223 protein-coding genes, 1 tRNA gene and 1 pseudogene (1 of these 225 running past the window's edge) are annotated in these 226472 nt (G+C 73.7%); 131 read left to right on the top strand and 94 right to left on the bottom strand.

The window, feature by feature from the left end; all coding sequences use genetic code 11:
- Positions 1–416: 416 nt before the first annotated feature.
- From E4623_RS10370 to E4623_RS10380, 3 genes are all read left to right on the top strand, one after another.
- Positions 417–767, top strand: a complete 351-nt coding sequence (locus tag E4623_RS10370) for a MarR family transcriptional regulator (RefSeq protein WP_167736571.1) — start codon at positions 417–419, stop codon at positions 765–767.
- 249 nt (positions 768–1016) lie between these two features.
- The gene (locus tag E4623_RS10375; protein WP_134766489.1) at positions 1017–2510 is read left to right on the top strand and encodes an MFS transporter; all 1494 of its coding nucleotides are present in this window, start codon (positions 1017–1019) and stop codon (positions 2508–2510) included.
- A gap of 160 nt (positions 2511–2670) precedes the next feature.
- Positions 2671–3570 carry an NADP-dependent oxidoreductase gene (locus tag E4623_RS10380; protein WP_134766490.1) on the top strand — a complete coding sequence of 300 codons (900 nt, stop codon included), beginning with the start codon at positions 2671–2673 and terminating at the stop codon, positions 3568–3570.
- Positions 3571–3721: 151 nt separating this feature from the next.
- On the opposite strand, the gene E4623_RS10385 is transcribed toward E4623_RS10380, so the two are convergent.
- Positions 3722–4096: a PaaI family thioesterase gene (locus E4623_RS10385; RefSeq protein WP_209020625.1), complete on the bottom strand. Its 375-nt coding sequence runs from the start codon at positions 4094–4096 to the stop codon at positions 3722–3724.
- A 199-nt stretch (positions 4097–4295) separates the two neighbouring features.
- Entirely contained in the window at positions 4296–4874 is a 579-nt protein-coding gene (locus E4623_RS10390; protein WP_134766491.1) for a TetR/AcrR family transcriptional regulator, read from the bottom strand.
- A gap of 84 nt (positions 4875–4958) precedes the next feature.
- Between E4623_RS10390 and E4623_RS10395 the strand changes: the two genes are divergently transcribed.
- Entirely contained in the window at positions 4959–5840 is an 882-nt protein-coding gene (locus tag E4623_RS10395) for an SDR family oxidoreductase (protein WP_134766492.1), read from the top strand.
- 119 nt (positions 5841–5959) lie between these two features.
- Here E4623_RS10395 and E4623_RS10400 read toward each other — a convergent pair whose 3' ends face one another.
- Positions 5960–6367, bottom strand: a complete 408-nt coding sequence (locus E4623_RS10400) for a hypothetical protein (RefSeq protein WP_134766493.1) — start codon at positions 6365–6367, stop codon at positions 5960–5962.
- Positions 6368–6831: 464 nt separating this feature from the next.
- On the opposite strand from E4623_RS10400, the gene E4623_RS10405 reads away from it, so the two are divergent.
- The 4 genes from E4623_RS10405 to E4623_RS10420 all read left to right on the top strand — a co-directional run bounded on the left by E4623_RS10405 (position 6832) and on the right by E4623_RS10420 (position 11278).
- A complete protein-coding gene (locus tag E4623_RS10405) occupies positions 6832–7821 on the top strand; it encodes a hypothetical protein (protein WP_134766494.1) in 990 nt (329 codons plus the stop codon).
- A 392-nt stretch (positions 7822–8213) separates the two neighbouring features.
- Entirely contained in the window at positions 8214–9833 is a 1620-nt protein-coding gene (locus E4623_RS10410) for a helicase (RefSeq protein WP_209020626.1), read from the top strand.
- 111 nt (positions 9834–9944) lie between these two features.
- Positions 9945–10436, top strand: a complete 492-nt coding sequence (locus E4623_RS10415) for a SigE family RNA polymerase sigma factor (RefSeq protein WP_134766496.1) — start codon at positions 9945–9947, stop codon at positions 10434–10436.
- Positions 10436–11278 carry a hypothetical protein gene (locus tag E4623_RS10420; protein WP_134766497.1) on the top strand — a complete coding sequence of 281 codons (843 nt, stop codon included), beginning with the start codon at positions 10436–10438 and terminating at the stop codon, positions 11276–11278. Before E4623_RS10415 ends, E4623_RS10420 begins: the two co-directional genes overlap by 1 nt.
- A gap of 33 nt (positions 11279–11311) precedes the next feature.
- Here the strand turns inward: E4623_RS10420 and E4623_RS10425 are convergent, their stop codons facing one another.
- Complete coding sequence (locus tag E4623_RS10425) at positions 11312–12043, bottom strand: DinB family protein (RefSeq protein WP_134766498.1); 732 nt, start codon at positions 12041–12043, stop codon at positions 11312–11314.
- Positions 12044–12169: 126 nt separating this feature from the next.
- Here E4623_RS10425 and E4623_RS10430 point away from each other — a divergent pair, with 126 nt between their 5' ends.
- Complete coding sequence (locus E4623_RS10430; RefSeq protein WP_134766499.1) at positions 12170–13417, top strand: HNH endonuclease signature motif containing protein; 1248 nt, start codon at positions 12170–12172, stop codon at positions 13415–13417.
- Positions 13418–13440: 23 nt separating this feature from the next.
- On the opposite strand, the gene pgm is transcribed toward E4623_RS10430, so the two are convergent.
- The gene (pgm, locus tag E4623_RS10435; RefSeq protein ID WP_134766500.1) at positions 13441–15087 is read right to left on the bottom strand and encodes a phosphoglucomutase (alpha-D-glucose-1,6-bisphosphate-dependent); all 1647 of its coding nucleotides are present in this window, start codon (positions 15085–15087) and stop codon (positions 13441–13443) included.
- A 65-nt stretch (positions 15088–15152) separates the two neighbouring features.
- On the opposite strand from pgm, the gene E4623_RS10440 reads away from it, so the two are divergent.
- Entirely contained in the window at positions 15153–15548 is a 396-nt protein-coding gene (locus E4623_RS10440; RefSeq protein ID WP_134766501.1) for a hypothetical protein, read from the top strand.
- A gap of 14 nt (positions 15549–15562) precedes the next feature.
- On the opposite strand, the gene E4623_RS10445 is transcribed toward E4623_RS10440, so the two are convergent.
- The 5 genes from E4623_RS10445 to E4623_RS10465 all read right to left on the bottom strand — a co-directional run bounded on the left by E4623_RS10445 (position 15563) and on the right by E4623_RS10465 (position 21244).
- Complete coding sequence (locus E4623_RS10445; protein WP_134766502.1) at positions 15563–16066, bottom strand: pyridoxamine 5'-phosphate oxidase family protein; 504 nt, start codon at positions 16064–16066, stop codon at positions 15563–15565.
- A 102-nt stretch (positions 16067–16168) separates the two neighbouring features.
- Positions 16169–17191, bottom strand: a complete 1023-nt coding sequence (locus E4623_RS10450) for an LLM class flavin-dependent oxidoreductase (protein WP_134766503.1) — start codon at positions 17189–17191, stop codon at positions 16169–16171.
- 141 nt (positions 17192–17332) lie between these two features.
- Positions 17333–19867: a 5'-nucleotidase C-terminal domain-containing protein gene (locus tag E4623_RS10455; protein WP_167736572.1), complete on the bottom strand. Its 2535-nt coding sequence runs from the start codon at positions 19865–19867 to the stop codon at positions 17333–17335.
- 140 nt (positions 19868–20007) lie between these two features.
- Positions 20008–20601 carry a hypothetical protein gene (locus tag E4623_RS10460; RefSeq protein ID WP_134766505.1) on the bottom strand — a complete coding sequence of 198 codons (594 nt, stop codon included), beginning with the start codon at positions 20599–20601 and terminating at the stop codon, positions 20008–20010.
- Positions 20602–20644: 43 nt separating this feature from the next.
- Positions 20645–21244 (bottom strand): LysE/ArgO family amino acid transporter, encoded by a 600-nt coding sequence (locus E4623_RS10465; RefSeq protein WP_134766506.1) that lies wholly within the window; start codon positions 21242–21244, stop codon positions 20645–20647.
- Positions 21245–21314: 70 nt separating this feature from the next.
- On the opposite strand from E4623_RS10465, the gene E4623_RS10470 reads away from it, so the two are divergent.
- Complete coding sequence (locus E4623_RS10470) at positions 21315–22187, top strand: LysR family transcriptional regulator ArgP (RefSeq protein WP_134766507.1); 873 nt, start codon at positions 21315–21317, stop codon at positions 22185–22187.
- Between the two features lie 8 nt (positions 22188–22195).
- On the opposite strand, the gene E4623_RS10475 is transcribed toward E4623_RS10470, so the two are convergent.
- Positions 22196–23410 carry a PQQ-binding-like beta-propeller repeat protein gene (locus E4623_RS10475; protein WP_134766508.1) on the bottom strand — a complete coding sequence of 405 codons (1215 nt, stop codon included), beginning with the start codon at positions 23408–23410 and terminating at the stop codon, positions 22196–22198.
- A gap of 92 nt (positions 23411–23502) precedes the next feature.
- Between E4623_RS10475 and E4623_RS10480 the strand changes: the two genes are divergently transcribed.
- Complete coding sequence (locus tag E4623_RS10480; RefSeq protein WP_134766509.1) at positions 23503–24228, top strand: class I SAM-dependent methyltransferase; 726 nt, start codon at positions 23503–23505, stop codon at positions 24226–24228.
- 117 nt (positions 24229–24345) lie between these two features.
- Here E4623_RS10480 and E4623_RS10485 read toward each other — a convergent pair whose 3' ends face one another.
- Positions 24346–26220, bottom strand: coding sequence for an acyl-CoA dehydrogenase (locus tag E4623_RS10485; RefSeq protein WP_134766510.1), 1875 nt, complete (start codon positions 26218–26220; stop codon positions 24346–24348).
- A gap of 217 nt (positions 26221–26437) precedes the next feature.
- Between E4623_RS10485 and E4623_RS10490 the strand changes: the two genes are divergently transcribed.
- On the top strand, positions 26438–26896 hold the full coding sequence (locus E4623_RS10490; protein ID WP_134766511.1) for an Rrf2 family transcriptional regulator: 459 nt from the start codon (positions 26438–26440) through the stop codon (positions 26894–26896).
- A 162-nt stretch (positions 26897–27058) separates the two neighbouring features.
- On the opposite strand, the gene E4623_RS10495 is transcribed toward E4623_RS10490, so the two are convergent.
- The 4 genes from E4623_RS10495 to E4623_RS10510 form a co-directional block, all read right to left on the bottom strand.
- A complete protein-coding gene (locus E4623_RS10495) occupies positions 27059–27844 on the bottom strand; it encodes a hypothetical protein (protein ID WP_134766512.1) in 786 nt (261 codons plus the stop codon).
- A gap of 93 nt (positions 27845–27937) precedes the next feature.
- Positions 27938–28594 carry a DUF2461 domain-containing protein gene (locus tag E4623_RS10500; protein ID WP_134766513.1) on the bottom strand — a complete coding sequence of 219 codons (657 nt, stop codon included), beginning with the start codon at positions 28592–28594 and terminating at the stop codon, positions 27938–27940.
- Positions 28595–28869: 275 nt separating this feature from the next.
- Positions 28870–28942 (bottom strand) — tRNA-Gly (locus E4623_RS10505).
- Positions 28943–28979: 37 nt separating this feature from the next.
- Positions 28980–29759, bottom strand: coding sequence for an SGNH/GDSL hydrolase family protein (locus E4623_RS10510; RefSeq protein WP_245155015.1), 780 nt, complete (start codon positions 29757–29759; stop codon positions 28980–28982).
- A gap of 49 nt (positions 29760–29808) precedes the next feature.
- Between E4623_RS10510 and dcd the strand changes: the two genes are divergently transcribed.
- Positions 29809–30384 carry a dCTP deaminase gene (gene dcd, locus E4623_RS10515; protein WP_134766515.1) on the top strand — a complete coding sequence of 192 codons (576 nt, stop codon included), beginning with the start codon at positions 29809–29811 and terminating at the stop codon, positions 30382–30384.
- Between the two features lie 166 nt (positions 30385–30550).
- Entirely contained in the window at positions 30551–31492 is a 942-nt protein-coding gene (locus tag E4623_RS10520) for a siderophore-interacting protein (RefSeq protein ID WP_134766516.1), read from the top strand.
- A gap of 11 nt (positions 31493–31503) precedes the next feature.
- Here E4623_RS10520 and E4623_RS10525 read toward each other — a convergent pair whose 3' ends face one another.
- The 3 genes from E4623_RS10525 to E4623_RS10535 all read right to left on the bottom strand — a co-directional run bounded on the left by E4623_RS10525 (position 31504) and on the right by E4623_RS10535 (position 33258).
- Positions 31504–31683, bottom strand: coding sequence for a hypothetical protein (locus tag E4623_RS10525; RefSeq protein ID WP_134766517.1), 180 nt, complete (start codon positions 31681–31683; stop codon positions 31504–31506).
- Between the two features lie 67 nt (positions 31684–31750).
- The gene (locus E4623_RS10530; RefSeq protein ID WP_134766518.1) at positions 31751–32575 is read right to left on the bottom strand and encodes a DUF4097 family beta strand repeat-containing protein; all 825 of its coding nucleotides are present in this window, start codon (positions 32573–32575) and stop codon (positions 31751–31753) included.
- A gap of 110 nt (positions 32576–32685) precedes the next feature.
- Positions 32686–33258 carry a pilus assembly protein HicB gene (locus E4623_RS10535; protein WP_209020627.1) on the bottom strand — a complete coding sequence of 191 codons (573 nt, stop codon included), beginning with the start codon at positions 33256–33258 and terminating at the stop codon, positions 32686–32688.
- A gap of 191 nt (positions 33259–33449) precedes the next feature.
- Here E4623_RS10535 and E4623_RS10540 point away from each other — a divergent pair, with 191 nt between their 5' ends.
- On the top strand, positions 33450–35168 hold the full coding sequence (locus E4623_RS10540) for a sodium:solute symporter family protein (RefSeq protein ID WP_209020666.1): 1719 nt from the start codon (positions 33450–33452) through the stop codon (positions 35166–35168).
- 13 nt (positions 35169–35181) lie between these two features.
- On the top strand, positions 35182–35463 hold the full coding sequence (locus E4623_RS10545) for a hypothetical protein (protein WP_134766520.1): 282 nt from the start codon (positions 35182–35184) through the stop codon (positions 35461–35463).
- Positions 35464–35490: 27 nt separating this feature from the next.
- On the opposite strand, the gene E4623_RS10550 is transcribed toward E4623_RS10545, so the two are convergent.
- The gene (locus E4623_RS10550; protein WP_134766521.1) at positions 35491–36132 is read right to left on the bottom strand and encodes a GNAT family N-acetyltransferase; all 642 of its coding nucleotides are present in this window, start codon (positions 36130–36132) and stop codon (positions 35491–35493) included.
- Positions 36133–36270: 138 nt separating this feature from the next.
- A complete protein-coding gene (locus E4623_RS10555; RefSeq protein ID WP_209020628.1) occupies positions 36271–40137 on the bottom strand; it encodes a heterodisulfide reductase-related iron-sulfur binding cluster in 3867 nt (1288 codons plus the stop codon).
- A gap of 399 nt (positions 40138–40536) precedes the next feature.
- Here E4623_RS10555 and hutH point away from each other — a divergent pair, with 399 nt between their 5' ends.
- Positions 40537–42105 (top strand): histidine ammonia-lyase, encoded by a 1569-nt coding sequence (gene hutH, locus E4623_RS10560; RefSeq protein ID WP_245155016.1) that lies wholly within the window; start codon positions 40537–40539, stop codon positions 42103–42105.
- Positions 42102–43793 carry a urocanate hydratase gene (hutU, locus tag E4623_RS10565; protein ID WP_134766523.1) on the top strand — a complete coding sequence of 564 codons (1692 nt, stop codon included), beginning with the start codon at positions 42102–42104 and terminating at the stop codon, positions 43791–43793. Before hutH ends, hutU begins: the two co-directional genes overlap by 4 nt.
- A 159-nt stretch (positions 43794–43952) precedes the next feature.
- Here hutU and E4623_RS10570 read toward each other — a convergent pair whose 3' ends face one another.
- Positions 43953–44702, bottom strand: coding sequence for an ABC transporter permease (locus E4623_RS10570; protein WP_245155017.1), 750 nt, complete (start codon positions 44700–44702; stop codon positions 43953–43955).
- Positions 44703–44800: 98 nt separating this feature from the next.
- On the opposite strand from E4623_RS10570, the gene E4623_RS10575 reads away from it, so the two are divergent.
- The 5 genes from E4623_RS10575 (at position 44801) to E4623_RS10595 (ending at position 49085) form a co-directional block, all read left to right on the top strand.
- Positions 44801–45196: a TOBE domain-containing protein gene (locus E4623_RS10575; protein ID WP_134766524.1), complete on the top strand. Its 396-nt coding sequence runs from the start codon at positions 44801–44803 to the stop codon at positions 45194–45196.
- 37 nt (positions 45197–45233) lie between these two features.
- A complete protein-coding gene (gene modA, locus E4623_RS10580) occupies positions 45234–45986 on the top strand; it encodes a molybdate ABC transporter substrate-binding protein (RefSeq protein WP_134766525.1) in 753 nt (250 codons plus the stop codon).
- Between the two features lie 40 nt (positions 45987–46026).
- Positions 46027–46821, top strand: a complete 795-nt coding sequence (locus E4623_RS10585) for an ABC transporter permease (protein WP_134766526.1) — start codon at positions 46027–46029, stop codon at positions 46819–46821.
- Positions 46818–47873: an ABC transporter ATP-binding protein gene (locus tag E4623_RS10590; RefSeq protein WP_134766527.1), complete on the top strand. Its 1056-nt coding sequence runs from the start codon at positions 46818–46820 to the stop codon at positions 47871–47873. Before E4623_RS10585 ends, E4623_RS10590 begins: the two co-directional genes overlap by 4 nt.
- A gap of 198 nt (positions 47874–48071) precedes the next feature.
- Positions 48072–49085, top strand: a complete 1014-nt coding sequence (locus E4623_RS10595; RefSeq protein ID WP_134766528.1) for a M48 family metallopeptidase — start codon at positions 48072–48074, stop codon at positions 49083–49085.
- 6 nt (positions 49086–49091) lie between these two features.
- On the opposite strand, the gene E4623_RS10600 is transcribed toward E4623_RS10595, so the two are convergent.
- A complete protein-coding gene (locus tag E4623_RS10600; protein ID WP_134766529.1) occupies positions 49092–49865 on the bottom strand; it encodes a hypothetical protein in 774 nt (257 codons plus the stop codon).
- A gap of 59 nt (positions 49866–49924) precedes the next feature.
- Here E4623_RS10600 and E4623_RS10605 point away from each other — a divergent pair, with 59 nt between their 5' ends.
- The 3 genes from E4623_RS10605 to E4623_RS10615 are packed head-to-tail and all read left to right on the top strand — an operon-like array spanning position 49925 to position 52717.
- Positions 49925–50839 (top strand): amidohydrolase family protein, encoded by a 915-nt coding sequence (locus E4623_RS10605; protein ID WP_134766530.1) that lies wholly within the window; start codon positions 49925–49927, stop codon positions 50837–50839.
- The gene (locus tag E4623_RS10610) at positions 50836–51384 is read left to right on the top strand and encodes a cysteine dioxygenase family protein (protein ID WP_134766531.1); all 549 of its coding nucleotides are present in this window, start codon (positions 50836–50838) and stop codon (positions 51382–51384) included. The genes E4623_RS10605 and E4623_RS10610 overlap by 4 nt, the downstream gene beginning before the upstream one ends.
- A gap of 7 nt (positions 51385–51391) precedes the next feature.
- On the top strand, positions 51392–52717 hold the full coding sequence (locus E4623_RS10615) for a rhodanese-like domain-containing protein (RefSeq protein WP_209020629.1): 1326 nt from the start codon (positions 51392–51394) through the stop codon (positions 52715–52717).
- Positions 52718–52723: 6 nt separating this feature from the next.
- Here the strand turns inward: E4623_RS10615 and E4623_RS10620 are convergent, their stop codons facing one another.
- On the bottom strand, positions 52724–53338 hold the full coding sequence (locus E4623_RS10620; RefSeq protein ID WP_134766532.1) for a hypothetical protein: 615 nt from the start codon (positions 53336–53338) through the stop codon (positions 52724–52726).
- A 146-nt stretch (positions 53339–53484) separates the two neighbouring features.
- Between E4623_RS10620 and E4623_RS10625 the strand changes: the two genes are divergently transcribed.
- Both E4623_RS10625 and uvrA read left to right on the top strand, forming a co-directional pair.
- Entirely contained in the window at positions 53485–54519 is a 1035-nt protein-coding gene (locus tag E4623_RS10625; RefSeq protein ID WP_134766533.1) for an NADP-dependent oxidoreductase, read from the top strand.
- A gap of 73 nt (positions 54520–54592) precedes the next feature.
- A complete protein-coding gene (gene uvrA, locus E4623_RS10630) occupies positions 54593–57073 on the top strand; it encodes an excinuclease ABC subunit UvrA (protein WP_134766534.1) in 2481 nt (826 codons plus the stop codon).
- On the opposite strand, the gene E4623_RS10635 is transcribed toward uvrA, so the two are convergent.
- Positions 57057–58235: an MFS transporter gene (locus E4623_RS10635; RefSeq protein WP_134766535.1), complete on the bottom strand. Its 1179-nt coding sequence runs from the start codon at positions 58233–58235 to the stop codon at positions 57057–57059. The genes uvrA and E4623_RS10635 overlap by 17 nt on opposite strands.
- Positions 58236–58360: 125 nt before the next feature.
- Between E4623_RS10635 and E4623_RS10640 the strand changes: the two genes are divergently transcribed.
- Positions 58361–59155, top strand: coding sequence for a lysophospholipid acyltransferase family protein (locus E4623_RS10640; RefSeq protein WP_134766536.1), 795 nt, complete (start codon positions 58361–58363; stop codon positions 59153–59155).
- A 30-nt stretch (positions 59156–59185) separates the two neighbouring features.
- Here the strand turns inward: E4623_RS10640 and E4623_RS10645 are convergent, their stop codons facing one another.
- Complete coding sequence (locus E4623_RS10645; protein WP_134766537.1) at positions 59186–59623, bottom strand: VOC family protein; 438 nt, start codon at positions 59621–59623, stop codon at positions 59186–59188.
- A 314-nt stretch (positions 59624–59937) separates the two neighbouring features.
- On the opposite strand from E4623_RS10645, the gene E4623_RS10650 reads away from it, so the two are divergent.
- Genes E4623_RS10650 through E4623_RS10665 form a run of 4 tightly spaced genes read left to right on the top strand, consistent with a single transcriptional unit; the run spans position 59938 to position 63957 of the window.
- On the top strand, positions 59938–62505 hold the full coding sequence (locus tag E4623_RS10650; protein WP_134766538.1) for a hybrid sensor histidine kinase/response regulator: 2568 nt from the start codon (positions 59938–59940) through the stop codon (positions 62503–62505).
- Complete coding sequence (locus E4623_RS10655; protein ID WP_134766539.1) at positions 62502–62996, top strand: pyruvoyl-dependent arginine decarboxylase; 495 nt, start codon at positions 62502–62504, stop codon at positions 62994–62996. Before E4623_RS10650 ends, E4623_RS10655 begins: the two co-directional genes overlap by 4 nt.
- Positions 62993–63571, top strand: coding sequence for a hypothetical protein (locus E4623_RS10660; RefSeq protein WP_134766540.1), 579 nt, complete (start codon positions 62993–62995; stop codon positions 63569–63571). Before E4623_RS10655 ends, E4623_RS10660 begins: the two co-directional genes overlap by 4 nt.
- A complete protein-coding gene (locus tag E4623_RS10665) occupies positions 63568–63957 on the top strand; it encodes a response regulator (protein WP_245155018.1) in 390 nt (129 codons plus the stop codon). The genes E4623_RS10660 and E4623_RS10665 overlap by 4 nt, the downstream gene beginning before the upstream one ends.
- A 25-nt stretch (positions 63958–63982) precedes the next feature.
- Here E4623_RS10665 and E4623_RS10670 read toward each other — a convergent pair whose 3' ends face one another.
- A complete protein-coding gene (locus E4623_RS10670) occupies positions 63983–64408 on the bottom strand; it encodes a hypothetical protein (protein WP_134766541.1) in 426 nt (141 codons plus the stop codon).
- Between the two features lie 103 nt (positions 64409–64511).
- Positions 64512–64934, bottom strand: a complete 423-nt coding sequence (locus E4623_RS10675; RefSeq protein ID WP_134766542.1) for a hypothetical protein — start codon at positions 64932–64934, stop codon at positions 64512–64514.
- Positions 64935–65011: 77 nt separating this feature from the next.
- Here E4623_RS10675 and E4623_RS10680 point away from each other — a divergent pair, with 77 nt between their 5' ends.
- The 3 genes from E4623_RS10680 to E4623_RS10690 are packed head-to-tail and all read left to right on the top strand — an operon-like array spanning position 65012 to position 67909.
- Complete coding sequence (locus E4623_RS10680) at positions 65012–65353, top strand: DUF2200 domain-containing protein (RefSeq protein WP_134766543.1); 342 nt, start codon at positions 65012–65014, stop codon at positions 65351–65353.
- The gene (locus tag E4623_RS10685) at positions 65350–66501 is read left to right on the top strand and encodes a M20/M25/M40 family metallo-hydrolase (protein ID WP_167736573.1); all 1152 of its coding nucleotides are present in this window, start codon (positions 65350–65352) and stop codon (positions 66499–66501) included. The genes E4623_RS10680 and E4623_RS10685 overlap by 4 nt, the downstream gene beginning before the upstream one ends.
- The gene (locus tag E4623_RS10690) at positions 66491–67909 is read left to right on the top strand and encodes an aminotransferase class V-fold PLP-dependent enzyme (RefSeq protein WP_134766545.1); all 1419 of its coding nucleotides are present in this window, start codon (positions 66491–66493) and stop codon (positions 67907–67909) included. The genes E4623_RS10685 and E4623_RS10690 overlap by 11 nt, the downstream gene beginning before the upstream one ends.
- A gap of 22 nt (positions 67910–67931) precedes the next feature.
- On the opposite strand, the gene E4623_RS10695 is transcribed toward E4623_RS10690, so the two are convergent.
- The gene (locus E4623_RS10695) at positions 67932–68123 is read right to left on the bottom strand and encodes a hypothetical protein (RefSeq protein WP_134766546.1); all 192 of its coding nucleotides are present in this window, start codon (positions 68121–68123) and stop codon (positions 67932–67934) included.
- 65 nt (positions 68124–68188) lie between these two features.
- Here E4623_RS10695 and E4623_RS10700 point away from each other — a divergent pair, with 65 nt between their 5' ends.
- Entirely contained in the window at positions 68189–69055 is an 867-nt protein-coding gene (locus tag E4623_RS10700) for a patatin-like phospholipase family protein (protein WP_134766547.1), read from the top strand.
- An 89-nt stretch (positions 69056–69144) separates the two neighbouring features.
- Here E4623_RS10700 and E4623_RS10705 read toward each other — a convergent pair whose 3' ends face one another.
- The 4 genes from E4623_RS10705 to E4623_RS10720 all read right to left on the bottom strand — a co-directional run bounded on the left by E4623_RS10705 (position 69145) and on the right by E4623_RS10720 (position 72332).
- Entirely contained in the window at positions 69145–69525 is a 381-nt protein-coding gene (locus E4623_RS10705) for a hypothetical protein (protein ID WP_134766548.1), read from the bottom strand.
- A 165-nt stretch (positions 69526–69690) separates the two neighbouring features.
- Positions 69691–70557: a CoA ester lyase gene (locus tag E4623_RS10710; protein ID WP_134766549.1), complete on the bottom strand. Its 867-nt coding sequence runs from the start codon at positions 70555–70557 to the stop codon at positions 69691–69693.
- A 1-nt stretch (position 70558) separates the two neighbouring features.
- On the bottom strand, positions 70559–71665 hold the full coding sequence (locus E4623_RS10715) for a CoA ester lyase (protein WP_134766550.1): 1107 nt from the start codon (positions 71663–71665) through the stop codon (positions 70559–70561).
- 118 nt (positions 71666–71783) lie between these two features.
- Positions 71784–72332: a DUF1992 domain-containing protein gene (locus E4623_RS10720; RefSeq protein ID WP_245155019.1), complete on the bottom strand. Its 549-nt coding sequence runs from the start codon at positions 72330–72332 to the stop codon at positions 71784–71786.
- Positions 72333–72471: 139 nt separating this feature from the next.
- On the opposite strand from E4623_RS10720, the gene E4623_RS10725 reads away from it, so the two are divergent.
- On the top strand, positions 72472–73236 hold the full coding sequence (locus tag E4623_RS10725) for a dienelactone hydrolase family protein (RefSeq protein ID WP_134766551.1): 765 nt from the start codon (positions 72472–72474) through the stop codon (positions 73234–73236).
- A gap of 19 nt (positions 73237–73255) precedes the next feature.
- Here E4623_RS10725 and E4623_RS10730 read toward each other — a convergent pair whose 3' ends face one another.
- Entirely contained in the window at positions 73256–73861 is a 606-nt protein-coding gene (locus E4623_RS10730; RefSeq protein WP_134766552.1) for a nitroreductase family protein, read from the bottom strand.
- 23 nt (positions 73862–73884) lie between these two features.
- On the opposite strand from E4623_RS10730, the gene E4623_RS10735 reads away from it, so the two are divergent.
- The 7 genes from E4623_RS10735 (at position 73885) to E4623_RS10760 (ending at position 83365) form a co-directional block, all read left to right on the top strand.
- Entirely contained in the window at positions 73885–75165 is a 1281-nt protein-coding gene (locus E4623_RS10735; RefSeq protein WP_348537290.1) for an allantoate amidohydrolase, read from the top strand.
- Complete coding sequence (locus tag E4623_RS10740; protein WP_134766553.1) at positions 75162–76463, top strand: formimidoylglutamate deiminase; 1302 nt, start codon at positions 75162–75164, stop codon at positions 76461–76463. Before E4623_RS10735 ends, E4623_RS10740 begins: the two co-directional genes overlap by 4 nt.
- A complete protein-coding gene (gene hutI, locus E4623_RS10745; RefSeq protein WP_134766554.1) occupies positions 76460–77620 on the top strand; it encodes an imidazolonepropionase in 1161 nt (386 codons plus the stop codon). Before E4623_RS10740 ends, hutI begins: the two co-directional genes overlap by 4 nt.
- A gap of 303 nt (positions 77621–77923) precedes the next feature.
- Positions 77924–78073 carry a hypothetical protein gene (locus tag E4623_RS22600; protein WP_167736574.1) on the top strand — a complete coding sequence of 50 codons (150 nt, stop codon included), beginning with the start codon at positions 77924–77926 and terminating at the stop codon, positions 78071–78073.
- Between the two features lie 32 nt (positions 78074–78105).
- A complete protein-coding gene (locus tag E4623_RS10750) occupies positions 78106–81060 on the top strand; it encodes a helix-turn-helix transcriptional regulator (RefSeq protein ID WP_167736575.1) in 2955 nt (984 codons plus the stop codon).
- Between the two features lie 98 nt (positions 81061–81158).
- On the top strand, positions 81159–81932 hold the full coding sequence (locus tag E4623_RS10755) for a sucrase ferredoxin (RefSeq protein ID WP_209020630.1): 774 nt from the start codon (positions 81159–81161) through the stop codon (positions 81930–81932).
- 23 nt (positions 81933–81955) lie between these two features.
- Positions 81956–83365, top strand: a complete 1410-nt coding sequence (locus tag E4623_RS10760; protein ID WP_245155020.1) for a cytochrome P450 — start codon at positions 81956–81958, stop codon at positions 83363–83365.
- A 23-nt stretch (positions 83366–83388) separates the two neighbouring features.
- Here the strand turns inward: E4623_RS10760 and E4623_RS10765 are convergent, their stop codons facing one another.
- The 3 genes from E4623_RS10765 to E4623_RS10775 all read right to left on the bottom strand — a co-directional run bounded on the left by E4623_RS10765 (position 83389) and on the right by E4623_RS10775 (position 84922).
- Positions 83389–83826, bottom strand: a complete 438-nt coding sequence (locus E4623_RS10765; RefSeq protein ID WP_134766556.1) for a GNAT family N-acetyltransferase — start codon at positions 83824–83826, stop codon at positions 83389–83391.
- On the bottom strand, positions 83823–84386 hold the full coding sequence (locus E4623_RS10770; protein WP_245155021.1) for a TIGR03086 family metal-binding protein: 564 nt from the start codon (positions 84384–84386) through the stop codon (positions 83823–83825). The genes E4623_RS10765 and E4623_RS10770 overlap by 4 nt, the downstream gene beginning before the upstream one ends.
- A gap of 65 nt (positions 84387–84451) precedes the next feature.
- Positions 84452–84922, bottom strand: a complete 471-nt coding sequence (locus E4623_RS10775; protein ID WP_134766558.1) for an anthrone oxygenase family protein — start codon at positions 84920–84922, stop codon at positions 84452–84454.
- A gap of 82 nt (positions 84923–85004) precedes the next feature.
- Here E4623_RS10775 and E4623_RS10780 point away from each other — a divergent pair, with 82 nt between their 5' ends.
- Positions 85005–86003, top strand: coding sequence for an AraC family transcriptional regulator (locus tag E4623_RS10780; RefSeq protein ID WP_134766559.1), 999 nt, complete (start codon positions 85005–85007; stop codon positions 86001–86003).
- 230 nt (positions 86004–86233) lie between these two features.
- Here E4623_RS10780 and E4623_RS10785 read toward each other — a convergent pair whose 3' ends face one another.
- On the bottom strand, positions 86234–86686 hold the full coding sequence (locus tag E4623_RS10785) for a hypothetical protein (RefSeq protein ID WP_134766560.1): 453 nt from the start codon (positions 86684–86686) through the stop codon (positions 86234–86236).
- 227 nt (positions 86687–86913) lie between these two features.
- On the opposite strand from E4623_RS10785, the gene E4623_RS10790 reads away from it, so the two are divergent.
- The gene (locus E4623_RS10790; protein WP_134766561.1) at positions 86914–87504 is read left to right on the top strand and encodes a hypothetical protein; all 591 of its coding nucleotides are present in this window, start codon (positions 86914–86916) and stop codon (positions 87502–87504) included.
- Here the strand turns inward: E4623_RS10790 and E4623_RS10795 are convergent.
- Both E4623_RS10795 and E4623_RS10800 read right to left on the bottom strand, forming a co-directional pair.
- The gene (locus E4623_RS10795; protein WP_245155022.1) at positions 87501–88727 is read right to left on the bottom strand and encodes an MFS transporter; all 1227 of its coding nucleotides are present in this window, start codon (positions 88725–88727) and stop codon (positions 87501–87503) included. The two genes, E4623_RS10790 and E4623_RS10795, sit on opposite strands and share 4 nt — an antisense overlap.
- 34 nt (positions 88728–88761) lie before the next feature.
- Positions 88762–89664, bottom strand: a complete 903-nt coding sequence (locus tag E4623_RS10800) for an EamA family transporter (protein ID WP_167736576.1) — start codon at positions 89662–89664, stop codon at positions 88762–88764.
- A 40-nt stretch (positions 89665–89704) separates the two neighbouring features.
- Here E4623_RS10800 and E4623_RS10805 point away from each other — a divergent pair, with 40 nt between their 5' ends.
- Positions 89705–90199 carry a MarR family transcriptional regulator gene (locus E4623_RS10805; RefSeq protein WP_245155023.1) on the top strand — a complete coding sequence of 165 codons (495 nt, stop codon included), beginning with the start codon at positions 89705–89707 and terminating at the stop codon, positions 90197–90199.
- Between the two features lie 46 nt (positions 90200–90245).
- Here the strand turns inward: E4623_RS10805 and E4623_RS10810 are convergent, their stop codons facing one another.
- From E4623_RS10810 to E4623_RS10825, 4 genes are all read right to left on the bottom strand, one after another.
- Positions 90246–91097 (bottom strand): aldo/keto reductase, encoded by an 852-nt coding sequence (locus E4623_RS10810; RefSeq protein ID WP_134766562.1) that lies wholly within the window; start codon positions 91095–91097, stop codon positions 90246–90248.
- A gap of 96 nt (positions 91098–91193) precedes the next feature.
- A complete protein-coding gene (locus E4623_RS10815) occupies positions 91194–92366 on the bottom strand; it encodes a CapA family protein (protein WP_134766563.1) in 1173 nt (390 codons plus the stop codon).
- Positions 92354–93358 carry a M28 family peptidase gene (locus tag E4623_RS10820; RefSeq protein ID WP_134766564.1) on the bottom strand — a complete coding sequence of 335 codons (1005 nt, stop codon included), beginning with the start codon at positions 93356–93358 and terminating at the stop codon, positions 92354–92356. The genes E4623_RS10815 and E4623_RS10820 overlap by 13 nt, the downstream gene beginning before the upstream one ends.
- 68 nt (positions 93359–93426) lie before the next feature.
- The gene (locus E4623_RS10825; protein WP_134766565.1) at positions 93427–94134 is read right to left on the bottom strand and encodes an amino acid racemase; all 708 of its coding nucleotides are present in this window, start codon (positions 94132–94134) and stop codon (positions 93427–93429) included.
- 71 nt (positions 94135–94205) lie between these two features.
- Between E4623_RS10825 and E4623_RS10830 the strand changes: the two genes are divergently transcribed.
- The gene (locus tag E4623_RS10830; protein WP_134766566.1) at positions 94206–95093 is read left to right on the top strand and encodes a LysR family transcriptional regulator; all 888 of its coding nucleotides are present in this window, start codon (positions 94206–94208) and stop codon (positions 95091–95093) included.
- Between the two features lie 11 nt (positions 95094–95104).
- Here E4623_RS10830 and E4623_RS10835 read toward each other — a convergent pair whose 3' ends face one another.
- On the bottom strand, positions 95105–95665 hold the full coding sequence (locus tag E4623_RS10835) for a calcium-binding protein (RefSeq protein WP_134766567.1): 561 nt from the start codon (positions 95663–95665) through the stop codon (positions 95105–95107).
- A 152-nt stretch (positions 95666–95817) separates the two neighbouring features.
- Here E4623_RS10835 and E4623_RS10840 point away from each other — a divergent pair, with 152 nt between their 5' ends.
- The 4 genes from E4623_RS10840 to E4623_RS10855 are packed head-to-tail and all read left to right on the top strand — an operon-like array spanning position 95818 to position 98900.
- Entirely contained in the window at positions 95818–96210 is a 393-nt protein-coding gene (locus E4623_RS10840) for a GNAT family N-acetyltransferase (RefSeq protein ID WP_134766568.1), read from the top strand.
- Between the two features lie 33 nt (positions 96211–96243).
- The gene (locus E4623_RS10845) at positions 96244–97164 is read left to right on the top strand and encodes a pseudouridine synthase (RefSeq protein WP_134766569.1); all 921 of its coding nucleotides are present in this window, start codon (positions 96244–96246) and stop codon (positions 97162–97164) included.
- Between the two features lie 38 nt (positions 97165–97202).
- Positions 97203–97859 carry a DUF6624 domain-containing protein gene (locus E4623_RS10850; RefSeq protein WP_134766570.1) on the top strand — a complete coding sequence of 219 codons (657 nt, stop codon included), beginning with the start codon at positions 97203–97205 and terminating at the stop codon, positions 97857–97859.
- 24 nt (positions 97860–97883) lie between these two features.
- Entirely contained in the window at positions 97884–98900 is a 1017-nt protein-coding gene (locus tag E4623_RS10855) for a hypothetical protein (RefSeq protein WP_134766571.1), read from the top strand.
- 16 nt (positions 98901–98916) lie between these two features.
- Here E4623_RS10855 and E4623_RS10860 read toward each other — a convergent pair whose 3' ends face one another.
- The 4 genes from E4623_RS10860 to E4623_RS10875 form a co-directional block, all read right to left on the bottom strand.
- Positions 98917–99570: a hypothetical protein gene (locus tag E4623_RS10860; protein ID WP_134766572.1), complete on the bottom strand. Its 654-nt coding sequence runs from the start codon at positions 99568–99570 to the stop codon at positions 98917–98919.
- 152 nt (positions 99571–99722) lie between these two features.
- Positions 99723–100217 carry a PGPGW domain-containing protein gene (locus E4623_RS10865; protein WP_134766573.1) on the bottom strand — a complete coding sequence of 165 codons (495 nt, stop codon included), beginning with the start codon at positions 100215–100217 and terminating at the stop codon, positions 99723–99725.
- 145 nt (positions 100218–100362) lie between these two features.
- A complete protein-coding gene (locus tag E4623_RS10870) occupies positions 100363–101595 on the bottom strand; it encodes an HNH endonuclease signature motif containing protein (RefSeq protein WP_134766574.1) in 1233 nt (410 codons plus the stop codon).
- A gap of 120 nt (positions 101596–101715) precedes the next feature.
- A complete protein-coding gene (locus tag E4623_RS10875; RefSeq protein WP_134766575.1) occupies positions 101716–103086 on the bottom strand; it encodes an SLC13 family permease in 1371 nt (456 codons plus the stop codon).
- Between the two features lie 336 nt (positions 103087–103422).
- Here E4623_RS10875 and dnaK point away from each other — a divergent pair, with 336 nt between their 5' ends.
- The 6 genes from dnaK (at position 103423) to E4623_RS10905 (ending at position 109151) form a co-directional block, all read left to right on the top strand.
- Positions 103423–105291, top strand: coding sequence for a molecular chaperone DnaK (gene dnaK / locus E4623_RS10880; RefSeq protein WP_134766576.1), 1869 nt, complete (start codon positions 103423–103425; stop codon positions 105289–105291).
- Complete coding sequence (grpE, locus tag E4623_RS10885; protein ID WP_245155024.1) at positions 105288–105929, top strand: nucleotide exchange factor GrpE; 642 nt, start codon at positions 105288–105290, stop codon at positions 105927–105929. The genes dnaK and grpE overlap by 4 nt, the downstream gene beginning before the upstream one ends.
- A gap of 86 nt (positions 105930–106015) precedes the next feature.
- Entirely contained in the window at positions 106016–107200 is a 1185-nt protein-coding gene (dnaJ, locus tag E4623_RS10890) for a molecular chaperone DnaJ (protein ID WP_134766577.1), read from the top strand.
- A gap of 25 nt (positions 107201–107225) precedes the next feature.
- Positions 107226–107660: a MerR family transcriptional regulator gene (locus E4623_RS10895; protein ID WP_134766578.1), complete on the top strand. Its 435-nt coding sequence runs from the start codon at positions 107226–107228 to the stop codon at positions 107658–107660.
- 94 nt (positions 107661–107754) lie between these two features.
- Positions 107755–108681, top strand: coding sequence for a glycosyltransferase (locus E4623_RS10900; protein WP_134766579.1), 927 nt, complete (start codon positions 107755–107757; stop codon positions 108679–108681).
- On the top strand, positions 108678–109151 hold the full coding sequence (locus tag E4623_RS10905) for a GtrA family protein (RefSeq protein WP_134766580.1): 474 nt from the start codon (positions 108678–108680) through the stop codon (positions 109149–109151). The genes E4623_RS10900 and E4623_RS10905 overlap by 4 nt, the downstream gene beginning before the upstream one ends.
- A 74-nt stretch (positions 109152–109225) precedes the next feature.
- Here E4623_RS10905 and E4623_RS10910 read toward each other — a convergent pair whose 3' ends face one another.
- Positions 109226–111073, bottom strand: a complete 1848-nt coding sequence (locus tag E4623_RS10910; protein WP_134766581.1) for a DUF6020 family protein — start codon at positions 111071–111073, stop codon at positions 109226–109228.
- A 58-nt stretch (positions 111074–111131) separates the two neighbouring features.
- Between E4623_RS10910 and E4623_RS10915 the strand changes: the two genes are divergently transcribed.
- From E4623_RS10915 to E4623_RS10940, 6 genes are all read left to right on the top strand, one after another.
- The gene (locus E4623_RS10915; protein ID WP_134766582.1) at positions 111132–111626 is read left to right on the top strand and encodes a hypothetical protein; all 495 of its coding nucleotides are present in this window, start codon (positions 111132–111134) and stop codon (positions 111624–111626) included.
- Positions 111623–113119, top strand: a complete 1497-nt coding sequence (locus E4623_RS10920; RefSeq protein WP_134766583.1) for a hypothetical protein — start codon at positions 111623–111625, stop codon at positions 113117–113119. Before E4623_RS10915 ends, E4623_RS10920 begins: the two co-directional genes overlap by 4 nt.
- A 159-nt stretch (positions 113120–113278) precedes the next feature.
- Positions 113279–114583, top strand: a complete 1305-nt coding sequence (locus E4623_RS10925; protein WP_245155025.1) for a hypothetical protein — start codon at positions 113279–113281, stop codon at positions 114581–114583.
- Positions 114583–115515: an Abi-alpha family protein gene (locus tag E4623_RS10930; RefSeq protein ID WP_134766584.1), complete on the top strand. Its 933-nt coding sequence runs from the start codon at positions 114583–114585 to the stop codon at positions 115513–115515. The genes E4623_RS10925 and E4623_RS10930 overlap by 1 nt, the downstream gene beginning before the upstream one ends.
- Before the next feature lie 147 nt (positions 115516–115662).
- Positions 115663–117153, top strand: coding sequence for an amino acid permease (locus E4623_RS10935; RefSeq protein WP_134766585.1), 1491 nt, complete (start codon positions 115663–115665; stop codon positions 117151–117153).
- Complete coding sequence (locus E4623_RS10940) at positions 117153–118037, top strand: universal stress protein (RefSeq protein ID WP_134766586.1); 885 nt, start codon at positions 117153–117155, stop codon at positions 118035–118037. The genes E4623_RS10935 and E4623_RS10940 overlap by 1 nt, the downstream gene beginning before the upstream one ends.
- Before the next feature lie 15 nt (positions 118038–118052).
- Here the strand turns inward: E4623_RS10940 and E4623_RS10945 are convergent, their stop codons facing one another.
- Positions 118053–120587 (bottom strand): glycosyl hydrolase family 65 protein, encoded by a 2535-nt coding sequence (locus tag E4623_RS10945; RefSeq protein ID WP_134766587.1) that lies wholly within the window; start codon positions 120585–120587, stop codon positions 118053–118055.
- Positions 120584–121342, bottom strand: coding sequence for a beta-phosphoglucomutase family hydrolase (locus tag E4623_RS10950; protein ID WP_134766588.1), 759 nt, complete (start codon positions 121340–121342; stop codon positions 120584–120586). Before E4623_RS10950 ends, E4623_RS10945 begins: the two co-directional genes overlap by 4 nt.
- A 173-nt stretch (positions 121343–121515) precedes the next feature.
- On the opposite strand from E4623_RS10950, the gene clpB reads away from it, so the two are divergent.
- Positions 121516–124101, top strand: coding sequence for an ATP-dependent chaperone ClpB (gene clpB, locus E4623_RS10955; RefSeq protein ID WP_134766589.1), 2586 nt, complete (start codon positions 121516–121518; stop codon positions 124099–124101).
- 77 nt (positions 124102–124178) lie between these two features.
- Positions 124179–125267: a proline-rich domain-containing protein gene (locus tag E4623_RS10960; RefSeq protein ID WP_134766590.1), complete on the top strand. Its 1089-nt coding sequence runs from the start codon at positions 124179–124181 to the stop codon at positions 125265–125267.
- On the opposite strand, the gene E4623_RS10965 is transcribed toward E4623_RS10960, so the two are convergent.
- The gene (locus E4623_RS10965) at positions 125254–126417 is read right to left on the bottom strand and encodes a pyridoxal phosphate-dependent aminotransferase (protein ID WP_134766591.1); all 1164 of its coding nucleotides are present in this window, start codon (positions 126415–126417) and stop codon (positions 125254–125256) included. The two genes, E4623_RS10960 and E4623_RS10965, sit on opposite strands and share 14 nt — an antisense overlap.
- Before the next feature lie 32 nt (positions 126418–126449).
- Between E4623_RS10965 and pyrE the strand changes: the two genes are divergently transcribed.
- Positions 126450–126995 (top strand): orotate phosphoribosyltransferase, encoded by a 546-nt coding sequence (pyrE, locus tag E4623_RS10970; protein WP_209020631.1) that lies wholly within the window; start codon positions 126450–126452, stop codon positions 126993–126995.
- On the opposite strand, the gene E4623_RS10975 is transcribed toward pyrE, so the two are convergent.
- Positions 126992–127720: a VTT domain-containing protein gene (locus E4623_RS10975; protein ID WP_245155026.1), complete on the bottom strand. Its 729-nt coding sequence runs from the start codon at positions 127718–127720 to the stop codon at positions 126992–126994. The two genes, pyrE and E4623_RS10975, sit on opposite strands and share 4 nt — an antisense overlap.
- A gap of 98 nt (positions 127721–127818) precedes the next feature.
- On the opposite strand from E4623_RS10975, the gene E4623_RS10980 reads away from it, so the two are divergent.
- Positions 127819–128484: a TrmH family RNA methyltransferase gene (locus E4623_RS10980; RefSeq protein ID WP_134766592.1), complete on the top strand. Its 666-nt coding sequence runs from the start codon at positions 127819–127821 to the stop codon at positions 128482–128484.
- Positions 128485–128488: 4 nt separating this feature from the next.
- Here the strand turns inward: E4623_RS10980 and E4623_RS10985 are convergent, their stop codons facing one another.
- Genes E4623_RS10985 through E4623_RS10995 form a run of 3 tightly spaced genes read right to left on the bottom strand, consistent with a single transcriptional unit; the run spans position 128489 to position 130400 of the window.
- On the bottom strand, positions 128489–128986 hold the full coding sequence (locus E4623_RS10985; RefSeq protein ID WP_134766593.1) for a SigE family RNA polymerase sigma factor: 498 nt from the start codon (positions 128984–128986) through the stop codon (positions 128489–128491).
- Positions 128983–129882 (bottom strand): hypothetical protein, encoded by a 900-nt coding sequence (locus E4623_RS10990; RefSeq protein WP_134766594.1) that lies wholly within the window; start codon positions 129880–129882, stop codon positions 128983–128985. The genes E4623_RS10985 and E4623_RS10990 overlap by 4 nt, the downstream gene beginning before the upstream one ends.
- On the bottom strand, positions 129879–130400 hold the full coding sequence (locus tag E4623_RS10995) for a DUF2867 domain-containing protein (protein ID WP_134766595.1): 522 nt from the start codon (positions 130398–130400) through the stop codon (positions 129879–129881). The genes E4623_RS10990 and E4623_RS10995 overlap by 4 nt, the downstream gene beginning before the upstream one ends.
- Before the next feature lie 70 nt (positions 130401–130470).
- Between E4623_RS10995 and fbaA the strand changes: the two genes are divergently transcribed.
- The 4 genes from fbaA (at position 130471) to E4623_RS11015 (ending at position 134949) form a co-directional block, all read left to right on the top strand.
- Positions 130471–131499, top strand: a complete 1029-nt coding sequence (gene fbaA, locus E4623_RS11000; RefSeq protein ID WP_134766596.1) for a class II fructose-bisphosphate aldolase — start codon at positions 130471–130473, stop codon at positions 131497–131499.
- A gap of 82 nt (positions 131500–131581) precedes the next feature.
- Positions 131582–133306 carry an alpha/beta hydrolase gene (locus E4623_RS11005; protein ID WP_134766597.1) on the top strand — a complete coding sequence of 575 codons (1725 nt, stop codon included), beginning with the start codon at positions 131582–131584 and terminating at the stop codon, positions 133304–133306.
- Positions 133307–133386: 80 nt separating this feature from the next.
- The gene (locus E4623_RS11010; protein ID WP_134766598.1) at positions 133387–133803 is read left to right on the top strand and encodes a DUF3151 domain-containing protein; all 417 of its coding nucleotides are present in this window, start codon (positions 133387–133389) and stop codon (positions 133801–133803) included.
- 165 nt (positions 133804–133968) lie between these two features.
- The gene (locus E4623_RS11015; protein WP_134766599.1) at positions 133969–134949 is read left to right on the top strand and encodes a hypothetical protein; all 981 of its coding nucleotides are present in this window, start codon (positions 133969–133971) and stop codon (positions 134947–134949) included.
- Between the two features lie 103 nt (positions 134950–135052).
- Here the strand turns inward: E4623_RS11015 and lysS are convergent, their stop codons facing one another.
- Complete coding sequence (gene lysS, locus E4623_RS11020) at positions 135053–136747, bottom strand: lysine--tRNA ligase (RefSeq protein ID WP_134766600.1); 1695 nt, start codon at positions 136745–136747, stop codon at positions 135053–135055.
- Between the two features lie 37 nt (positions 136748–136784).
- Complete coding sequence (locus E4623_RS11025) at positions 136785–137699, bottom strand: diacylglycerol kinase family protein (protein WP_134766601.1); 915 nt, start codon at positions 137697–137699, stop codon at positions 136785–136787.
- 204 nt (positions 137700–137903) lie between these two features.
- On the opposite strand from E4623_RS11025, the gene E4623_RS11030 reads away from it, so the two are divergent.
- Positions 137904–139202 (top strand): adenylosuccinate synthase, encoded by a 1299-nt coding sequence (locus tag E4623_RS11030; RefSeq protein ID WP_134766602.1) that lies wholly within the window; start codon positions 137904–137906, stop codon positions 139200–139202.
- Between the two features lie 12 nt (positions 139203–139214).
- Here the strand turns inward: E4623_RS11030 and E4623_RS11035 are convergent, their stop codons facing one another.
- Both E4623_RS11035 and E4623_RS11040 read right to left on the bottom strand, forming a co-directional pair.
- Positions 139215–141347, bottom strand: coding sequence for a serine/threonine-protein kinase (locus E4623_RS11035; protein ID WP_134766603.1), 2133 nt, complete (start codon positions 141345–141347; stop codon positions 139215–139217).
- Positions 141338–143686 (bottom strand): serine/threonine-protein kinase, encoded by a 2349-nt coding sequence (locus E4623_RS11040; RefSeq protein ID WP_134766604.1) that lies wholly within the window; start codon positions 143684–143686, stop codon positions 141338–141340. Before E4623_RS11040 ends, E4623_RS11035 begins: the two co-directional genes overlap by 10 nt.
- Before the next feature lie 131 nt (positions 143687–143817).
- On the opposite strand from E4623_RS11040, the gene purD reads away from it, so the two are divergent.
- From purD to E4623_RS11055, 4 genes are all read left to right on the top strand, one after another.
- Positions 143818–145053 carry a phosphoribosylamine--glycine ligase gene (gene purD / locus E4623_RS11045; RefSeq protein ID WP_134766605.1) on the top strand — a complete coding sequence of 412 codons (1236 nt, stop codon included), beginning with the start codon at positions 143818–143820 and terminating at the stop codon, positions 145051–145053.
- 50 nt (positions 145054–145103) lie between these two features.
- Positions 145104–146543 carry an adenylosuccinate lyase gene (purB, locus tag E4623_RS11050; protein ID WP_134766606.1) on the top strand — a complete coding sequence of 480 codons (1440 nt, stop codon included), beginning with the start codon at positions 145104–145106 and terminating at the stop codon, positions 146541–146543.
- Positions 146544–146603: 60 nt separating this feature from the next.
- The gene (locus E4623_RS22605) at positions 146604–146885 is read left to right on the top strand and encodes a hypothetical protein (protein WP_167736577.1); all 282 of its coding nucleotides are present in this window, start codon (positions 146604–146606) and stop codon (positions 146883–146885) included.
- 83 nt (positions 146886–146968) lie between these two features.
- Positions 146969–147553 carry an antibiotic biosynthesis monooxygenase gene (locus E4623_RS11055; RefSeq protein ID WP_134766607.1) on the top strand — a complete coding sequence of 195 codons (585 nt, stop codon included), beginning with the start codon at positions 146969–146971 and terminating at the stop codon, positions 147551–147553.
- Here E4623_RS11055 and E4623_RS11060 read toward each other — a convergent pair.
- Positions 147498–149000, bottom strand: coding sequence for an MFS transporter (locus tag E4623_RS11060; RefSeq protein ID WP_245155027.1), 1503 nt, complete (start codon positions 148998–149000; stop codon positions 147498–147500). The two genes, E4623_RS11055 and E4623_RS11060, sit on opposite strands and share 56 nt — an antisense overlap.
- Before the next feature lie 56 nt (positions 149001–149056).
- On the opposite strand from E4623_RS11060, the gene E4623_RS11065 reads away from it, so the two are divergent.
- Entirely contained in the window at positions 149057–149329 is a 273-nt protein-coding gene (locus tag E4623_RS11065) for an acylphosphatase (protein ID WP_134766608.1), read from the top strand.
- Between the two features lie 20 nt (positions 149330–149349).
- Here E4623_RS11065 and E4623_RS11070 read toward each other — a convergent pair whose 3' ends face one another.
- On the bottom strand, positions 149350–149970 hold the full coding sequence (locus E4623_RS11070; protein ID WP_134766609.1) for a hypothetical protein: 621 nt from the start codon (positions 149968–149970) through the stop codon (positions 149350–149352).
- A gap of 88 nt (positions 149971–150058) precedes the next feature.
- On the opposite strand from E4623_RS11070, the gene E4623_RS11075 reads away from it, so the two are divergent.
- Both E4623_RS11075 and E4623_RS11080 read left to right on the top strand, forming a co-directional pair.
- Entirely contained in the window at positions 150059–150577 is a 519-nt protein-coding gene (locus E4623_RS11075; RefSeq protein WP_209020632.1) for a hypothetical protein, read from the top strand.
- A gap of 48 nt (positions 150578–150625) precedes the next feature.
- On the top strand, positions 150626–151540 hold the full coding sequence (locus tag E4623_RS11080) for a hypothetical protein (protein WP_134766610.1): 915 nt from the start codon (positions 150626–150628) through the stop codon (positions 151538–151540).
- Positions 151541–151562: 22 nt separating this feature from the next.
- Here E4623_RS11080 and E4623_RS11085 read toward each other — a convergent pair whose 3' ends face one another.
- Complete coding sequence (locus tag E4623_RS11085) at positions 151563–152522, bottom strand: sulfotransferase (RefSeq protein WP_134766611.1); 960 nt, start codon at positions 152520–152522, stop codon at positions 151563–151565.
- Between the two features lie 84 nt (positions 152523–152606).
- Here E4623_RS11085 and E4623_RS11090 point away from each other — a divergent pair, with 84 nt between their 5' ends.
- The 3 genes from E4623_RS11090 to E4623_RS11100 all read left to right on the top strand — a co-directional run bounded on the left by E4623_RS11090 (position 152607) and on the right by E4623_RS11100 (position 155080).
- On the top strand, positions 152607–153506 hold the full coding sequence (locus E4623_RS11090) for a phosphoribosylaminoimidazolesuccinocarboxamide synthase (protein WP_134766612.1): 900 nt from the start codon (positions 152607–152609) through the stop codon (positions 153504–153506).
- A 15-nt stretch (positions 153507–153521) separates the two neighbouring features.
- Positions 153522–153938: an SRPBCC family protein gene (locus tag E4623_RS11095; protein ID WP_134766613.1), complete on the top strand. Its 417-nt coding sequence runs from the start codon at positions 153522–153524 to the stop codon at positions 153936–153938.
- A gap of 119 nt (positions 153939–154057) precedes the next feature.
- Positions 154058–155080, top strand: a complete 1023-nt coding sequence (locus E4623_RS11100; RefSeq protein ID WP_134766614.1) for an NAD(P)H-binding protein — start codon at positions 154058–154060, stop codon at positions 155078–155080.
- A 27-nt stretch (positions 155081–155107) separates the two neighbouring features.
- Here the strand turns inward: E4623_RS11100 and E4623_RS11105 are convergent, their stop codons facing one another.
- Entirely contained in the window at positions 155108–155614 is a 507-nt protein-coding gene (locus E4623_RS11105) for a MarR family transcriptional regulator (protein WP_167736578.1), read from the bottom strand.
- 23 nt (positions 155615–155637) lie between these two features.
- Here E4623_RS11105 and E4623_RS11110 point away from each other — a divergent pair, with 23 nt between their 5' ends.
- The 5 genes from E4623_RS11110 to E4623_RS11130 are packed head-to-tail and all read left to right on the top strand — an operon-like array spanning position 155638 to position 160754.
- Positions 155638–157752, top strand: coding sequence for an MMPL family transporter (locus E4623_RS11110; protein ID WP_245155028.1), 2115 nt, complete (start codon positions 155638–155640; stop codon positions 157750–157752).
- Between the two features lie 9 nt (positions 157753–157761).
- Complete coding sequence (locus E4623_RS11115; RefSeq protein WP_134766617.1) at positions 157762–159330, top strand: long-chain fatty acid--CoA ligase; 1569 nt, start codon at positions 157762–157764, stop codon at positions 159328–159330.
- Positions 159330–159518 carry a hypothetical protein gene (locus E4623_RS11120; RefSeq protein ID WP_134766618.1) on the top strand — a complete coding sequence of 63 codons (189 nt, stop codon included), beginning with the start codon at positions 159330–159332 and terminating at the stop codon, positions 159516–159518. Before E4623_RS11115 ends, E4623_RS11120 begins: the two co-directional genes overlap by 1 nt.
- A 52-nt stretch (positions 159519–159570) precedes the next feature.
- The gene (locus E4623_RS11125) at positions 159571–160317 is read left to right on the top strand and encodes a hypothetical protein (RefSeq protein ID WP_134766619.1); all 747 of its coding nucleotides are present in this window, start codon (positions 159571–159573) and stop codon (positions 160315–160317) included.
- Positions 160314–160754 (top strand): hypothetical protein, encoded by a 441-nt coding sequence (locus tag E4623_RS11130; RefSeq protein WP_134766620.1) that lies wholly within the window; start codon positions 160314–160316, stop codon positions 160752–160754. Before E4623_RS11125 ends, E4623_RS11130 begins: the two co-directional genes overlap by 4 nt.
- Positions 160755–160800: 46 nt before the next feature.
- Here the strand turns inward: E4623_RS11130 and E4623_RS11135 are convergent, their stop codons facing one another.
- A complete protein-coding gene (locus E4623_RS11135; RefSeq protein ID WP_134766621.1) occupies positions 160801–161328 on the bottom strand; it encodes a hypothetical protein in 528 nt (175 codons plus the stop codon).
- Positions 161329–161402: 74 nt separating this feature from the next.
- Positions 161403–161915, bottom strand: coding sequence for a general stress protein (locus E4623_RS11140; protein ID WP_134767094.1), 513 nt, complete (start codon positions 161913–161915; stop codon positions 161403–161405).
- Between the two features lie 103 nt (positions 161916–162018).
- Between E4623_RS11140 and E4623_RS22610 the strand changes: the two genes are divergently transcribed.
- From E4623_RS22610 to E4623_RS11155, 4 genes are read left to right on the top strand one after another with little or no spacing between them, the layout of a single operon-like run.
- Positions 162019–162189 carry a hypothetical protein gene (locus E4623_RS22610; protein ID WP_167736579.1) on the top strand — a complete coding sequence of 57 codons (171 nt, stop codon included), beginning with the start codon at positions 162019–162021 and terminating at the stop codon, positions 162187–162189.
- Positions 162190–162199: 10 nt separating this feature from the next.
- On the top strand, positions 162200–162454 hold the full coding sequence (gene purS / locus E4623_RS11145) for a phosphoribosylformylglycinamidine synthase subunit PurS (protein ID WP_134766622.1): 255 nt from the start codon (positions 162200–162202) through the stop codon (positions 162452–162454).
- Complete coding sequence (gene purQ, locus E4623_RS11150) at positions 162451–163122, top strand: phosphoribosylformylglycinamidine synthase subunit PurQ (protein ID WP_134766623.1); 672 nt, start codon at positions 162451–162453, stop codon at positions 163120–163122. Before purS ends, purQ begins: the two co-directional genes overlap by 4 nt.
- Positions 163119–163592, top strand: coding sequence for a DUF3817 domain-containing protein (locus E4623_RS11155; protein ID WP_245155029.1), 474 nt, complete (start codon positions 163119–163121; stop codon positions 163590–163592). The genes purQ and E4623_RS11155 overlap by 4 nt, the downstream gene beginning before the upstream one ends.
- 26 nt (positions 163593–163618) lie before the next feature.
- Here E4623_RS11155 and E4623_RS11160 read toward each other — a convergent pair whose 3' ends face one another.
- The 5 genes from E4623_RS11160 to E4623_RS11180 form a co-directional block, all read right to left on the bottom strand.
- Positions 163619–164380, bottom strand: coding sequence for an enoyl-CoA hydratase-related protein (locus E4623_RS11160; RefSeq protein ID WP_134766624.1), 762 nt, complete (start codon positions 164378–164380; stop codon positions 163619–163621).
- Positions 164381–164387: 7 nt separating this feature from the next.
- Complete coding sequence (locus tag E4623_RS11165) at positions 164388–165065, bottom strand: nitroreductase (RefSeq protein WP_134766625.1); 678 nt, start codon at positions 165063–165065, stop codon at positions 164388–164390.
- A 5-nt stretch (positions 165066–165070) separates the two neighbouring features.
- Positions 165071–166126, bottom strand: coding sequence for a phosphotransferase family protein (locus E4623_RS11170; RefSeq protein WP_245155030.1), 1056 nt, complete (start codon positions 166124–166126; stop codon positions 165071–165073).
- Between the two features lie 100 nt (positions 166127–166226).
- On the bottom strand, positions 166227–167633 hold the full coding sequence (locus E4623_RS11175) for a mycothione reductase (RefSeq protein WP_134766626.1): 1407 nt from the start codon (positions 167631–167633) through the stop codon (positions 166227–166229).
- A gap of 44 nt (positions 167634–167677) precedes the next feature.
- On the bottom strand, positions 167678–168151 hold the full coding sequence (locus E4623_RS11180; RefSeq protein WP_134766627.1) for an Rrf2 family transcriptional regulator: 474 nt from the start codon (positions 168149–168151) through the stop codon (positions 167678–167680).
- Between the two features lie 96 nt (positions 168152–168247).
- Between E4623_RS11180 and E4623_RS11185 the strand changes: the two genes are divergently transcribed.
- Positions 168248–168994: an SDR family oxidoreductase gene (locus tag E4623_RS11185; RefSeq protein ID WP_134766628.1), complete on the top strand. Its 747-nt coding sequence runs from the start codon at positions 168248–168250 to the stop codon at positions 168992–168994.
- Positions 168995–169005: 11 nt separating this feature from the next.
- Here E4623_RS11185 and E4623_RS11190 read toward each other — a convergent pair whose 3' ends face one another.
- Entirely contained in the window at positions 169006–169623 is a 618-nt protein-coding gene (locus E4623_RS11190) for a TetR family transcriptional regulator (protein ID WP_134766629.1), read from the bottom strand.
- Positions 169624–169715: 92 nt separating this feature from the next.
- On the opposite strand from E4623_RS11190, the gene E4623_RS11195 reads away from it, so the two are divergent.
- Positions 169716–170756 carry an NAD(P)-dependent alcohol dehydrogenase gene (locus E4623_RS11195; protein ID WP_134766630.1) on the top strand — a complete coding sequence of 347 codons (1041 nt, stop codon included), beginning with the start codon at positions 169716–169718 and terminating at the stop codon, positions 170754–170756.
- A 53-nt stretch (positions 170757–170809) separates the two neighbouring features.
- Here E4623_RS11195 and E4623_RS11200 read toward each other — a convergent pair whose 3' ends face one another.
- Complete coding sequence (locus E4623_RS11200) at positions 170810–172144, bottom strand: protealysin inhibitor emfourin (protein ID WP_134766631.1); 1335 nt, start codon at positions 172142–172144, stop codon at positions 170810–170812.
- Between the two features lie 162 nt (positions 172145–172306).
- Here E4623_RS11200 and E4623_RS11205 point away from each other — a divergent pair, with 162 nt between their 5' ends.
- The 4 genes from E4623_RS11205 (at position 172307) to E4623_RS11220 (ending at position 175483) form a co-directional block, all read left to right on the top strand.
- Complete coding sequence (locus tag E4623_RS11205; RefSeq protein WP_134766632.1) at positions 172307–172891, top strand: hypothetical protein; 585 nt, start codon at positions 172307–172309, stop codon at positions 172889–172891.
- A 53-nt stretch (positions 172892–172944) separates the two neighbouring features.
- Positions 172945–173250 (top strand): hypothetical protein, encoded by a 306-nt coding sequence (locus tag E4623_RS11210; protein WP_134766633.1) that lies wholly within the window; start codon positions 172945–172947, stop codon positions 173248–173250.
- A gap of 81 nt (positions 173251–173331) precedes the next feature.
- Positions 173332–174138, top strand: coding sequence for a membrane protein insertase YidC (yidC, locus tag E4623_RS11215; RefSeq protein ID WP_134766634.1), 807 nt, complete (start codon positions 173332–173334; stop codon positions 174136–174138).
- 130 nt (positions 174139–174268) lie between these two features.
- Positions 174269–175483, top strand: a complete 1215-nt coding sequence (locus E4623_RS11220) for a GAF domain-containing sensor histidine kinase (RefSeq protein ID WP_134766635.1) — start codon at positions 174269–174271, stop codon at positions 175481–175483.
- A gap of 107 nt (positions 175484–175590) precedes the next feature.
- Here E4623_RS11220 and E4623_RS11225 read toward each other — a convergent pair whose 3' ends face one another.
- A complete protein-coding gene (locus tag E4623_RS11225) occupies positions 175591–176589 on the bottom strand; it encodes a 2-dehydropantoate 2-reductase (RefSeq protein ID WP_348537291.1) in 999 nt (332 codons plus the stop codon).
- 47 nt (positions 176590–176636) lie between these two features.
- Here E4623_RS11225 and E4623_RS22975 point away from each other — a divergent pair, with 47 nt between their 5' ends.
- The 6 genes from E4623_RS22975 to E4623_RS11255 all read left to right on the top strand — a co-directional run bounded on the left by E4623_RS22975 (position 176637) and on the right by E4623_RS11255 (position 182998).
- Positions 176637–178202 carry a hypothetical protein gene (locus tag E4623_RS22975; RefSeq protein WP_209020634.1) on the top strand — a complete coding sequence of 522 codons (1566 nt, stop codon included), beginning with the start codon at positions 176637–176639 and terminating at the stop codon, positions 178200–178202.
- A 113-nt stretch (positions 178203–178315) separates the two neighbouring features.
- Complete coding sequence (locus tag E4623_RS11235) at positions 178316–179308, top strand: aldo/keto reductase (RefSeq protein ID WP_134766637.1); 993 nt, start codon at positions 178316–178318, stop codon at positions 179306–179308.
- 58 nt (positions 179309–179366) lie between these two features.
- Positions 179367–180479, top strand: a complete 1113-nt coding sequence (locus E4623_RS11240) for an FUSC family protein (RefSeq protein WP_134766638.1) — start codon at positions 179367–179369, stop codon at positions 180477–180479.
- Positions 180480–180721: 242 nt separating this feature from the next.
- The gene (locus E4623_RS11245) at positions 180722–181945 is read left to right on the top strand and encodes a sugar phosphate nucleotidyltransferase (RefSeq protein WP_134766639.1); all 1224 of its coding nucleotides are present in this window, start codon (positions 180722–180724) and stop codon (positions 181943–181945) included.
- 191 nt (positions 181946–182136) lie between these two features.
- Positions 182137–182511: an STAS domain-containing protein gene (locus E4623_RS11250; protein ID WP_134766640.1), complete on the top strand. Its 375-nt coding sequence runs from the start codon at positions 182137–182139 to the stop codon at positions 182509–182511.
- Between the two features lie 64 nt (positions 182512–182575).
- Positions 182576–182998 carry a Fur family transcriptional regulator gene (locus tag E4623_RS11255; RefSeq protein ID WP_134766641.1) on the top strand — a complete coding sequence of 141 codons (423 nt, stop codon included), beginning with the start codon at positions 182576–182578 and terminating at the stop codon, positions 182996–182998.
- 9 nt (positions 182999–183007) lie between these two features.
- On the opposite strand, the gene E4623_RS11260 is transcribed toward E4623_RS11255, so the two are convergent.
- Positions 183008–183559: a TetR/AcrR family transcriptional regulator gene (locus E4623_RS11260; RefSeq protein WP_134766642.1), complete on the bottom strand. Its 552-nt coding sequence runs from the start codon at positions 183557–183559 to the stop codon at positions 183008–183010.
- Between the two features lie 91 nt (positions 183560–183650).
- Here E4623_RS11260 and lon point away from each other — a divergent pair, with 91 nt between their 5' ends.
- Complete coding sequence (gene lon / locus E4623_RS11265; protein WP_134766643.1) at positions 183651–186032, top strand: endopeptidase La; 2382 nt, start codon at positions 183651–183653, stop codon at positions 186030–186032.
- Between the two features lie 108 nt (positions 186033–186140).
- Complete coding sequence (locus E4623_RS11270) at positions 186141–186569, top strand: SRPBCC family protein (protein WP_209020635.1); 429 nt, start codon at positions 186141–186143, stop codon at positions 186567–186569.
- A 13-nt stretch (positions 186570–186582) separates the two neighbouring features.
- Here E4623_RS11270 and E4623_RS11275 read toward each other — a convergent pair whose 3' ends face one another.
- Positions 186583–187236, bottom strand: a complete 654-nt coding sequence (locus E4623_RS11275) for a response regulator transcription factor (RefSeq protein WP_134766644.1) — start codon at positions 187234–187236, stop codon at positions 186583–186585.
- Positions 187237–187375: 139 nt separating this feature from the next.
- Here E4623_RS11275 and E4623_RS11280 point away from each other — a divergent pair, with 139 nt between their 5' ends.
- Positions 187376–188368, top strand: a complete 993-nt coding sequence (locus E4623_RS11280; RefSeq protein WP_134766645.1) for a TIGR03557 family F420-dependent LLM class oxidoreductase — start codon at positions 187376–187378, stop codon at positions 188366–188368.
- A gap of 37 nt (positions 188369–188405) precedes the next feature.
- On the opposite strand, the gene E4623_RS11285 is transcribed toward E4623_RS11280, so the two are convergent.
- On the bottom strand, positions 188406–188648 hold the full coding sequence (locus E4623_RS11285; RefSeq protein WP_134766646.1) for a DUF6458 family protein: 243 nt from the start codon (positions 188646–188648) through the stop codon (positions 188406–188408).
- A gap of 74 nt (positions 188649–188722) precedes the next feature.
- Positions 188723–189370, bottom strand: coding sequence for a response regulator transcription factor (locus E4623_RS11290; RefSeq protein ID WP_134766647.1), 648 nt, complete (start codon positions 189368–189370; stop codon positions 188723–188725).
- Positions 189371–189588: 218 nt separating this feature from the next.
- On the opposite strand from E4623_RS11290, the gene E4623_RS11295 reads away from it, so the two are divergent.
- From E4623_RS11295 to rlmC, 3 genes are all read left to right on the top strand, one after another.
- Positions 189589–190197, top strand: a complete 609-nt coding sequence (locus tag E4623_RS11295) for a response regulator transcription factor (RefSeq protein WP_134766648.1) — start codon at positions 189589–189591, stop codon at positions 190195–190197.
- Positions 190198–190264: 67 nt separating this feature from the next.
- A complete protein-coding gene (locus E4623_RS11300) occupies positions 190265–190753 on the top strand; it encodes a hypothetical protein (protein WP_134766649.1) in 489 nt (162 codons plus the stop codon).
- A 24-nt stretch (positions 190754–190777) separates the two neighbouring features.
- The gene (gene rlmC / locus E4623_RS11305) at positions 190778–191893 is read left to right on the top strand and encodes a 23S rRNA (uracil(747)-C(5))-methyltransferase RlmC (protein WP_134766650.1); all 1116 of its coding nucleotides are present in this window, start codon (positions 190778–190780) and stop codon (positions 191891–191893) included.
- 4 nt (positions 191894–191897) lie between these two features.
- Here the strand turns inward: rlmC and E4623_RS11310 are convergent, their stop codons facing one another.
- The 4 genes from E4623_RS11310 to E4623_RS11325 form a co-directional block, all read right to left on the bottom strand.
- Positions 191898–193349 (bottom strand): protein adenylyltransferase SelO, encoded by a 1452-nt coding sequence (locus tag E4623_RS11310; protein WP_134766651.1) that lies wholly within the window; start codon positions 193347–193349, stop codon positions 191898–191900.
- Between the two features lie 9 nt (positions 193350–193358).
- Positions 193359–194342 carry a TIGR01777 family oxidoreductase gene (locus E4623_RS11315; RefSeq protein ID WP_134766652.1) on the bottom strand — a complete coding sequence of 328 codons (984 nt, stop codon included), beginning with the start codon at positions 194340–194342 and terminating at the stop codon, positions 193359–193361.
- Between the two features lie 255 nt (positions 194343–194597).
- On the bottom strand, positions 194598–195668 hold the full coding sequence (locus E4623_RS11320) for an NADH:flavin oxidoreductase (protein ID WP_134766653.1): 1071 nt from the start codon (positions 195666–195668) through the stop codon (positions 194598–194600).
- A gap of 82 nt (positions 195669–195750) precedes the next feature.
- The gene (locus tag E4623_RS11325; RefSeq protein WP_134766654.1) at positions 195751–197364 is read right to left on the bottom strand and encodes an AMP-binding protein; all 1614 of its coding nucleotides are present in this window, start codon (positions 197362–197364) and stop codon (positions 195751–195753) included.
- Between the two features lie 146 nt (positions 197365–197510).
- Between E4623_RS11325 and E4623_RS11330 the strand changes: the two genes are divergently transcribed.
- The 9 genes from E4623_RS11330 to E4623_RS11370 all read left to right on the top strand — a co-directional run bounded on the left by E4623_RS11330 (position 197511) and on the right by E4623_RS11370 (position 207318).
- Positions 197511–198359 (top strand): TetR family transcriptional regulator, encoded by an 849-nt coding sequence (locus E4623_RS11330; RefSeq protein WP_209020636.1) that lies wholly within the window; start codon positions 197511–197513, stop codon positions 198357–198359.
- A gap of 174 nt (positions 198360–198533) precedes the next feature.
- Entirely contained in the window at positions 198534–199487 is a 954-nt protein-coding gene (locus tag E4623_RS11335) for a cyclase family protein (protein WP_134766655.1), read from the top strand.
- Between the two features lie 6 nt (positions 199488–199493).
- On the top strand, positions 199494–201149 hold the full coding sequence (locus E4623_RS11340) for an AMP-binding protein (RefSeq protein WP_134766656.1): 1656 nt from the start codon (positions 199494–199496) through the stop codon (positions 201147–201149).
- A 51-nt stretch (positions 201150–201200) separates the two neighbouring features.
- Entirely contained in the window at positions 201201–202073 is an 873-nt protein-coding gene (locus E4623_RS11345) for an acyl-CoA thioesterase domain-containing protein (RefSeq protein ID WP_134766657.1), read from the top strand.
- 177 nt (positions 202074–202250) lie between these two features.
- Positions 202251–202541: a metal-sensitive transcriptional regulator gene (locus tag E4623_RS11350; protein ID WP_134766658.1), complete on the top strand. Its 291-nt coding sequence runs from the start codon at positions 202251–202253 to the stop codon at positions 202539–202541.
- A 34-nt stretch (positions 202542–202575) separates the two neighbouring features.
- Positions 202576–202779, top strand: coding sequence for a heavy-metal-associated domain-containing protein (locus tag E4623_RS11355; protein WP_134766659.1), 204 nt, complete (start codon positions 202576–202578; stop codon positions 202777–202779).
- 67 nt (positions 202780–202846) lie between these two features.
- Positions 202847–203740 carry a hypothetical protein gene (locus E4623_RS11360; protein ID WP_134766660.1) on the top strand — a complete coding sequence of 298 codons (894 nt, stop codon included), beginning with the start codon at positions 202847–202849 and terminating at the stop codon, positions 203738–203740.
- Complete coding sequence (locus tag E4623_RS11365) at positions 203727–205976, top strand: heavy metal translocating P-type ATPase (RefSeq protein ID WP_134766661.1); 2250 nt, start codon at positions 203727–203729, stop codon at positions 205974–205976. Before E4623_RS11360 ends, E4623_RS11365 begins: the two co-directional genes overlap by 14 nt.
- 10 nt (positions 205977–205986) lie before the next feature.
- Complete coding sequence (locus tag E4623_RS11370; RefSeq protein ID WP_134766662.1) at positions 205987–207318, top strand: cytochrome P450; 1332 nt, start codon at positions 205987–205989, stop codon at positions 207316–207318.
- Between the two features lie 73 nt (positions 207319–207391).
- Here E4623_RS11370 and E4623_RS11375 read toward each other — a convergent pair whose 3' ends face one another.
- Positions 207392–207952: a DNA starvation/stationary phase protection protein gene (locus E4623_RS11375; RefSeq protein WP_134766663.1), complete on the bottom strand. Its 561-nt coding sequence runs from the start codon at positions 207950–207952 to the stop codon at positions 207392–207394.
- An 85-nt stretch (positions 207953–208037) separates the two neighbouring features.
- Here E4623_RS11375 and E4623_RS11380 point away from each other — a divergent pair, with 85 nt between their 5' ends.
- From E4623_RS11380 to E4623_RS11395, 4 genes are read left to right on the top strand one after another with little or no spacing between them, the layout of a single operon-like run.
- Positions 208038–208466 carry a phage holin family protein gene (locus tag E4623_RS11380; RefSeq protein WP_134766664.1) on the top strand — a complete coding sequence of 143 codons (429 nt, stop codon included), beginning with the start codon at positions 208038–208040 and terminating at the stop codon, positions 208464–208466.
- A complete protein-coding gene (locus E4623_RS11385; RefSeq protein WP_134766665.1) occupies positions 208459–208668 on the top strand; it encodes a DUF3618 domain-containing protein in 210 nt (69 codons plus the stop codon). The genes E4623_RS11380 and E4623_RS11385 overlap by 8 nt, the downstream gene beginning before the upstream one ends.
- Positions 208665–208973: a DUF4235 domain-containing protein gene (locus tag E4623_RS11390; protein WP_134766666.1), complete on the top strand. Its 309-nt coding sequence runs from the start codon at positions 208665–208667 to the stop codon at positions 208971–208973. The genes E4623_RS11385 and E4623_RS11390 overlap by 4 nt, the downstream gene beginning before the upstream one ends.
- A 36-nt stretch (positions 208974–209009) precedes the next feature.
- Positions 209010–210707, top strand: coding sequence for an alkaline phosphatase D family protein (locus tag E4623_RS11395; protein ID WP_134766667.1), 1698 nt, complete (start codon positions 209010–209012; stop codon positions 210705–210707).
- Positions 210708–210878: 171 nt separating this feature from the next.
- Here E4623_RS11395 and E4623_RS11400 read toward each other — a convergent pair whose 3' ends face one another.
- The 8 genes and pseudogenes from E4623_RS11400 to E4623_RS11430 all read right to left on the bottom strand — a co-directional run bounded on the left by E4623_RS11400 (position 210879) and on the right by E4623_RS11430 (position 216946).
- The gene (locus E4623_RS11400; RefSeq protein ID WP_134766668.1) at positions 210879–211709 is read right to left on the bottom strand and encodes a DNA-formamidopyrimidine glycosylase family protein; all 831 of its coding nucleotides are present in this window, start codon (positions 211707–211709) and stop codon (positions 210879–210881) included.
- A 10-nt stretch (positions 211710–211719) separates the two neighbouring features.
- A complete protein-coding gene (locus E4623_RS11405; protein ID WP_134766669.1) occupies positions 211720–212568 on the bottom strand; it encodes a hypothetical protein in 849 nt (282 codons plus the stop codon).
- 33 nt (positions 212569–212601) lie between these two features.
- Positions 212602–212898 carry a hypothetical protein gene (locus E4623_RS11410; RefSeq protein ID WP_209020637.1) on the bottom strand — a complete coding sequence of 99 codons (297 nt, stop codon included), beginning with the start codon at positions 212896–212898 and terminating at the stop codon, positions 212602–212604.
- Complete coding sequence (locus E4623_RS11415) at positions 212895–214484, bottom strand: radical SAM protein (RefSeq protein ID WP_209020638.1); 1590 nt, start codon at positions 214482–214484, stop codon at positions 212895–212897. Before E4623_RS11415 ends, E4623_RS11410 begins: the two co-directional genes overlap by 4 nt.
- Positions 214481–214846 carry a hypothetical protein gene (locus E4623_RS11420; RefSeq protein WP_134766670.1) on the bottom strand — a complete coding sequence of 122 codons (366 nt, stop codon included), beginning with the start codon at positions 214844–214846 and terminating at the stop codon, positions 214481–214483. Before E4623_RS11420 ends, E4623_RS11415 begins: the two co-directional genes overlap by 4 nt.
- Positions 214843–215256, bottom strand: a complete 414-nt coding sequence (locus tag E4623_RS22980) for a prolipoprotein diacylglyceryl transferase family protein (protein ID WP_209020639.1) — start codon at positions 215254–215256, stop codon at positions 214843–214845. The genes E4623_RS11420 and E4623_RS22980 overlap by 4 nt, the downstream gene beginning before the upstream one ends.
- An 11-nt stretch (positions 215257–215267) precedes the next feature.
- Positions 215268–215621, bottom strand: a pseudogene (locus tag E4623_RS23435) (hypothetical protein); the annotation flags it as partial.
- A gap of 56 nt (positions 215622–215677) precedes the next feature.
- A complete protein-coding gene (locus E4623_RS11430; RefSeq protein ID WP_134766671.1) occupies positions 215678–216946 on the bottom strand; it encodes an MFS transporter in 1269 nt (422 codons plus the stop codon).
- Positions 216947–217014: 68 nt separating this feature from the next.
- Here E4623_RS11430 and E4623_RS11435 point away from each other — a divergent pair, with 68 nt between their 5' ends.
- Both E4623_RS11435 and E4623_RS11440 read left to right on the top strand, forming a co-directional pair.
- The gene (locus E4623_RS11435; protein WP_134766672.1) at positions 217015–217620 is read left to right on the top strand and encodes a helix-turn-helix domain-containing protein; all 606 of its coding nucleotides are present in this window, start codon (positions 217015–217017) and stop codon (positions 217618–217620) included.
- 47 nt (positions 217621–217667) lie between these two features.
- Entirely contained in the window at positions 217668–217991 is a 324-nt protein-coding gene (locus E4623_RS11440; RefSeq protein WP_245155031.1) for a sterol carrier family protein, read from the top strand.
- Between the two features lie 30 nt (positions 217992–218021).
- On the opposite strand, the gene E4623_RS11445 is transcribed toward E4623_RS11440, so the two are convergent.
- Positions 218022–218600, bottom strand: coding sequence for a hypothetical protein (locus tag E4623_RS11445; RefSeq protein ID WP_134766674.1), 579 nt, complete (start codon positions 218598–218600; stop codon positions 218022–218024).
- Between the two features lie 423 nt (positions 218601–219023).
- Between E4623_RS11445 and E4623_RS11450 the strand changes: the two genes are divergently transcribed.
- Complete coding sequence (locus E4623_RS11450; protein WP_134766675.1) at positions 219024–220385, top strand: dipeptidase; 1362 nt, start codon at positions 219024–219026, stop codon at positions 220383–220385.
- A gap of 84 nt (positions 220386–220469) precedes the next feature.
- Positions 220470–221903, top strand: coding sequence for an FAD/NAD(P)-binding protein (locus E4623_RS11455; protein ID WP_134766676.1), 1434 nt, complete (start codon positions 220470–220472; stop codon positions 221901–221903).
- Between the two features lie 18 nt (positions 221904–221921).
- Here E4623_RS11455 and E4623_RS11460 read toward each other — a convergent pair whose 3' ends face one another.
- Complete coding sequence (locus E4623_RS11460) at positions 221922–223694, bottom strand: HAMP domain-containing sensor histidine kinase (RefSeq protein ID WP_134766677.1); 1773 nt, start codon at positions 223692–223694, stop codon at positions 221922–221924.
- Between the two features lie 160 nt (positions 223695–223854).
- Here E4623_RS11460 and purF point away from each other — a divergent pair, with 160 nt between their 5' ends.
- Complete coding sequence (gene purF, locus E4623_RS11465) at positions 223855–225396, top strand: amidophosphoribosyltransferase (protein WP_134766678.1); 1542 nt, start codon at positions 223855–223857, stop codon at positions 225394–225396.
- 28 nt (positions 225397–225424) lie between these two features.
- Positions 225425–226472: the 5' portion of a phosphoribosylformylglycinamidine cyclo-ligase gene (gene purM / locus E4623_RS11470; protein WP_134766679.1), read on the top strand. The gene runs 17 nt beyond the window's last position; only the first 1048 of its 1065 coding nucleotides appear in the window; the start codon lies at positions 225425–225427; its stop codon lies off the right edge, out of view.

Below are 226472 nucleotides of genomic sequence, written 5' to 3' on the forward strand. Positions count from 1 at the left end.
TCAAACTCCAGCCTGACCAGTTTCAAGCCGAGCACCCACCGCTCACATGCCCGACCACGCCGCCCCGCTCGCGCGGCCACGGCGCTGATAGCTCGCTTCCTGGGCGCTTCTTTCCGCCGCCTCTGGGACACGTCGGTTGGGACACGTCGGTGCGCCGATCATGCCGGTGACGGGGCAGGTCCGTGCGGGCCTTGTCGTCTATCGGGCAACCTTCGGCCACTGTGCACGAGAGGCGGCGGACCAAGACGGCTGCCGTCGCGGCTGGTGGGCGTTGGTGCCGCGACTATCGTCGGCGTGTGTCTCGACGACAGAGCGACCAGTTGACTCCGGCCGAACATGCCCTGGTCCACGCCCTGACCGAGACGGCCGTCACGATGTTCGCGGTGTGGGAGGCGGACTTGATGCGGCGTCACGGGATGTCGCGAGTCGAGTTCACGGTGCTGCAGCTGCTCGCCGATGCTCCAGACCACTCGGCTCAGCTCTCGCCGCTGGCCGCCGCGGCACAGCAGTCCCTCAGTGCGATGAGCCGGACCGTGGGTCGACTGGAGAGTCGCGGCCTCGTCGAGCGGCATCGATCTGACGACGACGGCCGCGCCGCCCGGGCGGTCCTGACGAAGGCCGGCACGGCGAAGTACCGCCGGGCGCGACGCGACCACGTCGCCGTCGTGCGGCGCACCCTCCTGGACCACCTCTCCGACGTCGACACCGCCTCGATCACCCGACGGGTCGACAGCATGCGGGAGGCGCTCGCCGCGCACGCGGGCTAGCCAGCCGACGTCTGGGCGCCGGCCAGCCGCAGGCCGGTGCTTCACCAGGCGGCCAGGACCGGTCACCGGTCCGTGACTCCTGTGCGCTCGGATCCCACCTGCGTTTCGCCGTGCTGAACGAGTCCACGTCTGCGTGCCGGAATAAGTTGCGTGCGCAAGCAATTAGGCCAACGTCGCTCGCGATCACTGCAACGTGCGCCTGCGGTGCTGGTGCTCGTGCGTCCTACGACACGATCCACTTCGTTGCCTATGAAAGGGCTGCATGACATGACCGCATCAACGTCGTCCGCTGGACCAGTCGACTCTCTTCGCTACAAGGCGCTCGGCGTCATCCTGCTCGCGCAGCTGATGGTCGTGCTCGATGCCTCGATCGTGACGGTCGCCGTTCCGTCCGCCCAAGGCGACCTGGGCATCTCCATCGGCGACCGGCAGTGGGTCTTCACCGCATATACGCTGGCGTTCGGCAGCCTGCTGCTCCTCGGCGGGCGGATCGCCGACTACATGGGACGCAAGCGCATGTTCGAGATCGGTCTCGTGGGGTTCGCGGCCGCCTCGACCCTGGGCGGAGTTGCTCAGAACGCCGAGACACTCTTCGGCGCCCGCGCCCTGCAGGGCGCATTCGCCGCGCTGCTCGCCCCGGCGGCCCTCTCCCTGATCCAGGTGACGTTCACCGACTCCCAGGAACGCGCGAAGGCGCTCGGGCTCTACGGCGCGATCGCCGGCGGCGCGATGTCCCTCGGCCTGATCGCCGGCGGCATGCTCACCGAGTGGGCGTCCTGGCGCTGGACGATGCTGGTGAACGTCCCCATCGCGGTCGTGGCGCTGATCGGATCCCGCTACGTCGTTCGTGAGAGCAAGGCTCAGGGGGATGCCCACTACGACGTCGCAGGCACCATCGCGGTGACGGCCGGTCTCGTCTCACTCGTCTACGGCTTCACCCAGGCCCAGTCCGACGGATGGGGCTCGGGCACGACACTGCCCTACCTGGGTGTTGGCGCCGTCCTCCTCCTGGTGTTCTTCACCATCGAGGCCCGCAGCAAGTTCCCGCTCCTGCCCCTGCGGCTCCTGACCGATCGCACTCGCGGCGCCACCCTGCTCGCGATGTTTCTGACCATCGCGGCTCTGTTCAGCACATTCCTGCTGCTCACCTTCTATCTGCAGGGCATCCTGGGTTACTCGGCCCTCGAGACCGGCTTCGCCTATCTTCCGTACTCGATCGGCACTTTCGTTGGTGCCGCCACCGCGGGGAACCTGGTGTCACGCCTGGGCCCGATGCCGCTCATGGTCACCGGCATGCTGCTCGGCGCTGCCGGCCTCGTCCTCTTCGCCCAGATCGGCGTCGACAGCAGCTTCGTCAGCCTCATCCTCCCCGCCGAGATCATCACCAGCGTCGGACTCGGTCTGGCCATCGTGGCGCTCACCTCAACCGCCCTCAGAGGAGTCGACCCGGCTGACGCCGGCGTAGGAGGCGCTCTCGTCAACACCACGCAGCAGATCGGTAGTTCCCTCGGAATCGCCGTCATGAACACGATCGCTGCCACGGCGACCGTCAACTACATCAAGGACAACGGTGTGAGTGCGCAGGCCGAGGGAGTGGTGCACGGGTTCACCGTGGCGTTCCTGGTGGCTGCCGCCATCCTCGTCGTGAGCGCGCTCGTCGCAGTGCTCTTCGTCCGCGTGCGACGCGGGGACGTCGTGAACAAGACAGACCAAGCCCTGGTCGACCTGTCCGAGGTCATCTGACATCTGAACGCATCCCGGAACGCCGGCGACCTGGTTTTCCGCTTCTGACGATTTTCGCTGGATCAGAGGAACGCACCACCGTCAGCGGCGGCTGACGCCAGGAACCGCAGTAGTCCACGCAACCTCAACCAATCGTGACGCACTCCCAGAAAGGGAACAGATGAAGACCATCGCACTGTCGAGCAAGACGTACGGCCAGCCCAAGAATCTAGAGTTCGTGACGATCGAGCTTCCACCGCTCACGCGAGGATGGGCCCGAATCAAGGTCAACGCAGCGGGCGTCAACCCAGTCGACGCGCGACGGCTGACCGGCGACATCAAGTTTGGTGCGCTGCCGATGACCTTCGGTACCGAGTTCGCCGGGACCATCACCGACATCGCCGGCGACGCCCCGGAATGGGAAGTGGGAGACGAGGTTCTTGGCTCAGGCGAGGCGTTCACCCACGCAACCGTCATCGACGTCCCAACCGACAACCTCGTACGCCGCCCGCCCACGATGCCGTGGGCCGTGGCCGGCTCACTAGCCGGCGTCAGCCAAACCGCGGTGACTATCTTCGACGAGCTCGGTCCAATCCGATCGCTTCTCGTTCACGGTGGCGCCGGCGGTGTAGGGACCGTGACGATCCAGCTAGCGCGCGAAAAGGGCATCACGGTCGTCGCCACAGGGTCCAAGGACAACCAAGAATATCTTGCGACCCTGGGTGCCATTCCAGTCGAGTACGGCCCTGGACTTATCGCGAACCTAGATCGAGTCGCCCCACGTAGGTTCGACGCATCCATCGACATGGCGGGTACAGCCGAAGCTACCGAAGCATCACTCGCCCACGTCTCGGACGCCGGGATGATCGCCTCCGTTGCTGCGACGACCCCTACGTCTCCACGCGTCCGTCAGGTTTGGAGGAAGCGTGACCCGCGAGCGATAGAACAGGTCATTGCGAGCATTGCGGCTGGCCGCGTCAAGTGGACCGTCAGCTCCACCTATCCGTTCCACGACGCCCCGGATGCGTACACGGCGATCCTCGAACGACATGTCCGCGGCAAGAGCGTCCTCCTTTTCTGAGACTGGCGCGAGAGCCCAACCCTTCGGTCTCGTGGTCGGAGTCTTCTTTCCCGAGCACGTGAAGGGCAATGAGCAGCAGACAGGTCCCCGCTGTCACGACGGCCTGGGGCGTACCTGAAGCGACACGCGGGTCTTCCACAGCGTGCAGACGTCAGTTCTTCAACAACGCGAACGTAGCTAGCGCATGCACGAGTGACTTCCCACCCTGCTCAACGTCTGCTTCGCAGACAACAAGACTGTCCCCGCGCTTGCGCACCTCGGCTGTGACGATCAGCTGACCAGGCTTGCCGGGGTGTAGATAGGTGAGCGTGAGCTGACTGGTGGCAGGGACGTCGCCCTCGACGGCGCTTCGGACGGCTGCGCCCATCGTCGCGTCAACCAAGGTGGCAAGCATGCCCCCATGAACAGTCCCGGCCGCGTTGAGATGCCGGTCGGTGGCATCCATCGTCAGCGTTGCTCGTCCCTGATCTGCCTCAGGAGAACTAACGCCGATCGTCGACATGTAGCCGTGCTCGGTGTCCGTCACGTCCTGACTGTATCCGTGGCGTCAGACATCATTCAGCGCCACACAGACGCGGTGGTTCCTCCACCGCTAACGGACCACGCTCGCGCTTCCGTCGATATAGCCAAATGTCGGATCTCGAAAGGTCCCGCGCAGGTGGCAATCCTTTGGTAGCGGGATCGCAAGGCCGTTAGCTTCCGTCACGACGTGCAACGGCCTCTGGTCATCCCAGTGCGGCGCTCGCGTCTCGTAGGTCGTTCAGTGCCGCCAACGTGTGAGGTGCGAGGTCGCCGGTGGCGTTCGGGTCGCCCTCGGACCATTCCGCGAAGCCGCGCTTGAACGCGAGCACCCCCATCTCGGCGGCGAGGTGGGCGAGGGGATCGGGCACTCCGCGGGCGAGCAGTGCGTCGGTCATCGCCGCGGCCATGCCGACGTTCTTGAGGACAGCGCGTTCCTGGAGCTCGGTACTGGCCGCGACGGCCGCACTGATCCGGGGGCCGAGGTCGCGGTTGGTCGGGCCCATCTCGCTCGAGGCTCTTGCCAGGCCAGCTGCGACCGCCTCGAGCGGACTCGCGTCGAAGGGGGCCTCGGCGATCCCCTCCCCGAGCAGCCGGCTCAGCGTCTCCTGACCAGCGGCGAGGAGCTCGCGCTTGTCGGGGAAGTGCCGGAAGAACGTGCTCTTGGTGATGCCGGCACGCTCTGCGATCTGGGCGACCGTCGTGGCGTCGTAACCCTGCTCGGTGAAGAGGTCGACAGCGGCGACCACGATCCGCTCGCGTGCCCCTGGTTCCCACCGTGCCATGGCGGTCATCCTACGTGATGGGACTCTTGTCCCATCACTGCTAGATTGACGGGACAAGAGTCCCATCACTTCAGGAGAACTTTGATGCAGGTCTTCATCACCGGCGGTACCGGGCTGATCGGCACCGCCCTCGTCGCCGAGCTCCTCGGCCACGATCACACCGTCGTCGCCCTCGCCCGCTCCGAGGCATCCGCCCAGGCCGTGGAGGCATCCGGCGCGACACCACTGCGTGGCAGCCTCGCCGACCTCGACGTGGTCCGCCTCGGCGCCGATCGTGCCGACGGCGTTATCCACTTAGCCTTCGCCAACGACTTCACCAGCCCCGAGGCCCTCGCCCGCGCCGTGGCCGAGGAGACCGCCGCACTCACCACGCTGGGCGAGACCCTGCTCGACACCGACCGCCCGCTGGTCGCAGTCTCCGGCACGCCGTGGGTGCCCGGTCGTCTGTCCACCGAGGCCGATCCGCTGCCGACCGACGGCCCGGTCGGTGGTCGCGGGCGGACCGTGAACGCGATCCTCGAACTGGCCGCGCGCGGCGTCAGGAGCTCCGCGGTCCGGCTACCCAGGACGGTGCACCGCAACGGAGAAGGCGGGTTCGCCGGCCTGCTCACCGACATCGCCCGTCGCGGCGGGGTCTCCGGCTACCCCGGAGACGGCACCCAGCGCTGGCCCGCGGTGCACGCCCTGGACGCAGCAGCACTGTTCCGGCTTGCCCTGGAGTCGGCTCCGGCCGGCACCGCGTGGCACGCAGTCGACGACGAGGGAGACGCCGTCCGCGACATCGCCGAGGTCATCGGCCGACGGCTCGGGCTGCCGGTCGAGCCGGTCCCGCAGGAGAGCTTCGGACCACTCGGCCCGATCTTTGCCACCGACCAGCCATCGACCAGCGCCCACACCCGCGCCGAGCTCGGATGGACACCGACCCACCCGAAACTCCTCGCCGACCTGGAAAACATCAAGCCCTGAACCAGCGGGTCAATCCACCGCGTGTGCTCGGGGTGCGGGGCGTGGTGCGCCAACGTCGGTGACGACGACGACAACGCGAGAGCCCGAGCCACGAGTGCCTCTACCGTCAGACCATGCCATCAAGCCTGTTCTGCGTTGAGCACGCTGTGAAAGAACAACTTGTCGTCGCGACGTCCATCAGCGACCGCCAGACAGTTTGCGCGCATCACATCGGGTCCTCGAATCCGCAGCGGGTCCCGATCGCGCCGCCAGATGGGAGCGCATCCCAATGTGAATGGTGTCGTCGGGTGACACATCGGGCCTATTTCATCGTGGACGACAGCCCGTTGTGCATCAGGCATGCCGCGGACGCCGTGTTCTCGGATGACGATATGAGAGCGCACGACATGGCGCACGCCGCTTACCTCCACCTGAACGCTCACGGAGTGAACGACGCGTACTGACAGATCGGCCTGTTGGCCAGCCTGGTCTTGGCGCGCCCCGGCAATGACGACGCGACGGCGACCGGAGGTGAGCGCGGCGCTCACACCGCGTCATTTCCCCGCCTTCTGGGACAGCTCATGCGCGCCGAGAGTCGGGTGTTGCGGGTTCCTCATAACCGACGATTTCAGACGCACTGCCTTCGAACGCAGGTAGTGCGAGCGGGGACCAGGAGTAGTCGAGGACGCTCGACGCGCCACGACGGTCCGCCTGAGCCGTTCAGCGTTCTCCGCCGTTCAGGGGCTGACGGAGCCGAACCCCAGGAGAGCCACCGCCATGAGGACGACGACGGCGCCGGCGCCGGCGAGGTCCCGAGCTGCTCGCCGCACCCGCCTGGTCGGCCGGCTTCGCATGCACACCGATCGGTACGGCGTCTCTGGGTGTGCGCACCACTGCTCGGGCTCTCGACCCCGCCTATCCTGCGGTCGTGAGCGAGGAGCACGTCGTCATCGAGGGCGAGCACACCTGTTTCAGGCTCGAGGGCGTCACCCGCCCGCCGGTCGGTGTTGAGGTGCCGGGCACCCTCGTCGAGTGGCTCGACCCGGAGGACGAGGTCCTGGTCGTGACGACCGGTGCCCAGTTCGGGCCGTACGCCGTCACGCTCAGGACTCTCGCTGCCGCACCGCCGGAGGACGCCTCGTGGGAGGACGTCACCGAGCTCAGCGTCGTCGCCTCCACCGAGGTGGCGATCGGCGAGCTGATCGACGGGCCCGAGGAGTGGGTGACGGTCGCGCCGGGGCACCACCGCGTTCGGGTCAGCGCCCGAGGGCGCACCGAGAGCGCCGAGCGGGAGCGCACCTTCCCTGACGACGACCTCGATCTCGAGGACGAGGTCCCGCTCGAGCACTACCTCGTCGAGATGTGGCCGGCCCCACCCGCTCCACCGGTCGTCGTGCGAGAGACCAGCCGCCATGCCCGCGAGGTGGTGGATCCGCCGCCCCCGGACTGGCCGCAGGAGCGCGGGCCCGGGTTGATCGCGGCCCACGCCGTCGCGGCCGACGTGCGCCGCGAACCTGGATGTCGTGTCCTGAGCGGCCGGACGTGCGACGTGCGCGTCTCCGCCGAAGCGCCCCTCACGCCGACGCGAACGTTCAACCGAATCAAGCTCGCCAACGGTTGGCCCCCGGGCAACGGCGGGAGCCTGAACCACAACGACACAGTCGGCTACCGGGCCTCCTACTACGCCGACCCACCCGACTCCGATGGCCTGGCCCCCCTCCTGGGGACTATCGAGACTGAAGTGCTCGAGATCGCCGTGCCGAAGCGCTTCGTGGTCTCGTGGAACTGGCGCGTGGCCGGTCCGGGCGGTGAGCCGTTTCCCGGTAACCCACGGCTGCTGCCGGCGGACAGCCGGGTCACGATGACCTTCGCCGGGATCAACGGCGCGGGGCAGGAGCCGCGCACCCTCGTGGCGGTGCTGCATTCCGCCGTTCCCGAGGAGTGGGGCGATGACCTGACCAACCTGTGGGACTGGGACCTCGCTCAGCGCCTGCGGCTGTGATTGCGCATCGCCGAAGCAGCAACCACCCGCCGTGAACAGGGGAGCCGACCGAAACATGACGCCCGTGCCGCCCAGCGGGCTCCGCCCGACCGTGCCGCAGACAGTGCGCGTCGGAGGCACGTCCTTCCACCTCCCATGGGCGGCGTGCGCCTCGCAGGTCGTCGTTCATAGGGCTGCGCCACCTCGACGGTACGAGCGCGAGTTGACCGGCGCCTGATTGGCGGCGGACTCGGGCGAGCCAGCCCGGCGTACGGCGCGGGCCTCGGTAGCGTCCGGGGGTGGCCAGTCCTCGGCGATCCGGTGCCCGTCGGCGCAGCGCGTCGCCGCGCCGGAGCGGGACGCGACAGCCGCAGCGGCCGTTGCCGACGGCCGGGCCGGGGGAGCGGGTGTGGGTGCTCGACGTCCCGTACGGCACGCAGGTCGACGGCGCGACCTGGCACCCGACCCTCAGGACCCACCTGTACGTCGGGCGCAGCCTGCCCGCGCACCTCGCGCCCTACGCTCCGGGGCCCCACACGCTCGGTCGCTTCGTCGAGAACGAGCTCAATCCCGACAGCCCGACGCCGGCGCCGGAGCCGACCGACGAGCTCGAGCCCCGGAGGATCCAGTTCGAGGCGGCCGACGCGATCGCGGCACGGGCCGCGGCGGGCGGGCGACAGTTCCTGCTGGCCGACGAGCCTGGCGTGGGCAAGACGATCGCGGCGGTCCTCGGGGCGACGGCGGTCGGCGACCTGCGTGGCGCGCGGCGGGTCCTCGTCGTGGCCGACCGGCCCGCCGCGATCACCATCGGCCACTGGTGCCGCACGATCACGGCCCTGGGCGACGGGGGCCTGGAGTGGGTGGTGATCACCTGGGACCGGCTCGAGAAGGTCAAGGACCACCCGTGGGACGTGATCATCGCCGACGAGGCCCACGCCCTGCGCCGTACGACGACCAAGCGGTGGAAGGCCTGGGCGAGGATCTCGGGCCACGGGCGGCCGCACGACACGGCACCGTTCGTCATCGCGACGACCGCGACGCCCGGACACACGCCACTCGAGCTGCCGTACCTCGCCCCCGCCTTCGCGCAGGTGCTCGGCGAGCCGATGCGGGAGTGGACCTCGGCGACGCAGCCCGGACCCGCGTTCGCCGCCGCGCTCGAACGCCACGGCGTCGCGGTGGAGCCGGGCCGGTACGGCGCGACGTGGACCACCGATCCGGCGCGCCGCGCCGCGGACCTGAAGCTGGTGCGCGGCTGGCTCGCCGACGAGCGGCCGCCGGCGCTGCTGCACCGCGCCGCGCCGTGGGGGCCGGTGCCGATCTCGGGCATGCCGGTCACCCTCACGCCGGCCGAGCGGACGGCGTACGAGGCCGAGTGGGGGGAGTTCTGTCGCGAGATGGACCTCGCGCGCCGCGGCCGCAACGTCGCCAAGGGTCGCGCCGCGCTGCTGCGCTTCCGCCAGAAGGCCGGGCTGATCCGGGTCGACTCGACGGTCGCCTGGATCGCCCAGCAGGTCCAGGCCGAGCGACAGGTGGCCTGCTCGGTCGAGTTCGTCGCGACCGCCGCCGACCCCATCACCGACCGGCTGCGCGACGCCGGGATCGAGGTGGCCACGATCTACGGCCGCGACCGGTTCGACCCCGAGGCCGAGCGGCTCCGGTTCCAGACCGGGCAGGCGAAGGTCTGCGTCTTCACCACGGTCGCCTCGATCAGCCTGCACGCCGGCGAGACCCTCGCCGACGGCCGCCAGGCGAGCACCGAGCCCCGGGTGGGGATCTTCCACCAGGCCCGCTTCTCGGGCATCGCCGCGCGGCAGGTCACCGGCCGTACCCACCGCGACCACCAGGTCTCCCCGTGGCACATCGCCTACGCCGAGGGCACGGTCGAGGAGCAGGTCGGCAAGGTGATGGTGGAGCGGATCGCCGCCGCCTCCGAGACGGTCGGCAGCGACACCGCCGGGCTCGCCGACCTCGCGCAGCTCCTCGGCGCGGACTGGCTGCCGCCCGCGACCCTGACCCAGGACGGCACCTGACCGCGGCCTGACCGCGCGCGGCGCGCTCGCGGTGCCGGCCCGCACGCCGGGTCACGGGTCGGATTCCTGTTCGAGGTGAACCGGCGGCGCGGTCGGCGGAGTATGAACGGTATGCAGCGAGGCGGCCGGGACGAGGAGTTCAGCGAGTTCTACCGTGCGCGCGTCACCGCCCTGCGGCGCGTGGCCTACATCGTCACCCGTGACTGGCACGCAGCCGAGGACGTCACCCAGCGGGCGTTCGTCAAGGTCTACCGGGCCTGGCCCCGGATCAGGCCCGAGACGCTCGAGGCCTACGTACGCCGGGCCGTGGTCAACGAGTCGCTGAGCTGGGTCACCCGCGGACCGCGCGACGTCGTCGTCGACGGGCTTCCCGACCGGGCGGTGGTCGAGCCGGACGCCCCGCTCGACCTCGACGCCGCCCTGGCGACCCTGCCTCCCCAGCAGCGCGCGGTGATCGCCCTGCGGTTCGTCGACGACCGCTCCGTGGCCGAGACCGCCGCCGCGCTCGGCCTCGCGGAGGGGACGGTCAAGAGCCACACCGCCAAGGCCATCGCCACCCTGCGCCTGCACCTTCCCACCCTCACCGAGCACTGGAGCCACTGATGACCGAGCACGACCTCTCGACCCTGCTCCGCGACCACCTCTCCGACGAGCCGCCCACCTCGCTGAGCCCCGGCGACGCGATCCGCACGGGGCGCCGCCAGACCCACCGCGCGCGGCTGTTCGCCGCCGGCGCGGGCGCCCTGGCGGTCGCCGCCGTCGCCGCACTCGGCGGGACCGGCGTGCTGGGCGGCGGGACCGACTCCGACCCGGTCGCGAAGGAGGCGCCGGTCGCCCAGGCGCCCCCGGAGACGCTGGCGGACGTCATGGAGGACGTCGCTGCCGACGGGTTCACGCCGTACGCCGGCGCGCTCGGCGAGCCGCGCTGGAGCGTCAACGACGTCCTCGGCCAGCCGGTCGAGCCCGGCGACCCGGCCGCCCAGAACTTCCTGCTCGACTACCGGCCCGCCGGGACGCCGCAGGTCAACCTGACGGTCGGCGGCTTCGCCCCGGAGGACCGCGAGAACTACCCGTTCGAGGGCGCCTGCGCCGCCGGGCTCGACCGCGGAACCCTGGTGGAGTGCACCGAGACCATCCTGGCCGACGGCTCGCTGGTCACGGTCAGCGTCGGGCCGATCTCGCAGGTCGGGGGTGACGCGCCGCAGCTCCTCACGGTGCAGGAGGTCGCGGGTCGCGACCCCGGGACCTTCGCCTGGTCGCGCGTGGTCGCCGTCGACTCGATCGACGACGTGAGCACGCGCGCGTCGGAGTACGTCCGCGGCGCCGACGTCGAGGCGGCGGACTGGCAGGTGCCGGTCGCGGCGCTGCGCGCCCTCGCCCTCGATCCCGCCCTGCTCGGCGCGGACGTCGCGCACGAGCCGATGCCGCTCTACACCGGCGAGTAGGTCCGCCGCGCCGGGCCAGGTCGCATCGCCGGCTCAACGCAGCAGGGCGAGGTCCCGCCGGACGTAGCGCAGGTGCGCCCACTCCTCCTCCAGGATCACGCGGAGGCAGTCGCCGACGCTCGGACGCCAGTCGTCACCGCCCCACGGGTTCGCGCGCTCCTCCGCGAGCAGCTCGGGCGTCGCCGTGGCCAGGAAGTCGGTGACCAGCTGCTGTCGCTCCGCCCGCACCGCGAGGACCTCGTCGAAGGTGGGCGGGTCGGTGCGGAAGATCGAGGTGTCGAAGCCCATGTCGGCGGCGCCGGTGAAGACCTGACCGATCTCGTGGAACGGCTGCTCGACCTGCAGGATCCCGCCCCGGAGCCACGCGTCGGTCGCAAGGACGAGGTGCCGCAGGGTCTGCGCCAGGGACCACTCGTCCTCGACGTGCGCGTCGACCAGGCCGGGGGGCGTGTCCGCCACCGTGTCCTGCCACGCGGACTGCACCGCGACCCACCCCTCGCGCAGGCCCTCGGGCGTCTGCGCCTTCTGCAGCTCGCGGCCCGGGAACTGCCGGTTGAGCTCGGTGTCCACGAGGGGCACCACGTCGACCCCGTTGACGACGAGGCGCCCGAAGAACAGGTCGTGGCTGTCGATGTCGAGCCCGTCGACGTCGACGCTGCGCATGGTCACGCCGCTGACGTCGGAGAAGCGCAGCGTGGCGCCCTTGAGGCTTGCCTGGACGAAGGTCGCGCCCTCGAACTCTTTCGTGCCGGAGTAGGTCGTCATCGCCCCATCATCACCGGATTCGAGGACGGTCCGGCGTCACGATCTCATCCGTTGTGGATGGCTCGGTTGTCCACACACGGGTAGAACACACTGTCGATTGTCCGTGGCCGGGCGTAGAATCGGGGTATGAGCAAGCACCACGACGACCACCGTGACGGGCACCCCGTCGCCCGGTTCGTCGCGCTGCTCGAGGCCGAGCTGGCGGTGCTGGTGGATGCTCCGGCGTGGTCGTTGGACGCCGCTGCGACGGCTGATCTGGTGCCGCGGCTGGCACAGGTGGTGGCCGGGGTGCAGGAGCTCGAGGCCCGGGTCATCGGGCAGGCCGGGGTCCTCGACCTGCCCGGGACGATCGGGGCCAGGTCGCTGACGGCGTGGCTCGCGCGGGTCACCCGGGTCACCGGTGGCGAAGCATCGCGGAAGGTGCGGCTGGCCGGGGACCTCGCCGCTCACGAGGCCACCCGGGTCGCGATGGCGTCTGGTCGGGTGCACGCCGAGCAGGCGAGGGTCATCGTCGCCGCCGTCGGCGACCTCGACGGCCAGCACCACCTGCGCGACAAGGCCGAGGAGCACCTGCTCGGCGAGGCCGCCCACCACGACGCGCACGACCTGAAGACCCTCGGGCGGCGGATCCTGGAGACCATCGACCCCGACCAGGCCGACGAGCACGAAGCGAAGCTTCTCGAAGCGGAGGAGGCTCGGGCCCGCAAACGCACGACGTTCACGCTGTGGGACGACGGCGAGGGCCTCGCCCACGGCCGGTTCACCATGCCCTCCGCCCAGGCCTCCGTGCTGCGTAAGGCACTGGCCGCGATCGCGGCACCCAAGCACGTCCGCGCCACCGGGGGCGCCGGGACCTACGACCACGAACGACCCACCCCGGAGAGGCTCGGGCAGGCGTTCTGCGAGTACGTCGAGCGCTACCCCACCGACCGGCTCCCCACGATGGGCGGGACCAGCGCGACCGTCGTGGTCACGATGACCCTCGAGACGCTCCGCGGCGGCCTCGCCGCCGCGCACCTCGACACCGGCGCCGCTGTCTCACCGGGCCAGGCCCGCCGGATGGCCTGCGAGGCCGGGATCATTCCCGCCGTCCTCGACGGACAAGGCCACGTCCTCGACCTCGGCAGGAAGCGCCGCTTCCACACCCCCGCCCAACGACTCTCGATCGGATTGGAGCAGCAGCACTGCCAACACCCGACGTGCACCACGCCCGCGGCGTACTGCCACACCCACCACACGGTCCCCTGGAGCGAGGGCGGCCGGACCGACACCCGCGACGCCGTCCTGCTCTGCCCCTTCCACCACCACCGGATCCACGGAGGGGTCAGGGACGACACCCGGGCGACCGTCGCGTCCTACCCGCTCCGGACGTAGCCCGCAGTCCTGGACGGCCCCGGTCAGCCACCCAGCGCGGCGCCGACGACCTCACGGGCGGCGGACTGGACCTCGGCGAGGTGGTCGGGGCCGCGGAAGGACTCGGCGTAGATCTTGTAGACGTCCTCGGTGCCCGAGGGGCGCGCGGCGAACCAGGCCGACTCGGTGGTGACCTTGAGGCCCCCGATCTTGGCGCCGTTGCCGGGTGCCTCGGTGAGCTTGCCGGTGATCTCCTCGCCGGCGAGCGAGGTCGCGGTGACGGCGTCCGGGGTGAGCGCGGCCAGGGCCGACTTCTGGGACCGGGTGGCCGGGGCGTCGACGCGGGCGTACGCCGGCTCGCCGTGCCGGGCGACCAGGTCGGCGTAGTGCTCGCTCGGGGTCCGGCCGGTCTTCGCGATGATCTCCGAGGCCAGCAGGCAGAGCAGCAGGCCGTCCTTGTCGGTGGTCCAGGTGCCGCCGTCCATCCGCAGGAACGACGCCCCGGCCGACTCCTCGCCGCCGAAGCCGAACGAGCCGTCGATCAGCCCGGGCACGAACCACTTGAACCCGACGGGCACCTCCACGAGAGGCTTGCCGAGGTCGGCGGCGACCCGGTCGATCATCGAGGAGGACACCAGGGTCTTGCCGATCCGCGCCGAGTCCGGCCAGCCGGGTCGCGCGCCGCCGAAGAGGTACTGGATCGCGACGGCGAGGAAGTGGTTGGGGTTCAGCAGGCCGGCGTCGGGCGTGACGATGCCGTGCCGGTCGGCGTCGGCGTCGTTGCCGGTGGCGACGTCGAACTCCGCGCGCTTCTGCACCAGCGAGGCCATCGCGTCGGGGGAGGAGCAGTCCATCCGGATCTTGCCGTCCCAGTCGAGCGTCATGAAGCGCCACGTCGCGTCGACGAGGGGGTTCACGACCGTCAGGTCGAGGCCGTGCCGGTCGGCGATCTCGCCCCAGTAGTGCACCGACGCGCCGCCGAGCGGGTCGGCGCCGATCCGGACGCCGGCGGCCTTGACCGCCGCGAGGTCGACGACCGACGGCAGGTCCTCGACGTAGGTGCCGAGGAAGTCGTAACCCTGGGCCGCACGCCGGGCCCGCTCGAACGGCGTCCGGCGGACGTCGCCGAGGCCGGCCCGGATGAGCTCGTTGGCGCGCGCGGCGATCACCGACGTGGCGTCGCTGTCGGCGGGGCCGCCGTGCGGCGGGTTGTACTTGAAGCCGCCGTCGGACGGCGGGTTGTGCGACGGCGTCACCACGATCCCGTCGGCGAGGCCGGCCGCACCGGGACCCTTGCCCTGGTTGGCCCGGATGATGGCGTGCGACACCGCCGGCGTCGGGGTGTAGGCGTCGCGCGAGTCGACGAGCACCGTCACGTCGTTGGCGGCGAGCACCTCGAGCGCCGTGGCCCACGCCGGCTCGGACAGGCCGTGGGTGTCGCGGCCGATGAACAGCGGGCCGTCGTAGCCCTGCTCGCGCCGGTAGTCGCAGATCGCCTGGGTGGTCGCGAGGATGTGGGTCTCGTTGAACGACGTCCTCAACGACGTGCCGCGGTGCCCGCTCGTGCCGAACGCGACCTGCTGGTCGATGTCGTCGGGGTCGGGCACGCCGGTGTAGTAGGCCGTGACGAGGTGGGCGACGTCGACGAGGTCCGAGGGTGCGGCGAGCTGTCCTGCGCGGGGGTCTGCCATGGGCGCCATCCTGCCCGACTCCGGCCGCGCTCCGACAGTGCCGACGGATCGGGAAGACTGCTCCCATGCGTTTCACCGAGCACGAGCTCACGGCCGCGCTGCACGGCGCGGGGAAGAGCATCCTCACCACCCAGGACAAGGACGTGCGCAAGGGCCGGCGCACGGTCGACGAGGCGTGGCAGGCGATGGACCGCTACCAGAGGTTCAAGCTGCTCGACGGGCTCGGCGGTCACCTGCTGCCGGTCCTCGTCGGGCTCCCCGACGTCGCCGTGGCGACCGGCGAGCGGCCGACGTTCACCGACGAGCAGGTCCGGGCAGCCGTCGAGGAGCAGCTCGGCGACCACAAGGGACTCCGGCGTCGTGCCCTCCTCGAGGCGCGGGTGGCGCTGGTGCGGATCGCGCTGGCCAGCGTGCCGCCGCGCCAGGACCCCGACGCGCTGGTCGTGCCCGACCACCTCTGACGCCCGCGCCGCGGTCAGGGCCGGAAGGTGACCTGGGCGTGCGGGTCCTTGCCGAAGACGAGCACCTTCGCCGGCCGCACGACGTAGACCCACGGACGGCTGCCGTCACCGTCGACGAACGTCTCGTCGGCGGCCTGCCAGTCCCAGTCGGAGCCGTACTTCTCCCGCCAGGCGGCGGCCAGCGGTTCGAGGCGCCCGAGGCCGGTGACCCGCTCCGCCGCGCCCTCGAGGACGACGTCCGTGCCGGCCTGCCAGGTGTTGGTGCCGGTGACGACGGTGACCGCCGGCCCGGCCTCGAGGTTGGCGCTCTTCTGCTCGCCGGCACCCGTGCAGAAAGCGAACGCGTCGTCGTGCCAGACGCCGACGAGCGGAGTCGTGTGCGGGCGTCCGTCCGGCCGCACCGTGGTGAGCCAGTAGAGCTCGGCCGAGCCGAGGATGGCCCGGACGTCGTCCCAGGACGGCGCGACGGCGGCCGGGTCGGAGAAGCGCGGGTCGACGGAACCCTCGGGGGTGCTCATGGGCGGGACGACTCCCCGGGCCGCGCAGACTCATCGGGACAGCGATGTCGATCCCGGACCGGGCGGCCGGGCACGGCGCCGCCAGGCCTGCGCCGGCCTGCGTCAGCGCCAGCCGAGGGCCGGGGCCACGTGGGTCAGCATCGACTCGAGGACGTGCGCGTTGTAGTCGACGCCGAGCTGGTTGGGGATGGTCAGCAGCAGGGTGTCGGCGGCGGCGATCGCCTCGTCCTGGGCCAGCTGCTCGACGAGCCTGTCCGGCTCGCCGGCGTAGGTCTTGCCGAAGCGGGCGGTGGTGCCGTCGATGATGCCGACCTGGTCGCTGCTGCGGGACTCCCTGCCGAAGTAGACGCGGTCGCGGTCGTCGACGATCGGGAAGATGCTGCGGCTGACCGAGACGCGCGGCTCGAACTCGTGGCCGGTGGCGGCCCAGGTGGTGCGGAACCGCTCGATCTGCTCGGCCTGCAGCTCGTGGAACGGGACGCCGGTGTCCTCGGCGAGCAGCGTCGAGCTCATCAGGTTCATGCCCTGCTCGGCGGTCCACTCGGCGGTGGCGCGGGTGCCGGCGCCCCACCAGATCCGCTCGCGCAGGCCGGGGGCGTGCGGCTCGATGCGCAGCAGCCCGGGCGGGTTGGCGAACATCGGGCGCGGGTTCGGCTCGGCGAAGCCCTCGCCGCGCAGCGCGTCGAGGAAGACCCGGGTGTGCGTGCGGGCCATCTCGGCGTGGTCGCCCTCGGGACCGGGGTCGTAGCCGAAGTACCGGAACCCGTCGACGACCTGCTCCGGTGACCCCCGGCTGATGCCGAGCTGCAGCCGGCCGCCGGAGATGAGGTCGGCGGCGCCGGCGTCCTCGGCCATGTAGAGGGGGTTCTCGTAGCGCATGTCGATGACGCCGGTGCCGATCTCGATCCGGCTGGTCCGCGCGCCGATGGCGGCGAGCAGCGGGAACGGCGACGCGAGCTGGCGCGCGAAGTGGTGGACGCGGAAGTACGCGCCGTCGACGCCGAGCTCTTCGGCCGCGACGGCCAGCTCGATCGACTGCAGCAGCGAGTCGGACGCCGTGCGCACCGCCGACTGCGGCGACGGCGTCCAGTGCCCGAAGTTCAGGAACCCGATGTTCTTCTTCACGTCGGCTCCAACACCGGCCGAATCGTCGATCTTCCCGAGGGTCTCGCGCTCCCCGCGCCCGGACGCGCCACGTGCCCGGACGCGCCACGGGCCCGGAGGACGACGTCCTCCGGGCCCGCTCCGTGCGGGGGCTGGCGGGTGCTACCTCCGGGGGGCCTTCTTGACCACGATCTTCTTCGTCGTCCGCACCGACCCGGCGAGCGCGTCACCGACGTAGGTGACGGTGGCCCTCACGGTCCCGGCCTTCTTGAACTTCGGCAGCGTGATGGTCACCTTCCCGGCCCTGAGCGTGCCGGCGTAGGTCTTGGCGCCGATCTTCACCGTCACCCTGCCGGTGGGCGTGAAGCCGGAGGCCGCGACGGTGACGACGAACTTGGCCTTCGTCCGGCCGGCCACGACCTTCGCCGGCTGGACGGCGACCGCGAGCCTCGGCGTCGCCTTGACGACCGCGACGGCCGCGACCGCGCTGCTGCTCGGGTTGGTCGAGGAGTCGCCGACGTAGCGCGCCTGGACGGTGCGGGTGCCGACGGTGGGGAAGGGGCCGACCTTGGCGGTCGCGCGGCCGGCGACCAGCGCGACGGTCGAGACCTTGGCGCCGCCGACCCACAGCTCGACCTGGCCGGTCGGCGTCCCGCCGGCCTTGGCGACGGTGATCGAGACCGACGAGGTGCCCTGCCTGACCGGCAGCGAGCCCGGGGCGACGGAGACCGAGGTGGTCGAGTCGACGGTGGTCGGCGTCGCGGCGGTCACGGTGATCGGGACCGTCACGGACGTGCCCGTCGTGTCGCCCGTGATGGTCACCGACGCCGGGCCGGCCGGGGTCGCCGCGGGGATGGTCGCGCGGACGCTGGCCGTGCCGCGCTCGTCGTTCGCCGCGTCGTCGACCGTGGTGACGACGGGGGCGGTGCCGATCGTGGTGGCGCCGAGCTTCACGACGACCTCGCCGTCCTGGACGTCGCCGACGCCCGTGAACGACAGCGACGTGAGGTCGACGGCGAGGGTCTCGCCCGCGACGACCGTCGTGCCGTCCGGCGTCGAGACGCCGACCGAGTGCTGGGTGCCGTCGACGACGGGGGCGCTGCCGAGGTGCTCGACGAGCGCCGCCTGCTCGGTCTTGTTGGCCGCCCGGTCCCCGGCGCGGCCGGTGAAGGCCGGGAAGCGCACGGTGTCGCTGCGCAGGGCCGCGGACGTGGTGACCGAGTAGCTCGTCCCGGCGAGGACCGGGTTGCCGTTGAGCCGCACGTCGGTGATCCGGGCGTCCTGCGGCTGGCTGGGGTCGTAGGTGTAGCGGAAGCCGGTCGAGGTGCCGAGGCGGACGAACGGCTGCGAGGTGCTCCACTGCTGCTCGAGCAGGGCCTCGATCTGCGCGCCGGTGAGCTTGAAGTTGCGCATGTCGGCGGTGGAGGGCTGCACGGCCGCGGCCTGCTTGAAGGTGGCCGTGGTGGTGCCGGTCAGGTCGGCATTGACGGCGTCCGGGTGCACGAAGGAGATCTGGGTCGCGCCGTTCGCGCCGTTGGAGGTGGTCGTCGCACGCTGGGCCTCGGCGACCAGGTTCGCCAGCCGGGACTCGCCGCCGGGGTTGACGGAGGCGTCGGCGAGGCGGGCGCGGGTGACCGGTCCCGCGACCGGGCCGAGCTCGTAGTCGTCGAGCACCTGGATGTTCTTGAACCGCATCCCGTCGTTGGACGCCGGGTTCGCGAGGCCGATGGCGCCGTTGAGCGCGCTGGGCGCGCCGCGGGTCTCGATCAGGGTGCCGTTGAGGTAGATCCTGACCGCCGAGGCCGTGGCCTCGACGCGGGTGGTGTTCCACTCGCCGACCGGTCGGCCCACGGCGTTGCCGGTGCCGAGCGGGACGGCGATGCTGGCAGCGGTGTTGCGGCCGGGCGAGGCGAGGTGGAGGGTCGAGGCGTCGCCGGTCGCCGAGCGCTTCCAGTCGACCTCGACGGTGTGGGGCCCGGTCTGCTGGGACGTCGTCCAGAGCGCGCCGGCGCCACGGAAGCCGCGGATGGTGCAGTCGGCCTGGCGGCCGAAGCCGCCCGAGCCGGCCTTGCGCCAGCCGTCGAACGAGGCGAACGTGCCGTCGAACAGGCGGGTCCAGCCGGCGTTCACCGGCGTCGCGGTGCAGGTGTCGAACGACGTGCCGCCGACCTGGATCGCGTCGAAGTTGAGGCGGCAGAAGTCCGTGCCGCGGTCGCAGTTGATCGCGACGGTGTTGGTGCCGGCGTTCAGGTTGACCTGGGCCTGGGCGACGCGCCAGGTCTCCCAGTCGCCGGTCATCGGGTACGAGACGATCTGGCGCGTGCCGTTGGTGGTCAGGCCCATCGACCGGGTGACGTTCTCGTCGGCGCCGAGCAGACCTGCCGCGTAGCGGATGTAGATCGGGTAGGTCCCGGCCTCGGGTGCCGTGACCGTCATCGTCGAGGTCATCCCGGTCTCGCGGAACGTGTAGGACCCGGTGCCGGAGAAGTTGCCGTGGTCGCCGGAGTTCAGGGCCGGACCGCCGCTGATGACGCCGTCCTCGACCTCGACGAACGCGATCACGGCGTCACCGACCGCGCTGGGCGAGGTGGGTTGCGCGGCGGCGGGGACGGTGCCGACGCCGGTGAGGCCGACGGCGACGACGGCCAGGGCCGTCAGCGTCCGGCGCACGGCGCGGACGGACAGGGGACGGGACACGGGCGGGCTCCTCCGAGGCATGGCTGTGACACGCGCCACAGCTGTTCCTGCCGACGGTAGGGCCGAAGGTCCAGAATGTCGAAGCCAGTTCCGTCATGTGGACCGATCCGGACAACGGTTCACATATCGGAACCAGCGGGCTACTCGTAGGTGGAGCGGTCGTAGACCTGGAGGGTCTCGAAGTCCGTCGGGAGGTCGTCGTAGCCGCTGCACTCCATGTCGGCGGTGTCGCCCTCGCTCAGGGTGACGTCCAGGCGGCAGTCGACCTGCGCCAGGACCCGGCTGCCGTCGCGGAACGTGAAGGTGATCGAGGGGCGGTCCCACGACTCGGCGTCCTCGCGGGCGCTGGTGACCGAGAGCCCGGTGACCTGGTCGGACCCGAGGTCGGTCGGATCGGTCGCGCGGACGAAGCTCCAGCCCTCGGCGTACTCGAAGTCGCGGATCTCGAAGGCCTGGCCCTCCTCGACCGTGAGGGGGTCCTTGCTGGAGCCCCGGTAGTCGGTGTCGAAGGAGTCCTCGATGCCGTTCTTGACGTTCACGATGCCCCAGGCGCCCAGCGCCACGAGGCCACCGCAGAAGAGGACGACGACGAGGCCCACGATGAGCAGCACGTTGCGGGTGCCGTTGCTCCGGGGCGGCTGCGGGTACGGGTTCGGGTAGACGCCGGGGCCGTACGGGTTCGGGTAGGGCTGCTGGGGCTCCGGAGCGCCGTACGGCGGGGGCTGCTGCGACATGGGCGTCATTGTGTCCCGCGCGGACGCGGACCAATCCTGCGCCTCAGCCGCCGGTGGCCAGCATCGCGGCGATCCCGAGCATGGTCAGCCCGATGAGGACGTCGAGCACCTGCCACGCCCGCGGCGTCGAGAGGGTGCGGTGCATCAGTCGGGCGCCGTACCCGAGGCCGACGAACCAGAGCACGCTCGCGGCGCACGCGCCGGCGGCGAACCACCAGACGTGGTCGTGGGTGTGGGCGATCGAGCCGACGAGCAGCACGGTGTCGAGGTAGACGTGGGGGTTGAGCCACGTGAGCGCGACCGCCGTCCGGACGGCGACCCCGAGCGTGGCGTCCTGCCCGGTGGCGGCCTCGAGGGACTCGCCCCGGCGCGCCCGCAGCAGGCTGCGGACGCCGTACCAGGTCAGGAACGCGACGCCGGCCCAGCGGACGACGTCGACCACCCAGCCCGCCCGCTCGATGATCGTGCCGATCCCGGCGATCCCCGCGACGATCAGGACGAGGTCGGAGACCGCGCACACCGCCACCACCGCCCCGACGTGCCGCCGGGCAAGACCCTGGCGCAGCACGAAGGCGTTCTGCGCGCCGATGGCGATGATCAGGCTCAGCCCGGTGAGCAGGCCGGCGACGGTGGAGGAGAGCACGGCTCCATGCTAGGGACCGCGACGTCGTTCAGGCCAGCGAAAGAATCTTGAGCCTGATTAGCATGGCTTCATGCAACTCGACCAGCTCGCCGCCCTCGCCGCGATCGTCGACCACGGGACCTTCGAGGCCGCGGCCCGGCACCTGCACGTCACGACGAGCGCGGTCAGCCAGCGGATCCGGGCGCTCGAGACGACGGTCGGCCAGGTCGTCGTGCGGCGCTCGACGCCGTGCGTGGCCACGCCGGCGGGGGAGACGCTGGTGCGGCTGGCGCGGCAGACGGCGCTGCTCCACGACGAGGCCCGGGCGCTCCTGGACGCCGGCAGCCGGGCGCGCACCGACCTCCCGGTCGCGGTGAACGCCGACTCGCTCGCCACCTGGTTCCGCGACGTGGTCGGCGAGGTCGCGGGGTGGGACGGCGTCGCGCTGCGCCTGCACGTGGAGGACCAGGGCTTCTCGGCCGACCTGCTGCGCCGCGGCGACGTCCTCGGCGCGGTCACCTCCGACCCGGTCGCGGTGCAGGGCTGCGCCGTGGAGCCGCTCGGCTCGCTGCGCTACCGGCCGGCGGCGTCCCCGGCGTTCGCGGAGCGCTGGCGGCACGGCCGCGGCGCCGACTGGGCGCGGATGCCGGTCGTGGTGTTCAACGAGAAGGACGCGCTGCAGCACGACCTGCTGGCCGCCCGCGGGCTCGGCCCGCCGCCGGTCGTGCACCGCGTGCCCACCTCGACCGACTACCACGAGGCGGTCCGGCTCGGCCTCGGCTGGGGGCTGCTCCCGGCGCCACAGCTCGAGCCGGACCTGGCCACCGGGGCGCTGGTGCTGCTCTCGGCGCGCGACCGGGTCGACGTACCGCTCCACTGGCAGCGGTGGCGGCTCGACTCACCGGTCCTGGGACGCCTCTCCGAGTCCGTGCGACGCGCTGCCGCGGCGGTGCTGCGGCGCTGACCGGCTGGTCAGTCGCGACCGACGAGGCTCACCCGGCGGGGCCCGTCGCCCTCGCCGTCGGTGACGACGACGGCCTCGTGCTCGTCGGCGACGAACAGGTCGATGATCCGCGTGGTGGTGGTCAGGGCGCCGTGCCGGTCCCCGTCGTCGTCGACGACCGAGACCCGGCTCGCACCCCCGTCGCCGTGGCGCCAGCCGGAGAGCCGGCCCTGCCGTTCCTCGATCGCCACGGCGGTCGACCCGGTCCAGAAGGTCCCCTCGGTCCCGGTCTCGACGCTCGTCAGCTCCTCCCCGGTGCCGAGGTCGACGATGCGCAGCGTGTCGCCGTCCACGGCCCCGATGCGCCGCGAGCTGCTCCTGTACGGGTCCGTGTCGAGCCGGGCCACCGCCCCGCGCTCGAGGTCGACACCCCAGAAGTCGAGGTCGAAGGTGCTCACCGCGACCGCGCCGTCGTCCACCGTGCCGACGACCTCCGCCACGACGTCCGTGGGACCGGTCAGGTCGCGCTCACGGCCGTCGACGACGAACACGAGGCTGCCGTCGTCCCGGGCGACGAGCACGGTGCGCTGCCAGGCGGCGACGCCGGTGATCCCGCCGCGCGCCTCGATCGAGCCGAGGGCGGTGCCGTCGCCGAGGTCGAGGACCTCGAACCGGTCCGGACCCGACGGGACCAGCGTCACGCCGACCTGGGTCAGCAGCCGCCCGGTGGGCGTCAGGCTCGGGACGACGAGCCCGGACGGCGCCGGCCGCGACCAGCGCTGCTCGCCGTCGAGGTCGACCCCGACCACGGTGGGGTCGGCGCCGTAGGTGCGCAGGGCGACCACCCCGGCCTCGGCGTCCATGCCGACGATGCGGAGGTCCTGCGCGCTCCGACGCTCCCACCTGGTGGCTCCGCTGGTGTCGACGTACGCGGCGGCGTACTCGTCGTCGCGCCAGGTGAGGACCGCGCCGCCGCCGGGCACCAGCGCGGCCTGCCCGACGAACGCCCCGCTCGGCACCTCGCTCTCGGCCAGGACGTCGCCGTCGTCACGGTCGAGCACGACGACGCCGTCCGACGACTCGACCAGGACGCGGGTGCCGTCGACGTCGAGGACGTCGCCGGCGCCGGCCACCTCGGTCGACCAGGCGACCCGGTCGCGGGTGGTCCACCAGAAGAGGCCGCCGGCGACCAGCACCAGGACGAGGGCGACGGCGACCACGACGCGGGGGCGGGGGGGCGACATGGGCCGAGCCTGCCCGGTGCCGGCCGCGCGACACCCGGCGCGAGCCGGATATCGGGTCGCGGCGCCCCGGACGCCGTGCCACCGTGGGCGCCGTGACGAGCAGCGACTACTGGGACGCCGACACCGCGGCGCGCTACGACGAGTCGTCGGCGTTCATGTTCGCCCCCGACGTGCTCGACCCCGCCGTCGACCTCCTGGCCGACCTCGCGGGCGACGGAGCGGCCCTCGAGCTCGCGATCGGCACCGGGCGGGTCGCGATCCCCCTGGCCGAGCGCGGCGTGCCGGTGAGCGGGATCGAGCTCTCGCAGCCGATGGCGGACCGGCTCCGCGCCAAGCGGGACGACGTCCCGGTCACGGTGGGCGACATGGCGACGACCGTCGTCCCGGGGCGGTTCGCGCTGGTCTACCTGGTGTGGAACAGCCTCGGCAACCTGCGGACCCAGGACGAGCAGGTGGCCTGCTTCGCGAACGCCGCGCGCCACCTGCGACCGGGTGGCCGGTTCGTCGTCGAGCTCGGGATCCCCGGCATCCGGCGCTTCCCCCCGGGCCAGGCGGCCGTGCCGTTCCACGTCGGGCGGCGCCACGTCGGCATCGACACCTACGACATGGCGACCCAGCAGGGCACCTCGCACCACTACCGCCACCACCCCGACGGCACGGTCACCCACGGCACCAGCAACTTCCGCTTCGTCTGGCCCGCCGAGCTCGACCTGATGGCCCGGCTCGCGGGGATGACCCTCGAGCGCCGCGTCGCCGACTGGACCGGGACGCCGTTCGACGGCGACAGCGAGAGCCACGTCTCGACCTGGCGGACCTGACGCCGAATGACGCTGACCCGTCAGCGATAGGTGACGGGTCGGCGAGAACGACGCTGACCCGTCACCTATAGGTGACGGGTCAGCGCGGGTGGCGCGGGTGGCGGGGGGTGGGGTGGATCAGAAGGCGGACTCGTCGAGGTCCATCAGGGAGAGGTCGGTGGCCTCGGCGATCGCGCGCTCGGCGGAGATCTTCGGCAGGTTGTACTGGGCGAAGAACTGGGCCGCGGCGACCTTGCCCTCGTAGAACGACTTGTCCTTCGGCGACACCTCGCCGCCGAGCTTGCCGAGGGCGACCTCGGCGCCGCGCAGGAGCAGCCAGGCACAGACGACGTCGCCGAGCACCATCAGCAGGCGGGTGGTGTTGAGCCCGACCTTGTAGATGTTGCGGATGTCGTCCTGGGCCGACATCAGCTCGTTGATCATGTGACCGACGATGGCGTTGGCGTCGTCGAGGGCCGTGGCGAGGAGCGCACGCTCGCTCTTGAGGCGACCGTTGCCGCCCTCGGCGTCGAGGAACCCCTGGATCTCGGCCGCGATGGTGCCGAGGGCCTTGCCCTGGTCCTTGACGATCTTGCGGAAGAAGAAGTCCTGCCCCTGGATCGCCGTCGTGCCCTCGTAGAGGGTGTCGATCTTGGCGTCGCGGACGTACTGCTCCAGCGGGTACTCCTGCAGGAAGCCGGAGCCGCCGAAGGTCTGCAGCGACTCGGTGCCGAGCAGCACCCACGAGCGCTCCGAGCCGTAGCCCTTGACGATCGGGAGCAGCAGGTCGTTGACGGCGTTGGCGAGCCTGGCCTCCTCGCCCAGGCCGTCGCCGCGGTGCTCGGCGAGCTGGATCCGGTCCTGCCACGTCGCGGTGTAGAGCACCAGCGAGCGCATGGCCTCGGAGAAGGACTTCTGCACCATCAGCGAGCGGCGGACGTCGGGGTGGTGGGTGATCGTGACGCGCGGCGCGGTCTTGTCGCCGGACTGCGTCAGGTCGGCGCCCTGCTGGCGCTCCTTGGCGTACTCGAGGGCGTTGAGGTAGCCGGTCGAGAGAGTCGCGATGGCCTTGGTGCCGACCATCATCCGGGCGTTCTCGATGACCTGGAACATCTGCGCGATGCCGTGGTGGACCTCGCCGAGCAGCCACCCGCGGGCGGGCGCGCCGTTGCCGACGGAGGAGTCGCCGAAGGTGACCTCGCAGGTGTTGGAGACCTTGATGCCCATCTTGTGCTCGACGTTGGTCACGTAGACGCCGTTGCGCTCGCCGGTCAGCTCGCCGGTCTCGTGGTCGAAGTGGTGGTGGGGCACCAGGAAGAGGGAGAGGCCCTTGGTGCCGGGGCCGCCGACGCCCTCGACGCCCACCGGGCGGGCGAGGACGAGGTGCATGATGTTCTCGCTCATGTCGTGCTCGGCCGAGGTGATGAAGCGCTTGACGCCCTCGATGTTCCACGAGCCGTCGGTGTTGGCGGTGGCCCTGGCGCGACCGGCGCCGACGTCGGACCCGGCGTCGGGCTCGGTGAGGACCATGGTGCAGCCCCACTGGCGCTCGACCATGATCTGGGCGATCCGCTTGTCGCGGTCGTTGCCGTTGCGGTGCACGACCTGCGCGAACGCGGGGCCGGCGGCGTACATCCACACCGGCGCGTTCGCGCCGAGGACCATCTCGGCCGTGGCCCACACCAGCGACGAGGGGGCCGGCGTGCCGCCGAGGTCCTCGTTGATCTGCAGGCGCCAGAACTCGGAGTCCATCCAGGCGCGGTAGCTCTTCTGGAACGACTCGGGGACGGGGGCCGTGTTGGTCGCGGGGTCGAAGACCGGCGGGTTGCGGTCGCTGTCCTCGTACGACGCCGCGAGGTCCTCGCGGGAGAGCCGCTCGACCTCCGCCAGGATGGAGCGCGCCGACTCCGCGTCGACGTCGGCGAACGGGCCGGTGCCCAGGATCTCGTCGCGTCCGAGTACCTCGAAGAGGTTGAACTCGATGTCGCGCAGGTTGCTCTTGTAGTGGCTCACGGCCCACCGTTCCTTGATCTCGTCGTGGAGCTCGGTCCTGCCCGCCGCTCAACGGCGCGGGCTACCGACCAGTAACTTAATGATAGGAGCCAGGCGTGCCCTGTGCAAGGACGGCGCGGTGGGGGTGACGAGCATCTCGGACGACGGGCACCACGAACGGAGGCTTCCGGGGTGCCATGTCCAGTGATCGACCCGACATATCTGACACACTGGCCCTATGCGAGTTTCCGCCAAGTCCGACTACGCGCTGCGTGCCCTCATCGAGATGGCCGGGCGCGAGGACGGCAAGGCGGTCAGCGCCGAGGAGCTCGGTCGGCTGCAGGAGATCCCGCACGGCTTCCTGCAGGCGATCCTGGCCGACCTGCGCCGCGCCGGCGTCGTGATGTCGCAGCGCGGGCAGTCGGGTGGCTGGCGGATGGGCCGGCCGGCCACCGACGTCTCGGTCGCCGACGTCATCCGCGCCGTCGACGGTCCGCTCGTCTCGGTCTACGGCCTGCGTCCGGAGTCGGTCACCTACAACGAGTCCGCCGACGTCCTCCAGCACGTCTGGATCGCGGCCCGTCGGTCCCTGCGCGACGTCTTCGAGCAGGTCTCCATCCAGCAGCTCGCCGACGGCAAGCTGCCCAAGGCCGTCACCTCGCGCACCGCCGACGAGGACGCCTGGCAGCCGCACTGACGAGGGTCGCGCGAGCGGCGCGACCGAGGTACGAGGTCGTGACCCGCGTATCGAGACCCCTGGCCCACCGAGGCCAGGGCCGCACCGGCCGGTCGGCATCGGAGGGCCGGCGGCTTCGTCGCGCTCGCCGGGGCTCGCTTGCTCAGCCGCCCGGGGTGGTGACTACGCGACCTCGGACAGCCGACGCTTCAGCTTCCGCTTCTTCTTCTCGGACTTCGCCAGCCGGCGCTCGAGGTCGTCGGTGCGACGGCGGAGGAGCTCGACCTCGTGCCGGGCCAGGTCGAGCGCGGCGGTGAGGTCGTCGACGGAGTCGGCGCACCGGAGGTCGGGCTCGAGGGTGGCCAGGTCGCCGACGACGTCGTAGGGCGAGGACGCCAGCAGGTCGGCCCACGTGCCCGCGAGCCGGCGCAGGTCGGCCGCCCGGGCCGCCGGGACGACGTCCTGACCGGACGCGAGGGAGAGGGCCTCGGGCGCGACGCGCAGCGACGCGGTCCCGAAGCCGACGACGCGGCCGAACGAGCGCCAGGTGCCGGCGCCGTCGGCCCCGACGATGACGTGCAGCCGCTCCGGGTCGGCGACGGCCGACGACCAGCGGTCCAGCACCGAGGCGAGGTCGCGGCCCGGGTCGCCGGGGATGGTCCAGGCGTCGGGGGCGCGGGCGGTCACGACGACGTGGACGTCGAAGGCGTCGAGGGCCTCGACGAGGTGGCGCGCGCGGTCCGGCGGCGCGGCGGCGAGCAGCGGCCGGCTGAGGACGACGGTGTCGCGACCGCGCCCGGCGTCCCGTCGCAGGCCCGCCCAGGTGCCGTCGCCGTCGGCGGGCTCGGCCGGGCGGCGTACGCCGAGGTCGAGCAGCGCGTGCGCGTGGGAGTCCAGCGCGGTGCCGACGACGTCGCCCGAGCCGTCGTCCAGACCGACGTGGACGAAGGCCTGACGCTTGCGGGGCATGGGCGCAGCGTCCCTCGCCGCCGTGGCCGCCGGGTGAACGCCGGACGTCGTCCGTGCGGCCCGCAGTCGGCGGGGTCGCGTCGGGGCAGGCCCCTAGCGGATCCGGAGGTCCTCCGGCACCCCGGCGACCGCGCGCTGGAGCCACGTCACCAGTGGCTTCAGCGCGCGCCAGTCGTCGCGGACGAGCGTGAGGACAGCGGGGGTGTGGATGACCTTCTCGAACCCGTACGGCCGGCCCAGGATGATCTGCCGGTGCCGCAGCAGGTCGATGCGGGGGTGGTCGGCGTCGAAGCCGCGCGGGGTCGTCTTGAGCCGGTCACCGCCGAGCTCGAACCCGGCCCTCTCCAGCTTGGCGATGGTGCGCCGGAGGGCCGGTCCCGTCCGGTCGTCGGCGACGGCGGCCCGGATGGCACCCAACCGGGCGCCGCTGGCCTCGTAGAAGCCGGCTCCGACGCGGACACCGCGCGGGGACAGCTCGACGTACCAGCCCATCGACGGCCCGGCCGCGACGAACGCGCCCTGGTGGGTCTTGTAGGGCGTCTTGTCCTTCGCGAACCGGACGTCGCGGTAGGGCCGGAAGATCTTCACCGCCCCGAACTCGGGCTCGAGCGCCGCCGACAGCGCCGCGAACGGCTTCTTCACCGACTCGTCGTAGACCTCCTTGTTGGCCTCCCAGAAGGACTTGGTGTTGTCCATCTCGAGGTCGTCGTAGAAGTCGAGCGCGGCGACGGGGAAGCCTTGGAACTGCACGGGTCGAGGCTACGTCGGCGCCCGCGGTCGGCGCCCGTCGAGGTGCGAGGGCGCCGCTCCGGAGGTTGAGCGAGCGAGCCGCGCCGGAGGTTGAGCGAGCGAGCCCTGGCGAGCGACGACGAAACCGCCTGCCGCACGCACCCCGCTCCCGTTGCCGGGATCGGCTGCGGGGGTCTCGACGCGCTCGTGCGCCTTCGTTCCTCAGGCGCGTCGCTTGCTCGACCTTCGATCGCCACGACACCTCGTTCGTTCCTCACGAGGTGTCTGCGATCTCGAGCGGATGACGAGACTCGAACTCGCGACATCGACCTTGGGAAGGTCGCGCTCTACCAACTGAGCTACATCCGCACTGCTGCGGCGCCGATGCTAGCCCACCACGGTCGGGTCAGTCGGCGACAGGTCGGGAGAACGTGCCGTAGCGCGGTGCGAGACCGTCGCCCGAGGAGCGTCCGGTGAGCCGGCGGTGGACCCACGGGGCGGCCGAGGTGCGCACCCACACGGCGTTCTCGCGTAGGACGCCGGCCCGCCCCCCGGGCGCCGCGAGCGGGGTCGGTGCCAGCGGAGCGAGGTCGTGCGGGACCTCGAGGACGTCGAGGACGGCGGTCGCCATCCGCTGGTGCCCGGCCGGGCCCATGTGCAGCCGGTCGGGGTCCCAGAGGCCCCAGTCGCGGTACTCGCGCATCCGCCAGAAGTCGACGATGCTCGCGCCGTGCCGGTCGGCGCTCTCGCGCACCAGCTCGTTGTAGAGCGCGAACCTGCCTCGGAGCAGCTTGAACGTCGCGGACCCACCCGGGTCGAACGCCGTCCACACGAGCACGCGGGCGCCGGTCGCGGCGAGCCGGCCGAGGGCGGCGTCGTAGTCGGCGACGAGGGCGTCGAGGTCCACCTGGGGCCGGAGGATGTCGTTGCCGCCGGCGTAGACCGTGACCAGGTCGGGCTCCAGGGCCAGGGCCGCGTCGACCTGCTCGGCGACGATCGCGCGCAGCTTGCGCCCGCGGATCGCGAGGTTGGCGTAGCCGAACCCCGGCTCGTCGCGCCCCAGGACCTCGGCCACCCGGTCGGCCCAGCCGCGGACGCCGTTCGGTCGGCCCGGGTCGATGTCGCCGACCCCTTCGGTGAAGGAGTCGCCGAGGGCGACGTAGCGGCGGTAGGGGTGCGTGCTCACGGGCCGATTGTGCTCGGGCGACCCGAGGCGCCGGCGGTAGGGTGCCAGCGTGCTGCTGTCAGATCGCGACATCCTGGCCGAGATCGACGCGGGCCGGGTCGGCCTCGACCCCTGGGATCCGGGAATGGTGCAGCCGTCGTCGGTCGACGTGCGCCTCGACCGGTTCTTCCGGGTCTTCGAGAACCACCGCTACCCCCACATCGACCCGGCCGCCGACCAGTCCGACCTGACCCGGATGGTGGAGCCCGAGGGGGACGAGCCGTTCATCCTGCACCCGGGAGAGTTCGTGCTCGGCTCGACGTACGAGGTCGTGTCGCTGCCCGACGACATCGCCGCGCGGGTGGAGGGCAAGTCGTCGCTCGGCCGGCTCGGCCTGCTCACCCACGCGACCGCGGGCTTCGTGGACCCCGGCTTCTCCGGGCACGTGACCCTCGAGCTCGCGAACGTCGCGACCCTGCCGATCAAGCTCTACCCGGGCATGAAGATCGGGCAGTTCTGCTTCTTCCGGCTCAGCTCGCCCTCGGAGCACCCGTACGGCTCGGAGAAGTACGGCTCGCGCTACCAGGGCCAGCGCGGCCCGACGCCGTCCCGGTCGTTCCAGAGCTTCCACCGCACGCCGATCTGAGCCGGGTCGGCCGGCGTCCGGGGTTTCCCCGGTCGACCGGGGAAGTCTGAACTGGGGGGCCGGGATATCGCCCCCCAAGTTCAGGGATCCCCAGCCGACCGGGGAAATCCCGACGGCTCCGGATAAGGTGACCCTAAGTAAGGTCAACCTGACTCGAGAGGCCACCATGACGACCACCACCACCGAGCTCCCGATGCTGATCGAGGAGGTGGAGTGCGTGTCGGTCGAGCGGGTCTCCCCCAGCTTCGTGCGGGTCGAGCTGGGGTCGCCGGCGCTCGCCGAGCTCGACCGGAACGACCGCTCCTACGACCAGCGGGTCAAGCTGATCTTCGCCGACGGCGAGCACCCGCTGCCGTCGTTCGCCGGTGCCGACGACTCCTGGTACGCGACCTGGATGACCAAGCCGCTCTCGGAGCGCGGGCACATGCGCACCTACACGATCCGCGAGGTGCGGGGCGAGGGCGTCGACACCCGGCTGGTCGTCGACTTCATCGTCCACGACGGGGACTGCGGCCCCGGCGGCACCTGGGGCGCGCGCGCCCGGGTCGGCGACCGCCTGGTGCTGATGGCGCCGCGTCGCGGGCACGTCTACGGCGGCATCGAGTTCGTGCCGGGGGATGCGACCCGGCTGCTGCTCGTCGGCGACGAGACCGCCGTCCCGGCGATCGCGGCGATCCTCGAGCAGCTCGACGACGGCGCGCAGGGCGCGGCGTTCCTCGAGGTGCCGTTCGGCGACGACGTCCTCACGCTGCAGCACCCGACCGGCGTCAGCGTGCACTGGCTGCCCCGCGACGGCGCGCCCCGCGGCGAGGCCCTGGACGTCGCCGTCCTCGGCTACCTCGGCGCCGGCCCGGTCGACCTCGACGTGTCCGACGACGAGGTCGACCCCGACCTGTGGGAGACCCCGACGCACTCGTCGTCCGGCGAGGACGTCGCCGAGCACGCGCGTCCCGTCGGTCACGACTGGGACGGCCTGTACGCCTGGATCGCCGGGGAGTCGAAGATCGTCACCGGGCTGCGCCGCGCGCTGGTCAAGGACCTCGGGATCGACCGCCACCAGGTGGCCTTCATGGGCTACTGGCGCCACGGCGTCGCGATGAGGTCCTGACGCGGCGCGGCTCAGGCGTCGAGGCGGTCGGCGACGACGCGCACGCGCTGGGCCATCCGGCGGCGGCGGGTCTGGCGGCGGGCGCTGAGGAGGTCGGTGCGGGCCCGGTCCTGGCCGCTGAGGCCGGTGCCGAGGACGGCGGAGTGGTTGCGTCGCAGCTCGTAGTCGAGCAGCTGGGTGGCGTTGTTCATGACGGTGCTCCTGGGGGCCGGCGTGGGGCCGCGGCCGGTTCGTGGTGACGGGGACGGGGTGGCTGGGTCAGAGCTGGGTGAGGACGATGTCGCCGCTGACCGTCTTGGCCCGCAGCTCGACGTAGTCGGCGCCGTCCTCGGGCTGGCCGGCGCCCTCGAGCGTGGAGTGGATGCGCCCGGTGACGGTGGAGACGTCGGTCCAGACCGGGACGCCGGCGGGGATGCCGACGCGGACGTCGCCCGAGGCCCCCTTCACCTGCACCCGCCCGGCGCTGACCGAGGCGATCTGGAGGTCCCCGGAGCCGGTCGTGAGGCCGACGTCGGTGCGGGCCTGACCGATGTGGAGGTCGCCCGAGCCGGTCTTGACGGCCGTGGCGCCGTTCGACTCGCGGATCTGCACGTCGCCGGAGCCGGTGGAGACGGCGGCGTCGCTGCCTGCGGTGCCGATGGTGACGTCACCGGAGCCGCTCTTGACGCGCAGCGACCCGGTGACCGTGGCGAGGGTGATGTCGCCCGAGCCGGTCTCCACCAGGCCCGAGCCGGCGACGTCCGCGACGCGCACGTCGCCGGAGCCCGACCGGAGGTGGCAGGTGCCGATGGTGCCGGTGACGTGCAGGTCCGCGCTGCCGAGCTTGGTGACGACGCCACTGCCGCTGGGGACGGTGACGACCACGTCGAGCCGGCGCTCGCCACCGAGGAACCCGCCGCGCTGGCGCGGGGCGATGATGTTGAGGCGGTCGCCGTCGAGCTCGACGAGGGTGTCGGCGGCGTCCGGGCCGTCGACGGTGACGCGGGTCTCGACGGTGTCGGTCGCGCGGACCTCGACCGCGCCCTTGCCGATCTCGACGTAGACCTCGACGGGCTGGTGGGTCTCGAACTGGTGCTCGCTCATGGTGGCTGCTCCCTGACTGGTGCGTGCTCGGGTGGTGGAGGGTGTGCTCGTCCACGGGGCCGGCGTGCTGCCGGTCCCGAGGTGCTGCTGGGCGGGGTGCTACCGGGTGGTCAGACCCAGCCGTTCATCCGCTTGGGCCCGCGGTTGCCGCGGGTGTTGGGGAAGCCGTCGCCGAAGAACGGCAGGCTCGACAGGTCGATGTCGACGTTGATGGCGGCCTCGCCCTGGCCCCGCGTGGCGGACCGGATGACGTTGACCAGCCACGTGTTGAGGGACTGCCCGGCGCCGGCGGCGGCGTCCTCGGCGCGGCCCTTGACCGACTCGGGCAGGCGCAGGGTGATCCGCGCCATCCCGCCGTCGTCGACCTCCTCGGGCGCGGCCGGCGGCAGCGGCGGCGCGGGCGGTGCGGGCGGCGCCGGGGGGCCGGCCAGGTGCTGGCCGGCAGAGGTGTCGACGACGAAGGCGAGGTCGCGGCCGTCGAGCCGGACGTCGACGCCGCCGGCCGGCATCTCGGCGGTGATCTCCGCGCAGGCCTGGCTGATGGCCTCCATCAGCGCGAGCCGGGCGGCCGGGTCGAGCGCGAAGCTGAGCCGCTCGGCGGCGTGGCGCAGCTCGTCGCCGGCACCCTCCGCCGCGGCCAGCAGGTCGCGGCGGAGGTGGTCGACGTAGGGGGTGATGTCCATGTGCATCACTCTGACATCAGGCGTGATGTCATGTCAACCCAAACTGACATCAGATGTGACATCACGCGACGTCAGGGGGTCCGGTCGTCCGTCCGTAGGGGTGAAGGCCGTCCCGGGCGCGGGGTCCTAGGTTCGGAAGGCTCTGCTGCCGTCTCGGAGGGAAGACCCCCATGTCCTCGGTGTCCTCGGTGCTGCCGATGGCCACGATCATCGACGCGAACTTCGTCGACTACCTGATCGTCGGCATCTACTTCGCGTTCGTCCTCGGGATCGGGGTGATGGCGCGCCGCCAGGTCTCCGACTCCGTCGACTTCTTCCTGTCCGGACGCTCGTTGCCGGCCTGGGTCACCGGTCTGGCCTTCGTCTCGGCCAACCTCGGCGCGGTCGAGATCATGGGCATGTCGGCGAACGGCGCCGAGTTCGGGCTGCCGACGCTGCACTACTTCTGGATCGGCGCGATCCCCGCCATGCTCTTCCTCGGCGTGGTGATGATGCCGTTCTACTACGGCTCGAAGGTCCGCTCGGTGCCGGAGTTCATGCTCCGGCGCTTCGGCCCCGCGGCGCACCTGGTCAACGCGATCTCCTTCGCGGTGGCCCAGCTGCTGATCGCGGGCATCAACCTCTACCTGCTCGCCAGCATCATCAAGGCGATGCTCGGGTGGGAGCTCTGGGTCTCGCTCGTGGTGGCCGCGGTCGTCGTCCTCACCTACATCACGCTCGGCGGGCTGAGCGCGGCGATCTACAACGAGGTGCTGCAGTTCTTCGTCATCGTGGCCGCCCTGCTGCCCCTGACCCTGATCGGCCTGCACCAGGTCGGCGGCTACGGCGGCCTCAAGGACAAGATCACCGAGGCGGCGCCGTCCGCGGCCGACGCCGACGCCCAGCTCAACTCGTGGCCCGGCACCAACCTGACCGGGATCGACAACGAGGTGCTGTCGGTCATCGGCATCGTGCTCGGCCTCGGCTTCGTGCTGTCGTTCGGCTACTGGACGACGAACTTCGTCGAGGTCCAGCGGGCGATGGCCTCCGACTCGATCTCCTCGGCGCGCAAGACGCCGATCATCGGCGCCTTCCCGAAGATCCTGGTCCCGTTCATCACGATCCTGCCCGGCATGATCGCCGCCGTCGCCGTGGCCGAGATCGTCAAGACCAAGGCCGGCGATACCGTGCCGGGCGGCGCGTCCGGCGAGGGCGTGAAGTTCAACGACTCGCTGCTCTACCTGATGCGCGACGTGCTGCCCAACGGCCTCCTCGGCATCGCGATCGCCGGCCTGCTGGCGGCGTTCATGGCCGGCATGGCGGCCAACATCTCGGCCTTCAACACCGTCTTCAGCTACGACCTGTGGCAGTCGTACGCCGTGAAGGACCGCGACGACGGCTACTACCTCAAGGTCGGCCGGCTCGCGACCGTCGGCGCGACGGTGATCGCGATCTTCACCGCCGGGCTGGCGGCCAACTTCGACAACATCATGGACTACCTCCAGACGCTGTTCGGGTTCTTCAACGCGCCGCTGTTCGCCACCTTCATCCTCGGCATGTTCTGGAAGCGGATGACGCCGACCGCCGCCTGGATCGGCCTCGTCGCCGGCACCCTGTCGGCGGTGACGGTCGCGTTCCTGAGCGAGGACGCGTTCGGCACCGCCAGCCTCGGGGTGATCGGCCTGAGCGGCCAGGGCGCGTCGTTCGTGGCCGCCGGGGTGGCCTTCACCGTCGACATCGTGCTCAGCGTCGCGATCTCGCTCGTGACCAAGCCCCGGGCGGCGTCCGAGCTCGTCGGGCTCGTCTACTCGGAGACGCCGCGGGAGACCCTCGTCGACGAGAACGAGGCAGGCTACCCCTGGTACCGACGCACCGTCCCGCTCGCCAGCATCGCGCTGGCGCTCGTCGTCGTCCTCAACTTCGTCTTCTAGGAAGGGAGCGATCATGGCTCAGCCGACCGGCTCCAAGAAGCACACCGCGGGCGCGCTCGACATCCGCAACGTCATCGGTGCCCTGCTGTTCGTCTACGGCGTCATCCTGCTCGTCACCCGGCTCGTCGCGGGCGACGAGGGCGGCGAGAACTCCGCGGGCGTCAACGCCAACCTGTGGGCGGGCCTCGCGCTCGCCGCCGTCGGCGCCGGCTTCATGATCTGGTCGCGGGTGCGGCCGATCGTGGTGCCCGAGCACGTCGACTCGCCCGAGGACCTCACCCCGCCGAAGCGCTGAGGCCGGCGGGCCGGCGGGCCGGCGGCCTCAGCCGAGGAACATCGCCCGGGCGGCGTCCAGTCCCTCGACCGTGACCTCCGGGTGCTCGTGCTCGGCCCAGCGCGCCGCGGTGAGGCGAAGCCGGTCGGAGACGAGCGCCTCCTTGCCCCGGGCGTCGCGCGAGATGCCGTCGGGGAGGTAGCCGAGCTTGCGCGAGACGCCCTGGGACGAGCGGTTGTCGGGGAAGACCTCCGTGGTGGCGTCGATGGCGCCGAGGTGGTCGAAGGCCAGCGTCAGCAGCCCGACCCGCGCCTCCGTGCCGAGCCCGGCGCCCTGGTGCTCGACGCCCAGCCACGAGGACGTCGTCACCTCGCGCACGACCCCGAAGTCCCGGGCGCGGAGCGACACGGCACCCACCGGCCGGTCGTCGAGGAACACGCAGAGTCCCAGCGACCAGTCGTCGGGCTGCCACTCGTGCAGCTGCGACCAGTGACCCCGGAGCACGCGCTCGGCCCGCTGGGCGGGGGTGCCCTCGGTCCACGGCGTCAGGAACGGCCGCTCGTCCGGGCCGTGCACCCCGCGCCCGGCCAGCTCGGCCAGCGCCGCCAGCTCGTCGAGGTCGGGCAGGCGGAGGCAGAGGCGTCCGGTCCGGATGCGGAGCCCGTAGGTGGGCCAGACGTCGGGGAGCACGGCGTCAGTGTCGCCGACCAGGTGTCACCGCGCACCGGGATTCCCGGCGTGACGCGTGCACCGTGACGGGCACCGACGGGGGAGCTCCTCGGGCAACGGGTGCGCGAGGAGCTCCCACGTCGGCGTGACCGCACGCGGTCAGAGGTCGAAGAGCGAACCCTCGCCGATCTCGACGTCGGTGCGGGGCTGGTGCGCGTCGCCGCTGCTGGTCGGTCGGGGCTCGTCCTCGGGCTCGGTCTCGGCGTCGGTCTCGGGCTCGGCGTTGGGCTCGGGCTCGGGCTCGGCGTTGGGCTCGGCGTCGGTCTCGGCGTCGGTCGTCCCGGGCACCGTCACCGCGGTGGCGGGCTCGGGGTCGTCGGAGGCGATCGCCGTCGCGGCGGCGCTCACGGCCGCTCCGCCGGTCAACGTGCCCGGCTCGCCCTCGGGGAACGCCGGTCCCGGTTCGGGGTCGGCGACGGCCGCCTCGGCGGGCGCGGCCTCGGACTCGGGCTCGTCGGCAGGCTCGGGCTCCGCCTCCTGCACCGGCTCTGCCTCGGCATCCTGCCCGGGGGCGGGGGTGGACGAGGCGGCGGCGGCGACCGGTTCGGGGGCGACGATGTCGAAGAGCGAGCCGCTCTCGGGGATCTGGGTCCCCGGGACCGCGGCCGTCCGCGTCGCGGACGCCTCGGGCGCCGAGTCCGGCTCGGGCTCGGGGGTGGGCTCGGGCTCGGGCTCGGGCTCGGGGGTGGGCTCGGGCTCCGGCTCCGGCTCCGGCTCGGGGGTGGGCTCCGGCTCCGGTTCGGAGGCAGGTGCGGCGGGGGCGACGACGGCGACCGGCTCCGGCGCGACGATGTCGAAGAGCGAGCCGCCGTCCGGGACCTCGGTGGCCGGCGCGGCCGCCGTGCGGGTCCCGGTGGCGGCGGGCTCCTCCGGGGCGGGCTCCGGCTTCGATTCCGACGTCACCGCAGGCTCGGGTCCCGGCTCGGGCTCGGGCTCGGACGGCTGGGTCGGCGTCGGCTCGGCCGCCGGCTCGGGTGCGGCGATGTCGAAGAGGGAACCACCGGATCCGAGGTCGACCGACGGCTGCTCGACGGGCTTCGCCGGCGCGGCCGGCTCCTCCGGCACAGCCTCGCTCTCCTGCTCGGACGGCGCCTCCGCGGTCGGCTCGGGCTCGGCGGCGGACTCGGGCTTCGCGTCCGGCTCGTCGGCCGGGATGTCGAACAGCGAACCGCCCCCGCCGAGGTCGGCGGTCGGCTTCGGGTCGGCCTCCGCAGCCGGCACGGGCTTCACGGGCGCGTTGGCCTTCGCGGCCGGCTCGGGCTTCGCGGACGGCTCGGGCTTCGCCGCCGGCTCGTCGTCGCCGCCGAGGTCGAACAGGGAGCCGCCCGACCTGAGGTCGTCGCCGGGCTCGGCCGCGGTCTCGCGCGCCTCCTCGGGCTCGGCCTTCGTGGCGGGCTCGTCGTCGCCGAGGTCGAACAGCGACCCGCCGGACGTCGGCGCCGGCTCGGCCTTCGTGGCGGTCTCCGTGGCGGCGGGTGCGTCGTCGTTCACGTCGAAGAGCGATCCGCCGGACGACGACGGCGTCGCGGCCTTCGCCTCCTCGGCGGGGGTGGCGTCGGCGTCCGCGGTCGCGGCGGGTCCGTCCTTGGCCTCCGGGGCGTCGAAGAGCGACGATCCGCCCGACGCCTTGGCGAGCGGGCCGGCGTCCTCGGTCTTCGTGATCGTGTCGGCGGTGTCGGTCTCGTCGCCTGCCTCGGGCTCGGCCTTCGTCGCGACGTCCTGGGTGGCACCGTCCTGGGAGCCGGCTGCGGCCGCGGCCGCTGGGCCGGCGCCGGGCGCGAGCTTGGTGGCCTGCTCGCCCTTGACCGAGGCGAGCAGCATCTGAGCGACGTCGAGGACCTCGACCTCCTCGCGGGCGTTGCCCATGGCCTGCGCGGCGGTCAGCCCGTCGGAGAGCATGACGCGGCAGAACGGACAGCCGACGGCGATCTGGTCGGCGCCGGTCTCGACGGCCTCGGTCGTGCGGTTGATGTTGATGCGCTCGCCGATGTTCTCCTCCATCCACATCCGCGCGCCGCCGGCTCCGCAGCAGAAGGAGCGCTCCGAGCTCCGCTCCATCTCGACGTATGTCGCGCCGGGGAGGATCTGGAGCAGCTCGCGCGGCGGCGTGTAGACGCCGTTGTGGCGGCCGATGTAGCACGGGTCGTGGTAGGTGATCGAGCGCTTCTGGGCGCCGGAGCCGTCCCGGACCGGCGTCAGCCTGCCCTCGCGCACCAGCCGGTTGAGCAGCTGGGTGTGGTGCACCACCTCGAGCTCGACGCCGAACTCCTGGTACTCGTTCTTGAGCGTGTTGAAGCAGTGCGCGCAGGTCGAGACGACCTTCTTGACCCGGTACTCCTTGAAGGTCTCCGCGTTCTGCGTGGCGAGGCCCTGGAAGACGAACTCGTTGCCGGCGCGTCGGGCCGGGTCGCCGGTGCAGGTCTCACCGTTGCCGAGGACGCCGAACGAGACGCCCGCCATGTCGAGCAGCTCGGCCACGGCGCGGGTGGTCTTCTTCGCGCGGTCCTCGTAGGCCCCGGCGCAGCCGACCCAGAAGAGCCAGTCGACCTCGTCGAGGGACTCGATGCTCTCGCCGACGACCTTGACCTCGAAGTCGAGGCCCTTGGCCCAGTCCATCCGCGCCGTGGCGGACATGTTCCACGGGTTGCCCTTGTTCTCGAGGCCCTTGAAGAGGCCGTTGAGCTCGGCCGGGAAGTTCGACTCGACCAGGATCTGGTGTCGCCGCATGTCGATGATGTGGTCGACGTGCTCGATGTCGACGGGGCACTGCTGCACGCACGCGCCGCAGGAGGTGCACGACCACAGGACGTCCTCGTCGATGACGAAGTCGCTGCCCTCGGGGTTGTAGAACCAGTCGTCCTCGCCGCCCTTGCCGATGAGGGAGCGCCCGGCGGCTTCCTCGCTGTCGGCCCCGTTGGCGCCCGCCTTCGCGTAGGCGTGGTCGCGCAGCGCGGTGATGAGGAGCTTGGGCGACAGCGGCTTCTCGGTGTTCCACGCCGGGCACTGCGACTGGCAGCGTCCGCACTCGGTGCAGGTCGTGAAGTCGAGGATGCCCTTCCAGGAGAAGTCCTCGACGCTGCCGACGCCGAGCGGGGAGTCCTCGTCGAGGTCGTCGATGTCGGCGAGGCTGATCGCCTTGCCGGCCGACGTCAGCGGCTTGACGGCGCCGAGCGCCGTCCGGCCCGACGACTCGCGCTTGAACCAGATGTTGGGCCAGGCGGTGAAGCGGTGCCAGGCCACGCCCATCGTGAGGTTGCGGGAGATGACGAGCAGCCAGACCATCGCGAGCACGATCTTGAACAGCGCGATCGCGATGATGATGTTCTCGAGCGCCCCCTCGTTGCCCTCGACGCCGTCGGGGTAGAGGTTGCCGAAGAACGAGCTGATCGGGAAGTGGAACCGGTCGAAGTCCTCGGGGTGGTCGCTGGTGACCTGGCCGAGGTTGTACTCCGCGCCGCGGATGAACAGGATCGCCGAGCCCTCGAGCAGCACCATCGCCTCGACGAAGTAGGCCTGCCAGAAGTTCGACTTGTAGAAGCGGCTGTCGCGTCCCTTGCGCCGCGGGTGGTTCAGCTGGCGGTAGACGATCAGGAAGACGATCCCGATCGTGCCCAGCAGGCCGATGCCCTCGCTGAGCCACTCGAAGAGGAAGAAGTGGCCGATGATCGGCAGCGCGAACTCGGGGTCGAAGAGCTGGAAGTAGCCGGTGAGCACGGCCGTGCTGAGCAGGATGAACGCGAAGTACACGAACCAGTGCATGATCCCGACCCAGTGCCACTGCAGCATCCGGGTGTGCCCGAAGGTCTCGACGAACATCGTCGTCGTGCGACGGCCGGGCCGGTCGGTCCGACCGGTGACGGGCTGGCCCTGCTTCATGACCGCGACCATCTGGCGCACGGCGAGGGTCACGAACACGACGGCGACGGCCGTCAGGGCGAGAGCGATGACGATCGCGGCGATCTGCATGCGGGGGACTCCAGTCGTTCGGGTGCTCCCGGTGCACCCAGGGGCGGCTGCGAGCCTAGGGGGCGGGCTCAGGGGTCGTCAGGACTGCGTCGGGGTGAGATGGATCCTACCCGCTGGTAACTTGCCGTGCTCGGTCAGCCCACCCGGACGACCCGGCCCGCCCCGTAGAACCGGACCTCGACACTGACCCGGGCGCGCTCCGCGGCCCTCGCTCCCACGCCGTACGTCGTCCCGGTCGTGACGCAGGGCGCGGAGCCTGCCCCAGCGATGCAATTGCCGAGATTGGCTCAGCTCGACCGCCGGAAATCGAGCCAGCGTCGGCAATTGCACGCGAGGGGCCGGTCGTTGCCGTCCGGGTGCGGGGTGGCCGTGGCGGTGCGGAGACGTTTGGATGGGCGGGTGACTGCCTCCCCGCCCCCTGCCCTCGACGCCGTGGTCGTCGGCACCGGTCCTGTCTCCTTCGCCGACGTCGTCGCGGTGGCCCGCGGTGGTGCCCCGGTCGTGATCGGGGAGGACGCGCTCACCGCGATCGACCGGGCCCGCGCGGTGATCGAGGAGCTGGCGGCCGGCGCGACCCCGGCGTACGGCGTCTCGACCGGCTTCGGGGCCCTCGCCACCCGGCACATCCCGACCGAGATGCGGGCGCAGCTGCAGCGCTCGCTGGTGCGGTCGCACGCGGCCGGCTCCGGACCCGAGGTCGAGCGCGAGGTGACGCGGGCGCTGATGCTGCTGCGGCTCTCGACGCTGGCGACCGGCCGGACCGGCGTACGGCGGGAGACGGCGCAGCTGCTGGCCGGGCTGCTCACCCACGGCATCACGCCCGTCGTCCACGAGCACGGCTCGCTCGGCTGCTCCGGCGACCTCGCGCCGCTGTCGCACTGCGCGCTCGCGCTGATGGGCGAGGGGCCGGTGCGCGACGCGTCCGGTGCCCTGGTCGACGCCGCCACGGCGCTCGCGGCGGTCGGGCTCGAGCCCGTCGAGCTCGCCGCCAAGGAGGGTCTGGCGCTGATCAACGGCACCGACGGGATGCTCGGGATGCTGGTGCTGGCGATCGAGGACCTGCGGCGCCTCCTCCGTACCGCCGACGTCGCCGCCGCGATGTCGGTCGAGGGCCAGCTCGGCACCGACCGCGTCTTCGCGGCCGAGCTGCAGGCGCTGCGCCCGCACCCCGGTCAGGCGGCCTCGGCGGCCAACCTGGCGCGGCTGCTCGCCGACTCCGGCGTCGTCGCCTCGCACCGCGGGCCCGACTGCAACCGGGTCCAGGACGCCTACTCGCTGCGCTGTGCGCCGCAGGTGCACGGCGCGGCGCGCGACACCCTCGAGCACGCGGCCACCGTCGCCGGGCGCGAGCTGTGCGCGGCCGTCGACAACCCCGTCGTCCTGCCCGACGAGGGCAGGGTCGAGTCGAACGGCAACTTCCACGGCGCGCCCGTCGGCTACGTGCTCGACTTCCTCGCGATCGCCGCGGCGGACGTCGCCTCGATGAGCGAACGGCGCACCGACCGGTTCCTGGACCGGAACCGGAGCCACGGGCTGCCGCCGTTCCTCGCCGCCGACCCGGGTGTCGACAGCGGCCACATGATCGCGCAGTACACGCAGGCCGCGATCGTGTCGGAGCTCAAGCGGCTCGCGGTTCCGGCGTCGGTCGACTCGATCCCGTCGAGCGCGATGCAGGAGGACCACGTCTCGATGGGGTGGTCGGCGGCCCGCAAGCTGCGGCACTCCGTCGACGGGCTGACCCGCGTGGTCGCCGTCGAGGTGCTCACCGCCGCCCGCGCCCTCGACCTGCGTGCCCCGCTCGTGCCGTCGCCGGCCACCGCCGCCGTCGTCGCGCTGCTCCGCTCGTCCGGCGTCGCGGGCCCCGGCCCCGACCGCCACCTGGCCCCCGAGATCGAGGCCGCGTTCGCGCTGGTCGCGTCGGGCGCCGTCGTCACCGCCGTCGAAGAAGTGATCGGAGAGCTCCAGTGACCACCTCGGTGAACCCGGCCAACCCCCGCCTGCCCATCCGCGCCGCGCACGGCACCGAGCTGACCGCGCGGTCGTGGCAGACCGAGGCGCCGCTGCGGATGCTGATGAACAACCTCGACCCCGAGAACGCCGAGCGTCCCGAGGACCTCGTCGTGTACGGCGGCACCGGCAAGGCCGCGCGCGACTGGCCGTCGTACGACGCCCTGGTGCGCACGCTAACGACGCTGGCCGACGACGAGACGATGCTGGTGCAGTCGGGTCGCCCGGTCGGCGTCATGCGCACCCACGCGTGGGCGCCGCGGGTGCTGATCGCGAACTCGAACCTGGTCGGCGACTGGGCGAACTGGGAGGAGTTCCGGCGGCTCGAGGACCTCGGCCTCACGATGTACGGCCAGATGACCGCCGGCTCGTGGATCTACATCGGCACGCAGGGGATCCTGCAGGGCACCTTCGAGACCTTCGCCGCGGTCGCCGACAAGCGGTTCGGCGGGACCCTGGCCGGCACGATCACGCTCACCGCCGGCCTCGGCGGGATGGGCGGTGCGCAGCCGCTCGCCGTCACGATGAACGACGGCGTGGCGATCTGCGTCGACGTCGACCAGGCGCGGATCACCCGCCGCATCGAGCACCGCTACCTCGACGAGCAGGCCGACTCCGTCGAGGACGCCGTCGCCCGCGCCGTCGCCGCCCGCGACGCGAGGAGGCCGCTGTCGATCGGGCTCCTGGGCAACGCCGCCGAGGTCTTCCCGCTGCTGCTCGAGATGGAGGCCCCGATCGACGTCGTCACCGACCAGACGTCGGCGCACGACCCGCTCAGCTACCTCCCGGTCGGCGTCGGCGTCGACGACTGGGCCGACGCCGCCGATCGCGACCCGGCCGGCTTCACGAAGGACGCGCAGGCCTCGATGGCCGCGCACGTGCGGGCGATGGTCGAGTTCCAGGACAAGGGCGCCGAGGTCTTCGACTACGGCAACTCGATCCGCGACGAGGCCCGCAAGGGCGGCTACGACCGGGCCTTCGAGTTCCCGGGGTTCGTGCCCGCCTACATCCGGCCGCTGTTCTGCGAGGGTCGGGGGCCGTTCCGCTGGGCCGCGCTCTCGGGCGACCCGGCCGACATCGCGGCGACCGACCGGGCGATCCTCGAGCTCTTCCCCGCCCACGAGTCGGCGCAGAACGAGCGGCTGCACAAGTGGATCACCATGGCCGGCGAGCGGGTCGCGTTCCAGGGCCTGCCGGCCCGGATCTGCTGGCTCGGGTACGGCGAGCGGCACCTGGCCGGGCTGAGGTTCAACGAGATGGTCGCCTCCGGCGAGCTCTCGGCGCCGATCGTGATCGGCCGCGACCACCTCGACTGCGGGTCGGTCGCCTCGCCGTACCGCGAGACCGAGGCCATGCTCGACGGCTCCGACGCGATCGCCGACTGGGCCATCCTCAACGCCCTGGTCAACACGGCGTCGGGCGCGACGTGGGTCTCGTTCCACCACGGCGGCGGGGTCGGGATGGGCCGCTCCCTGCACGCCGGCCAGGTCTGCGTCGCCGACGGCACGGAGCTGGCCGCGGCCAAGATCGAGCGGGTCCTCACCAACGACCCCGGCATGGGCGTCATCCGGCACGTCGACGCCGGCTACGACCGCGCCGTCGAGGTCGCCGCCGAGCGCGACGTCCGGGTGCCGATGCGCGAGGGCTGAGCGGGATCCGCTACGACGGGGATCCGCCACGACGGGGATCCGTCACGACGGGGATCCGTCACGACGGGGATCGGCCACGACGGGGATCGGCCACGACGGGGATCGGCCACGTCGGGGATCCGTCACGACGGGGATCGGCCACGACGGGGATCTCTCTCGTCAGTCGTCCTGCTCGGGCAGGTACGGCGTCCGGCCGGCCAGCCGCGCGACGATGACCCCGGTCGTGGTCATCGCCAGGCCGAGCCCGGCGAGGACGACGAGCTGGAACTGCGCCGCCTCGACGGGGTCGGCGCCTCCGAAGAGCGCGCCCACGAAGGCCCCGGGCAGCGTGACCAGGCCGGTCGACTTGGTCTGGTCGAGGTTGGGCAGCAGGGCTTCGCGGACGGCGGTGCGCCCGATCTCGTCGTGCGCCTGGCTGGGACTCGCGCCGAGCGCGAACCAGGCCTCGACCTCGTCGCGTCGCTGCCGGGTGTCGTGGAGGAAGTGCCGCCCGGTGAGCGTCGCGGCGCTCATGGTGTTGCCGATGACGATGCCGGCGACCGCGACGACGTAGCGGGCCTCGAGGTCGACCAGGTGCAGCGCCAGCACCAGCGCGAGGGTGACCGCCGACCCGACGACGACGCCGAGCACCGCGACCCGGCGTCCGTGCCGGAGTCCCTTCAGGCGACCGGCGGCGGTGAGCGAGGCGGTGGAGACCATGAGGACCAGGAACGCCGCGACCGTCGCCGGTGCGGCCAGCACCCCGCTCAGGATGAGCGCGATCGCGCTCAGCTGGACCGTGGCGCGCACCAGCGCCCACAGCGGGAACCAGCCCAGGTCGAGACGGGCCCACCGGCCCAGGGCCAGCGTGGAGCAGCACAGCACCAGCAGGCCGAGCCCGAAGAGCGCGTGGTCCCCGACGGTGCTCACCGTCGTCAACCTAGACCCGGGGGCGACCACCGACGAACGGATCCGCAGTTGCGGACGATTAGTTCCTGCGATGCCGCAGGTGCGGCTACGATCGCGGCATGACTACGTACCGCGTCTCCGAGGCCGCCGGACTGCTCGGTGTCAGCGACGACACCCTGCGCCGCTGGATCGACGCCGGCCGGGTCGACGCCGACACGGCCACGGGCCGCGCCCAGATCGCCGGGGCCGACCTGGCGGCACTGGCCGTCTCGCTGGCCGACGACCCCGACCGCGAGAGCACCCGTGCCGCACACGTCAGCGCACGCAACCGGCTCGCCGGCATCGTCGTCGCGGTCAAGAAGGACGTCGTGATGGCACAGGTCGACATGGTCTGCGGCCCCTACCGCCTGGTCTCGTTGATGAGCGCCGAGGCCGCCGACGAGCTCGGGCTCGAGCCGGGCTCCCGGGTCGTCGCGTCGGTGAAGTCCACCAACGTCGTCGTCGAGACCCCCTGACCCACCTCGCCGCCGTCCTGTCCGAGAGGCACCACCCATGCGCCGTACCGCTCTGCTCGCCGCCGCGATCCTGCTGGCCCCCGCCCTGACGGCGTGCGGTGCGGACGACGAGGACACGACCCTCCACGTCTACGCGGCCGCCTCGCTCACGTCGACGTTCGAGCAGGTGGCGGCGGTGTTCGAGGAGGAGCACGACGGCGTCGACGTCGAGCTCAGCTTCGCGGGCTCCTCCGACCTCGTGAGCTCGATCCGCGAGGGCGCGGACGCCGACGTCCTCGCCTCCGCCGACCTCGCCACCATGGACGAGATCACCGCCGACGGCCTCGAGGCCGGGGACCCCGTCGACTTCGCCACCAACACGCTCCAGATCGTCGTCCCGCCGGGCAACCCGGCCGGCATCACGGGCTTCGCCGACCTCGCGGGCACCGACGTCAAGCTCGTCATCTGCGCGCCCGAGGTGCCGTGCGGCGCCGCGACCCGGAAGATCTCCGAGAACACCGGGGTGACCCTGAGCCCGGTCAGCCAGGAGCAGTCGGTCGCCGACGTCCTCGGCAAGGTGACCTCCGGAGAAGCCGACGCTGGCCTCGTCTACGTGACCGACGTGATCGCGGCCGGCGACGAGGTCGAGGGCATCGAGCTCCCCGAGGCCGCCGACGTCGTCAACACCTACCCGATCGTCGCGCTCGCCGACAGCGGTCAGGACGACCTGGCGCAGGAGTTCGTCGACCTGGTGCTGGGGGCGTCCGGCCAGGAGATCCTCGCGGGCGCCGGCTTCGCGCCGGCCCCGTGAGGTCCCGGTGGTGTCGGGCCGACGCTCCCGTGAGCCTCGCGTGACCACCCGGGCCCGGACCACCGGGCTACCCGGCTGGATCTTCGTCCCGGCCACCCTGGGTGCGGTGTTCGTGCTGCTCCCCCTGGTCGCCATCATCGCCCGGGTCGACTGGGCGAACTTCGTCCCGCTCATCACCTCGGAGTCGTCACGGGCTGCCCTCTGGCTCAGCCTGCGCACGTCGACGGTGAGCACCGTGCTGTGCGTGCTGCTCGGCGTGCCGATGGCCGTCGTCCTGGCGCGCACCGAGTTCCGCGGCCAGGGTGTGCTGCGCTCGCTGGTGCTGCTCCCACTCGTCCTGCCGCCGGTCGTGGGTGGGCTGGCCCTGCTGTACACCTTTGGTCGCCGGGGACTGCTCGGCGAGACGTTCAGCGCGTGGGGGATCGAGATCGCGTTCTCCGCGGCCGCGGTCGTGATGGCGCAGACCTTCGTGTCGATGCCGTTCCTGGTGGTGAGCCTCGAGGGCGCGCTGCGGACGGCGGGCGAGCGGTACGAGGTCGTCGCCGCCACCCTCGGGGCCGGCCCGACCACCGTCTTCCGGCGGGTCACGCTGCCGCTGGTGCTGCCCGGGCTGCTGTCCGGCGCGGTGCTCGCCTTCGCCCGGGCCCTCGGCGAGTTCGGCGCCACCGTCACCTTCGCCGGCAGCCTCCAGGGGACCACCCAGACCCTGCCGTCGCTGATCTACCAGCAGCGGGTGACCGACCCGGACGCCGCCGTCGCCCTCGCGCTCGTGCTCGTCGTGGTCGCCGTCGTGGTGATCGGGTTCGCCCGCCAGGGACGGGGGAGCACCCGGTGAGCCTCGAGGTGTCGGCCCGGGTCGTCGAGCGCGGCGTCGACCTGTCCTTCTCGGTCGGGACGGGCGAGACCGTGGCGATCCTCGGTCCCAACGGCGCCGGCAAGTCGACGGTGCTCTCGGTCCTCGCCGGGCTGCTGCGCCCCGACGAGGGACGGGTCGTGCTCGACGGACGACCCCTCACCGAGGTCGGGGGCGGCCGCGCCGCGGTCGACGTCCCACCGCACCGCCGGGGAATCGCGCTGCTCGCCCAGGACCCGCTCCTCTTCCCGCACCTGAGCGCTCTCGACAACGTGGCCTTCGGCCCGCGGAGCGGCGGCGCTTCACGCAGCGAGTCCCGCGAACAGGCGTCCGGCTGGCTGGAGCGGGTGGCGGTCGGTCACCTCGGCGACCGCCGTCCGAGCCGGTTGTCGGGCGGCCAGGCCCAACGGGTCGCAGTCGCCAGGGCCCTCGCCGCCCGCCCGGACCTCCTGCTGCTCGACGAGCCGATGGCGGCGCTCGACGTCGACGTCCGGCCCGCCCTGCGGCACACCCTGCGCGAGGTGCTGGCCGAGCGGACCACCGTCGTGGTCACCCACGACGTCCTCGACGCCCTCCTTCTCGCCGACCGGGTCGTGGTCGTCGAGGACGGCACGGTGGTCGAGGACGGGGCCAGCGCCGACGTGCTCGCCCGCCCGCGCAGCGCCTTCGCGGCCCGGCTCGCCGGCCTCAACCTGCTGGCCGGCCGCTGGGACGACGGCGCCGTGCGCCTCGGCGCCGGCGCGGTCGTGCAGGGCCGCGTCGTCGGGCCGGCCCCGGCGCCGGGCGACTCCGTGCTCGCGGTGTTCCGGCCCACCGCCGTGTCCATCTACCGCGAGCCGCCGCACGGCAGCCCGCGCAACGTGCTGGACACGACCGTGACCCACGTCGAGCCGCGCGGCGACCTGATCCGGATCCGCTCCGACCTGATCAGTGCGGACGTCACCGCGCAGGCGGCCGCCGAGCTGGCGCTCGTCCCGGGCGACCGCGTCGTGCTCAGCGTCAAGGCGACCGAGGTCTCGGTCTACCTGCACTGACGCGACGTCGTGGATCCCGGTCGTGACGACGCGGATCCCGAACGTGGCGTCGCGGATCCGAGCGTGGCGACGCGGATCCCGAACGCGGCGATGCGGATCCCTCACGACGCGGGTCCCGCTCGACGCGAGCCGGACCCACCACGAGCCCGCGTCCGCACGTCGCGGTGACGATGTGGCCTCCCGTGTCACAGTGACACCGTGACGACGCAGCCGGCCCGCCAACGGGCGACTCTGACCGGAATCAGCTCCCGCGCGTGGGAGCACCCGGCCGACCGCGGCGCGCTCGTGGCGCTGCGCCGGCTCAAGGGCTTCGACACCGTCCTCAAGGCGGTCTCCGGGCTGGTCAACGAGCGCACGACCCGGCTCCTGCTGCTCGGCACCGCGGTGCGCGTCGACGAGCGCCAGTTCCCCGCGCTGCACTACCTGCTGCGCGACGCGGCGCGGGTCCTCGACGTCGAGGGTCCGCTCCCGGAGATGTACGTGCAGGCGAACCCGACCCTGAACGCCGTCACCATCGGCCTCGACAAGCCCGTGATCGTGCTCAACTCCGCGCTGGTCGACCTGCTCGAGGAGGACGAGCTGCGCTTCGTCGTCGGCCACGAGCTCGGCCACGCCCTCAGCGGTCACGCCGTCTACCGCACGCTGCTGCTGCGGCTGATCAACCTGACCGGCGTCCTCGGGTCCGTCCCGCTCGGCGGTCTCGGCCTGCGCGCGATCGTCGCCGCGCTCTACGAGTGGGCACGCAAGTCGGAGCTCTCGGCCGACCGCGCCGGGCTGCTCGCCACCCAGGACCCCGCCGCCGCGATCCGCGCCCACATGCAGCTGGCCAGCGGCGGACTGATGGGCGACCTCGACCTGTCCACCTTCATGGCGCAGGGTCAGGAGTACCTCGACGCCGGCGACCTGCGCGACTCGGTGCTCAAGCTGATGCTCGTCGAGAAGACGACGCACCCGTTCGCCGTCGTCCGCGCCGCCGAGCTGCGCGGCTGGGTCGACTCCGGTGCCTACGCCGGCATCCTCGGCGGCGACTACCCGCGCCGCGACGACGACGCCGGCGCCAAGGTCAGCGACGCCGCCAAGGACGCCGCCACCTCCTACTCCGCCGCGTTCGAGTCCTCGCAGGACGCGCTCGGCAAGCTCGTCCACGACCTCGCGGGCGCCGCCGGCAGCATGAAGCTCTGGCTCGACGAGCGGTTGCGCCGCGGCGAGTAGCAGTCGCTACTCCGGCGCCGGCTGCCACCACTTGCGCTGCGGGCCGACGTTCCAGAGCGACGGCACGTCGGCGACGAGGTAGCAGGACCCGGCGACGACGTTGCCGGGGAGCGGCGGCACCGGGTGGTCCGAGGCGGCGAGGCAGACCGTCGCCTCGAACCCGACGGTCCGGACCCGCACCGTGTGGAACTCCTGCCCCGACACGCTGTGGCGGTGGCTCAGGCTGTGCACGATCGTGCCGGCCAGGAAGCCGGTCGGCTCGGCGTCCGGGCCCTCGTGGACCAGGCCGTAGGAGACGAACGACTCCGCCGACCAGCGTGAGGCGCCCGGCTCGTCGCTGATCCGGCTCGCGTCGGAGGCCGCGAACGCCGCCTCGTCGGCGTGCACGGTCATCTCGACGCCGAGCGCCACGACGGAGGCGTCCAACCGGGTGGGCCCGTCGGCGGCCGCGACCTGGCGGTGCTGCTCCAGGTCGACGAGGAGCCGGGTGACCGTGCGGCCGTCGTCGTCGAGGACGGCGGCGCGGGTCAGTCCGGACTCGGTCACGCTCACCTCGCCGAGGAGCGCGCCGGGTTCGGCGGCGTACGACGGCACCAGGTCGAGCGGGACGCCGTCGCGACGGCTGATCACGACGCGGGCCCCGGTCGGGTCGGGGTAGCTGACGGTGACGACCTCGTCGTCGGTGCGCCCGACGACCTCGGCGGGCAACGCCTCGAGCAGGGTGCCGAGGGCGTCGAGGTCGGCGACGTCGAGCCCGATGCAGGCGAGGGTGGAGGCCATGGGTCCACCGTACGGCGCGCCTTTAAGTCTAGTTTCTGAATAGAGTTATAGTCGCCCGCATGACCCGCGTCGACTGCCACCAGCACGTGTGGCCCGACGCGCTGGTCGCCGGGCTCCGCCGGCGCTCGCGGCCGCCGTACCTCGACGGCGACGTGCTGCACCTCGCGGGCGAGCCGCCCCACGTCGTCGACCCAGCCGTGCTCACGCCGTCGGTGCGCGACGACGTCGACCTGGCGCTGGTGTCGCTGTCGAGCCCGCTCGGCATCGAGACCCTGCCCCCCGACGAGGCGACCCCGCTGCTCGACGCCTGGCACGGCCTGGCCGCCGACCTCGGCGACAGCCACGGGCTCTGGGCCGCGGTCAACCTCGTGGAGCCCGACCTCGAGGGCCTGCGCACCACGCTCGAGACGGCCAACGTCCACGGCCTCCAGGTCCCGGCCACCGCGCTGCTCGACCCCGTCGGGCTCGAGCGGCTCGCGCCCGTCCTCGCGGTCGTCGAGGACGCCGACCTGCCCGTCCTGGTGCACCCGGGGCCGGCCCCCGCCCCGCCAGGACCGGCGGGGTCGACCCGCGCGGCCGACGTCCCCGGCTGGTGGCCCGCCCTCACGTCGTACCCCGCCCAGCAGGCGAGCGCCTGGTTCGCCTGGCACCTCGCCGGCCGCGCGCTCCTGCCCGACCTGCGGATCGCCTTCGTCGCGCTCGCCGGCCTCGCGCCGCTGCACCACGAGCGGCTGGTCGCTCGCGGCGGCACGTTCGGGTCGGTCGACCGGCACGTCTACTACGAGACCTCGTCGTACGGCCCGCGGGCGATCGACGCGATGGTCCGCGTCGTCGGCGTCGACCCGGTCGTGCACGGCTCCGACCTCCCGTACGCCGTCCCGTCCAGCACGACCGGCCCCGGCATGGGCGAGGCCCTCTCGCACGCGCTCCTGACCGCCAACCCGCACCACCTGATGAACGGAGGCCTCCGATGACGATCGCCCCTTCCCCGGCGACCAGCACCACCAGCACCAGCGTGCTGGGCGCCGACCAGCTGCCCGCCCTGCCCGGCCGGGTCCTGGACGAGGACGAGCTGCGCGCGTGGGTGCGCGAGGTCGCCGCGCGGCCCGAGCTCTGGGAGCAGCACGTGCGCCACGACGCAGGGGGACGCCACTACGTCTCGCTCTACCGCGACGCCGACATCGACGTCTGGCTGCTCTGCTGGAACCTCGTCGACGACACCGGCTGGCACGACCACGACACCTCCGCCGGGGCGGTCGCCGTGACCCGCGGCGCCGTCAGCGAGAGTCGCCCCCGCCTCGGCGGCACCCCCACGACCCGCACCGTGCGCGCCGGCCGCGCGTTCGGCTTCGGCCCCGACCACATCCACCGGATGGGTGGCGCGGTCGACGGCTCGGTCTCGATCCACGCCTACTCGCCGCCGCTGTGGCGGATGGGCCAGTACTCGATCTCCCCGTCCGGCGTGATGAAGCGGTTCTCGGTGTCCTACGCCGACGAGCTGCGCCCGCTCGACGGCTGAGGCGGCCGTGCCCACCGCCACGGCCCCGTCCGCCACCCCTGCCGGCACCCGGGTCGGCACCCGAGTCGGCACCCGGGTCGGCACCGTCAGCCCGGCCGGGCTGCGCCGCCTCCTCGACGGCGACGGCGAGGTCGCCGTCCTCGACGTCCGCGACCCCGTCGCGCGCGCGTCCGGCCACCTGGTCCGCAGCGCGTCCGCCCCGCTGCACGACCTCGAACGCCGGGCGCGGGTGCTGGTCCCGCACCTCGACACCGTCGTCGTCGTGGCCTCCGAGCCTGCGCTCGACGAGCACGGCGCCGCGATCCTCGACGGACTCGGCTACGAGCGGGTACTCGTGCTCGACGGCGGGCTCGACGCCTGGCGCGCCGCCGGTGGGCGCACGTACGCCGGCACGCACGTGCGGAGCACGGCGCTGGGGGAGTGGGTCGCGGCGACCTCCGACCCCGACACCCACACCGACACCGACACCGGCACCGACGGCGCCCGGGCCCGGGCCCGGCGGAGGCTCGAGGACGCAGCCGTCGACCTGGTCGACGCCGCCGGGACGGCCCGTCTGGTCGCCGACCCGACGCGGACGACGTACGTGATCGACGTGCGCAGCCCCGAGGAGCACGCCGCCGGGCACGTGCCCGGCAGCCTCCACGTCCCGGGCGGCCGGCTGGTGCGGGCCGTCGAGGATCACCTCGCCGTGCAGCGCGCGCACGTCGTCCTGGTCGACGACGAGGACCTGGTGCGCAGCGCCGGCGCGGTCGCGTGGCTGCGCTACCTGCACGACGGACCGGTGCACGTGCACGTGCACGACGGCGCGGCCGCGCCGGTCCCGGTCCCGGTCCCCGACGTGCCGGTCGTCGACGCGGTCACCGGCCACGAGCTCGCCGCGCTGCTGCGCGCGCGGGTGGTCTCGGTCGTCGACCTGCGCTCCTCCGAGGCCTACGCCGCCGGCCACGTCGGCGGCTCGGTGCACGCCCGCCGGGAGCACCTGCCGGCCCTCCTGCCCGGGCTGAGCAGCCCGGTGGTGCTGGTCGGCGACGACGGCCTGGTGCCCGACTTCATCGCCGCCGAGGCCGACCGGCTCCTCGGCGGGCTGGGCGACGTCCACGTCCTCGAGGGCGGCATCGACGCCTTCCCCGGCAACCTCACCACCGCCGACCCGTCGTACGCCGGCCCGGTGGTCGACCGCGCCGGCCCGCCGCCGTCCGGTCCGGAGAGCGACGCGTGGCACCGGGCCCACGCCGCCTGGGTCTCCGGCCTGCCGGCGGCCGCCGCCGGCGACCCCGACCTCGACTTCGAGGCGATCTCGCTCCGTCCACCGGGTCGGGCGCGGGCCGGCTGACCTGCGTCAGCCGACGTCGATCCGCGGGCTCAAGGCCTGACCTCGACCGCCGCGGTACCCGTCGTCGCGGAAGCCGTCGTCGACCGAAACCACCTCGTCCCGGGGACCCGAGACGGCCATGTGGAGCGCGGCGACCCGGACCCACCTCGGCTCGCCGAGGCACTGCCTCGGAACAGAGAGGACGACGCGGTCCTGGCCCGGTCGGAGGCTGCCGGTGGCGTCCTCGCACTCCGGGTCGGACGCCGGGTCGTCGGAGAGCACGGAGACGTCGAGCTCGGTCCGGCCGGACATGCGGAGCATCTGAGCCACGGCGAGGTCGCCGCTCGGCATCTTGAGGAGCACCTGGCTGAGCTGGTCGCCGCGCTGCAGGTCGCGCAGTCGCACGACGACGCGGACCCGCGCCGCGGCGTGACTCACGGTCACCCGACGGATGTCGGCCGAGCGGTTCGCGGGGTCCGGCCGGATCGTCTCCTCCGGCTCCGAGGCCGTCACCACGTCACCCGTCGCGTCGTGGTGCGTCCAGGTCTCGGCGTGCGCGGCGACCGGCGCGCCGGCCAGCACCGCCCCGGCGAGCAGGGGGAGCAGGGCGGTCAGGGCGGTCGCGGTACGTCGGCGCGGCATCGGGTCTCCGTCGTTCGGGGTGGGTGGCACAACCTGGGCCACCGGCACCGTCGGCGCAGCCGTTCTGCCCAGCCGGTCCGCCGGCCGGCCGCCCGGGTCGCCGCCCGGGTCGCCGCCGGTTGGTCGGGAGGGGCAGGGTGGGAGGCATGGAGACCACCCAAGTCCGGCTCGCGGCGTACCCCGTGGGCGTGCCCGCCGACTCCGACTTCGAGATCACCACCGTCGCGCTGCCCGAGCTCGCCGAGGGGCAGGTGCTGCTGCGCACGATCTACCTGTCGCTCGACCCCTACGTGCGGGGCCGGATGAGCACCGCCAGGTCCTACGCCGACCCGCTCGCGCTCGGCGACGTCATCATGGGCGGGACCGTCTGCGAGGTCGTCGAGTCGCGCTCCGAGGACCGCCGGGTCGGCGACGTCGTGCTGGCCTTCGCCGGCTGGCAGACCCACGCGGTCGCCGACGCGCGGCACACCCGGCGCCTGGACCCCTCGACCGCTCCCGTCTCGACGGCCCTCGGCGTGCTCGGCATGCCGGGCTTCACGGCGTACGCCGGCCTGCTCGAGATCGGGCGGCCGAAGCCCGGCGAGACGGTCGTGACCGCCGCGGCCGCCGGCCCGGTCGGCTCCGCCGTCGGCCAGATCGCGAAGCTCAAGGGTGCGCGCGCCGTCGGGATCGCCGGGGGCGCCGAGAAGTGCCGGGTGCTGGTCGAGGAGCTCGGGTTCGACGTGGCGGTCGACCACCGCGTGGAGAGCTTCGCCGACGACCTCGCCGCCGCCACGCCCGACGGCATCGACGTCTACTTCGAGAACGTCGGCGGCCACGTCGCCGAGGCCGTCGGACGCCGCCTCAACCGCTACGCCCGGGTGCCGGTCTGCGGCCTGGTCGCCGGCTACAACGACACCGCCGCCGCCGAGGGCCCCGACCGGCTGCCGGGGTTCATGCGCAGCGTGCTGACCCTGAGCCTGACCGTGCGCGGCTTCATCCAGGACGAGTTCGCCGCGACCCACACCGCCGACTTCGCACGCGAGATGGGCGGCTGGGTCGGCGACGGCTCGGTCCGCTACCTCGAGGACGTCACCGACGGCCTCGACCAGGCTCCCGAGGCCTTCCGCGGGCTGCTGAGCGGCAAGAACGTCGGCAAGGCGCTCGTCCGGGTGGGGGCCGACCCGACGTCCGCGTCGTAGCGTCGCCCACCCGCGCCGGACCCGGCGCGGAGCCGCCCGGGCACCGTGCCGGGCACGCGGGTAGACAGGGGGTGTGCCCCACGACCCGAACGACCCCTTCGTCCGTGTGCGCGGAGCCAGCGAGCACAACCTCAAGAACGTCGACGTCGACGTGCCCCGCGACGCGATGGTCGTCTTCACCGGGGTCTCCGGGTCGGGCAAGTCCTCGCTCGCGTTCGGCACGCTGTACGCCGAGGCGCAGCGCCGCTACTTCGAGTCGGTGGCGCCGTACGCACGCCGCCTGCTGCAGCAGGTGGGCGCGCCGCACGTGCAGGAGATCACCGGCCTCCCGCCCGCGGTGGCCCTGCAGCAGCGGCGCGGCGCCGCCACCTCGCGGTCGACGGTGGGGACGCTGACGACCCTGTCGAACCTGGTGCGGATGCTCTACTCGCGGGCCGGCACCTACCCCGCCGGCGCGCCGCGGCTGGGGGCCGAGGCGTTCTCGCCGAACACCGCCGCCGGGGCGTGCCCGCGCTGCCACGGACTGGGGGAGGAGCACGACGTCAGCGAGGAGCTGATGGTGCCGGACACCTCGTTGAGCATCCGGGAGGGCGCGATTGCGGCCTGGCCGGGCGCCTGGCAGGGCGCCAACCTGCGCAGCATCGTGACGGGCCTAGGCATCGACGTCGACGCACCCTGGCACACGTTGCCGGCGAAGGACCGTGCCTGGCTGCTCTTCACCGACGAGCAGCCCAAGGTGCTCGTCAAGCCCGAGCGCGACCGCGTCGACCACGGCTACCACGGTCTCTTCTGGAGCGCCCGCGCGCACGTCCACCACGTCCTGGCCACCTCGAAGAGCCAGATGATGCGCGACAAGGCGATGCGCTTCGTCCGCAGCGACGTCTGCTCGGTCTGCGCGGGCACCGGGTTGCAGGCCGAGTCGTTGGCGGTCACCTTCCGGGACCGGAGCATCGCGCAGACCAACGCGCTGTCGTTCACCGAGCTGGTCGCGCTGCTGCGCCCGGTGGCCGAGCTCACCGACGCCGCGGCGGCGACGTCCTCGGCCGAGTCGGGGGAGGCGACCGAGGTGGCGGTGCGCCTGTGCGCCGACCTCGTCTCCCGGGTGCAGGTGCTGCTCGACCTGGGGCTGGGCTACCTCTCGCTGGGCCGCAGCTCCACGACCCTCTCGCCGGGCGAGGCGCAGCGGCTGCGGATCGCCACGCAGCTGCGCTCGGGTCTCTTCGGGGTCGTGTACGTGCTCGACGAGCCGTCCGCCGGGCTGCACCCGGCCGACGCCGAGCCGCTGCTCGACGTGCTCGACCGGCTCAAGGGCGCGGGCAACTCGCTGTTCGTCGTCGAGCACGACCTCGACGTCGTACGCCGGGCCGACTGGATCGTCGACATCGGGCCGGGAGCCGGCGAGGGCGGGGGGCACGTGCTCTACTCCGGCCCCGTGCCGGGCCTCGAGCACGTCGAGGGGTCGGTCACCGCCGAGCACCTCTTCGGCCGGGCCGAGCCGCTCGAACGACCCCAGCGGACGCCGCACGGCTGGCTGCACCTGCGCGGCGTCAGCCGGCACAACCTCGACCACGTCTCGGTCGACGTCCCGCTGTGCGTGCTGAGCGCCGTGACCGGGGTGTCGGGCTCGGGCAAGTCGACCCTGGTCACCCAGGTGCTCGCCGAGCTGGTGCGCCGCCACCTCGGTCAGGCCCCCGACGACGCGGAGGAGAGCGAGCTCGAGATCGACGTCGACGACGCCACCGGCCTGGAGTCCTTCGACCGTCTCGTGCGCGTCGACCAGCGTCCGATCGGGCGGACGCCGCGCTCCAACCTGGCCACCTACACCGGGCTCTTCGACGCGGTGCGCAAGCTGTACGCCGCGACGCCGCAGGCCCGTGAGCGCGGGTACGGCGCCGGCCGCTTCTCCTTCAACGTCGCCGAGGGGCGCTGCGAGACGTGCCAGGGGGAGGGGTTCGTCTCGGTCGAGCTGCTCTTCCTGCCCGGCACCTACGCGCCCTGCCCGACCTGCCACGGGGCGCGCTACAACGCCGAGACGCTCGAGGTCACCTACCGCGACAAGAACGTCGCGGAGGTGCTGGCCCTCTCCGTCGACGAGGCCGCGGACTTCCTGGCCGACGTCCCCGCCGCGGCGCGCAGCCTGACGACGCTGCGCGAGGTCGGGCTGGGCTACCTGCGCCTGGGGCAGCCGGCGACCGAGCTCAGCGGTGGCGAGGCCCAGCGGATCAAGCTGGCGACCGAGCTGCAGCGGGCCCGGCGCGGGCACGCGCTCTACCTGCTCGACGAGCCCACGGCCGGGCTGCACCCCGCCGACATCGCCCTCCTGGTCCGCCAGCTGCACCGGCTCGTGGACGCCGGCAACACCGTGGTGCTGGTCGAGCACGACCTCGACACGATCGCCAGCGCCGACTGGGTGATCGACCTGGGCCCGGGTGGGGGCGACGAGGGCGGGCGGGTGGTGGCCACCGGCACCCCCGAGGAGGTCGCCGGAGTCGCGGGGAGTGCCACGGCGCCGTACCTGGCCACGCGGCTCGCGGCCCTCACCCCCGACCGGTAGCTCCCGACGTCGGCCGGAGCGCGACCGGCAGCACCGCGACGGTGAGGCAGGCGACGGTCCAGAACGCCGAGGAGAAGGACGCCTGGACCGCGATCACGCCCACCGCCACGGAGCCGAGGGCGGTGCCGGCGTCGAAGCCGACGTTCCACACCGCGCTCGCCAGGTGGTGGTGGCGGCGCGAGACCGCACCGAACGCCACGACCAGGGTCAGGTTCTGCAGGCCCCCGTAGGCCAGCCCCACCACGACCATCGCGACCAGGAACACCAGCGGCTCGACCGGGTCGGCGACCGACCACGCGACCAGCGCCGTGCCGAGGCCGGTGAGCAGGACGAGCGGCCACAGGAAGCGCTGCGGCCCGTACCGGTCGGCCAGCATCCCGGCCCGCCAGCGGCTGAGCGCCGCGACCAGGCCCATGAGGAAGAGACCGGCCGTCGCCGTCGTGCTGGAGACCATCTGCGGGGCGAAGGTGAGCACGGCACCTCCGGCCAGGGTGACGGAGAGGAGCAGGACGGTCGGCCGGCGCAGCCGCCGGTAGGCGGCGGAGTCCGGGTCGTCGGGATCGGCGTCGCGGCCGCCGACGGCGAGCAGGTCCGGGGCGGTGTGGTGCAGGGTCGAGGCCAGCCGGAGCGCCGCCGGGATGGCCGCGAGAGGGAGCGCGCTGATCGCGAAGACGACCCCGAACCCGGCGTTCTCGGCCAGCCAGGCCCCGGCGGGGAGGAGGGCCAGGTTGGGGAGCGCCACGGCCAGTCCGTAGACACCGATCGCCTCGCCCCGTCGCTCGGCCCCGACCAGGGCCGCCACGGCCGAGCTGCCGGTGACGGTGAGGACGCCGAAGCCGATGCCGCGGGCGGCGCTGAGCGCCAGCACCGGTCCGAGCGCGTCGCTCACCGCGTACAGCGCGGCCGGGACGCCGAGCAGGACCATGCCGACCACGAGGGTCGGCCCCCACCCCCAGCGCCGCAGCGCGCGCGGGACGAACAGCTGGGTGAGGACGGTGAACAGCAGCAGCACGCCGTTGACGAGGCCCGACTCCCCGGTGTCGGCGCCGCCGGCGACCGCCCACAGCGGGGCGACCGGGAGCAGCACGGCGTACCCGCAGAACCCCAGGAACGTCATCGCGACGAGCGGCCGCATCCCCGGCTGCCGCCAGATCGAGATCACCGACGCACGCTAGTCGCCACGGTGGGTGGGGGCCGTCGGCGGCCCGAGCCCGACGTCGAGCGGGCTGCCGTCCTGAGTACGCGTGCGGTGCTCGACGGGCCCCGCCCGGCCCTAGAGTCCCGGCCATGCCCGATCTCCGGCCGTCCCACCTCGCCCCGCACCTCAAGCCGTCCCGCCCCGTCCACGGCTTCCTCAGCCGCCTGCTCGGCTGGGTCGCCGGACTGTTCTCGGACGTCGACGTGATCGGTCTCGAGCACGTCCCGCAGCGCGGCGGTGCGGTGCTGATCTGCAACCACCGCAGCCTCTTCGACGCCGTCGCCCTGGCCGCCGCGCTCGACCGCACCGGTCGCGACGCGATGGTGCTGGCCAAGGCCGAACTGTTCCGCGCCGGGCTGGTCGGCTCGGTGCTCCGGCGGGCCGGCGTCATCCCGGTCCACCGCGGCACCGACCGCGCGGCCGACGCCCTCACCTCGGCGGTGGCCAGCCTGCGTGGCGGCGAGCTGGTGGCGGTCTTCCCCGAGGGGACGATCCCCAAGGACGGCGTCCTGCTGCCCTTCAAGTCGGGCGCGGCGCGGATGGCGCTGCAGGCGGGCGTGCCGGTGATCCCGGTCGCGCTCGTCGGCACCGACCACGTCATCGCCAGCAACGCCCAGCGGGTCAAGCGCACCCTGTGGCGCCGTACGGCCGACCGGGCCGACATCGACGTCGTCATCGGCGCCCCGATCGACCTGCCGCCGGGCGAGGACGCCGCCGCCGTCGACCGGGCGACGACGGTGCTGCGGGACGCCGTCGCGGGCCTGCTCGCCGAGCACGACCGGCCCGCGCCGGTCTCGCACCGCAGGCGCGACCTCGCGCTGGCCGCCCTCGCCTCCGTGCCGCTCCTCGGCTACCTCGCGCGCCGCCGGCTCGGGCGGCCCTAGGCACGCCACGGCCGGACCGGGCGCCGCCGCTCAGGACGTCGTCAGCTCCTGGGCGAGCATCACGATGATGCCGCTGGGGCCGCGGACGTAGGTGAGCCGGTAGACGTCCTGGTAGGTCGCCACGCCGCGGAGCGGGTGGCAGCCGTGTCGCGCGGCGATCGCGAGCGCCTCGTCGAGGTCGTCGACCGAGAAGGCGACCCGGTGCATGCCGATCTCGTGGGGCTGGGTCGGCTCGGTCTCGATCGCGTCGGGGTGCAGGTACTCGAACAGCTCCAGCCGACCGTGACCGTCCGGCGTCTGGAGCATCGCGAGCCTGACGTGGTTGCCGTCCAGGCCGACCGCGGTGTCGGCCCACTCCCCGCGGACCTCGTCGCGACCGAGCTCGGTGAGCCCGAGGTCGGTGAAGAAGGCGATGGTGGCCTCGAGGTCGCGGACGGCGATGGCGACGTTCTCCAGCTTGATGGGCATGCGCCGCACGGTACCGATCCCCGGACGTGGCGGGCGTCACATCGGCCCCCACCGTCGGGCCACCCGGTCGAGCGCGCGATTCCCGGCGCCCCGCCGACCGCTGCGGAGCAGCCCCGACCGGCGCCGCGACCGTCTTGCCGACTACCTGGGCGGACGGCCCGGCAGGCCCACTAGACTCGGGGCGTTCCGGCCCGTGCCGGGACGGCCCGGGGGGGCCTTGGCCGTCCGGCCAGGGTGAACCCCACGCAAGGAAAATCCATGGACGACCGTGCGGCGCACCGAGGTGGCCGATGCTCGAGCCGGTCCCTGGATCGATGAGGCTCCTCCGGCTCCCGGACGACCGGCAGGCGCGCACGTTCAGCATCGTCGTCGTCGCGACCGTCGTCGTCTGCGCCGGTTTCGTGGTCCTGCTGCAGCCCGCCCTGTTCCCGGACACCGTCCGCCAGACGGCCAGCGGGGCCGCGCTCGTGCTGAGCGGGATCTTCCTCGCGCTGTCCTGCGCGCGCGGGGCACGGATGAACGACGGGCGCCGCCGTCGTTCGTGGCAGCTGATCCAGGTCGGCGCGGTCGTGGCCGTCCTGGGCAACGTCTGGAGCGCCGCGACCGGCTCGGACCCGGTGGCCTCGCCCAGCACCGTCGGCGACCTCACCATCACCGTCGCGCTCCTCGTCTGCATCGCGGCCGTCCTGACCTTCCCGAGCGCCCCACGCCGCCGGGCCGACCAGGTGGTGCTGCTGCTCGACGGCCTGGTGGTCGGCGGCGCGGTGCTGATCGTCGCCACGACCCTGGTCTACAGCGAGCTGCTCGACGAGACCCGGGGGAGCACGACGTCCCGGCTCACCACGCTGCTGATCCCGGTCCTCGACGTCGTCCTGATCGTGGCGGCGCTGCTCCTGCTGCTGCGCACCCGGGGGGCCGACCGGCGCGCCCTCGCCCTCCTGACGCTCGGGTTCCTGTCCTACGCGCTCGCCGACCTGTCCTTCGCCGTGCTCGTCGCCCAGGGCGACTTCGAGTTCGGGACCCCGGTCGACCTGGGCTGGATCCTCGGCTACGCGCTGCTCTCCCTCGCCGCGTGGTGCCCGCCGACCGCACCCGGCGAGCCCGGTGGACCCGGTGGCGTCAGGGCCGGGTCGACGGTGCCCGTGTCGGCCGACGTGCGCGACGCGGCGATGGTCTACCTCGGCCTGATGGTCGCGGCCGCGGTCCAGGTCCTCGCGGGATCGGGCCACGAGCTGGCGGCGTCCAGCGCCGTGCTGTGGCTGATGATGGCGTTCGGCGCGGCGGTCCGGCAGATCGTCCTCACGCGCGACAACCTCACCCTGCGCCGAGGGCTGGAGCGCCGGGTCCGCGACCAGACGGCGGACCTGCGGCGCCTCGCCCGTCAGACCGAGGTGCTGCTCACCTCGGTCGGGGACGGCATCTACGGCGTGGACGCCGAGGGCCGGGTCACCTTCGTGAACCCGTCGGGCGCCGAGGCGCTCACCCACACCGCGGAGAGCCTGCACGGGAGCAACGCCCACGACCTCTTCCACGCACCGGGCGACGACGGCCTCCCCCACCCCTACGACGGGTGCTACATCGCCGAGGCGATCCGCTCGGGGATCGTGACCACCTCCGAGGAGGACGTCTACCTGCGCGCCGACGGGTCCAGCTTCCCGGTCGAGATCACCGCCAGCCCGCTGGTCGAGGACCACGTCGTGCGGGGGGCGGTCGTCGTGTTCCGCGACGTCACCCAGCGGCGCGAGGTCGACCGGATCAAGAACGAGTTCATCTCCGTCGTCAGCCACGAGCTCCGCACCCCGCTGACGTCGATCCGGGGCTCCCTCGGTCTGCTGGCCAGCGGCAAGCTCGGGGAGCTGACGCCGCGAGCCGGGGCGATGGCCAACCTGGCGCTGGCGAGCAGCGAGCGCCTGACGCGCCTGATCAACGACATCCTCGACCTCGAGCGCATCGAGTCCGGCACCCGGCCGTTGGACGTCGCTGCGACCGACGCCGCCGACCTCCTGGCCCGCTCGGTCGCGGAGATGACCGGCCAGGCCAGCGCCACCGGGGTGCGGCTCGAGGTCGGCGCCAGCACCGGCCGGGTCCTGGCCGACGGCGACCGCATCGTGCAGACGCTGGCCAACCTGCTCAACAACGCCATCAAGTACTCCTCGGCGGGCCAGAGCGTCGTCCTCAGCTCCGTCGACGACGGTGCGGGCGCCGTGCTGTTCAGCGTCCGGGACGAGGGCCGCGGCATCCCGGACGACCGGCTCGAGGCCGTCTTCCAGCGGTTCGAGCAGGCCGACTCCTCCGACGCGCGGCTGATGGGCGGCACCGGTCTCGGCCTGACGATCAGCCGGGGCATCGTCGAGCGGCACGGCGGCCGCATCTGGGCCGAGAGCGTCCTCGGCGCCGGCACCACCCTCTACTTCACGCTGCCGTCGGCCACCCGGTCGAGCGCGCGGAGCGGCTCGACGCCCGACGGCGTGCCCGGCGACCGGGGCGGGGTCCTCCTCGTCGAGGACGACGACGACCTGGCCGACGTCCTGACCACCCTCCTCACCGGGCACGCCGTGCCCGTGGCCCGCGCCACCGGCGTCCAGGACGCCGTCGCGATGGCCGCCCGGAACACCCCGCGCCTGCTGATCCTGGACGTCGCCCTGCCCGACGGGACCGGCCAGGACCTGGTCGCCCGTCTCGCGCGCGACCCCCGGACCGCCGACCTCGACGTCATCGTCTACAGCGCCGCCGACGTCGAGCTCCAGGACCGCCCACGACTCACCCTCGGGCGCACCACGTTCGTGACCAAGAGCCGGGTCGACCCGACCGCGGTCGAGGACCGGGTGCTCGAGCTGCTCGCCACCCCGTCAGTCCCCCCAGGAAGAGGCGCCCGCACGTGACCGGTAAGCACCAGATCCCGCTCGAGATCACCGTCAGGACGGCCGTCGGCGAGGGGCGCACCCTGCTCTCCGCCTTCGACACCGCCCTGCTGGGTGCCGGGGTGGCCGACTTCAACCTGATCCCGCTCTCGTCGGTGATCCCGCCCCGCGCCGTCGTGTCGCGGACCTCGGAGACGCTCCCGGGAGAGCACGGCGACCGGCTCTACTGCGTCGAGTCCGTCGCCTACGCCGACCACCCGGGCGAGATCGTCTCCGCCGGGCTCGGCTGGGCGATCCACCCCGAGGTCGGGGGGCTGTTCGTCGAGCACACCGGGGGGAGCGAGGCCTCCGTGGACGAGCAGATCCGACTGAGCCTGGCCGACATGGCCGCCAACCGCGGGATCGACTTCGGCGAGGTCCACACCGCCATCGTCTCCGCGCACTGCACCACCAGGCCGGTGTGCGCCCTGGCGATCGCCGCCTACGAGGTCGCCGGCTGGGGCCGGCCATGAGCGCCCGGAGCGAGATCGAGGTCACCGTCGAGGAGAAGGTCGACGTCGAGACCGCCGAGGCCTACTACGCGCTGTACCGCGAGACCTTCGGCGAGCTCGAGACCAAGGCCGTCGCCCGTCAGCTGCTGCACCGCGAGGAGTTCCTCGAGGAGATGGAGGACCCGCGCGTCGCGAAGTACGTCGCCCGCGACGCCGCCGGCACGGCCATCGGCATGTCGACGCTGACCAACCAGCTCGAGACGGTCCCGTGGATCAGTCCGGCCTACTTCCGTCACCACTACCCCGAGCAGTTCGCGCGCGACGCGGTCTTCTACATCGGGTTCACGCTGGTCCAGCGCGAGCACCGGCGCAGCCGGGCGTTCCAGGCGATGATCCACCGGATCGGCACGGTGCTGGCCGAGGCGCAGGCGGTGGTCGGGTGGGACATCTGCGCCTTCAACGACGACGACCTCTCCTTCGGGCGGCACGCCGCGCGGGTCCTGGGCCGCACCGGCGACGTGAGCGTGGTGACCATCGATCGTCAGACGTACTACGCAGGCACCTTCCACCGCGTCGACGACGGGGGTGCGCCGTGACCACGCCGCCGACGATCCTCGTGGTCGACGACGACGACTCCATCCGCGAGATCACCCAGGTGACGCTGGAGGTGGTCGCCGGCTGGACGGTGATCCCCGCCAGCGGCGGCGAGGCCGCGATCCTCCTGGCCCGGAGCCACCGCCCCGACCTCGTGCTGCTCGACCTGATGATGCCGATCATCGACGGCCGGGCCACCTTCGCCGCCCTGCAGTCCGACGAGCGGACCGCCGACATCCCGGTCGTCCTGCTGACCGCGAAGCTCCAGGTCGGCGGCCCGCAGCCGTGGGACGACATGAACGTCGCGGGCGTCATCTCGAAGCCGTTCAACCCGATGACCCTGGGCGAGGAGATCGCGACGATGCTCGGCTGGGACCCGCCGGCCTGACCGGACCTGCGAGGCGCCGCGCGGCCTAGCGCGACAGCAGCTCGGCGAAGCTGGCGGCGTCGAGCGACGGCAGCAGCGCAGCGGCCTCCTCCGGGCAACCCTCGGCCACGAGGGCGTCCATCTCGGCGCCGTCGATGTCGGTGAGCAGGCCGTGGTCGGTGTAGAAGACGAACAGCGCCGAGCCGAACGTCGCGGCGGCGTACTCGGCCGGCTGCAGGTCGGCGACCTTCGGCGCCTGCTCGGCGATGAAGCCGCACAGCTCGGCGGCGGTCATCTCGGCGCCCGCGTCGGCCTCGCCGTCGAGGTCGACGTCGCCCGACGTGCCCGGGTCCAGGGCCGACGGCAACGCACTCGCGGCGTCAGCCTCCGGTTCGTCGTCACCCCCGCACCCCGCGAGGAGCGTCGTGCCGATCAGCAGGGTGGCTGCGAGCGCGGTCCGTCGTACGGTCATCGGGTCTCCTCGTGGTCGGTCGTCCCTCCTCGGAGCGCCGTGGTCCCGCGCAGATACCTCCCGGTGCGCGACCACGGCAGACGAGCCGGTCCGCGGGGACGGGTCAGCAGCGCTCGGCGTCGACGCCCGGGGAGCCGGCGCCCGCGCTGCCGGTGGTGGTGTGGACCGAGACGACGACGGAGTCGGCGCTCCTCGGCACCCGCACGGACGTCGTCCGCGAGACCCGGCCGGCCGCCACCCGGCCCGACGTCCAGGTCGCGACCCTGACCCCGTCGCGGCGCGCCACCAACCGGGCACCGACGGCGCCGGCGCCCTCGGTGTTGTCCACCTCCAGGTAGAGCCGCCACGCCCGACCGGCGCGGGCCGGCTCCTTGCACGCCAGCAGCGTCACCTCGCCGCCGCCGCCGCCCCCCATCGACACGTACGGCCTCAGCCGCCGCTCCGCCGGCTCGGTGGCGCCGGCACCGGCCGGGAGGACGGCGCTCGCGACGAGCAGGGCGGTGGTGGCGGTCACGGTCCTCAGCATGATCGGCATCCTGCCACCGGTCCCGGCCGTGGGACAGGCGCAGGAGGACGTCGGTGCCGACGACTAGCCTGACCAGGGTGAGCCGGATCTTCACCGTCAGTGTCGCCTCCGTCTACCCCCACTACGTCGCCAAGGTCGAGCGGAAGGGCCGCACGCGGGCCGAGCTCGACGAGGTGATCGCGTGGCTCACCGGCTTCGACCAGGAGGCGCTGGCCGCCCACCTCGACGCCGGGACGACGTTCGAGGACTTCTTCGCCGCGGCCGACCTGAACCCGGACGTCTCGCTGATCACCGGTTCGGTGTGCGGCGTGCGCGTGCAGGACGTCGAGGACCCGCTGATGCAGCGGATCCGCTACCTCGACAAGCTCGTCGACGAGCTGGCCAAGGGCCGGCCGATGGAGAAGGTGCTGCGCTCGTGAGCGGCCCCGCCGCCGGACCGGCCGACGTCGGTCGGGCGGCCGTCGACCTCGCCGTCGAGCTCGTCGCGATCGACAGCGTCAACCCCGCCCTGGTGCCCGGCGCGCCCGGCGAGGCGGCGATCGTCGAGCACCTGCGCGCGCGGCTGGCCCGGTCGGGGTTCGGCACGCACGTCGTGACCGCCGCCGGGCGCGAGGACCGGCCCAGCCTCGTCGCCGTCGCACCGGGCCCGGACGACGTCCCGACCGTCGTCCTCAACGGGCACCTCGACACCGTCGGCACGAGCGGGATGGCTGCGCCGTTCGCCCCGCAGGTCGACGGCGACCGGCTGGGCGGGCGCGGCGCCGCCGACATGAAGGGCGGTGTCGCAGCGGTCGTCGCCGCCGCCGAGGCGCTGCTCGCGTCGGGCGCACCGGTGCGACCGGTGCTGGCGCTCGTCGCCGACGAGGAGGACGCCAGCCTCGGGAGCGAGGCCGTGATCGCGGCGCTGCCCGGGCTCGGCGTCCGGCCCGACGTGTGCCTGGTCGCGGAGCCGACCGACCTGGCGCTGGCCCGGTCGTTGCGCGGGTTCGCGGTGGTCCGGGTCCGGTTTGAGGGCCGGGCCGCGCACAGCTCGCAGCCCGAGCTCGGCGTCAACGCGGTCACCGCGCTGGGTCGCTTCCTGCACGCGGTCGACGTCGCCGCGCCGACGGTCCGGGCCGGCGGCGGCGAGCTGGCGGTGATGGTCGTGCGCGGTGGTGAGTCGGCGTTCGTCGTCCCCGACCACGCCGAGTGCCTCGTCGAGCGCCGCACGACCGAGCCCGGCTCGGCCGCCGCGCACGCCGAGGTCGACGCCCTCCTGGCACCCGGGATGCGGGCCACGAGCGAGCTGGTCGCCAGCCGCGAGGCGTGGCGGCTGGACGCCCACGGCGCCGCGGCCGACCTCGCCGGGCTCCTCGGCCGGGCGCTGGGCACCGGGGCGACCTTCGACGCGCCGTACTGGATGGAGGCGCCGTTGTGGCAGGCGACCTGCCCCACCCTGGTCTGCGGACCCTCCGGCGGCGGGCTGCACGCCGTCGACGAGTGGGTCGACCTGCGCCAGGTGCGGGCCCTGGCGCGCGCGCTCGTCGACGTCCTCCCGGCCTGGGCAGCGGGCCACCGTGGCGACTGACCCGCGCGGCCTGCGCGGTGACGCGCCCCTCCTCGACGCGTGGCTGCGCTTCCAGGAGCAGCCGCCGACGCCGTTCACGATCCCCGGGCACAAGCAGCGCCACGACCTCGTCGGCGACGTCGTCGCGGGCGACGTCCCGCTGTACGCCGGGCTCGACACGATGAAGCTCACCCGGGGCGTGCTCGCCGAGGCCGAGCGCCGGGCCGCCCGGCTCTGGGGCGCCGACGTCGCGCGCTTCTCGGTCGGCGGGGCGACCCACGCCAACCAGGCGCTGGCGCTCGCGCTCGGTGGCGACGGCGACACGGTGGTGGTCAGCCGCTCGCTGCACCGCTCGCTGCTCCTCGGGCTGGTGGTGGCCGGCCTGACCCCGGTGTGGGTCCGCCCCGAGACCGACCCGCGCACCGGCCTCCCGCTCGGCGTCGCCCCGGCCGCCGTGCGGCGCGCGCTCGAGGCGCACCCCGAGGCCCGTGCGGTGCTCGTCGGCGACCCGTCGTACGTCGGCACCGTCGGCGACGTCGCCGGGCTGGCCGAGGTGGCGCACGCGCACGACGTCCCGGTGGTCGTCGACGCCGCCTGGGCCGCCCACTTCGGCTTCCACCCCGCACTGCCCGCCCACGCGCTCGCCCTGGGCGCCGACGCGATGGTCGTCAGCGCCCACAAGTCGCTGCCCGCCTGGAGCCAGGCCGCGCTGGTGCTGGCCCGCACCGACCGGATCGACGCCGCGCGCCTCGACGCCGGGGTGGAGGCCACGGCGACGACCAGCCCGGCGGGCGCGATCCTGGCCAGCACCGACGCGGCGCGGGCCCTCCTCGAGCGCGACGGCGAGGCGCTGCTCGGCGTCGCCCTGGACGCCGTCCGCGGGGCCCGGCGGCGGCTGGCCGCGATCGACGGGCTCGTCGTCCTCGACGGCGCCGGCGTCGACCCCCTCAAGCTCACGCTGGTGCTCCCCGGCACCGGTGCGCACGGCGTCCGCGTCGAGGACGACCTCCTCGCCGCCGGGCTCCCCGTCGAGGCCGCCGAGCGGGACACCCTCGTCGCGGTGGTGTCGCTGGCCGACACTCCGAGCTCGCTCGGCGCTCTCGTCGACGTGCTGACCGACTCGATCGAGCGGCACCGCGGCGCGCCGCGGCCGGTCGCCCCCGCGGCGACGTACGCCGTGGAGCCGGTGTCGCCGATGACGCCGCGGCAGGCCTACTTCGCCGACGCCGAGGCGGTGCCGATCGCCGAGGCGCTCGGCCGGGTGAGCGTCGAGCTGGTGGCGCCGTACCCGCCCGGCATCCCCGTGCTCGCGCCCGGTGAGGAGATCACCGCGGCGACCCTGGCCGCGCTCGACGCGGCCCGTGCCGCCGGCGTCCGGATCGCCTACGCCGCCGACGCGTCGCTGGGCACGCTGCGGGTGGCGAGGTAGCCCGCGGCCGACCCGTCCGCGTTCACCTGGGGTCCCTGTCCTTCGTGCTGGGCAGGGCGCCCCAGACCAGGCCGAGCGCGATCCCGACGCCGAGCATCGCCCAGCTGTCGAGCAGCAGGGACAGCACGACGCCCAGCGGCGTGCCGAGGGCGACGCCGAGCGCGAGGCGGTCGTCCTGCTGCTTCTTCGCGGTCTCCTGGTCCTCCTCTGCCATGCGTCCACCCTGCCAGCCGCGGACGCTCGCACGAGTCGGGCCCGCGGCACGGGCACACTGACCGCGTGACGACACGAGGACTGGTCCTGGGCGGCGGCGGCATCACGGGCATCGCCTGGGAGACCGGGCTCCTGTGGGGGCTCGCCGAGGCCGGCGTCGACCTGACCGACGCCGACCGCGTGATCGGCACGTCGGCGGGCTCGATCGTCGGGGCCCAGGTCACCAGCAGCATCCCCCTCGAGGAGCTCTACCGCCGCCAGCTGCTGCCGCCGGCCGAGCTCGGGGACGGCGGGGTGCCGCTCGCCTCGATCGGGCTCGGCGTGGTCGCGCGGTTCGCGGGCGCGATGCTGCGCTCGCGCGGCGACCTCGAGCGGTTCGGCCGGGTGCTCGGCCGGGCCGCCGTGACGGCGTCCGCGCAGGGGCGCACGCCCTCGGTCGCGGAGCGCTACGACCAGGTCGCCCAGCGCATCGGCGGCATCGAGTGGCCCGACCGCGACCTCGTCGTCACCGCGGTCGACGTCGCGACCGGTGAGCTCGCGGCGTTCGGGCCCCGCGGCTCGACGCCCGAGGTCCGGCTCGAGGACGCCGTCAACGCGTCCTGCGCGGTGCCGTGCGTCTACCCGCCGATCCGGATCGGCACGCGCACCTTCGTCGACGGCGGCGTCCGCTCCGGGTCCAACGCCGACCTCGCGGCCGGCTGCGACGCGGTGGTCGCGCTGACGCCGGTCGACCGGTCGGTCGGTCCGATGCACAGCGCCGCGCGGATCCTCGGCCGGATGGACGTGCGCCACCTCGTCATCACCCCGGACGCCGGCTCGGTGGCCGCCATCGGCAAGAACGTGCTCGACCCCGAGGCCCGGCCCCCGTCGGCGCGTGCCGGCTACGCCCAGGCGAAGGCGCACGTCGCCGCCGTCCGCGAGCTCTGGGACTGAGGTCCCTCCGCGGCTCGTCGCGTTCCCACCTCGCGACAGGCGCACGGTGACCTGCCACCCCGACCGGCGGGTGGTCGCGCGGGGTGGCGTCAGCGGCGCGGGAGGTCGAGCAGGTCCACGATCGCCTCGGCCGCCGCGGCGGGGGAGAGGTCGGTGTTGTCGACGCGGTGGTGCGGCGCGTCGAGGGGGAACGGATGGTCGGGGCCCGTGCTGAGGCGGTACTCGCGACCCCACTCGAGCAGGTGTGCGCGCTGCCACTCGACGTCGCGCTTGGACGGCTTCGCCGCGAGCCGCGCCGGGGTGCCCTCGCGCGCGAGGCGGGTGTCGACGTCGGCGTACAGCTCGACGAAGTCGACCCGTCCCCCGGCCTCGAGCACCGGAGCGACGAGCTGCTCGATCGCGGCCGTGTCCTCGGGGACGTCGAGCGCCCAGACGTAGGTGAACACCAGACCCGGCAGGCCGCTGCCCACCGCCTCCTCGACCACCCGGAGCCCGCCGCGTCCGCGAGGCGGCTCTCGGGTGGGTCCGTCGTAGAAGCACGTACAGCACGACGGTCGGGCGCCGGTCCCACGCCTGGCGGGAGCGCGGTGGCGCGTGCGGTGTAGGTGGTTGTACGACGCCGGGCGATCCCGACGTCAGCCCTGGAGGGCCGCCACCGCCTCGGCGATCGAGAGCGTGCGGCGGGCGGACTCGACGTGCAGGTTCTCGACCATCCGGCCGTTGAAGGTCACGACGCCCGTGCCCGCGCCCGCGTCCCAGGCGGCGATCAGGCCGCGGGCGTCCTCGACGGCCTGCGCGGACGGCGCGAACGCCGCGTTGGCGCCCTCGACCTGCCCGGGGTGGATCAGGGTCTTGCCGTCGAAGCCCATCTGACGGCCCTGGTCGCACTCGGCGAGGAAGCCCTCGGTGTCCTTCACGTCGTTGTAGACGCCGTCGAGGATCGCGATGCCGGCGGCGCGGGCCGCGAGCAGCGCGGTGTGCAACGAGGGGAGGATCGGGGCGCGGCCGGGCACGTGCTCGGCGTACAGCTCCTTGACGAGGTCGTTGGTGCCCAGCACCAGCACCGTGAGCCGCTCGGAGGCGCGCGCGATCGCCAGGGCGTCGAGGATCGCGACAGGGGTCTCCACCATCGCCCACAGCTTCGTGTGGTCGGGCGCGCCGGCCTCCTCCATCGCCGCGACGAGCCCCTGCACCGCGGCGGCGCTGTCGACCTTGGGGACGACGACCGCGGCCGGCCCGGCGGCGCTGGCCGCCGCGAGGTCGGCGTCGTGCCACTCGGTGCCGATCCCGTTGACCCGGATCGTGACGGTACGACGTCCGTACTCCCCGGACGCCGCAGCCGCGCACGCGGCGTCGCGGGCGGCGGCCTTGGCGTCGGGCGCGACGGCGTCCTCGAGGTCGAGGATCAGTGCGTCGCAGGGGATCGACGTGGCCTTCTCGAGCGCCCGCGCGTTGGAGCCGGGCATGTAGAGGACCGAGCGCAGGGGGGTGAAGTCGCCCATGTCAGGCCCCCTCGCCGCTGGGGATGGCGTCGTAGGCCGCCTTCAGCTCGGGGTCGATCGCCGCGAGCTGCTCGGCGAGGTCGACCATCACCAGGCACTGCTTGAGCGAGGCGTCGTCCTCCATCTTGCCGTCGAGCATCACCGCGCCGGTGCCGTCGCCCATCGCCGCGGCGACGCGACGCGCGTGCGCGACGTCCTCGACTGAGGGGGAGAAGACCCGGTGGGCGATCGCGACCTGCTTCGGGTGCAGGCTCCACGTGCCGACGCAGCCGAGCAGGAACGCGTTGCGGAACTGGTCCTCGCAGGCCACCGTGTCGGCGATGTCGCCGAACGGGCCGTAGTAGGGGTAGATGCCGTGCATCGCGCACGCGTCGACCATCCGCGCGATCGTGTAGTGCCACAGGTCCTGCTGGTACGTCGTGCGCGGCGCCTCGACCTGGGCGACGCCGAGCTCGTCGATCGGCGGGTCCTGGCGCACCAGGTAGCCGGGGTGCCCGCCGCCGACGCGGGTGGTCTTCATCCGGCGGTCGGCGGCGAGGTCGGCCGGGCCGAGGGAGAGGCCCTGCATGCGCGGCGAGGCGCCGCAGATCTCCTCGACGTTCGCCACGCCGCGTGCGGTCTCCAGGATCGCGTGCACCAGGATCGGCCGGTCGAGCCCGGCCTTCGCCTCGAGCTGGGCGAGCAGCCGGTCGACGTAGTGGATGTCCTCGGCGCCCTGCACCTTCGGCACCATGACGACGTCCAGCCGGTCGCCGATCGCCGGGACCAGCGTGGTGAGGTCGTCGAGCGCCCACGGGCTGTCGAGGGAGTTGATGCGGGTCCAGAGCTGCGTGGGCCCGCCGGCGCCGAGGCCCTCGGTCTCCTGGCCGATCCGCACCAGGCCCTCGCGCGCGGCGACCTTGTTGTCGGCCTTGACGGCGTCCTCGAGGTTGCCGAGGAGCACGTCGACGGTGCCGACCATGCCCGGGATCTTCCCGGCCATCTTCGCGTTGCTCGGGTCGAAGAAGTGGATCGCCCGGCTCGGGCGGAACGGGATCTCGGTCAGCGGCGTCGGTGCCCCGACCGCCAGCGGTCGGAAGAAGTCCTTGGCGCTCTGGGAGGCGGGCATGTCGCGGAAGTTAGCAGTCGTTCACCGTGCGGGGGTATGACCGATCTCTCCCTGCGGCCCACGACGGCCCGGCACGACGGCTGGCGCGACGGCCGGCGCGGCGGTCGGGCAGGTGCCGCTAGGCGCCGTCCGGGGACCCCGGGCGCCGCCGCCACCAGCGCCGCGGCCGAGCCTCGGACGTCGTCCGCGCGGCCCGGGCGGCGGCGGCGGCGCGGCGGGCCTCGCGGCGCTCGCTCCAGGCCGCCACGGTCGCGTCGACGTCGCGCGGCATCGTCACCAGGGGCGGGCCCTCGGGTGCGCGGTAGCGGGCGGCGACTACGCGCTCGTTGAAGTCGACCAGGACGCGGCGTACCTCGGCCTCGAACGCGATCGTGTCGAGCCGGTCGTCGAGGTCGGCGTCCTCCTTGCGCAGCTGGACCGACATCGGCACGACGGCGATGCGCTCGCGCTCGACGAGCTTCCTCAGCCACCAGTCGGGGTCGTGGTCGCCGCCCAGGCCCCCGATCGGCTTGCCGGCGCCGGGCAGGTCGTCGAACTCGCCGCGCTCCATCGCGCGCCGGACCTGCTCGTCGACCCACAGGTGTTGCTGGGCCATCCGTGCGGCCGCCGCACTCCCGCCCGTGCGCACGTCGCGGCCCTCGACCTGCTCGTGCTGCTCGTCGTCCACGACATCGACCTCCGGGGCTCCTCGCGCGAGGCACGTGATCCCTCCCCGCCCGTCCAGTCTGCCCCGGCGCGAGCGAGATTCCCACCGCCGGCGCCGCCGGCGCCCGGGAGGGTGAGGACCGACGTCCTACGGTCGGGGCATGCCCCTGATCGAGATCGCCGTCCCCGCCGGCACCGCGCAGGCCCACGTCGCCCGGCCCCCGGCCGGCACCGGCCCGGGCGTGCTGTTCTTCATGGACGCGATCGGGCTCCGCCCCCGGATCGCGGTGATGTGCGACCGGATCGCGTCGTGGGGCTACGTCGTCCTGGCCCCCAACGTCTTCCACCGCGAGGGCGACGTCGACGCCGTCGGGCCGCACCGCGACCTCACCGAGCCGGGTGCCCGCGAGGAGTTCTTCGCCGCCGCCATGCCCCGCGTGGGCCGGCTCACCGCCGACCTGGCGGTGCCCGACATCGCGGCGTACGTCGCCGCCCTCCGCGGTCTCGACGAGGTCGACGACGGACCGATCGGGGTGACCGGCTACTGCATGGGCGCCCGGCTCGCCGTCCGGGCCGCGACCGGGCACCCCGACGACGTCGCCGCCTGCGGCGGGTTCCACGGCGGCGGTCTGGTCACCGACGAGCCCGACAGCCCGCACGCCGGGCTCGGATCGGCGCGGGCCGCCTTCGTGTTCGGGCATGCCGACCAGGACGCCTCGATGCCGCCCGAGGCGGTCGCGACCCTGGGCGCGACCCTCGCCGCGCACGGGCTCGAGGCGACCAACGAGGTGTACGCGGACGCCCCGCACGGCTACTCGATGGCCGACACCGCGATGTACGACGAGCGCGCGACCGAGCGGCACTTCGACGCGCTGCAGGACCTCCTCGCCCGGACGCTGCGACCCGGCTCGTCACCCGGGGCCTGACGGGGCCGAGGACGCCCCGTCAGCGCGGCCAGCCCCCACGACGGACGGACTCCTGCCAGGGCCGCCGCTCGCGACGACTCGGTGAGCCCTTCGCACCGCCCGGCTGCGGGTGGCCGACGGTGATGACGCCGACCGGGTCGTGGTCGGCGGGGATCGCGAAGGCCTCGCGGACGTCGTCCGCGCGCTCCGGGACGACGCCGAAGAAGCACGCGCCGAGGCCGGCGTCGGTGACGGTCTGCAGGATCAGCAGGGACGCCATGGCGGCGTCCATGTGCCAGAACGGGAGGGGCCAGCGGGCCTCGTCGCGGTCGGTCCAGCCCTTGTCGGGCTCGGCGTAGCGGTCGAGGTAGGCGGCCTTGCTGCTGCACGGGAGGATCACGACCGGCGCGCGCATCATGCCGGCGAGCCAGGGGCCGGGGTCGTCGACGTCGTCGCTGCTGGCCCGCCAGAACCGCTCGACGTCGGCCGGGGTGTCGAGGACGACGAACGCCCACCCCTGGCTGAAGCCGGCGTTGGGGGCTCGGGTCGCGTTCGCGAGGGCGCGGTCGATGATGGCGGGGTCGACCGGTTCGTCGGCATAGTTGCGCACCATCCGGCGGCGTCGCACGACGTCCTGGAACTCCATGCCCCGATCCTAGGGAGACGCCCGTGCCGGACCGTGTCGCCGACGACTTCGAGCGGATGTGGGCCGACCTCGCCCCGGTGGGCCGGGCGGCGTCGTCCGGTGGCTACCACCGCTCGCCGTTCGCCTCCGCCGAGCGGGAGCTGGCCGCGTGGTTCGAGGAGCAGTGCGCCGCCCGCGACCTCCGCCTCGAGCGCGACCCGTTCGGGAACGTCGCGGCGTGGTGGGACCCGCCGGGCGCGGTAGTCCCGGCCGTTCGGGCCCCGGATCGGCCCGGACCAGGGCCCGAACGGCCGGGACTACCGCACCCGGGCGGCGCCGTCCTCACCGGCAGCCACCTCGACTCGGTGCTCGACGGGGGTGCGTACGACGGGCCGCTGGGGGTCGTGTCGGCGCTGGCGGCGCTCGACGTGCTGCGGGGTCGCGGGTTCGTGCCGGGGCGTCCGCTCGGGGTGTCGGTGTTCGTCGAGGAGGAGGGGTCCCGGTTCGGGCTGGCCTGCCTCGGGTCGCGGCTGGCCGTCGGCGCGACCTCGTGGGACGACGTCCGCGGGCTCCGCGACCGTGACGGCGTCGCGCTGGGCGACGTCGTCGCGGGCCCGACGTCCGCCGGGGCGGGGGAGCGCTCGACGCTGCTGGACGGCGTCGGCGCGTTCGTCGAGCTGCACGTCGAGCAGGGTCGCGGGCTCGTCGACCTCGGCGAGCCGGTCGGGGTGGCCGGCGAGATCTGGCCGCACGGGCGCTACCGCTTCGACTTCGGCGGCGAGGCCAACCACGCCGGCAGCACCCGCATGGAGGACCGCCACGACCCGATGCTCACCTACGCGATGACGGCGCTCGCCGCCAACAAGCAGGCCCGGCTGGCGGGCCAGCGCGCGACGTTCGGGCGGATCGAGGTCGCGCCCAACGGCACGAACGCCGTCGCGTCGCGCGTCACCGCGTGGCTCGACGCCCGCGCCTCGTCGGACGACGCCCTGACCGACCTCGTCGCCGCCGTCGAGCGCCAGGCCGCCGACCGCGCCGGCCGCGACGGCACCACGGTCACCGTCACGCCCGAGTCGGTGTCGGGGTCCGTCGGCTTCGACACCACGTTGCACCTCGGTCCGGCCGGGCACGAGCGGTGGCCGGTGCTGGCGTCGCAGGCCGGCCACGACGCCGGGATCCTGTCGGCGGCCGGCATCCCGACCGCGATGCTGTTCGTCCGCAACCCCACCGGCGTCTCGCACTCGCCGGCCGAGTCCGCGGACACCGCCGACTGCCTCGCCGGCGTCACCGCCCTCGCCGACACCCTCGAGCGGCTGGCCCGGTGACGAGCCCGACGAGCAGCTACCTCCTCGAGCGGGCCTGGGTCGACGGCGCGGTCCGCGACGACGTCCTGGTCGAGATCGAGGACCGGCGGTTCACCTCGGTGACCCCCGGCTCGACGTCGCCGGACGCCGTCCGGCTGGCCGGCGTGACGGTCCCGGGCCTGGCGAACGCCCACAGCCACGCCTTCCACCGGGCCCTCCGCGGCCGCACCCAGCGCGGGCGGGGCACGTTCTGGACCTGGCGCGAGCAGATGTACGCCGTCGCCGAGCGGCTCGACCCCGACTCCTACCTCGCGCTCGCCACCGCGGTCTACCGCGAGATGGCGGCGGCCGGGACGACGACGGTGGGGGAGTTCCACTACCTGCACCACCAGCCCGACGGGACGCCGTACGACGACCCCAACGCGATGGGTCACGCCCTCGTCGAGGCCGCGCGCGCCGCGGGCGTCCGGCTGAGCCTGCTCGACACCTGCTACCTCAGCAGCGGGTTCGGGGCTCCGGTGGAGGGCGTGCAGCGGCGCTACTGCGACGGCGACGTCGACCGCTGGGCCGAGCGGCTCGCCCGGTTCGAGCCGGAGGGCGGCCACGTCCACGTCGGGGGTGCGTTCCACTCGGTGCGGGCCGTCGCGCCGCACGACATGGCCCGCCACGCCGCCGACCCGCTGCACGTGCACCTGAGCGAGCAGCCGCAGGAGAACGAGGACTGCCTCGCCGTCTACGGCGCCACCCCCACCCGGCTGCTCGCCGACCACGGCGTCCTCGGGCCCCGCACGACCGTCGTCCACGCCACCCACCTCACCGACGAGGACGTCGACCTCCTGGGCAGCACCCGCACCCACGTCTGCTTCTGCCCCACGACCGAGCGCGACCTCGGCGACGGCGTCGGCCCGAGCCGCGAGCTCCGCGACGCCGGGGCCCGGCTCACCCTCGGCTCCGACAGCCACGCCGTGATCGACCCGTTCGAGGAGATGCGCGCCGTCGAGCTCGACGAGCGGCTCGCGTCGCGTCGCCGCGGCACCTGGACGACGGCCGACCTGCTCGCCGCCGCGACGGTCACCGGCCACGCCAGCCTCGGGTTCGCGGACGCCGGTGCCCTCGCCGTCGGGCAGCGCGCCGACCTCGTCACCCTCGACACCACCAGCGTCCGGACCGCCGGCACCGGCGCCGACGAGCACACCGTCGTCTGGGCCGCCGGCGCCGCCGACGTCGTCTCGGTCGTCGCGGACGGCGTCCTGCTCGACCTCGACCGCGAGGCCGTCGGCCGCGACCTCGACCGCACCATCAGGAGCCTCCTGCCATGACCAGCACCCTGATCACCGGCATCGCCGAGCTCGTCACCAACGACCCGGCCGCACCCGACCTGCTCGGCGCGGTCGAGCGCGCCGCCCTCGTCGTCGAGGGGACCAGGATCGCCTGGGTCGGCCGCGCCGCCGACGCCCCGGCCGCCGACACCGCGGTCGACGTCGGCGGCCGCGCCGTCCTGCCCGGCTGGGTCGACTCCCACTCCCACCTGGTCTTCGCCGGCGACCGGGCGGCGGAGTTCGAGGCCCGGATGACCGGGACGCCGTACGCCGCGGGCGGCATCCGCACCACGGTCGCCGCCACCCGGGCGGCCACCGACGAGCAGCTCACCGCCCACGTCGGGCGGCTGGTCGCCGAGATGCGCCGCCAGGGCACCACGACCGTCGAGATCAAGAGCGGCTACGGGCTCTCGGTGCACGACGAGGCGCGCAGCCTCGCCGTCGCACGCCAGTTCACCGAGGAGACGACGTTCCTCGGGGCGCACGTCGTCCCGGCGGACGCCGACCCCGACGCCTACGTCGAGCTCGTCACCGGCCCGATGCTGGACGCCGCCGCGCCGTACGCCCGGTGGATCGACGTCTTCTGCGAGCGCGGCGCCTTCGACGTCGACCAGGCCCGCGCCGTCCTCGCCGCCGGCGCCGCCGTCGGCCTGCGCGGCCGGCTGCACGCCAACCAGCTCACCCAGGGCCCCGGCGTGCGGCTGGCCTGCGAGCTCGGCCTGGCCGCCGTGGACCACTGCACCTACCTCGCGGACGCCGACGTCGCCGCCCTCGCCGACAGCGGCACCGTCGCGACCCTGCTGCCCGGCGTCGAGTTCTCCACCCGCCAGCCCTACCCGGACGCCCGCCGCCTGCTCGACGCCGGCGTCCACGTCGCCCTGGCCAGCGACTGCAACCCGGGATCCTGCTTCACCAGCAGCCTGCCCTTCTGCGTCGCGCTCGCGGTCCGCGAGATGGGCATGACGCCCGCCGAGGCCGTCCACGCGGCCACCGCCGGCGGTGCCCGCGCCCTCGACCGCGACGACGTCGGCCACCTGACGCCCGGCGCCCGCGCCGACCTCTTCGTCCTCGACGCCCCCAGCCACCGCCACCTCGCCTACCGGCCCGGCGTCCCCCTGGTCACCAGCACCTGGCTGGGCGGTCGGCCACTGGGGTGATAAACGGGCTCGGGTGGTGGCCCCACGCGTGCAATTGCCGACGTCGGCTCGGTTCTCGCGCTCCGGATCGAGCCACGAGCAGCAATTGCACGCGTGGGGGCGGTCGGGCGCGAGACCGACGCCGCGGTCGCGGAGCGGTCCACCGGGACGCCCGCGGCGACCGGCTATGAGCCCGGTCACCCCGCTCTGAGGTAGCGCCCCGGCAGGGATAAGGAGGTTGCCCGATGTGCGCGCCTACCTCAGGGAGCGAGTCTCGTCCTACGTCGCCGACACCAGGTCGGCACTGAGGTAGAGGAGCACCTCATGTTCGACCGCATGACGATCCAGGCCGAGGTCGACTACCGCCGCGAGCGGCTCAGCAAGGGCCGCCCGGTGAAGCGCCGCCGCAACGCCGACCGCACCCGGGTGCCGTTCGTCGGTGCCCGCGAGGAGATCAACGGGCGCGTCGGCTGACCGCGGCACAGCGGTAGCCCAGTATGGAGCCCGTGGCGATCCAGTCCAGCACGATGGTGGGACGAGACGCCGAGCTCGCGGAGATAGCCGCGTCGCTCGGCGTCCGTCCTTCTCGACCGGCCGACCGGCTGGTCGACGTGCTGCTCTCGGGCGACGCGGGTGTCGGCAAGACCCGCCTGCTCCGCGCGCTGCGCGACCTCGCCTTCGACGAGGGCTGGCAGGTGTACGCCGGGCACTGCCTCGACTTCGGCGACAGCGCACTGCCCTACCTCCCCTTCTCCGAGGTGCTCGGTCGGATCACCACCGAGCTCCCCGAGGTCGCCGCCGAGGTGGCGGCCACCCACCCGGCCCTGGCCCGGCTGCAGCCCGTGCGCCGCCAGATGGCCGACTCCGACCCCGTCGACGCCGAGGCCTCCGCCCTCGACCGCGCCGACCTCTTCCGCGCGATGCTGGCCGTCCTCCAGGCCGCCGCGCGCCGGGCCCCGCTGCTGCTGGTCATCGAGGACACCCACTGGGCCGACCAGTCGACCCGCGACATGCTGAGCTTCCTCCTCTCCCGGCTCGACTCCGACGGGTTCGCCGTGGTCGCGTCGTACCGCTCCGACGACCTGCACCGCCGTCACCCGCTGCGTCGTCAGGTCGCCGAGTGGTCGCGGCTGCGCGGGGTCGAGCGGATCAACCTCTCGCCGCTCGACGACGCCGCCGTCCGCTCGCTCGTCCTGCAGCTCGTGCCGGGCGGGCTCCCCGAGGCCGAGCTGGCCGACGTCGTGGCGCGCGCCGAGGGCAACGCGTTCTTCGTCGAGGAGCTCGTCAGCGCCGCCGCCGACCCGGGCAGCGTGATCCCGGCCGACCTCGCCGACGTCCTGCTGGTGCGCCTCGACAGGCTCGACGACGAGGCGCGCGCGGTCGTCCGCACCGCCAGCGCCAGCGGCCGCCGGATCAGCCACGAGATGCTCGAGGCAACCTCCGAGCTCGGCACCGACGCCCTCGAGCGCGGCCTGCGCGGCGCCGTGGAGATGAACGTCCTGGTCGCCGACCGCGGCGCCTACGCCTTCCGGCACGCGCTCCTCGGCGAGGCCGTGTACGACGACCTGCTGCCCGGCGAGCGCGCCCGCCTGCACGCCCGCTACGTCGCCGCGCTGAGCCAGGGCTCGGCCCGCGGCACCGCCGCCGAGCTGGCCCGCCACGCCCGTCTCGCGATGGACAAGACGACCGCGCTGCAGGCCAGCGTCCGCGCCGGCAACGAGGCGATCGAGGTCGGGGGGCCAGACGAGGCGGCCTACCACTACCAGCAGGCGCTGGAGATCCTCAGCAGCGCGACCGCCCAGGGCGCCGAGTCCGACCTCGGCGACCACGGGGTCGACCTGGCCAAGCTCGTCGTCCGCGCGGCCGACGCCCTCATCGCCTCGGGCGATCCCGAGCGCGCCGCCGGCGTCATCCGGGAGCAGCTCGACCTCCTGCCGGCCGACGCCCCCGCCACCCGGCGAGCGCGGATGCTCGCGGCGCTCGCCAACGCGGTCTTCCTCACCGAGGACGACCACGAGCGCTCCCACGAGATCTCGGCCGAGGCCGTCGCCCTGGTGCCCGACGACGGCAGCCGGCTGCGCGCCGTCGTCCTGACCGTGCACGCCCGGATCCTGTCGGGCTACGGCCGCTACGAGGAGGCCCGCGCCGTCGGCGTCGACGCGCTCGACCTCGCCGAGCGGCTCGACCTGCGCGAGCTCGCCTCCGACGCGATCACCACGCTGTCGGGACTGAAGAAGGCCGGTCCGAAGGAGGGGCTGCGTGGGGCGCTGGAGGAGGCGATCCAGCGCGCGGTCGAGGCGGACGCCATCCACGCCGAGCTGCGCGGTCGCTTCCTGCTCGGCCGCTCCTACCAGGACTGGGCGGAGTTCGACGAGGCCGCGGTCTGGTTCGCGAGCGCCATCGAGCGGGCCACCGACGCGGGACTGCCGTGGGCGCCGTACGGGTTCGAGGCACGCTGGCAGCTGGCGTGGATCGAGGTCGTGCGCGGCCGCTGGGACGAGGCGCTCGAGCTGTTCGTGGTCGAGGGACCGTTCCCGCCGCCGATCCCGCGCGCCATGCTCACCGTGCTGCGCCTGCAGATCCTGCAGCGGCGGGGCGAGGACGTCGGCGCCCGCGTCGGCGGGCTCCGGCCGTTCTGGCGCCGCGAGGGCGCCATCGGGATCCACGCCGCCTCCATCGAGATGATCGCCGCCGGACGTCGCGACGAGCCGGCCGCGGCGCTGGCGTCGTACGACGAGGCGGTGGCGGTGCTGAGCCGCATCTGGCGCGAGTGGTTCAGCGCGCGCATCCGGCTCGCAGCGGTGGCGCTCGGCGTCGTCGCCGACGCGCTGGCCACGCGGAGCCACACCGAGCGCGAGGCGCTGCTCGTCGACGTGGAGCGCCTGCACAGCGACGGCCACGTCGTGCTCGACCGCTACACCGACCCGTCGGGTCACTGGGGCCCCGAGGGGCAGGCGTGGTTGAAGCGCCTCGACGCCGAGACCCTGCGGGCGCGGTGGATGGCCGGCATCGACGCCCCCGGGCTCGACGAGCTCGTCGAGACCTGGCGGGAGACCGAGACGGCGTTCGCCGAGTTCGGCCACGTCTACGAGCTGGCCGTCGTCCGCACGCGTCTGGCCGCCATCCTGCGCTCGACCGGCGACCTCGCCGGCGCCCGCGAGCTCGGCGACCTGGCGCGGGAGGCGGCGCACCGGCTCGGCGCCCAGCCGCTGCTCGACGCCCTGCGCGCGATCGGGTCGGCGCCGGTGCGCGAGCCGGCGTCCACCGTCGCCCTCACCGCGCGCGAGCGCGAGATCCTCGGTCACGTCGCCCAGGGGCGGTCCAACGGCGAGATCGCCAAGCTGCTGTTCATCAGCGCCAAGACCGTCTCGGTGCACGTGTCCAACATCCTCGGCAAGCTCGAGGCCTCCGGCCGCACCGAGGCCGCCGCGATCGCCCGCCGCCGCGGCCTCCTCGACTGACTCCCGCTGACCCGTCACCTATGGGTGACGGGTCAGCGAGGATCTCGCGGTGACCCGTCACCTATGGGTGACGGGTCGGCGTCTGGTGGGATGGTGAGGTGACGACGTTCCGCTGCTCGCGCGCCAGCGAGGACGACGGCCCCGACGGCCCCGGCGGCCCCGGCGGCCCCGGCGGGGAGCCGATCGCCGGCACCGCGCCGACCGATGCGGCCTGGCTGCTGCTCGAGGACGCCGGCCCGTGGCCCTCGGCGGTGACGGCGGGGGTCGACGACGGGCGGGCGGCGGGGGCGCGGGTGCAGCTCGTGCGCCGTCCGGTCCGCACTGATGCCGGGGCGGGGTCGTTCGAGCGTCGCCTGGTGCTGCCCGACGCCAGCGACGAGCCGCTGCTCCTCGTCTGCACCCACGGACGCCGCGACGTCTGCTGCGCCGAGCGCGGCCGGCCGGTCGCGGCGGCGCTCGCGGCCCGGTGGCCGGTCGCGACGTGGGAGACCACCCACCTCGGGGGGCACCGGTTCGCCGCGACCCTGGTCGCGTTCCCGAGCGGCGTCGTCCTCGGCCGGCTCGACCCCGGGACCGCCGTCCTCGCCGTCGAGGAGCTGCTCGCCGGGAGGATGCCGCTCGACCACGCGCGCGGCCGCGCCGGGTGGCCGGCACGGGCCCAGTACGCCGACCTCACGCTGCGCCGGCGGCACGGCTGGACCGGCCTCGGCGACGTCCGGCTGGTCGCGACCGAGGGCGACGAGGTGACGCTCGCGACGCCGTCCGGCGAGGTCACGGTGGCCGTCGACGAGCGTCCGGGGGAGCCGCGGCGCCAGTCGTGCGCCAACCTGAAGACCAAGGCGGCGCCCGTCCTGACGCTCCGCGAGGGCTGACTACCCGCGAGTACGCTGACCGCGTGACCGACCTCGACGACGTCGCCGCCCTCACCGCGACGCGGTTCCGCGCCACCCGCGTGGTCGGAGGCAGCACCCCGTCGCCGCCGAGGGACGCCGCCCTGCCGCCCGGTCCGCGGTGGCCGGCACTGGTGCAGACGGTCGCACTGATGCGGTTCCGGCACCGGTTCCACCCCTGGCTGCACCGGCGCTACGGCGACGTCTACACGGTGCGGCTGATCCCGGGAGGCCGGCCGCTGGTGATGGTGACCCGTCCGGAGCACGCCAAGGAGGTCTTCGCGGGCGACCCGGAGGTCTTCCACGCGGGCAAGGGCAACGCGATCCTCGGGCCGATCATGGGCCGGCACTCGCTGCTGCTCCAGGACTCCGTCGACCACCGGCGGGCCCGCAAGCTGCTGATGCCGGCGTTCAACGGCCACGCGCTCCGGGAGTACGCCGACCTGGTCACCGACCTCGCGCGCGCCGAGGTCGGCCGCTGGGGCGACGGGTCGAGCTTCCGCAGCCTCGACCGGATGAACGCGCTGACCCTGGAGGTCATCCTGCGCGTCGTGTTCGGCGTCACCGACGAGGAGCGCCTCGCCGCCCTCCGTCCGCGGGTCAACGCCACCGTCGACGTCCCGCCGGTCGTGCTGCTCGGCTGGGGCTACCCGTGGCTGCAGCGCTTCGGCATCTGGAAGCGCGTGGTCGACAACCAGTACGAGCTCGACCGGCTGATGTACGCCGAGATCCGCGAGCGTCGCACCGCCCCCGACCTGGCCGAGCGCACCGACGTCCTGTCGCGCCTGGTCCGGGTCGGCCAGGGCGCCGACGCGGCGCCCGAGGACCGGCTCAGCGACCTCGAGCTGCGCGACCAGCTCGTCACGCTCCTGCTCGCCGGCCACGAGACGACCGCGACCGCGCTGGCCTGGGCGCTCTACGAGCTCGGCCGCCACCCCGACCTGCACGAGCGCACGGTCCGCGCCGTCGCCGGGGCCGACGACCACGACCGTGACGCCTGGCTCGAGGCGGTGCTCAAGGAGTCGATGCGGCTGCACCCGGTGATCCCGATGGTGGTCCGCACCCTGATGGCACCGGCGAGGATCGCCGGCCACGACCTGCCGGCCGGCGCCACCGTCGCGCCGTCGATCATCGTCAGCCACCAGCGCGACGACAACCACCCCGACCCCGAGGTGTTCCGCCCCGACCGGTTCCTCGGGCAGAGCCCGCCCACCAACACCTGGATCCCCTTCGGCGGCGGCGTGCGACGGTGCATCGGCGCGGGCTTCTCGCTGATGGAGGGCGTCGCCGTGCTGCGCGAGGTCTTCGAGGCCTTCGACGTCGAGGCCGACGGCGACGACGTCCCGCTGGTCCGCAACATCACCTCCGTCCCGCGGCGCGGCGCCCGGATCCGGGTCCGTCGCCGATCGCGGTAGCCCCGGACCGGGGTGGTCCGGGACTACCCCTGCGGAGACGCCAGGACCATCCACACCCAGGCGCGGCGCTGCCCCTGGTTCCAGGCCCGCTCCTCCTCGGCGGGAAGCCGGGTGAAGCCGTTCGCGAGGTAGCAGGCGATGGCGACGTGGTTGTCGTCGGTGGTGCGGAGCATCGTGGTGGCCAGGCCGGTCGAGGCGGCCTCGGCGACGAGCAGGCGGGTCAGCAGCCCGCCGTGACCGCGGCCGCGCAGCGGCTCCGGAACGATCAGCCGGGCGAGCTCGACCTCGTCCTCCTCGGGGTCCAGCCACAGCTCGCCGTACGCCGACGGCGTCCCGTCGACCTCGAGCACCCAGGGGAGCACCTCGTCGTCGTCCCACCACTCCAGGACGCCGGCCGGCTCCATCGGGTGCCAGGCGGCGATCGTCGCGACGTCGTCGCGGGTCGCCCGGCGCAGCGTCACGGCCGGCGTCCGACAAAGGCCATCAGCCGGGTGACCGGGTCGGCGTCGTCGGCGACCACCACGCGCGGACCGTACTGGCCGCTGGCGCGGAGCAGCTCGTCCATGGGTTCCATCGCCGCCAGCATCGAGGCGCAGAGGTCGACGTCGAGCGCCTCGGACTGGCCGGTCGCGCGGGCCAGGTCCCAGGTGTGCATGAAGACGTCGCCGGTGTAGAACCGCGAGACCGCCTCGGGCAGCGGGACGTCGCCGACGTGCGGGTTGCTCAGCACCAGGTCGGCGCTCGCCGGGTCGTCGAGCAGGCCCTGGACGGCGTCCGCCTGGCTCCGCCAAGCCCCGACGGGGTCGTCGTCGACCGACGGGCCGGCCGGCAGCTCGATCCCGGTGCCGCCGCGCAGGAAGCCCGGGAACCACTCGACGAGGTGCCGGACGACGTCGCGAGCCGCCCAGCCCTCGACGGGGGCGGGGGCGTCCCACGCGCCGGCGCGGTCCGCTCCCTCGACGCGCTCGGTGAAGCCGGCCGCGACGGTGCGGTGGAAGGTGGCGGGGTCGGTGTCGTTCACGGTGCTCAGACTGCCCGACCGGGCCGGATCCATCGACCGGGATCCGGGCGCGCCCAGGCGGCGGGCTAGCGCGAGAGCGCCCAGCCGAGGACGCCGAGCGCGCCGGTCGAGGTGGCGGTCCGGACGACGTTCCACCGCACCCAGGGGTCCTCGAACGCCGTCCGGGCGGCCGCCGGGTCGGCGTCGCCGGCCGCGGCGAGGGCGTCGTTGAGCGGCACGTTGCCGACGACGGTGACCACGACCGTCGCGGCGGCGAGCGCCAACCCGGCGATCGCCCACGGGCGGGCCGACCCCGACGTCGCCGCGACGCCGAGGGCGGCGAGCGCGGGCGCGCCGACGAACGTCGCGAGGAAGACCGGGTTCACGATCGCGACGTTCGCGTGCTGCATCGTCGAGACGAACGTGCGGTCGTCGGTGCGGGCGAGTCCGGGCATCACCCCCGACGCCCAGGTGTAGTAGGTGCCGGCCTGGAGCCCGTTGGCGACCACGGCGGCGAGGAGGATCGGGACCCGGAGGTGCTCGAGGGAGTCGGCCATGGCTCCAGCCCACCACGGGTGGTCGAGACGATCCATGCTCCTGGGTGCCGATCCCATGCGTGATCGTCTAGCGTGTCGGGACATGGACGGTCTGGCCGCGCTCCTCGACGGACCCCGCGCCCGCGGGGCCTTCCTGCTCCGCTGCCTGTTCGACCCGCCGTGGTCGGTGCGCCTGGCCGACGACGCCCCGCTGTCGGTGACCGCGGTCGTGCGCGGCCACTCCTGGCTGCTGCCGGCCGGGGCGTCGACCTGGGCGCCGGTCCGGCTCGGGCCGGGCGACGTCGCCGTCCTGCGCCCCGACCGCCAGGACCTCGGGGCGGCGTACGCCGTCATCGCCGACGACCCCGCGACCGACGTGCAGGCCGTCATCCACCCCGGCCAGGTCTGCCGGACGCCCGACGGCCGCGAGCTGCACGAGGAGATGCACCAGGGCGTGCGCAGCTGGGGCAACAGCGCCGAGGGCGCGACGGTGCTCCTCACGGGCGCCTACGCCGTCGACGGCGAGCTGGGTGGGCGGCTGCTGCACGCGCTGCCGGGGCTCGTCGTCCTCGGGGCAGGCGAGCTGGACAGCCCGCTCGTCGACCTCCTCGGAGCCGAGATCCTGCGCGACGACCCCGGACAGCAGGCCGTGCTCGACCGGCTGCTCGACCTGCTGCTGGTCGCGGCGCTGCGCACCTGGTTCGCCCGGCCGGACGCCGCACCGCCGCGCTGGTACGCCGCGCAGGCCGACCCCGTGGTCGGCCCGGCCCTCCGGCTCGCCCAGCACCACCCCGAGCGGCCCTGGACCGTGGCGGCGCTCGCCGCCACCGCCGGGCTGTCCCGCGCGGCGTTCGCGCGGCGCTTCCACGACCTCGTCGGGCAGCCGCCGATGACGTTCCTCACCGAGTGGCGCCTCGACCTCGCCGCCGACCTGCTGCTCGACCCCGACCTCACCCTCGCCGCGGTCGCGCACCGGGTGGGCTACGGGTCGCCGTTCGCGCTGAGTGCGGCGTTCACCCGTCGGCGGGGCATGTCTCCTCGGGAGCACCGTCGGCGATGCGCCGGAACCCGAGCACCCCTGGCGTCGGCGGCTGCCACGTGAGCACCTCGGGCTCGCCGGTGGTGAGCACCAGCCGGACGCCGTGGGCGGCGCCGGTCGGCCAGCGCCGCGGCCCGGTCGACGAGGGTCCGGAGGCCGGCGTCGGACCGGTCGCAGGTCGTGCCGGTGTCGGGCAGGGGCACCGGCAGCAGGTCGGTGAGGTCGAGCGCGTCCGCCGTCAGCCGGTCGGCGAGCGCGTGGACCCCGTCGGGGTCGAGGGCGAGGGCCATCGCTCAGGCAGCCCTCGGGGTGAGCTCGACGGTCGCGGCGACGGCGTCGAAGAGGTCGCCGTAGTCGGGGTGGTCCTCGCGCGCCGCCGAGCAGGTGAGGGTGACGCCGTACCCGTCGACCAGCCAGGACCACTGGTCGCAGAGCACGTCGGCGGCGCCGACCCGGTGGGCGAAGCGGTGGTAGACCACCTCGTGCCCCTCGAGGTCGTGGACGTCGTCGTCCTCGAGCGCGAAGTCGACGAGGACGGCGGCGAGGCCGGTGAGAGCAGCGGCGCGCCACGTGGCGGCGTCCGGCTCCATCACGGGTCCGGCGCGCAGCGTCAGGTCGGGCCGGAACCCGCTCGCGGGCAGCAGCACCGACCGGGCCGCGACGACGACGCCGCGGTCGGGATCGGAGCGCCGGCGCCACGTCCGGGGAACGGCGACGGTCAGGTCGGGGCGTGCGGTGGTGGTCATGCCGCAGCCCTGCTCGGTGCGCGGCTGGGGACAAACCCGGCGCCCCGGCGCCTGTGGACGACCGCCTGCCCGAGGTCCCGGGCCGACGCACCGACCCGGGCGCCGACCGCGTCGGGGAGCCGTCCCGCGGCACGCGATGACGTCGTGAGCCGGGATCGGCGTCGCCGAGCGGTCCCACGCCCGGCCTCCGGCTTGGTCGCCGAGCGATGCTCGCTCACAATGGCCACGTGAGCGACGACCAGCCCGAGCCGACCGTCCGCGACGGCCACCCCATCGTGTGGGGCCTGGTCGCGATGATCGCCGTGGTCGCCGTCGTCGGCGGCGTCCTCGCCGGTGGTGTGTTCGTCGGGACGAAGGCGCTCGGGCTGTCCGACGACCCCATCGCCACCGAGGAGTCGACGGCGCGCGAGACGATGGTGGTGCCCGACCCGACCGAGACCGACGTGTCGCCGACCGACTACGTCACCCTGCGCGACGTCCCCGAGAAGCCGACGCCGTCGTCGAGCTTCTCCGAGACCCCGGACGCCGACGGCACCATCACGCTCGAGGCCGGCCAGTCGTCGGTCGGGGCGATGGAGACGATCAACCTCAGCGGCACCTATCCCGACGGAAGCGACGGCACGGCACTCGTCGTGCAGCGCTTCGACGGCGGCGGCTGGGCGCCGTTCCCCGACGCGGGGTCCCCGATCACCGCCACCGTCAACAGCGGCGACTTCGGGACGTTCGTCCTCACCGGCAACATCGGCGACAACCGGTTCCGCGTGATCGACCCCGACGCCGACGTAGAGTCCAACGAGGTCGTCGTCACCGTCGGCTAGGCCCGCCGACTGACGCCGTCGTCGAGCCGGCGGCGGTGGTCCTCGCGGCCGACCCAGAAGCCGGTCCACGCCGTGCCGGCGACGCCGAGCAGCCCGATGACGACGCACGCCGTCGCGAGCGGCGCCACGGCGGCGACGGCGCTGACGACCAGGGGCCCGCCCGACAGCCCGACGTCGCCGCACAGCCGCCACCCGCCGAGGAACTGCGCGCGGCCGTCGGCCGGGGCGGCGTCCGCCCCGAGCACCATCACGATGCCGGAGCCGAGCCCGTTGCCGACCGCGATCAGCACGTACGCCGCCGCGACGGCCGCCGTGGTCGTCGCGAGCGGGAGGAGGAGGGTCGCGACGGCGACCGTGGCGACGACCGGGACGGCGACGACGGTCCGCCCGACGCGGTCCATCAGCCAGCCGCCGGGGTAGAAGAACACCATGTCGATCGCGCCGGACAGGGCGAAGATCAGCGACGTCGCGCTGGGGGAGATGCCCACGTGGTCGGCCCACAGGGGGAGCAGCCCGTTGCGCACCGACCTGGACGCCGAGATGACCACGACGACCGTGCCGAGGGTCAGCAGCACGCGGCGGTGCTGCGCCAGCACCTCCCACACGCCGAGGTGCTGCCCGGTGTCGCGGCGGGACCGGCGGCGCTCGGCGCCCAGGTCGGGCATCGTGCGGGCCAGGGCGGCGGCGCCCAGCGCGGCGACGGCGGCGAACCAGAACACCGCCGACAGGCCGAGGACGACGATCAGCCCGGCGCCGAGCAGCGGCCCGAGGAAGACGCCGACCCGGTGCGAGCCGCCGAGCGTCGAGAGTGCCCGGGCGCGGTGGCTGAACGGGACGACGTCGATCATGTAGCCCTGGCGCGACATGAGGAACGTCGTCCAGGTCATGCCGCTCAGCACGACCGCCACCGCCAGGACGGCGACCGACCCGGCCAGCGCGCCGACGGCCATCGCGACGGCGTCGACCACCCCGGCGTACACGAGGGCTCGGCGTTCGCCGATCCGGGCCACGAGTGCGCCCGCGGGGAGGGAGGCGACGAGCATCCCGACACCCAGCAGGGCGACCACGGCGGCCGCGGTGCTGACGTCGGCGCCGAGGTCGCGCGCCCGCAGCGCCAGGATCGGCATCACCGCGCCGTGGCCGGTCGAGCTGACGATCGTCGGGCCGTACGCCGTCAGCGCGATGTCGCGGAGACGGAACTCCGAGGACGCGGCGGACGGCACCGGGCCATTCTGGCGTGACGGACGCCGGTGCGGCTCAGGCGGTGGCGGGCTCGAGGTCGGGGGCAGTGGTGGTGGGGACCGGCCGGGCGCGGCGGCGGTACTGCCCGGCCACCACGGAGCCGAGCACGACGGCCATGCCGAGGGCCTGGACCGGGCCGAACGCCTCGGCGGCGAACGCGACGCCGAGCGCGGTGCCGGTGACCGGGTTGAGCAGGCCGACGAGCGAGACCGCGCCGGCCGGCATGTGGGTGAGGCCGTGGAACCAGCAGGTGTAGGCGAGGATCGTGCCGGCCAGGCCGATCCAGAGGAAGCCACCCGCGGCGGGCAGGTCGATGGCCGGGGGAGCGCCCTCGACGAGGAGCGCGATCGGCAGCAGCAGGAGCCCGCCCGCGACGAGCTGCCACGACACGAGGGTGAGCATCGGGACCGGCGCCTGCCAGCGTTTGACCAGCACGAAGCCGAGCGCCGAGACGGCGACCGACCCGAACGCGCCGACGAGGCCGAGCGGCGTGACGCCGTCCGGGGAGCGGAGCACGAGCAGGGAGACCCCGGCCAGGCCGACGAGGGCCGCGACGACCCGGACGACGGCCGGGCGCTCGCGGAGCATCGGCCAGGCCAGCGCCATCACGGCCAGGGGGGAGGCGGCCTGGATGGTCGCGGCCAGGCCGCCCGGCAGCTCGTAGGCGGCCAGGAAGATGAGCGGGAAGAAGAGCCCGATGTTGCAGGCACCGAGGACGGCGGCCCGCCACCACCAGTCGCCGGTGGGCAGCCGGCGCAGGATCACGAGCAGCAGCAGGCCGGCGGGCAGGGCCCGCATCAGCGCCGCGAACAGGGGCCGGTCGGGCGGGAGGAGCTGCTCGGTGACGAGGTAGGTGGTGCCCCAGGCGAGCGGGGCGACGGCCGTGATCGCGACGGTGCGACCCAGAGTCTCTTCCATGGAAGACAGTTTAGTTTCCACCTAAGATAAAGTCCATCCCGTGAACGAGGACCACGTCGGCCGGATCCGTCAGCAGTGGGCCGAGCAGCGTCCCGACCTCGACACCTCGCCGATGGGGATCATCGGCCGGCTGCACCGGCTGTCCGACCACCTGCACGCCGAGCTCCGGCCGGTCTTCGCAGCGGCCGGGCTGTCCGACGGCGACTTCGACGTCCTCGCCTCGCTGCGCCGGGCCGGCGAGCCCTACGAGCTGACGCCGGGCGGCCTGGCCGAGACGACGATGGTCACCTCGGGCGCGGTCACCAAGCGGGTCGACCGGCTCGAGAACGCCGGTCTGGTGGCGCGCACCGTCTGCGAGAACGACGCCCGCTCGCGTCGGATCCGCCTCACGCCCGCCGGCCTCACCGTCGTCGACGACCTCGTCGAGAAGCACCTCGCCAACGAGACCCGCCTCGTCGCCGGCCTCACCGACCTCGAGCGCACCCGGCTGGCCCACCTGCTGGAGAAGTGGGGCCGCGTCCTCGACGCCGGCTGAGCCCACCGGAGGTCGAGCGCCAGCGAGCGCCGACGACGAGACCCGCTCAGCCCGGGACGTAGTCGAACGTGTCGGGGTTCGGGCCGGTGCGGCCCGCCTCGCCCCGGTCGAGGGCGGAGATCGCGGCGACCTCGTCGTCGGAGAGCTCGAAGTCGAAGATCCCGAAGTTCTCGCGCATCCGCTCGGCGCGCATCGACTTCGGGAAGATCACGTCGCCGCGCTGGACGTGCCAGCGCAGGGTGACCTGCGACGGCGTCCGGTCGTGGGCGGTGGCGATCCGGCCGACGGTCTCGTCGTCGAGGACGGCGCCCTGGGCGATCGGCGACCACGCCTCGACGAGCGCGCCGTGGCGGTGCGTGGCGGCACGGGCCGCGTCGTTGGTGAAGTAGGGGTGCGCCTCGATCTGGTTGACCGCCGGGACGACGCCGGTCTCGGCGACGATCCGGTCGAGGTGCTCGGGCTGGAAGTTCGAGACCCCGACCGCACGGGCGCGGCCGTCGGCGACGAACTCGGTCAGCGTGCGCCACGTGGCGGCGTAGTCACCGTCGTACAGCGTCGGGAGCGGCCAGTGGATGAGGAACAGGTCGATGTGGTCGAGCCCCAGCTTCTGCAGCGTGCCGTCGAACTCGCGGCGGGCGTCGTCGGGGCGGTGGAAGCCGTTGTTGAGCTTGCTGGTCACGAACAGTTCGTCGCGCGGCAGGCCGGAGGAGGCCAGGCCGAGGCCGGTCTCCTGCTCGTTGCCGTACATCTGGGCGGTGTCGATGTGGCGGTAACCGATCTCGAGCGCGGTCGCGACGGTGTCGGCGGTCTGCGCGGGCGGGACCTGGTAGACCCCGAAGCCGAGCTGCGGGATGGTCGTCTGGTTGTTGAGGGTCAGGGACGGAACGGTCGATGCCATACCTAGGACCACAAGTTGCGGACCGCATCTATTCCGCTCCGGCGCCCCGCGAAGGGGTGAAGCACGGCTCGGCACCTCGTCGTGGGCCCGAACCGGTCAGTCGTCGAGCCCGGCGCAGGCGCGCAGGTCCGCCCGGTCGGCGTCGAAGTCCGCGACCTCGGCAGAGCGCAGCGGAGCCGGCAGTCCGTCGGACCCGATCCGGGCCGGCGTCCACGCGGCCTCGGTGACCCTGGCCCGTCCGGACGGCGATGCCGGCGGCCGCACGGTGAGGGTCAGCACCCCGGTGGTGGACGTCGCCTCCGAGGCCTGGGTGTACCAGGCGTAGTTGCCGAGTCCGTAGGCCACGTAGCCGGGGCCGAGGCGCCCGTCGCCCTGCAGCCGGTGGGTGTGGCTGCCGACGACCACGTCGGCACCGGCCGCGACCACGTCGGCAGCGAGCGAGCGCTGCTCGCGGCTCGGGCAGCGCTCCCCCTGCACGCCCCAGTGCAGGTAGGCCACGACCACGTCGGCCGAGGAGTCGGCCCGTGCGACGGCGCGCAGCAGCCGGGTCGGGTCGACGGCGTCGGCGGTGCCGGCGGAGTCGGCCGTCGCGGCCCAGGAGCCGGTCGGGTCGGCGGTGGGGTCGAGGGCCGCGACGGTGGCGCCGATCGTGGCGACGAGGGTGCCTCCGGGGCCGCCGACCTCGGTGCGGCCCGCCCGGAACGCCTCCGCGGCGTCGCGTCCGAACCCGACGACGTCGAGTGGCGGGTCGGCCCGACGGGCCCGCTCGAGGGCGTCGAACATGCCCGGCAGCGGCTCGCGCCCGAAGTCGAGCGCGTGGTTGTTGGCCATGGTCGCCACGTCGACGCCCGCGCCGGCGAGCGCGGCGAACGCCGACGGCGGCGCCTGGAAGGTGTAGCGCTTGGCGGGGTCGGGGCGGCCGCCGGTGCCGACCGACGTCTCGAGGTTGACGATGGCGACGTCGGCGGCCGCGAGCGCCGACGTCGTCGGCGCCAGGGCGGTCGCCGGGTCGCGCAGCCGGTCGCGCAGCACCCCCTCGAAGTGGACGTCGCCCGCGACCGCGATCGTCACCGGTGCCGGCCGCGACCCGGGTGGCGGCCCGGGTGGCGGCTCGGCGTCCGGGGTGGTCGGCGGGGTGCTCGACGGGGTGCTCGACGGCGTGCTCGGTGGGGTCGGCGCCGCTGGATCGGCTCGTGGCCGGTCGGTCGAGGAGCACCCGGCCACCACGAGCAGCGCGGCGCCGGCGAGCGCGCGGGTCAGCGCAGCCATGCCGCCACGACCCGCGCCACCCGCCCGAGCTGGGCCGGGTCGACGACCGAGGCCACGTCCTCCGGACGGTGGTAGGCGGCGTACGGCGTGCTGCCGAGCCGGGCCGCGGGCAGGCCCTCGTCGGCGAACGACTCGTGGTCGCTGGAGGTCTCGCGCTCCTCGAGCACCGTCGCGACGTCGACCCGCCGGGCAGCCGCCCGGAGACCGGTGCTGACGTCGTTGGCGGCGAGGACGGTCTGCACGGGGACCACGCTGCCGACGCCGACCCGGTCGAGCGAGACCATGCCCTGCAGGCTGCGTCGCTCGGCCGGGGTCATCCGCTCCACGAACGCCTTCGACCCGTAGTGGTGCGCGTCGCCCGGACCGCGCGGCTCCTCGGAGCCGAAGAGCACGAGCACCACGGGCAGCCGCGTGCGTCGTCCCTCGAGCGCCTCCGCGAGGGCGAGGACGACGCCGACGCCGGACGCGTTGTCCTCGGCGCCGGGCGCCGCCGGGACGGTGTCGAGGTGCGCCCCGACGAGCAGCCACAGCTCCCCGGGCCGTCGTTGGCCGCGGGAGGCGACGAGGTTCACCGACGGGCCGGCCTCGACCGGCGCCGACCACGAGTAGCCGGCCGGGGTGGGGAAGCGCTGTCGCTCGACCGACCAGCCGGACGCCGTCAGCTGGTCCTCGGCCCAGGCCGCGGCCCGGAAGTAGGCGTCGGTGGTGCCGGGGCGGGGCCCGATCCTCCCGGCCAGGTGCTCGACGGCGGCGACGGCGGTGCGCACGCGGACGTCGTCCGCTGCGAGACGGGGCTCGGGGGCCGGGTCCGGCGTCGGGGTCGGGGTGCCCGGGGCCGTCGGCGTCGGGTCCGTCGGGGCCGACGACTCCGAGGTCGCGGTGGACGGCGAGGTCGGGGTGGGCGGCGCCGCGCCCGGGTCGGCGCCGGAGCCGCCGCTGCACCCGGCCGTCACGGCCAGGCACACGACGAGGGGTGACAGCCGGCGCAGCACGTCCCGATCCTCGCAGGTCGCCCCAGCCGCCCCGGTTCGCCGCGGCCGGGGCAGGGCGTGGTCGTCGGTCAGGCCGGCGTGAGCGCCGGCGCGAGCGCGAGGTCGACCAGCAGCGAGGCGTGCGCGACGGCGGAGTCGACGACGGGCAGCGGCGCGTCGTCCGCGCCGACGAGCAGTCCGATCTCGGTGCAGGCCAGGACGACGGCGTCCGCCCCGCGCTCCTGCAGGTCACGCATCACCTCGACGTACGCCGCCCGCGACTCGTCGCGGAAGACGCCCTGGGTGATCTCGTCGAAGACGACGCGGTCGACCAGGTCGCGGCCGGCCTCGTCGGGCACCACGACCGAGATGCCGTGGGTGGCGAGCCGGTCGGCGTAGAACGTCTCCTCCATCACCCAGCGGGCGCCGAGCAGGCCGAGCGTCGTCCAGCCCTCGCGGCGGGCGACGGCCGCGACGGCGTCGGCGATGTGGACGGCCGGCACGGACACGGCGTCCTCGAGGGCGCCGAAGTTCTTGTGCATCAGGTTGGTGCAGAGGCCCACCAGGTCGGCGCCGCCGGCCTCGCAGCGGCGGGCGGCGTCGGCGAGCAGGGCGGCCGAGCCGTCCCAGTCGCCGCGGACCTGGCAGTCGCGCACCTCGGAGAAGTCGAGGGACTGCAGCGAGATCTTCGCCGAGGCATGCCCACCGAGCCGGGCCGCGACCTGCTCGTTGATCATCCGGTAGTAGGTGGCGGTGGAGTGCCAGGACATGCCGCCGACGAGCCCGATGGTCTTCATGCCTCCAGCATCGGGGCCGGAGCCGTTCAAAGGAATCCCCGTCCTCCTAGGGCAAGGCATAACCTGTGCCTATGGCCCTCGACGCCCGGCGCACCCTGATCTTCCGGGCGGTGGCGCGGGCCGGCTCGATCAGCGCGGCGGCGCGCCACCTCGGCTGGACCCAGCCCGCGGTCAGCCAGCACCTCGCCCGGCTCGAGCGCGAGGCAGGCGGTCCGCTCCTCCTGCGCGGACCCGGCGGCGTCACCCTCACCGAGGCGGGCGCTGCGCTGCTGCGCCGGGCGGACGTCGTCGCCGCGGAGCTGCACGCCGCCGCCGAGGAGCTGGCCGCCCTCACGCACCTGCGGGCCGGCCGGGTCCGACTCGTGGCCTTTCCCTCGGCCGCCGCCACCGTGGTGCCGGACGCGATCGGCGCGCTCGCGGCGGCGCACCCCGAGATCGAGGTCGGGCTCGAGGAGGCCGAGCCGCCCGAGGCGCTCGCGGCGGTGGCGGCGGGCGACGCAGACCTCGCGCTCGTCTTCGGCTACGACGGCGCCCCCGTCGGCCTCGGCACCCTCACCTGGCGCCCGCTGCTCGACGAGCCGGTGCACCTGGTCCTGCCGCCGGGTCGGCGCGCACCCGGCCGCGGTGGGCTGGCCGCGCTCGCCGAGGAGGACTGGATCGGCGGCTGCGTGCGGTGTCGCACCCACCTCGTCGACTGCTGTGAGGCCGCGGGCTTCACCCCGACCCTGCGGCACACCACCGACGACTACGTCGTCGTGCAGAACCTCGTCGCCCGGGGCCTCGGCGTCACGGCGCTGCCCGAGTCGGCGCTGACGGCGTACCGCCACCCCGACGTGGAGGTGCTGGCCCTGCCGGCCCTGGGACGGCGCCACGTCGGCCTCGCCCACCGGCTCGGGGCCGACCTCGTGCCCGCGACCGCCGCTCTCGTCGTCCGCATCGTGGCCGCCGCGGGAGCGTGACGGCAGCGGGGTCAGTGGGCGATGTCGCCGACCTCCTCGCACCCGTGGAGGGTGTCGGCCGGGTCGGGATCACCCCAGTAGCCGACGAAGTCGACGCCCGGGCCGCACCAGATCTCGTCGCGCCTCCCGTCGACCTGCCAGTCCACGTAGCTGTCGTCCCCGGCGCCGAGGTGGATCCGGTCGCGGCCGACCTCGTTCTCGACGGTGTCGTCGCCGGCACCGCCGACGAGGTCGTCCCCGCCCCGGCCGCCGGACAGGACGTCGTGCCCGCTCCCGCCCTCCAGGTGGTCCGTGCCGTTGCCCCCGCGGAGGCTGTCGCTGCCGGAGCCACCGCTGAGGACGTCCGCACCGGTGTGCCCCCACAGGCGGTCGTGGCCGGCCCCGCCGCGGATGTCGTCGGCGGCGGCGGTGCCGCGGAGCCGGTCGTTCCCGGCGGTGCCGGTGATCTCGTCGAGCGCGCCGGCACCGCTCGCGGCGGGCACCGCGAGTGCCAGGGCCAGACCCAGGAGGGTCGCGGCCCCGGCGACGGGACGTCGGGCGCGGCGCCCGGACTTGAGCGGGGTGTGGTGCATCGGAGTCCTCCACGGTCGGGGTGGCCCGGGTGACCACCGTCCATCATCAGATGCGCGCGGCGGTCGGTTGGTTGCACGGTGCGACCGGACCGGGCGACACCGGTCACCAGACGAGGGTCGCGCGACGGGCTGCTCCGGCCTACGGTCGGCAGATGCCCACCGTCGAGGTCCGGCCCTTCGAGCCCGGCGACGAGACCGCGATCGCGCGCCTCTCCGCCGTGGTGCGGTGGCCGTCGCTCACCGACCCCGCGGTGGTGCTGCGGGTGTGCGAGGCGCCGGGGTCCGTGGCGTTCGTCGCGGTGACGGACGACGTCCTTGTCGGCTGGGCGCAGGCGCTCGGCGACGGCGTCCTCCAGTCGCACCTGAGCTTCCTCGCCGTGCACCCCGACCACCGGCGCCGCGGGATCGGGCGGCTGCTGGTGGTGGTGACGTTCCAGGCCACCGCCACGGCGCGGATCGACCTCGTCACCCTCGACGCCGAGTCGTTCTACGAGAGCTTCGCGCACCGCCGGATGCTCGGCTACCGGCTCTACCCCGGCGTCTGAGCGCGCCCGGCGGCGGCTCCGTAGGATCGCGCCGTGCCGCCCCGCTCCCCGTTGCCGCTGCGGCACGGGCTCAGCGCGGCTTGGGTCTGCACGCCCCACCGCGACCCCGGGCGGCCGGCGCCCTGGACGACGATGGGTCAGTGGCTGCGCGACCACGTCGACGCCCGGGTCGCCGTCGAGCCGATGCTCGCGGCCGGACGGTTCGTGTACGCCGACGCGCGACCGGTCGCCGACGCGGACCCCTACCGCCCGCACACGTTCGTCTGGTTCCACCGCGACCTGCGCGCGGAGCCGCTCGTGCCCGGGCCGATCACCCTCGTGCACCGGGACGAGCGCGTGGTGGTGGTCGACAAGCCGGCGTTCCTGTCGACGGTCCCGCGTGGCCGGCACGTGACCCAGAGCCTGGTCGTGCGCCTGCGCGACGAGCTCGGCCTGCCGGACCTGACCCCGATGCACCGCCTCGACCGGGTCACCTCGGGGCTGGTGGTCTGCGCGGTCGGGAAGCAGTGGCGCGGGGCCTACCAGTCGATGTTCGCGCAGGGCACCGTGCGCAAGACCTACCGCGCCCTGGCGCCGTGGCGCGCCGCCCTGGAGTCGCCGACCACGGTCCGCAACCACGTCGCGCCGATCCCGGGCACCGGCCGCGCCGAGGTGGTCCCCGGCGCACCGGTCAACGCCGAGACCCTCGTGGAGCTCGAGGAGCGCCGCGCGGACCTCGCGGTCTACCGGCTCGTCCCGCGCACCGGCCGCACCCACCAGCTGCGCCTGCACCTGCGCGACCTCGGCGCCCCGATCGTCGACGACCCGCTCTACCCGGTCGACCTCGAGGTCGACGTCGACGACTTCACCCGGCCGTTGCAGCTGCTGGCCAGCGAGCTCGCGTACGTCGACCCGGTGGACGGCGTCCGGCACCGGTTCGTGAGTCCGCGCACCGTCCCGCTCGACCCGGCCTGAGGCAGCACGACACCGCCGCCGTCGTGGTGGAATGCGTCATGCGCACCGCGTGGGGAGCATCGCCGGTCCTGACCGGCCTGCTGCTCGCCGTCGTCGGGTGCGCGGGTCCGCCGGAGGCGTCGTCACCGGGCGACGCGACCTCGGCCGCGACCTCGGCCGCCACGTCGGCGGCGACGTCGGCCGCGACCGGGACGGCGGACGGGTTCGACCAGGAGCTGCACGACGAGCTGGTCGCCATCCTCGAGCGCGACCAGCTCGAGAGCACGGGACAGGCGGCCGAGGACACCTTCGCCCAGCGCGAGGCCCGGCTCGAGGAGATCTTCGCCGAGCACGGCTGGCCGGGCTTCGACCTCGTCGGGCGGGACGGCGGCGACGCCGCCTGGGCCATCGCCCAGCACGCCGACCTCGACCCCGCGTTCCAGGCGCGGGCCCTCGAGCTGCTGCGCGACGCCGTCGCGGCGGGCCAGGCCTCGCCCGGCAACCTGGCCTACCTCGAGGACCGGGTCGCCGTCTCCGAGGGACGGCCCCAGGCCTACGGGACCCAGATCCGCTGCGGCGCCGACGGGCCGGTGCCGGCCACCCCGATCGACGACGAGGACGGCGTCGAGCAGCGCCGCAGGGACGCCGGTCTCGACCCGCTCTCGGACTACCTCGCCGAGATGACGGAGCTGTGCGCGCAGGACGGCGCCGACTGAGCCGATCCGTCCTACACTCGGCGGGTGGGTCGACTCCCGCTCGTGGTTCTCACCGTGCTGGCCGCGGTCGGCGTGACGCCGACCGGGTCGGCGGCGCCCTCCTCCCACGACACCCCGGGGCGCACCGCGACGTCGTCCGCCGCGCGGGTGGTCGGCGACGGCTCGAGCGCGAGCTGCACGTCGGCCGCGGTGGTGCGCGCCGTACGCCGGGGCGGCGTGATCCGCTTCGACTGCGGCCCGCGGCCGGTGACGATCGAGATGCGACGCACCGCGAAGGTGGTCAACACCTCGCGGCGGGTGGTGATCGACGGTGGCGGGCTCGTCACCCTGAGCGGGATGGGCAAGCGCCGGATCCTCTACCAGAACACCTGCGACCCGGCCCAGGTCTGGACGACGTCGCACTGCGACGACCAGGCCTCACCGCGCCTGGTGCTGCGGGGCCTGACCTTCGCCCGAGGCAGCTCCACCGGCCAGGAGTACGACGGCGGCGGTGGTGGCGCGGTGTTCGTCCGCGGCGGGCGGCTGAAGGTCGTGGGCTCGACGTTCGTCGGCAACCGCTGCGACCGGGTCGGGCCGGACGTCGGCGGGGCGGCGCTCCGCGTGCTCGACCAGCACCGCGACCGGCCGGTGGACGTCGTGCGCAGCACGTTCAGGAACGGTCGCTGCAGCAACGGCGGCGCGATCAGCAGCATCGGCGTCTCCTGGCGCATCGAGGACAGCACCTTCGTCGGCAACCGGGCCATCGGCCGCGGCGCCAACCCCGCCCGCCCGGGCACGCCCGGCGGGGGCAGCGGCGGGGCGATCTACCTCGACGGCAACCTCTTCACGCTGTCGCTGGTCCGCACGACCGTGCGCGGCAACGTCGCCCGCGAGGGCGGCGGCGCGGTCTTCTTCGTGAGCAACGACCGCACCGGCACGATGCAGATCCGGGGCTCGCGGCTGGTCCGCAACCCCAGCCGGGGCTTCGAGACCGCCGGCCTGCCCGGCATCTTCTTCCTCGGCGCCCGGGCGCCGACGATCATCGACTCCGTGCTGCGCTGACCCGGCGGCCGCACCGTCAGCCTGCGTCGGTGTCCTGCACGTCGATCACCAGGCGCGACGGCGACGTGAGGGTGAAGGCCCGGAAGGGGACCGGCTCGCCGTCGATCCCGACGAAGACCTGGGTGTAGCCCTCGAACGTGCCGGCGACGTAGACCTCGGCGACCTCGTCACCCGTGGACCTCACCCGCGTGGGACCGCTGTAGTAGTCGGGCGCCGGCCAGGTCGTGCCCGAGGCGAAGACCTGCAGGGTCGCCGTCCCGTCCACGTCGACGACCTCGCCGCTCCCCTCCAGCCTGGCCCTCCCGACGTAGTCGAGGACCCAGCCGGGCGTGCCCTCACCGCTGAACTCCAGCACGACCCGGTCGAAGCCGTCACGCTCGGCGGCGCGGACGTCGACCAGCACCAGCCCCGCCCCCGTCCCGTCCGCCATCTGACGGCCGGTGCCGTCGGCGAACGCCGGGGCCTCGGACGTCGGCTCGGACGTCGGCTCGGTCGTCGGTTCGGTCGTCGGTTCGGACGTCGGTTCGGACGTCGGTTCGGCCGGGTCACTGGTGGTCGACTCCGACGCGGGCGCGACCGTGGCCTCGTCGGCCTGCGAGCCGGTGGCGCAGCCGGCCAGGAGGGCGAGGGTCACCAGCGCGATGCCTGCCATCGTCGTACGGCGTCTCATGGGTCGTCCTTCGTCTCTGCGGAAGTCCTGCGCTTGCTTCCTAGGACGCACGACGCAGGCTCCCGGTTGACAGGACGCTCGTCCGGTTCGGTCCGGCGCCCGACCTCGCGGCCCGGTTCTCCACCGAGCAGGGATCGTTCCGCGCCATCCGCTCAGGTCGTGGGCGGTCCGTGCCGCGGGCGCAGGCGCGCGATGCTGTAGAGGGTGGCGCCGGCGGAGGCCAGGGCCGACACCACCAGGCCGACGGCGGTCGCGGTGCTGTGGAAGGGGAGCGACGGGCCGACGGTCAGGCCGAGCGCGCTGGTGCGGGGGATCGAGACGTCGACGGCGTACATGCCTGAGAGGACGGTGATCCACACGACGCCGGCGAGCGACACCACGACGCGGAGCCGGGTCGCCACTCCTGCTCGGGCAGCGGCGACGGCCCGCTCCCGGACCCGGTCGTAGCTCGCGGCGGCCCACCGGTGGTATGGGACCAGGATCCGCAGTCCGGCGACGACGATCAGGGTGCCGGGGCCGGGCAACGGCATCAGGACGACGCCCACGACGACCAGCGTCCACCCCGCGAGCCGCCCGAGGAGGCCGCCGAACGACGGCCACCCCGCCACCCTCGTCGAGACCTCGTCCGGGAGACCGGAGGGTTCCACGGAGTCGTAGGTCGGCACGTCGTGCGCGACATCCGCGTTGCGCCGTGGGGCGAGGGCGCAGGTCACCTACGAGGAAGCGGCGACCGGCCACACATATTCCCGCTCGATCGGCCGGGGCGGTGCCGGGACCGTGACTCGTGGACGGCTAGGTCCTGAGCGGGTGGGTGGCTCCGGTGGCGTGGGCCGCTCGGTGGGTCTGGTGGTGGTGGAACGGGCAGAGGAGGACGGCGTCGTGGGTGTCGGTCCGGCCGCCTGCGGACCAGGGGGTCGTGTGGTGGGTGTGGCAGTACGCCGCGGGCGTGGTGCACGTCGGGTGCTGGCAGTGCTGCTGCTCCAACCCGATCGAAAGTCGTTGGGCGGGGGTGTGGAAGCGCCGGCGTCGTCCGAGGTCGAGGACGTGACCCTGTCCGTCGAGGACGGCGGGGATGATCCCTGCGTCGCAGGCCATGCGGCGGGCCTGGTCGGGTGAGAGGGCGGTGCCGGTGTCGAGGTGCGCGGCGGCGAGTCCGCCGAGGAGGGTCTCGAGGGTCATCGTGACCACGACGGCCGCACTGGTCCCGCCCATGCTCGGGAGCTGGTCGGTGGGGTAGCGCTCGACGTACTCGCAGAACGCCTGCCCCAGCCTCTCCGGGGTCGGCCTCTCGTGGTCGTACGTCCCGGCGCCGTGCTCGGCGCGGACGTGCTTGGGTGCGGCGATCGCGGCCAGTGCCTTCCTCAGCATCGAGGCCTGCGCGGACGGCATCGTGAACCGGCCGTGGGCGAGGCCCTCGCCGTCGTCCCACACCGTGAACGTCGTGCGCTTGCCGGCCCGAGCCTCCTCCGCCTCCAGCAGGCGGGCTTCGTGCTCGTCGGCCCGGTCGGGGTCGATGGTCTCCAGGATCCGCCGCCCGAGGGTCTTCAGGTCGTGGGCGTCGTGGTGCGCGGCCTCGCCGAGCAGGTGCGCCTCGGCCTTGTCGCGCAGGTGCTGGCCGTCGAGGTCGTCGACGGTGGCGGCGATGACCCTCGCCTGCTCGGCGTGCACCCGCCCGGACGCCATCGCGACCCGGACCGGTTCGTGGGCGGCGAGGTCACCGGCCAACCGGACCCTCCGGGCGGCCTCGCCACCGGTGACCCGGGTGACCCGGGCCAGCCACGCAGCCAGCGACCTGGCCCCGATGGTCCCGGGCAGGTCGAGGTCCCCGGCCTGCCCGATGATCCTGGCCTCGAGCTCCTGCACCCCGGCCACCACCTGTGCCAGCCGCGGCACCAGGTCGGCGGTCGCAGCGGCGTCCAGCGACCACGCCGGAGCATCCACCAGGGCAGCGAGCTCGGCCTCGAGGACCGCGACGAACCGGGCGACGGGGTGCCCGTCGCGGTGGTCGTCGTGGTGCTTGCTCATGCCCCCGATTCTACGCCGCACCACCGACAATCGACAGTGTGTTCGATACCTCTGTGGAGAGCGGACGAGAGCCACCGCCGACCCCGGGCCGCCCCGGAGCCACCGGGGTCGAGCGCGCCCTCAGGCCAGCAGGGCGATGACCAGCACCGGCGGCAACGAGACGAGCGAGGCCATGCTGGTCACGGTCGTCATCGTCTTCAGCGCGCCCTGGGTGGTCAGGCCGAGCAGCGACTTGAACATCCAGAAGAAGTTCGAGTTCACCGTCAGGGCGAACATCGACCCGGAGGCGATCGCCAGACCCACGGCGATCGGGGCGACGTCGATCGAGCCGAGCACCGGGGCGATGATCCCGGCGGCCGTGATGGCCGCGACCGAGACCGAACCGATCGCGAGGTGCAGCACGGCGGCGATCACCCAGGCGAGCAGGATGCTCGTGACCACGGCGGCGCCCTCGCTGGCCGAGAACAGTCCGGCCAGCGTGGCGTCGAGGCCGGTGGCCTCGATGACCGCGCCGAGCGAGCCGCCGATGCCGGTGATGAGGAGGATCTCGCCGGTGGTGTGGAACCCCGTCTTGATCGCCTGCTCGGTGCGGTCGTTGCCGCTGGCCGCCCGGGCGAGGACGTAGGCGCCGAGCAGCCCGACGAAGAGCGCGACGTTGGCGTCGCCGATGAACGCGATGAACGAGCTGGAGAAGCCGCCCAGGTCGGCGAAGGCACCGAACGCGATCATCACCAGCGGGACCAGGATCGGGAGCAGGGAGACGGCCAGCGGCACGTCGACGTCGCTGAGGCTGTCGTCCTCGTCGGGCCCGGTGCCGGCCGTGCCCACCGCGGGCCCGCCCTCGCCGAGCGGGTCGTCCTCGGCCTCGTCGGTCTCCGGCCTCCACCAGCCGGCCCTCAGCATCAGTCCGAACAGGAACGTGGTGACCACCGCGGTGAGCGGCCCGAGCACGACGCCGTAGAGCATCCAGGTGCCGAGCGGGACGTCGAGCAGGCCGGCGATCGAGACGGCCGCGAGACCGGGGACGACGAACACGTAGCCGGCGAAGATGCCGGTCCCCACCGCACCCGCGAGGTGCGCGAGGCCGCGCGGGCCGATGTGGGGCGCCGACGAGCGGGCGATCGGCGCGGCCAGGACGACCTGGACGTCGACGTAGATGGACGGGAAGACGGTCGAGAGCGCCCCCGTGAGGGCGTACGGGAGCCGCCGGGCCCCCAGCACCTTCAGCAGTGCGGCGACGAGCTTGCGGAACGTGCCGAGCGAGTGGAGCAGGGCGCCGATCAGCACGCCGAACCCGATCAGCAGCCCCACCTCGGCCATGATCGACCCGAAGCCGCCGGTGATCGCCGCGATCGTGTCGGCGAACCCCACCCCGGCGGCCAGCCCGAGGTAGAGCGAGGCGATCACGAGCGAGATCACCGGGTCGACCTTCACCCAGATGATCAGCCCGACCACCAGCACGATGGCGATGACGGTGTGCACGACCTCCACGGCGGCGGCTCCCTCGTTCGACTGGGCCCCACCCTAGAGGTGACGGAGGTCACGGCCGCCCGCATCGAGCCGTGCGACGGTGTCGTACCTCGCCCGCCCCGTTCGTCCTCCTGGGGCGCCCCGCTCCGGCGGATCCTCGGCAACCTCACCGGGAGCCGCGGCCTCGCTGCGGCAAGGACCCCGGACTCGGGGAACAACCCCGCCGGGACCCGGGTTGGACCCTGTGTCAGACTTGAGCCATGCAGACTCAACTTGTCTGATCCAGATTCCAGCAGTCATCGCTGCACATCCCCAGCGATCACCCAGCACCATCACCCAGCACGGAGGAGATCCACCATGGCACGAGCAGTCGGTATCGACCTCGGGACGACCAACAGCGTCGTCGCGGTCCTCGAGGGCGGCGAGCCCACCGTCATCGCCAACGCCGAGGGTGCTCGCACCACCCCGTCCGTCGTCGCGTTCGCGAAGTCCGGCGAGGTCCTCGTCGGCGAGGTCGCCAAGCGCCAGGCCGTCACGAACGTCGACCGCACCATCCGCTCCGTCAAGCGCCACATGGGCACCGACTGGAGCCAGAAGATCGACGACAAGGACTTCACCGCCCAGCAGATCAGCGCCTTCGTGCTGCAGAAGCTGAAGCGCGACGCCGAGGCGTACCTGGGCGAGACCGTCACCGACGCGGTCATCACCGTGCCGGCGTACTTCTCCGACGCCCAGCGCCAGGCGACCAAGGAGGCCGGCGAGATCGCGGGCCTGACCGTGTCGCGCATCGTCAACGAGCCGACCGCGGCCGCGCTGGCCTACGGCCTCGACAAGGGCGACGACCAGACGATCCTCGTCTTCGACCTCGGTGGCGGCACGTTCGACGTGTCCCTGCTCGAGATCGGCGAGGGTGTCGTCGAGGTCAAGGCGACCTCGGGCGACAACCACCTCGGTGGGGACGACTGGGACAACCGCGTCGTCGAGTGGATGGTCAAGAAGTTCAAGGCCAACAACGGCGTCGACCTCGCCGCCGACAAGATCGCCAAGCAGCGCCTCCAGGAGGCCGCGGAGAAGGCGAAGATCGAGCTGTCGTCGTCCAGCGAGACCACGATCCACCTGCCCTACATCACCCACGGCGAGTCCGGCCCGCTGCACTTCGAGGAGAAGCTCACGCGCAGCGAGTTCCAGAAGCTCACCGCCGACCTGCTCGACCGCACCAAGGAGCCGTTCAAGAACGTGCTCAAGGACGGCGGCGTCGCGGTCGACAAGATCGACCACGTCGTCCTCGTCGGCGGCTCCACCCGGATGCCCGCCGTCAGTGAGGTCGTCAAGGACCTGCTCGGCGGCAAGGAGCCCAACAAGGGCGTCAACCCCGACGAGGTCGTCGCCGTCGGCGCCGCCCTGCAGGCCGGCGTCCTCAAGGGCGAGGTCAAGGACGTGCTGCTCCTCGACGTCACCCCGCTGTCGCTGGGCATCGAGACCAAGGGCGGCGCGATGACCAACCTCATCGAGCGCAACACCACGATCCCGACCAAGCGCTCGGAGATCTTCACGACCGCCGACGACAACCAGCCCTCGGTCGAGATCAAGGTCGCCCAGGGCGAGCGGCCGTTCTGGCGCGACAACCAGCCGCTCGGCAACTTCGAGCTCACCGGCCTCCCGCCGGCCCCGCGCGGCGTGCCGAAGATCGAGGTCACCTTCGACATCGACGCCAACGGCATCGTGCACGTCACCGCCAAGGACCAGGGCTCCGGCAAGGAGCAGTCGATGACGATCTCCGGCGGCTCCGCGCTGTCCAAGGACGACATCGACCGGATGGTCAAGGAGGCCGAGCAGTACGCCGAGGACGACGCCAAGCGTCGCGAGGCCGTCGAGAACCGCAACCAGGCCGACCAGCTCGTCTACACGACCGAGAAGTTCCTCGCCGACAACGGCGACAAGATCCCCGACGAGGTGAAGACCGAGGTCCAGGCCGACGTCGACGCGCTGAAGGCGACCCTCGAGAACGACGAGGCCTCCGCCGAGGAGATCTCGGGCGGCGTCAGCAAGCTCAACGAGTCGAGCCAGAAGATGGGCGCGGCCATGTACGCCGCCGCCGAGGCCGACCAGGCCGCCGCCGGTGGCAGCACCGGGGCGACCGGCGAGTCCGACGACGACATCGTGGACGCCGACGTGGTCGACGCCGAGGTCGTCGACGACGACAAGCCCGAGGGCGACGACAAGTGACCGACCCCCGCGACGAGGTCCCGGGCGACGCGCAGCCGGCTGGTGACGGCGGCGACCACGTCGCCGAGGACCTGCCCGACGGCGGCGGGGTCGACGGCCGGGTCGAGGGCGGCGGACCGCTCGAGCCGCAGGACGTGACCGAGGACGGGGACGCCACGGCGTCCCCGGCCGAGGCCGAGGCCGACGAGCTGACCCTCGCCCGGATCGCCCTGGAGGAGCGCACGCTCGACCTCCAGCGGCTCCAGGCCGAGTACCTCAACTACAAGCGGCGCGTCGAGCGCGACCGCGAGAAGGTGGTGGAGAACGCGACCTACGCCGCGCTCGCGCCGATCACCGAGGTGCTCGACAACATCGACCGGGCGCGGGAGTCGGCCCAGGCGCACGGCCAGGAGCTCGACGGCGGGTTCAAGGCCGTCGCCGACCAGCTCGAGCGCACCGTCGCGGCCGCCGGGCTGCTGAAGTTCGGCGAGCCCGGCGAGGCGTTCGACCCGACCGTCCACGAGGCGCTCGCCCACCAGGGCGAGGACCCCGAGGTGTCGGTGACGACCGTCAAGGTCGTCGCCAAGGCCGGCTACCGGATCGGTGAGCGCGTCGTCCGTGCCGCGCAGGTGCTGGTCGTCGACCCGGCGGACGGCTGAGCAGCACCATCGAGACGTGCACCACGCCGGGTCGGCGCACCGTTGCGCCGGCCCGGCGTCCCTGGAGGAGAGGAGGGTGATCGACCATGGCTGAGCAGGAGTTCAAGCCCGAGTGGGCGCAGAAGGACTTCTACGCCGTGCTCGGCGTGAGCAAGGACGCGCCCGCGGCCGACCTCAAGAAGGCCTACAAGAAGCTGGCGCGGGAGAACCATCCCGACACCCACCCCGGTGACGACGAGCGGCTCGAGAAGTTCAAGGCGGTCGCCGAGGCCTACGACGTCGTCGGCGACACCGACAAGCGCGCCAGGTACGACGAGATGCGCCGGCTCTACGGCAGCGGCGGTTTCCGCGGCGGCGGCGGGGGAGGCGGCGGGTTCAACCTCGACGACCTCCTCGGCGACCGCGCCCGCGGTGGCGGCGGCTTCGGCGACATGTTCGGCGACCTCTTCGGCGGCGGCGGGGGCGGTGGCCAGCGGCGCACCGGTCCCGGCGGCCAGGTCCGGCGTCCGGTCAAGGGCTCCGACGTGGAGACGAGCGCGACGATCTCGTTCACCGACGCGCTCGACGGCGTCACCATCTCGCTGCGGCTCACCTCCGACTCGGCGTGCCCGCAGTGCTCCGGCACCGGCGGCAAGCCCGGCACCAAGCCGCGGATCTGCCCCGAGTGCGAGGGCGCCGGCTACGTCGTGGCCGGCGTGGGCGGCGCGTTCTCGATCAACGAGACCTGCCCCGGCTGCGGCGGACGCCAGCTGGTCTACGACGAGAAGTGCCCGACGTGCCACGGCAGCGGTCGGGGCACCTCGGCGCGCACCATCCAGGCCCGGATCCCCGCGGGGGTCAAGGACGGCGCCCGGATCCGGTTGCGCGGCAAGGGCGCGGCCGGGGAGAACGGCGGCCCGGCCGGCGACCTCTTCGTCGCGGTCAAGGTCAGCCCGCACCGGGTGTTCGGTCGCACGGCCGACAACCTCACCCTCGAGGTACCGGTGTCCTTCGACGAGGCCGCGCTCGGCGCCGAGATCAAGGTCCCGACCCTGGGCGGCGCCCCCGTCACCCTCCGGATCCCCGCCGGCACGCCGAACGGGCGCACCTTCCGGGTCCGTGGCCGCGGCGCGACCAAGGCCGACGGCACCCGCGGCGACCTCCTCGCGACCGTCGCGGTGCAGGTGCCCGCCGTCCTCGACGAGGCCGCCCGCGCCGCCGTCGAGGCCTACCGCGACGCGACCGCCGGCAAGCCGCTGCGCGCCGGCCTGTTCGAGGCTTCCCAGTCATGAGCGCCGCAGTCATGAGCGCCGCGTCATGAGCGGGACGGGTTTCGGTGGCCCTCCCGGGCCGGACGCGCCCGTCTACGTGATCAGCGTCGCCGCCCAGCTCACCGGGCTGCACCCGCAGACCCTGCGCACCTACGAGCGGCTCGGCCTCATCACGCCGGGCCGCACGGGCGGCGGCGGGCGACGCTACTCCCACCGCGACCTCGAGCTGCTCCGGGCGATCGCCGACCTCACGGCCTCCGGCATCGGCATCGAGGGCGTCCGCCGGATCCTCGAGCTCGAGCACCAGGTCGCCGCGCTGCGGGCGCGCAACGACGAGCTCCACGCCGAGCTCGCCGCCACCCGCGAGGCCCTGCGCCTCGCCGCCACCGCCCGGGTCGTCGACACCCCGGTCAGCCGGCTGCCCGTCCTGCGCGACCCCGGTGGCAGCCAGGCCGTCGTCGTCTGGCGTCGCGGGCGCTGACCGCACACCGGTTCGGGCCGCCTGCGGAATCGGGCCGGACGGCGTCCGCTGGCTACAGTGAGCGTCGCTTCGCCACCTCACCTGCAAGGACGCCATGACTCTCGAAGAGCTCCGGATCGCGGCGATCGTCCCGTGCCACAACGAGGAGCTCACCGTCGCGACCGTCGTCGGAGACCTCCGCAAGGCGCTGCCCACCGCGGAGATCTACGTCTACGACAACAACTCGACCGACCGCACCTCCGAGGTGGCCGCCGAGGCCGGCGCGATCGTCCGCTACGAGAAGCGCAAGGGCAAGGGCAACGTCGTGCGCCGCGCGTTCGCCGACATCGAGGCCGACGTCTACCTGATGATCGACGGCGACGACACCTACGACGCCTCGGCCGCCCCGAGGCTGATCGAGACGCTGGTCTCGGGTCCGCTCGACCACGTCGTCGGCGTCCGCGTCGACACCAACGAGGACGGCAGCTACCGTCCGGGCCACGCCATGGGCAACAAGGTCTTCAACAGCCTCACCAGCAAGCTCTTCGGCGAGCCGGTCACCGACATGCTCTCGGGCTACCGGGCCTTCTCGCGGCGCTACATCAAGTCGTTCCCGGCGAACTCGCAGGAGTTCGAGATCGAGACCGAGCTGACCATCCACGCCGCCAACCTGCGGGTCCCGCAGGCGGAGGTGCCGATCGGGTTCAAGGACCGCCCCGAGGGCTCGGAGTCCAAGCTCCGCACCTTTCGCGACGGCTTCAAGATCCTCGGCCTGCTCGCCCACCTGATGCTGCACGAGCGGCCGCTCCTGGTGTGCGGGCTGTTCGGTCTGCTCAGCGCGCTGGTCAGCCTGGTGCTGGGGGTCCCGGTCATCGCCGACTACCTCGACACCGGGCAGGTGGAGCGGTTCCCGACGGCGTTCCTGTCGTCGTCGCTGATGGTGCTCGCCTTCCTCGCCGCCGGCATCGGCATGGTGCTGAACGCCGTCATGCGCGCCACCCGCGAGACCCGGCGGCTGTTCTACCTCCAGCTCTCCGCGTGAGCCGGCCCCCCACCTCGGACCCGGCCCCCAGCACGAGCAGCAGTGCGCGGCGCTACCTCGTCGTGGGGCTGTTCAACACCGCCCTCGACCTGGCGCTCTTCACGCTGCTGGCCGTGGCGGTCGGGTTCGCCCCGGTGGTCGCGAACGTCGTCTCGACCGTCGTCGTGATGACCATCAGCTTCTTCCTCAACCGGGCCTGGGTCTTCCGCTCCGAGAGCGCCGGGCTGAAGGCGTACGCGGCGTTCGTCGCCGTCACGCTGTTCAGCGGGCTCGTGGTGCAGTCGCTGGTGATCTTCGGGCTCCTGCACCTCGCGGACGCCGTCGTCCCCGACCTCTCGCACGACCTCGCCGCCCCGGCCGCGAAGCTGGCCGCGATGGCGGTCGGGATGGTCAGCAACTTCGTGGGCTACCGGTGGGTCTTCGGCGCGGGCGGCGAGACCCCCGGCCTTCCGGGGCCGGATCGCGGGTGAGGGTCGGCCCGCGAGGGCCGAGGGTCTCGTCGGCGCTCGCTGGGGCTCGCTTGGTCAACCTCCGGTAGTCCTGCTCAACCTCCGGTGGTGGCTGCGTCGCGCTCGGCCGCCGCGGGGCGGGTGGGGTCGGACGAGCGGTCGCCGGTGGCCAGCAGGAGCACCACGATCCCGAGCGCGTAGGTGAAGGCGAGGACGTAGCGGCCGCCCGCGCTGAGCGGGGAGACGCCGGCGATGCCGAGCTGCAGGGCGAAGGGCAGGGCCCAGAGCCACGCGTACCGGCGGCGGACGGCGATCGCGGCGGCGAGCAGCAGCACCAGCGCGACGGTGCGGACGCCGTGCGACAGCGTCGGGCGGCACGGGAACGACGAGTAGCAGCTGCGCGCGACGTCGCGGGTGGTGCCGCGCAGCGTCGCGTTCAGGTCGACCGGGGCGACCTGGTAGCCGTCGACGGAGCGCTCGTAGCCCGGCGACCACGGGGGGTACCAGTCGGTGCCCTCGTCGAAGGGGTCGAGGTAGCGGTAGGACTTGAGGAACAGCCCGTCGACGAAGGTCGCCGGGTACTCCTTCGCCAGCCGGAGGACGATCGGGTTCAGCACCTCCCAGTCCTCGGGCTGCACCGTCTCGTAGCGGAAGCTGGCCGACTTGCGCTCCAGCGGGCCGGTCGACTTGAGCGGGTCCGAGCTCGACGGGTCGAAGACGTCGACCATCACGTCGAGGTCGAAGATCCGCGACAGGTCGGCGCGCTCCTGGTCGGTCAGGGCGTCGGGGTGCTCGCGCAGCGTGAGGGCGAGCAGCTGCATCTGGGTGCCCTTGGTCTCGACCGGGTCCGACGGCACCGCCGCACCCCCGGCGGTGACCAGGGCGATGCTCGCGTAGACCAGGACCGCCGGGACGCCGATCGCGACCAGCCCGGCGACCCGGTGCCGGGTCACGAGCAGGGCCAGCGCCTGCGCGACCAGGACGATCCACCCGAACTGGACGCTGACGGCCATCACCAGCGAGACCGCGACGGTCTCGGCGTACCACCGGCGTCCGACGGGCTCGGGCGAGTGGACCAGCCGGGCCAGCAGCGCCAGCCACCACACGAACGCCGCGCAGAACAGCTGGTTCTTGTGCTCGGCCATGCTCCAGAGCGCGATCAGCGGGCTCAGCAGGGTCAGGGCGAGCGCGAGGCCGCGGTGCCACCAGCTCGACACGTGGCGGCCGAGGAGGGTGAGGGCGCGGCCGAAGGCCACCAGCGTGAAGACCGCCGACGCCGCCGAGATGAGCACGATCGCCGGCACCAGGCTGCCGAAGAGCTGGATGCTCACCCAGCAGATCGAGCCGTAGCCGATCATCAGGAACAGCGGGTGGTGGTTCGACCACATGCTGTCGGAGCCGGGCGGCATCGCGTCCATCAGGTAGGTCGACGTCGGGTAGTCGACGTACGGCGCCGTCAGGTCGGCGGGCGCCAGCGGCGGGGCGCCGGCGAAGTCGGAGCGGCGCTGCAGGAACTCGGTGAACATGTTGGCGGCGTCCGGGCTCGGCTGGCCGGGGAACGACGTCAGGTAGAACGGCAGCCACACGACCGCCAGCACCGCCGCGACGCGGTACCAGCGCGCGAACACGTGGTCGACGAACCCCGCCACCCGCACCCAGCGGCCGGTCGGGGTCGGGGCGGCGACCCCGTCGCGCCACGCCGCCGTCCGCGCGCAGAGCCAGCGGAACGCGACGACGTACGGCACGGCGACGACGACGAGGATCGCCAGCACGGCCAGCGGGTGGTCGCCGACCTCGCGCGTGACCAGGCTGTACGGCGCGCCGTCGGGGCGCAGGAGGCGCTCGACGAAGCCGGCGGTCGTGGCCAGGACGACGAGCGCGACCGCCACCACGGCGACCGTCCACCCGAGGACCGTCGACAGGAAGGGTGGCAGTCGCCTCACCCCGCCACCGACCATGCGGCGGAGTGTATCGGCGCGCAGTCCCTAGGATGGCTGCGCCATGAGCCTGATCCCGACCCGACCGCGCGCCCGGCTCTCCGCGGCGGCGCTGGTCGTCGGGTCGGTGCTCGTGCTGGTCAGTCCGGTCCTCGGCCGGGCCGACGTGAACGGCAGCTACCGACCGGTGCTGCCGCCCGACGGCCTCACCACCGGCTGCTTCCCACTGCCCGGCGGCGTCGTCCCCGACTTCGCCTACGTGCTGCGCCGGGACGGCGACACCCTCGCCGCCGACGGGCTGCGCCGGCGCACGGTGCTGCAGCTCGACCGGATCGACGCCGGCGAGGCGAAGGCCCGGCTCGAGGCGCAGTTCGGCGAGGCCGGGGTGCGCGACGTCCGGATCGAGGCGCGCGACTTCGAGGGCGTCCCGGACGACGCCGTCGTCCGCGGCGAGATGGTGCTCGACCTGCCGGTGGTCACCCGCCAGTCCGACGACCCCGACTGCTTCGACCTGAACTCCACCAAGCGGTTCACCCCCGACCTCGCGGACCGCTCGTGACCACCGTGGCCGGCCCGGGGGTCGAGCGCGACGGCGTGCGCGAGCGACTCCGGGCGCGGTGGGCCGGCCTCGGCCGACCCGCGCGGATCCTCGTCTGGCTGTTCGTCGCGACCCTGGTGATGCGCCTGGTCACCTACGTCGGCATCGCGGGCGGACCGCTCGTCGGCGACGAGGCGTTCTACCTCGACTCCGGCCGGGCGCTGTCGAACCTGCTGCGCGACCTGGTCTCCCTCGACGGCCCGGACACCGCCGAGCTCGAGCGGCACGTCGTCGGCAGCGGCTGGTTCATGCCGGGCATGTCGGTCGTGCTGACGCCGCTGTACCTGCTGGCGCCGGCGGCACCGCTCGCCGTCGTGCGCGCCTACCTGGCGCTCTTCTCGGCGCTGCTGCTGCTCGTCACCGCGCTCAAGGTGCGCCGCACCCTCGGCACCGTGCCGGCCGGGGCGATGCTGGTCTTCCCGGGCCTGGTGCCGACGTACTCGGTGTTCGGCGCCGCCGCCTGGGGTGACACGTCGGCCGGGCTGCTCGTCGTCCTGATGCTGTGCCAGGCCATCGACATGCTGCGCGCGGCCCGCGACCACGGCAGGATCTCGTGGCGCGACGGCGTGAAGCTCGGGCTCTTCGCGATCGTCGCGGTGTACTTCCGCTCCAGCGTCAGCCTGCTGGTCGTCGGGATGCTCGGCATCACCTTCGTCACCTCGCTGGTGCTCGCGCGCCGCTCCGACCGCGGCCGGGTCGTGACGACGTACGTCGCCGCCGGCCTGGTGTTCCTCGCGATCCTGGCGCCGTGGAGCCTGGCCGCCTCGACGTCCCTCGACGGCCGGGTGCTCACCACCGTGTCGGTGCCGACGGTGCGCGCCAACGCCTTCGGCGACCGCGACACGATCTGCTTCGGCGAGTGCGACCCGGGCAGCAGCATCTGGTTCTCGCCGCTGCGCTACTCCCGCGAGCAGGGCCGGGCCGCGGGCGTCAGCGAGACCGTGATCGCCGACGAGATGTCGGCCCACGCCCGGCGCCACGTGACCGCCGAGTCCTACGCCCGCGACGTCGGCATCAACGCGGGCCGCTACTTCGGCCAGCCCGCGCGGTTCGCGACGCTGCTGCGCTGGGAGGGTGCGCCGTACGACATCGTGCCGCTCGCCGAGGTGCTCACCCTCGGCACCTTCTACCCGGCCTGCCTGGTGATGCTGGCGCTGCTCGCCGCCGTCACCCGCCGCACCTTCGACAGCCAGCTCACCCTGGTGCTGCTCAAGGTCGGCATCATCGGGCTGATGGCGCAGCCGTTCGTGCACATCGGCGGCCCGCGCTACTGGACGACGATGGCCCCGATGCTCGGGATCGGCGCCGCCCTGCTCTGGACCATGCGCCGCGAACGCCGCGCCGACCTCCCGCAACGCCGCGGTGGCGTCGCCACCTGGCTCTACGCCGCCCAGATCGCCCTCGGCGCGTTCGCCCTCGCCGTCGTCGTCACGATGGGCGTCCTCGCGATCTGACCGGCCCTCCCCGGCGTCCGGGCGGCGCCGCCCGCGCACGGCGTCCCCGGACGACGCCCGCCCGTTGCCTGCGTCACGGTGTCGCACGTGGTGGGGTGGGCTGCACTACCCTGCGCAGACCGGGTGGTGATGGGGCCGCCCGAGGCGAAGGGGCCGTGCGTGGACTGGGTGCGCGACTGGGCGAGCGACCTGCACTGGGCCGCGTTCCTCAGCATCCCGCTCTTCACCGGCGTCGTCGGCTGGCTGATCAACTGGTCGGGCCTGGTGATGCTGTTCGCGCCCCTGCGCTTCCGCGGGGTGCGGGTGCCCGGGATGAGGGAGCTCGCGACGGTCCTGCCGCGCAAGGTGCAGGAGGTCCCCGGACTGCTGCAGGGCGGGATCGGGTGGCAGGGCATCGTGCCGGCGCGGGCCGCGAAGATGGGCAGCATCGCCGTCGACAAGGCGATCGCGAAGCTCGGGACGCCGGCGGAGTTCTACCAGCAGCTCGAGCCCGACCGGATCGCCGAGCACATCGTGACGGTCTTCGGTCCCGAGGTCCCGGGGCTCGTCGACCAGGTGATGCGCACCGAGCACCCGCGTCTGTGGCGCGACCTGCCGCAGCCGTTCAAGGACGCCGTCTACCACCGTGTCCAGGCGCAGCTGCCGAGCGTCGTCGGCCGGGTGACCGACGAGATCGGCATCCACATCGACCAGCTGCTCGACCCGAAGATCATGGTGATCGACCACTTCGCCGACAACCCCGACCTGGTCGTGCGGATCTTCCGCGACTTCGGCCAGAAGGAGCTGGACATGATGGTCCGGTTCGGCTTCGTGTTCGGGTTCCTGCTCGGCGTCCCGGTGGCCGTCGTCGACAGCATCGCCCACCAGGCGTGGCTGCTCCCGGTGCTCGGCGTCGTCGTCGGCTGGGCCACCAACGCCCTGGGCATGTGGCTGATCTTCGAGCCCGCCGAGCCGCGGCGGGTCCTCGGCGTCAAGGTGCACGGGCTCTTCCTGCGCCGCCAGGACGAGGCTGCCGGCGTCTACGCCCAGATCATCGCCGACGACGTCATCACCCTCGAGCGGATCGGCGACTTCCTGCTCGACGGGCCGCGCGGCGACCGGACGCGGCAGATGCTCGTCACCGCGCTGCGCCCGGCGATCGACCAGGCCGCCGGACCGGCCCGCGGTGCGCTGCGCGTGGCGATCGGCGGCGCCCGGTTCGACACGATCCGGGAGTCGGTGGCCCGGGAGGCGGTCGATCGCACGTTGACGCCGTTCAAGGACCCCGAGTTCAGCGCCCGCCAGGCCGAGCGGATCCGCGACCTCGTCGAACGACGGACCAGGGAGCTGCCCCCGCGCGACTTCGTGGAGATGATGCGCTCGGCCATCAGGGAGGATGAGTGGATGCTGTACGCCCACGGAGCGATCATGGGAGCCGCCGGCGGCCTCCTGCACCTTGCGATCTTCGGCGTCCAGGGGGCCTGATGAGCACCGAGCCCCCCGGCCGCCCCGACCCGCGCGACCTGCTGCCCGCCGCCGAGGCGCTGCCCGGGCTGGCCCGGGTGGCGGCGTCCGCCGCCTGGCACACGACCGGCTGGTCGCTGCGCACCTCGGCGGCCGCGTGGCGCCGGGTCGGGCGTGCCGTCACCGACCAGGACGAGGCCGCCGCCCTCGCCGAGGACGCCGGCCAGGCGATCGCCGTGGTCGGCGAGCTGGCCCGCTCGGTGTCCTCCGGCACCCCGGTCGGCAAGGCCCTCGTCGTCGCCGGCGCGACGCTCGGCGGGCTGGTGGGCGAGCACCCGTCGGCCGCCGGTCAGGACCCGGTGGTCGTCGACGGCCGGGTCGTGCCGCCGGCCGCCCCGACGAAGCACGAGCCGACGCTGCGCGAGCTCGGCCAGGACCTGCTGATGCGCTCGCGCGACGTCTGGAGCACCGACGAGGGTCACCCGGCGTTCGCCCGGATCCTGACCGAGCTCGCGCCCGACGAGGGCCGGATCCTCCTGCTGCTGCTCAACGACGGCCCGCAGCCCAGCGTCGACGTCCGCACCGGCGGGCCGATCGGCCTGGTGTCCTCGCACCTCGTCGCGCCCGGGCTGACCATGATCGGCGCCCGAGCCGGCCTCCGCCACGTCGAGCAGGTGCCGTCGTACCTCAACAACCTGTTCCGGCTCGGCCTGGTCTGGTTCTCCCGGGAGTCGCTGCGCGACCCGCTGGAGTACCAGGTCGTCGAGGCCCAGCCCGACGTCCTCGCGGCGGTGCACTCGGTGAAGTTCGCCAAGGTCGTGCGGCGCAGCATCCACCTGACGCCGTTCGGCGAGGACTTCTGCCGCACCTGCCTGGTCGAGGAGGACGCCGCCGACGCGTCGTTCCCCGAGCACGGCACCCCCGGCGACGGCGACGCCGTCGAGCCGCGCTGACGCAGCACGGACGCAGCACGGACGCAGCACGGAGGCGAGCCGGTGTTTCGGCGCCATGAAATCTCGCGGACGGCGTATCCAGGGACGCTCCCGCGGGTCTAGGTTCGCTCCGACTCGGGCGCACGACCCGGGTGGCGGGAGGGCGACATGACAGACCTGGCGAACGGGCGGCCGTCGATCGGTGACCAGCTGAGGCGGCGCAAGCCGATCGCGGCGCCGCGCGGGCCGCACGACGGGCCCGAGCTGCAGCGGAGCTTCGGGACCTTCCAGCTCATGCTCTTCGGTGTCGGCGCGACCGTCGGCACCGGCATCTTCTTCGTGCTGCAGGAGGCGGTCCCCGACGCCGGGCCGGCCGTCATCGTCGCCTTCCTCGTCGCGGGGCTCGCCGCCGGGCTGTCGGCGATCTGCTACGCCGAGGTCGCCAGTGCGATCCCGGTCAGCGGCTCGACGTACTCCTACGCCTACCACTCGATGGGCGAGCTCGTCGCGATGGTCGTCGCCGCGTGCGTGCTCCTCGAGTACGGCGTCAGCTCGGCCGCCGTCGCGGTCGGGTGGAGCGGCTACTTCAACGAGCTGCTGCAGAGCCTGTTCGGGTTCCACCTGCCCGACGCGCTGTCGTACTCACCGGTGCCCTACGAGGACAACGTCACCGGGCTGGTCAACCTGCCGGCCGTCGTCCTGGTGGTCATGTGCATGTTCCTGCTGCTGCGCGGCGCGAGCGAGTCGGCGAAGGTCAACACGATCATGGTGCTGATCAAGCTCGGGGTGCTGCTGCTCTTCGTGGTCATCGGCCTCACGGCGTTCGAGACCGACCACTTCAGCGGCTTCTGGGACGCCGGCGCGGCCGGCATCAGCGCCGCCGCCGGCACGATCTTCTTCTCCTTCATCGGGCTCGACGCCGTCTCGACCGCGGGGGAGGAGGTGCGCGACCCCCAGCGCGCGCTGCCCCGGGCCATCATGGGCGCGCTGGTGATCGTCGTCGCGATCTACGTGCTCGTCGCGCTGGCCGGCGTCGGCGCCCAGCCGAGCGAGGAGTTCGAGGATCCCGACCAGCAGAGCGCCGGGTTGTCGGTGATCCTGTCGAACATCACCGGCTCGAGCGTGCCCGGCACGATCCTCGCTGCCGGCGCGGTCATCTCGATCTTCTCGGTCACCCTCGTCACGCTCTACGGCCAGACCCGCATCCTCTTCGCGATGGGCCGCGACGGGATGCTGCCGAAGCGGTTCGCCTCGGTGAACCCGGTCTCGCTCACCCCGACGTTCAACACCGTCGTCGTCTCCGTCGTGGTCGCGCTCATCGCCGGCTTCGTGCCGTCGGACTACCTGTGGGACACCGTCTCGATCGGCACCCTCATCGCGTTCATCGTCGTCGCCACCGCCGTGCTGGTGCTGCGCCGCTCGCAGCCCGACCTCGAGCGGCCGTTCCGGGTGCCCGGCTACCCGGTCACCCCGATCCTGACGATCGCCGCGTGCGTCTACATCCTGTCCGGGCTCGCGGCCGTCACGTGGGTCATCTTCGCGGTCTGGCTGGCGGTCGTGCTGGCGTTCTACCTGCTGTGGGGTCGCAACAACGCCGCGCTGAACCGCGGGGTCGTCGCCGACACGACGCAGCCCGGGGCGCCGGGCGGAGGCCACTGATGACGCTCGTGGTCGGGTACGCCGCCGCCAAGGGTGACGCGGCCCCGCTGCACCTCGCCGCGACGCTGGCCCGCTCGGCCGGTCGGGACCTGCGCGTCGTCGTCGTCGTCCCGGCCCCGTGGCCGACCCCGGTCGCCCGCGGCTCCGACCGCGAGTTCGAGACCTGGGCGCGTGACCAGGGCGAGCGGTCGGTGGCCGCGACCACCGAGCTGCTCGCGGAGATCTGCCCCGACGTGACGGCGTCCGTGGCCGCCGTCCCGGGCAAGTCGGAGGCGGCCACGCTCATCGAGGAGGCGACGCGGGTCGGTGCCGAGATGATCGTCGTCGGCTCCGGCACCGACGGCGCGTGGGGGACGGTCGTGGTGAGCTCGACTGCCGACCGGCTGCTGCACTCCTCGCACGTCCCGGTCGCGGTCGCGCCACGCGGGTTCCGCGCCGCGCCCGACGCGACGCTCGGCCGCGCGACGTGCGCGTTCCGCGGCGACGACGCCTCGTCCGACGTCCTGGCCCGCACGGCGGCGATCTGCCACGAGGTGGGCGCGGCGCTGCGGGTCGTCACCTTCGGCGTCCGCGGCAAGACGATGTACCCGCCCGAGGTGCACGGCGAGGACGAGATCCTGGCGTCCTACGTCGAGCACACCGCCGCCCTCCAGGCGGCGGCCGTCGCGGCGCTGGGCGACGGCCCGGACGTGCCCGACGACGTCGAGACGGCCGTCGCCACCGGGCGCAGCTGGGCCGAGGCCCTCGAGGGCGTGCCGTGGGAGCGCAGCGACGTCCTGGTCGTCGGCTCGTCGGCCGCCAGCCTGATGAAGCGGCTCTTCCTCGGCTCGACCGCCACCAAGATCATCCGGGCCTCCCCGGTGCCGGTGGTCGTCGTCCCCTGACCCGCCGGCCCGCCCTCACTCGCCCGAGGGGACCGTCGCGGTGATCACGGTGCCGTCGGAGCGGCGGGTGCCGGCGGGGTTGGGCGGCGAACCCTCCAGGCGCGGGCCGCGGCCGTCGAGGGCGACGCTCGCGGGCGCTCCCGGGGCGACGGTCAGCGTGTCGTTCTTGACGCCGAAGGCGAGCTCGCCCCCGTCGGGGCCGACCTCCTCGATCTCGAGGTGCAGGGCGTCGGGCTCGACGCGGACCCGCACGCGGGTGCCGCGCAGGGTGATCCGGTAGGTGAGCGAGTCCCAGCCGTCGGGGAGCCGCGGGTCGAGGCACCAGCGGCCGCCGCCGAGGTCGCGGAAGCCCCCGAAGCCGGAGGCCAGGGCGCTCCAGACGCCACCGGTCGAGGCGACGTGGACGCCGTCGGAGGTGTTGCCGTGCCGGTCGGCGAGGTCGACGAACAGGGCCGCGTGGAAGTAGCGCAGCGCCAGCTCGTGGTAGCCGACCTCGGCCGCGATGATCGACTGCACGACGGCCGAGAGCGTGGAGTCGCCCGTGGTGATCGGGTCGTAGTAGTCGAAGTCCGCCTTCTTCTGCTCCAGCGTGAAGTGCTCACCCTGCAGGAACAGCGCGAGGACGACGTCGGCCTGCTTGAGCACCTGGAAGCGGTAGATCACCAGCGGGTGGTAGTTGAGCAGCAGCGGCCGCTTGTCCTGCGGCGTGTGGTCGAGGTCCCACATCTCCCGCTCGAGGAAGTGCAGGTCCTGCGGGTGGATGCCGAGGTGCTCGTCGAAGGGGATGTTCATGGCGTTCGCGGCGCGCTCCCACTGCTCGACCTCGCCGTCTCGCAGGCTGACGCGGGCGGCCATCTCGCGGAAGTTCTCCGGTCGCTTCTCCTGGATGAACCGCACCGCCTCGGCGGCCCTGCGCAGGTTGAAGCGCGCCATCACGTTCGTGTACAGGTTGTCGTTGACGACCGTCGTGTACTCGTCGGGGCCGGTGACCCCGTGGATGTGGAACGCGCCGCCGTCCTCGTCGCGCCAGAAGCCGAGGTCGGCCCACAGCCGGGCGGTCTCGACGAGGATGTCGACCGCCTGGCGGTCGAGGAACTCGTAGTCGCCGGTGGCGCTGACGTACTGGCTCAGGGCGTAGGCGATGTCGGCGTCGATGTGGTACTGCGCGGTGCCGGCGGCGTAGTAGGCCGAGGCCTCCTCGCCGTTGATCGTGCGCCAGGGGAACAGGGCGCCCTTCTGCGCGAGCTGGCGGGCGCGGTGGCGCGCGGAGTCGAGCAGCGAGTGGCGGAAGCGCAGCGCGTTCCGCGCCGCCCCCGGGGTGGTGTAGGTGAGGAACGGCATCACGTAGATCTCGGTGTCCCAGAAGTAGTGACCGCCGTACCCGGACCCGGTCACCCCCTTGGCGGGGATGCCGGCGCCGTCGGCGCGCGCCGAGGCCTGCGCCAGCGAGAAGAGGTTCCACCGGGCGGCCTGCTGCAGCGCCGGCTGACCGCCGATCTCGACGTCGGAGCGCTCCCAGAACTCGTCGAGCCATGCCTGCTGGTCGTGCGCCTGCTTCTCGAGGCCCTCCTCGCGCACCCGGTCGAGGGTGCGCAGGCAGCGGTCGAGCAGCTCGCCCGTGGGCACCACGCGCGCGGCGTGGTAGCCGACGGTCTTGGTGAGGCGGATCGGGACGCCCCGCTCGGCGCTGACGTGGAAGATCGCCTTCATCATGTCGTCGCCGCGCTCGTAGGCGGTGGTGCTCGGGCTGTCGGTCTCGAGCTCGTGGTCGACCGCGATCGCGATCGTCATGCCGCTCTCGGCCGTCTTGTAGCGCAGCGCGAGCCGCCCGTCGGGCAGGACGCCGTGGTCGTTCTCCGGCACCAGCACCCGGTTGGCGAAGTGGCTGGCCTTGCGCGGGTCGAAGTCGGCGGCGGCCTTGGCCATCTCGACCGACGCACCGCGGTCGGCGTCCTGGCGGTTGAGCAGCTGCGAGCTGATCGTGATCGGGGCGCCGTCGTCGAGCAGGGTGACCTCGAAGGTCATCACCGCGAGGTGGCGCTGGGTGAAGGAGACCATCCGGGTGCTGTCGACCTGCACCCGTCGCCCGGACGGCGTGCGCCACACGACGTGCCGCGACAGGACGCCGGTGCGGAAGTCGAGGGCGCGCTCGTACTCGACGAGGTCGGCGGTCGACAGCTCGAGCGGCTCGTCGTCGACGTAGAGCCGGATCACCTTCGCGTCGGGGGCGTTGACGATCGTCTGGCCGACCTTCGCGAACCCGAACGCCTCCTCGGCGTGCTGGATCGGCCAGGTCTCGTGGAAGCCGTTGATGAAGGTGCCGTTGGCCGCGAAGTCGCGGCTCTCCTCGTAGTTGCCGCGCAGGCCGAGGAAGCCGTTGCCGACGCTGAACACCGACTCCGTGGTGCCGAGGTCGCTGGAGTCGAAGCGGGTCTCGACCAGGCGCCACTCCTCGACCGGGAAGCGGGTGCGGTCGAGCGGGTCGACGGCCGGCGGGGCCTTGTGGCTGGCGCCGTGCCGCTCGTGCAGGCTCGGGTCGACGGTGCTCATGCGGGGTCCCCGGGCGCAGCGGCCGCGGCGGTGAGCTCGTCGAGGTCGTCGACGACGACGTCGGCGCCGGCCCGGGTCAGCGCGTCGTGCCCGACGCCGCGGTCGACCCCGACCACGAGGCCGAAGTCGCCGGCGGCGCCGGCCGCGACGCCGCTGGTGGCGTCCTCGACGACGACGGCGGTCTCGTCGGGCACGCCCAGCTCGCGGGCCGCCTCCTGGTAGGTGTCGGGAGCCGGCTTGCCCTTGAGGCCGCGCTCGGCGGCGACGCCGCCGTGCACCACGACGGTGAAGTAGTCCGTCACGCCCGCCGCGGCCAGCACGTCGGGCGCGTTCTTCGACGACGACACGATCGCCAGCGCGGTGCCGCGCTCGCGCAGCTCGTCGAGCAGCCGCAGCGACCCCGGGTACGCCGCGACGCCCTCCTCGCGCAGCACCTGGCCGAAGGCGTCGTTCTTGCGGTTGCCGAGCCCGCAGACGGTCTCGGCGCCGGCCGCCTGGTCGGCGGGGTCCTCGGGGGTGCCGTCGGGCAGCGTGATGCCGCGGGAGGCGAGGAGGTCGCGGACGCCGTCGTAGCGCGGCTTGCCGTCGACGTGCTCGAAGTAGTCGGCGTCGGTGTAGGGATCCTCGACCCCCCGCGCGCTCAGGAAGTCGTTGAACATCTGCGCCCAGGCGCGCATGTGGACCTCGGCGGTCGGCGTGATGACGCCGTCGAGGTCGAACAGGACGGCGCGGTACGCGCTCCAGTCGACGATCATGCGCCTGAGGGTAGTCGGGCCGACCGTCCGACTCGTAGACACCGTGACAGATGGTCAAAGTTGAGTGGAACAGACTCAACTCTTGCTACGTTGAACCCGGTGTCCGACTCCGTCGGGCCGCCGATCCACCCGTTCCGACCCGCTCGGACCCGTACCGCAGGAGCATTGCCCCCATGAGTCAGTTCTCCGCCGAGAAGTTCACCACCCGCAGCCGGGAGGCCATCGAGGCCGCCCAGCTCGCGGCGACGACGTCCGGCCACAGCAAGGTCGAGCCGCTGCACCTCCTCGTCGCGCTGCTGCGCGACAGCGAGGGGACGGCGGGCACGCTGGTCACCAAGGCCGGCGTCGACCTCGCGACCCTGACCCGCAGCGCCGAGTCGGCCTTCGCCGCGCTGCCGCGCGCGACCGGCGCGACCGTGCAGCGCCCGACCACGTCGCCGGCGCTGACCCGCGTGCTCGCCGGCGCGCTCGACCTGGCCTCGTCGATGAAGGACGACTTCGTCGCCACCGAGCACCTGCTCATCGCGCTGGCCGGCACCGACTCCGACGCCCAGCGGGTGCTCAAGGACGCTGGGCTCAGCGAGAAGGGCCTGCGCGAGGGCCTCACCGCCGTCCGCGGCAACCGCCGGGTGACCAGCCAGGACGCCGAGTCGACCTGGGAGGCGCTCGAGAAGTACTCCGTCGACCTCACCCAGCTCGCCGAGGAGGGTGCGCTCGACCCCGTCATCGGACGCGACGCCGAGATCCGGCGCGTCGTGCAGGTGCTGTCGCGGCGCACCAAGAACAACCCCGTCCTCATCGGCGAGCCTGGCGTCGGCAAGACCGCCGTCGTCGAGGGACTCGCCCAGCGCGTCGTCGACGGCGACGTCCCCGACTCGCTCAAGGGCCGGCGGGTGCTCAGCCTCGACCTGGCCGCGATGGTGGCCGGGGCGAAGTACCGCGGCGAGTTCGAGGAGCGGCTCAAGGCCGTCCTGGAGGAGATCAAGGACGCCGGCGGCCAGGTCATCACGTTCATCGACGAGCTGCACACCGTCGTCGGCGCGGGCGCCGGCGGCGACTCCGCGATGGACGCCGGCAACATGCTCAAGCCCATGCTGGCCCGCGGCGAGCTGAGCATGATCGGCGCGACCACGCTCGACGAGTACCGCGAGCGGATCGAGAAGGACCCCGCGCTCGAGCGCCGCTTCCAGCAGGTCTTCGTCGGCGAGCCCTCGGTCGAGGACACCATCCAGATCCTGCGCGGCATCCAGGAGAAGTACCAGGCCCACCACGGCGTCCGGATCACCGACGCCGCGCTGGTCGCGGCCGCCACCCTGTCCGACCGCTACATCACCGGCCGCCAGCTCCCCGACAAGGCGATCGACCTGATCGACGAGGCCTCCAGCCGGCTGCGGATGGAGATCGAGAGCTCCCCGGAGGAGATCGACCAGCTGCGCCGCCAGGTCGACCGGCTCCGCATGGAGGAGTTCGCGCTCGCCAAGGAGGACGACGCCGGCTCCCGCGACCGGCTCGGCGTCCTGCGCGCCGACCTGGCCGACAAGCAGGAGGAGCTGCGCGGCCTCGAGGCCCGCTGGGAGCAGGAGAAGGCGTCGCTCGAGGGCGCCGGCGAGCTCCGCAAGCAGCTCGACCACCTGCGCGTCGAGGCCGACAAGCACCAGCGCGACGGGGAGTACGAGAAGGCCTCCGAGATCCTCTACGGGCAGATCCCGCAGCTGGAGAAGCAGATCGAGGCCGCCGAGTCCGCGGAGCGCTCGACCGCCGAGCCGATGGTCGGCGAGTCCGTCGGCCCCGAGCAGATCGCCGACGTCGTCGAGGCCTGGACCGGCATCCCGACCGGGCGGATGCTCGAGGGCGAGACCGCCAAGCTGCTGAAGATGGAGGACGTCATCGGCGAGCGGCTGATCGGCCAGCGCGCCGCCGTCGTCGCGGTCAGCGACGCCGTCCGCCGCTCCCGGGCCGGCATCGCCGACCCCCACCGTCCGGTCGGCTCGTTCCTCTTCCTCGGCCCCACCGGCACCGGCAAGACCGAGCTCGCGAAGTCGCTGGCCGACTTCCTCTTCGACGACGAGCGCGCGATCGTGCGCATCGACATGAGCGAGTACTCCGAGAAGCACTCGGTCGCGCGCCTGGTCGGCGCCCCTCCCGGCTACGTCGGGTACGACGAGGGCGGCCAGCTCACCGAGGCGGTGCGCCGCCGGCCCTACAGCGTCGTGCTCCTCGACGAGGTCGAGAAGGCGCACCCGGAGGTCTTCGACATCCTGCTGCAGGTGCTCGACGACGGTCGGCTCACCGACGGCCAGGGCCGCACGGTCGACTTCCGCAACACGATCATGATCCTCACCAGCAACCTGGGCTCGCAGTACCTCGTCGACCCGACGCTCAAGCCGGAGAAGAAGCGGGACGCGGTGATGGCGGTCGTGCGGTCGTCGTTCAAGCCGGAGTTCCTCAACCGGCTCGACGAGATCGTCCTGTTCGAGGCGCTCTCGAAGGAGGCGCTGACCCACATCGTCGACCTCCAGCTCGGGCTGCTCGAGAAGCGGCTCGCGGTCCGGCGGATCACGATCGAGGTCACCGACGCCGCCAAGGCCTGGCTCGCCGAGACCGGCTTCGACCCGGCGTACGGCGCCCGGCCGCTGCGCCGCCTCGTGCAGTCGGCGATCGGCGACAACCTCGCGAAGATGCTGATCGGCGGCCAGGTCGTCGACGGGTCGACCGTGCGCATCGACGCCGGCGACGGGGGCCTGGTGCTGAGCGTCTGACGCCGTCGCACGCCGTCTCGCGCCGTCGGGCGAGGTGCGGGGCGGCGTACTCAGGTCCCCTCTGGGAGACTGGGGCCGTGGCCGAGAAGACGATCCCCCGACCGCGGCAGGTGTCCCTGCTCGGCGGCGTCATCATGGGCGGCTCGCTGTTCGTGCTGCTGCTGACCTTCGACCAGATGGCCTCGCTGGGCTCGATCGAGGCGCAGGAGTCGGCGGCGCGCCTGATCGCCGAGCCGCCGGCGTCCGGGCTCGGGCTGAGCGTCGACGACGTCCAGTCGATCCTGCGGGTCCTGTGCCTGGTGGCCGGCGGCGCGGCCGCGGCGTCCACGATCCTGGGCTGGCAGGTCCTCATGCGGGCGCGCAGCGCGCGGCTGGCGCTGAGCATCCTGGCGCCGGTCCTGCTGGTCGCCGGCCTGTCGACGTCCGGCTTCCTCGCGGCCGTCGTCGTCGCGGCGATCGTGATGCTGTGGCTGCAGCCGGCGCGCGACTGGTTCGCCGGCGTCGCGGCACCGTCGGAGCAGGTCGCGCGCCGCGACCCGTCCAAGCCCGACCCGTTCGGACCCTCGACCCACACCTCGACGTCCTACGTCCCGCCGGCCGAGCGGACGACGCCCGCACCGGCGGCGGTCGACCAGGCGCCCCACGCCCCCCACCACGAGCAGCCCCACCAGCCCGCCCAGCCCGCTCACCAGCCCGCACCCGTGTACGGCGGCCACCGGCAGGCCCCGGCGCCGACGTCCCGCCCGCCCCAGGTGGTGGCCGCGGCCGTCGCGACGATCGTGACCTCGAGCCTCGTGGCGGTCTTCGTCGCGCTCGGCGTGCTGTTCGTGGCCGGTGACCGGACGGCGTTCGAGGACGAGGTCGCCGCCGAGATCGGCTCCAACGCCGCCTACGAGGACCTCGACCCGAGCCTGCTCGCCGACGTCGCCATCGGGATGCTCGTGGTCTTCGCGATCTGGGCCGTCGTCGCGATCGTGCTCGCGGTCCTCACCCTGCGCGGCAGCAACGGCGCCCGCATCACCCTGGTCGTCTCCGCCATCGGGGCCGCCCTGGCCAGCCTGCTGGGGGTCCTGGTCGTCGCGCCGCTGCTCGTCACCGCTGCCTGCGTCGCCGTCGCCGTGCTGCTGCTGCGGCGCGAGTCGGCGGCCTGGTTCACCCGGCGCTGAGCCGGGCCGCGGCCAGCCGCGACGTCGCCTCGGCGATCACCTCGGTGCGCTTGCAGAAGGCCCACCGCACCAGGTGCCGCCCGGCGCCGCGCGGGTCGTCGTGGAAGACCTGCTCCGGGACGGCGACCACGCCGGCCCGCTCGGGCAGCGCCAGGCAGAACGTCAGGCCGTCGTCCCAGCCGAGGTCGCGGACGTCGGAGGTCGCGAAGTAGGTGCCCTGCGGCGTGGTCGTCGGCAGGCCCGCCGCCCGCAGGCCCGCGACGAGCTGGTCGCGCTTGCCCTGCAGCTCGACGGCGAGCGCCGCGGGGAACCCCGGGTGCTCGGTGAGGGCGTGCGCGACGGCCGGCTGCAACGGCGCGCCGGAGGTGAAGGTGAGCCACTGCTTGGCCGCGACCAGGGCGCCCACCAGGTGGGCGGGTCCGCTCGCCCAGCCGACCTTCCAGCCGGTCAGGGAGTAGGACTTCCCGACGCTCGACAGCGTCAGCGTGCGCCCGGCCATCCCGGGCAGGGTCGCGATCGGGGTGTGCACCGCCCCGTCGAAGACGAGGTGCTCGTAGACCTCGTCGGTGATCACGGTGAGGTCGTGCTCGACGGCCAGCGCGGCCACCGCGGCCAGCTCGTCGGCGGTCAGGACGGTGCCGGTCGGGTTGTGCGGGCTGTTGAGCAGCACGAACCGGGTCCGTGGCGTCACCGCGGCCCGCAGCTCGTCGAGGTCGACCCGGAAGTCGGGGGAGCGCAGCGTGACCGGACGGCGTACCCCGCCGGCGACCTGCAGCATCGCGAGGTAGGAGTCGTAGTAGGGCTCGAGGACGACGACCTCGTCGCCGGGCTCGACCAGCCCGAGCAGCGCCGCGGCGATGCCCTCGGTGCAGCCGGTGGTGATCGCGACCTCGGTGTCGGGGTCGAGGTCGAGGCCGTAGTGGCGGCGCTGGTGCTCGGCCACGGCCTGCCGGAGCACGGGGACGCCGGTGCCGGGGGCGTACTGGTTGGCACCGCCGCGCATCGCCGCCACCGCGGCGTCGACGACCTCGCGCGGTCCGTCCTCGTCGGGGAACCCCTGGCCGAGGTTGACCGAGCCGGTGCGGACGGCCAGGGCCGACATCTCGGCGAAGATCGTCGGTAGGATGCCGTGCAGGCGGGACGCGGTCACCTGCTCGACACTAGTCCTGGGACACTGGCCCGGTGACGACCACGGACGACTCCCTCGCTGCCGACATCGACGCCTGCTGCCGCCTGACCGGGGAGTTCACCCTCCGCTCCGGCCAGGTCTCGCACGAGTACTTCGACAAGTACCTCTTCGAGGCCGATCCCCTCCTGCTCGGCCGGGTCGCGCGCGAGATGATCCAGGTGATCCCGCAGGACACCGAGCTGCTCGGCGGCCTCGAGATGGGCGGCATCCCGATCGCCACGGTGGTCAGCTCGATCACCGGCACGCCGGCGCTCTTCGTGCGCAAGGAGGCGAAGACCTACGGCACCTGCAAGCTCGCCGAGGGGCCGCCGTACGCCGGCCGGCGGGTCACGCTCGTCGAGGACGTGATCACCACCGGCGGCGCCGTCCGCGACGCCACCCGGGCGCTGCGCGAGGGCGGCGCCATCGTCGAGGTCGTCGTCTGTGCGATCGACCGCTCGCCGGCGGGTGAGAACCCGCTCGCCGACGTCGGCCTCGAGGTCCGCTCGATCCTCACCAAGGCCGACCTGGACGCCGTCCGGGCCGGCTACCGGGCCTAGGCCTCGGCCTCGGCCGTGCGCGCCTCGGCGTCGGGGTCGTCGCCGCGGCGCAGCTCGCGCCGGTGCTTGACGCCCTCGTAGACCAGGGGCGCCACGGTGAAGACGAGGATCGCGATCATCGCGTAGTCGATGTTGTCGCCGATCGAGGGGAACGTCGCCCCGAGGAAGTAGCCGAGCATGGTGATCGAGCAGACCCAGAGCACCGCCCCGATGGCGCTCCAGGTGAAGAAGCGGCGCCGCTCCATCTGCGTGACCCCGGCGACCACGGTGATGTAGGTGCGGACGAAGGGCACGAAGCGGCCGATGACCAGGGCCTTGTTGCCGTGCTTGTCGAAGAACGCGGTGGTGTTGTCGAAGTACTTGCGCTTGAGGATCCGTCCGTCGCGCTCGTACAGGGGTGGCCCGAGCTTGCGCCCGATCTCGTAGCCCACGACGTTGCCGAGGAAGCCGGCGATGGTCAGCAGCACGAGCGCGACCGCGAGCTCGACGAGCGGTTCGCCCATCCCGAAGATGTGGATCTGCTCGCCGGCGATGAACAGGCCGAGCGCGAAGAGCAGGGTGTCGCCGGGCAGGAACGGGAAGAACAACCCGCACTCCACGAAGACGATGGCGAGGCTGATCCAGATGAGCGTGCCGCCGAAGTTGTCGAGGAGCCACTCGGGCTCCATCCACTTGATCCCCAGCAGCAACGGGACGAGATCGGGGACGGCGGCCAGCAAGCTCACCCCCAAAACCTACCTGTCGTAACGTCGCCCCTGTGCATCCGGCCGACCCTGAGATCCCCCCGAGTCCGGGGGGCGACCAGCGGGCGCCGTACGACCCGATGCCGCACGGACCGGTCGAGGTCGGCGTCGGCCCGTGGCCGGGTCCGTGGCCCGACGGGGCGGGGAGCGAGGTCTACGACCCCGACCTGCTGAGCGCCGGTGACCGGCGCAACGTCGTCGACCGCTACCGCTACTGGAGCGTCGAGGCGATCCGCGCCGACCTCGACGTCCGCCGCCACGGGTTCCACGTGGCGATCGAGAACTGGCAGCACGACTTCAACATCGGCACGATCGTCCGCTCCGCGAACGCGTTCCTCGCCGCGGAGGTGCACATCGTCGGCAACCGCCGCTGGAACCGCCGCGGCGCGATGGTCACCGACCGCTACCAGCACGTGCGGCACCACCCGAGCGCCGACGACCTCGCCGGCTACCTCGCCGACCAGCCGGACGGCGCCGTCCCGGTCTGGGGCATCGACAACCTCCCCGGCTCGGCCCACCTCGAGACGATGCGGTTGCCGCGCCGGGTCTGCTTCCTCTTCGGCCAGGAGGGTCCCGGGCTCTCGGACGCCGCCCGCGAGGTCTGCGCCGGCACCTTCTCGATCGCCCAGTTCGGCTCCACCCGCTCGATCAACGCCTCGGCCGCCGCGGCGATCGCCATGCACTCCTGGGTCCGCGAGCACGCCGACCTGTCCGAGGGCGCCCCCGACACCACCTGGCGGGGCTGACCGGTCAGCTCCCGTTGGGGGCGAGGGCCGCCTGGAGGGCGGCCACCCCGCGGGAGGTGTGGCTCTTGACGGTGCCGGTCGCGACGCCGAGCTCGACCGCCGTCTCCTCGACCGACAGCCCGAGCCAGTGCCGCAGGACGACGGCCCGCCGCTGCATCGGCGGCAGCGCCTGCAGCGCCTCGAACAGCTCGGACCGCTCCTCGACCGGCAGCGGCTCACGAGCGGCGCGGTCGTGCCCGGCGAGCCCGGCCTGCTCCCGGCGCCGCCACGGCCGGCGGTGCTCGTCGATGTCGGCGCGCACGATGATCTGGCGCACGTAGGCCTCCTCGCGGCCGTCGCGGTGCAGCCGGGGCCACGCGACGTACAGCTTGGTGAGGGCGGTCTGCAGGACGTCGTCGGCCCGGTTCCAGTCGCCGCAGACGGCGTAGGCGATCCGGCGCAGGTGCTGCTGGCGGGCGGCGACGAAGTCGGTGAACTCGCGGTCGCGATCGGCCCCGGTCACCGCAGCCCCTCGCCGCTGCCGTACTGGTCGGCGGCGTAGGCGAGGAAGTCGTCGATCGTCGCTCCGCCGACGCTGCCGGCGGTCGGGAGGTACTCCGGCTCCGAGCCACCGATCTCGCGGGCGAGCACGAACCAGCGCATGCCCTCGTAGGTCACCATCGCGACCGCGGTGCGGTCGCCGGGGCCGGCGAAGCTGTCGGGCAGGTCGACCGCGCCCGTCTGCGCCAGGATCTCGACCCCCGCGCGGGGGAGCAGGGTCTCGCCGGCGCCGAAGCGGACCAGGCGCAGACCGGGCTCGCCGGTCTGGAGCGCGACCATGTCGTCGATCCACTGCTGCAGGGTCGCGAAGGACTTCCCGGCCGGGTCCCAGGTCAGGGAGCCGCCGACGGGGTCGTACTCGAGCAGCGCCCAGTAGTCCTCGCCGTCGCGGGAGTACGCGAGGCCGAGCGATCGGTGCGGCAGCACCGACGCCAGCGGGTTCGCGATCCGCTCGGTCACGGTCACGCCGCGCGCCTTGAGCACGGAGCCGTCGGCCTCGAGCCAGACGTCGGAGCCGTGGAGACCGGCCGAGGGCCGGGCCGCCGCGGTGGGCGGCGAGGTCGCCGGTGCGCCCGTCGGGGAGCCCGTCGGGGAGCCCGGCGGGGCGCTCGACGCGCGGGCGGGCGTCGGCGTGCCCGCCACGTCGACCCCGCCCCCGGCGGAGGTGGAGTCGTCGTCGAGGACGGTGTAGGCCGTGCCGAGGACGGCGACCACCGCGACCGCGCCCGCCGCGGTCGTGAGGCGGCGCCGGCGCAGCGCGCGCCGCCCGGCGCGGAGGCGGACGTCGGCCGGGGGCAGCGGCGGGCCGTCCCCGAAGGAGGAGTCGAGGTGGTCGGCGAGGTCGCTCTGCTCGGTCATACCTGGTCTACGGAGCCCGGCCCCTCGGGGTTGTCACGGCGGCGCAGGATCGTCAGGAGGTCGAGCAGCGCGAGCTCGGTGACGGCCTCGCGCGCCGGCAGGTCGGCGAGCAGGTAGGCCCGGCCGAGGACGCCGCGCGGGGCGAAGCCGACCGTGACCGAGACGGTGCTGGCGCCCTCGACGTCCTCGTCGGGACCGACGGCGGCCTCGAGCCGCACCGTGCCGGGGGCGCGGACGTCGGCCTCGAGCAGGAGCCGGCGGGCCCCGTGGTCGGCGCCGGTCACCCGCCAGAACCCGACCCGGTCACCCGGGGCGAGCAGCGGCCGGTCGGGCGGCGGACGACGCAGCCCGGGGCCGAGCGCGAGCCGGTCGATCCAGCGCCGGAAGACGAACGGTGCCGCGTCGACGTACCACTGGCGACCGGCGCGGCCGGACGCGACGACCGACCAGGCGTCGTCGGGGGTGAGCCGGACGGTCGCGTCGCGGCGACTCGTGTGCAGTGTCCGCGCGCGTCGCATGGACCGACCCTACGGGCCGGTAAGCACTAGGGTCCGTGGTGAGACCGACGTCGTTCCGAGGAGCCCACGCATGCCCATCGCCACCCCCGAGAAGTACGCCGAGATGTTGGACACCGCGAAGGCCGGTGCCTACGCCTTCCCGGCCATCAACGTGTCGTCGTCCCAGACGCTCAACGCCGCGCTGGCCGGGTTCGCCGAGGCCGGCAGCGACGGGATCATCCAGGTCTCCACCGGCGGCGCCGACTACCTCTCCGGTCCGACGGTCAAGAACATGGTGTCCGGCTCGCTGGCCTTCGCCGCCTACGCCGCCGAGGTCGCCCAGAGCTACCCCGTCAACATCGCGCTGCACACCGACCACTGCCCGAAGGACAAGCTCGACGGCTTCGTCCGCCCGCTGCTCGACCTGTCGGTCGAGCGGGTCAAGGGCGGCCAGGCGCCGCTGTTCCAGTCGCACATGTGGGACGGCTCGGCCGTGCCGCTCGAGGAGAACCTCTCCATCGCCGCCGAGCTGCTCGAGAAGTGCATCGCCGCGAAGATCATCCTCGAGATCGAGGTCGGGGTCGTCGGCGGCGAGGAGGACGGCGTCGAGGCCGAGATCAACGACAAGCTCTACTCGACCCCCGAGGACGCCATCGCCACCGCCCGGGCCCTCGGCCACGGCGAGCAGGGCTACTACATGACGGCGCTGACCTTCGGCAACGTGCACGGCGTCTACAAGCCCGGCAACGTCAAGCTGCGCCCGTCGGTGCTGCGCGACGCGCAGGCCGCGGTCGTGCAGGAGTTCGGCCTCGAGGAGGGCGCCAAGCCCTTCCACCTCGTCTTCCACGGCGGCTCGGGCTCCTCGGCCGAGGAGATCGCCGAGGCCCTCGACTACGGCGTCGTCAAGATGAACGTCGACACCGACACCCAGTACGCCTTCACCCGGCCGATCGCCGGCCACATGCTCGGCAACTACGACGGCGTCCTGAAGATCGACGGCGAGGTGGGCAACAAGAAGACCTACGACCCGCGGGCCTGGGGCAAGGCCGGGGAGGCCGGCATGGCCGCCCGGGTCGTCGAGGCGTGCGAGCACCTGCGCTCCGCCGGCCGCACGATCTGAGGAAATGCGCGCGCCGCAACCTTGACGCGCGGCCCGAGCAGCACAGGATGGGTGCACACATCACCTGACCTCGGGAGCACCCTTGCGCAAGCTCGCAGTCCTGTCCGTCGCCGCCCTGGTGGCCGGCCTGCTGTCCACCGGCCCGTCCAGGGCCGACGACCCGCCGGGCCGGTCGCCAGGAGCCGGCGCGCCGTCGTCCTCCTCGGCGCCCGCCGCGCGGGTCTCGGCCGACGAGGCACAGGTCGCCCGGGCCCCGCTGCCGGACCTGGCCTGGAAGAAGTGCCCGTTCGCCCGCGAGATCCCGAAGGAGAAGCGGGCGCGCGTCACGTGCGCGACCCCGCGGGTGCCGCTCGACTACGACGACCCGCGGGGCGCCACCACCAAGCTCGGCATCGTCAAGGTGGCCGCCGCCCAGCCCGGACGCCGGATCGGCAGCCTCTTCGTGAACCCGGGCGGGCCGGGCGGCTCGTCGGCGGGCTTCGCCGTCGACGCCGGCGCGACCCTCGGCAAGGACGTCGACGCGCGCTTCGACGTCATCGGCATCGACCCGCGCGGCGTCGGCGGCAGCGGGCGGACGACCTGCCGCGGCACGATCCGCGTCCCCGGCAGCTTCTTCGGCTTCCCCGTCGGCTCGCGCCAGGCCAGGCAGCAGATCCGCTCCGACGACAGTGTCCGGCGCGCCTGCCGCCAGCAGTCCAGCGCGCTGCTCGACCACGCCTCGACCGCCGACGTCGCCCGCGACATGGAGCTGGTCCGCCGGGCCCTGCGCGAGCCGCGCATCTCCTACTACGGCATCTCCTACGGCAGCTACCTCGGCTCCACCTACGCCGCGATGTTCCCCGACAACATCCGGGCGCTCGTCGTCGACGGCGTCCTCGACCCGGTCGCCTGGTCGACCGGTGGTCCCGGCAAGAAGGTGACGCACCCGTTCAGCTACCGCATCGGCAGCGGCAAGGGCGCCTACGAGGCGCTGACCGCGGCCTGGACCGAGTGCGACCGCGTCGGCCCGACGCGCTGCGAGCTCGCCCCGGCCTCGCTGGCCAAGTGGCAGGCGGTCGTCCGTGCGGCGCGCCAGGGTCGCCTGACCCTCGACGGTGAGCCGTGGGTCTACCAGGACATCGTCGGCTTCGGTCTCAGTGCCCTCTACGACCCGTTGGGCCCGCGCTACTTCGCGCCGTTCGTCGCCGAGCTGTACGCCGAGCTGACCGCCGCCGCCCGCGGCACGAGGGACCGCCGGGTCGACGTCTCCCGCGTGGCGAACTTCCGGGTCCTCGCCGACCTGCGCCGGGCCCTCGACGAGCGCGGCCCGTACGCCGCACCGGCCCTGTCCTCGACGACCCTGCCGTCGGCGGCCGCCCGTCCCAGCACGGTCGACCTCGTCTTCCAGGCCGTCACCTGCAGCGACGGCCGCAACCCGCAGTCGCCCGCGGCGTGGGAGCGCTCCGCGAAGCTCGCCGACCGGGTGCAGCCGTGGTTCGGCCGCTCCTGGACCTGGGCCTCCTCGCTGTGCGCCAAGGAGGGTGTCGGTGACGGCTCCGACTCGTTCCGCGGCCCCTGGCAGACGTCGACGTCGTACCCGCTGCTCGTCGTCGGCAACAGCCACGACCCGGCCACGCCGGTGCGCGGCGCCCGGAAGGTGAACTCGCTGTTCCGCGACTCGGTCTTCACGCAGTACGACGCGTGGGGCCACGGCGCCCTCGGCGGCGGGGCCTGCATCAGCCGGACCATGGCCGACTACCTGGTGCACCGCACGCTGCCGCCGGACGGCCGGGTCTGCCCGCCGGCGCGCCCGCTCTACCGGCGCTGAGGCCCACCGCACCCGCTCGACCGCTCCACCGACGCCCCCGCCCGCGACCAGCGGGTGGGGGCGTCGGCCATGATGAGGCCATGAGCTCCTTCGGTGACCTGATGGCCGGCCCCCCGCCCACCCACCTCCCGCCCGACCCGGCGGCCGACGCCCTGAGCGCCGGCACCACCCCGATCGACGCGGTGCGCGCCTTCCCCGCCTCGCCCGTCGCCTGGGCGGCCCTGGCCTCCGAGGCCGTCTCCCAGGACGTCGACGCGGTCACCGTCTACGCCTACGCCCGCGTGGGCTACCACCGCTCGCTCGACATGCTGCGCCGCAACGGCTGGAAGGGTCACGGCCCGGTCCCGTGGGAGCACGAGCCCAACCGCGGCTTCCTGGTCTGCCTCTCCCTGCTCGCCAAGGCCGCCCGGGCCATCGGCGAGGACGACGAGTGGACCCGCTGCTCGGAGTTCCTGCGCGACTCGAGCCCGACGGCGTACGCCGAGCTGCTGGGCTGAGCCTGGGCCTCGCCCGGCCGCCCCGCCCCCCGGGGACGGGGTCCGGGACGTTCTCCACAGGCGCGGCGCAGGGCCGTGCGCGCTGTCGCGGCGCGAGGCACGATCGGCCCCATGAATCCGGGAGTCGTCGCACGCCTCGCCAGCCAGGGAGGTCTCATCCGTCGAGTGGACGCGCTCGACCTCGGGGTCAGCCCCACGACCATCGCCGGCTACCTGAGGCGTCGCGACTGGGTGGTCGCGCACCGCGGCGTCTACGGCGACGCCGAGCTCTGGGACTCGCTCGACCCGTACCGTGGCCAGCCGCTGATGAGGGCCAAGGCCGCCGTCATGGCGATGAAGCGGGGGTGGGTGCTCAGCCACGACTCGGCTGCGCACGCGCTCGGCCTGGAGATGCTCGGCCAGGAACGGTCCTACGCGCACATCACCCGCCCTGGTTTCACGAACGCCTGGACGAAGGGGCACGTCAAGCACCACCTGGCCCGCTACCGCCAGGAGCAGGTCGTCGACGTCGAGGGGCACCCCACGCTCGACAGGGCACGCACCGTCTGCGACGTCGTGCGGGAGCACGGTCTGCGGGCGGGACTCGTGACCGCCGACTCCGCGATGCGAGCGGGGGTCTCGCGCGGGGCACTGTGGGAGGCCGTCGACGTGATGCGGCACTGGCCCCACGTCACCACGGTCCGGCAGGTCATCGGCCTCGCCGACCCGCGTGCGGAGTCCGCTGCGGAGTCACTCGGTCGCGACTTCGTCCTCGGCCTGGGCATCGGCGACGTCGACCTCCAGTTCCCGGTGGCCCTCTCGACCGGATCGGTCGCCTGGTGCGACATGCGGGTGGGCAACCACGTGTTCGAGGTGCACGGCCGCGTCAAGGTGCTGACGCCGGAGCAGGGCGGCGTCACCGACAGCGAGGCCCGCGACGTCGTCTTCGACGAGCGCAAGCGCGAGCGGCTCGTCACCGCCGAGGGCCTCGGCGTGACCAACCTCTACTGGGAGGACTTCTTCGGAGCCGGCCGCGCGCGGGCCGCGGAACGGGCCAGGGCCGACTGGAGGGAGTCGGTCCGCCGGTTCGGTGCAGTGCTGCACCCGCGCCTCGAGCAGGATGCCCGCGAGCTGCGGGAGCGGTTCGGGCGGCGGGACGCCGGGTGACCGGTGCCGGGCGGGTAACTCACCGTTCGGTGCACCTACCCGCCCGAATTCGGGCGGGGAAGTGCTGGTAACGGTGAGTTACCCGCCTCGGGAGCAGGCCGGGCTAGGGGGCGGACGACGCGCCGAGCAGGGTGCGCACCCGGTCGGCACCGAGGGCGAGGAAGAGGGTCGGCAGACGCGGACCGCGCTCGGCGTCGACGAGGAGCTGGTAGAGCAGCCGGAAGAACTCCTTCTGGTCGGCCTTGACCTCGTCGGTCGGCGGGTCGTCGAGACCGAGGCCGCGGCCGAGCTTCGGGACGCCGTACACGAGCGTGGTGATCTCGGCCTGGTCGAAGGTGTCGGGCATCCGGTCGAGCAGCTGGGCCAGCCAGCGCTCCTCGTCCTCCGAGAGGGCGGCGAGACGGGCGGTGTCCGGCTCGGTCCGGACGGTGGTGCGGTCGGCGGCGGGCAGGTCGGCGGTCCAGGTCATCGCCTTCGACAGCCGCGGCTCGAGGTCCGCGACGCCGGCGTGCGGGTAGCCGGAGGCGGCCACGGCCGAGGAGACCAGCGCGGTGGAGCCCGCGGTCACGTCGGCCACCGACGACAGCAGCCGGAACGGCGCGACCACCGCCGAGGTCGGCAGGACCCCGGCCGCGGCCGTCGACACCGAGCGCTCCCACGACAGGGTCGCGACGTCGCGCCTGGTGGCCGCCTTCTTGCCGAGGGCGTCCCACTCGTCGTACAGGCGCACGACCTCGGGACCGAAGTCGATGGTGAAGTTCTGCCGCGGCTGCCGGCGCACGTAGAGCCAGCGCAGCATCGGCGCCTCGAGGATCCGCAGCGCGTCGGCGGCGGTCGGCACACCGCCTCGCGACGACGACATCTTGGTCATCCCGGCGACGCCGACGAACGAGTAGGCCACGAACGACGGCGCGCGCCAGCCGAACACCGGGGCGATCTCCTTGCCGACGGTGAACGACGAGCCGGGCGTCGCGTGGTCGTCGCCGCCGGGCTCGAAGTCGACCTTCTCGAAGGCCCAGCGCATCGGCCAGTCGACCTTCCAGACGAGCTTGCCCTCGTCCTGGGTCGCGAGGTTGGTGACGCCGGTGAAGGCGCACGACGAGCACGTGTAGGTCAGGTCGGTCGTGTCATCGTCGTAGGCGGTGACGGTGACGGTGTCGCGGCCGCACTCGCGGCAGTACGGCTTGTAGGGGAACCGGTCGAGGGCCGCTGCGCCGTCCGGACCGCCGGCCCCACCCGTGCCGCCGGTGTCGTCGGCCTCGGTGGCGGCCGCCTTCGTGCGGAACCGGGCCAGCACGGCCTCGATCTCGTCGCGGTGCCTGACGGCGTGCAGCACCTGCTCGCGGTAGGCGCCGGCGCGGTACATCTCGGTCTGCGAGACCTCCTCCATCTCCACGCCCATCTCGCGCAGCGAGGCGACCAGCGGCTCCTTGTAGTGCTCAGCCCACGACGCGTGGCAGCCGTCGGGGTCGGGGACCGCCGACAGCGGGCGGCCGATGTGGTCGGCCCACGACGGGTCGACGCCGGCCGGCACCTTGCGGAAGCGGTCGAAGTCGTCCCAGCTGTGCAGGTGGCGCACCGGGAGGCCGCGCCGGCGGATCTCCTCGGCCACGAAGTGGACGGTGAGGAACTCGCGCAGGTTGCCCAGGTGGACCGGCCCGGACGGGCTCGCCCCCGAGGCGCAGGTGATCATCTCCGCGCCCTCGCCGGCGTGCCGGATCGCGGCGTCGGCCGCGCGGGTCACCCAGTCGGTGGGGTCGGCGGTCGCGCTGTCGGAGTCCTTGCTTCCTCGTGCCACGCCGCCACGCTAACGAAGTGCCGCCGGCACGGACCGGTCAGGGCAGCAGCATCGAGTACGCCGCCGGCATCAGTCGCCAGGACCGCCGCCGCTCCGGGCCGAAGATCTCCCCGTCGGCGCTGATCCAGAACTCCTCGCCGCTGACGGTCACCTGCTCGCCGCGCAGGTAGTCGACGTCGGCGTGCTCCGGGTGCGATCCGACGCTGAGGCGGGCGGCGTACACGAAGCGCGCGACCGGGCCGGTCGCGCGCGAGATCATCACGTCGACGCGGCCGTCGCCGGGGTCGGCGTCCGGGGTCAGGTCGGTGCCGCCGCCGACGGAGGCGCCGTTGCCGACGGCCACCTGGAGCACCGGGGTGTCGAGGTCGGTGATGACCACCCCGTCGACCTCGACGCGGAGCCGGACCACCGGCGGGTTCCAGGCGGTGATCGCGGCGCCGATCGGGTAGCCGAGCTTGCCGAGGTTGACCTTGCCGACCCCGATGGAGCCGAGCCGGCCCTTCCAGCGGTGGGCGCGGCGGCTGGCGGCGGCGCCGGCCCCGACGTGCACGTTGTTGACGACGACCTGGCCGACCTCGTCGACCAGCAGGTCCATCCGGCGCGGGGTGCCGTCCAGGATCACCCGAGCGGCGTCCTCGACGTCGAGGGGGAGACCGGTGCCGCGGGCGAAGTCGTTGCCGGTGCCGAGGGGCAGCAGCCCGATCGTGTTCTTGCCGAGGTCGTGGCGCCGGTACAGCGCGGCGATGACGGCGTGCAGGCTGCCGTCGCCGCCGGCCACCACGACCGTGCGCGAACCGGCGCGGTGCAGGACACCGTCGAGCTCGCCCGGCTCGGACGTCGCCTCCACCTCGATCGACCGGTGGGGGCGCAGGACGGCGAGCGCGCGCTCCAGGCTCTCCGCGTCGGAGGTGCCGGCCCCGCTGTTGGTGATGACCAGGAGGGGCTCGCTCATGGCGCCATTGTGCTCTGCCGCCCCAGGGCGCCGTCGCCGCCCACGCCGGTGGCCGATCGGGCAGGACCACCGGGTCGGCTCAGGAGCGCCCTGCCGACGATCCAAGGTATCGTGACGCCGCAAGAGGCCCCGGTGCACTTGTGCCGGGACCTTTCGTTTTTCCGACCGACGTCGAACGCGACCGTCGAACAGAGGGGGCACTCCATGCCGGCCATCGCGATCATCGGCGCTCAGTGGGGCGACGAGGGCAAGGGCAAGGCCACCGACCTGCTCGGGAGCCGCGTCGACCACGTGGTGAAGTTCAACGGCGGCAACAACGCCGGTCACACCGTCGTCATCGACATGCCCGACGGCACGAGCGAGAAGTACGCCCTGCACCTGCTGCCCAGCGGCATCCTCTCGCCGAACTGCACCCCGGTGATCGGCAACGGCGTCGTCGTCGACGTGGAGGTCCTCTTCCAGGAGCTCGACGCGCTGAGCGCCCGCGGCGTCGACGTCAGCAAGCTCAAGATTAGCGCCAACGCGCACGTCATCCCGAGCTACAACAAGGCCGTCGACAAGGTCACCGAGCGGTTCCTCGGCTCCCGCCGCCTCGGCACCACCGGACGCGGCATCGGCCCGACGTACGCCGACAAGATGAACCGGATCGGCATCCGGGTCCAGGACCTCTTCGACGAGTCGATCCTGCGCAAGAAGGTCGAGGGCGCCCTCGACCTCAAGGGCCAGGTGCTCACCAAGATCTACAACCGTCGAGCCCCCGCCGTCGACGAGATCGTCGAGGAGCTGCTCGCCTACGTCGAGCGGCTGGCCCCGATGGTCTGCGACACGGGCCTCTTCCTCAACCAGCGCCTCGACGACGGCGACATCGTGCTGCTCGAGGCCGGCCAGGCCACCCTGCTCGACGTCGACCACGGCACCTACCCGTTCGTCACCTCCTCGTCGTGCACGGCGGCCGGCGCCTGCACCGGGTCCGGCATCCCGCCGATGCGCCTCGACCAGGTCGTCGGGATCGTCAAGGCCTACACCACGCGCGTCGGCGAGGGCCCGTTCCCGACCGAGCTGTTCGACGACCACGGCGCGCACCTGTCCAAGGTCGGCGCCGAGTTCGGCGTGACGACCGGTCGCGCCCGCCGCTGCGGCTGGTACGACGCCGTCATCGCCCGCTACGCCGCCCGGGTCAACGGCGTCACCGACTTCGTCCTCACCAAGCTCGACGTGCTCACCGGCTTCGACCAGGTGCCGGTCTGCGTCGCCTACGACGTCGGCGGCGTCCGCCACGACGAGATGCCGGTCAACCAGTCCGACTTCCACCACGCCGTCCCGATCTACGAGTACCTCCCCGGCTGGTGGGAGGACATCTCCGAGTGCCGCACCTTCGAGGAGCTGCCGGCCAACGCCCGGGCTTACGTGGAGGCGGTCGAGGCGATGTCGGGTGCCCGCATCTCGGTGGTCGGCGTCGGCCCGTCGCGCGCGGCCACGATCGTGCGGCACGAGCTGGTCTGAGTCCTCCCGGGATCAGATGAACCCGTTGTTGGCCTCGGGGCCCAGGAGCTTCGGGGACGAGACCGGGATCTTCGCCACGCGCCAGGCGGGCTCGTGGGTGAAGGCCGACGTGCCGTCGCTGAGGAAGACGTTGATCGCCTCCTCGAACTGGGGCGACACGCGGTCGTCGCCGACCCGGACCAGGTCGTCGTCGCCGTCGTTGTCGACGTCGGACAGCGCGAAGCTGGGCAGGCTGAAGCGCGGCCAGGCCCGTTCGCGGAACCACGAGCTGGCCTTGAAAGCGGTCCCGTCCCACTCGAGGACCCCGATCTCCAGCCCCCCGGGGTCCGCGACCGCGACCAGCTCGTCGTTGCCGTCGCCGTCGACGTCGCCGGACATCACCGCCTGGATGCCGAAGTTGGGAATCCCGGTGACGGTGGGCTCGCCCTCCACGGTGAACGCCGCGCCGCCGTCGGAGCGCAGCAGCGTGAGGGTGCCGGCGGTCCGGTCGACGCTGACCAGGTCGTCGACGCCGTCGTCGTCGGCGTCCAGCGGCACCAGCTGACGGTCCGTCAGCGTCCCGCTGAACCAGGTGGTGGGCGCGGCGAAGGCGCCGGTGCCGTCGCCGAGGGCGACGTCGACCTGCCGCTCGGTCTCGGCGACCTGGGTGGACGTCACCAGGTCGGGGTAGCCGTTGCCGTCGACGTCGGCGAGGTTGAACGAGATGTCGAGCACGGAGCTCACGAAGGCGTCGTCGGCCGGGACCGGGACCGGCGAGCGGACCGCGAGCCCGGCGACGACGGCGGCGAGGTTCGGTGGCTCACCGCCGATCCTGACGATGTCGAGGCGGCCGTCGCGATCGATGTCGCCGGACAGGGCGACGTTCTCGTAGCGCTTCCTGACGCGGACGGGACCGGTGAGCCGCTGACCGTCGGACTCGTAGACGCGCAGCGGCTCGGCGGCCTCCACGAGTCCCACGTCGCCGAACCCGTCGCCGTCGAGGTCGCCGGTGACCGGTTCGGGGGTGTCGGGCAGCGGTGCCGGTGACGTCGACTCCGTGGGCGTGCCCGTGGGGGTGCCGGTGGACGTGGGCGGCGCGTCGTCCCCGCCGCCGGTGGTGACCGCCAGCACGGCGCCGGTGCCGCACGCGAGCACGGCGACGGCGGCGGCCGCGCCCCAGACGGCCCGGCGGGAGCGCCGCGGGGTGCTCGCCCCGGCGCGCTGCGCCGAGACGGCGGTCTGCGGTGTGGGCTGCCAGCCGGCGCCGTCGCCGGTCGACGTCAGCACCGGTTCGAGGGCGGACCCGGACGGGGTGAGCCCGGCGAGCGAGCGCAGGTCGTCGCGCAGCGCCGAGGCCGACGGGTAGCGCTCGGTCGGGTCCTTGGCGAGGCTCCGGGCCAGGACCCGGTTCGCGTGCCGGCTGAACTCGTCGTCGCCCGGCAGCTGCGGGACCGGCTCGCCCTGGTGGCCCATCGCGACCTCGACGTCCGACCCGCCGTACGGCGGCCGGCCGGTCAGGGTCTCCCACAGGAGGCACCCGACGGCGTACAGGTCGCTGGCGGCCGATCCCGGGCCGCCGCTGATCCGCTCCGGGGCCAGGTAGTTCCACGTGCCGCTCACCCCACCGGGCTCGGTGAAACCACCGGTGTCGGTGTCGGTCAGGGCGACGCCGAAGTCGCACAGGTAGACGTGCACGCGGTCGAGCCGGTCGTCGCGCAGCAGCACGTTGGCCGGCTTCACGTCACGGTGGATGACCCCGACCCGGTGGGCGTCGGCCATCGCGTCCGCGACCTGGGAGCAGAGCTCCGCGGCCAGCTGCGGCGGCATCGGGCCGTGGGTGCGCAGGAGGTGGCCGAGGTCGCCGCCGGCGGCGTACTGGGTCGCGATGAACGGCACGTCGTCCTCGACACCGTGGTCGAAGATCTGGATGACGTGCGGTGACTCCAGCCGCGCGAGCGCGGCGGCCTCGCGCTGGAACCGCTCCACGAAGGCCGGGGAGTCGGTGAGGTGGCCGAGCACGGTCTTGAGCGCCACGCGCCGACCGAGCCGGCCGTCGGTGGCGAGGTAGACCACTCCCATGCCGCCGACGCCGATGACGCCGTCGATGCGGTAGGGCCCGAAGGACGCGCCGGGGCCGAGCTGGGGGGAGCCGGGGCTCAGTACCATCGTGACTCCTCTACCGGGCGGAGCCCGGAGTCGCGTTCCTCGTCGGGGAAGGCCGTCTTCCACCGGTACCACGTCGCGGTGACGTAGCCGTCCTCCCGCGACTGCGCGACGACGACGCGCCCCGGCCCGCCGGGCCGGGTGCCGTGGAGCAGCACCAGGTCGTCGGCGCCGTCGCCGTCGACGTCGACCACGGCGATCTCCGGCGGCACGGGTGTCAGGAGGGGGTAGCCGAAGCCGCCGGCCATCGGGACCACCTCCAGGGCGCCGTCGGCGGTGAAGTCGTAGGTGCTGACGACGAGGTTGCCGAGGTCGTCGGCGACCACCACGACCTCGTCGTCCCCGTCGCCGTCGACGTCGGCGCCCCGGAGGAAGACCTCGGCGCTCTCCCACTGGTCGGGGAGCGTCGCGGCCTCCGCGAAGCCGCCCTCGCCGTCGCCGAGCCGGACCGACACCGTGGCCGCCCAGGCGGCCGCGGTGTCGTCGAAGTCGGTGGTGGCGGCCATCAGGAGGTCGGCGCGCCGGTCGCCGTCGACGTCGCCGAGCCGGAACCGGGTGGTGAGGACCCGGTCGGCGACGGTGGTGATGGAGACAGGGGTGGCCAGGCTGGTGCCGTCGAACCGGCTCTCCAGGATCTCGACCGACTCCGCCTCCTCGTCGAGCTCGAGGATGTAGAGGTCGTCGATCCCGTCGCCGTCGGTGTCGGCGAGCGCGTAGCCGCGGGTGATGGCGGTGGCGCTGTCCGGCACCTCGACCTCGATGTCGTCGCCGCCGCCGCTGGGCGAGGCGGTGAGGATCGCGGCCGACGTCTCGCTCTCCCGGGTGAACAGGACGGTGTCGGTGATGTCGTCGTCGTCGACGTGACCGATGATTCGCGAGACCCGGGGCCAGCTGGTGCCCGCGGGGGTCACCTCCTCGTCGCTGGCCACCGAGAACGCCGCGCCGTCGGAGCGCCAGCTGATCAGGCTCGCCTGGGTCGGGTCGCCGAACGAGTACGTCGCGCTCAGGTCGCCGAACCCGTCGCCGTCGAGGTCACCGGTGATCGGGCGCTCGGCGGTCTCCACCGGAGCCTCGCCGCCTCCGGACCCGCCGCCGCCCGCCGGGTCGTCGTCCTGGGCCGCACGGAGACCGACGTAGCCGATCCCGGCGACGGCCACGACCCCGGCGACGGCCAGCGCGGCAGCGGTCCGGCGGCGGCTCGTGCGCCGGCCGCCGGGCTGGGCGTGCCGGGTGTGCGCGCCGGGCGGGGTGCCGGGCGGGGTGCCGGGCAGGGCGGCGGCCAGGGCGGCCTCCTGCGGCGACGACGGGAACGACAGGGACTGGTAGGCCGGCGGCGGGGTGCCGGGCGGGACGCTGCCGGGCGGGACGCTGCCGGGCGGGGCGCCGGGGGGTGGGGTGCGCGGCGGACCCGACGGGCGCGGGGTCGACGGCGGGCGCGATCCCGTCGGACCGGTCGGCGTCGGCTCGGCGGGCAGCGGCGGCAGCGGCGCGTCGGCGCCCGGCAGGCCGGCGACCGCGAGGAGCGCGGTGCGCATCCGGTCGGCGTCGGGGAAGCGGTCGGCGGGGTCCTTGGCCATGCTGCGGGCCAGGACGTCGTTCAGCGCGTCGAGCACGGGCGTGCCGCCCGGCAGGCGGCGCACGGGGGCGCGCTGGTGCGCGATGGCGATCTCGATGTCGGTGCCGCGGTACGGCGGCAGGCCGGTCAGGGTGGCCCAGAGCAGGCACCCCAGCGCGTAGAGGTCGGAGGACGGCGTCCCCGGGGCGCCGCGACCGCTCTCGGGGGACAGGTAGCTCCAGGTGCCGGCGACCGCGCCGGGCGCGGTGAGCCCGTCGGAGGCCGTGCGGGCGATCCCGAAGTCGCACAGGTAGACGTGCAGGTCGCCCGGGCTCGCCGCGCGGGCGCCGCGCAGCAGCACGTTGGTGGGCTTGACGTCGCGGTGCACCACGCCGACGCGGTGCGCGTCGTCGAGGGCGTCGGCCACCTGGGCGCACAGCCGGAGCGCGGCCGCCGGCGTCAGCGGGCCGTGCTGCGACAGGTAGGCGCCGAGGTCACCGCCGCCGACGTACTGGGTGGCGATGTAGGGGACGTCGTCGTGGGTGCCGTAGTCGAAGATCGCGATGACGTGGGGCGAGTCGAGGCGCGCCAGGACCGCGGCCTCGCGCTCGAAGCGGCGCAGGAACTCCGCCGAGCCGCCGAGGTCGGCCGAGACGACCTTGAGGGCGACGCGGCGGTCGAGCGAGCTGTCGGTCGCCTCGAAGACGACCCCCATCCCACCCCGGCCGATGACGCCGTCGATGCGGTAGCGACCGAACAGGTCGCCGACAACAGGGAGCGTGGGCACGGGCGCGTCCTTCCCTCATCCGACGTCGCTGAACCCTAGCCGCGGCGGCTCGGTGTCCGACGCCCGCCCGCCCCGGCCCGGGCGGGCGGGCTCGACCTGGCCGCCGGCGTCCACCCCTAGGATCGTCGACCGTGAAGACCCTCGTGATCGGTACCGGTGGCCGCGAGCACGCGCTGGCCCGCTCGCTCTCCCTCGACCCCGACGTGACCGAGGTCCACGCGGCCCCGGGCAACCCGGGCATCGCCGAGGTCGCCACCCTGCACGACGTCGACCCGCTCGACGGGGAGGCGGTCGCCGCGCTGGCCGACGTCCTCGGTGTCGACCTCGTCGTCGTCGGACCCGAGGCGCCGCTCGTCGCCGGGGTGGCCGACGCGGTCGCCGCGCGCGGGATCCCGGTCTTCGGGCCGAGCGGCGCCGCTGCCCGGCTCGAGGGTTCGAAGGCGTTCGCGAAGGACGTGATGGCCGCGGCCGGCGTCCCGACCGCCGCCGCTCGGGTGTGCACCACCGCCGCCGAGGCGGCCGCGGCCCTGGACGAGTTCGGGGCGCCGTACGTCGTGAAGGACGACGGGCTCGCGGCCGGCAAGGGCGTCGTCGTCACCTCCGACCGCGACGAGGCGGTGGCCCACGCCGCGGCCTGCGACCGCGTGGTGATCGAGGAGTACCTCGACGGTCCCGAGGTGTCACTGTTCGCGATCACCGACGGTCGCACCGTCTACCCGCTGCTGCCGGCCCAGGACTTCAAGCGGATCGGCGACGGCGACGCCGGCCCCAACACCGGCGGGATGGGCGCCTACACGCCGCTGCCGTGGGCGCCGGACGGGCTGGTCGCCGAGGTGCTGCGCGACGTCCTGCAGCCGACCGTCGACGAGATGGCCCGCCGCGGCGCGCCCTTCGCCGGTCTCCTGTACGCCGGGCTGGCGCTGACCTCCCGCGGCACCCGGGTCGTGGAGTTCAACGCCCGTTTCGGCGACCCCGAGACCCAGCCGCTGCTCGCCCTCCTCGACTCGCCCCTGCTGCCGCTGCTCCTCGGCGCGGCCACCGGCACGCTCGCCGACGTCCCCCCGCCCGTGTGGAGGGCCGGCGCCGCCGTCGGCGTCGTGATGGCCTCGGCCGGCTACCCCGAGTCGGCCTCGAGGGGCGACGTCATCGTCGGCATCGACGTCGCGGAGTCGCTCGACCGGGTCCACGTCATCCAGGCCGGCACCGCGCTGGCCGGTCCGGCCCTGGTCACCGCGGGCGGTCGTGTGCTCGCCGTCGTCGCGACCGGCGCCTCCGTCGCGGAGGCCCGCGCCACGGCGTACGACGGGGTCGCCGCCGTCCGCTTCGACGGCGCCCAGCACCGCACCGACATCGCCGCCGACGTCTGATCGCGCCGCCCACCGGCCCCGGTTCCGCGGACGACCGCGCTCGGGCGAGAATGGGGGCCGTGACAGTCCCGAACGTCCTGGCCACCCGCTACGCCGGCGCCGACCTCGTGCAGATCTGGTCGCCCGAGCACAAGATCGTGCTCGAGCGGCAGCTGTGGGTCGCCGTCCTCCAGGCCCAGCGCGACCTCGGGATCGAGGTGCCCGACGGCGTCGTCGAGGCCTATGAGGCGGTCGTCGCCCGCGGCGAGGACGGCGTCGACCTGGCCTCGATCGCCGCGCGGGAGCGGGTCACCCGCCACGACGTGAAGGCGCGCATCGAGGAGTTCAGCGCGCTGGCCGGCCACGAGCACATCCACAAGGGCATGACCTCGCGCGACCTCACCGAGAACGTCGAGCAGCTGCAGGTCAGGCAGTCCCTCGAGCTGCTGCGCGACCGCACCGTCGCCGCCCTGGCCCGGCTCGCCCGCCTGGCCACGGAGCACGAGACCACCGTGATGGCCGGCCGCAGCCACAACGTCGCCGCGCAGGCCACGACGCTCGGCAAGCGGTTCGCGAGCGTCGCCGACGAGATGCTGACCGGGCTCGAGCGGGTCGAGGAGCTGCTCGCCCGCTACCCGCTGCGCGGCATCAAGGGTCCGATGGGCACCGCCCAGGACATGCTCGACCTCCTCGACGGCGACGCGTCCCGGTTCGACGAGCTCGAGCAGCGCGTGGCGCGGCACCTCGGCTTCGAGCGGGTGCTCACCAGCGTCGGACAGGTCTACCCCCGCAGCCTCGACTTCGACGTCCTGTCGGCCGTCGTCCAGCTCGTCGCCGGACCGTCCAACCTCGCCACCACGATCCGGCTGATGGCCGGCAACGAGATCGTCACCGAGGGCTTCAAGGAGGGTCAGGTCGGCTCCTCGGCGATGCCGCACAAGATGAACACCCGCTCCTGCGAGCGGGTCAACGGCCTCGCCGTCGTCACCCGCGGCTACCTCTCGATGGTCGGCGAGCTCGCCGGTGACCAGTGGAACGAGGGCGACGTGTCGTGCTCGGTGGTCCGCCGGGTCGCGCTCCCGGACGCGTTCTTCGCCGCCGACGGCCTCTTCCAGACCTTCCTCACCGTGCTCGACGAGTTCGGCGCCTTCCCCGCGGTCATCCAGCGCGAGCTCGACCGCTACCTGCCCTACCTCGCGACCACCAAGGTCCTGATGGCCGCGGTCCGCAACGGCGTCGGCCGCGAGGCCGCCCACGAGGCGATCAAGGAGGCGGCGGTCGGCACCGCGCTGGCGGTGCGCCAGGGCCAGGCCGAGAACGACGTCTTCGCCAAGCTCGCCGCCGACCCGCGCCTCGGGCTCACGGCCGCCCAGCTCGACAGCCTGGTCGCCGACCCGATCACGTTCACCGGCGCCGCCGTGCAGCAGACCCAGGGCGTCGTGCGCCGGGTGGCCCAGGTCGCCGAGCGGCTCCCGGCGGCGGCGGCGTACGCACCCGGCGCGATCTTGTAGGAGTCGGCGGCAACGGGCGGCAACGGGCTGGCCGGCATCGAGACCGCCTCCGGCGCGTCGATGCCGGCGGGGGCCGAGACGCCCACCACCACCGAGCTCGAGCGCTACGGCATCGGCGCCGACGTCGCCGGCGGCTACGCCTGCGCCTGGATCACGGCCTACGTCGACGGCGACGCCGCCGCGCGCGACGAGGCGGTCCGGGTCCTCGCGACCGCACGGCAGTGGCCGGTCCTGCTCGAGATGCGCGACGAGGGCGGGTACGTCCAGGTGCTGTGGCAGGTCGCGCGCGAGGTCGCGCAGGGCACGGTGCCGCCCGAGTGGCGCGAGGGCATCGGCTGCTGAGGTCGCCTCGGAGCGGCGGGTGTGACCGACGGCTCCCCGGCGTCCGCTGCCCGGTACGCCGGGGGGCGCGCGACCATGGGGACATGGACGCACCGGTCACCGTCGCGATCACCCGCCAGCTCCCGGCCGGTCACGAGGCCGAGATGATGAGCTGGCTCAACGCCGGCATCAACCTCGCCGAGAAGTTCCCCGGCTTCCTGGGGGCGGGGTGGGTGCGTCCGGAGGCCGCCTCGGAGAGCTGGCACATGCTCTACCGCTTCGCCGACCAGCAGTCGCTCGACCAGTGGGAGCACTCCCCGCAGCGGCAGTGGTGGCGCTCGGCGGCCGGCGGGCTCGGTGTCGTCGAGTCGCGGGTCGAGAAGCGGACCGGCATCGAGGGCTGGTTCGACGTCCCGTCCTCGACGGTGCTCGAGTCCGGCGAGCCGGCGACCGCGCCCGCGCCGCCGCCGCGCTGGAAGCAGGCGAGCGTGATCTTCCTGGTGTTCTTCCCGCTCAGCGTGGTGGCCAACTGGCTCTCGCGGGAGTACCTCGCCGACGTCGTCCTGCCCCTGCGGGTGCTCGCGACGGTGCTGGCGATGACGCCGATCATGACCTACCTCGCGCTGCCCTGGATCACCCGTCGTCTGCAGTGGTGGCTCCAGGGGGAGCCGCCGCCGTGGCGCGGGTGACCACCGCCGCGACGAGCGCGAGCGACAGGACGCCGACCGCGGTGAGCAGCGCGGCGCGCAGCCCGCTGATCTGGAACACCGTCATCAGCAGCGCCGCGCCCAGGGCCGAGCCCAGCCGCTGACCGGTCTGGACGGCGCCGCCGGCCGCCCCGCCCATCCGCGGCGGGACGTCGGCGAGGGTCAGGGTCAGGTTGGGCGAGACCACGGCGCCACCGCCGAGCCCGGCGACCAGGAGCGCGGGGAGCAGCGCCCACCACAGGTCGCCGTCGGCGCGGCCGGGCACCAGCAGCGCCACCAGCAGGACGCCGGTGCCCATCACGACGAGGGCGTCGACGGTGAGGCGCCGGCCGACGCGGGTCACGACGCGGCCGGCCAGCAGGGACGAGACGGCGGAGCCGAGGGCGAACGGCGTCAGCAGCAGCCCGGCGTGCAGCGGGGAGAAGTCGCGGTCGTCCTGCAGAAAGACCGAGAGCACGAGCAGGACACCGGTGAAGCCCGTGAAGTAGAGCGTCCCGACGGTGAGCCCGCCGGCGTACCCCGGGGTGCGGCGGAGCAGCGCGACGTCGAGGAGGGGCGCGCGCTCGAGCCGGCGCAGCCGGTGCTCCCACTGCACGAAGGCGACCAGCAGCACGGGGACGAGCACGAGCAGCAGCAGGGGGAGGCGCGCGCCGCCCTCCAGGCTGACGATCGGGTAGAGCAGGCACAGGACGGCGGCGCCGAGGAGCACGGCGCCGACGACGTCGATCCGCTCCCGGTCGGTCGCGCCGCCCTCGGCGTCCCGGCCCGGCACCAGGCGGAGGATGCCGACCAGCGCCACCAGGCCGATCGGCACGTTGACCAGGAACAGCCAGCGCCAGCCGTCGTCCTCGCCGGCCAGCGCGATGATCGCGCCGCCCAGGACGGGGCCGGTCGCCGACGCCAACGACACGGTGAGCCCGAAGACGCCGAAGGCCCGGCCGCGCTCGGCGCCGCGGAAGAGCACCTGGATGAGCCCGGAGTTCTGCGGCGTGAGCAGCCCGGCCGAGGCGCCCTGGAGCAACCGGGCCGCGACCACGAGCTCGGCGTTCGGGGCGATGCCGCCCGCGGCGCTCGACACCACGAAGGCGATCAGCCCGATCACCATCAGCCGGCGGCGGCCGTAGGCGTCGCCGAGCCGGCCACCGGCGACGAGGGTCAGTCCGAACGCGAGCGCGTAGCCCGACACCACCCACTGGATGGTGGCCGCCGACGTCGCGAGGCCCTCCTGCATCGAGGGGATGGCGACGTTGACGATGGTGACGTCGAGCAGCGACATGAAGCCGACCACCAGGGAGACGCCGAGGATCCGCCAGCGGCGCGGGTCCGGGTGGTAGGCGTCGTCGGGCTCGTGGCCGGCGGGTGCGTGGCCGGAGGGTGCGTGGGCGGGCTCGCGGTCGGCGGGCTCGGGCTCGTGGTGGTCGGCGGGCACCCGACCACCCTCGCGCACGTGGACAGCGACCGGGAGCGCTCGGCAGGGTGGTGCCCATGAGCCGAGCCGTCGACCTCACCGTGACCGGCCGCGTCCAGGGCGTGGCCTTCCGCTACAGCGCCGCGGCCGAGGCCGCCCGGCTCGGCGTCACCGGGTGGGTGCGCAACGAGCCCGACGGTGCCGTCGCCGCCCACGTGGAGGGCGCCGACGAGGCCGTCGGGGCGATGGTCGCCTGGTGCCGCACCGGCCCGCCGTCGGCGCGGGTCGCGCACGTCGACGTGGCGGAGGCGGAGGTCACCGGGGCGACGTCGTTCGAGGTGACCGGCTGAGCCGGGCGGAGGGACGCGCGTCAGGCGCGGGCGTCGCCGCCCCAGTTGGCGAGCTTGGTCGCGACGGTGTGGAGGTCCGCGCGCCAGACGTCCTCGGGGCCGGGCGGGAGGATCTCGTCCCACTCGTTGGCCGTCGAACCGAGGACGTTCGTGAGCCGGGCGGTGCGGGCGAAGAACCACTGGTGGAAGTGCGAGCCGCCGTCGCCCCAGCGGTTCACGTGCACGCGGCCGATCTCGGGGAGGTTCTCGATGATCCGCACCAGGCGGTTGGTGATGCGGCCCAGCTGTGAGGCCTGGTCGTCGTCGAGGTTGCCCATGTCGAGGTGCTCGCGGGTGTGCAGGGTGAGCACCAGGGGCATCCCGCTCGGGGCGCCGTGGTGGGTCAGCACCCAGACCTCGTCCTCCCAGACGACGCGCTCGGGATCGAAGCCGACCGCACACGCGCCGCACGGCTTCTCGTCGGACTCGCCCCACCGCGGGGGCTCGTCGGCCGGGGCGGCGAGGGTGCGCGGCACGATCGCGCCGTCGACCGTCGTCCACGGGAAGATGTCCCAGGCGCCGAGCGGCGGCATCGGGAGGTGGCCGTCGGCACCGACAGCGGCGACGACCCGGGCGTAGACCTCTTCTGCTGACTCCGGCATGCCGCAAGCCTGCCACTGCGCTCCGGGCGGCCGGCCGCGAGGGTCATCCCTGATGACGGCGCCCGCGGCCGCTGCCACGGTGGGGGACATGACCCGTCTCCCGGCAGCCCCCGTCCGCCGTCCCCTCACCCGTCGCGCCGCAGCGGCCGCGGCAACGGTCGTGCTCGGCCTCGGGGGTGTGCTCGCGACGGCCGGCCCGGCGTCCGCGGTGACGCAGGCCGACGCGCAGGCACAGCTCCAGGCGGCCGGCATCCACGCCTCGTCGTCCGGTGGCTGCACGACGCAGGGCAACCCGACCTGCACGTCGTACTCGGGGATCCGGCAGGCCACGATCGACGGCGCGAGGACGCTCAGGAGCGCCAGCGGCTGCGCCCTCACGGTCACGGGAGGCACCGAGGTCGGGCACGCCGGCGGCACCTACAGCCACGAGGCCGGCTACAAGCTCGACTTCTCCCGCACGACGTGCCTGACGAGCTGGATCCACGCCACCTACACCTACACCGGCGTGCGCGGTGACGGCGCTGCGCTCTACGAGGCCGGGTCGGGCAACGTGTACGCCGACGAGGGCAACCACTGGGACGTCACGTTCTACTCGTGCGGCTGCTGATCCGCGCCGACTGATTCTCCACTGATCGAGTCGACTATCGTGGGGGGCATGACCCTCGACACGCTCGACCTCCCGACCCACGACGGCGCGACCGTGGTCGTCCCGGCCCCCGGATCGGGGCCGGGCAACTGGGCGGGTGCGGCCAGCGCCGTCCTCGTCGACGGCGTGTTCTGGCTGACCTGGCGGGTGCGCCGTCCGCTGACGGAGGGGCGCGGGGTGAGCGTCGTCGTCGCCCGCTCCGACGACGGGCTGCGCTTCGAGCCGGTCGCGGAGGTGCACCGCGAGGCGTTCGGGTGCGAGTCGTTCGAGCGGCCGGTCCTGGTGCCCGTGCCCGGCGTCGGCTGGCGTCTCTACCTCTCCTGCGCGACGTACGACTCGAAGCACTGGTGGGTCGACAGCCTGACCGCCGCCACCCCCGCCGACCTGCCGCACGGCGAGCGCCGGGTGGTGCTGCCCGGCGACGACACCGTCGCGGTCAAGGACCCCGTCGTCACCCACGGGCTGTCGGGGCCGTCGCGGCTCGACGGCTGGGACATGTGGCTGTGCTGCCACCCGCTCACCGACCCTGGCCACGAGGACCGGATGACGACGCGTCACCTCACCAGCACCGACGGTCTCGTCTGGACCGACCAGGGCGAGGTGCTCGCCGGCCGTCCCGGCGCCTGGGACGCCCGGGGCGCGCGGGTGAGCACGGTGCTGCCGTCCGCGGCCGGCGCGCCGCTGCGGGTGCTCTACGACGGGCGCGCCGACGCCGCGTCGAACTGGCACGAGACCACCGGCGTCGCCGTCTGGGACGGCGAGCGGCTGGTGCCCGACGACGCCGTCGGCACCGTCGCCTCCCCGCACTCCGACGGTGCGTGGCGCTACGCGAGCGCCGTCCCGCTGCCCGGCGGCGGCGTCCGCTACTACGTCGAGGCGGCCCGCCCCGACGGCGCCCACGACCTCGTCACCGTCCTGCGCTGACCCGTCACCCATAGGTGACGGGTCAGCGGCGGGCGCGCTCGTCGAAGGAGCCGCGGGAGACCGGGGAGAGCCAGTCGGAGAAGTCCTCGCCGGTGAGCCGGGACAGCAGGTGGATGTCGTCGGTGAAGACGTCGACCAACGCGGCGCGCTGCTCGGCCGAGAGGCGTGGACGCCGGGCGGTGCCGTCGCTGAGCCGGGCGACGACCGGCTTGCTGGCGGAGCGCCAGACCTGCGGCGGCACGAACTGGCCCGCGGCGGCGCCGGCCCGCACGAGCGGCCCGAAGGAGCGGGTGCGCCAGCCGGGTCGGGCGAAGGCGCGGGCGTTGTCGCGCGGGATCGTGTCGACGAGGCCCTCCCGGATGCCCAGGTGCCGGCAGGCGCGGTCGACGGCGGCGGCCGGCTCGTCGACGATGTCGCGGTAGCGCATCACCAGCACCTGCCGGGGGTCGACGTGCTGGTGGAGGTGGGCGAGCTGGTCGCCGTACAGGCCGAGCTCGCGGTAGCGCCAGAAGGGCGCGTAGCCCTCGGCCACCCGCTGGTCCTGGGCGGCGAAGGCCTTGACGAAGTCACGCTCGCGCTCGAGGCCGTCGGACCAAAGGTGCATCCAGTTGCTGTAGGCCCGGTCGACCGGGTCGCGCACCACCGCGATCAGCCGGACGTCGGGGAGCGCCTCGCCGATCCGCCGGTGGGCGCTGCGGCTCCAGAGGTAGAACGGCGTGCTCTCGCCCCGCACCTGGTCGTCGCGCGCGCCGCGGAACAGGTCGGCGTACCGGTCGGCGCGCCAGATCCACTCCTGCTGGGAGTGCCGGTCGCCGGGGCCGGTCCAGTGCGGCGGGGGTGCGTCGTCGCAGAGCCAGTACTTGGGCTCCTTGGGGTTGCTCACGAAGACGTCGGGATGCTGGGCGAGGGCGGCGTGCAGCGCCGTCGTCCCCGCCTTCGGGGCGCCGATGATCAGGAAGTCGGGACGGGGCGACCGCAGCATGAAACAAGGGTATGTCACGTGGCTCAGATGACAATGGGGGTCTCGGCACACGTCGGGGTGGGACGGCACCCCTAGACTCCCGTCGTGCTCAACATCCCCGACGCGCCGGTCGTCGAAGGCGCGCGGCACCTCCACTCCGGCAAGGTGCGCGACCTCTACGAGATCGAGGGCGGCCCGCACGCCGGGCTCCTGCTCATGGTCGCCAGCGACCGGATCTCGATCTTCGACTTCGTGCTCGACTCGGTGATCCCCGACAAGGGCGAGATCCTCACCCGGATGTCGCTGTGGTGGTTCGACCAGCTGCGCGACCTGGTGCCGAACCACGTCGTCTCGACCGACGTCCCGGACGCCGTGGCGGGTCGCGCCGTCGTGGTCCAGAAGCTCGAGATGTACCCCGTCGAGTGCGTCGTCCGCGGCTACCTCACCGGCTCCGGCCTGCTCGACTACGCCGCCACCGCGCCCGACCACGAGGTGTGCGGCATCGCGCTCCCCGCCGGTCTCGTCGACGGCAGCCGGCTGCCCGAGCCGATCTTCACGCCGGCCACCAAGGCCGAGCTCGGCGACCACGACGAGAACGTCTCGTACGCCGCCGTCGAGGCGAGCGTCGGGGCCGACGCCGCCGCCACGCTGCGCGACCTCACCCTCGCCGTCTACGGCCGTGCCGACGCGCTCGCCCGGGAGCGGGGCATCGTGCTGGCCGACACCAAGCTCGAGTTCGGCACCGACGCAGCGGGGCGCGTCGTCCTCGGAGACGAGGTGCTGACCCCCGACTCGTCCCGCTTCTGGCCGGCCGAGGCGTGGGAGCCCGGGCGCGCGCAGCCGTCCTACGACAAGCAGGTCGTGCGCAACTGGGCGCTCTCGCCGGAGTCCGGCTGGGACCGCGCCACCGGCGAGCCGCCCCCGCCGCTGCCGCCCGAGGTGGTCGAGCGCACCCGGTCGCGCTACGTCGAGGCCTACGAGCTGCTCACCGGCGAGCGCTGGTAGCCGGGTGAGCCGCCGATGACCGCCCCGGTCCGCTTCGCGGTGTCCTGCGAGGACGCCTACGACTACCTCGTCGACCCCGCCAACCGCGCCGCGTGGCAGTCGAGCCTGCGCGGTGTCGCCGACGTCGTGGGTCCCGACGGCGTCGCCGGGCAGAGCTGGACCGACCTCACCGTCGCCCGGGTGAACCCACGGATGGAGCTCACCGACGCCGACCGCCCGCACCGCTGGTCCGAGCGCGGCACCTGGCGCCGGTTCCACGCGACCCTCACCCTCACCTTCGTGCCGGCGGGCGAGGGCTGCGACGTCGGCGTGACCATGCACCTGCAGGCCACCGGGCCGGCCCGCCCCCTCGCGCTGGCGCTCGGCCGGGTCGCCCCGGCCGCCGTCCGCTCCGACCTGAAGCGGGCCGCGAGGATCCTCGCCGCCCGCTGACCACCCGCTGACCGCCCTCCCGCCGGGCCCTGACGGCCGGCCGGGGCGGGTCCCTGTGACCTCGCGCACGGGCCCCGTGGGGTGAGTCGGCCGGGCGACCCCGGGCCTAGCGTCGGGGCATGTCCACCGTGCCCGTCCAGGGCGACCCCCGCTCCGACCGTCCGGTCCCGACCGAGTCGACCGCGCTGCGGGTGCTCGTCACCGGGTCCACCGGCTACGTCGGCTCGCGGCTGGTGCCCGAGCTCCTCGACGCCGGCCACACCGTGCTCGCGGCGACCCGCGACGAGTCGTCGCTCGACGACTACCCGTGGGGCGACCGGGTCGAGCCGCGGATCTTCGACGTCGAGGACGACGACGTCGTCCGCGCCGCCGTGCGCGACGTCGACGCGGTGGTCTACCTCGTGCACTCGATGGAGTCCGACGACTTCGTCGCCAAGGACCGGGCCGCCGCCGAGCGGATGGCCGCGGCCTGCGACGAGGCCGGCGTCGAGCGGATCGTCTACCTCTCCGGGCTCGTGCCCGACGGCGACCTGTCCGACCACCTCAGCTCGCGGCTCGAGGTCGAGCAGGTCTTCCTCGACGCCCCCGTGCCCGCGACCGTGCTGCGCGCCGCGATGGTCGTCGGCTCCGGGTCGACGTCGTACGAGCTGCTGCGCCGGCTCAGCGAGCGGGTGCCGCTGCTCACCCCCGTGCCGTCGTGGATGTGCCGCAAGATCCAGCCGGTCGCCGTCGAGGACGTCGTCCACCTCGTCGACCGCGCGCTGCTGGGCGAGCCGCGCAACCGGCACTACGACATCGGCGGCGACGAGGTCGTCACCTATCCCGAGCTCCTCGAGCGGTACGCCGCGGTGGCCGGGCTCCGGCGGGCACGGTTCTCCGTGCCGTTCGTCCCGCGCTGGGTGGTCGGCCGCGCCTGCGCCCTGATCAGCGGCATGGACCGTCCCACCGTGACCTCGCTCGTCGAGAGCCTGTCGCACGACATGGTCTGCGGCGAGGACGCCGTCCGCCGCGACCTGCTCGAGCCGGGCTACGCCTTCACCGGGCTCACCGAGGCGCTCGAGCGCTCCCGCGCCGACCGGCGCGAGCCGGGCACGTCGCAGGCCGGCGACGTCCAGGCTGCCGCCGGCACCGACCCCGCCTGAGTCACCCGCGCGAGCGGAGCGGCCCCGTCAGTCGCCGGCGGCCGCGACGTCGCGGCGGGCGGCGTTGGTGGCCTCGCCGACCTCCTCGAGGAAGGCCGCGATGAGGGCCAGCTCCTCGTCGGTGCGCCCGTCGAGGACGGGTGCGAGGTGGGCGGCGAGCCGGGCGAACATCCGGCCGCCGACGTCGAGGGCGTGGTCGGTGACGTCGACGACGACGGAACGACGGTCGTCGGGGTGCGGGCTGCGGGTGACGTGGCCCTGGCGCTCGAGCCGGTCGAGCATGGCGGACGTCGCGGGCGCGCTGAGGTGCATCGCGGCACTGAGCCGCCCCGGGGTGGCCGGCTCGCCCTGGAGGCCGAAGTCCATCACCAGCGCCAGGCCGTTGAGGTCGGTGCGGTGCATCGCGCTCTCCCGGCCGGCCGCGGCGACGTACAGGTCGGACTCCGTCGCGTAGCGGCGCAGGGCCCGGGTCACGCGGCGGGCCGCGTCGGAGCGGCCGGGATCTGGACGTCGGGAGGATGTGGCGGGAGGCACGCGCATACCTTACTCTTTCGAACGTGGAACTATTTAGGTCGTGGAAGTACCGGCCCCCGCACCTGGTCGGACGCCGGCTCAGCTGGGTCGTGGTCGTGGTGGCGATCCTCTTCTCGGGTGTCCTGCTGGGTGCCGGGATCCAGGCGGAGGAGTCCGACAACTCCACCGCCAACCTCCCGACCGACGCCGAGTCGGCCCAAGTCGCGCGCCTGCAGGAGGAGCTCGGCACCGCCGAGTACACCCCGGCGATCGTCGTCCTCGACCGCGGCGGCGAGCAGCTCACCGCGGCCGACCGCCGGGCCGTCGAGGAGAAGGTCGGGTCGCTGCAGCAGTTCGCGGCCGAGGGCCAGCAGGCGTTCCCGGTCCTCGCCGAGGACGGCGCCGCCGCGTTCATCGGCGTCCCCTTCGCGACCGACACCCCCGAGGACGACCTCGCCGGCCCGATCGAGGACCTGCGGGCCGCGGCGTCCGAGGGTCTGCCCGACGGGCTGGAGGCCCAGGTGACCGGCGGGCCGGCGTTCGTCGTCGACCTCTCGAAGGTCTTCGACGGCGCCGACGTGCGACTGCTCGCCGTGACCGCCTCCGTCGTCGCGATCCTCCTGCTCGTCACCTACCGCAGCCCGTGGCTGTGGCTGGTGCCGCTGAGCGTGGTCGGGGTGGCCGACCAGGTCGCCGTCCAGCTCGTCGCGATCGGCACCAAGCTCTTCGGCTTCACCACCGACGGTGCCTCGGTCGGCATCACCTCCGTGCTGGTGTTCGGCGCCGGCACCAACTACGCCCTGCTGCTGATCGCGCGCTACCGCGAGGAGCTGCGCCGCGAGGACGACCGGTACGCCGCCATGCGCCGCGCCCTCGAACGCGCCGCCCCGGCGATCCTGGCCAGCTCCGGCACCGTCGTGCTGGCGCTGCTGTGCCTGGGCCTGGCCGACAACCCGACCAGCCGCAACATCGGCTTCGGCGGCGCGATCGGCATCGTCACCGCGGTGGTCTACGCGCTGGTGGTGCTGCCGGCCGCGATGACCTGCTTCGGCCGTCGCCTGTTCTGGCCCTTCGTCCCGAAGGTGGGCCAGGACGACCCGTCCCGCACCGGGGTGTGGGCCAAGGTCGGCGCCTCCGTGACGCGGCGACCGGTGCTGGTGAGCGTGGCCGGCGTGCTGGTGCTCGTCGTCCTGGCGCTGCCGGTGCTCGGGCTCAAGGTCGGGCTGTCCGAGACCGAGCAGTTCCGCGCCACCCCGGAGGCGGTGACCGGGCAGGAGGTCCTGGCCGAGCACTTCCCGGCGGGCTCGTCGCAGCCGACCGTCGTCATCGTCCCCGCTGCGGAGCGGGACGCCGTCGCCGCCGCGATCGGCGACGTCGACGGCGTCCAGCGGGTCGACGAGGCCGGCGAGGCGGACGGTCGTGCCGTGCTGTCGGCCGTCCTCACCGCGGAGCCGGCCTCCGAGGACGCCTTCGACGTCGTCGAGCGGGTCCGGGAGGCCGCCACCGGGGTCGACGGCGCCGCGATGGTCGGTGGCCCCGACGCCGAGGCGCTCGACGCCGCCGACGCGGCCGATCGCGACCAGCGGCTGATCGTGCCGCTGATCCTGGTCGTGGTGCTGCTGGTGCTGCTCGTCCTGCTGCGCTCGGTGGTGGCCGCGGTCGTGCTCGTGCTGACGGTGATGGCGACCTACGCCGCCAGCCTCGGTGCCAGCTGGGTGGCGTTCACCCAGTGGTTCGGCTTCCCGGCCCTCGACCTGAGCGTGCCGCTGCTGAGCTTCCTCTTCCTCGTGGCGCTCGGTGTCGACTACAACATCTTCCTCACCACGCGGGCCAAGGAGGAGGCCGAGGAGCACGACACGACCACCGCGATCTCGGTGGCGCTCGCCGTCACCGGCGGCGTCATCACCAGCGCCGGCATCCTGCTCGCCGCGGTCTTCACCGTGCTCGGGGTGCTGCCACTGATCGTGCTGACCCAGATCGGCGTCATCGTCGGCTTCGGCGTGCTGCTCGACACCCTGCTGGTGCGCAGCGTCCTGGTGCCGGCGCTGGTGGCGCTGCTGGGTCGACGGTTCTGGTGGCCCGGCCACCTGTCGCGCCGGTCCGAGGACCACCCGGGTCGGCACCGCGAGAGCGTGGCGGCCTCACCTACGCCTGAGTAGGTTGTCCGCGTGACGGACTACAACCTGGCCACCCTCCTCGAGGACAGCGCCGCAGCCCACCCCGACCGCGACGCGATCGTCCTCGGGGCCACCCGGCTGACCTACGCGCAGGTGGACGGCGCGGCCAACCAGGTCGCCGGCCTGCTGGCCTCCCGGGGCATCGTGCGCGGCGACAAGGTGGCGCTCAGCTGCCCCAACCTGCCGTACTTCACGATCGCCTACTTCGGGATCCTCAAGGCCGGGGGGACCGTCGTCCCGCTCAACGTGCTGCTCAAGGGACGCGAGGTGGCCTACCACCTGGCCGACTCCGGGGCGAAGGCCTACCTCTGCTTCCAGGGCACCCCCGAGCTGCCGATCGGCCAGGAGGGGCACACCGGCTTCCAGGCCACCGAGTCGTGCGAGCACTTCCTCGTCATCACCGCCGACCCGGCCGCTGAGAGCCCGATCGAGGGGACCGAGACGATGGGCCGCGCGATGGCCGGCCAGCCGCCGACGTTCGCCTCGGTCGCCACCGACGAGGACGACACCGCGGTCATCCTCTACACCTCCGGCACCACCGGCCAGCCCAAGGGCGCCGAGCTCCGACACCGCAACATGCGCGACAACGCGCTCGCCGGCGCCGACCTCTTCGGGGCCGACCCGGCCACGCCCGACACCTACCTCTGCGTCCTGCCGCTCTTCCACTCCTTCGGCCAGACCGTCATCCAGAACGGCGCCTTCGCCTTCGGCGGGACCGTCGTCATGCTGCCGCGCTTCGAGGCCCGGCCGGCGCTCGACCTGATGCTCGAGCACGAGGTGACCTTCTTCGCCGGCGTCCCGACGATGTACTGGGGCCTGCTCGGCGCGCTCGAGGACGGCGTCGACGTCAGCGCCATCGCGGCGAACCTGCGGATCGCCGCCGCGGGTGGTTCGGCGCTGCCGGTCGAGGTGCACAAGGACTTCGAGAAGCGGTTCGGCGTGACCATCCTCGAGGGCTACGGGCTCTCGGAGACCAGCCCGGTCGCGTCGTTCAGCCGGCTCGGCGAGCCGGTGCGGGTCGGCTCGATCGGCACGCCGATCCCCGGCGTCGAGATGAAGCTGCTCGCGCCCGAGAGCTGGGAGGAGATCGACCCCGGAGGCCCCTCGGGCGGGGTCGGCGAGATCGCGATCAAGGGCCACAACATCATGAAGGGCTACCACGGCCGCCCCGACGCCACCGAGGAGGCCATCCAGGACGGCTGGTTCCGCTCGGGCGACCTCGGCCGCAAGGACGACGACGGCTGGTACTACATCGTCGACCGGTCCAAGGACATGATCATCCGCGGTGGCTTCAACGTGTACCCCCGCGAGATCGAGGAGGTGCTCCTCACCCACCCCGACGTCTCCCTCGCCGCCGTCATCGGCGTCCCGCACGAGAGCCACGGCGAGGAGATCAAGGCCGTCGTCATCCGCGCCAAGGACGCCACCGTCACCGAGGACGAGCTCGTCGCCTGGGGCAAGGAGCAGATGGCCGCCTACAAGTACCCGCGCGTCGTGGAGTTCGTCGACGCCCTGCCGATGACGGCGACCGGGAAGATCCTCAAGCGCGAGCTGTCGTAGTGGCCGCGCGTGGCGTGGGCCTGCTGCTGGCCGGCATCCTCGTGGCCGTCGGCGTGCTCTGGACGCTCCAGGGCCTGGGGTACGTCGACGGCGGGTTCACCAGCGGTCGCACCTGGGCGACGATCGGCCCGCTCGTCGCCGGCTTCGGCGTCGCGCTGGGCTTCGTGCTGCTGCGGCCCCGTCGCTAGCCCGGCACGCGAACGCCCCCGGGTGCTGGTGCGGCCCTCGTAGAGTCACCGCATGACGGCACCGCACGGCCAGGAGGTCGACTACGCCGAGCCGGCCGCGGTGCCCCGCGAGCGCCGGCGTCGGACGCCGCGGCCCGCCGGCCCCCTCTGGGACGGGCCCGCGCGCACGGCCCTGAAGGTCGGGTGCTGGGTGGTCGCCGGGCTGCTCGCGCTGTCGCTCGTGGTGCCGCTGGTGTCGGTCGACGAGACCGGTGCCGACTCGCCCGAGGACGCCGTCGCCCAGCTGCTCCAGGGGATCGTCGACATCGACCCGGCGGCCGTCCTCGCCGTGGTCGACCCGGAGGAGACCGCGGACCCCGGTCGTGCCCGTAGCGCCTACGAGCGGCTGAGCAGCCGGCTGCTCCGCGTCGGGGAGGAGGTCCCCGACGAGGTGACGGCGGTGCTGCTCGCCGCGGAGGCCCAGCTCGGCGACGGCGTCGACCGGCGGTCCCTCGCCACGCTCGCCGCCGTCGAGCTCACGCTGGCCGACCTGGAGCTGGACGCCGACTCGATCGGGTCCGGACCCGTCCGGGTGGTCGTCGTCGACGGTGCGATCGACGTCGTCCTCGACCCCGGCCGGCTCCCGGCGGGCTCCGGCGCGGGGCTCGAGGCCGCGACGTACTCGATGCCGCTGGCCGAGGGCTGGCGCGCCGACGGCTCCCCGGTCGTCGAGCCGTTCCTCACCACGGTGCGCCGCGACGGCCGCTGGTACGTCAGCCTCGAGTCCAGTGGCGACGACCTGCTCGGGACGAGCCCGTGAACGGCCGGCGCTCGCACGAGGTGGTCGGCGTCGTGCTCTGGGCGCTCGCCGCCGGCGCCTGGGTGGCGGCGATGTGGGTGCCGTGGTTCCGTCACGGCGTGGCCGCCGGGACGTCGCCCCTGGACGGCGCCGAGCTGCTCCGCACCGGCGTCCTCGACCTCCCTCCGGCCCTCGGCCTCGTCCTGCTGCCGCTGCCGCTCTGCGCCCTGGTGCTGCTCGGGATCGCCCCGCTGCGTGGCGTCGGGGCGATGGTCGCCCGGGTGCTGCTGTGGCTGGCGTCCACCGCCGGTGCCGTCGTCCTCGTCGTGCTGGTCGGATCGGTGTCGGCGTGGACGTTCGGTCCCGGCGCGATCCTCGTCGTCGTGGCGTGCCTGCTCGGCTGCGTCGCGCTCGGCTTCGCCACGGTGCGGACGCCGGGGTCGACGCCCCCGGCTTGACGAGGTGCGGGCCTCAGCAGGACGGGTGGCGCAGCACGGCGCGGACTCAGCCTCGACGCACCCGGACCGGGCCGAGCTCGTCGGCGTCGCCGCCGCCGCTCTCCTCGGTGAGCGCGTCGACGCGTACGGTCCCGGCGGTCGCGCCGAGGCAGCGCTGGGGGACCGAGATCCGGACGGCGGCACCCGCGCGGCTGGTCCGGACCCGCGCTCCCGGGCAGTCGACCGGGGCCAGGCCGTCGCCGTCGATCCGCACGAAGACCGGCCCGCGCTCGATCTCGGGCTCGCCGCGCAGCTGGCTCCAGCCGACGACGAAGGTCGGCCCCCGCCGGCCGGCGGCGGGCGCCACGATCGCGTACGCCGACGTCCGCCGCGGCGCGAAGGCGTCCAGCCGGAGGTCGACCGCCAGCCGGCGCTGTCGGTTGTCGACGGAGAGGGACAGCAGGTCGAGGCGGGCCGGGACGCTGGCCTCGGGCGGCTCGCCCACCGAGCCGGTGTCGGCGTGGGACGCCGGGGTGACGAGGGCGCCGACGGCGAGGACGCCGGCCACGACGATTCCGAGACGGGTGCGGGTCATGGGCGGCAGGCTACGCCGCCGCGCCGACACCGCGGGCCCGCCGCGCTCGGTCGGACGGGCCCAGGCGGACGGGCTCAGGCGAACGGGTCGGGCAGCGCCCCGGGCAGCCCGGCGAGGAGCTCGCGCGCCTGGCCGGCGACCTTGTGCTCGACGAGCACCTCGTAGCGGGTGGCGACGACCTGGGTGACCGACTGGAAGTCGCGCTGGCCGCGGGTCATGGCGTAGCCGAGCAGCGACCAGATCAGGAAGAAGAGCGTACCGAAGAGCACCGTCGACAGGATCGTCGCGACCGGGCTCTCGTCGGTGAACAGGGTCAGCACGACACCGATGAACAGGCCGAACCAGGCGCCCGACGCCGCCCCGGCCAGCGCGACGCGGCCGGTGGTGAGGCGGCCGGTGATCCGCTCGATGCGCTTGAGGTCGGTGCCCACGATCATGCAGTTCTCGACCGGGAAGTGCTCGTCGGACAGGAAGTCGACGGTCTTCTGGGCCTGCGCGTAGTCGTCGTACACCGCCAGCGACTGCGGGAACTCCAGACGCAGCGGAGTGGTGGGGCCGGGGCGTCCACGGCCGGTGGGTGTCGACATGCTCATGGAGCCATTGTGCCGCGTCCCCTGAAGTCCGGGCCGGGTTGGACCGGGGTCGCATGCTGGCGGGGTGAGTCAACCCCGTCGCCGTCGTCGAGTTTTCGTGACCGCTGGCCTGTCGGCCTCGGCCGCCGTGCTGGCCATGGCCGTGCAGGCCGGGGCGTTCGAGGACGACGGCGCGGTCGGGCCGTCGTACGGCGACAGCGCGGCGGCCGAGCCGGACCGGGGGCCCGACGACGGGCCCGACGACGGTGCGGACGCCGGGGCCGAATAGGATCGGGCCCGTGCCCAAGGTCGTCGTCGACGTGATGCCCAAGCCCGAGATCCTCGACCCCCAGGGGAAGGCGGTGCTCGGAGCCCTGCCGCGGCTGGGGTTCGACGGCGTGGCCGACGTCCGCCAGGGCAAGCGCTTCGAGCTCGACTTCGAGGGCGAGGTCACCGACGCCGTCCTCGCCGAGGTGCGCGACATGGCGGAGAAGCTGCTGTCGAACCCCGTGATCGAGGACTTCACCGTCCGCGTCGAGGACTCCGCCCGGTGAAGGTCGGGGTCGTCACCTTCCCCGGCTCGCTCGACGACGTCGACGCCCGGCGCGCCGTCCGGATCGGCGGCCACGAGGCCGTCGCGCTCTGGCACGGCGACCACGACCTGCGCGGGGTCGACGCCGTCGTCCTGCCCGGCGGCTTCTCCTACGGCGACTACCTGCGCTGCGGTGCGATCTCCCGCTTCGCGCCGGTGATGACCGAGGTCGTCGCCGCCGCCGGGAGGGGGATGCCCGTGCTCGGCATCTGCAACGGCTTCCAGATCCTGTGCGAGTCGCACCTGCTGCCCGGCGCGCTGGTGCGCAACGACCACCAGAGGTTCGTCTGCCGCGACCAGCGCCTGCGCATCGAGAACGTCGCGACGCCGTGGACGGCGTCCTACGCCGACGGGCAGGAGGTGACGGTCGTGCTCAAGAACGGCGAGGGCGGTTTCGTCGCCGACGTCGACACGCTCGACCGGCTCGAGGGCGAGGGGCGGGTCGTCGCCCGCTACCTCGACCAGAACCCCAACGGCTCGCTGCGCGACATCGCCGGCATCACCAACGAGCGTGGCAACGTCGTGGGCCTGATGCCGCACCCCGAGCACGCGGTCGAGGCGCTCACCGGCGCCGGCACCGACGGCCTCGGCTTCTTCACCTCGCTCGCCGCCGCCGCGTTCGCCTCGTGACCACCCCACGACCCGCCCCGATGACGACGCCGCAGCGGCTGTTCCGCACCGTCGCGGTCGCGGAGGCGGTCACCTGGGCCCTGCTGCTCGTGGGGATGGTCCTCAAGCGGGTCACCGAGACCACCGACCTCGGCGTCCAGGTCTTCGGCCCGCTGCACGGCGTCGTCTTCGTCGCCTACTGCGTCACGACGGTCGTCGTCGCGGTCGACCAGCGCTGGACGGTCGGGCGGACGCTGCTCGGCCTGCTCGCCGCGATCCCGCCGTTCGTCACCGTCGTCTTCGACCTGCTCGCCGAGCGCCGCGGCGCGTTCGGACCCTGGCGCCTCACGACCGGGCCCGCCGAGCGCGGCGTGGACCGCCCCGTCGGCTGGCTGCTGCGCAACCCGGTCCGCGGGCTGCTCGCCGCCCTGGCCACGGTCGCCGTCCTGACCGGCGTCGCGCTGCTCGTCGGTCCGCCCGTCGGCTCCTGACCCGACGGCGCGATCGCCGGACCGGGTCAGCGACCCCAGCGCGGCGGACGCTTCTCGAAGAACGCGTCGATGCCCTCGGCGGGGTCGGGCGACCGGGCGATCCGGGCGATGGCGAGGTCGGTCGCGGTCCAGCCCGCGGCCTCCGCCGGGCCGCGCGAGTCGTGCAGCGCCCGGAGCGAGGCCGACACGGCGTCGGGGGAGTTGCGGGTGATCCGGGCGGCGAGGTCGTGGGCGCGGTCGAGCGCCTGACCGGGCTCGGCGAGCACGTTGACCAGGCCGACCTCGTGAGCGCGCTCGGCGCCGACGGGGTCGCCGGTGAGCAGCATCTCGGCCGCGATCGCGGGCGGCAGCCGGTCGGCGGACCGGAAGAGGCCCGCGCAGGTCGCGACCAGACCGCGGGCCACCTCGGGCAGGCCGAAGCGGGCCTCGCGGCCGGCGACGACCAGGTCGCAGGCCAGGACCAGCTCGAAGCCGCCGCCGAGCGCCGCCCCCTCGACCGCCGCGACCACCGGCGTGCCGCGGCGCCGCCGGACCAGGCCGTACTCGCCGCCGCGGTCGGTGGCCGGGCTCCGGGGCTCGTGCAGGTCGGTGCCCGCGCAGAACGCCGGCCCGCGCCCGGCCAGGATGCCGACGTGCAGCGACGGGTCGTCGTCGAGGAGGTCGAAGGCGGCCGACAGGGCGTCGGTGAGCTCGCGGTCGAGCGCGTTGCGCTGTCGCGGCCGGTTCATCGTCAGCACCAGCACGGCGCCGACCCGCTCGACCTCCAGGACGTCGGGGGCGGCGCTCACGTCGGGGTCACGGCCGCTCGACGACGGTGACGAGCTCGTCGAGGGCGGCGCGGCTCGTGCGGAAGGCGTTCACCGGGTGCTCCTCGTCGGGGCGACCCAGCGACACGCCGCACACGACGACGCGGTCGTCGTCGAGCCCGAGCAGCTCGCGCACGGCGCCGGCGTACATCCCGATCGCGCCCTGGGCGATCGAGGCGACGCCGACGTCGAGGGCGGCGTTCATCAGGTTGGCGACGTAGCCGCCGCAGTCGACCGCGCCGTAGGTGCCCTGGGAGCGGTCGGAGGTGACGACCGCGACGTGCGGGGCGCCGAAGAAGGTGTAGTTGAGCAGCATCTGCTCGGCGCGCCGGCCGAGGTCGGAGCGCTCGATGCCGAGGCTCTCGTAGAGCGCGTAGCCGGCCTCGCGACGGCGCTGCTGGTAGACGCCGGTGTAGGCGGCGGGCAGGTCGAGGTCGGGGCTCTGCTGCTCGGGGGACGCGTTCGCCACCACGTGCTCCGAGAGCTCCTTGCCGAACCACTGCGCGGTGTCGCCGCTGAGCAGGTGGACACCCCACGGCTGCGTGTTGCACCAGGACGCCGTCTGCTGCGCGGTCGCGAAGATCCCCCGCAGGACCTCCTCCTCGACCGGCTCGGGCCGGAAGGCCCGGCAGCTCCAGCGCTCGGCCATCAGGTCGGTGAACTCCATGGTCCTCAGCCTTCCACGCCCGCGAGGCGGGCGAGGCCGGCCCCCAGGAGCAGGGGCACCGCCTGCCCGGCGGTGTCGAAGCCGGAGCCGTGGGCGGCACCGGCGCGGAAGCGGTGGTCGATGCCTGCCGAGATCACGGCGAGCTTGTAGTAGGCGAGCGCGAGGTGCTGCTCGAAGTCGCGCAGCGGGACCCCGCCGGCCTTCTCGTACGCCGCGGCGAGGCCGTCGACGTCGGGCAGCCGGTCGCTGGTCCAGGCGCAGGGGGAGCCGATGACCAGGTCGAACGCCGGGTCGCGGTAGACGCACATGTTGGCGACGTCGGCCACCGGGTCGCCGATGGTGGAGAGCTCCCAGTCCACGACCGCGGCCACGGTGACGGTCTCGCCGGGGTCGTCGCCGAAGCGGACGAGGGTGTTGTCGAGGCGGTAGTCACCGTGCACGACGCCGGTCGAGACCTGCTCGGGCAGTCGGTCGGCGAGCCGGGCCGACAGCCGGCGGGCCAGGTCGCGGACGTCGTCGTCGAGGTGGGTGCCGACGATCTCCCACTGGCCCGACCAGCGCTTGTGCTGGCGCTCGGCGTAGGCGTCGGGGCGCCCGAAGCGCTCGAGCCCGACGGCGACGTGGTCGACGCGGTGCAGGGCGGCCAGGGTCTCCGACAGCGCCACGACGGTGCTGTCGAGCTGGGCGTCGGTGAGGGCCTCGAGCTCGTCGCGGGCCTGGACCGCGCGGCCGTCGACGAAGCCGCAGATCGCGAAGGCGCCGCCGAGCAGGCTCTCGTCCTCGCACACCGCGACCGCGGGCGCGACCGGGACGTCGGTGGGGCCGAGCGCCTTGACGACCCGGAACTCCCGGGCGACGTCGTGCGCCGACGGCGTGCGGCCGGCGCGCGGCGGCGTCCGCATCACCCACGCCGAGGCGCCGTCGTCGAGCCGGAAGGTGAGGTTGGACCGGCCGCCCGCGATCAACCGCGAGGTGAGGGGACGCTCGAGCACGACGCCGGCGTCGCGCATCACGCCGGCCACCGCCTCCAGCTCGACCGGGGTCAGGTCGTTGGTCGTCACGTCTGCTCCTCTGCTGCGCCCGCCGCTCTCGGCCCGTCCGAAAAACCTAGCGATCGTTCGGTTAAGGGTGACGTAGGGGCGCCGGTGGGTCAACCCGGGGTCAGGAGTCGAGCTCCTCCTCCAGCCTGATCAAGGCGTTCTCGACGACCTCGGCGAGGGCGGGGTGGATCCAGTACTGGCCGCGGGCCAGGCCGCGGACGGGCTGGTCGAAGCTCATCGCCTGCACGAGCGGCTGGATCAGGTTCGAGGCCTGCGGGCCGATCAGGTGAGCGCCGACGAGCCGGCCGGTGCTGCGGTCGGCGAGCAGCTTGACCTGGTGGTGCTCGGAGACCGGGTCGTCCTCGCGCAGGGCCCACCCGTGGGCGATGTCGGCGTAGTGGTGCCGGACGACGGCGACGTCGAGGCCCTGGTCGCGGGCCTGGGCCTCGGTGAGACCGACCGCCGCGACCTGGGGGTGGCTGAAGACCGCGCTCGGGACGAAGCGGTGGTCGCTCACGACCAGGTCGTCGGGGTGCAGCAGGTTGTGCTGGATGACGCGCGCGTCCTGGTTGGCGACGTGCTTCAGGGGCTCGGGGCTGGAGGCGTCGCCGAGCGCCCAGACGCCCTCGGCGCTCGTGCGCTGGTGCTCGTCGACCAGGATGCGGCCGCGGTCGTCGACGTCGACGCTGCCGCGGGCGACGTCGACCAGGTCGCTGTTGCGGCGTCGTCCGACGGCGACCAGCAGGGCGTCGACGTCGACGCTGCTGCCGTCGCCGAGGTGCATCGTGATGGTGGCGTCGTCGTGGCCGGTCACCCGGGTGAGGTCGACCCCGAGGCGGACGTCCCAGCGCCCGGCGGCCTCGGCGGTGAACGCCCGCGCGATGTCGGCGTCGTGGCGCTTGAGGAGGGTCTCCGCGGCATCCACCTGCACCACGCGGGAGCCGAGGCTGGAGAAGACGTGGGCCAGCTCGGCGCCGACGTAACCGCCGCCGAGGATGCCGACCCGGTCCGGCAGGCTCTCGAGCCGCAGCACGGTGTCGCTCGTGTGGTGCACGACCTCGTCGAGGCCGGGGATGTCGGGGACGACCGGCCGGCTGCCGGTCGCGAGCACGACGTGGTCGGCGGTGAGGTCGACCGAGCCGCCGTCCTCGAGGTCGACGGTGAGCGCGCGCGGGCCGGTGAACCGGGCGGTGCCGGCCAGGGCGTCGACGTGCTCCTGGCCCTCGCGGTAGGAGCGACCCGCGGCGGCGAGGGGGTCGATCCGGCCGAAGATCCGGTCGCGGATCGCGGGCCAGTCGGCGCCGTCGTAGGACGTGCTGAGGTCGAAGCGCGCCCCGTCCGCCGCGTCGTGGGCGCGGTCGGCGGTGGCGACGTACATCTTCGAGGGGATGCAGCCGCGGTTGAGGCAGGTGCCGCCGTAGGTCCACCGCTCGACGATCGCGACCCGCCAGCCGGCGAAGCGGCGGTCGACGATGGTGTTGCCCGAGCCGGTGCCGACGACGACGAGGTCGTAGTGCGTGGAGGTCATGGGCGAACCGTGCCAGACCCGGCCCCCTGCCCCCGGGTGAGCGGTCAGCCCGCGAGCCAGTCGCTGAGCCGGCGCAGCGCGGCGCTGCCGCTCGTCGCGTCGAACGACGCCGCGAGGTCGGCCACGCTGACCTGGCGCAGCGAGCTCCGCCACGCCTGCTCGGCGTCGTGCATCACCTTCGCGATGCCACACGGCGTCAGGCAGGCCTCGCCGGTCGTCGGGAAGGGACCCTGCTGGCGGATCTCGGTGCAGCGGAACGCCGGCTCGGTGCCGTCGACGGCGCGGACCACGTCGAGCACGGAGACCTCGGAGGCCGGTCGCGCGAGGAGGTAGCCGCCGTCGCGTCCCTCGGCGGTCGAGACCAGGCCGGCTCGCGACAGTGCCTGGAGGGTCTTGGCGAGGTAGCTCCGGGAGACGTCGTGCAGCTCGGCGAGGCGAGCGCCGGGCACCGGCGCGGTGGCCTGGCTCAGGACGACGCAGCAGTGCAGCGCCCACTCGACCCCGGCTGCCAGCTTCACCCCGACACCCTACCTGAACGCGGACTCTTGCCATCCACGTTAAACGTGGATACGTTGTGTCCACGTTCATCCCCACCTCACGAGAGAAGCAACGACATGCGCGTACTGGTCATCGGCGGCACCGGCCTCATCGGCTCCCTCCTCACCCCGCGGCTGCGGGCCGCGGGCCACGAGGTCACCCCCGCCTCGCCCGCCTCCGGCGTCGACACGATCGCCGGCACCGGCCTGGTCGAGGCGATGGCGGGCATCGACGTGGTCGTCGACGTGACGAACTCGCCGGTCTGGGACGACGAGCCCGTCCTCGACTTCTTCGTCACCTCGACCGGGAACCAGCTGGCCGCCGAGAAGGAGGCCGGCGTCGGGCACCACGTCGCGGTCTCGGTGGTCGGGGCCCGGGACCTGCCCGCCAGCGGCTACCTGCGGGCCAAGGTCGCGCAGGAGGACCTCATCGCCGCGGGCGGCGTGCCCTTCACGGTGCTGCGGGCGACCCAGTTCTTCGAGTTCGTGGACGGCATCGTCGAGGGCGGGCTGGTCGGCGACGAGGTCCACCTGCCGCCGGCGCCGTTCCAGCCGATCGCGGCCTCCGACGTGGCCGACGCGCTGGCCGACCTCGTCACCTCGGCCCCGGTCGACGGGTACGTCGAGGTCGCCGGCCCGGAGCTCTCGACGATGTCCGACGTCGCCGCCCGCGTCCTGGCCGCCCGCGGCGACGCGCGCCCGGTCGTGGTCGACGAGGCGGCGACGTACTTCGGGGCGGACGTCGGCGGCGGCCAGCTGGCGCCGCTCGGTGCGCCGGACCGCACCGGCGCGACGACGCTCGAGGAGTGGCTCGCGCGACCGTGACGACGGCGGCGTCAGTCGGGCGCGAAGGCCCGCCGGACGGCGTCGCGCAGGAAGTCGCGCCGTCGACGGTGGGTCCGGGCGGGCTCGTCGGCCGTCGCGGCGTAGACGTTGCTGACCGGGGACCACGCCATCGACATGGCGATCACCATCGCCATCACGTCGAACGGGTCGACCTGGGTGCCACCGGGGCCGCCGGTGTCGCCGGTGTCGCCGGTGTCGATCGCGCCGGCCGACTGTGCCGCCGCGATCGCGGCGAGCTTGGGCTCGTCGATGCGCTCGTCCATGAGGTGCCCGGCGGGACGCCGCTCCAGGCGCGCCCAGGTCGCGAGCCGGATGAGGTCGGGCCGCACGAGGTACTCGTCGTAGAGCCGCACCGCCCAGTCGGCCAGGTCGTCGGCGGAGATCGGGACGACGTCCATCACGTGCTGCATCGAGGCGGCGAAGACCGTGTCGAAGAGCTGGTCCTTGCTGCCGAAGTAGGAGTAGAGCTGGGCCTTGTTGGTCCGCGCGGCCGCGGCGACCCGGTCGACGCGCGCCCCGGCGATGCCGTGCTGGGCGAACTCCGCCGTCGCGGCCTCCATGATGCGCTGCCGGGTGGCCTCGCCCTTCGCGGTCGGCGGTGCGGTCATGGCCGCAGATTACCAACCGGTCGGTTTGCTTTGTGGTCGGCCGTGGCCCATGCTCGAAGAAACAAACCAACCAGTTGGTAGATGGAGATGCGATGCGAACCACGACCGCCCTCAGCGCAGCCGCCCCCGGTGCGGGACTCGAGCCGGTGTCGATCCGGCGGCGCGACCTGCGCCCCGACGACGTCGCCGTCCGCGTGACGCACTGCGGCGTGTGCCACACCGACCTGCAGGCCGTCCAGGCCCGGGACCCCGGTGCGTTCCCCGTCGTGCCCGGCCACGAGTTCGTCGGCGAGGTCGTCGCCGTCGGTGCGGACGTCGTCCACCTCGCCGTCGGCGACCCGGTCGCCGTCGGCAACATCGTGGACTCGTGCGGGGTCTGCGCGATGTGCCGCGCCGGGCAGGAGAACTTCTGCGCCGAGTTCCCGACCCTGACCTACGGGGGGCGTGACCGGGTCGACGGCTCGACGACCCTCGGCGCCTTCGCTCGCGAGCAGGTCGTCTCCGAGCGGTTCGTCTACCGGCGCCCGGACGGTCTCGACCCGGCTGCGGTCGCGCCGCTGCTGTGTGCCGGCATCACGGTCTGGGAGCCGTTGCGACGCTGGGACGTCGGCCCCGGTGTCCGCGTCGGGGTGGTCGGGCTTGGCGGGCTGGGCCACCTCGCCGTGAAGCTGGCCGTGGCCCTCGGCGCCTCGGTCACCGTCTTCACCACCTCGCCCGGCAAGGCCGACGACGCCCGGGCGCTCGGCGCCGGGACGGTGGTCGTGTCGAGCGACGCGGAGGCGATGTCCGCAGCCGCGAGCTCGCTCGACCTGGTGCTCGACACCGTGTCGGCGGCACACGACCTGACGCCGTACCTCGCCACCGTGGCGCTCGACGGCACGCTCTGCTCGCTCGGGTACCTCGGCGCGGTGACGATCGAGACGATGGCGCTGCTCGTCGGCCGCAAGAGCCTCTCCTCGGCCGGGAGCGGGGGCCGCCCCCGCACCCAGGAGCTGCTCGACTTCTGCGGCGATCACGGGATCGTCGCCGACGTCGAGGTGCTGCCGTCGCGGCGGGTCGCGGACGCGCTCGAGCGGCTCGGACGCAACGACGTCCGCTACCGCTTCGTGCTCGACCTCGGCGACCTCGACTGACCGGCCCCGGCCCCGGGCCCGGGCCCCGGGCCCCGGGGCTCATGAGCGTCGGGTCAGCGGTCCGGGTCGCCGTCGCCCAGCACCAGGTCGGCGACCCGGCGCAGGTCGGAGGTGAGGTCCTGCTCGGGCACCGTCACCTGCGCGTCCCCGAGCTCGAAGGAGTAGACGAACCGGTCGGGCTGCGGCGCGCTCGAGCCGACGCCGTGGACGTCGATGCGGCCGACCAGGTCGCGCAGCTCGCCGGCGCGCTCGTCGTCCCCGGTCAGGTCGACCTCGCCGGTCGTCGTGCGGCCGGCGAACCCGCCGCTGCGCCGGACGGCGACCCGCCCGCCCCCGAGCGGGGGCGCCGGCGCGGGGGACGGCGCCCCCGCGCCGTCCGGGGAGACGCCGACCTCGGCCCAGGCCTGCGCGACCGGACCGGGGCGCACCCCGTCGACCCGCTCGGCGGCGGCGATCGTGGCCGCCGCGAAGCCCGCGAAGTCCACCCGCGGGCCGACGTCGCCGCCGGTGAGTGCGGCGTACCAGACCCGACCGGCGCGCTCCCAGGACGAGCCGCCGAGCGCGACCGCGGCGAGCTGGAAGGCGCGGTTGGGGATCCCGGAGTTGAGGTGGACCCCGCCGTTGTCGTCGGCGGTCTCGACGTAGTCGCGCAGGTGCGCCGGCTGCGGGTCCCTGCCGAGTGCCGGGTCGTCGTAGGCCGTGCCGGGGGCGGCCATGTCGCGCAGGCCCCGTGCGTCGACTCCCGGGAGGAACAGGCCCGCGCCGATGAGCCAGTCGGCCTCGGCGGGGGACTGCCCCAGGAGCCGCTGCTTCAGGCACGCGGCGAAGACGTCGCTCACCGACTCGTTGAGGGCGCCGGACTGGCCCTGGTAGACGAGGCCGGCGGTGTGCTCGGTGACCGCGTGGGTGAGCTCGTGGGCCAGGACGTCGACGGGCTTGGTGAACCGGTCGAAGACCTCGCCGTCGCCGTCTCCGAAGACCAGCTGGGTGCCGTCCCAGAACGCGTTCACGTAGTCGGTGCCGTAGTGGACGCTCAGCGAGACCGTGGCCCCGCGGTCGTCGTAGGAACGGCGTCCGTAGACCTCCTCGAACAGCGCGAGGGAGCCCGCGATGCCCGTGGCGGCCTCGTCGACGGCGAGGTCGCCGGCCTCGGGCTCACCGGCCGAGCGGACGACGTCGCCGGGCAAGGTGGTGCCTCCGCCGGCCGTGTGCACGACCCACGCCGGCCCGGTCGCGGCGGCGGCGCCGCTCGCCTCGCCCACGTCGCGGACCGCGCGGAACCGCCGGTCCTCGGCGAGGGTCTGCGCCCAGCGGGCGGCGACCTCGGGGCGGGTCCGCGCCAGCGTGGTGAGCAGGTACGGCGGGAGGAAGCAGTGCGTCCGAGACATGTGCCCACCGTCGCCCAGGCCACCGACAGTCACAAGGGGTCGGGTGCGCAGGTCGTCGTCGTCCCGGTGCTGCAACCTTTGGCCGGGGGCCCGCGTCTTGGTGGTGTGCCCCCTCGGGGCCCCGGCCCGCGGGCCGTCCTCGTCCGTGAAGGAAGAACCACCATGCCTACCCTCCCGTTCCGCGCCACCACCCTCGCCGCCCGGTCGATCGGCGTCGCGGCCGGCCTGTCGGTCGCCGCGCTGACGCTGGGCGTCGCCGGGCCGGCGTCGGCCGAGAGCATCGGGGTCACCGACCCCCGCGACACCGCCCACGGCTCCGACCTGCGCTCCGTCGAGGTGCGCAACCTCGAGACGAGGGTCGTGGTCGTCACCACCCACACCAACCTGCGTCGCGACCCCGCGTCCGGTTCGGGCGGTGCGGTCTTCCTCGACACCGACCCGGCCGACAAGGGCCCGGAGCGCGTCCTGGTCGGCGGCTACTTCGAGGGCACCGACTACCAGCTCCTCGAGACCGAGGGCTTCAACCGCCGCACCTGGGGCGACCCGGTCGAGGGCAGCTACGGGCTCACGCTGGACTACCGCCAGGACCGCGTCGTGATGCGGATGTCACGGGCCGCCCTCGGCAACCCCGAGGACGTCCGCGTCGCGGTGACGTCGTCGGGCACGAAGTCCGACGGCAGCGGCGACGCCGTCGTCGACTGGCTCGGTGCGCCCCGCAGCTTCACGCCGTGGGTCGCCCGGGGCTGAGGGGTCGCCACCGCCGGACGCCCGGGGCGGCCGGGGTGACGTAGCATCGCGGCATGGGCGGGACGACCTCGGTGATCGCGCAGCTGCGCGCGACGCTGGCGCTCGCCCTCGCGGCGGCGTTCGCGCTCGTCGTCCCGTCGATCGCGGCGACCACCGACACCTCGGCCACCGTGGCCCTGGCGGTCGTCGCCCTCGCGGCGGCGGCGCTCGCCAGCGGCTCGGCGGCGTCCGGCGTCGTGCAGCTGCGCACGACGGCGATCGCCACGGCCACGCGACGGGTCCCGCCCGTCGCGCTGACCAGCCGGGTCACCGACCCGGTGCACCACCCGCTGCGCCCACGCGCTCCTGGAACGGACTGACGCTCCCTCTCGATCCCGCTCGGTGATCGACGAGGCGAGCAGAGGCGTCCACCCACCCCGCTCGTCCCTCCAGGAGCCACCATGTCCGTCCTCGAACCAGTCCAGCACGCCCTCGCCGTCGTCGTCTCCGGCGCCCACGCCGGCCTGACCGCTCTCGGCGCCGGCCCCGACGCCGGCGCCACCTGGGTGCTCTCGATCGCCGCCGTCGTCCTCGTCGTGCGGTGCGCGCTGCTGCCGCTCGTCGTCCACGGCGTCCGGTCCGCCCACGCCACCGCCCGCGCCCGGCCGGCCCTCAAGGCGCTCTCCGCCCGCTACCAGGGCCAGCGCGACGCCGACAGCCTGCGTGCCCTCACCGAGGAGCGCCGCGCGATCGCGGCCGAGCACGGCATGTCGCGGCTCGGGTGCCTGCCGCTGCTGGTCCAGCTGCCGATCTGGCTCGGGCTCTACCACCTGATGTCGAACGTCGCCCGCGGCACGGCCGTCGGCGCGATGGGCTCCGACCTGGTCTCCTCGCTCGGTCACGCCACCCTCGCCGGCGTCCCGCTCGCCGACCGGGGCTACGCCGGCGCCGGTCCCGGCCACCTCGCCGTCGTCGCAGGTCTCGCGCTGACCGCGGCCACCCTGTCGTTCGTCACCCAGCGCTACCTGGTCGCCCCCACCATCGTCACCGCCGACCTGCCGGAGGCGATGGCCACGGCCCAGCGGATGATGCCGGTGCTCTCGGCCGGCGGGATGCTGTTCGCCGGCGGGGTCGTGCCGGTGGCCCTGCTCGTCTACTGGGTCGCCAACTCCACGTGGACGCTCGGCCAGTCCGCCGTCGTGTGGCGCTGGTTCCCGACGCCGGGCTCGCCGGCCGCGCTGCGCAAGGTCGAGGCGGCCCCCGTCTGAGCGGACCGGACCGACCGCACCCGGGCGACGGGCGCTCGCCGGTGGTGCGGCGACGGGTCCGAGGACGCGGACGGCGCCCTGCCGCCGACTTCGGCCACGCGGCTGCACCCGCCCACGTATCTTGTGCCCCATGTCCCCCCAGGCACGCACGGCAGCTCCGGATCCCGCCCCCCAGGTGGCCGGCCTCGACGTGCTCCCCGAGCTCGGTTCCTTCGACCACTACGCCCGGCTGGTGCGCCGCAGCCTCGACGTCCCGGTCGGCCTCGTCAGCATCGTCGAGGACTACCGCCAGGTCTTCCCCGGCGCCCTCGGCCTGCCCGACCCCTGGCAGGAGGAGCGCGAGACGCCGCTGACGCACTCGTTCTGCAAGTACGTCGTGGCGGAGGAGAAGCCCCTGATCATCGAGGACGCGCGCGAGGAGCCACGCCTCGCCGACAACCTCGCGATCCCGATCCTGGGGGTCATCGCCTACGCCGGGTGGCCGATCACCAACAGCCACGGGCAGGTCATCGGCTCCCTGTGCGCCATCGACGGCGAGCCGCGGGCGTGGAGCGTCGTCGACCTCGAGAACCTGTCCGACCTGGCCGCGGCCTGCTCGGCCGAGATCGCCCAGCGCGAGCTCGTCCTGGAGGCCTCGAGCCTGGTCTCGGAGCTCGAGCGCAGCAACGAGCACCTCGAGACCCTCGGTGCGCAGGTGAGCCACGACCTGCAGAACCCGATCGGCGCCCTCTCGGGCACGCTCGAGATGCTCGACGACGCGTGCGCCGCCGAGACCCCCGACGCCGCCACGATGCGACTGCTCCTCTCGCGCGCCCACCGCTGCGTCTCGCGGATGTCGGTGCTGGTGCGCGACGTCCTGCGCTACTCCGTCGTCGGCGGCGAGCTGACCGTCCGCGACGTCGACGTGGTCGACCTGGTCACGTCGGTGCTCGACGACGTCCCGGCCCTCGCCGACGTGCCGGTGGGCGTCGGCGACCTCCCGTCGGTCAACGCCGACGCGCTCCAGCTGCGGCTGCTCCTGCAGAACCTCCTCGCGAACGTCGCCAAGCACGCCGGGGGTGGGCCGGTGGAGGTGCAGGCCCACGTCGACGGCGACGGCGACGACGAGAGCTGGGTGCTCGAGATCGTCGACCACGGGCGGGGGATCCCGCCGGAGGACCGCGACCGGGTCTTCGCCGTCCACGAGCGCCTCGACCACTCCGTCCCCGGCTCCGGGCTGGGCCTGGCGACCTGCCGGCGGGTCGTGGCGGCCCACCACGGCACGATCGGTCTCGACGAGACCCCCGGTGGCGGTACGACGGTGCGCGTCCGGCTGCCCCGCCGGGCGGGGTTGACCGCCAGCTGAGCGGTCCCCGGCGGCGGGATTTCCCCGGTCGACCGGGGAAACCTGAACTGGGGGGCCGCTGCCCCGGCCCCCAGGTTCAGGTTTGGGCCGCCCGGTCGCGACGTCGGTCAGGCGCGCCCGTCGGGGTAGAGGCCGCGGACCCGTCCGAAGAGGCGGGTCAGCCCGAAGATGGCGTCGATCGCCGGCGTCGGGACGTCGAGTCGGCGGCCGAGCTCGTGGACGGCGCCGATCAGCGCGTCGAGCTCGAGCGGCCGGCCGGCCTCGACGTCGAGGAGCATCGAGGTGCGCAGGGCGCCCAGCCGGGCGGTGACGACGTGCCGGTCCTCGGGCGTCTCCGTGATCGGGCAGCCGACGAGGGCGCCGATCCGCTGCGCCTCCAGCATCGCGGCGGAGCAGAGCCCGCGCAGGAGCGGGTCGTCGAGGACGCGGTCGCCGGTCGCGCCGGTCAGCGCGGTGACCGGGTTCATCGTCATGTTGCCCCAGAGCTTGTACCAGGCGTCGCGGCGCACGTCGGTGCTCGACGTGACGTCGAAGCCGGCCGCGGTCAGGACGCCGGCGACGGCGTCCACGCGCGAGGACGGGCCGCCCCCGGGCTCGCCGACGATCAGCCCGTTGCCCAGGTTGTGGTGCACCAGGCCCGGCTCGACGGTGGCGCAGCTGGCGTGCACGACGCCGCCCAGGACCCGCTCGAACGGCACCGCCGCGGCGATCCGACCGCCCGGGTCGACGCTCTCCAGCGGGCCGAGGTCGCTCCCGTGCGTGAACCACCACGGCACGCCGTTGAGGAACGGCAGCACCACGGTGCCGGCGCCGAGCAGGGGCTCCAGGCGGCCGACCACCGCTTCGAGGGCCGTCGCCTTCACGGCCAGGACGACGACGTCCTGCTCCCCGAGGTCGGCCGTGCTCGCGGACACGCGGGCCGGGGCACCCACCCGTGCGCCGTCCTGGTCGAGTCGCCAGCCGTGCGTCTCGAGCGCCGTGAGCGTGGCACCGCGCGCGAGCGCGCTCACCTCCGCGGCACCCGACGCCGCCAGCCGCGTCCCGATCCATCCGCCGATCGCGCCGGCTCCCACGATGCACACCCTCACGGACAGTGACGATCTCACGGACAGTGGCGACCGGGGGCGACGGCAGATGGCCTACGGTTCTCGCCATGGCCGAGTCGATGTCCCGTGAGCTGATCCTGCCCGCACGGAGGCTCGGCGTGCCGCCCCGCCCGTCCGAGCGGCAGCTGGCGCTGCTCGCCGAGAAGAGCTCGGGGGAGTGGACCACCAGCCCGCGCGACTGGACGACGCAGCAGGTCGTCCGCCTCGCCGTCGCCGCCGTCCTGTCCGCCCACGTCGCGGGATCGGCCGACGTCGACGCGGAGCAGGCCACGCTCGGCGACGTCGCCCGGCTGTTCGGCCCGCACGTCGGGCTCTCGGCCCAGGCGTTCCGGCTCTCGGTCATCGAGGCCGTCAACGCCGGTGTCCCGGCCGCCGTCGACCCGCTGCGTGACGCCCTGCGCCGGCTCGGCGTCACCGGGCGCGAGCCGCTCGTGATGGTCGCGCTCGGCCTCGACCGGGTGCCGTCCTCCGACAAGGAGTTCTGGGCGTCGGCCCGCTCCTCGAGCACCGTCACCGCCGTCGTCGACGGCGTCGCCACCGGCCAGCACCGCTCCGACCTCAGCCGGCTCGACCGGCGCCAGCTCACCCGTGCCGACGCGCTCGTCCTCGCCGCGGGCCGGGTCACCGCCGTCGCGATCGGTGCCGCCCCGGCCGCGGGCGGGTCGTGGGTCGACGTCCCCGTCGCGCTCACCCGGCCGCACCGCCGCAGCCGCGACGAGCTCGCCCGCAAGGGCGGGCGCAACGAGCCCCAGCAGGTCGTGCTGCGCGCCGACGGGTGGACCGACGTCTTCGAGATCGCGCTGGACGCGCTCGGCGCCGCGATGCACCAGCTCGACACCGGCCAGCGTCCGCGCGGCCGCTCCTCGTCGTCGATCGACGCGCTGGCGCACCGGCTGGTCTCGGCCCGCAAGCGCACGGTCGCCGACGTCGTCGCCTCGCTGCGCGACATCGACCCGACCGTGCTCGAGATGTTCGACCACCAGGTCGACGTCACCGACGTCCGCGTCGCCGTCCCGGTCCTCGACGACGACGCCTTCGGCCGGCTCTGGCTCTCGCCCGAGGCCCTCGCCGGCCCGCTCGTCCTCGGCTCCGCCGACCTCTTCCTCGGTGGCTCCGAGCCGCGGACCCAGACGCAGGGTCCCGGCCAGGCGCACGGCCGCGGCCCGCGCCCCGGCCGCGGCGCCGGACCCGGCCGCGGCGAGAGGGCGGGGCGCGGCGAGAGGCCCGGCCAGGGGGAGAGGTCCGGCCAGGGGGAGAGGTCCGGCCAGGGCGAGAAGTCCGGCCAGGGCGAGAAGTCCGGCGGGTCGCGCCGCGGCCGCGGCCGCGGCCCACGTCCGGCCGACGCGGCTCCCGCCGCCCCGACCCCGGCGCCCGAGCCCACCCCGGCTCCGACGACGCCGGACCCGGCCCCGACCACGGCTCCCGAGCCCACCCCGGCTCCGACGGCGCCGGACCCGGCCCAGACCTCGGCTCCCGAGCCCACCCCGGCTCCGACCACCACCCCGGCCCCGGCTCCCGAGCCCGCGCCGGCTCCGACGACGCCGGACCCGGCTCCAGACCCGGCCCCGGCGCCGGCCCCCGCTCCCGACCCGGCCCCGACCTCGCCCGAGTGATCGTCGCGGCCGGTCGTGTCGCGGACCGACCGGATCGGCAGCCCGAACGGCCGCGACCGTCGCCGCCGGGCGCTCGGACGGCCCCGCGGACCCCGACCGCTACGTTGGGGCGCATGGAGACACGCACCCTGGGTCGCACCGGTCGGGAGGTGTCGGTCGTCGGGCTGGGCACCTGGCAGCTCGGAGCCGACTGGGGCGAGGTGAGCGAGGACGACGCCCGCGCCGTGCTCGAGGCGTCCGCCGAGGCAGGCGTCACCTTCTTCGACACCGCCGACGTGTACGGCGGCGGGCGCAGCGAGCAGGTGATCGGCCGGTTCCTCGCCGAGCACCGCGACGCCGGCCTCACCGTCGCCACCAAGATGGGCCGCTCGGTCGAGCAGCTGCCCGAGAACTACAGCGCCGAGAACTTCCGCACCTGGGTGGACCAGTCCCGGGCCAACCTCGGCGTCGACACCCTCGACCTCGTCCAGCTGCACTGCCCGCCGTCGGCGACGGTCGACGACGACGCCACCTACGACGCCCTCGACGCGCTCGTCGCCGACGGCTCGATCGCGGCGTACGGCGTCAGCGTGGAGACCGTCGATCAGGCGCTCGCGGCGATCCGCCGGCCGCACGTCGCCTCGATCCAGATCATCCTCAACGCCTTCCGGCTCAAGCCGCTGGACGTCGTCCTGCCGGCGGCCGCCAAGGCCGGCGTCGCGATCATCGCGCGGGTGCCGCTGGCCTCCGGGCTGCTGTCGGGCCGCTACGACCGCACCACCACCTTCGCCGCCGACGACCACCGCACCTACAACCGCGACGGCAGCGCCTTCGACGTCGGCGAGACGTTCTCGGGCGTCGACTTCGAGACCGGCGTGGCTGCGGCGCAGGAGTTCTCCGCGCTGGTCGCCGGCGCCGGGCTCGACCTCACCCCGGCCCAGGCCGCCCTGGCCTGGGTCTGCCAGCAGCCGGGCGTCAGCAGCGTCATCCCCGGAGCACGCGACGCCGCCCAGGCCGCCGCCAACGCCGCCGCGGGCTCGGTCGGCCCGCTGCCCGCCGACGTGCTCGACGGCGTCCGGGCGATCTACGACGAGCACTTCCGCGCCGCCATCCACGACCGCTGGTGAGTCGCCGGTGAGCTGCTGGTGACCTGCCCGGACCGGGCGGTCTGACAGGATCGGCCCCATGGAGGCGTCCCCGTTCGCCGCCCCGATCGGCAAGGCACGGCGGCGCGGCCGCCGGTCCTTCGCGGCGCGGCGGCAGCGGTTCCGCGACAAGCGCTGGCAGATCGCCCAGTGCGCGGTCGCCGCGGGCGTCGCCTGGTTCCTCGCCAAGGACGTGCTCGGCCACGACGTCCCCGTGTTCGCGCCGATCGCGGCGGTGGTCAGCCTCGGGACGTCGTACGCCCAGCGGCTGCGTCGCGTGGTCGAGGTGACGGCCGGCGTCGCGATCGGCGTCTTCCTCGGCGACCTCCTCGTCGCCGGGCTCGGCTCAGGGGCCTGGCAGATCGCGCTCGTCGTCGGCCTGTCGATGACGGCCGCGGTGATGCTCGACGCCGGCACCCTGTTCATCAACCAGGCCGCCATCCAGGGGCTCTTCGTGGCCGCGCTGGTGCCGGGCACCGGCGCGTCGCTGACCCGGTGGACCGACGCCCTCATCGGCGGGGCGGTCGCGCTCGTCGCGGCGACCGTCGTCCCGGCCGCACCGCTGCGCCGCCCGCGCGAGCAGGCCGCCGCGGTCCTGGAGAAGGTGGCCGAGCTGCTGCGCGGGTCGGCGGCCGTGCTCGTCGACGGCGACGCCGAGCGCGCGCTCGCGCTGCTCGCCGACGCCCGCTCGACCGACCACCTCGTGCGCCGGCTCGAGGCCGCCGCCGACGAGGGGATGGCGGTCGCGACCTCCTCGCCGTTCCGGGTGCGACATCGCTCCGGGATCCGGATGATGGCCGACCTCGTGGACCCGCTCGACCGCGCGCTGCGCAGCACCCGGGTGCTGGTGCGTCAGGTGACGGTCGCGGCCTACCACGAGATCGCGGTGCCGCACTCGTACGCCGTCCTGGCCGACGAGCTCGCCGGCGCCGTCGACATCTGCGTCGCCGAGCTCAGGGCCAACCGCCAGGCGACCGCGGCCCGCCCCGCGCTGCTCGCCGTCGGGGCCGGCTCGGGCGCGGTCGAGCGGTCCGAGGAGATGACCGCCGACGTCGTGCTCGCCCAGATCCGCTCGGTCGTCGCCGACCTGCTGATGCTGACCGGGATGGAGCAGCTCGAGGCCACCGACACGCTGCCCCCGCCGCCCCGCTGAGGCCCGGCGCGGACGCGGTCACACCTGCGGGTGGTGGTCCTGGGGGCCGTCCGGAGCTACCGTCGAGCCGGCGCCGCCGCAGGCTCACGCAGCCGGCACCGTGGCGCCCGACTCCCGGTGGGACGTTCCGTCGTCCGGAGTTCGTCTGAGGCTCCTCTCCCGCCCGCGGTCGGGGGGTCTCAGTCGTGCGTACCACCCCGACGGTGGGTGCACGCGCCGTCGTCAGGTGCCACGATCACCCCGTGCCCCGGTCCCGTGTGCTTGCCATCATCCAGGCCGGCGGCGCCGGTAGCCGGATGGACGTCCTGACCCGGGAGCGCGCGAAGCCCGCGCTGCCGTTCGCCGGGGTCTTCCAGCTCGTCGACTTCCCGATGTCCAACCTGTCCAACAGCGGGATCAGCCACATCTGGCTGTCCGTGCAGTTCCAGGCGTCCTCGATGGAGGAGCAGGTCGCCAACGGCCGCCCGTGGGACCTCGACCGCAACCACGAGGGCCTGCGGCTGCTCATGCCGGAGCAGGGCACCGGCACCCTCGACGAGGACGGGTTCGCCACCGGGAACGCCGACGAGCTGTTCCGCATCCGCGACCGGGTCCAGTCGGCGCGACCCGACGTCCTGCTCGTGCTGAGCGCCGACCACGTCTACCGCGCCGACCTCGACGACGTCGTCCGGGCGCACCTGGACGCCGGCGCCGAGTGCACGGTCGTCACGACCGAGGTCCCGGTCGAGCAGGCCGGCGACCACGCCGTCGTCCGGGTGGAGGACGGGCGCGTGGTCGGGTTCGACTACAAGCCCGAGGACCCCGACTCGGGCGTCGTGGCGACCGAGATCTTCGCCTACGACCCCGCCGTGCTCGTCGAGGTGCTCGAGGAGCTCCACCGCGAGCTCGGGGCCGACGCCGGGCCCGGCGACAGCGGTCTCGGCGACTTCGGCGAGCACCTCCTGCCCCGCCTGGTCGCACGCGGCCGCACGGCGGCGTTCGCGCTGCCCGGTTACTGGCGCGACCTCGGGACGCCGAGCAAGTTCCTCGCCGCGCACCGCGACGTCCTGCTCGACGACGTCGGCGTCCTCGGCGTCGAGGACTGGCCGATCATCACCCACCAGCCGCAACGGGCGCCGGCCCGGTTCCTCGAGGGTGCGGTGCTGACCGACAGCCTCGTGAGCCCCGGGTGCACCGTGGCCGGGACGGTACGCGGCAGCGTGCTCTCCCCCGGGGTGGTCGTCGAGGCCGGCGCCGAGGTGGTCGACAGCGTGCTCTTCGCCGACACCGTCGTCCGCGCCGGGGCCTCGGTGCACCGCTCGATCGTCGACATGCGCTGCGACGTCGGCGCGGACGCCGTCGTCGGCGGCCCCGACGCCGACCTCGACGACGACGACGCGATCACCATCGTCGGGCGCGGCAGCACGGTCGCGGCCGGCGTCCGCGTCGACGTGGGGGCCCGGCTCGAGCCCGGGACGTCGGCGTGACGGGACGCCCGGGGCTCCGCGTGAGAGGCGCTGCCTTCCGCGGGGTCGAGCGATCCGATGGTCCGCGGGTTGGCACGCCGTCCGCGAGGGCCTTTAATTGCAGTGTCCCGATAGGGATACTTCGGAGTCGTCGGGGCCGGAGCCCCCCCCCCCCCCCCCACTCCAGGTGCCCGCCGGCCGGGTGGTGACCGGTGGGCCGTGACCCGTCGGTGGCGATGGCCGTCACCGACGTCGGCGGCGTCGTCGTGCTGGCCGTCGCCGGCTCGCTCGACATCGCCTCCGCGACCGGATTCCGCCGGCTGGTGAACGAGCTGCTCGTCGAGGCCCGCGTGCGGTTGGTCGTCGACCTCACCGACGTCGACTTCGTCGACTCCGTCGGGCTCGGGGTGCTGGTCTCGGCACACCGCCGGACCCGCGGCCTGCGCGGCGGCATGATCATCGTGGTCGACGGCGACCCGGTCACCCGGCTGCTGCGCCTGACCGGCCTCGACCGCGTGTTCCGCGTCGCCGCCACCCGCGCGCAGGCGCTCGCCGGCGAGGGCGACACCGCGGTGGGCCGGCCCTGAGACGTCCCCGGGCGCGGGCGGTCGCGGCCGGTGGGTCAGGGGGGCGGACGGTACGGTGGCCGGCATGAACGACCAGTCGGTGGACCGCCCGGCCGCAGGGACGCGCTCCACCCGGCAGAAGCGCGCCGTCGAGGCCGCGCTGCACGCCTCCGACGACTTCCGCACCGCCCAGGAGATCCACGACGCGCTGCGTCGCGACGGTGAGTCGGTCGGACTCGCGACGGTCTACCGCACCCTGCAGGCCCTCACCGACGCCGGTGAGGTCGACGTCGTCAAGACCGACGGCGGCGAGGCGGTCTACCGGCGCTGCAGCACGACCCACCACCACCACCTCGTGTGCCGCCACTGCGGCCGCACCGTCGAGATCGAGGGGCCGGCCGTCGAGCGCTGGGCGGCGGCCAAGGCGGCCGAGAACGACTACGTCGACGTCAGCCACACCGTCGAGCTCTTCGGCACCTGCCCCGAGTGCCGGACCGCCCGGGGCTGACGGTCGCCGTCACCCGTCCCGGTCACGCCCGTCGACCGCCGAGCGCAGGATCGCGTCCAGCGACCACGTCAGCTCCTCGCGGCTGACCTGCTCAGCGAGCATCTCGTAGCCCACGAGCGTGCACATCGCCAGCGCGGCGTGGTGGGCGGCGTCCTCGGGCCCGACCAGCTCCTCCAGGGCCTCGACGACGATCGCCCGGCGGTCGTGGTCGACCCGCTCCTGCACCGCCCGGACCCGCGGCTCGACGGCGGCCCACACCCGGATCGCGGCCTCGCTGCGGTGCGGTAGGTCGGCACTCATCCGGGCGAGCACGCGGAGCCGCTCCACGGGGTGGGCGTGCCCGCGCGCGAGCGCGACGAGCTGGGTCGTGCGCTCCTCCAGCCAGTTCTCGAGCAGCGCGTCGGTGTACTCCTGCCAGCTCGCGAACGAGTGGTAGAAGCTGCCGGTCGTGACGCCGAGGCGGCCGACGACCGCGGCCAGCTTGAGGCCGCCGTACCCCTCGGTCGCGAGGATGGCCTGGCCGGCACCGAAGTACGCCGCCCGCAACCCGCCCGTGGTCATCGACCCACCCTAGGACGGGGCGCGGGCCGCGGTGGTGTTCGCCCACGACGAACAACGGAACATCGCACCGAACCCGCGCGGTTGAGCGGACATGAGCACAACCGACACGAACACCGCCGACCTCTCCGGCCAGCCCGGCACGACCGCGCTGCCGGTCCTCTTCGTCACCGACCTCGTCGTCCTGCCGGGCATGGTGGTGCCCGTCGAGCTCGACGACGCCGCCCGCGCCGCGATCGACGCCGCCCGTGCGTCCAGCGACGGCCGGCTCCTCGTCGCCCCCCGGCTCGAGGACCGCTACGCCTCCTACGGCGTCATCGCCTCCGTCGAGCGGGTCGGTCGGCTGTCCGGCGGCGCGCCCGCCGCCGTGCTCAAGGCCGAGCGGCGTGGTCGCATCGGCAGCGGGGTCACCGGCCCCGGCGCGGCCCTCTGGGTCGAGGTCGAGACCGTCGGCGAGCACGTCACCGACCGGGCCCGCGAGCTCGCCGAGGACTACAAGCGGCTGGTCGTCGCCGTCCTCCAGCGCCGTGAGGCCTGGCAGGTGATCGACACCGTGCACCGGATGACCGACGCCAGCGCGATCGCCGACGCCGCCGGCTACGCGCCGTACCTCTCCGACGAGCGCAAGCGCGAGCTCCTCGAGACCCCGGACGTCGAGCAGCGGCTCGCCACGCTGGTCGAGTGGACCCGCGAGCACCTCGCCGAGGTCGAGCTCACCGACAAGATCGGCGAGGACGTCCGCGACGGCATGGAGAAGACGCAGCGCGAGTACCTGCTGCGCCAGCAGCTCGCCGCGATCCGCAAGGAGCTCGGTGAGGGCGAGCCCGAGGGCTCCGACGACTACCGCGCCCGGGTCGAGGCCCACACCGGACTGCCGGAGGCCGTCCGCGAGGCCGCGCTGCGCGAGGTCGACAAGCTCGAGCGGGCCAGCGACCAGAACCCCGAGGCCGGGTGGATCCGCACCTGGCTCGACACCGTGCTCGACCTGCCCTGGGGCGTCGTCACCGACGACTCCACCGACGTCGTCGCCGCCCGCGCCGTCCTCGACGCCGACCACCACGGCCTCGACGAGGTCAAGGACCGGATCGTGGAGTACCTCGCCGTCCGCGCCCGCCGCGCCGAGCGTGGCCTCCAGGTCGTCGGCGGCCGAGGCTCCGGCGCCGTCGTCCTGCTGGCCGGGCCTCCCGGCGTCGGCAAGACGTCGCTCGGCGAGTCCGTGGCCCGGGCGCTGGGCCGCAACTTCGTGCGCGTCGCCCTCGGCGGCGTCCGTGACGAGGCCGAGATCCGCGGGCACCGGCGCACCTACGTCGGCGCCCTGCCCGGCCGGATCGTCCGGGCGATCAAGGAGTCCGGCTCGATGAACCCCGTGGTGCTGCTCGACGAGGTCGACAAGGTCGGCGCCGACCACCGCGGCGACCCGGCCGCCGCCCTGCTCGAGGTGCTCGACCCGGCCCAGAACCACACCTTCCGCGACCACTACCTCGAGCTCGACCTCGACCTCTCCGACGTCCTGTTCGTCGCCACGGCGAACGTCGTCGAGCAGATCCCGAGCGCGCTGCTCGACCGGATGGAGCTGGTCACCCTCGACGGCTACACCGAGGACGACAAGGTCGCCATCGCCCGCGACTTCCTGCTCCCGCGCCAGCTGGAGCGGACGGCGCTGACGGCCGACGAGGTCACGGTCAGCGACGAGGCGCTGCACGAGCTCGCGGCCAACCACACCCGCGAGGCCGGGGTGCGCCAGATGGAGCGGCTGATCGCCCGCGCGCTGCGCAAGGCGGCGACCCGGCTCGCGACCCGGGCCGACACCCGCGTCGACATCGGGGTGGACGACCTCCACGAGCTCGTCGGGCGGCCGCGCTTCATGCCCGAGACGGCGGAGCGGACCTCGGTGCCCGGCGTGGCCACCGGTCTCGCGGTCACCGGCCTGGGCGGCGACGTCCTGTTCATCGAGGCCAGCGCCCACGACGCGGGCTCCGGCAGCGCGGGGCTGACCCTGACCGGTCAGCTGGGCGAGGTGATGAAGGAGTCGGCCCACATCGCGCTCTCCTTCGTGCACTCCCACGCCGTCGAGCTCGGCGTCGACCCGGCGTTCTTCGACAAGGCGATCCACGTGCACGTGCCCGCGGGCGCGACGCCGAAGGACGGCCCGTCGGCCGGCATCACGATGGTCACCGCGCTGACGTCGCTGGCCACCGGACGGCCGGTGCGCTCGACGGTGGGCATGACCGGCGAGGTCACCCTGAACGGACGGGTGCTGCCGATCGGCGGGCTCAAGCAGAAGCTGCTGGCCGCGCAGCGGGCCGGTCTCACCGACGTGTTCGTGCCGCTGCGCAACGAGCCCGACCTCGACGACGTCCCCGCCGAGGTCCTCGAGGCGCTCACGGTGCACGTCGTCGGCGACGTCCTCGACGTCGTCCGGGGTGCGCTGGAGGAGCCGTCCCCGGCCGTGGACGCCGCCGTCGAGGCCGCCTGAGCCGCGCCCACCCCTGGGGGTGCGGACGTGGCGGTGGCATCCGGGACATGGTCGGAGGAGTCCAGTTGTCACCGTGGTGTCGGACCAGGGAAGTCGGGGGGAGTCGTCGTGCCGGTCGTGGAGCGCACGATCACCGTCGACCGACCGCTGCCCGCGGTGTGGGCGTTCCTGTCCGACTTCACGACCACCGAGGAGTGGGACCCGCCGACGCTCTCGACCGAGCGGGTCAGCGGTGACGGCGGCGTCGGCACGACCTACCACAACGTCTCGAAGTTCGACGGGCGCAGCACGGAGGTCGACTACGTCGTCACCGAGTACGTCGAGCACGAGCGGCTCCAGCTGCGCGGCAGGGCGGCGGGGCTGGCGCTGCTCGACACCATCACCGTCGAGGACGTCCCCGGCGGCACCCGCGTGACCTACCAGGCGGTCTTCAGCCCGCGCCACGCCTCGTCGTCGGTGGTCCTCGACCGCGACGGGTTGATCGTGCTGGGGGACTTCGTGGCCGAGAGCCTGCTGGACTCCCTCGAGCACCTGTAGCCCGACCCGGGCCTCAGGAATCGAGGACGCGCACCCGGTCGGGCTGGAAGCCGTGCTGCAGGCCCCAGACGACGGCCTGGGTGCGGCTCTCGACGCCGATCTTGCGGTAGAGCGTGCGGATGTGGGTCTTCACGGTGTTGATCCCGATGAACGCGTGCTCGGTGATGTCGTCGTTGCTGAGGCCCTGGCAGATCAGCGAGAGCACCTCGGACTCGCGCGGGCTCAGCCCGAGGCGGTCACCGGGCCAGCGGCCGAGGACGTCGGCGGCCTGGGGCTCGTCGGGGGTTGCGCGAGCCGGGACCACCGTCTCGCCGGCGTGGACCCGCTCGAGGGCCGTGACGAGCTCCTCGGCCGAGGAGCGCTTCGACACGAACCCGGCCGCCCCGGCCGCCACCGACGCCTCGACGAGGGTCGGGTCCTCGTCCCAGCTGAAGACCAGGACCCGGGCGCCGTCGCCGTCGTTCGCCGTCACCGGCCGGAGGCCGCGTTGCCGCTGGCCGAAGGTGTCCACCAGGACGACGTCGACGTCGCTGACCGCGCGGGTCCCGGCCGCCACCTCCACGACCCGGATCCGGTCACCGAACGGTGCGAGGGCCGCGGCGACGCCGACGACCACGATCTCGTAGTCGTTGACGACGGCGACGCGCACGGGCGCTGCACTGCTCATCTCCCGAGGATGCCAGAGCCCGGCCCCGCGCGCTGCCGATCCCGCCGGGGGTCGGTCCGGGCTCCCCGGGGGCCGGGGTCCGGCCGGAGTCATCCGCAGGGGTGCTCCCCCAGCCGTCGACGGCGGTGAGGGTGGAGCCATGACGAGATTCGGCTACACGTTGATGACCGAGCAGAGCGGCCCCCGGGAGCTCGTCTCCTACGCGCGCGGCGCGGAGGAGGTCGGGTTCGACTTCGAGGTGTCGAGCGACCACTTCTCGCCCTGGCTGGTCGAGCAGGGGCACGCCCCGCACGCCTGGACGGTGCTCGGGGCGGTCGCCCAGGCGACCGAGCGGGTCGAGCTGATGACGTACGTGACCTGCCCGACCATGCGCTACCACCCGGTCGTCGTCGCGCAGAAGTCCGCGACGCTCCAGCTGCTGGCCGAGGGGCGCTTCACCCTCGGCCTCGGGTCGGGCGAGAGCCTGAACGAGCACGTCGTGGGGGAGGGCTGGCCCGGGGTGGCGACCCGGCAGGCGATGCTCGTCGAGGCCATCGACATCATCCGGCGGCTGCACACCGGTGAGCTGGTCGACCACGACGGCGACTACTTCCGGGTCGAGTCCGCCCGGATCTGGGACCTGCCGGACGACGGCGTCGACCTCGCCGTCGCGGTCTCCGGCGACCGCTCGATCGAGACCTTCGGACCCCTGGCCGACCACCTGGTCGCCGTCGAGCCGGACGCCTCGCTGATCGAGACCTGGAACGCCGTCGACGGGGCCCCGCGGATCGGGCCCGAGGGGCCCGGGCGCGCGATCGGGCAGATCCCGATCTGCTGGGCGCCCGACGCCGAGGGTGCGGACGCCGCCGTGAGGCTCGCCCACGAGCAGTTCCGCTGGTTCGCCGGCGGCTGGCCGGTCAACGCCGACCTGCCCACGCCCGCCGGCTTCGCGGGGGCGACGCAGTTCGTCCGCCCCGAGGACGTCGCCGAGTCGATCCCCTGCGGCCCCGACCTCGACGCGATCGTCGAGGCCGTCCAGGGCTTCGTGGACGCCGGGTTCACCGACGTCGCGCTGGTCCAGGTCGGCGACCAGTGGCAGCAGCGCTTCCTCGACGAGGCCGCCGGCCCGCTGCTGGAGAAGCTGCGGGCCTGACGGTCGTCCTCACACCGGCGTCCTCACACCGGCGTCCTCACATCTGGGTGTCGCGGCGCTCCTGCACGGTCTGCGAGCCGTCGGGGTGCGTGGTCGCGACCACGGACTTGCGCCGGCGGCTGCTGCTGAAGGTGATCGCGGTCAGCGCGATCACGGCGACGCCGACGGCGGCCATGATCCAGCCGACCGTGACGAGGTCGACCGCGTCGACGCTGTCCTTGACGGCGAGAGCGAGCACCAGGCCGACGACGAGGAGAAAAGCTCCGAATCCATATCCCATCCGGCGACCATGACAGGGCAGGGGCCCACCCCGGTCCGCCTCTGCGGGTGAAGAGGGCCCGGGTAAAGGACGGATCAGGCCCGGGGGTGGCGCACGATCCGGGTCGGGACCGGCTCGAAGCCGTGCTCGACGCCCCAGAGCACGGCCTGGGTGCGGCTGTCGACACCGATCTTCCGGTACAGCGTGCGGATGTAGGTCTTGACGGTGTTCATGCCGATGAACGCCCGCTCCGTGATCTCCTGGTTGCTCAGCCCCTGGCAGATCAGGGCCAGCACCTCGGCCTCGCGGGCGCTGAGTCCGTGCTCGTCGCCCGGCCAGCGACCGAAGTCGTCCGTGCTCACCGTGTCCGGCTTCGGGACCACGCGGCGTCCGGCGTGCGCCGCCTCCAGGGCGGCCACGAGCTCGGCGCCGGAGAGGCCCTTGGACAGGTAGCCGGCGACCCCGGCGGCCATGGCCCGCTCGACGAGGCGCGGGTCGGTGTTCCAGCTGAAGATGACGACCTGCCCGGCGGCGACGGCCCCGATCTTGTCGAGCGGGACGGCGTCGCCCTGCGGTTGTCCGAACGAGTCGTAGAGCACGAGGTCGACCGTGCTCTGGACCGGCGCCTTGGCGTCGAGCTCGACGACCTCGACGCGGTCGGCGAAGGGGTGCAGGACGGCGGCGATGCCCGCCACGACGATCTGGTAGTCGTTGACGATCGCGATGCGGAGCCGGCGTGCCATGGGGGCATCGTAGAGGCAGGGTCTGCCGTTCGGCGGGCCGCTGCCACCGGGCCGACCGGTCGTCGGGCGGACCCGCGGGGGCGGATCGAGGGTCCCGGTGGCGACGCCGCGCCCCGGGCGAGCACCCGTGTTCACCCGCAGGGGTGACCGGGCGGGGGGCGGGTGCCGTTCTCCGATAGACCTGGGCCATGACTTCCCCCGTGAGCAAGGTTGCGGTCGTGAGCCCCCTCGACGTCGTGTCGGCCGGGCTGACCGCCATGCTCTCCCACCACCCCGACCGGGTCGCGGTCGTCGAGCTGTCCACCGGCGTCGACGCCCACGACCCCGACGTGATCCTGTACGACGCCGTCGGTCTGCACCAGGGCGACGGTGCCGACCTCGAGTTCTACGTCAACTCGACCGTCTCCACCGTCCTCGTCGTCTCGCAGGACCTGCGTCCCGACCTCGCCGCGCGTGCCCTGGCCCGCGGCGCCGACGGCTTCTTCTCCCTCGGCGTCGACGACGACGAGCTGCTCAGCGCGGTGCTCTCGGCCACGCCCGTCGGGGTCGGCGCCGCGACGACGTCCGGTGCGGTGGGGTCGACCGACGCCGAGGCCGTCGGCCACCGGCTCGGCCACGACGTCGGCCTCACGCCGCGCGAGGTCGACGTGCTCACGCTGATCACCCAGGGCCTCAGCAACCAGGAGATCGCCGAGCGCAGCTACCTCAGCATCAACTCGGTGAAGACCTACATCCGCAGCGCCTACCGCCGCATCGGCGTCTCCAGCCGCAGCCAGGCCGTCGTGTGGTGCCTGCAGCACGGCTTCTCCGCCGACCGGCCGGCCTAGGTCCCCCGCCGCGGCCTGAGTACGACGACTCTGCCCCGCGGGCGGTAGGACGACCAGGCTCACGGCCATGTCGTCCACCCGTGAGACCCGGCGCGTCCCTGACGTCGTCGCTCCCCGTGCCCTCGCCGTCGCCACCTTCCTGCTCCCGGTGGCCGCGGTCGCCGTGCTGGCGTCCTGCCTCCTGCGGGCCGACGCGGCGCTGACCGCGGGTGTCGACGACCTCGACCCGCTGTACGGGCTGACCACGCTGCTGGTCGTGGTCGGGGCCGTGGTGGTCGGGGCGGGCAACCTGGTGCTGGCCGCGCTCCACTGCTTCCGCCCCACCGTCGTGCTCTCGACCGGGGTCGCCGTCGCCGGCGCCGTCTGGACGGCCGCGACCGGGGTCTCCCTCGTCCTCCTCGTCACCGTCGCCTCGGCCGCCGACCCCGCGCTCGAGGGGTCGCGCACGGCCGGCGACCAGGTCCCGTGGGCGGCCGCCGCCGTGGTCGTCGCGGTGCTCCCGCTGGCGGTCGCGCTGGTCGTGCACCGCGCCGCGCGCCGCGACACGATGTTCTGAGCAGCGACCGGTTACCGTCACCGGGTGCGGTGCGGCTACTTCGAGGACGGTCGGTGCGGCTCGTGCACCGAGCTCCGGACGCCGTACGACGCGCAGGTCGACGCGAAGGTCGAGCACTGCCGGCGCGTGCTGGGCGACCACCCGGGCCTCGCGTGGCTGCCACCGGTGGTGAGCCGGCCGAGCGGGTTCCGCAACAAGGCGAAGATGGTGGTCGGGGGCACGGCCGACCGGCCCACGCTCGGGATCCTCGACCCGCACGGCCGCGGCACCGACCTGCGCACCTGCGGGCTCTACTCGCCGCGGATGCACGCGCTGCTGCCCGCGCTCGCCGACCTGGTGGGCCGGGCCGGGCTGACGCCGTACGACGTCCCGACGCGCCGCGGCGAGCTCAAGCACCTGCTGGTGACCGAGTCGCCCGACGGCGAGCACCTGGTGCGGTTGGTGCTCCGCTCCACCGAGGGGCTGCCGCGGCTGCGCAAGCACCTGCCGGCGTTCCTCGCGGCGCGCCCGGACGTCGTCGTGGTCAGTGCCAACCTGCAGCCCGAGCACAAGGCGGTGCTGGAGGGTGCCGAGGAGGTCGTGCTGACCGAGCGGTCGACGCTGCGGGTCGCCGTCAACGGCATCGCGCTGCACCTCGGTCCGCAGAGCTTCTTCCAGACCAACACCGAGGTCGCGGCGGCGCTCTACCGGCAGGCCGCGGCGTGGGCCGACGAGGTCGCCCCGGTCGACGTCCTCGACCTCTACTGCGGGGTCGGCGGCTTCGCCCTGCACCTCGCGGCGCCGGGCCGGCGGGTGCTCGGCGTCGAGGTGAGCGACCAGGCGGTCGCGAGCGCCACGACGACGGCCGCCGAGCTGGGCCTGCACGACGTCGCCTTCCTCGCGGGCGACGCGACGGCGCCGCCGGACTCCGCCGCGGACCTCGTGGTCCTCAACCCGCCGCGACGGGGCCTCGGACCCGGGCTGTGCGCGTGGCTCGAGCGCGCGCCGGCGCGGACGCTGATCTACTCCAGCTGCCGAGCGGAGTCCCTGGCCCGCGACCTCGCCGCGCTGCCGTCGTACGTCGCCGAGCGGGCGCGGGTGCTCGACATGTTCCCGCACACCGGGCACTACGAGGTCGCGGTGCTGCTGCGCCGCAGGTGAGCGGTCAGGTGCCGCAGTAGGTCGTGTAGCCGCCGAACGAGTCGGGAGCGGGCTCGGCGTAGCGCTCGAACCCCGGCCGGTCCTCGAACGGGTGGGTGACGGCCTCGAGCAGTCGGCCGAACGGCTCGAGGTCGCCGTCCGTGGCGGCGACGAGCGCCTCCTCCACGAGGTGGTTGCGCGGGACGACGACGGGGTTGGTACGGCGCATCAGCTCGGCGTCGGGGCCGAGTGCGAGCCAGCGGTCGAGCCAGGCGTCGACGCCGGCGAGGTCGACGACCAGGCTGCGGGCCGGCTCCCGGTCGCCGGTGCCGGCGGCGGTGGTGAGGGCACGGAAGAACGACGTGAGGTCGGGGTGGTTCTCCTGGAGCAGGCGCAGGAGGTCGTCGACCACCGGCTCGTCGGAGGCGGTGCCGGGCAGGCCGAGCTTGGCGCCGAGACCGGCGGACCAGGCGGCGGAGTACCGCCGGCGGAAGCCGCCGAGGGCGTCGGTCACCAGGGTCACGGCCTCGGCCTCGTCGTCGTGGACGAGCGGGAGCAGGGCCTCGCCGAGCCGGGCGAGGTTCCACTCCATGACGAGGGGCTGGTTGCCGTAGGCGTAGCGGCCCTGCTCGTCGATCGAGCTGAAGGTGGTCGTCGGGTCGAAGGACTCGAGGAACGCACAGGGGCCGTAGTCGATGGTCTCGCCGGAGATGGTGACGTTGTCGGTGTTCATCACACCGTGCACGAACCCGACCAGCATCCAACGCGCGACCAGGGACGCCTGGGCTGCGACGACGGCCTCGAACAGCGCGAGCGCGGGGTTGTCGGCGTCGGCGGCCCCGGGGTGGTGGCGGGCGATGGCGTGGTCGGCGAGGCGGCGCAGCAGGTCGGCGTCGTCGGTGGAGCGGGCGAGCTGGAAGCTCCCGACGCGCAGGTGGCTGGCGGCGACCCGGGTCAGCACGGCGCCCGGCAGCGGCACCTCGCGCTGGACCCGGCGGCCGGTCGCGACGACGGCGAGGGAGCGGGTCGTCGGGATGCCGAGGGCGTGCATGGCCTCGCTGACGACGTACTCGCGCAGCATGGGGCCGACGACGGCACGCCCGTCGCCGCCGCGCGCGAACGGCGTCCGGCCGGAGCCCTTGAGGTGCAGGTCGCGCCGCTGCCGGGGGCCGCCGAGCTCGCCGAGCAGGAGGGCCCGGCCGTCGCCGAGCCGGGGCGAGTAGCCGCCGAACTGGTGGCCGGCGTAGGCCTGCGCGACGGGGGTCGCCCCCGCCGGCAGGGCGTTGCCGACGAGGAGCCGGACGCCGTCGTCGGTGCGCAACCACGCGGGGTCGAGGCCGAGCTCGACGGCGAGCGGCTGGTTGAGCACGAGCAGCCGGGGCTCGGGCGCCTCCTCGGCCCTCCAGGGCAACGCGAGCTCCGACAGCTCGGTCGCGAAGGTGTTGCCGAGCTCGAGCGACGGGGCGGAGATGCTCACGTGTCGAGGCTACGCGGCGCTGCGAACCCGGCCCGAGGATCGGCGGTCGCGGACGTCGCGCACCAGGGCGGCGGCCGCGTCGTCCCAGGTCGGGTGGTCGAACACGAAGCCGGCGTCGACGAGCCGTCCCGGGACGACCCGGCGGCTCTTGAGGAGCAGCTCGGTGTCGCTGCGCAGGGCGCGGGCGCCGAGCTCGGCCATCCACCGCGTCGCGGGGAGGGCGGGACGACGGCCCCACGCGTCCCGCAGCCCGCTCATCAGGTCGCGCTGGGGGAGCGGGTCCGGCGCCGCGAGGTTGACCGGGCCCTCGAGGTCGTCGCGGTCGAGGAGGAGCTGCACCGCGCGGCAGAAGTCGTCGCCGTGGATCCACGACACGTACTGCCCGCCGCCCGCCACGGGTCCCCCCAGCCCGAGCCGGGCCAGCCACAGGAGGTGGTCGAGGACGCCGCCCCGGTCGGGGGTCATCACCATCGCGGTGCGCAGCGCGACGCGCCGGGTCGCCGGAAGCGACGCCTCGGCCTGGGCGGCCTCCCAGCGCCGGGCGATCCGGACGCTGTACTCCCAGTAGAGGGGGACGTCGGGCTCCTCGCCGCCGATCACGCCGGTCGCCTCGTCGTGCGCCGGCCCGCGGGTGTCGGCGTAGATGGTCGCGGTGCTCATCTGCAGCCAGACGCGGGGCGGGTGGGCCGCGGCCTCGATCGCCCGGCCGACGACCCGGGTGGACTCGACGCGCGAGTCCATCATCTCCCGCAGGTTCTCGTCGGTGTAGCGGCAGCTGACGGTGCGGCCGGCCAGGTTGACGACCGCGTCGGCGCCGTCGACCTCGCGGGCCCAGGGGCCCAGCGTCCGCCCGTCCCACCCGACGTGCCGGACTCCCTCCTCGAGGGGACCGGGGTGCCGGCTCAGGACGACGACCTCGTGCCCTGCCGTGACGAGTGCGCGGCGCAGGACGCCGCCGACCTGGCCGGTGCCACCGGGGACCACGATCTTCATGACCCGACCGTAGGCGATGATTTGAACATGTTCAATTCAGTCCACGTCGTGAGGGATCCCCGTCGTCGGGGATCCCCGACGCCGGGGGTCGCGACGTCGGGGATCCGCCTCGTAGGGGATCCTCGACGTGGCGGACCCGCATGACGACGTCCATGACCCGTCCCCACCTCGTCGTCACGGTCGTCGACGTGCGCCTCGACGTCCTGCGGGCGCGCGGCACGCGGCCGACACGGCGCCAGCGGCGCCTGTGGAGGCTCAGGCCACGAAGTCGTCCCAGCCGGCAGCCAGGTAGTCGATGAACGACGGCGAGACCCGCTCGGCCGCGAGGTGCTCGCGCGAGACGGGCTGGGCCATGCTGACGAACGTCGGGTGCGTGACGGCGCGGCGGGCGAAGTCGTGGTGGATGATCGCGCCGGTCCCGATCGTCACGAAGTCGGCGCCCCTGACCAGGCACCAGTCCGCGTCGGCGGCGCCGAGGACCTTGCCGGCGACGCCCACCCGGGCGCCGTGACGCGGGAGGTCCATGAAGTGGTCGATCAGGAGGGTGTCGTCCTCGGCGCCGTGCACCTGCTTGCGGACGTCCCAGAGCGACAGGTCGAGGTAGTCGACGAGGTCGTCGGCCATCAGCTGCGCCGCCAGCGACCTCGCCTCGTCGAGCACGATGCCGAACCGCTCCGGGCTGAGCCGGACGCCGACCTGCAGCGTGGGCGTCGACTCCCGGATGCCGCGCAGCACCTCGAACAGGAAGCGGGAGCGTCCGGCCAGGTCGCCGCCGTACTCGTCGGTGCGGTGGTTCTTGCGGACGTCGAGGAACTGGGCCGCGAGGTAGCCGTGCGCCCCGTGCACCTCGACGCCGTCGAACCCGGCCCGCTCCGCCCGCCCGGCCGCTGCGACGAAGTCGGCCACGGCCTCGCGCACCTCCGCGGTGGTCAGGGCGCGGGCACCCTTGTCGGGGTCGTCCCACGGGGCGACGACCTGCTCGCCGGACACCGCGGCGTCGGCCCGGATCCCGCCGTGGTGCAGCTGCACCGACGACACCGTGCCGGTGGCGCGCAGGCCGTCGGCGAGCCGGGTCAGGCCGGGAAGGTGGGCGTCCTCGGAGATGCCGAGCTGGCCCGGCCACGGGTTGCCGGCGCGGGCGACGTACGCCGCGCAGGTCATCGTCAGGCCGAACCCGCCCTCGCCGCGGGCGACCAGCCACTCGTACTCGTCCTCGCCCAGGGTGCCGTCGAGGCTGCTCTGCTGGTTGGTCAGCGGCGCGAGCGCCAGCCGGTTCGCCCACGCGGAGCCGCGGTGGAAGGAGAGGGGATCGTCGAGACGGGTCACCCGACCATGGTGGCGGAGCCGCCGGTGGGGGCCGCGGGCGCCCCGGCCACGCCCGTCGCCGACGCGGGTCGCCCGCGCACGGTCAGGCGCGGAGCTCGCGCCGGAGCACCTTGCCGGTGAGGGTGCGGGGCAGCCGCGCGACGAGCTCGATCTCGCGCGGGTACTTGAACGCCGCCATCCGCTCGCGGCAGTACCCGACGAGCTCGACCTCGCTCACCACGGCGTCCGGGCGGAGGGCCACGAACGCCTTGACCGACTCGCCGCGGTAGTCGTCGGGGATCCCGACCACGGCCACCTCCCGGACGGCGGGGTGGCCGGCGAGCACCTGCTCGACCTCGCGGGGCCAGACCTTGTAGCCGGAGGCGTTGATCATGTCCGTGCGGCGGTCGACGACGTGGAACCAGCCGTCGGGCGACATGAAGCCGACGTCGCCGGTGTGCAGGGCGCCGTCCGGGAGCGACTCGGCGGAGGCCTCGGGGTTGCGCCAGTAGCCGATCGCCACCTGGGGCCCGGTCGTGACGAGCTCGCCGATCTCGCCGACCGGCACGTCGCGACCGTGGTCGTCGACGACCCGGGTGACCGTGCCGAAGACCGGCAGGCCGACCGACAGCGAGCGGGTCGCCTCGTCGACCGGGGCCCGGACGCCGGGCGGCACGGCGTGCGAGGGGGAGGTGGTCTCGGTCTGTCCGTAGACGTTGTGGAGGTAGTGGCCCGTCGCCGCCTCGATCCGGTCGGCGACGGCCGGCTCGATGGGCGCCCCGCCGGAGGCGAGCACCCGGAACGAGGTGAAGTCCGCCGGCTCGGCACGGCCGTCGTCGACCAGGGCCAGGTAGGCCGTCACCGACGCCACGGCGAACGACGGCCGGTGGGTCCGGACCGCCGCGAGGACGACGTCCGGGGTGATCCGGTGGGTCAGCACGACGGGCGACCCGAGCAGCAGCGCCAGCACCACCCCGCCGACCAGGCCCGTGACGTGGAAGACCGGTGACAGCGCGAGGACGGGCTCACCCGGCGCGAGGCCGTACCAGTCGCGGTAGGTCTGCGCGCTGTGGGCGAGGTTCGCGTGCGTGAGCATCGCCGCCTTGGGGCGCCCGGTGGTGCCCGAGGTGTAGGCGAGGACGGCGACGTCATCGGGTCGCGGGCGGGCGGTCGGGGGCGGCGCCGCGCCGGTGGTCAGCACCGCGGCGAGGTCGAGGGTGTCGCCGGGCCCGCTCCGGTCGTCGTCCGGGCCGGCCACGGTGACGACCGTGTGCACGCCGAGGTCGCCGGGGGCCAGCACGGCGCGGGCGACGTCCTCGTAGAGGTCGGCGAGGACCAGCAGCGCGGCGGGCTCGCAGTCGCGCAGGGTCTGGTCGAGCTCGCGAGCGCGGAGCATCGGGCTCACCAGCGCGGCCGCCCCGCCGGCCTTCCACGCGGCGAGGAGGCCGACCAGGAACGCCGGGTCGTTCTGGACGCACAGGGCCAGCCGGTCGCCGCGCCGGAAGCCCCGCGCCACGAGCAGCGCGGCGAGGGCGTCGGAGCCGCGGTCGAGCCAGGCCCACGACAGCGAGGTACCGAGGTAGTGCGCCGCGGCGGCGTCGGGGACGGCGCCCACCGCGGCGGCGAGCATCGAGAGCCCGTCGGCGTGGTCCGGCACGAACGTCGCCGGGCGGCCGGGGGGGTAGTGCGCGAGCCAGGGGCGCGCGTCGTGCTCCATCCGTTCCCCCTGGTCGTCGTCGCGTCTCGGGCACCCGTGCCCCGATTCTGCCCGACGTCCTGGCGGCGGGGGTGCGATCCTCCTCCGAGGTGCGCGTCGCCGCCGTCCGTGTCGCGACCACCCACGGCGGCCCTAGGATGTTCAGCATGACTGAACTCTCGGCGGACGACGAGCGGCACGCCGGTGCCGCGGTCCGGCAGGCGCGGCGGACCGCGGGCCTGACCCTGCGCGAGCTGGCCGACCGGGTCGGGGTCAGCGTCGGCACCATGAGCGCGGTCGAGAACGGCAAGGTCGGGCTCACCGTCGTCCGGCTCCGCCAGATCGCCGTGGTGCTCGACGTCTCGCCCGCCCGGCTGCTCGCCCCGCCGGTCGGGACCGGGCCCGCGAGCCACCCGCCGGGCCACCGCGACTGGCGTGCGTTCCCGCCGCTCGCCCTCGATCCCGTGCTGGCCGCGGCCGTCAGCGTCTTCCGCGAGACCGGCTACCACGGGGCCACGATGCGGATGATCGCCGCGGCCGCCGACATCAGCATCGCCGGGATCTACCACCACCACCGCAGCAAGCAGAGCCTGCTGGTCGCACTCGTCGACCTGGTGATGGACGACCTGACCTGGCGCGTCAGCCGGGCGGGGGAGGAGGCGGAGACCCCCGCCGACAGGTTCGAGCGGATGGTCGAGGCGCTCGCGCTCTTCCACGCCGTGCGGGCCGACGCGGCGTTCATCGTGGCGACCGAGGTGCGCAGCCTCGAGGCCCCCGACCGTCGGCGCAACGCCGCTACCCGACGCCGCATCCAGGCCGCGCTCGACGGCGCCGCGGCCGGGGCCGTCGAGGACGGCACGTTCGGGGTCGCGCTGCCCCACAACGCGGCCCGGGCGGTCGCCACCATGTGCATGGCGCTGCCCTACTGGTACTCGCCGGAGGGGTCGCAGCCACCCGCCGAGATCGCCGCGGAGTACGCCGGGATGGCGCGCGACCTGATGCGCCCGACCCGCTGAGCCATCGGTCGACGTTCAGCCTCGCCGAACTCCGTCCCCGACTCTGTCGACGGGCGAGAACGGGGGTTGACTACCGCTCGGATCGTTGTGACGCTCATCTCACTGAACCCGTCAGAACGTTCGATCACCCTGGTTCAGCACACCCGCGCACCCGCCCGACGAAAGGCATGCTCGATGACCGACGCACCCGACCTGACCGACCTCCTGGCCGACTCCCCGTCCAACTGGGGCAAGTGGGGCGACGACGACGAGGTCGGCGCGCTGAACTACCTCGGTCCCGAGCAGGTCGTCGCCGCGGCGTCGCTGATCTCCAGCGGCAAGGTGTTCACGCTGCAGCGCCTGATCGGTGACCCGAAGGGCGACCCGGTGTGGCCGGGCCGCACCCCGGCCGAGCGCACCCAGATCCTCGACGAGTCGAGCTGGGACGGCGACGACGCACCCGCCTTCCCCGGCGGCCTGCACTACGCCGACGACAAGATCAACGCCTTCCTGCAGGGCTCCACCCAGTACGACGCCCTCGGCCACGTCTGGTACGGCGGGCAGATCTGGAACGGCTACGACGCCCGCACCACCATCGGCGGCCTCGACAAGGCCAGCATCCAGCCGATCGCCGAGAAGGGCGTCGTCGGGCGTGCGGTGCTGCTCGACATGGCGCGCTTCCGCGGCAAGCCGACCCTCGACGCGGCCGAGACCTACACCCACGAGGACCTCCTCGCCTGCGCCGAGGCCCAGGGTGTGGAGCTGCGCAAGCGCGACATCATCGTTATCCGCACCAACTACCTGCAGCTCTTCTTCGAGCTCGGCGACAAGTTCTACGAGGGCTTCTGCGAGCCGGGCCTCGTCTACAGCCCCGAGCTCGTGCAGTGGTTCGCCGACATGGAGATCCCCAACCTGGTGACCGACACGATCGCCAACGAGGTCACCTTCGACCCCAACAACGGCGTCGCCCTGGTCCTCCACAACGCGCTGATGCGCAACCTCGGGGTCACGCTGACCGAGATCGCCGACCTCGAGCAGCTGGCCGCCGACTGCGCCGAGGACGGCGTCTACGAGTTCTTCTACGCCGCCGCCCCCCTCAAGGTGGCGCTCGGCAGCGGCTCCCCGGTCAACCCGATCGTCATCAAGTAGTCGCCCGTGAGCGTCTACGACGAACGCCCGTGGCTGTCGCTGTACGGCGACCTGCCACCCGACCTCGAGTCGGAGCACCCGAACGCCCTGGAGATGTTCCGGGCCGGGCTGGCCGCCGACCCGGACGGCGTCGCCGTCGTCTACTTCGACGGCACCCTGACCCGCCGCGAGCTCGACGCCCAGAGCGACGCGCTCGCGAGTGCCCTGCTGGCCGACGGCTTCCGGGCCGGCGAGCGGCTCGCGGTCTACCTGCAGAACGTGCCGCAGTTCGTGGTCTGCATGCTCGCCGCCTGGAAGGCCGGCGGCGTGCTGGTCTCGATCAACCCGATGAGCCGCGCCCGCGAGCTGTCCTACCTGCTGCAGGACTCGGGCGCGACCGTGCTGGTGGCGCTCGAGTCCCTGTACGACGAGGTCGGCCGTGACGTCGTCCCCGACACCGCGGTGCGCCTGGTGCTCACCACGAGCGAGCTGGACCACCAGACGCGCGACGACCCGCGGCTGTTCGCCGGCGTCACCCGGCAGCGGCACGAGGGCACGACCGACCTCGCCGCGCTCGTCGAGCAGCACGCCGGCGAGGTGCCGCCGCCGGTCGGGCTGGCCGGCGACGACGTCGCGTTCCTGACCTACACCTCCGGCACCACCGGGGTGCCCAAGGGTGCGATGAACACCCACCGCAACGTCGTGTTCACCTCGCGGGTCTACCGCGAGTGGGCCCGGTTCCAGCGCGGCGGGTCGATCTTCGGCATCGCGCCGCTGTTCCACATCACCGGGCTGATCGGGCACATCGGCGTCAGCTTCGACGCGCCGGCGCCGCTGGTGCTGGCCTACCGCTTCGAGCCGAACGTCGTCCTCGACGCGCTCCTCGAGCACCGGCCCACCTACACCATCGGCGCGATCACCGCCTTCAACGCGCTGTTCAACGCCCCGGCGTTCACCAAGGACCACTTCTCGTCGTTCACCTCGACCTACTCGGGCGGGGCGGCCATCTCCCCGACGGCCGAGAAGGCCTTCCTGGCCGCGACCGGGCTGCAGGTCCACAACGCCTACGGGCTCACCGAGACGACGAGTCCGATGACCCTGACGCCGTTCGGGACGCCGTCGCCGGTCGACCCGACCTCGGGCGCGCTCTCGGTCGGCACCCCGGTGCCGGGCACCATCGTGCGGATCCAGGACGAGGTGGGCCACGACGTGCCGCTCGGCGAGGTCGGCGAGATCGTCGCCGACGGGCCCCAGGTGGTGGCCGGCTACTGGGGCAAGCCCGACGAGACGGCGGCGAACCTGCCCGGGGGAGCGCTGAGGAGCGGCGACGTGGGGTTCATGAACCCCGAGGGCTGGATCTTCATCGTCGACCGCAAGAAGGACATGATCAACGCCTCCGGCTACAAGGTCTGGCCGCGCGAGGTGGAGGACGTCCTGGCCGAGCACGCCGCCGTTCGCGAGGCGGCCGTGATCGGTGTCCCCGACGAGCGGCGCGGCGAGACCGTCAAGGCCTTCGTCAGCCTCAAGCCCGGCACCAGCGCCACGCCGGAGGAGCTGGTCGCGCACTGCAAGGAGCGGATGGCCGCCTACAAGTACCCCCGCGAGGTGGTCGTCATCGACGAGCTCCCGAAGACCGTCACCGGCAAGATCCTGCGCCGCGAGCTCCGGACCCGGGGCGTCTAGGGAGCGCCCCAGAGGGAGATCCGCCCGGCGGGGGTGGTTAACGTCCGCCGGGTGGACCTCTCCTCCCTCTCGTTCTTCACCCTCGTCGAGCCGCCGGACGGCCCGGACGGCCCGCACGCCGCGGACGGCGCGCTCGCGCCGACCGACCTGGCCCGCAGCTCGTGGTCGCGCGAGCAGCTGCACGGCGTCGCGGTCAGCGGGGCCCTCGCGCGCACCGCCGAGCGGACCGTGGCCGCGCTCGGCCGGGACGACCTGCGGCCGGCACGGCACACCGTCGACCTGTTCCGGCCCGCCCGGTTCGAGCCGTGCACCCTGACGGCCGAGGTGGTGCGCGAGAGCCCCCGGATCTGCCTGGTCGACGTCGCGCTGAGCCAGCACGGCGAGCGGGTCGCGCGGGCGTCCGTGCTGTTCCTCAAGGCGACCGAGTCGACCGACGCGGCGATCTGGGAGCCGGGCGACCGGCCCGGTCCGCCGCCCGTGGACGTCGCCCCGCCGACCGACCGCCCGGCGGTGCCGTTCCTGCGCAGCGACGCCGCGTGGTCCCAGGACTTCCGGCAGCACCAGAACGCCGGGCGGAAGATGTCGTGGAACGCCGCCGTCCCGGTGGTCGCCGGCGAGCGGTTGACGCCGTTCGAGGCGGCCGCGGCGACGGCGGACGGCGCCAGCCTGGTGCTCAACTGGGGCAGCGCCGGGGTGCAGCACATCAACACCGACGTCACGCTCGCGCTGGCCCGGCTGCCGCGCGGCACCGAGGTCGGGCTGGCCGCGCTCGACCGGGTCGAGGTCGAGGGGATCGCCGTCGGGACGGCGGCCGTCTTCGACCGGGAGGGCCCGATCGGCGAGGTCGTGGTGACCTCCCTGGTCAACGCGCGCCGGTCGATCAGCTTCGACCGCGAGGAGTACCGCGACCCGAACCGAGCCTGAGCCGCGACACGAAGACCCGAACCGGGTCGCGAGGAGCGCGCCGACCGCGGGCCCGACGCGTGCAATTGCCGAGGTTGGCTCGGTCTCGGCGCCGCGAGCCGAGCCAGCGTGGGCAATTGCACTGCTGGGCCGGTCCACGTCTTGCCTCGGGTACCCTAGGGGGGTAGGGTAACAAGCATGGACCACGGACCGGGCTACGCCAGCCACAAGGACGACTACCTCAAGCGGATGAAGCGCATCGAGGGTCAGGTGCGCGGCATCGAGCGGATGATCGAGAGCGACACCTACTGCATCGACATCCTCACGCAGGTCTCGGCCGCCACGAAGGCGCTGCAGGCCGTCGCGCTCGGGCTCGTCGACGAGCACATGGCGCACTGCGTCCTCGACGCCGCCAGGACCGGCGGGCCCGAGGCCGAGCAGAAGCTCAAGGAGGCGTCCGCGGCGATCGCGCGCCTCGTCCGGTCCTGACCCGGCCACCCACCGTCCCGAGAGGAACCACCCGATGTCGACCACCACCTTTGCCGTCACCGGCATGACCTGCCAGCACTGCGTCGCCTCGGTCACCGAGGAGCTCACCGAGGTCCCCGGCGTCACCGACGTCGCGGTCGACCTGGACACCGGCGCCGTGACCGTCACCAGCGACCAGCCCCTCCCCGACGGCGCCGTCCGCGCCGCCGTCGAGGAAGCGGGCTACACGCTCACATGACCACCCCAGGCCGTTCTCCGGTTCCCCCGCTCCGCTCCTCCGCCGGACAACGGCCCGGGGACCACGGATGAGCACCCCGGTCCGGCTCGTGGTCTTCGCCCTCGGGCTGGTCGCCGTCTTCGCGGCGGCGGTCGGCATCGGCCGGGCCACCGGCCCGGTCGGCCCCGTCGGCCCGGCCGACGGTCGCGAGGTCGCCCACGCCGGCGCCCACGACACCGACACCGACACCGACACCGACGAGCCCGGCCTCCCCGGTGGACTCGCGTCCAGCCTGGACGGCTACACGCTCGAGCTCGACCGCGCGACGCTGCGGCCCGGCACCCGCGAGGTCGCCTTCCGGATCACCGACGAGGACGGCGACGCCGTCACCGACTACCGCGTCGAGCACGAGAAGCTGCTGCACCTGGTCGCCGTCCGCCGTGACGGTGCCGGCTACCAGCACGTCCATCCCGAGCTCGGCGCCGACGGCACCTGGCGGGTCCCGCTCGACCTGACCCCGTCCGCCTGGCGGCTCATCGCCGACTTCACGCCGGAGGACGCCGGCGACGGGGCGGGGCTCGTCCTCGGTGTCGACCTGCTCGTGCCCGGACCGACCGACGTCGTGCCGGCCCCGCCGCTCACCCGCACCGCGACCGTCGACGACTACACCGTGACCGTGACGGGCAGCCTCGTCGCCGGCGAGCACTCGACGCTCGAGCTCGCCGTCTCCCGGGACGGCGTCCCGGTGACCGACCTCCAGCCCTACCTCGGCGCGTACGGCCACCTCGTCGCCCTCCGCGAGGGCGACCTCGCCCACCTCCACGTGCACCCCGAGGAGGGACCGAGCGGCCCCACCGTCGCCTTCACCGCCGAGGTGCCGAGCACCGGCCGCTACCGGCTCCACCTCGACTTCCAGCACGAGGGCGTCGTCCGCACCGCCTCCTTCGTGCTGTCGGCGGAGGCGAGCCATGACGACCACTGACCTCGCCATCACCGGCATGACCTGCGCCGCCTGCGCGAACCGGATCGAGCGCAAGCTGAACAAGCTCGACGGCGTCGAGGCCACCGTCAACTACGCCACCGAGAAGGCCCGCGTCTCCCACGCCGACGGCGTCAGCACCGACGACCTGCTGCGCACCGTCGAGGCCGCCGGGTACGCCGCCACCCTGCCCGTCGTCCCGGCCCCGGGCGACGACGCCGGGACGGCGCGGGCCGCCGACCCGACCCGGAGCCTGCGCGACCGGGTGCTCGTCTCGGCCGTGCTGAGCATCCCGGTCGTCGCGATGGCGATGGTGCCGGCGCTGCAGGTCGACGGGTGGCAGTGGCTCTCGCTCACCCTGGCCGCGCCGGTCGTCGTGTGGGGCGCGCTGCCCTTCCACCGCGCCGCCTGGACCAACCTGCGCCACGGCGCGGCCACGATGGACACCCTCGTCTCGGTCGGCACCCTCGCGGCGTTCGGCTGGTCGCTCTACGCGCTGCTCCTCGGCACCGCCGGCGAGATCGGCATGACGCACCCCTTCCGGTTCGTCATCGAGCGGGGCGACGGCGCCGCGATGATCTACCTCGAGGCCGCCGCCGGCGTCACCACGCTCGTGCTCACCGGGCGCTACGTCGAGGCGCGGTCGAAGCGCCGCGCCGGCGCTGCGCTCCGGGCGCTGCTCGACCTCGGGGCCCACGACGTCGCCGTCCTGCCCGAGGGTCCCGACGGCCCCGAACGCCGGGTGCCGGCCGCCGACCTCGCGGTGGGCGAGCTGTTCGTCGTCCGGCCGGGGGAGAAGGTCGCCACCGACGGCGTCGTCACCGACGGCGGCTCGGCGGTCGACGCGTCGCTGCTGACCGGCGAGTCGGTGCCGGTCGAGGTCGGCGTCGGCGACGCCGTCGTCGGGGCGACGGTCAACGTCGGCGGGCGGCTCGTCGTCCGCGCGACCCGGGTCGGCTCCGACACCCAGCTCGCCCAGATGGCGCGGCTCGTCGAGGACGCCCAGAACGGCAAGGCGGCCGCCCAGCGGCTCGCCGACCGGATCTCCGGCGTCTTCGTGCCCGTCGTCCTCGCGCTGGCCGCGGCCACCCTCGGGTTCTGGATCGGCACCGGCGCCGGCACCGCCGCCGCGGTGACCGCCGCGGTCGCCGTGCTGGTGATCGCCTGCCCGTGCGCGCTCGGGCTCGCGACGCCGACCGCGCTGCTCGTCGGCACCGGCCGCGGCGCCCAGCTCGGCATCCTGGTCAAGGGGCCGGAGGCGCTCGAACGGGCCCGCGCCGTCGACGTCGTGCTGCTCGACAAGACCGGCACGGTCACCACCGGCACGATGACGCTGCGCGACGTCGTCCCCGCCGCCGGGGAGGACGCCGAGCGCGTGCTGCGGCTCGCCGCCTCCCTCGAGCACGCCTCCGAGCACCCGGTGGCCCGCGCGGTCGCGGCCGGCGCCGGACCGGTCGGGGGCCTGGTGCCGGTGACGTCGTTCGCGAACGTCGAGGGTCTCGGCGTCACCGGCACCGTCGACGGGCTCGACGTGGTCGTCGGTCGGCCGTCGCTGCTGGCCGACCGCGGCCTGCGGCTCGGGCCCGACCTCGAGGCCGCTCTCGACGACGCCCGCGCGCGCGGCGGCACCGCGGTCGCCGTGGGCTGGGACGGCGCCGCACGCGGCGTCCTCGTCGTCGCCGATGCCGTCAAGCCCGAGGCCGCGGAGGCGGTCCGCCGGCTGCGCGACCTCGGCCTGACTCCGGTGCTGCTCACCGGCGACCACGAGACGGTCGCCCGGGCCGTCGCGGCCGACGTCGGGATCGACCCCGACAGCGTGGTGGCCGGGGTGCTGCCCGCCGGCAAGGTCGACGTCGTCCGCCGCTACCAGGACGCCGGCCGAGCGGTCGCGATGGTCGGCGACGGCGTCAACGACGCCGCCGCGCTCGCGCAGGCCGACCTCGGCATCGCCCTGGGCAGCGGCTCCGACGTCGCCATCGAGGCGAGCGACCTGACCCTGGTCCGCAGCGACCTGCGCGTCGTCGCGGACGCCGTCCGGCTCTCGCGGCGCACGCTCGCGACGATCCGGGGCAACCTGTTCTGGGCGTTCGGCTACAACGTCGCCGCGATCCCGCTCGCCGCCCTCGGCCTGCTCAACCCGATGATCGCCGGCGCCGCGATGGCGTTCTCGTCGGTCTTCGTGGTGCTCAACAGCCTGCGGCTGCGCCGGTTCCGGGCGCAGGCCGGCGCCGCAGCGTAACCTCACTTATGTGACCGTCCGCGAGCTGCCGCCGATCCGACGCGAGGACCGGGGCCTGCCGGTCCTGGGCCGCGCCCTCGCCTACGCCCGTGACCCGCTCGCGCTGTTCGAGCGGCAGTGGGAGCACTACGGGCCGGTCGCGCCGCTGCGGGGGCTCGGCGGCACGTGGGTGATGCTGCTCGGCCCGGACGCCTGCCAGGCGGCGTTCCAGAACGGTGAGAAGGCCTTCGCCAACGGCCCGGCCTGGTCGCAGCTCGTCGGGCCGTTCTTCGACCGCGGCCTGATGCTCCTCGACTTCGACGAGCACCGGCTGCACCGGCGGATCATGCAGGAGGCGTTCACCCGGCCGCGGCTGGAGGGGTACGCCGACGGCATGCACCCCGCGATCGAGCGGGGCCTCGCGACGTGGGCGCCGGCGCCCGGCTTCCGCTCGTACCCGGCGCTCAAGCAGCTGACCCTCGACATCGCCGCCGACATCTTCATGGGCGGTGCCGAGGACGCGACGCCCGAGGAGATGGAGCGGGTCAACCGCGCCTTCGTCGCCTGCGTGCAGGCCGCCGGTGCGCTGGTGCGCAAGGACCTGCCGCTGACCCGGTGGGGACGCGCCCACCGCGGCCGCGAGGTGCTCGAGGAGTGGCTGCGGCACTACCTGCCGTCGCGTCGGGCGCGGCTGACCGACGACCTGTTCTCCCAGCTGTGCCACATCGAGACCGCCGGGGGAGAGCGGTTCTCCGACGACGACGTCGTCAACCACATGATCTTCTTGATGATGGCCGCGCACGACACCTCGACGAGCACGCTCTCGACGATGCTGCAGCACCTCGGCCAGCACCCCGCCTGGCAGGAGCGGTGCCGCGCCGAGTCGGCGGCCCTCGGCGACCGGCCGAGCCTCGCCGAGCTCGACGGGCTCACCTCGCTCGAGCTGGTGATGAAGGAGTGCCTGCGGCTGCGCGCACCGGTGCCGGTCGTCGTGCGCCAGACCGTCAAGGACGTCGTCGTCGAGGGCGTGCGGATCCCGGCCGACACCTTCGTGATCGTGGCCGCCCAGTTCTCGCACCTGCGGCCGGACCTGTGGACCGACCCCACGGCGTTCGACCCCGAGCGGTTCTCCGACACCCGGCGCGAGGACCGCAGCCACCGCTTCGCGTGGGAGCCGTTCGGCGGCGGCGTCCACAAGTGCCTCGGGCTCTTCTTCGCGGGCATGGAGGTCAAGGCGGTCATGCACCACCTGCTCCGCAGCCACGAGTGGAGCGTCGATCCGTCGTACGTCGCCCCGCTCAACAACCACTCCCTGCCGTTCCCCACCGACGGTCAGCCCGTCGACCTCCGGAGACGACGCTGACCCGTCACCCATGGGTGACGGGTCAGCGTGGAGTGCGAGGTGACCCGTCACCCTTGGGTGACGGGTCGGTGGGTCACTCGGCAGCCGCGGCCGCGGCTTCCTCCTCGGAGCCGGCGCCGGCGGTGCTGAGCGCGCCGCTCTTGTCCTCGAGGTGGGCGCGGACGAACCAGTGGAACAGCTCGAGCTTGTCGGTCTGCCCGATGAGCATGTCCTGGCTGACGACGTCGAGCTCCTCGAGCTCCTTGATCGCGTCGCGGTAGCTGGTGATGACGCCCTGGTAGACGAGGTCGAGGGCGCCGAGGTGCTCCTGGGTCGTCGCGCGACCGATGGAGTACTCCTCCCAGGTGCGCTCCTGGACCAGGACGCCGGGCGTGCCCTGCGGCGAGCCGCCGAGGGTCGCGATCCGCTCGGCGAGGGAGTCGCTGAACCCGCGGACCTCCTCGACCTGCGGGTCGATCATCTCGTGGACGGCGATGAAGTGCGGGCCCACCACGTTCCAGTGGACGTGCTTGAGGGTGAGGTGCAGGTCGTTGGTGGCGTGCAGACGCCCCTGCAGCAGTTCGACGACCCGCTCGGCGGCCTCGGTCGGGATGCCGGGGGTCGTGTAACGGAGCTTGCCGGTGCTAGTAGCCATGCTTCGAACGTAGCCACGCGCGCGAAGGGGCACGTCACCGGAAGGGGTGGACCCCGTGGCCCGGGCCAGGCCTAGCGTCGCTGCAATGAGTGATCCCCAGCAGTCCGTCGGGCAGCCACCCCAGCCGGGTCAGCCCACGAGCACCGGTGAGCTGATCTCCCGGCTGTCGGACCAGTCGAGCCAGCTCATCCGCGACGAGATCCGGCTCGCCCAGGCCGAGACGGCGCAGAAGGTCAAGCACGGCGTCTCCGGCATCGCCGGCTTCGGCGTCGCCGGGGTGCTCGCGCTGTACGGCGTCCTCGGGCTGCTCGCGACCGCCGTCCTCGGGCTGGCCGAGGTGCTGCCCGCGTGGCTGTCGGCGCTGATCGTCTCGGTCGTCGTCCTCCTCGCCGCGGCGGCCGCCGCTCTGCTGGGCAAGAAGGAGATGGCCGAGGTCGGGGGAGTCGCCCCCACCCGCGCCGTCGAGGGCGTCAAGCAGGACGTCGAGACGCTGAAGGGCGGGCACCATGAGTGAGTCCAACGACCCCGCGGCCATCCAGGCCGACATCGAGCGCACCCGCGCCGACTTCGCCGCGACCGTCGACCAGCTGACCGGCCGGCTCGAGGAGCGCAAGGCGCAGGCCAAGGACCTCGGGGTGAAGGTGGCCGCCGGCGGCGCCGCCGTCCTCCTCGTCCTGGTGGTCGTCCGCGTCGTCCGGTCGAGGAGGTCGTCGTGAGGCAGCAGCCGAAGGTCGAGGCGCAGGGCGGCAAGGCCGCCCGCGTGCTCTACAAGCCGTGGGGGATCGTGGGCAGCCTCGTCGCCGCCCTCATCGCCCGCCAGGTCTTCACCGTGGTGTGGACCAAGGTCGTGCCGGTCGATAGCGACGACCCTCCCAAGCCGCTCGAGTCGGAGTACTCCCTCGGCCAGGTCGTGCTCGCCGCCACCATCCAGGGCGCCATCTTCGCCGTCGTCAAGGCGCTCTTCCAGCGGGCCTCTGCGCGCGGTTTCCAGCGCTGGACCGGCGAGTGGCCGGGTGACTGAGGTCCTCCTGGCAGGCCTCCTGGTAGGCATGGCCGCATGACGTCCCTCGTGCTCGGTCCCCTCCTGCGGCACGTCGACGAGACGTCCGCGTCGATCTGGGTGGAGGTCGACGCCCCCGCCCGGGTGCGGGTGACGACCGAGGGCGGCCCGTCCGCCGAGTCGGCGACGTTCGCCGTGCACGGTCACCACTACGCGCTGGTCTGCCTCGACGGGCTCGAGCGCGGCCGGCGCTACCCGTACGCCGTGACCGTCGACGGCGAGGCGGTGTGGCCCGAGCCGGGGTCCGACCTGCCGCCGTCGGTGGTGCCGACGCTCGACCACCGCAAGCCCCTGCGACTCGCCTACGGCTCGTGCCGCACGTCGGTCGGCCACGACCGGGAGGGCAACGCGACCCACGGCGTCGACGCCCTGCGCGCCTTCGCGCTGCGCATGGCCGGCCTGACCGACGCGGGCAGCGACGACCCCGACCGCTCCCACGGTGGGGCGCCGCGCTGGCCCGACCTGGTGGCCTTCCTCGGCGACCAGGTCTACGCCGACGAGACGACGAAGGAGATGCAGGCCTTCATCGAGCAGCGTCGTGGTCTCGACAGCGAGCCCGGCGACGAGCTCAAGGACTACGAGGAGTACGCCCACCTCTACCGGCTCGCCTGGTCGGACCCGGTCAACCGCTGGCTGCTGTCGACGCTGCCCAGCCTGATGATCTTCGACGACCACGACATCCGCGACGACTGGAACACCTCGCGCGCCTGGAAGGACGAGATGGAGGCCACCTCGTGGTGGCACGACCGGATCGTCGGCGGCCTGGCGTCGTACTGGGTCTACCAGCACCTCGGCAACATGACGCCGTCCGAGCGCGTGGAGGACGACATCTGGCAGCTGCTCCTCGAGCACGCCGACGAGCCGGGGTACGACGTCAGCGACGTCCTCGACGCGTTCGCCGACCGCGCCGACCAGGAGCCGACGTCGTACCGGTGGAGCTTCGTGCGCGACCTGGGCCCGCAGGCCCGCCTGGTCGTCGTCGACTCCCGGGCGGCGCGGGTGCTCGAGGACGACGACCGCAGCATCCTCGACGAGGAGGAGCTGGCCTGGCTCGACGGTCAGCTGCGCGGCGACGTCGACCACCTGCTCGTGGCGACCTCGCTGCCGTTCCTGCTGGCGCCGGGGCTGCACTACGTGGAGGCGTTCTCCGAGGCGCTCGCCGGTGGCGGGTGGGGACGGCGCCTCACCGGCTTCGGCGAGAAGGTCCGCCAGACCGTCGACCTCGAGCACTGGGCGGCGTTCCAGAAGGGGTTCGGCGAGGTCGCCCGGATGACGCTCGAGGTCGGCCGCGGCGAGCGCGGCCGCGCACCGGCGACGATCACCTTCCTCTCCGGCGACGTCCACCACAGCTACCTCTCGGCGGTGAAGCCGCTGCCCGGCGTGCGCAGCCGGATCCTGCAGGCGGTCTGCTCGCCGATCCGCAACCCGCTCTCGCGCAAGTGGCGCTTCGCCACCGCCGCCCTCTCCTACGGCGTCGCCGGCCCACTCGGCCACGTCGCGGCCCGGTCGGCGAAGGTGCCGGAGGCGCCGTTCTCGTGGCGCCTGGTCGAGGGGCCCTGGTTCGACAACAACCTGGCCGTCCTCGAGGTCCACGGCGAGGGGATCCGGCTCTGGTGGGCCACCGGCAAGGTCGAGGACGACGTCGACCGCCCGCGCCTGGTCCGCGTCTCCGACGTCTCGATCGACTGCCCCTGATCCCGGGGGTCGCGAGCGCCCGGGAGCGGTAGTCCCGGCCGTATGGGCCCCTCCACGGGCCGGTCAGGGGCCCATACGGCCGGGACTACCGCAGCGGCGCGCGGACATGAAGCCCGAACGCGAGCAGGGCCTCGGCGACGGCCGGGCGAGCGGGACGGACGGGGCGGACGCTCACGCGGGCGGTCGTGGACGGCGCGTCTCGGGTCCCGGGCCGGGCTGGCAGTGCGGGCACCACCAGGTACGACGGTGGGCCGGGTCGTTCGGCAGCTCCGCGACCATCCGCACCTCGGTGCCGCACCGCAGGCACGGACGCCGCTGCCGGCCGGCGACCCAGTGGTCCTCGCCGCGGCGGCTGGAGCCGGTGGTCACCTGGTAGGCGCCGGGCACCAGGGCGGAGTGGCGCAGCGCCGTCGCGGCCCGGGCGACCAGCCGCTCGACGTCGACCGACCCGATCGGCGTCCAGGGGCTGACGCCGGCGAGGAAGGCGAGCTCGTTGACCCACAGGTTGCCGAGGCCGGCCATCCGGGTCTGGTCGAGCAGCGCCGAGACCACGGGCAGGGAGGGGTCCGAGCGCAGCCGGCGCGCGGCCTCGGCGGCGTCCCAGTCGTCGCGCAGCGGGTCGGGTCCGAGGTGGCCGACGATCGAGGCCTCCTCGGTCGTGGCCACCAGCGCGAGGTCGTGCAGCCGCAGTCCCCACGCCGTCGAGCCGGAGTCGAGCGCGAGCACCAGCCGGACCTCGTGCTGCAGCCGCCGCGGCAGCTGCTTGCCGGGGCCGGTGACCGACCACTCGCCGTCCATCCGCAGGTGGCTGTGCAGCGTGACGTCGCCGGAGAACCGGGTCAGCAGGTGCTTGCCGTGCGTGGCGTGCTCGAGGATCCGGCGCCCCGCGAGGTCCCGGGTGGCGAGCCTCGGGACCCGCAGGTCGGAGCGGACGACGGTGCGCCCGAGCAGCGAGCGGTCGAGCCGTCGCGCGAGCTTGTGGACGCTGTCGCCCTCGGGCACGGGAGCCTCCTCAGGCGAAGACGCCGGCGGGGAACGCCCCGGCCTTGAGCGCGCGGATCACCAGCGGCTTGCCGATCGCCCCGAGCCGCTCGCGGCCGTCCTCGCCGAGGGTCGCCCACGGCGCGAGCGCCATCTGGTCGGTCGCGGCCTCCACCGAGGCGCGCTGGGCGAGGCCGGCCTCGGTGAGCGCGCCGTCGTCGTCCACCAGGCCGCGCCCGGCGAGCGCCGAGACGGCGCCGGCCCACTGCTCGTCGGACCAGCCGCGGGTCAGCTTCGCCGCGGGCTCGGTGAAGCCGGTGCCGGTCGCGGTGTGGGTCACCAGCGACTCCAGGCCGGTGAGCCCGTGCGAGAGCAGCGCCGCGACGTGCCCGTCGCCGCGGTACTCGCGCAGCAGGCTCAGCCCGTGCCACAGCGCGAGGTGCGGCTCGTCGGGCCAGTCGAGGTCGGCGTGCGCGGCGTACAGCGGACGGCCGGCGGGGTCGCACCCGGCGACGGCGGCGCGGGTCAGGTCCGCGGCCTCGGCGACCTCGGGCGCGGCGATCGCCTCGTCGCCGAGGAGCCGGCGGTACGCCGCGTCGACCCCCCGGAACCGGGCGGCCACCACGTCGGCCGGGCTCGCGGCCTCCCAGACGGCCGGGACGAGCCTCGCGACCAGCGCCGGGTTGAAGACGAAGAACGTCGCCGTGACGGTGCCCGCGCCCACGGCACCCATCGGGGCCGAGCGCGACGCGAAGTACGTCGCCCGGCCCGTCCGGACGCCGAGCGCGACGAGCTCGGCGTCGACCTCCGGGGCGAAGTAGCAGAGGGCGTGCAGCGTCTCGAGGGTGCGGGCCGTGCGGCCGGCGGCGGTGGCGTCCACGGTCCCTGTCTACACGGGAGGGCCGGGCGCGGGTCACGTCACCCAGGACCAGGTGCCGACCGCGCCGGCGACGGCGAGCGCCGCGAGGTAGCCGAGCACCAGGCGGGTGTCACGCAGCACGCACCGCGACCGCTGGAGCCCGGCGCGCCACGCCCGCCAGTAGCCGCAGAAGCCGAGGACGGCGAAGCCGAGCAGGGCGACCGGTCCGAGGAGCCAGCCCAGCGCGGCGATCGTCGCGAACACGCACAGCCGCAGCGGGTCGTACGTCGCGGTGGACCCCGGCGAGGCGGTCGAGGTGGTCGGGCCGGTCGGGCCGGTCGGGGTGGTCACGGGAGGACCTCCAGCGGGTCGGGTCGCCCGGTCGCGGTCGACAGCCGGGTGCGGGAGAGCGGCGCCCACGCCTGGACGGCGCAGAACGGCGCGCACTGGTGCGCGGACGTCTCGGCGTTGACCGTCGCGACGTGCACGCAGCACTGGGTCAACCGCTCCTCGATCATCGTCGACATGTCCATGAACGGCTTGACCGTGATCCGGACGACGCGCTCGCCGAGCATCCTGCGCAGCCGCTTCCGCTGCCCGGGCAGCGCGGAGGACGCGAGCGTCGTGAGCGTGCCGATGCCGAGGTCGCAGTTCTCGCAGATGTCCTTCCAGACGGTGCCGATCGCCGGGTGCGACAGCGACGACTGCTCGCTCAGGAGGTCCAGCAGCGAGTCCTTGACGACCTTCCTCATCGTCGCCGGGATCGAGTCGTCGGCGATCCGGTTGGCCAGCACGTCGGGCTCGAGGTCGAGCCACTGCTTGAGCTTGTCGTGCCCGATCAGCGAGGTCAGCGAGCGCCAGGCGCCGGAGTCGTCGCGCAGCAGGTAGCCGACCGAGCAGCAGTGCGGGTGCGAGCACGGGAGGGCCGTGAGGTCGCGCCAGGTCACCTGGCCCGAGGTCTGCCCATCGAGCCGGGCGAGGACGCCGGTGTGCGTCAGCCGGTCGCTCGGGTCGATCCCCGACGAGCGGCCCGACCCGAACACGGGCTGGATCGTGACGCCGCCGACGTACGGCGTGTCGAGGCCGCGCTTGACGACGTGGCCGATCTCGTCGTCGTTGACCCCCAGGGCGGCGGTCATCGTGAGGGTCGTGAAGATGCCGGCGGCCGAGAGCCGGTCGAGCGCCCGGTCCTTGAAGCGCCGGATGTCGGCGCCGCGGTGGTGGGTCGAGGCCTGCGCCGACTCGCCGTCGAACTGGAGGTAGACCTCGACGCGCTCGCGGTGCCGGGTCAGCAGGGCGAGCAGCTCGTCGTCCTGGGCGATCCGGAGGCCGTTGGTGTTGACGAGCACCCGCACGACCGGGCGCCGGGCGACGGCGTCGAGCAGCTCGGCCAGGCGGGGGTACAGCGTGGGCTCACCGCCCGAGAGCATGAGCACGTCGATCCGGCCGTTCTCGCGGGACAGCCGGGTGTCGATCGAGGCGAGCACGGCCTCGAGCGGCGCCACCGACGACAGCGCCGGCGCCGACTCGGCGAAGCAGGTGGGGCAGCGCAGGTTGCAGTGGTCGGTGATGTCGGCGAGCAGGATGCAGGTGTGCTGGGTCTGCATCGCCGGCAGCCCGTCCGCGTAGGCCGCGGGCACCGGGGCGAAGTTGCCGGCCACGTCGGGCTGGTGCACCTTCGTGGGCGCCGTCCACTGCTCGAGGTAGGCGAGGATCTCGGGCGACTCGTCGTACAGCGTCGAGACGAGCCCGTGGTCGGGGCAGCCGCGCTCGAGCCAGACCCGGTCGTCGCGCACGGCGAGCCACCCGGAGAGCCGGCGCACGTCGGCGAGCGGCCGGTCGGGCACCTCCTCGTGGCAGTGCGGGCAGAAGGCGTTGACGTAGCGGTGGATCCGGTGGTCGCGCAGCGGCATCCCGGTGCCGGTGCCGGTGCTCATGCGGCCGCGTGCGAGTTGCTGAGGGCCGCGATCAGGGCGACGCAGGCCCCGCCGACGACGATCGCCACGATCGCCCAGCCGATCAGGATCCCGATGCCCCACGGCCGGGTGGCGGCGGAGAACATCAGCCCGATCGCGACGAGGGGCACCACCGCGATGGCGACGAAGACCGGCGTGATGGTGTCGCCGGACGCGGCCAGGCCGACGACCGGTGCGATGACCGACGCGACCCCACCGATCAGGGTCCCGAGGATGATCTGCGGCGCCCGCGACCGCTTCGGGGGCGGGCCGTAGCCGTAGCCGCCCGGCGGTAGCCCGGGTGGTCCGGGTGGTCCGGGTGGTGGTGGCGGGAGGTAGCTCATCGGGTCCTCGCTGGTTCGAGTCGGTAGACGCCCTTGCGGGCCTGGACGACGATCCGGGCCGCCACCAGCGGCACCGTCAGGAGCAGGAACAGCTGGGGTCGGGTGAGGCCCATCCACGCGACCTCGTTGCCGCGGACGAGCTCGACCAGGAACCGGAAGACGCCGTAGCCGAGCAGGTAGAAGGTCAGCGTCTCGCCGGGGGAGACCAGCCGGTGCCGCAGCCAGCACCAGATCACGACGAACGCGGCGGCCTGGAAGGCGATCTCGTAGAGGAACGACGGGTGCAGGGGGACGCCGGCGGGTGCGCCGAGCCGCGCGGCCGCGTCGGCGTCCAGACGGATCCCGAACGCGGTGTGGGTGGGGGTGCCGGGCAGCTCGGTGAGGAAGCAGCCGACGCGGCCGATCGCCATCCCAGCGCGACGGCGGGGGCGAACAGGTCACCGGTGCGCTCGCGGTAGCCGACGATGCGCTTCGCGACGTGCACGCCGATCCAGGCGCCGAACAGCCCGCCGAGGATGCTGCGGTTGCCGTAGAGCCACTGCTCGGCGAGCGAGGCGTTGGCGCGCAGGTCGAGGTGCTGCAGCCAGGGTCCGAGCCGCATCAGGATCGCGCCGCCGACCAGCGCGCCGAGGACGACGTACCAGATGCGCTCGTCGGTCTGCCCGCGCCGGCGGGCCTCGACCACGAAGACGACGACGGCCGCGAGCACGCCCAATCCCACGAAGAGCGCGTGGGTCGGGATCGGGATCCCGAGGAGGTCGATGTCCGGCAGCATCGGCTAGAGCATCGCACTCCGGACGCCCTTCCGCAGCCGACCCGGCCCGGCCCGGCTCAGGCGGGGACCTTCGCGGCCGGCGCGAGGGTGACCTCCGCCTCGGCCCGCCACACCGCCGGCCGCGGCACCGCCCGCACCGTCGCGCTGAGCGTCGGGATCAGCGCGGTGACGGCGACCAGCGCGCCGAGGACGACGACCGCGCCGGTGCCGCCCAGCAGCGCCAGCGACGTCCCGGCGACGACGGGGGCCAGCGGCATCGCCGACATCGAGGCGAACTGGCTGAACGACTGGGCCCGTCCGACCAGCTCGGACGGCGTCACGGCGAGCCGGTAGGCACCCATGCCGGCGTTGCCCGCGGGGTTGAGGAGCAGGGTGAACGCGAGGGTGGCCGCGACCACGACGGGGCTGTTCCAGAGGGCCAGGGGCACGAGGACCGGCAGGAAGCTCCACGCGATGGTGATCGTGAGCCATCCGGTCGCGAACCGCTCCATGATCCACGGGGCCAGCACGGCGCCGAGGATCCCGGCCGCGCCGGCCGTGGTCTCGACCAGGCCGAGGTGGACCGGGTCGACGCCGTCCTCGATCAGGCGGAGCACGGCCACGAAGAACAGGGCGTTGACGACGAGGTTGGTCAGCGCCGACCAGCACAGCAGCGTGCGGAAGAGGGGGTGGCCGAGCACGAAGCGGGCCCCGGCACCGAGGTCGTCGCGCACCCGCCGCCGCGGGCCGTCGTAGGGCGTGGGCGACAGGTCGGTCCGGATCCGGCCGAGCAGCACCCACGAGACGGCGTAGGTGACGGCGTCCGCGGCGAACGGCGCCCACCGCGCCGCGGCGTACAGCGCGCCGCCGAGCGGTGCGCCGAGCAGCCCGGCGACGTGCTCGCGGGCCTGGTTCTGCGCGAGCGCGGTCGGCAGGTCGTCGCGCGGGACGACGGTGCGCACCGCGGACGTCTCCGAGGGAGCGAACGCGCCGGCGCAGACGCCGGAGAGCAGCGCGACGACGAGCAGGTGCGCCGTCGTGAGGTGCCCGGCGATGCCGGCCGCCGCGAGCGAGGCGTAGAGCAGGACGCCGGCGCCGCTCGCCGTCCGCATCACGAGCCGGCGGTCGACCCGGTCGGCGACCACCCCCGCGGGGAGCAGGGTGCCGGCCAGGCCCAGCAGGTGCAGCGCCTCGGCCAGCGCGGCCGTCAGGGCCGAGCCGGTCAGCGCGTAGGCGAGCAGCGGGAACACGAACATGCTCATCCGGCTCCCGAGCGTGGACGCCGTCTGGCCGATCCACAGCGCGGTGAAGTCGTGGTTGCGGGCGAGGCTGCGGTAGCTGGACACATCCGCACCATATGGTGCGCAATAGATGTTGCGCAATAGTTCGTGCGGAACCTGGTTATGCTGCGCGCATGCCCGAGCCGCTCCCGTCGAACGTCGCCCACGACCCGCAGGTGTTGCGCGCGATCACCCATCCGGTGCGCAACCGGATCCTGTCCGAGCTCGACGCGCAGGGCTCGCTGCGAGCCGCCGACATCGCCCGCGAGCTCGACATCCCGGCCAACCAGGCGAGCTTCCACCTGCGCCAGCTGGCGAAGTACGGCCTCGTCGAGGAGGACCCGGACGCCGCCCGTGACAGGCGTGACCGGGTCTGGCGTGCGACGGGCACCGTGAACATCGACATCGAGGACCTCCAGGCAGGCCCGGGCGGCCCGGCCGCGGCCAGGGTCTTCCGCCGCAACGCCGCGAGCTGGGGACACCACGTCGTGGCGAGCGCGTATGCCGAGAAGCGCGAGCCCGGCATCCACCGCAGCGTCACCGACAGCGCGCTCCGGCTCACCGCCGCCGAGGCGGGCGTCCTCACCGAGGAGCTCCTCCAGGTGGTCGAGCGGTGGAGCGAGCGCACCCGCCTCGACACCGGTGACGGGGCCGGTGACGACAGCGGGGAGGCGCGCCGCACCTACCTCTACTTCGCGACCCTCCAGCCCTACCCAGAGCGCCCGGGCGGCACGCCGTAGCCTCGGTCGACGTGGCCGCCCGACTCCGTCCTGCCGATCCTGCCCTCGTGCGCGAGGCCTCCGAGCGCGTCGCCGCCGGCACCCACGAGCGGGCCGACCTCAAGCTGCTGGTGAAGCACTACCTCGCGGTGCTCGAGGACCGGGCGCCCGGCCACTCGGTCGAGGTCCGGGTGCCGCCGTACGCCGCCGTCCAGGTGATCGAGGGGGTCCGTCACACCCGCGGCACCCCGCCCGCGGTCGTCGAGACCGACGCCCTGACGTGGATCGCGCTCGCGACGGGCGCGCTGGCCTGGATCGACGCCCTCACCGACGCCCGCGCCTCGGCCTCCGGCGAGCGCACCGACCTGACGCCGTACCTCCCGCTGACCTGAGCCGGGCGGCAGCGGGAGGTCAGCGGGAGGTCAGCGGGAGATGGTGAAGGTGCTGCACCCGCCGTCGGTCACCTCGCCGGTCAGCGAGTCGACGGTCGCGTCGGGGACGTCGGCGCGCAGACCGACGAATCCATAGCCGTCGGGCTGGTCGAGCCACTCGGTACCGGCCAGGACCAGCTCGCCGTCGGCGATGGTGCCCTCCATCAGGAAGGCGCCGTTCGGCACGTCGGGGCCGTTCCGGGTCGGGCCGAACTCGAAGACCGCCTGGACGCCGTCGCCGTCGCCGAGGGAGGCCATCGTCAGGTTGAGCTTCGTCGTGCCCTGGGGGCACCGGTAGGTGCCCGTCCACGAGCCGCCGATCTCCATCGCCTCGAGGCTGGGCCCGGCCGGGGCGGACGGGTCGGGCGCCGACGGTGCCGAGGACGAGGGGGCGGGCGACGTCGGCGCGGGCGGGCTGGTCGCCGGCGCGGGCTCGGCGTCGGTCGGCTCGCTGCTCGGGTCGGGTGCGCTCGAGGACGTGTTCGGGTCGCCGGCCTTCTCGTCGTCGCCGTCGCCGTTGGCCAGGACGAACGCGGTGAGACTGCCGCCGACGAGCACGATCGCCAGCACCGCCGCGGCGATGATCCACGGCAGCTTGGACCGACCGCCGGGGCTCGGCTGGTAGCCGCCGGGGCCACCCGGCGGGTAGCCACCGGGCGGTCCGCCCTGCCACCCCGGGCCGGGCTGCTGCGACGGCCAGCCCGCCGGGGCGCCTGACGGCGGGGGGCCGTACCCGGGGCCGGGCGGCGGCCCTGACGGAGGACCGGACGGGGGCCCTGACGGGGGACCGGAGGGCGGGCCGGACGGGGGACCGGAGGGCGGCGGGGGCGGCTTGCCCGGACCGCCGGGTCGGCCCACCTGCGTCTCGGCAGAGTGCGGGTCCTCCGGGGGGCGCTGCGACATCGGGGCTCCAGCAGGTGTCGACGACGGGGGTCGCAGCGCATCATGCCCGGCCGCGCGGTCCTTCACGCCCGCCGGTCTAGATTGGCCGGCATGACTGCTGCGAGCGACGCCATCCGTGCCCAGGTGACCGACCTCATGCCGGGCATCCGGCGCGACCTTGAGGACCTCGTGCGGATCGAGTCGGTCAGCGCCGACCCGGCGCGGGCGGGCGAGGTGCAGCGCAGCGCCGAGGCCGTGGCCGCGCTCTTCCGAGCCGAGCGGTTCGCCAGCGTCGACATCGTCTCGGCCGAGGGCGGTGCCCCGGCCGTCATCGCGCACAAGCCCGGTCCGGACGGCGCGCCGACGGTGCTGCTCTACGCCCACCACGACGTCCAGCCCGAGAACGACCACGCCGACTGGGACAGCCCGCCGTTCGAGCCGACCGAGCGGGGCGAGCGCCTGTACGCCCGGGGCGCCGCCGACGACAAGGCCGGCATCGCCGCCCACCTCGGCGCGCTGCGCGTGTTCGAGGCCCTGGGCGACGGTCAGCTCCCGGTGAGCGTCACGATGTTCATCGAGGGCGAGGAGGAGGTCGGCTCCGAGACCCTCCCGGCCCTGCTGGCCGAGCACCAGGAGGCGCTGCGCGCCGACGTGATCGTGATCGCCGACTCCGGCAACTGGGACATCGGCGAGCCGGCGCTGACCACCAGCCTGCGCGGTCTCGTGCGGGTCGACGTGGAGGTCCGCACCCTCACCCACGCCGTGCACTCCGGCATGTGGGGCGGCCTCGTGCCCGACGGGATCATGGCGCTGACCCGCCTCCTCTCCTCACTCTACGACGACGAGGGCGCCCTGGCGATCGAGGGCCTGCACCACGGCCCGGCGGCCGACGTCGAGTACCCCGAGGTGCGCCTGCGCGCCGAGAGCGGCGCGGCGCCCGGCGTCGACTGGATCGGCCGCGGTCCGGTCGTGGAGCGGCTGTGGACCCAGCCGGCGCTCACCATCACCGGCCTCGACGCCCCTCGGGTCGACGGCGCCAGCAACACCCTCACGCCGGCCGCCCGGGCCCGGCTCAGCCTGCGCATCGCCCCCGGCGACACCACCGAGAACGCCCTCGCCCGGCTGACGGCCCACCTGGAGCAGCACGTCCCCTGGGGCGCCGGCCTGACCGTCACGACCGTCGACACGGGTGAGGCGACCTCGATCGACGCCACCGGCCCCGCCTACGACGCCGCGCGCGCGGCGTTCACCGAGGCCTGGGACGGCACCGAGCCGGTCGACATGGGCGTCGGCGGCTCCATCCCGTTCATCGCCGAGTTCCTCGAGGCGTTCCCCGAGGCCAGCGTGCTCGTCACGGGGGTCGAGGACCCCGACACCCGTGCCCACGGCGCCAACGAGGGGCTGCACCTCGCGGAGTTCGAGAGGGTCGTGCTGGCCGAGGCGTTCCTGCTGCGCAACCTCGGCGCGTTGTAGGCGGTCCCGTCGGCGCGGCGGCGACCCGCCGTCCGGGTGTGGTCGATTACCGGACTTTCTGTACTTGGTCGCTAGGATTACGCCATGTCTGTCGCGCCACTCCAGGTCCCGTCCCCCACGCAGGACTCCCGGTCCGTCCACCGGACGGCGATCATCGGGGGCGGGGCCAGCGGCGTCCTGACCGCGATCCAGCTGCTCTCCAGCAGCGACAACCCGCACCTGCGGGTCGAGATCCACGAGGCCAGCGGGATCGTCGGGCGGGGCATCGCCTACGGCACCAACGACCCGCACCACCTGCTGAACGTCCGCTCGCGCCACATGAGCGCGTTCGCCGACGTCCCCTCGGACCTCATCGACTGGGCCCGCGCCACCGGCCGCAGCCAGGACCCGCAGGCGTTCCTCCCGCGGCTCGACTTCGCGACCTACCTCCAGGACCGGCTCGCCTCCGTCGCCGACTACCGGCTGAGCATCCGCGCCGGCCGGGTCGACGACGTCGTCCCGCACACCGACAGCCACGGGGCCGGCTTCGACATCCACGCCCAGGACGTCGTCACCCATGCCGACAGCGTCGTCCTCGCCTACGGCAACCGCCGCCCCCAGCCGCTGGTGATCGACGGCGACGCCCTCCCGGCGGCGCCCTGGCACCTGGCCGACCCGTGGAACCTCGCCGGGCTCCGGATGCTGCCCGACGACGCGACGATCGTCGTCGTCGGCACCGGCCTGACCGCGGTCGACACCGTCATCACCCTCCTCGAGGAGGGCCCGGGCCGCCGGGTCGTCATGGTGAGCCGCAACGGGCTCCTCCCGCACCAGCACGTCGCGCAGCTGTCGACCGCGTGGGTCCAGCCCGTGCCCGAGGGTCCGCTGACCGCCGACCTGCTCGCCGAGCACGTGGCCGAGCAGGTCGCGGCGGCCGCCGCCCAGGGTGTCGGCTGGCGGGCCGTCGTCGACGGCCTGCGCGCCGCGACGCCGTCGCTGTGGAAGCGGCTGCCGATCGAGGAGCGACGCCGGTTCCTGGCCGTGCACGCCCGCGAGTGGGAGACCCGACGGCACCGGATGGCGCCCGAGGTCGCCCAGCGGATCCGCGCCTACGCCGACGACGGCCGCCTCAGCGTGCTCGGCGGCGGCCTCGTCTCGATCGCCGACCGCGGCGCCACCTGCCAGGTGCGGGTCGCCGGCGTCGACACCGCGCTCGTCGCCGGCGCGGTGGTCAACTGCACCGGCCCGTCGACCGACATCACCCGCAGCGACGACCCGCTGCTGCTCGCGCTCCGCGAGCGCGGCCTGGTCCGCCCCGACCCGCTGCTGCTCGGCATCGACACCACCGACGAGGGCCGCCTCATCGGTGACGACGGCACCGTGGCCCCGGGCCTGTTCGCCGTCGGCCCGCCGCGCAAGGGCACCCTGTGGGAGTCGACCGCGATCCCGGAGATCCGGGGTCAGGCCGCCGACGTCGCCCGCGGCATCCTCGGCCTGACCGGGGCCCGTCGCGTCGACACCGCAGGCGCCCCCGTCTGACCCGTCGGCCGGGATCCGTCACGCAGCGTCGGGCCGGGGGAGGAAGACCCGGAACGTGCTGCCCTCGCCGAGCCGGGACTCGACCTGGATCCGGCCGCCGTGCCGCTCGATGACCCGGGCACTGATGGTCAGTCCGAGGCCCGTGCCGGGCTGGGCCACGGCGTCGGGGTTGGTGGAGCGGAAGAACTCGGTGAACAGCCGCTGCTGGTCCTCGGGGGAGATCCCGATGCCCTCGTCGACCACCGCGAGCTCGACGAGGTCGGCGTGCTCGACGACGCGCACGGTGATGGCGCCGCCCCGCGGCGTGTACTTCACGGCGTTGCTCACCAGGTTGGTCAGCACCCGCTCGAGGTCCGTCGGGGAGCAGCACGCGAGGACCGGGTGCTCGGGCGTGTCGACGCGGACGTCGAGGTCGCGCCGGGTCGCGACGGTCCGGAGCAGCTCGAGGGCGCCGTCGACCAACGGGCGCACGTCCATCACCTCCGACGGCACCGCCGCCTCGGGGTCCTCGACCTCCGACAGCTCGAGCAGGCTGTCGACCAGTCGGCCCATCCGGCGCGCGGCCCGGTCCAGCGCGCCGAGGGAGCGCCGTCCGGTGCTGCTCAGGCTGGTGTCGCCCTCGAGGATCTCGACGTACCCGGACACGGCGGTCAGGGGGTTCTTCAGCTCGTGCGACACCGTCGACAGCACCTGCGACTTGTAGGCCGCCAACCGGCGCAGCTCGCCGACGAGGCGCTGCTCACGGGCCAGGTTGCGGGAGTTCACCACGGCCTGGCCGATGTCTCGCGCGATGTCGAGCGCGCCGGCCCGCTCGTCGGGGCTCCACCGCATGGTGGGGTCCTTGCGGCCGAGCACGAGGTGGCCGAGGTTGGCGTGTCCCGCTCCGAGCGGCACGACCATCGCGCTGCCCAGGCCGAGCAGCTCGAGCGCCTCGGTCAGCCGGGCGTGCTCCTGGTCGTCGAGGAGCGGGTCGCGCTCGATCTCCGGTCCGCTCAGCAGCACCTGCTGCTCGGCCCAGCAGCGCCGCGCGATCGCGCGGATGGTCTCCTTCAGCTCGTGGGGCAGCCCGGACGACGGCGAGCCGGCCCCCGGGAGCTCCGGCGTCGAGTAGGTGCGGATCTCGAGGTAGTCGGCCCGCATGCCCTCGAGCAGCGGGTCCCGGCAGTCGTCGAGCACGCTTTCCAGGTCGTCCTGGGACGTCGCGAACCGGACGACGCGGCGGGCGGCGTCCGCCAGCCGGATCCGCTCGGCGAGCTCCTCGCGCTCGACGGCCATCCGCAGGGTGCGCTCGGCCTGCGCGGCGTACCGCTCGAGCAGGTGGCGCTGGGTGACGTCGGGACGGCGGCCGGAGATCGGGACGTCGATCGACAGCACGCCGATGAGCCGGCCGCCGGCGTCGTACAGCGGCGCCAGGAGCAGGTCGAGCGGGTGCCAGGCGTCGACGGCGTCCACCGGCTCGATGTCGGGGATCCACCCGACCGCGGTGTCGCCCTCCTCGAGCCGGTCGTGCGGCACGAAGCGGAAGCGGCCCCAGTCGTCGGCGCGCTCGAGCTCGGGCAGCACGAGCGCGATCGGCGTCGCGACCCCGGCCATCGCGTCGGTGGCCTCGTTGCTGCCCTCGACCGAGATGGAGTACATGTGCTCGCCCACGACCACGCTGATGATCGCGATCTCGAACCCCACCATCTCCGCCACCGAGGCCGCGACCAGCGCCATGGCGTCGCGGGAGCCGACGTCGGACCACGTGGTGACGTCGAGGCGCGCGGGAGAACGGGGGAGGCCGTCCGGCACGGGGGGATCCTGAGGGGAGTGGGAGGGGCGGGGCCCCTCCAGGGTACGGGCGGGTGCGGCATCCGTCCCCCGGCTTCACCCCTTCGTCCCCCGGCCTCACCCCTCCGTCGCCGTTGGGGGCCTCGGCGGCCGACTCGACTACGATGCGGAGGTGCCCTTCATGAGCAGTCAAGGCTCCAGGCCCGGCGGCGACGGCCGCCTCACGGCAGCACTCGACCCGCACGACCAGGGACCGCAGGACGCCTGCGGCGTCTTCGGCGTCTGGGCCCCGGGTGAGGACGTCTCGAAGCTGACCTACTTCGGCCTCTACGCCCTCCAGCACCGCGGTCAGGAGTCGGCCGGCATCGCGGTGAGCAACGGCCGCCAGATCCTGGTCTACAAGGACATGGGGCTCGTCTCCCAGGTCTTCGACGAGACGACGCTGGCCTCGCTCAAGGGCCACCTGGCCATCGGCCACGCCCGCTACTCGACCACCGGTGCGAGCACCTGGCAGAACGCGCAGCCGACGTTCCGCCCGACCGCCGACGGCTCCATCGCCCTCGGCCACAACGGCAACCTCATCAACACCCACGAGCTGCGCGAGATGGTCGAGGCGCTTCCGGGCCCCGACGACGAGCTCGACCTGCACACCCGCCCGGTCGAGGTCTCGACCAACGACACCGGCCTGGTCACCGCGCTGCTCGCCCACCACCCCGACACCTCGCTCGAGCAGCGGGCGCTCGAGGTGCTGCCGCTGCTGCGCGGCGCGTTCTGCTTCGTGTGGATGAACGAGAACACCCTGTACGCAGCCCGCGACCCGCAGGGCATCCGCCCGCTCGTGCTCGGCCGTCTCGACCGGGGCTGGGTCGTGGCCAGCGAGGACGCCGCACTGGCGACGATCGGCGCCAGCGTCGTGCGCGAGGTCGAGCCCGGCGAGATGATCGTCATCGACGAGAACGGCCTGCGCTCGCACCGCTTCGCCGAGCCGGCCCGCAAGGGCTGCGTGTTCGAGTACGTCTACCTCGCCCGCCCCGACGCCACGATCAGCGGACGCAGCGTGCACGAGTCGCGGGTGGAGATGGGGCGCCAGCTGGCCCGCGAGTTCCCCGTCGACGCCGACCTCGTCATCCCGGTGCCCGAGTCCGGCACGCCGGCCGCGGCCGGGTACGCCGAGGAGTCCGGCATCCCGTTCGGCCAGGGCTTCGTGAAGAACGCCTACGTCGGGCGCACCTTCATCCAGCCGAGCCAGACCCTGCGCCAGCTCGGCATCCGGCTGAAGCTCAACGCCCTCGACCACATGATCCGCGGGAAGCGGATCGTCGTCGTCGACGACTCCATCGTCCGGGGCAACACCCAGCGGGCGCAGGTGCGGATGCTGCGCGAGGCCGGCGCTGCCGAGGTGCACGTGCGGATCTCGAGCCCGCCGGTGAAGTGGCCGTGCTTCTACGGCATCGACTTCGCCACCCGTGCCGAGCTGATCGCCAACGGGCTCAGCCCCGAGGAGATCGCGGCCAGCATCGGCGCCGACAGCCTCGGCTACATCTCCCTCGACGGGATGATCGACTCGACCAAGCAGCCGGCCTCCCAGCTGTGCCAGGCGTGCTTCACCGGCGAGTACCCGGTCGAGCTGCCCGACGAGAGCCTGCTCGGCAAGCACCTGCTGGAGACGTCGATCGCCTCGCCGACGCACGGCAAGGCGCTCCCCGTGCTCAACAACCCGTGACCGACCCCACGACCCGAACGGACCGACGTTGACCGAGCAGAACGCCTACGCCCGCGCCGGCGTCGACATCGAGGCCGCCGACACCGCGATCGAGCTGATGCGGGCCTCGGTGGCCAAGGCCTCCCGGCCCGAGGTGATCGGCGGGCTCGGCGGCTTCGCCGGGTTGTTCGACGCCACCGCGCTGACCCGGTACACCCGCCCGCTGCTCGCGACCTCCACCGACGGCGTCGGCACCAAGGTCGCGATCGCCCAGGCGATGGACAAGCACGACACCATCGGCTTCGACCTCGTCGGCATGGTCGTCGACGACCTCGTGGTCTGCGGTGCCGAGCCGCTCTTCATGACCGACTACATCGCCACCGGCCGGGTCGTCCCCGAGCGGATCGCCGCGATCGTCAAGGGCATCGCCGAGGCCTGCGTCGAGGCCGGCTGCGCGCTCGTGGGCGGCGAGACCGCCGAGCACCCCGGGCTGCTCGCGCCCGACGAGTACGACGTCGCCGGCGCCGCGACCGGGGTGGTCGAGGCCGACCGCCTGCTCGGCCCGGGCCGGGTCCGACCCGGCGACGCCGTCATCGCGATGGCGTCCTCCGGCCTGCACTCGAACGGCTACTCGCTCGTGCGCCAGGTGCTGCTGGCCGACGCCGGCTGGTCGCTCGACCGCGACGTCCCCGAGCTCGGCCGGACCCTCGGCGAGGAGCTCCTCGAGCCGACCACGATCTACGCCAAGCACTGCCTGGCGCTGGCCGACCAGGTCGAGCTCCACGCGTTGTCCCACGTGACCGGTGGCGGCCTCGCGGCCAACCTGGCGCGGGTGCTGCCGGCCGAGCTGCGCGCGAGCGTCGAGCGGGCCACCTGGAACCCGCAGCCGATCTTCGACGTCGTCCGCCAGGTGGGCTCGCTGAGCCAGGCCGACCTCGAGATGACGCTGAACTGCGGCGTCGGGATGGTCGCCGTCTGCCCGCCCGACTCGGTCGAGCCGGCCCTCCACCTGCTCGACGGACTGGGCGTCCGCGCGTGGGTCGCGGGCCAGGTCGACGTCGACCCCGAGCAGTCCGCGACCGTGCGGCTGGTAGGTC

The organism is Nocardioides sp. 1609, assembly GCF_004522105.1.
Lineage (GTDB): Bacteria > Actinomycetota > Actinomycetes > Propionibacteriales > Nocardioidaceae > Nocardioides.

Coding starts and splice junctions, on each gene's coding strand:
- E4623_RS10370 (WP_167736571.1), top strand. CDS start 417: ATGTCGCGAGTCGAGTTCACGGTGCTGCAGCTGCTCGCCGATGCTCCA.
- E4623_RS10375 (WP_134766489.1), top strand. CDS start 1,017: ATGAAAGGGCTGCATGACATGACCGCATCAACGTCGTCCGCTGGACCA.
- E4623_RS10380 (WP_134766490.1), top strand. CDS start 2,671: ATGAAGACCATCGCACTGTCGAGCAAGACGTACGGCCAGCCCAAGAAT.
- E4623_RS10390 (WP_134766491.1), bottom strand. CDS start 4,874: ATGGCACGGTGGGAACCAGGGGCACGCGAGCGGATCGTGGTCGCCGCT.
- E4623_RS10395 (WP_134766492.1), top strand. CDS start 4,959: ATGCAGGTCTTCATCACCGGCGGTACCGGGCTGATCGGCACCGCCCTC.
- E4623_RS10415 (WP_134766496.1), top strand. CDS start 9,945: ATGCAGCGAGGCGGCCGGGACGAGGAGTTCAGCGAGTTCTACCGTGCG.
- E4623_RS10420 (WP_134766497.1), top strand. CDS start 10,436: ATGACCGAGCACGACCTCTCGACCCTGCTCCGCGACCACCTCTCCGAC.
- E4623_RS10425 (WP_134766498.1), bottom strand. CDS start 12,043: ATGACGACCTACTCCGGCACGAAAGAGTTCGAGGGCGCGACCTTCGTC.
- E4623_RS10430 (WP_134766499.1), top strand. CDS start 12,170: ATGAGCAAGCACCACGACGACCACCGTGACGGGCACCCCGTCGCCCGG.
- pgm (WP_134766500.1), bottom strand. CDS start 15,087: ATGGCAGACCCCCGCGCAGGACAGCTCGCCGCACCCTCGGACCTCGTC.
- E4623_RS10440 (WP_134766501.1), top strand. CDS start 15,153: ATGCGTTTCACCGAGCACGAGCTCACGGCCGCGCTGCACGGCGCGGGG.
- E4623_RS10445 (WP_134766502.1), bottom strand. CDS start 16,066: ATGAGCACCCCCGAGGGTTCCGTCGACCCGCGCTTCTCCGACCCGGCC.
- E4623_RS10460 (WP_134766505.1), bottom strand. CDS start 20,601: ATGTCGCAGCAGCCCCCGCCGTACGGCGCTCCGGAGCCCCAGCAGCCC.
- E4623_RS10470 (WP_134766507.1), top strand. CDS start 21,315: ATGCAACTCGACCAGCTCGCCGCCCTCGCCGCGATCGTCGACCACGGG.
- E4623_RS10475 (WP_134766508.1), bottom strand. CDS start 23,410: ATGTCGCCCCCCCGCCCCCGCGTCGTGGTCGCCGTCGCCCTCGTCCTG.
- E4623_RS10490 (WP_134766511.1), top strand. CDS start 26,438: ATGCGAGTTTCCGCCAAGTCCGACTACGCGCTGCGTGCCCTCATCGAG.
- E4623_RS10495 (WP_134766512.1), bottom strand. CDS start 27,844: ATGCCCCGCAAGCGTCAGGCCTTCGTCCACGTCGGTCTGGACGACGGC.
- E4623_RS10520 (WP_134766516.1), top strand. CDS start 30,551: ATGACGACCACCACCACCGAGCTCCCGATGCTGATCGAGGAGGTGGAG.
- E4623_RS10525 (WP_134766517.1), bottom strand. CDS start 31,683: ATGAACAACGCCACCCAGCTGCTCGACTACGAGCTGCGACGCAACCAC.
- E4623_RS10530 (WP_134766518.1), bottom strand. CDS start 32,575: ATGAGCGAGCACCAGTTCGAGACCCACCAGCCCGTCGAGGTCTACGTC.
- E4623_RS10535 (WP_209020627.1), bottom strand. CDS start 33,258: ATGGACATCACCCCCTACGTCGACCACCTCCGCCGCGACCTGCTGGCC.
- E4623_RS10545 (WP_134766520.1), top strand. CDS start 35,182: ATGGCTCAGCCGACCGGCTCCAAGAAGCACACCGCGGGCGCGCTCGAC.
- E4623_RS10555 (WP_209020628.1), bottom strand. CDS start 40,137: ATGCAGATCGCCGCGATCGTCATCGCTCTCGCCCTGACGGCCGTCGCC.
- E4623_RS10575 (WP_134766524.1), top strand. CDS start 44,801: ATGACTACGTACCGCGTCTCCGAGGCCGCCGGACTGCTCGGTGTCAGC.
- modA (WP_134766525.1), top strand. CDS start 45,234: ATGCGCCGTACCGCTCTGCTCGCCGCCGCGATCCTGCTGGCCCCCGCC.
- E4623_RS10600 (WP_134766529.1), bottom strand. CDS start 49,865: ATGGCCTCCACCCTCGCCTGCATCGGGCTCGACGTCGCCGACCTCGAC.
- E4623_RS10605 (WP_134766530.1), top strand. CDS start 49,925: ATGACCCGCGTCGACTGCCACCAGCACGTGTGGCCCGACGCGCTGGTC.
- E4623_RS10610 (WP_134766531.1), top strand. CDS start 50,836: ATGACGATCGCCCCTTCCCCGGCGACCAGCACCACCAGCACCAGCGTG.
- E4623_RS10620 (WP_134766532.1), bottom strand. CDS start 53,338: ATGCCGCGCCGACGTACCGCGACCGCCCTGACCGCCCTGCTCCCCCTG.
- E4623_RS10625 (WP_134766533.1), top strand. CDS start 53,485: ATGGAGACCACCCAAGTCCGGCTCGCGGCGTACCCCGTGGGCGTGCCC.
- E4623_RS10640 (WP_134766536.1), top strand. CDS start 58,361: ATGCCCGATCTCCGGCCGTCCCACCTCGCCCCGCACCTCAAGCCGTCC.
- E4623_RS10645 (WP_134766537.1), bottom strand. CDS start 59,623: ATGCCCATCAAGCTGGAGAACGTCGCCATCGCCGTCCGCGACCTCGAG.
- E4623_RS10650 (WP_134766538.1), top strand. CDS start 59,938: ATGAGGCTCCTCCGGCTCCCGGACGACCGGCAGGCGCGCACGTTCAGC.
- E4623_RS10660 (WP_134766540.1), top strand. CDS start 62,993: ATGAGCGCCCGGAGCGAGATCGAGGTCACCGTCGAGGAGAAGGTCGAC.
- E4623_RS10670 (WP_134766541.1), bottom strand. CDS start 64,408: ATGACCGTACGACGGACCGCGCTCGCAGCCACCCTGCTGATCGGCACG.
- E4623_RS10675 (WP_134766542.1), bottom strand. CDS start 64,934: ATGCTGAGGACCGTGACCGCCACCACCGCCCTGCTCGTCGCGAGCGCC.
- E4623_RS10695 (WP_134766546.1), bottom strand. CDS start 68,123: ATGGCAGAGGAGGACCAGGAGACCGCGAAGAAGCAGCAGGACGACCGC.
- E4623_RS10710 (WP_134766549.1), bottom strand. CDS start 70,557: ATGGGCGACTTCACCCCCCTGCGCTCGGTCCTCTACATGCCCGGCTCC.
- E4623_RS10715 (WP_134766550.1), bottom strand. CDS start 71,665: ATGCCCGCCTCCCAGAGCGCCAAGGACTTCTTCCGACCGCTGGCGGTC.
- E4623_RS10725 (WP_134766551.1), top strand. CDS start 72,472: ATGCCCCTGATCGAGATCGCCGTCCCCGCCGGCACCGCGCAGGCCCAC.
- E4623_RS10730 (WP_134766552.1), bottom strand. CDS start 73,861: ATGGAGTTCCAGGACGTCGTGCGACGCCGCCGGATGGTGCGCAACTAT.
- hutI (WP_134766554.1), top strand. CDS start 76,460: ATGACCAGCACCCTGATCACCGGCATCGCCGAGCTCGTCACCAACGAC.
- E4623_RS22600 (WP_167736574.1), top strand. CDS start 77,924: ATGTTCGACCGCATGACGATCCAGGCCGAGGTCGACTACCGCCGCGAG.
- E4623_RS10775 (WP_134766558.1), bottom strand. CDS start 84,922: ATGGCCGACTCCCTCGAGCACCTCCGGGTCCCGATCCTCCTCGCCGCC.
- E4623_RS10780 (WP_134766559.1), top strand. CDS start 85,005: ATGGACGGTCTGGCCGCGCTCCTCGACGGACCCCGCGCCCGCGGGGCC.
- E4623_RS10785 (WP_134766560.1), bottom strand. CDS start 86,686: ATGACCACCACCGCACGCCCCGACCTGACCGTCGCCGTTCCCCGGACG.
- E4623_RS10800 (WP_167736576.1), bottom strand. CDS start 89,664: ATGGAAGAGACTCTGGGTCGCACCGTCGCGATCACGGCCGTCGCCCCG.
- E4623_RS10810 (WP_134766562.1), bottom strand. CDS start 91,097: ATGGCATCGACCGTTCCGTCCCTGACCCTCAACAACCAGACGACCATC.
- E4623_RS10815 (WP_134766563.1), bottom strand. CDS start 92,366: ATGGCTGCGCTGACCCGCGCGCTCGCCGGCGCCGCGCTGCTCGTGGTG.
- E4623_RS10825 (WP_134766565.1), bottom strand. CDS start 94,134: ATGAAGACCATCGGGCTCGTCGGCGGCATGTCCTGGCACTCCACCGCC.
- E4623_RS10830 (WP_134766566.1), top strand. CDS start 94,206: ATGGCCCTCGACGCCCGGCGCACCCTGATCTTCCGGGCGGTGGCGCGG.
- E4623_RS10835 (WP_134766567.1), bottom strand. CDS start 95,665: ATGCACCACACCCCGCTCAAGTCCGGGCGCCGCGCCCGACGTCCCGTC.
- E4623_RS10840 (WP_134766568.1), top strand. CDS start 95,818: ATGCCCACCGTCGAGGTCCGGCCCTTCGAGCCCGGCGACGAGACCGCG.
- E4623_RS10850 (WP_134766570.1), top strand. CDS start 97,203: ATGCGCACCGCGTGGGGAGCATCGCCGGTCCTGACCGGCCTGCTGCTC.
- E4623_RS10860 (WP_134766572.1), bottom strand. CDS start 99,570: ATGAGACGCCGTACGACGATGGCAGGCATCGCGCTGGTGACCCTCGCC.
- E4623_RS10870 (WP_134766574.1), bottom strand. CDS start 101,595: ATGAGCAAGCACCACGACGACCACCGCGACGGGCACCCCGTCGCCCGG.
- dnaK (WP_134766576.1), top strand. CDS start 103,423: ATGGCACGAGCAGTCGGTATCGACCTCGGGACGACCAACAGCGTCGTC.
- dnaJ (WP_134766577.1), top strand. CDS start 106,016: ATGGCTGAGCAGGAGTTCAAGCCCGAGTGGGCGCAGAAGGACTTCTAC.
- E4623_RS10895 (WP_134766578.1), top strand. CDS start 107,226: ATGAGCGGGACGGGTTTCGGTGGCCCTCCCGGGCCGGACGCGCCCGTC.
- E4623_RS10900 (WP_134766579.1), top strand. CDS start 107,755: ATGACTCTCGAAGAGCTCCGGATCGCGGCGATCGTCCCGTGCCACAAC.
- E4623_RS10915 (WP_134766582.1), top strand. CDS start 111,132: ATGAGCCTGATCCCGACCCGACCGCGCGCCCGGCTCTCCGCGGCGGCG.
- E4623_RS10930 (WP_134766584.1), top strand. CDS start 114,583: ATGAGCACCGAGCCCCCCGGCCGCCCCGACCCGCGCGACCTGCTGCCC.
- E4623_RS10935 (WP_134766585.1), top strand. CDS start 115,663: ATGACAGACCTGGCGAACGGGCGGCCGTCGATCGGTGACCAGCTGAGG.
- E4623_RS10940 (WP_134766586.1), top strand. CDS start 117,153: ATGACGCTCGTGGTCGGGTACGCCGCCGCCAAGGGTGACGCGGCCCCG.
- E4623_RS10945 (WP_134766587.1), bottom strand. CDS start 120,587: ATGAGCACCGTCGACCCGAGCCTGCACGAGCGGCACGGCGCCAGCCAC.
- E4623_RS10950 (WP_134766588.1), bottom strand. CDS start 121,342: ATGATCGTCGACTGGAGCGCGTACCGCGCCGTCCTGTTCGACCTCGAC.
- clpB (WP_134766589.1), top strand. CDS start 121,516: ATGAGTCAGTTCTCCGCCGAGAAGTTCACCACCCGCAGCCGGGAGGCC.
- E4623_RS10980 (WP_134766592.1), top strand. CDS start 127,819: ATGCCGCACGGACCGGTCGAGGTCGGCGTCGGCCCGTGGCCGGGTCCG.
- E4623_RS10990 (WP_134766594.1), bottom strand. CDS start 129,882: ATGACCGAGCAGAGCGACCTCGCCGACCACCTCGACTCCTCCTTCGGG.
- E4623_RS10995 (WP_134766595.1), bottom strand. CDS start 130,400: ATGCGACGCGCGCGGACACTGCACACGAGTCGCCGCGACGCGACCGTC.
- fbaA (WP_134766596.1), top strand. CDS start 130,471: ATGCCCATCGCCACCCCCGAGAAGTACGCCGAGATGTTGGACACCGCG.
- E4623_RS11010 (WP_134766598.1), top strand. CDS start 133,387: ATGAGCTCCTTCGGTGACCTGATGGCCGGCCCCCCGCCCACCCACCTC.
- E4623_RS11025 (WP_134766601.1), bottom strand. CDS start 137,699: ATGAGCGAGCCCCTCCTGGTCATCACCAACAGCGGGGCCGGCACCTCC.
- E4623_RS11030 (WP_134766602.1), top strand. CDS start 137,904: ATGCCGGCCATCGCGATCATCGGCGCTCAGTGGGGCGACGAGGGCAAG.
- E4623_RS11035 (WP_134766603.1), bottom strand. CDS start 141,347: ATGGTACTGAGCCCCGGCTCCCCCCAGCTCGGCCCCGGCGCGTCCTTC.
- purB (WP_134766606.1), top strand. CDS start 145,104: ATGGGGGCCGTGACAGTCCCGAACGTCCTGGCCACCCGCTACGCCGGC.
- E4623_RS22605 (WP_167736577.1), top strand. CDS start 146,604: ATGCCGGCGGGGGCCGAGACGCCCACCACCACCGAGCTCGAGCGCTAC.
- E4623_RS11055 (WP_134766607.1), top strand. CDS start 146,969: ATGGACGCACCGGTCACCGTCGCGATCACCCGCCAGCTCCCGGCCGGT.
- E4623_RS11065 (WP_134766608.1), top strand. CDS start 149,057: ATGAGCCGAGCCGTCGACCTCACCGTGACCGGCCGCGTCCAGGGCGTG.
- E4623_RS11070 (WP_134766609.1), bottom strand. CDS start 149,970: ATGCCGGAGTCAGCAGAAGAGGTCTACGCCCGGGTCGTCGCCGCTGTC.
- E4623_RS11075 (WP_209020632.1), top strand. CDS start 150,059: ATGACCCGTCTCCCGGCAGCCCCCGTCCGCCGTCCCCTCACCCGTCGC.
- E4623_RS11080 (WP_134766610.1), top strand. CDS start 150,626: ATGACCCTCGACACGCTCGACCTCCCGACCCACGACGGCGCGACCGTG.
- E4623_RS11085 (WP_134766611.1), bottom strand. CDS start 152,522: ATGCTGCGGTCGCCCCGTCCCGACTTCCTGATCATCGGCGCCCCGAAG.
- E4623_RS11095 (WP_134766613.1), top strand. CDS start 153,522: ATGACCGCCCCGGTCCGCTTCGCGGTGTCCTGCGAGGACGCCTACGAC.
- E4623_RS11100 (WP_134766614.1), top strand. CDS start 154,058: ATGTCCACCGTGCCCGTCCAGGGCGACCCCCGCTCCGACCGTCCGGTC.
- E4623_RS11125 (WP_134766619.1), top strand. CDS start 159,571: ATGACGGCACCGCACGGCCAGGAGGTCGACTACGCCGAGCCGGCCGCG.
- E4623_RS11135 (WP_134766621.1), bottom strand. CDS start 161,328: ATGACCCGCACCCGTCTCGGAATCGTCGTGGCCGGCGTCCTCGCCGTC.
- E4623_RS11140 (WP_134767094.1), bottom strand. CDS start 161,915: ATGTCGACACCCACCGGCCGTGGACGCCCCGGCCCCACCACTCCGCTG.
- E4623_RS11165 (WP_134766625.1), bottom strand. CDS start 165,065: ATGGAGTTCACCGACCTGATGGCCGAGCGCTGGAGCTGCCGGGCCTTC.
- E4623_RS11175 (WP_134766626.1), bottom strand. CDS start 167,633: ATGACCTCCACGCACTACGACCTCGTCGTCGTCGGCACCGGCTCGGGC.
- E4623_RS11185 (WP_134766628.1), top strand. CDS start 168,248: ATGCGCGTACTGGTCATCGGCGGCACCGGCCTCATCGGCTCCCTCCTC.
- E4623_RS11190 (WP_134766629.1), bottom strand. CDS start 169,623: ATGACCGCACCGCCGACCGCGAAGGGCGAGGCCACCCGGCAGCGCATC.
- E4623_RS11195 (WP_134766630.1), top strand. CDS start 169,716: ATGCGAACCACGACCGCCCTCAGCGCAGCCGCCCCCGGTGCGGGACTC.
- E4623_RS11200 (WP_134766631.1), bottom strand. CDS start 172,144: ATGTCTCGGACGCACTGCTTCCTCCCGCCGTACCTGCTCACCACGCTG.
- E4623_RS11205 (WP_134766632.1), top strand. CDS start 172,307: ATGCCTACCCTCCCGTTCCGCGCCACCACCCTCGCCGCCCGGTCGATC.
- E4623_RS11210 (WP_134766633.1), top strand. CDS start 172,945: ATGGGCGGGACGACCTCGGTGATCGCGCAGCTGCGCGCGACGCTGGCG.
- yidC (WP_134766634.1), top strand. CDS start 173,332: ATGTCCGTCCTCGAACCAGTCCAGCACGCCCTCGCCGTCGTCGTCTCC.
- E4623_RS11220 (WP_134766635.1), top strand. CDS start 174,269: ATGTCCCCCCAGGCACGCACGGCAGCTCCGGATCCCGCCCCCCAGGTG.
- E4623_RS22975 (WP_209020634.1), top strand. CDS start 176,637: ATGGCCGAGTCGATGTCCCGTGAGCTGATCCTGCCCGCACGGAGGCTC.
- E4623_RS11235 (WP_134766637.1), top strand. CDS start 178,316: ATGGAGACACGCACCCTGGGTCGCACCGGTCGGGAGGTGTCGGTCGTC.
- E4623_RS11240 (WP_134766638.1), top strand. CDS start 179,367: ATGGAGGCGTCCCCGTTCGCCGCCCCGATCGGCAAGGCACGGCGGCGC.
- E4623_RS11255 (WP_134766641.1), top strand. CDS start 182,576: ATGAACGACCAGTCGGTGGACCGCCCGGCCGCAGGGACGCGCTCCACC.
- E4623_RS11260 (WP_134766642.1), bottom strand. CDS start 183,559: ATGACCACGGGCGGGTTGCGGGCGGCGTACTTCGGTGCCGGCCAGGCC.
- lon (WP_134766643.1), top strand. CDS start 183,651: ATGAGCACAACCGACACGAACACCGCCGACCTCTCCGGCCAGCCCGGC.
- E4623_RS11275 (WP_134766644.1), bottom strand. CDS start 187,236: ATGAGCAGTGCAGCGCCCGTGCGCGTCGCCGTCGTCAACGACTACGAG.
- E4623_RS11280 (WP_134766645.1), top strand. CDS start 187,376: ATGACGAGATTCGGCTACACGTTGATGACCGAGCAGAGCGGCCCCCGG.
- E4623_RS11285 (WP_134766646.1), bottom strand. CDS start 188,648: ATGGGATATGGATTCGGAGCTTTTCTCCTCGTCGTCGGCCTGGTGCTC.
- E4623_RS11290 (WP_134766647.1), bottom strand. CDS start 189,370: ATGGCACGCCGGCTCCGCATCGCGATCGTCAACGACTACCAGATCGTC.
- E4623_RS11300 (WP_134766649.1), top strand. CDS start 190,265: ATGTCGTCCACCCGTGAGACCCGGCGCGTCCCTGACGTCGTCGCTCCC.
- E4623_RS11315 (WP_134766652.1), bottom strand. CDS start 194,342: ATGAAGATCGTGGTCCCCGGTGGCACCGGCCAGGTCGGCGGCGTCCTG.
- E4623_RS11325 (WP_134766654.1), bottom strand. CDS start 197,364: ATGGAGCACGACGCGCGCCCCTGGCTCGCGCACTACCCCCCCGGCCGC.
- E4623_RS11330 (WP_209020636.1), top strand. CDS start 197,511: ATGACTGAACTCTCGGCGGACGACGAGCGGCACGCCGGTGCCGCGGTC.
- E4623_RS11335 (WP_134766655.1), top strand. CDS start 198,534: ATGACCGACGCACCCGACCTGACCGACCTCCTGGCCGACTCCCCGTCC.
- E4623_RS11350 (WP_134766658.1), top strand. CDS start 202,251: ATGGACCACGGACCGGGCTACGCCAGCCACAAGGACGACTACCTCAAG.
- E4623_RS11355 (WP_134766659.1), top strand. CDS start 202,576: ATGTCGACCACCACCTTTGCCGTCACCGGCATGACCTGCCAGCACTGC.
- E4623_RS11360 (WP_134766660.1), top strand. CDS start 202,847: ATGAGCACCCCGGTCCGGCTCGTGGTCTTCGCCCTCGGGCTGGTCGCC.
- E4623_RS11365 (WP_134766661.1), top strand. CDS start 203,727: ATGACGACCACTGACCTCGCCATCACCGGCATGACCTGCGCCGCCTGC.
- E4623_RS11375 (WP_134766663.1), bottom strand. CDS start 207,952: ATGGCTACTAGCACCGGCAAGCTCCGTTACACGACCCCCGGCATCCCG.
- E4623_RS11380 (WP_134766664.1), top strand. CDS start 208,038: ATGAGTGATCCCCAGCAGTCCGTCGGGCAGCCACCCCAGCCGGGTCAG.
- E4623_RS11385 (WP_134766665.1), top strand. CDS start 208,459: ATGAGTGAGTCCAACGACCCCGCGGCCATCCAGGCCGACATCGAGCGC.
- E4623_RS11395 (WP_134766667.1), top strand. CDS start 209,010: ATGACGTCCCTCGTGCTCGGTCCCCTCCTGCGGCACGTCGACGAGACG.
- E4623_RS11415 (WP_209020638.1), bottom strand. CDS start 214,484: ATGAGCACCGGCACCGGCACCGGGATGCCGCTGCGCGACCACCGGATC.
- E4623_RS11420 (WP_134766670.1), bottom strand. CDS start 214,846: ATGAGCTACCTCCCGCCACCACCACCCGGACCACCCGGACCACCCGGG.
- E4623_RS22980 (WP_209020639.1), bottom strand. CDS start 215,256: ATGGCGATCGGCCGCGTCGGCTGCTTCCTCACCGAGCTGCCCGGCACC.
- E4623_RS11435 (WP_134766672.1), top strand. CDS start 217,015: ATGCCCGAGCCGCTCCCGTCGAACGTCGCCCACGACCCGCAGGTGTTG.
- E4623_RS11450 (WP_134766675.1), top strand. CDS start 219,024: ATGACTGCTGCGAGCGACGCCATCCGTGCCCAGGTGACCGACCTCATG.
- E4623_RS11455 (WP_134766676.1), top strand. CDS start 220,470: ATGTCTGTCGCGCCACTCCAGGTCCCGTCCCCCACGCAGGACTCCCGG.
- purF (WP_134766678.1), top strand. CDS start 223,855: ATGAGCAGTCAAGGCTCCAGGCCCGGCGGCGACGGCCGCCTCACGGCA.